This window comes from Paenibacillus sp. NPDC056579 (genome assembly GCF_042793215.1).
Lineage (GTDB): Bacteria > Bacillota > Bacilli > Paenibacillales > NBRC-103111 > Paenibacillus_S.
In genome coordinates, this window is record NZ_JBHTVD010000002.1 from 741,504 (window position 1) to 972,189 (window position 230,686).

At 47.3% G+C, this 230,686-nt stretch carries 189 protein-coding genes and 8 pseudogenes (2 of these 197 only partly in view); 160 read left to right on the forward strand and 37 right to left on the reverse strand.

Features of this window, described 5'->3' with window-relative positions; genetic code table 11:
* From ACFQ88_RS10805 to ACFQ88_RS10850, 10 genes are all read left to right on the forward strand, one after another.
* Positions 1 to 186, forward strand: partial view of an extracellular solute-binding protein gene (locus tag ACFQ88_RS10805; protein ID WP_379454093.1) — the final stretch only. It extends 1,455 nt beyond the left edge of the window; only the last 186 of its 1,641 coding nucleotides appear in the window; its start codon lies off the left edge, out of view; it ends in the stop codon at positions 184 to 186.
* A 101-nt stretch (positions 187 to 287) separates the two neighbouring features.
* Positions 288 to 1,403, forward strand: coding sequence for a glycoside hydrolase family 88/105 protein (locus ACFQ88_RS10810; protein ID WP_379454094.1), 1,116 nt, complete (start codon positions 288 to 290; stop codon positions 1,401 to 1,403).
* 99 nt (positions 1,404 to 1,502) lie between these two features.
* A complete protein-coding gene (locus tag ACFQ88_RS10815; RefSeq protein WP_379454095.1) occupies positions 1,503 to 3,344 on the forward strand; it encodes a cache domain-containing sensor histidine kinase in 1,842 nt (613 codons plus the stop codon).
* Entirely contained in the window at positions 3,341 to 4,876 is a 1,536-nt protein-coding gene (locus ACFQ88_RS10820) for a response regulator transcription factor (RefSeq protein ID WP_239633529.1), read from the forward strand. The genes ACFQ88_RS10815 and ACFQ88_RS10820 overlap by 4 nt, the downstream gene beginning before the upstream one ends.
* Before the next feature lie 669 nt (positions 4,877 to 5,545).
* Positions 5,546 to 7,834, forward strand: coding sequence for a helix-turn-helix domain-containing protein (locus ACFQ88_RS10825; RefSeq protein WP_379454096.1), 2,289 nt, complete (start codon positions 5,546 to 5,548; stop codon positions 7,832 to 7,834).
* Between the two features lie 248 nt (positions 7,835 to 8,082).
* Positions 8,083 to 9,009, forward strand: coding sequence for an ABC transporter permease (locus ACFQ88_RS10830; RefSeq protein ID WP_239635332.1), 927 nt, complete (start codon positions 8,083 to 8,085; stop codon positions 9,007 to 9,009).
* 3 nt (positions 9,010 to 9,012) lie between these two features.
* Positions 9,013 to 9,885 (forward strand): carbohydrate ABC transporter permease, encoded by an 873-nt coding sequence (locus tag ACFQ88_RS10835; protein ID WP_379454097.1) that lies wholly within the window; start codon positions 9,013 to 9,015, stop codon positions 9,883 to 9,885.
* 51 nt (positions 9,886 to 9,936) lie between these two features.
* Positions 9,937 to 11,472: an extracellular solute-binding protein gene (locus ACFQ88_RS10840; protein ID WP_379454098.1), complete on the forward strand. Its 1,536-nt coding sequence runs from the start codon at positions 9,937 to 9,939 to the stop codon at positions 11,470 to 11,472.
* A 108-nt stretch (positions 11,473 to 11,580) separates the two neighbouring features.
* Positions 11,581 to 12,924 carry an FAD-dependent oxidoreductase gene (locus ACFQ88_RS10845; protein ID WP_379454099.1) on the forward strand — a complete coding sequence of 448 codons (1,344 nt, stop codon included), beginning with the start codon at positions 11,581 to 11,583 and terminating at the stop codon, positions 12,922 to 12,924.
* A gap of 1,227 nt (positions 12,925 to 14,151) precedes the next feature.
* Positions 14,152 to 16,500: a hypothetical protein gene (locus ACFQ88_RS10850; RefSeq protein WP_379454100.1), complete on the forward strand. Its 2,349-nt coding sequence runs from the start codon at positions 14,152 to 14,154 to the stop codon at positions 16,498 to 16,500.
* Between the two features lie 115 nt (positions 16,501 to 16,615).
* Here the strand turns inward: ACFQ88_RS10850 and ACFQ88_RS10855 are convergent, their stop codons facing one another.
* Positions 16,616 to 17,509, reverse strand: coding sequence for an AraC family transcriptional regulator (locus ACFQ88_RS10855; protein ID WP_379454101.1), 894 nt, complete (start codon positions 17,507 to 17,509; stop codon positions 16,616 to 16,618).
* Between the two features lie 171 nt (positions 17,510 to 17,680).
* Between ACFQ88_RS10855 and ACFQ88_RS10860 the strand changes: the two genes are divergently transcribed.
* The 3 genes from ACFQ88_RS10860 to ACFQ88_RS10870 all read left to right on the forward strand — a co-directional run bounded on the left by ACFQ88_RS10860 (position 17,681) and on the right by ACFQ88_RS10870 (position 21,487).
* On the forward strand, positions 17,681 to 18,967 hold the full coding sequence (locus tag ACFQ88_RS10860) for an ABC transporter substrate-binding protein (protein ID WP_379454102.1): 1,287 nt from the start codon (positions 17,681 to 17,683) through the stop codon (positions 18,965 to 18,967).
* 37 nt (positions 18,968 to 19,004) lie between these two features.
* Positions 19,005 to 20,381 (forward strand): hypothetical protein, encoded by a 1,377-nt coding sequence (locus tag ACFQ88_RS10865; RefSeq protein WP_379454103.1) that lies wholly within the window; start codon positions 19,005 to 19,007, stop codon positions 20,379 to 20,381.
* Between the two features lie 269 nt (positions 20,382 to 20,650).
* Positions 20,651 to 21,487: a hypothetical protein gene (locus ACFQ88_RS10870; RefSeq protein ID WP_379454104.1), complete on the forward strand. Its 837-nt coding sequence runs from the start codon at positions 20,651 to 20,653 to the stop codon at positions 21,485 to 21,487.
* Here the strand turns inward: ACFQ88_RS10870 and sigZ are convergent.
* Entirely contained in the window at positions 21,474 to 22,034 is a 561-nt protein-coding gene (gene sigZ / locus ACFQ88_RS10875) for an RNA polymerase sigma factor SigZ (protein WP_379454105.1), read from the reverse strand. The two genes, ACFQ88_RS10870 and sigZ, sit on opposite strands and share 14 nt — an antisense overlap.
* 102 nt (positions 22,035 to 22,136) lie before the next feature.
* Between sigZ and ACFQ88_RS10880 the strand changes: the two genes are divergently transcribed.
* Complete coding sequence (locus ACFQ88_RS10880; protein ID WP_379454106.1) at positions 22,137 to 22,775, forward strand: ThuA domain-containing protein; 639 nt, start codon at positions 22,137 to 22,139, stop codon at positions 22,773 to 22,775.
* Between the two features lie 195 nt (positions 22,776 to 22,970).
* On the opposite strand, the gene ACFQ88_RS10885 is transcribed toward ACFQ88_RS10880, so the two are convergent.
* Positions 22,971 to 23,855 carry an AraC family transcriptional regulator gene (locus tag ACFQ88_RS10885; RefSeq protein WP_379454107.1) on the reverse strand — a complete coding sequence of 295 codons (885 nt, stop codon included), beginning with the start codon at positions 23,853 to 23,855 and terminating at the stop codon, positions 22,971 to 22,973.
* Positions 23,856 to 24,073: 218 nt separating this feature from the next.
* On the opposite strand from ACFQ88_RS10885, the gene ACFQ88_RS10890 reads away from it, so the two are divergent.
* The 6 genes from ACFQ88_RS10890 to ACFQ88_RS10915 all read left to right on the forward strand — a co-directional run bounded on the left by ACFQ88_RS10890 (position 24,074) and on the right by ACFQ88_RS10915 (position 34,105).
* Positions 24,074 to 25,387 (forward strand): ABC transporter substrate-binding protein, encoded by a 1,314-nt coding sequence (locus ACFQ88_RS10890; RefSeq protein ID WP_379454108.1) that lies wholly within the window; start codon positions 24,074 to 24,076, stop codon positions 25,385 to 25,387.
* Between the two features lie 38 nt (positions 25,388 to 25,425).
* Entirely contained in the window at positions 25,426 to 29,955 is a 4,530-nt protein-coding gene (locus ACFQ88_RS10895; RefSeq protein ID WP_379454109.1) for a CBM96 family carbohydrate-binding protein, read from the forward strand.
* A 350-nt stretch (positions 29,956 to 30,305) separates the two neighbouring features.
* Positions 30,306 to 31,607 carry a phytoene desaturase family protein gene (locus ACFQ88_RS10900; protein ID WP_379454110.1) on the forward strand — a complete coding sequence of 434 codons (1,302 nt, stop codon included), beginning with the start codon at positions 30,306 to 30,308 and terminating at the stop codon, positions 31,605 to 31,607.
* Entirely contained in the window at positions 31,585 to 32,448 is an 864-nt protein-coding gene (locus ACFQ88_RS10905; RefSeq protein ID WP_379454111.1) for an RNA polymerase sigma-70 factor, read from the forward strand. The genes ACFQ88_RS10900 and ACFQ88_RS10905 overlap by 23 nt, the downstream gene beginning before the upstream one ends.
* A gap of 124 nt (positions 32,449 to 32,572) precedes the next feature.
* The gene (locus ACFQ88_RS10910; protein WP_379454367.1) at positions 32,573 to 32,776 is read left to right on the forward strand and encodes a response regulator transcription factor; all 204 of its coding nucleotides are present in this window, start codon (positions 32,573 to 32,575) and stop codon (positions 32,774 to 32,776) included.
* A 102-nt stretch (positions 32,777 to 32,878) separates the two neighbouring features.
* On the forward strand, positions 32,879 to 34,105 hold the full coding sequence (locus tag ACFQ88_RS10915; RefSeq protein ID WP_379454112.1) for an FAD-dependent monooxygenase: 1,227 nt from the start codon (positions 32,879 to 32,881) through the stop codon (positions 34,103 to 34,105).
* A 508-nt stretch (positions 34,106 to 34,613) separates the two neighbouring features.
* On the opposite strand, the gene ACFQ88_RS10920 is transcribed toward ACFQ88_RS10915, so the two are convergent.
* Entirely contained in the window at positions 34,614 to 35,312 is a 699-nt protein-coding gene (locus tag ACFQ88_RS10920) for a YHYH domain-containing protein (RefSeq protein ID WP_379454113.1), read from the reverse strand.
* Positions 35,313 to 35,713: 401 nt separating this feature from the next.
* Here ACFQ88_RS10920 and ACFQ88_RS10925 point away from each other — a divergent pair, with 401 nt between their 5' ends.
* Positions 35,714 to 36,661 (forward strand): helix-turn-helix transcriptional regulator, encoded by a 948-nt coding sequence (locus ACFQ88_RS10925; protein WP_379454114.1) that lies wholly within the window; start codon positions 35,714 to 35,716, stop codon positions 36,659 to 36,661.
* Between the two features lie 73 nt (positions 36,662 to 36,734).
* The gene (locus ACFQ88_RS10930) at positions 36,735 to 37,277 is read left to right on the forward strand and encodes a DinB family protein (RefSeq protein WP_379454115.1); all 543 of its coding nucleotides are present in this window, start codon (positions 36,735 to 36,737) and stop codon (positions 37,275 to 37,277) included.
* Between the two features lie 439 nt (positions 37,278 to 37,716).
* Here ACFQ88_RS10930 and pyrE read toward each other — a convergent pair whose 3' ends face one another.
* The gene (gene pyrE / locus ACFQ88_RS10935; RefSeq protein ID WP_379454116.1) at positions 37,717 to 38,388 is read right to left on the reverse strand and encodes an orotate phosphoribosyltransferase; all 672 of its coding nucleotides are present in this window, start codon (positions 38,386 to 38,388) and stop codon (positions 37,717 to 37,719) included.
* Between the two features lie 469 nt (positions 38,389 to 38,857).
* Between pyrE and ACFQ88_RS10940 the strand changes: the two genes are divergently transcribed.
* The 6 genes and pseudogenes from ACFQ88_RS10940 to ACFQ88_RS10965 all read left to right on the forward strand — a co-directional run bounded on the left by ACFQ88_RS10940 (position 38,858) and on the right by ACFQ88_RS10965 (position 46,852).
* Complete coding sequence (locus ACFQ88_RS10940; RefSeq protein ID WP_379454117.1) at positions 38,858 to 42,913, forward strand: FIMAH domain-containing protein; 4,056 nt, start codon at positions 38,858 to 38,860, stop codon at positions 42,911 to 42,913.
* A 545-nt stretch (positions 42,914 to 43,458) separates the two neighbouring features.
* On the forward strand, positions 43,459 to 44,082 hold the full coding sequence (locus ACFQ88_RS10945; RefSeq protein ID WP_379454118.1) for a hypothetical protein: 624 nt from the start codon (positions 43,459 to 43,461) through the stop codon (positions 44,080 to 44,082).
* Positions 44,083 to 44,146: 64 nt separating this feature from the next.
* Entirely contained in the window at positions 44,147 to 44,356 is a 210-nt protein-coding gene (locus ACFQ88_RS10950) for a hypothetical protein (protein WP_379454119.1), read from the forward strand.
* Positions 44,357 to 44,513: 157 nt separating this feature from the next.
* Positions 44,514 to 44,837: a hypothetical protein gene (locus ACFQ88_RS10955; protein WP_379454120.1), complete on the forward strand. Its 324-nt coding sequence runs from the start codon at positions 44,514 to 44,516 to the stop codon at positions 44,835 to 44,837.
* 409 nt (positions 44,838 to 45,246) lie between these two features.
* Positions 45,247 to 45,813, forward strand: a complete 567-nt coding sequence (locus ACFQ88_RS10960; protein ID WP_239633591.1) for a histidine phosphatase family protein — start codon at positions 45,247 to 45,249, stop codon at positions 45,811 to 45,813.
* Positions 45,814 to 46,097: 284 nt separating this feature from the next.
* Positions 46,098 to 46,852, forward strand: a pseudogene (locus tag ACFQ88_RS10965) (Nif3-like dinuclear metal center hexameric protein).
* 143 nt (positions 46,853 to 46,995) lie between these two features.
* On the opposite strand, the gene ACFQ88_RS10970 reads toward ACFQ88_RS10965, so the two are convergent.
* Positions 46,996 to 47,571 (reverse strand): DUF3892 domain-containing protein, encoded by a 576-nt coding sequence (locus tag ACFQ88_RS10970; protein ID WP_239633593.1) that lies wholly within the window; start codon positions 47,569 to 47,571, stop codon positions 46,996 to 46,998.
* A 161-nt stretch (positions 47,572 to 47,732) separates the two neighbouring features.
* Here ACFQ88_RS10970 and ACFQ88_RS10975 point away from each other — a divergent pair, with 161 nt between their 5' ends.
* Positions 47,733 to 49,010 (forward strand): erythromycin esterase family protein, encoded by a 1,278-nt coding sequence (locus tag ACFQ88_RS10975; protein ID WP_379454121.1) that lies wholly within the window; start codon positions 47,733 to 47,735, stop codon positions 49,008 to 49,010.
* 247 nt (positions 49,011 to 49,257) lie between these two features.
* On the forward strand, positions 49,258 to 49,455 hold the full coding sequence (locus ACFQ88_RS10980) for an AraC family ligand binding domain-containing protein (RefSeq protein WP_379454122.1): 198 nt from the start codon (positions 49,258 to 49,260) through the stop codon (positions 49,453 to 49,455).
* 312 nt (positions 49,456 to 49,767) lie between these two features.
* Here ACFQ88_RS10980 and ACFQ88_RS10985 read toward each other — a convergent pair whose 3' ends face one another.
* Together ACFQ88_RS10985 and ACFQ88_RS10990 are read right to left on the reverse strand one after the other, a co-directional pair.
* On the reverse strand, positions 49,768 to 50,283 hold the full coding sequence (locus ACFQ88_RS10985) for an NUDIX domain-containing protein (RefSeq protein WP_379454123.1): 516 nt from the start codon (positions 50,281 to 50,283) through the stop codon (positions 49,768 to 49,770).
* Between the two features lie 138 nt (positions 50,284 to 50,421).
* Positions 50,422 to 51,077: pseudogene (locus tag ACFQ88_RS10990) on the reverse strand (IS1595 family transposase); the annotation flags it as partial.
* A 315-nt stretch (positions 51,078 to 51,392) separates the two neighbouring features.
* Here ACFQ88_RS10990 and ACFQ88_RS10995 point away from each other — a divergent pair.
* From ACFQ88_RS10995 to dgoD, 13 genes are all read left to right on the forward strand, one after another.
* Positions 51,393 to 52,943 (forward strand): extracellular solute-binding protein, encoded by a 1,551-nt coding sequence (locus tag ACFQ88_RS10995; protein WP_379454124.1) that lies wholly within the window; start codon positions 51,393 to 51,395, stop codon positions 52,941 to 52,943.
* A 118-nt stretch (positions 52,944 to 53,061) separates the two neighbouring features.
* On the forward strand, positions 53,062 to 53,994 hold the full coding sequence (locus ACFQ88_RS11000; RefSeq protein WP_379454368.1) for an ABC transporter permease: 933 nt from the start codon (positions 53,062 to 53,064) through the stop codon (positions 53,992 to 53,994).
* Positions 53,995 to 54,017: 23 nt separating this feature from the next.
* The gene (locus tag ACFQ88_RS11005) at positions 54,018 to 54,878 is read left to right on the forward strand and encodes a carbohydrate ABC transporter permease (protein ID WP_379454125.1); all 861 of its coding nucleotides are present in this window, start codon (positions 54,018 to 54,020) and stop codon (positions 54,876 to 54,878) included.
* 71 nt (positions 54,879 to 54,949) lie between these two features.
* On the forward strand, positions 54,950 to 55,486 hold the full coding sequence (locus ACFQ88_RS11010) for a hypothetical protein (protein ID WP_379454126.1): 537 nt from the start codon (positions 54,950 to 54,952) through the stop codon (positions 55,484 to 55,486).
* 30 nt (positions 55,487 to 55,516) lie between these two features.
* Positions 55,517 to 57,307 (forward strand): helix-turn-helix domain-containing protein, encoded by a 1,791-nt coding sequence (locus ACFQ88_RS11015; RefSeq protein ID WP_379454127.1) that lies wholly within the window; start codon positions 55,517 to 55,519, stop codon positions 57,305 to 57,307.
* 119 nt (positions 57,308 to 57,426) lie between these two features.
* A complete protein-coding gene (locus tag ACFQ88_RS11020) occupies positions 57,427 to 60,735 on the forward strand; it encodes a glycosyl hydrolase (RefSeq protein WP_379454128.1) in 3,309 nt (1,102 codons plus the stop codon).
* Positions 60,732 to 61,814 (forward strand): mandelate racemase/muconate lactonizing enzyme family protein, encoded by a 1,083-nt coding sequence (locus ACFQ88_RS11025; protein WP_379454129.1) that lies wholly within the window; start codon positions 60,732 to 60,734, stop codon positions 61,812 to 61,814. Before ACFQ88_RS11020 ends, ACFQ88_RS11025 begins: the two co-directional genes overlap by 4 nt.
* Positions 61,815 to 62,738: 924 nt before the next feature.
* Positions 62,739 to 64,271: an extracellular solute-binding protein gene (locus tag ACFQ88_RS11030; RefSeq protein WP_239633603.1), complete on the forward strand. Its 1,533-nt coding sequence runs from the start codon at positions 62,739 to 62,741 to the stop codon at positions 64,269 to 64,271.
* 18 nt (positions 64,272 to 64,289) lie between these two features.
* Positions 64,290 to 65,384, forward strand: a complete 1,095-nt coding sequence (locus tag ACFQ88_RS11035) for a mandelate racemase/muconate lactonizing enzyme family protein (RefSeq protein ID WP_379454130.1) — start codon at positions 64,290 to 64,292, stop codon at positions 65,382 to 65,384.
* A gap of 61 nt (positions 65,385 to 65,445) precedes the next feature.
* Positions 65,446 to 67,770: a helix-turn-helix domain-containing protein gene (locus tag ACFQ88_RS11040; RefSeq protein ID WP_379454131.1), complete on the forward strand. Its 2,325-nt coding sequence runs from the start codon at positions 65,446 to 65,448 to the stop codon at positions 67,768 to 67,770.
* A gap of 57 nt (positions 67,771 to 67,827) precedes the next feature.
* Positions 67,828 to 68,796 carry an ABC transporter permease gene (locus ACFQ88_RS11045; protein ID WP_379454132.1) on the forward strand — a complete coding sequence of 323 codons (969 nt, stop codon included), beginning with the start codon at positions 67,828 to 67,830 and terminating at the stop codon, positions 68,794 to 68,796.
* An 18-nt stretch (positions 68,797 to 68,814) separates the two neighbouring features.
* Positions 68,815 to 69,693, forward strand: coding sequence for a carbohydrate ABC transporter permease (locus ACFQ88_RS11050; protein WP_379454133.1), 879 nt, complete (start codon positions 68,815 to 68,817; stop codon positions 69,691 to 69,693).
* Between the two features lie 46 nt (positions 69,694 to 69,739).
* Entirely contained in the window at positions 69,740 to 70,867 is a 1,128-nt protein-coding gene (gene dgoD / locus ACFQ88_RS11055) for a galactonate dehydratase (protein WP_239633608.1), read from the forward strand.
* A gap of 696 nt (positions 70,868 to 71,563) precedes the next feature.
* On the opposite strand, the gene ACFQ88_RS11060 is transcribed toward dgoD, so the two are convergent.
* A complete protein-coding gene (locus ACFQ88_RS11060) occupies positions 71,564 to 71,905 on the reverse strand; it encodes a chitobiase/beta-hexosaminidase C-terminal domain-containing protein (protein ID WP_379454134.1) in 342 nt (113 codons plus the stop codon).
* A 1,165-nt stretch (positions 71,906 to 73,070) separates the two neighbouring features.
* On the opposite strand from ACFQ88_RS11060, the pseudogene ACFQ88_RS39805 reads away from it, so the two are divergent.
* A pseudogene (locus ACFQ88_RS39805) lies at positions 73,071 to 73,328 on the forward strand (IS256 family transposase); the annotation flags it as partial.
* A 237-nt stretch (positions 73,329 to 73,565) separates the two neighbouring features.
* Here the strand turns inward: ACFQ88_RS39805 and ACFQ88_RS11065 are convergent.
* Entirely contained in the window at positions 73,566 to 74,447 is an 882-nt protein-coding gene (locus tag ACFQ88_RS11065; RefSeq protein WP_379454135.1) for an AraC family transcriptional regulator, read from the reverse strand.
* Positions 74,448 to 74,572: 125 nt separating this feature from the next.
* Between ACFQ88_RS11065 and ACFQ88_RS11070 the strand changes: the two genes are divergently transcribed.
* From ACFQ88_RS11070 to ACFQ88_RS11080, 3 genes are all read left to right on the forward strand, one after another.
* Positions 74,573 to 75,574 (forward strand): glycoside hydrolase family 130 protein, encoded by a 1,002-nt coding sequence (locus ACFQ88_RS11070; RefSeq protein WP_379454136.1) that lies wholly within the window; start codon positions 74,573 to 74,575, stop codon positions 75,572 to 75,574.
* 180 nt (positions 75,575 to 75,754) lie between these two features.
* Positions 75,755 to 76,705 (forward strand): DUF1861 family protein, encoded by a 951-nt coding sequence (locus ACFQ88_RS11075; protein WP_239633613.1) that lies wholly within the window; start codon positions 75,755 to 75,757, stop codon positions 76,703 to 76,705.
* Positions 76,706 to 77,150: 445 nt separating this feature from the next.
* Complete coding sequence (locus ACFQ88_RS11080) at positions 77,151 to 78,461, forward strand: ABC transporter substrate-binding protein (protein ID WP_379454137.1); 1,311 nt, start codon at positions 77,151 to 77,153, stop codon at positions 78,459 to 78,461.
* Here ACFQ88_RS11080 and ACFQ88_RS11085 read toward each other — a convergent pair.
* Positions 78,394 to 78,882, reverse strand: coding sequence for a Ger(x)C family spore germination C-terminal domain-containing protein (locus ACFQ88_RS11085; protein WP_379454369.1), 489 nt, complete (start codon positions 78,880 to 78,882; stop codon positions 78,394 to 78,396). The two genes, ACFQ88_RS11080 and ACFQ88_RS11085, sit on opposite strands and share 68 nt — an antisense overlap.
* A gap of 226 nt (positions 78,883 to 79,108) precedes the next feature.
* Between ACFQ88_RS11085 and ACFQ88_RS11090 the strand changes: the two genes are divergently transcribed.
* The 8 genes and pseudogenes from ACFQ88_RS11090 to ACFQ88_RS11130 all read left to right on the forward strand — a co-directional run bounded on the left by ACFQ88_RS11090 (position 79,109) and on the right by ACFQ88_RS11130 (position 85,512).
* Positions 79,109 to 79,669, forward strand: coding sequence for a hypothetical protein (locus ACFQ88_RS11090; protein ID WP_239633616.1), 561 nt, complete (start codon positions 79,109 to 79,111; stop codon positions 79,667 to 79,669).
* A gap of 720 nt (positions 79,670 to 80,389) precedes the next feature.
* On the forward strand, positions 80,390 to 80,779 hold the full coding sequence (locus ACFQ88_RS11095) for a hypothetical protein (RefSeq protein ID WP_239633617.1): 390 nt from the start codon (positions 80,390 to 80,392) through the stop codon (positions 80,777 to 80,779).
* Positions 80,780 to 80,882: 103 nt separating this feature from the next.
* Positions 80,883 to 80,987, forward strand: a complete 105-nt coding sequence (locus ACFQ88_RS11100; protein ID WP_379454370.1) for an NUDIX hydrolase — start codon at positions 80,883 to 80,885, stop codon at positions 80,985 to 80,987.
* Positions 80,988 to 81,497: 510 nt separating this feature from the next.
* Positions 81,498 to 82,484, forward strand: a complete 987-nt coding sequence (locus ACFQ88_RS11105; protein ID WP_239633618.1) for a P-loop NTPase family protein — start codon at positions 81,498 to 81,500, stop codon at positions 82,482 to 82,484.
* A 176-nt stretch (positions 82,485 to 82,660) separates the two neighbouring features.
* The gene (locus tag ACFQ88_RS11110) at positions 82,661 to 83,302 is read left to right on the forward strand and encodes a TetR/AcrR family transcriptional regulator (protein ID WP_379454138.1); all 642 of its coding nucleotides are present in this window, start codon (positions 82,661 to 82,663) and stop codon (positions 83,300 to 83,302) included.
* A 656-nt stretch (positions 83,303 to 83,958) separates the two neighbouring features.
* Positions 83,959 to 84,393: pseudogene (locus ACFQ88_RS11120) on the forward strand (FGGY-family carbohydrate kinase); the annotation flags it as partial.
* Positions 84,394 to 84,522: 129 nt separating this feature from the next.
* Positions 84,523 to 85,122 (forward strand): S-layer homology domain-containing protein, encoded by a 600-nt coding sequence (locus ACFQ88_RS11125; protein ID WP_379454140.1) that lies wholly within the window; start codon positions 84,523 to 84,525, stop codon positions 85,120 to 85,122.
* 159 nt (positions 85,123 to 85,281) lie between these two features.
* Positions 85,282 to 85,512 (forward strand): NUDIX hydrolase, encoded by a 231-nt coding sequence (locus ACFQ88_RS11130; protein WP_379454141.1) that lies wholly within the window; start codon positions 85,282 to 85,284, stop codon positions 85,510 to 85,512.
* Positions 85,513 to 85,895: 383 nt separating this feature from the next.
* Here ACFQ88_RS11130 and ACFQ88_RS11135 read toward each other — a convergent pair whose 3' ends face one another.
* Positions 85,896 to 86,342 (reverse strand): hypothetical protein, encoded by a 447-nt coding sequence (locus ACFQ88_RS11135; RefSeq protein ID WP_379454142.1) that lies wholly within the window; start codon positions 86,340 to 86,342, stop codon positions 85,896 to 85,898.
* Positions 86,343 to 86,391: 49 nt separating this feature from the next.
* Positions 86,392 to 86,766: an imm11 family protein gene (locus ACFQ88_RS11140; protein ID WP_379454143.1), complete on the reverse strand. Its 375-nt coding sequence runs from the start codon at positions 86,764 to 86,766 to the stop codon at positions 86,392 to 86,394.
* A gap of 456 nt (positions 86,767 to 87,222) precedes the next feature.
* On the opposite strand from ACFQ88_RS11140, the gene ACFQ88_RS11145 reads away from it, so the two are divergent.
* From ACFQ88_RS11145 to ACFQ88_RS11195, 11 genes are all read left to right on the forward strand, one after another.
* Positions 87,223 to 87,831: a hypothetical protein gene (locus tag ACFQ88_RS11145; RefSeq protein WP_379454144.1), complete on the forward strand. Its 609-nt coding sequence runs from the start codon at positions 87,223 to 87,225 to the stop codon at positions 87,829 to 87,831.
* 206 nt (positions 87,832 to 88,037) lie between these two features.
* On the forward strand, positions 88,038 to 88,547 hold the full coding sequence (locus ACFQ88_RS11150) for a hypothetical protein (protein ID WP_379454145.1): 510 nt from the start codon (positions 88,038 to 88,040) through the stop codon (positions 88,545 to 88,547).
* A 39-nt stretch (positions 88,548 to 88,586) separates the two neighbouring features.
* Positions 88,587 to 89,201: a DUF3995 domain-containing protein gene (locus tag ACFQ88_RS11155; RefSeq protein ID WP_379454146.1), complete on the forward strand. Its 615-nt coding sequence runs from the start codon at positions 88,587 to 88,589 to the stop codon at positions 89,199 to 89,201.
* A 22-nt stretch (positions 89,202 to 89,223) separates the two neighbouring features.
* Positions 89,224 to 89,934 carry a response regulator transcription factor gene (locus ACFQ88_RS11160; protein ID WP_239633626.1) on the forward strand — a complete coding sequence of 237 codons (711 nt, stop codon included), beginning with the start codon at positions 89,224 to 89,226 and terminating at the stop codon, positions 89,932 to 89,934.
* A 13-nt stretch (positions 89,935 to 89,947) separates the two neighbouring features.
* Positions 89,948 to 91,000 (forward strand): sensor histidine kinase, encoded by a 1,053-nt coding sequence (locus ACFQ88_RS11165; RefSeq protein ID WP_379454371.1) that lies wholly within the window; start codon positions 89,948 to 89,950, stop codon positions 90,998 to 91,000.
* Between the two features lie 83 nt (positions 91,001 to 91,083).
* On the forward strand, positions 91,084 to 92,181 hold the full coding sequence (locus tag ACFQ88_RS11170) for a hypothetical protein (protein ID WP_379454147.1): 1,098 nt from the start codon (positions 91,084 to 91,086) through the stop codon (positions 92,179 to 92,181).
* 268 nt (positions 92,182 to 92,449) lie between these two features.
* Positions 92,450 to 93,217 (forward strand): nucleotidyltransferase domain-containing protein, encoded by a 768-nt coding sequence (locus ACFQ88_RS11175; protein WP_054024997.1) that lies wholly within the window; start codon positions 92,450 to 92,452, stop codon positions 93,215 to 93,217.
* Positions 93,218 to 93,448: 231 nt separating this feature from the next.
* Positions 93,449 to 94,291 carry a tyrosine-type recombinase/integrase gene (locus ACFQ88_RS11180; RefSeq protein WP_379454148.1) on the forward strand — a complete coding sequence of 281 codons (843 nt, stop codon included), beginning with the start codon at positions 93,449 to 93,451 and terminating at the stop codon, positions 94,289 to 94,291.
* Positions 94,292 to 94,591: 300 nt separating this feature from the next.
* Positions 94,592 to 95,263, forward strand: a complete 672-nt coding sequence (locus ACFQ88_RS11185) for a Crp/Fnr family transcriptional regulator (protein WP_379454149.1) — start codon at positions 94,592 to 94,594, stop codon at positions 95,261 to 95,263.
* A gap of 74 nt (positions 95,264 to 95,337) precedes the next feature.
* Positions 95,338 to 96,138, forward strand: coding sequence for an imm11 family protein (locus tag ACFQ88_RS11190; protein WP_379454150.1), 801 nt, complete (start codon positions 95,338 to 95,340; stop codon positions 96,136 to 96,138).
* A 329-nt stretch (positions 96,139 to 96,467) separates the two neighbouring features.
* Entirely contained in the window at positions 96,468 to 96,959 is a 492-nt protein-coding gene (locus ACFQ88_RS11195) for a VOC family protein (RefSeq protein ID WP_239633633.1), read from the forward strand.
* A gap of 260 nt (positions 96,960 to 97,219) precedes the next feature.
* Here ACFQ88_RS11195 and ACFQ88_RS11200 read toward each other — a convergent pair whose 3' ends face one another.
* Positions 97,220 to 97,861 (reverse strand): cell wall hydrolase, encoded by a 642-nt coding sequence (locus ACFQ88_RS11200; protein ID WP_379454151.1) that lies wholly within the window; start codon positions 97,859 to 97,861, stop codon positions 97,220 to 97,222.
* A 466-nt stretch (positions 97,862 to 98,327) separates the two neighbouring features.
* Positions 98,328 to 99,173, reverse strand: coding sequence for an SDR family oxidoreductase (locus ACFQ88_RS11205; RefSeq protein ID WP_379454152.1), 846 nt, complete (start codon positions 99,171 to 99,173; stop codon positions 98,328 to 98,330).
* A gap of 94 nt (positions 99,174 to 99,267) precedes the next feature.
* On the opposite strand from ACFQ88_RS11205, the gene ACFQ88_RS11210 reads away from it, so the two are divergent.
* The 4 genes from ACFQ88_RS11210 (at position 99,268) to ACFQ88_RS11225 (ending at position 103,038) form a co-directional block, all read left to right on the forward strand.
* Positions 99,268 to 99,681: a MerR family transcriptional regulator gene (locus ACFQ88_RS11210; protein WP_379454153.1), complete on the forward strand. Its 414-nt coding sequence runs from the start codon at positions 99,268 to 99,270 to the stop codon at positions 99,679 to 99,681.
* A 98-nt stretch (positions 99,682 to 99,779) separates the two neighbouring features.
* Positions 99,780 to 100,451 (forward strand): response regulator transcription factor, encoded by a 672-nt coding sequence (locus ACFQ88_RS11215; protein ID WP_239633637.1) that lies wholly within the window; start codon positions 99,780 to 99,782, stop codon positions 100,449 to 100,451.
* Positions 100,439 to 101,545 carry a HAMP domain-containing sensor histidine kinase gene (locus ACFQ88_RS11220; RefSeq protein ID WP_379454154.1) on the forward strand — a complete coding sequence of 369 codons (1,107 nt, stop codon included), beginning with the start codon at positions 100,439 to 100,441 and terminating at the stop codon, positions 101,543 to 101,545. Before ACFQ88_RS11215 ends, ACFQ88_RS11220 begins: the two co-directional genes overlap by 13 nt.
* 50 nt (positions 101,546 to 101,595) lie before the next feature.
* Positions 101,596 to 103,038: a serine hydrolase domain-containing protein gene (locus tag ACFQ88_RS11225; protein WP_379454155.1), complete on the forward strand. Its 1,443-nt coding sequence runs from the start codon at positions 101,596 to 101,598 to the stop codon at positions 103,036 to 103,038.
* 314 nt (positions 103,039 to 103,352) lie between these two features.
* Here ACFQ88_RS11225 and ACFQ88_RS11230 read toward each other — a convergent pair whose 3' ends face one another.
* The gene (locus tag ACFQ88_RS11230; RefSeq protein WP_379454156.1) at positions 103,353 to 105,602 is read right to left on the reverse strand and encodes a hypothetical protein; all 2,250 of its coding nucleotides are present in this window, start codon (positions 105,600 to 105,602) and stop codon (positions 103,353 to 103,355) included.
* A gap of 142 nt (positions 105,603 to 105,744) precedes the next feature.
* Between ACFQ88_RS11230 and ACFQ88_RS11235 the strand changes: the two genes are divergently transcribed.
* A complete protein-coding gene (locus tag ACFQ88_RS11235) occupies positions 105,745 to 106,545 on the forward strand; it encodes an AraC family transcriptional regulator (RefSeq protein ID WP_239633641.1) in 801 nt (266 codons plus the stop codon).
* A gap of 8 nt (positions 106,546 to 106,553) precedes the next feature.
* Here the strand turns inward: ACFQ88_RS11235 and ACFQ88_RS11240 are convergent, their stop codons facing one another.
* Positions 106,554 to 107,846 (reverse strand): ABC transporter substrate-binding protein, encoded by a 1,293-nt coding sequence (locus ACFQ88_RS11240; RefSeq protein WP_379454157.1) that lies wholly within the window; start codon positions 107,844 to 107,846, stop codon positions 106,554 to 106,556.
* A 166-nt stretch (positions 107,847 to 108,012) separates the two neighbouring features.
* Between ACFQ88_RS11240 and ACFQ88_RS11245 the strand changes: the two genes are divergently transcribed.
* From ACFQ88_RS11245 to ACFQ88_RS11260, 4 genes are read left to right on the forward strand one after another with little or no spacing between them, the layout of a single operon-like run.
* On the forward strand, positions 108,013 to 108,162 hold the full coding sequence (locus ACFQ88_RS11245; protein ID WP_379454158.1) for a hypothetical protein: 150 nt from the start codon (positions 108,013 to 108,015) through the stop codon (positions 108,160 to 108,162).
* Positions 108,163 to 108,205: 43 nt separating this feature from the next.
* A complete protein-coding gene (locus ACFQ88_RS11250; protein WP_379454159.1) occupies positions 108,206 to 108,328 on the forward strand; it encodes a hypothetical protein in 123 nt (40 codons plus the stop codon).
* Between the two features lie 60 nt (positions 108,329 to 108,388).
* Positions 108,389 to 108,871 (forward strand): hypothetical protein, encoded by a 483-nt coding sequence (locus ACFQ88_RS11255; protein ID WP_379454160.1) that lies wholly within the window; start codon positions 108,389 to 108,391, stop codon positions 108,869 to 108,871.
* Positions 108,868 to 109,395 carry a hypothetical protein gene (locus tag ACFQ88_RS11260; protein ID WP_379454161.1) on the forward strand — a complete coding sequence of 176 codons (528 nt, stop codon included), beginning with the start codon at positions 108,868 to 108,870 and terminating at the stop codon, positions 109,393 to 109,395. Before ACFQ88_RS11255 ends, ACFQ88_RS11260 begins: the two co-directional genes overlap by 4 nt.
* 12 nt (positions 109,396 to 109,407) lie before the next feature.
* On the opposite strand, the gene ACFQ88_RS11265 is transcribed toward ACFQ88_RS11260, so the two are convergent.
* On the reverse strand, positions 109,408 to 109,917 hold the full coding sequence (locus ACFQ88_RS11265; RefSeq protein WP_379454162.1) for a CBO0543 family protein: 510 nt from the start codon (positions 109,915 to 109,917) through the stop codon (positions 109,408 to 109,410).
* A gap of 195 nt (positions 109,918 to 110,112) precedes the next feature.
* Here ACFQ88_RS11265 and ACFQ88_RS11270 point away from each other — a divergent pair, with 195 nt between their 5' ends.
* The 8 genes and pseudogenes from ACFQ88_RS11270 (at position 110,113) to ACFQ88_RS11300 (ending at position 117,390) form a co-directional block, all read left to right on the forward strand.
* Positions 110,113 to 111,675 (forward strand): spore germination protein, encoded by a 1,563-nt coding sequence (locus tag ACFQ88_RS11270; protein ID WP_379454163.1) that lies wholly within the window; start codon positions 110,113 to 110,115, stop codon positions 111,673 to 111,675.
* A gap of 46 nt (positions 111,676 to 111,721) precedes the next feature.
* The gene (locus ACFQ88_RS11275) at positions 111,722 to 112,930 is read left to right on the forward strand and encodes a Ger(x)C family spore germination protein (protein WP_379454164.1); all 1,209 of its coding nucleotides are present in this window, start codon (positions 111,722 to 111,724) and stop codon (positions 112,928 to 112,930) included.
* 267 nt (positions 112,931 to 113,197) lie between these two features.
* Positions 113,198 to 114,283, forward strand: coding sequence for a GerAB/ArcD/ProY family transporter (locus tag ACFQ88_RS11280; protein WP_379454165.1), 1,086 nt, complete (start codon positions 113,198 to 113,200; stop codon positions 114,281 to 114,283).
* A 329-nt stretch (positions 114,284 to 114,612) separates the two neighbouring features.
* Positions 114,613 to 115,113 carry a DUF421 domain-containing protein gene (locus ACFQ88_RS11285; protein ID WP_239633649.1) on the forward strand — a complete coding sequence of 167 codons (501 nt, stop codon included), beginning with the start codon at positions 114,613 to 114,615 and terminating at the stop codon, positions 115,111 to 115,113.
* Between the two features lie 215 nt (positions 115,114 to 115,328).
* Positions 115,329 to 115,673, forward strand: a complete 345-nt coding sequence (locus ACFQ88_RS39810; protein WP_483875129.1) for a helix-turn-helix transcriptional regulator — start codon at positions 115,329 to 115,331, stop codon at positions 115,671 to 115,673.
* Positions 115,657 to 116,015: pseudogene (locus ACFQ88_RS39815) on the forward strand (GyrI-like domain-containing protein). The gene ACFQ88_RS39810 and the pseudogene ACFQ88_RS39815 overlap by 17 nt, the downstream one beginning before the upstream one ends.
* 164 nt (positions 116,016 to 116,179) lie before the next feature.
* A complete protein-coding gene (locus tag ACFQ88_RS11295; RefSeq protein ID WP_379454166.1) occupies positions 116,180 to 116,617 on the forward strand; it encodes a GNAT family N-acetyltransferase in 438 nt (145 codons plus the stop codon).
* Between the two features lie 293 nt (positions 116,618 to 116,910).
* On the forward strand, positions 116,911 to 117,390 hold the full coding sequence (locus ACFQ88_RS11300; RefSeq protein ID WP_379454167.1) for an SRPBCC family protein: 480 nt from the start codon (positions 116,911 to 116,913) through the stop codon (positions 117,388 to 117,390).
* Positions 117,391 to 117,813: 423 nt separating this feature from the next.
* Here the strand turns inward: ACFQ88_RS11300 and ACFQ88_RS11305 are convergent.
* Together ACFQ88_RS11305 and ACFQ88_RS11310 are read right to left on the reverse strand one after the other, a co-directional pair.
* Positions 117,814 to 118,254, reverse strand: a pseudogene (locus ACFQ88_RS11305) (DinB family protein); the annotation flags it as partial.
* A 136-nt stretch (positions 118,255 to 118,390) separates the two neighbouring features.
* On the reverse strand, positions 118,391 to 118,891 hold the full coding sequence (locus ACFQ88_RS11310; protein WP_379454168.1) for a hypothetical protein: 501 nt from the start codon (positions 118,889 to 118,891) through the stop codon (positions 118,391 to 118,393).
* A 257-nt stretch (positions 118,892 to 119,148) separates the two neighbouring features.
* Here ACFQ88_RS11310 and ACFQ88_RS11315 point away from each other — a divergent pair, with 257 nt between their 5' ends.
* The 3 genes from ACFQ88_RS11315 to ACFQ88_RS11325 all read left to right on the forward strand — a co-directional run bounded on the left by ACFQ88_RS11315 (position 119,149) and on the right by ACFQ88_RS11325 (position 120,548).
* Positions 119,149 to 119,499 carry a hypothetical protein gene (locus ACFQ88_RS11315; protein WP_239633653.1) on the forward strand — a complete coding sequence of 117 codons (351 nt, stop codon included), beginning with the start codon at positions 119,149 to 119,151 and terminating at the stop codon, positions 119,497 to 119,499.
* A 314-nt stretch (positions 119,500 to 119,813) separates the two neighbouring features.
* Positions 119,814 to 119,978: a hypothetical protein gene (locus ACFQ88_RS11320; protein ID WP_379454169.1), complete on the forward strand. Its 165-nt coding sequence runs from the start codon at positions 119,814 to 119,816 to the stop codon at positions 119,976 to 119,978.
* A gap of 6 nt (positions 119,979 to 119,984) precedes the next feature.
* A complete protein-coding gene (locus tag ACFQ88_RS11325; RefSeq protein WP_379454170.1) occupies positions 119,985 to 120,548 on the forward strand; it encodes a hypothetical protein in 564 nt (187 codons plus the stop codon).
* Between the two features lie 234 nt (positions 120,549 to 120,782).
* On the opposite strand, the gene ACFQ88_RS11330 is transcribed toward ACFQ88_RS11325, so the two are convergent.
* Positions 120,783 to 121,469, reverse strand: a complete 687-nt coding sequence (locus ACFQ88_RS11330; RefSeq protein ID WP_379454171.1) for an SDR family NAD(P)-dependent oxidoreductase — start codon at positions 121,467 to 121,469, stop codon at positions 120,783 to 120,785.
* 155 nt (positions 121,470 to 121,624) lie between these two features.
* Between ACFQ88_RS11330 and ACFQ88_RS11335 the strand changes: the two genes are divergently transcribed.
* Together ACFQ88_RS11335 and ACFQ88_RS11340 are read left to right on the forward strand one after the other, a co-directional pair.
* Entirely contained in the window at positions 121,625 to 122,203 is a 579-nt protein-coding gene (locus tag ACFQ88_RS11335; RefSeq protein ID WP_379454172.1) for a TetR/AcrR family transcriptional regulator, read from the forward strand.
* 289 nt (positions 122,204 to 122,492) lie between these two features.
* On the forward strand, positions 122,493 to 122,867 hold the full coding sequence (locus ACFQ88_RS11340; protein WP_239633657.1) for a YciI family protein: 375 nt from the start codon (positions 122,493 to 122,495) through the stop codon (positions 122,865 to 122,867).
* 196 nt (positions 122,868 to 123,063) lie between these two features.
* On the opposite strand, the gene ACFQ88_RS11345 is transcribed toward ACFQ88_RS11340, so the two are convergent.
* Both ACFQ88_RS11345 and ACFQ88_RS11350 read right to left on the reverse strand, forming a co-directional pair.
* Positions 123,064 to 124,221 carry a sensor histidine kinase gene (locus ACFQ88_RS11345; RefSeq protein WP_379454173.1) on the reverse strand — a complete coding sequence of 386 codons (1,158 nt, stop codon included), beginning with the start codon at positions 124,219 to 124,221 and terminating at the stop codon, positions 123,064 to 123,066.
* Positions 124,218 to 124,904, reverse strand: coding sequence for a response regulator transcription factor (locus ACFQ88_RS11350; protein WP_379454174.1), 687 nt, complete (start codon positions 124,902 to 124,904; stop codon positions 124,218 to 124,220). Before ACFQ88_RS11350 ends, ACFQ88_RS11345 begins: the two co-directional genes overlap by 4 nt.
* Positions 124,905 to 124,940: 36 nt before the next feature.
* Here ACFQ88_RS11350 and ACFQ88_RS39820 point away from each other — a divergent pair.
* From ACFQ88_RS39820 to ACFQ88_RS11405, 12 genes and pseudogenes are all read left to right on the forward strand, one after another.
* Positions 124,941 to 125,018: pseudogene (locus ACFQ88_RS39820) on the forward strand (P-type ATPase actuator domain-containing protein); the annotation flags it as partial.
* A gap of 148 nt (positions 125,019 to 125,166) precedes the next feature.
* Positions 125,167 to 125,559 carry a DUF6223 family protein gene (locus tag ACFQ88_RS11355; protein WP_379454175.1) on the forward strand — a complete coding sequence of 131 codons (393 nt, stop codon included), beginning with the start codon at positions 125,167 to 125,169 and terminating at the stop codon, positions 125,557 to 125,559.
* A gap of 72 nt (positions 125,560 to 125,631) precedes the next feature.
* Entirely contained in the window at positions 125,632 to 126,033 is a 402-nt protein-coding gene (locus ACFQ88_RS11360; RefSeq protein WP_379454176.1) for a DUF6223 family protein, read from the forward strand.
* Between the two features lie 410 nt (positions 126,034 to 126,443).
* Positions 126,444 to 126,836: a DUF6223 family protein gene (locus ACFQ88_RS11365; protein ID WP_379454177.1), complete on the forward strand. Its 393-nt coding sequence runs from the start codon at positions 126,444 to 126,446 to the stop codon at positions 126,834 to 126,836.
* Between the two features lie 458 nt (positions 126,837 to 127,294).
* Positions 127,295 to 127,600: a DUF6223 family protein gene (locus ACFQ88_RS11370; protein ID WP_379454178.1), complete on the forward strand. Its 306-nt coding sequence runs from the start codon at positions 127,295 to 127,297 to the stop codon at positions 127,598 to 127,600.
* A gap of 255 nt (positions 127,601 to 127,855) precedes the next feature.
* On the forward strand, positions 127,856 to 128,173 hold the full coding sequence (locus tag ACFQ88_RS11375; protein WP_379454179.1) for a hypothetical protein: 318 nt from the start codon (positions 127,856 to 127,858) through the stop codon (positions 128,171 to 128,173).
* Positions 128,152 to 128,415 (forward strand): hypothetical protein, encoded by a 264-nt coding sequence (locus tag ACFQ88_RS11380; protein WP_379454180.1) that lies wholly within the window; start codon positions 128,152 to 128,154, stop codon positions 128,413 to 128,415. Before ACFQ88_RS11375 ends, ACFQ88_RS11380 begins: the two co-directional genes overlap by 22 nt.
* A gap of 51 nt (positions 128,416 to 128,466) precedes the next feature.
* A complete protein-coding gene (locus ACFQ88_RS11385; RefSeq protein WP_379454372.1) occupies positions 128,467 to 128,598 on the forward strand; it encodes a hypothetical protein in 132 nt (43 codons plus the stop codon).
* An 807-nt stretch (positions 128,599 to 129,405) separates the two neighbouring features.
* A complete protein-coding gene (locus ACFQ88_RS11390; RefSeq protein ID WP_379454181.1) occupies positions 129,406 to 129,822 on the forward strand; it encodes a VOC family protein in 417 nt (138 codons plus the stop codon).
* Positions 129,823 to 129,938: 116 nt separating this feature from the next.
* Entirely contained in the window at positions 129,939 to 130,172 is a 234-nt protein-coding gene (locus tag ACFQ88_RS11395) for a hypothetical protein (RefSeq protein WP_239633664.1), read from the forward strand.
* 359 nt (positions 130,173 to 130,531) lie between these two features.
* Complete coding sequence (locus ACFQ88_RS11400; RefSeq protein WP_379454182.1) at positions 130,532 to 131,275, forward strand: RraA family protein; 744 nt, start codon at positions 130,532 to 130,534, stop codon at positions 131,273 to 131,275.
* 15 nt (positions 131,276 to 131,290) lie between these two features.
* A complete protein-coding gene (locus tag ACFQ88_RS11405) occupies positions 131,291 to 131,773 on the forward strand; it encodes a NanQ anomerase/TabA/YiaL family protein (protein ID WP_379454183.1) in 483 nt (160 codons plus the stop codon).
* 41 nt (positions 131,774 to 131,814) lie between these two features.
* Here the strand turns inward: ACFQ88_RS11405 and ACFQ88_RS11410 are convergent, their stop codons facing one another.
* Positions 131,815 to 132,705 carry an AraC family transcriptional regulator gene (locus ACFQ88_RS11410; protein WP_379454184.1) on the reverse strand — a complete coding sequence of 297 codons (891 nt, stop codon included), beginning with the start codon at positions 132,703 to 132,705 and terminating at the stop codon, positions 131,815 to 131,817.
* Positions 132,706 to 132,764: 59 nt separating this feature from the next.
* Here ACFQ88_RS11410 and ACFQ88_RS11415 point away from each other — a divergent pair, with 59 nt between their 5' ends.
* The 15 genes from ACFQ88_RS11415 (at position 132,765) to ACFQ88_RS11485 (ending at position 161,902) form a co-directional block, all read left to right on the forward strand.
* The gene (locus tag ACFQ88_RS11415) at positions 132,765 to 133,742 is read left to right on the forward strand and encodes a D-2-hydroxyacid dehydrogenase (protein WP_379454185.1); all 978 of its coding nucleotides are present in this window, start codon (positions 132,765 to 132,767) and stop codon (positions 133,740 to 133,742) included.
* A 33-nt stretch (positions 133,743 to 133,775) separates the two neighbouring features.
* Complete coding sequence (locus tag ACFQ88_RS11420) at positions 133,776 to 134,684, forward strand: N-acetylneuraminate lyase (RefSeq protein ID WP_379454186.1); 909 nt, start codon at positions 133,776 to 133,778, stop codon at positions 134,682 to 134,684.
* A 175-nt stretch (positions 134,685 to 134,859) separates the two neighbouring features.
* A complete protein-coding gene (locus ACFQ88_RS11425; protein WP_379454187.1) occupies positions 134,860 to 137,094 on the forward strand; it encodes a helix-turn-helix domain-containing protein in 2,235 nt (744 codons plus the stop codon).
* Between the two features lie 216 nt (positions 137,095 to 137,310).
* Entirely contained in the window at positions 137,311 to 138,258 is a 948-nt protein-coding gene (locus ACFQ88_RS11430; RefSeq protein WP_379454188.1) for an ABC transporter permease, read from the forward strand.
* Positions 138,259 to 138,280: 22 nt separating this feature from the next.
* Entirely contained in the window at positions 138,281 to 139,156 is an 876-nt protein-coding gene (locus ACFQ88_RS11435) for a carbohydrate ABC transporter permease (RefSeq protein WP_379454189.1), read from the forward strand.
* Between the two features lie 47 nt (positions 139,157 to 139,203).
* Positions 139,204 to 140,835 (forward strand): extracellular solute-binding protein, encoded by a 1,632-nt coding sequence (locus tag ACFQ88_RS11440; RefSeq protein ID WP_379454190.1) that lies wholly within the window; start codon positions 139,204 to 139,206, stop codon positions 140,833 to 140,835.
* Between the two features lie 123 nt (positions 140,836 to 140,958).
* Positions 140,959 to 142,044 carry a sialidase family protein gene (locus ACFQ88_RS11445; RefSeq protein ID WP_379454191.1) on the forward strand — a complete coding sequence of 362 codons (1,086 nt, stop codon included), beginning with the start codon at positions 140,959 to 140,961 and terminating at the stop codon, positions 142,042 to 142,044.
* A 79-nt stretch (positions 142,045 to 142,123) separates the two neighbouring features.
* Positions 142,124 to 142,930: a polysaccharide deacetylase family protein gene (locus ACFQ88_RS11450; protein WP_379454192.1), complete on the forward strand. Its 807-nt coding sequence runs from the start codon at positions 142,124 to 142,126 to the stop codon at positions 142,928 to 142,930.
* Between the two features lie 67 nt (positions 142,931 to 142,997).
* A complete protein-coding gene (locus ACFQ88_RS11455) occupies positions 142,998 to 146,540 on the forward strand; it encodes a CBM96 family carbohydrate-binding protein (protein WP_379454193.1) in 3,543 nt (1,180 codons plus the stop codon).
* 905 nt (positions 146,541 to 147,445) lie between these two features.
* Positions 147,446 to 149,722, forward strand: coding sequence for an AraC family transcriptional regulator (locus ACFQ88_RS11460; protein WP_379454194.1), 2,277 nt, complete (start codon positions 147,446 to 147,448; stop codon positions 149,720 to 149,722).
* Between the two features lie 198 nt (positions 149,723 to 149,920).
* Complete coding sequence (locus ACFQ88_RS11465) at positions 149,921 to 151,435, forward strand: extracellular solute-binding protein (protein WP_379454195.1); 1,515 nt, start codon at positions 149,921 to 149,923, stop codon at positions 151,433 to 151,435.
* A gap of 279 nt (positions 151,436 to 151,714) precedes the next feature.
* The gene (locus tag ACFQ88_RS11470) at positions 151,715 to 152,635 is read left to right on the forward strand and encodes an ABC transporter permease (RefSeq protein WP_379454196.1); all 921 of its coding nucleotides are present in this window, start codon (positions 151,715 to 151,717) and stop codon (positions 152,633 to 152,635) included.
* 20 nt (positions 152,636 to 152,655) lie between these two features.
* A complete protein-coding gene (locus ACFQ88_RS11475) occupies positions 152,656 to 153,525 on the forward strand; it encodes a carbohydrate ABC transporter permease (protein WP_379454197.1) in 870 nt (289 codons plus the stop codon).
* Between the two features lie 122 nt (positions 153,526 to 153,647).
* Positions 153,648 to 156,632: an OmpL47-type beta-barrel domain-containing protein gene (locus tag ACFQ88_RS11480; protein ID WP_379454198.1), complete on the forward strand. Its 2,985-nt coding sequence runs from the start codon at positions 153,648 to 153,650 to the stop codon at positions 156,630 to 156,632.
* 1,223 nt (positions 156,633 to 157,855) lie between these two features.
* Positions 157,856 to 161,902, forward strand: coding sequence for an FIMAH domain-containing protein (locus ACFQ88_RS11485; RefSeq protein WP_379454199.1), 4,047 nt, complete (start codon positions 157,856 to 157,858; stop codon positions 161,900 to 161,902).
* Positions 161,903 to 162,101: 199 nt separating this feature from the next.
* Here ACFQ88_RS11485 and ACFQ88_RS11490 read toward each other — a convergent pair whose 3' ends face one another.
* Complete coding sequence (locus ACFQ88_RS11490; protein WP_379454200.1) at positions 162,102 to 163,274, reverse strand: ROK family protein; 1,173 nt, start codon at positions 163,272 to 163,274, stop codon at positions 162,102 to 162,104.
* 312 nt (positions 163,275 to 163,586) lie between these two features.
* Here ACFQ88_RS11490 and ACFQ88_RS11495 point away from each other — a divergent pair, with 312 nt between their 5' ends.
* From ACFQ88_RS11495 to ACFQ88_RS11510, 4 genes are all read left to right on the forward strand, one after another.
* Positions 163,587 to 165,038, forward strand: a complete 1,452-nt coding sequence (locus tag ACFQ88_RS11495) for an ABC transporter substrate-binding protein (protein WP_239633686.1) — start codon at positions 163,587 to 163,589, stop codon at positions 165,036 to 165,038.
* Between the two features lie 63 nt (positions 165,039 to 165,101).
* A complete protein-coding gene (locus ACFQ88_RS11500; protein ID WP_239633687.1) occupies positions 165,102 to 166,049 on the forward strand; it encodes a carbohydrate ABC transporter permease in 948 nt (315 codons plus the stop codon).
* Between the two features lie 24 nt (positions 166,050 to 166,073).
* Positions 166,074 to 166,916 (forward strand): carbohydrate ABC transporter permease, encoded by an 843-nt coding sequence (locus tag ACFQ88_RS11505; protein WP_239633688.1) that lies wholly within the window; start codon positions 166,074 to 166,076, stop codon positions 166,914 to 166,916.
* Positions 166,917 to 167,079: 163 nt separating this feature from the next.
* Complete coding sequence (locus ACFQ88_RS11510; RefSeq protein ID WP_239633689.1) at positions 167,080 to 168,186, forward strand: SGNH/GDSL hydrolase family protein; 1,107 nt, start codon at positions 167,080 to 167,082, stop codon at positions 168,184 to 168,186.
* A 626-nt stretch (positions 168,187 to 168,812) separates the two neighbouring features.
* On the opposite strand, the gene ACFQ88_RS11515 is transcribed toward ACFQ88_RS11510, so the two are convergent.
* Positions 168,813 to 169,172 carry a winged helix-turn-helix transcriptional regulator gene (locus ACFQ88_RS11515; RefSeq protein WP_379454201.1) on the reverse strand — a complete coding sequence of 120 codons (360 nt, stop codon included), beginning with the start codon at positions 169,170 to 169,172 and terminating at the stop codon, positions 168,813 to 168,815.
* 134 nt (positions 169,173 to 169,306) lie between these two features.
* Between ACFQ88_RS11515 and ACFQ88_RS11520 the strand changes: the two genes are divergently transcribed.
* From ACFQ88_RS11520 to ACFQ88_RS11555, 8 genes are all read left to right on the forward strand, one after another.
* On the forward strand, positions 169,307 to 169,939 hold the full coding sequence (locus tag ACFQ88_RS11520) for an FMN-dependent NADH-azoreductase (RefSeq protein ID WP_379454202.1): 633 nt from the start codon (positions 169,307 to 169,309) through the stop codon (positions 169,937 to 169,939).
* A gap of 377 nt (positions 169,940 to 170,316) precedes the next feature.
* Complete coding sequence (locus ACFQ88_RS11525; protein ID WP_379454203.1) at positions 170,317 to 171,060, forward strand: SDR family oxidoreductase; 744 nt, start codon at positions 170,317 to 170,319, stop codon at positions 171,058 to 171,060.
* Between the two features lie 718 nt (positions 171,061 to 171,778).
* Positions 171,779 to 172,174: a MerR family transcriptional regulator gene (locus tag ACFQ88_RS11530; RefSeq protein ID WP_239633693.1), complete on the forward strand. Its 396-nt coding sequence runs from the start codon at positions 171,779 to 171,781 to the stop codon at positions 172,172 to 172,174.
* A 58-nt stretch (positions 172,175 to 172,232) separates the two neighbouring features.
* The gene (locus tag ACFQ88_RS11535) at positions 172,233 to 172,850 is read left to right on the forward strand and encodes an NADPH-dependent F420 reductase (RefSeq protein WP_239633694.1); all 618 of its coding nucleotides are present in this window, start codon (positions 172,233 to 172,235) and stop codon (positions 172,848 to 172,850) included.
* A 402-nt stretch (positions 172,851 to 173,252) separates the two neighbouring features.
* A complete protein-coding gene (locus ACFQ88_RS11540; RefSeq protein ID WP_379454204.1) occupies positions 173,253 to 173,891 on the forward strand; it encodes an HAD family hydrolase in 639 nt (212 codons plus the stop codon).
* Positions 173,888 to 174,070: a YxiJ family protein gene (locus ACFQ88_RS11545; RefSeq protein WP_379454205.1), complete on the forward strand. Its 183-nt coding sequence runs from the start codon at positions 173,888 to 173,890 to the stop codon at positions 174,068 to 174,070. The genes ACFQ88_RS11540 and ACFQ88_RS11545 overlap by 4 nt, the downstream gene beginning before the upstream one ends.
* A 299-nt stretch (positions 174,071 to 174,369) precedes the next feature.
* Entirely contained in the window at positions 174,370 to 174,945 is a 576-nt protein-coding gene (locus tag ACFQ88_RS11550; protein ID WP_379454206.1) for a TetR/AcrR family transcriptional regulator, read from the forward strand.
* 67 nt (positions 174,946 to 175,012) lie between these two features.
* Positions 175,013 to 176,230 carry an MFS transporter gene (locus tag ACFQ88_RS11555; RefSeq protein ID WP_379454207.1) on the forward strand — a complete coding sequence of 406 codons (1,218 nt, stop codon included), beginning with the start codon at positions 175,013 to 175,015 and terminating at the stop codon, positions 176,228 to 176,230.
* A gap of 500 nt (positions 176,231 to 176,730) precedes the next feature.
* On the opposite strand, the gene ACFQ88_RS11560 is transcribed toward ACFQ88_RS11555, so the two are convergent.
* Complete coding sequence (locus ACFQ88_RS11560) at positions 176,731 to 177,045, reverse strand: antibiotic biosynthesis monooxygenase family protein (RefSeq protein WP_239633700.1); 315 nt, start codon at positions 177,043 to 177,045, stop codon at positions 176,731 to 176,733.
* 126 nt (positions 177,046 to 177,171) lie between these two features.
* Here ACFQ88_RS11560 and ACFQ88_RS11565 point away from each other — a divergent pair, with 126 nt between their 5' ends.
* Positions 177,172 to 178,083 (forward strand): LysR family transcriptional regulator, encoded by a 912-nt coding sequence (locus ACFQ88_RS11565; protein ID WP_379454208.1) that lies wholly within the window; start codon positions 177,172 to 177,174, stop codon positions 178,081 to 178,083.
* A gap of 94 nt (positions 178,084 to 178,177) precedes the next feature.
* Here ACFQ88_RS11565 and ACFQ88_RS11570 read toward each other — a convergent pair.
* Positions 178,178 to 178,522 (reverse strand): annotated as a pseudogene (locus tag ACFQ88_RS11570) (imine reductase family protein); the annotation flags it as partial.
* Here ACFQ88_RS11570 and ACFQ88_RS11575 point away from each other — a divergent pair.
* The 3 genes from ACFQ88_RS11575 (at position 178,518) to ACFQ88_RS11585 (ending at position 180,098) form a co-directional block, all read left to right on the forward strand.
* Positions 178,518 to 179,147, forward strand: a complete 630-nt coding sequence (locus ACFQ88_RS11575; protein ID WP_379454209.1) for a LysR family transcriptional regulator substrate-binding protein — start codon at positions 178,518 to 178,520, stop codon at positions 179,145 to 179,147. The pseudogene ACFQ88_RS11570 and the gene ACFQ88_RS11575 overlap by 5 nt on opposite strands.
* 154 nt (positions 179,148 to 179,301) lie before the next feature.
* Complete coding sequence (locus ACFQ88_RS11580; RefSeq protein ID WP_379454210.1) at positions 179,302 to 179,802, forward strand: hypothetical protein; 501 nt, start codon at positions 179,302 to 179,304, stop codon at positions 179,800 to 179,802.
* Between the two features lie 47 nt (positions 179,803 to 179,849).
* A complete protein-coding gene (locus tag ACFQ88_RS11585; RefSeq protein ID WP_379454211.1) occupies positions 179,850 to 180,098 on the forward strand; it encodes an ankyrin repeat domain-containing protein in 249 nt (82 codons plus the stop codon).
* Positions 180,099 to 180,163: 65 nt separating this feature from the next.
* Here the strand turns inward: ACFQ88_RS11585 and ACFQ88_RS11590 are convergent, their stop codons facing one another.
* On the reverse strand, positions 180,164 to 181,450 hold the full coding sequence (locus ACFQ88_RS11590; RefSeq protein WP_379454212.1) for a galactokinase: 1,287 nt from the start codon (positions 181,448 to 181,450) through the stop codon (positions 180,164 to 180,166).
* Positions 181,451 to 181,979: 529 nt separating this feature from the next.
* On the opposite strand from ACFQ88_RS11590, the gene ACFQ88_RS11595 reads away from it, so the two are divergent.
* Positions 181,980 to 182,288, forward strand: a complete 309-nt coding sequence (locus ACFQ88_RS11595) for an ArsR/SmtB family transcription factor (protein WP_239633704.1) — start codon at positions 181,980 to 181,982, stop codon at positions 182,286 to 182,288.
* 324 nt (positions 182,289 to 182,612) lie between these two features.
* Here ACFQ88_RS11595 and ACFQ88_RS11600 read toward each other — a convergent pair whose 3' ends face one another.
* Positions 182,613 to 182,888: a hypothetical protein gene (locus ACFQ88_RS11600; protein ID WP_379454213.1), complete on the reverse strand. Its 276-nt coding sequence runs from the start codon at positions 182,886 to 182,888 to the stop codon at positions 182,613 to 182,615.
* 91 nt (positions 182,889 to 182,979) lie between these two features.
* On the opposite strand from ACFQ88_RS11600, the gene ACFQ88_RS11605 reads away from it, so the two are divergent.
* The 3 genes from ACFQ88_RS11605 to ACFQ88_RS11615 are packed head-to-tail and all read left to right on the forward strand — an operon-like array spanning position 182,980 to position 188,155.
* On the forward strand, positions 182,980 to 184,680 hold the full coding sequence (locus tag ACFQ88_RS11605) for an extracellular solute-binding protein (RefSeq protein ID WP_379454214.1): 1,701 nt from the start codon (positions 182,980 to 182,982) through the stop codon (positions 184,678 to 184,680).
* 12 nt (positions 184,681 to 184,692) lie between these two features.
* On the forward strand, positions 184,693 to 186,594 hold the full coding sequence (locus tag ACFQ88_RS11610; RefSeq protein ID WP_379454215.1) for a sensor histidine kinase: 1,902 nt from the start codon (positions 184,693 to 184,695) through the stop codon (positions 186,592 to 186,594).
* Positions 186,587 to 188,155 carry a response regulator gene (locus ACFQ88_RS11615; RefSeq protein WP_379454216.1) on the forward strand — a complete coding sequence of 523 codons (1,569 nt, stop codon included), beginning with the start codon at positions 186,587 to 186,589 and terminating at the stop codon, positions 188,153 to 188,155. The genes ACFQ88_RS11610 and ACFQ88_RS11615 overlap by 8 nt, the downstream gene beginning before the upstream one ends.
* Positions 188,156 to 188,288: 133 nt before the next feature.
* Here the strand turns inward: ACFQ88_RS11615 and ACFQ88_RS11620 are convergent, their stop codons facing one another.
* The 3 genes from ACFQ88_RS11620 to ACFQ88_RS11630 form a co-directional block, all read right to left on the reverse strand.
* A complete protein-coding gene (locus tag ACFQ88_RS11620; protein ID WP_379454217.1) occupies positions 188,289 to 189,161 on the reverse strand; it encodes a LysR family transcriptional regulator in 873 nt (290 codons plus the stop codon).
* A 52-nt stretch (positions 189,162 to 189,213) separates the two neighbouring features.
* Positions 189,214 to 190,095 carry a LysR family transcriptional regulator gene (locus ACFQ88_RS11625; RefSeq protein ID WP_379454218.1) on the reverse strand — a complete coding sequence of 294 codons (882 nt, stop codon included), beginning with the start codon at positions 190,093 to 190,095 and terminating at the stop codon, positions 189,214 to 189,216.
* 576 nt (positions 190,096 to 190,671) lie between these two features.
* Positions 190,672 to 191,310, reverse strand: a complete 639-nt coding sequence (locus ACFQ88_RS11630) for a hydrolase (protein ID WP_239633710.1) — start codon at positions 191,308 to 191,310, stop codon at positions 190,672 to 190,674.
* 350 nt (positions 191,311 to 191,660) lie between these two features.
* Here ACFQ88_RS11630 and ACFQ88_RS11635 point away from each other — a divergent pair, with 350 nt between their 5' ends.
* From ACFQ88_RS11635 to ACFQ88_RS11655, 5 genes are all read left to right on the forward strand, one after another.
* Positions 191,661 to 191,834 (forward strand): XapX domain-containing protein, encoded by a 174-nt coding sequence (locus tag ACFQ88_RS11635; protein ID WP_239633711.1) that lies wholly within the window; start codon positions 191,661 to 191,663, stop codon positions 191,832 to 191,834.
* Positions 191,835 to 191,864: 30 nt separating this feature from the next.
* Positions 191,865 to 193,697 (forward strand): amidohydrolase, encoded by a 1,833-nt coding sequence (locus ACFQ88_RS11640; RefSeq protein ID WP_379454219.1) that lies wholly within the window; start codon positions 191,865 to 191,867, stop codon positions 193,695 to 193,697.
* A gap of 40 nt (positions 193,698 to 193,737) precedes the next feature.
* Complete coding sequence (locus ACFQ88_RS11645; RefSeq protein WP_239633713.1) at positions 193,738 to 193,932, forward strand: CDGSH iron-sulfur domain-containing protein; 195 nt, start codon at positions 193,738 to 193,740, stop codon at positions 193,930 to 193,932.
* 23 nt (positions 193,933 to 193,955) lie between these two features.
* A complete protein-coding gene (locus tag ACFQ88_RS11650) occupies positions 193,956 to 194,393 on the forward strand; it encodes a Dps family protein (RefSeq protein WP_239633714.1) in 438 nt (145 codons plus the stop codon).
* Between the two features lie 63 nt (positions 194,394 to 194,456).
* A complete protein-coding gene (locus ACFQ88_RS11655; RefSeq protein WP_379454220.1) occupies positions 194,457 to 195,293 on the forward strand; it encodes an alpha/beta fold hydrolase in 837 nt (278 codons plus the stop codon).
* 184 nt (positions 195,294 to 195,477) lie between these two features.
* Here the strand turns inward: ACFQ88_RS11655 and katA are convergent, their stop codons facing one another.
* From katA to ACFQ88_RS11670, 3 genes are read right to left on the reverse strand one after another with little or no spacing between them, the layout of a single operon-like run.
* The gene (katA, locus tag ACFQ88_RS11660; protein WP_379454221.1) at positions 195,478 to 196,935 is read right to left on the reverse strand and encodes a catalase KatA; all 1,458 of its coding nucleotides are present in this window, start codon (positions 196,933 to 196,935) and stop codon (positions 195,478 to 195,480) included.
* Positions 196,936 to 196,989: 54 nt separating this feature from the next.
* Entirely contained in the window at positions 196,990 to 198,219 is a 1,230-nt protein-coding gene (locus ACFQ88_RS11665; protein WP_379454222.1) for an MFS transporter, read from the reverse strand.
* Between the two features lie 39 nt (positions 198,220 to 198,258).
* Positions 198,259 to 198,669, reverse strand: a complete 411-nt coding sequence (locus ACFQ88_RS11670; protein WP_379454223.1) for a hypothetical protein — start codon at positions 198,667 to 198,669, stop codon at positions 198,259 to 198,261.
* Between the two features lie 240 nt (positions 198,670 to 198,909).
* Here ACFQ88_RS11670 and ACFQ88_RS11675 point away from each other — a divergent pair, with 240 nt between their 5' ends.
* The 7 genes from ACFQ88_RS11675 to ACFQ88_RS11705 all read left to right on the forward strand — a co-directional run bounded on the left by ACFQ88_RS11675 (position 198,910) and on the right by ACFQ88_RS11705 (position 208,433).
* Positions 198,910 to 199,869: a ring-cleaving dioxygenase gene (locus tag ACFQ88_RS11675; RefSeq protein ID WP_379454224.1), complete on the forward strand. Its 960-nt coding sequence runs from the start codon at positions 198,910 to 198,912 to the stop codon at positions 199,867 to 199,869.
* A 231-nt stretch (positions 199,870 to 200,100) separates the two neighbouring features.
* Positions 200,101 to 200,997, forward strand: a complete 897-nt coding sequence (locus ACFQ88_RS11680; protein WP_379454225.1) for a helix-turn-helix domain-containing protein — start codon at positions 200,101 to 200,103, stop codon at positions 200,995 to 200,997.
* A gap of 136 nt (positions 200,998 to 201,133) precedes the next feature.
* Positions 201,134 to 202,465, forward strand: a complete 1,332-nt coding sequence (locus tag ACFQ88_RS11685) for an ABC transporter substrate-binding protein (protein ID WP_379454226.1) — start codon at positions 201,134 to 201,136, stop codon at positions 202,463 to 202,465.
* A gap of 143 nt (positions 202,466 to 202,608) precedes the next feature.
* Positions 202,609 to 205,179, forward strand: coding sequence for a glycosyl hydrolase family 95 catalytic domain-containing protein (locus tag ACFQ88_RS11690; protein ID WP_379454227.1), 2,571 nt, complete (start codon positions 202,609 to 202,611; stop codon positions 205,177 to 205,179).
* A 181-nt stretch (positions 205,180 to 205,360) separates the two neighbouring features.
* Positions 205,361 to 206,515 carry a serine hydrolase domain-containing protein gene (locus tag ACFQ88_RS11695; RefSeq protein ID WP_379454228.1) on the forward strand — a complete coding sequence of 385 codons (1,155 nt, stop codon included), beginning with the start codon at positions 205,361 to 205,363 and terminating at the stop codon, positions 206,513 to 206,515.
* A 224-nt stretch (positions 206,516 to 206,739) separates the two neighbouring features.
* Positions 206,740 to 207,378 (forward strand): HD domain-containing protein, encoded by a 639-nt coding sequence (locus ACFQ88_RS11700; protein WP_379454229.1) that lies wholly within the window; start codon positions 206,740 to 206,742, stop codon positions 207,376 to 207,378.
* Between the two features lie 140 nt (positions 207,379 to 207,518).
* Positions 207,519 to 208,433: a LysR family transcriptional regulator gene (locus ACFQ88_RS11705; protein WP_379454230.1), complete on the forward strand. Its 915-nt coding sequence runs from the start codon at positions 207,519 to 207,521 to the stop codon at positions 208,431 to 208,433.
* Between the two features lie 541 nt (positions 208,434 to 208,974).
* On the opposite strand, the gene ACFQ88_RS11710 is transcribed toward ACFQ88_RS11705, so the two are convergent.
* Positions 208,975 to 209,490, reverse strand: a complete 516-nt coding sequence (locus ACFQ88_RS11710) for a hypothetical protein (protein WP_379454231.1) — start codon at positions 209,488 to 209,490, stop codon at positions 208,975 to 208,977.
* Positions 209,491 to 209,792: 302 nt separating this feature from the next.
* Between ACFQ88_RS11710 and ACFQ88_RS11715 the strand changes: the two genes are divergently transcribed.
* From ACFQ88_RS11715 to ACFQ88_RS11775, 13 genes are all read left to right on the forward strand, one after another.
* On the forward strand, positions 209,793 to 210,668 hold the full coding sequence (locus ACFQ88_RS11715; protein WP_379454232.1) for a sugar phosphate isomerase/epimerase family protein: 876 nt from the start codon (positions 209,793 to 209,795) through the stop codon (positions 210,666 to 210,668).
* Positions 210,669 to 211,188: 520 nt separating this feature from the next.
* Positions 211,189 to 212,154: an ABC transporter permease gene (locus ACFQ88_RS11720; RefSeq protein WP_379454233.1), complete on the forward strand. Its 966-nt coding sequence runs from the start codon at positions 211,189 to 211,191 to the stop codon at positions 212,152 to 212,154.
* Between the two features lie 16 nt (positions 212,155 to 212,170).
* The gene (locus ACFQ88_RS11725; protein ID WP_379454234.1) at positions 212,171 to 213,046 is read left to right on the forward strand and encodes a carbohydrate ABC transporter permease; all 876 of its coding nucleotides are present in this window, start codon (positions 212,171 to 212,173) and stop codon (positions 213,044 to 213,046) included.
* Positions 213,047 to 213,083: 37 nt separating this feature from the next.
* A complete protein-coding gene (locus ACFQ88_RS11730) occupies positions 213,084 to 214,592 on the forward strand; it encodes an extracellular solute-binding protein (protein ID WP_379454235.1) in 1,509 nt (502 codons plus the stop codon).
* The gene (locus ACFQ88_RS11735) at positions 214,589 to 216,973 is read left to right on the forward strand and encodes a helix-turn-helix domain-containing protein (protein ID WP_379454236.1); all 2,385 of its coding nucleotides are present in this window, start codon (positions 214,589 to 214,591) and stop codon (positions 216,971 to 216,973) included. Before ACFQ88_RS11730 ends, ACFQ88_RS11735 begins: the two co-directional genes overlap by 4 nt.
* Positions 216,974 to 217,006: 33 nt before the next feature.
* A complete protein-coding gene (locus ACFQ88_RS11740; protein WP_379454237.1) occupies positions 217,007 to 218,164 on the forward strand; it encodes an enolase C-terminal domain-like protein in 1,158 nt (385 codons plus the stop codon).
* A 423-nt stretch (positions 218,165 to 218,587) separates the two neighbouring features.
* Positions 218,588 to 221,887: a glycosyl hydrolase gene (locus tag ACFQ88_RS11745; RefSeq protein ID WP_379454238.1), complete on the forward strand. Its 3,300-nt coding sequence runs from the start codon at positions 218,588 to 218,590 to the stop codon at positions 221,885 to 221,887.
* Positions 221,888 to 221,915: 28 nt separating this feature from the next.
* Positions 221,916 to 223,448, forward strand: coding sequence for a sulfatase family protein (locus tag ACFQ88_RS11750; RefSeq protein WP_379454239.1), 1,533 nt, complete (start codon positions 221,916 to 221,918; stop codon positions 223,446 to 223,448).
* A gap of 344 nt (positions 223,449 to 223,792) precedes the next feature.
* Positions 223,793 to 224,761, forward strand: a complete 969-nt coding sequence (locus ACFQ88_RS11755; protein WP_379454240.1) for an ABC transporter permease — start codon at positions 223,793 to 223,795, stop codon at positions 224,759 to 224,761.
* Between the two features lie 89 nt (positions 224,762 to 224,850).
* On the forward strand, positions 224,851 to 225,717 hold the full coding sequence (locus ACFQ88_RS11760) for a carbohydrate ABC transporter permease (protein ID WP_379454241.1): 867 nt from the start codon (positions 224,851 to 224,853) through the stop codon (positions 225,715 to 225,717).
* A gap of 72 nt (positions 225,718 to 225,789) precedes the next feature.
* The gene (locus ACFQ88_RS11765) at positions 225,790 to 228,150 is read left to right on the forward strand and encodes a helix-turn-helix domain-containing protein (RefSeq protein WP_379454242.1); all 2,361 of its coding nucleotides are present in this window, start codon (positions 225,790 to 225,792) and stop codon (positions 228,148 to 228,150) included.
* Between the two features lie 189 nt (positions 228,151 to 228,339).
* A complete protein-coding gene (locus ACFQ88_RS11770; RefSeq protein ID WP_379454243.1) occupies positions 228,340 to 229,896 on the forward strand; it encodes an extracellular solute-binding protein in 1,557 nt (518 codons plus the stop codon).
* A 756-nt stretch (positions 229,897 to 230,652) separates the two neighbouring features.
* Positions 230,653 to 230,686 carry the 5' portion of a sensor histidine kinase gene (locus ACFQ88_RS11775; RefSeq protein ID WP_379454244.1) on the forward strand. It continues 1,775 nt past the right edge of the window, so 34 of the gene's 1,809 nt are visible here — the first part of the coding sequence; it begins with the start codon at positions 230,653 to 230,655; its stop codon lies beyond the right edge, outside the window.

Sequence of the window (230,686 nt, forward strand, 5' to 3'; positions counted from 1 at the left end):
ACCAAAGGCATTATCGGCGGGGCCCAATATACCCCTGAGCAGGCCATTGCAGATGCCAAAGCTGCCTGGGAGAGAGGCGGCGGCAAACAGATCGAGGAATTCATGAATACCTGGTATAAAGAAAATAAGGACAGAGCCTTCCTAGGTAAGGATATCCTGGAGTTGGTCCGCTCCCAACACAAGTAAGGGCTGAAGGGCCTGGAATAGGATAAATGCGGACTTGGTTCGGCAAAGGCCGGGCCAAGTTTGCTTTCGGAACATTAGATATGAGAAGGAGTATATGAATCATGACAAATGAAATGCTGCTTCAAAAAATCGGACTGATAGTGGACAAGCTTATGAATCTGGGCGGCAGCGACTATGAAAAGGACAAAACCGTGGTCCAGGCCGACACAAGAAAAGGAATTGTCCAACGGGATTTCGGAATTGAAGAATGGGACTGGCCCCAGGGCGTCGGTCTTTATGGTCTGTACAAACTGCAGAAGTATTACAGCGATCACCGCTATATGGAGTTTTTTCAGAACTGGTATTCCCGCAATTTGGAGGTCGGTCTGCCGTCAAAAAACATTAATACGACCGCCCCTTATCTGGCTCTGGTTCTGCTCCTGGATCAGCTTGAGCCTTCCAACCAGCTGGAACAGCTATGCCGGGATCACGCGGACTGGCTCGTTCATGAGCTGCCCAAAACCAAAGAAGGCGGCTTCCAGCATACAGTGACTGCCATTGGTAACCGGGATGGAATCCACTTGCACAATGGGCAGTTATGGATTGATACGCTCTTTATGGCGGTTCTGTTTCTGAACCAGGCCGGCCGCAAGTTCAACCGGCCGGAGTGGGAGCAAGAAGCAGTACACCAGATTCTCCTCCATATCAAGTACTTGTACGACAAACATACAGGACTGTTCTTCCACGGCTGGAGCTTCGAGCGCAATGATAATTTCGGCAGCATCTTCTGGTGCCGCGGCAATTCCTGGTTCACCTACGGCCTCGTCGATTACCTGGAAACTTGTCAGGATACGATGAACCCGGGTATCCGTCAATTTCTAATTGATACTTATAAGGCTCAGGTCAACGCTCTGGTTCCGCTCCAGGCCGCTTCCGGTCTATGGCACACCGTCCTGCAAGACCCAACCAGCTATGAAGAGGTATCCGGATCGGCCGCAATTGCCGCGGGTATCCTAAAAGGCATAAAAGCAGGTATTTTGGATTCCTCCTATCAGGCTGTTGCCGACAAGGCCATCCAGGCGGTTTGTCAAAATATCAGCGGGGATGGAACCGTGCTGAATGTGTCGGCCGGAACCGGTATGGGAATGGATAAAGACCATTATAAAAATATTACCATTATGCCAATGGCATACGGACAGTCCCTTGCTCTTATTGCCTTGTATGAAGCTTTAAAATAATACGGGCAAACCGGACCGGAACGTGACGCGCTTCCTTCCTACGTAGACAGGTAAAATGTAAACCTTGTTTGCTTGGAAGGAAGCGTTTTATAATACAATATGAAATTAAAGGGGGGGGGGAGCCGACTGCATCCGACAAGCTGGCCGGGGTATATAGCCGGAAAAATAAAGGGCAGCTTCAAGATCAAACTGATCGTGCTGCTCTCGTGTATGGTAACACTTGCCTTTGCCTTGGCAGGCTGGATGGTTTACCGGTCAAATATCCAATTAATGGAGGATGAAATCAGCAAGCAGTTCTCCATCGCCAACGAACAGGCTTTGGCCAGACTGGAGATGTCCTTCCAGGAAATCAACCGCGTATCCCAATCCATTATCCTGAACCCGTCCATCGAATTGTTCCTCAGGGAGAACATCGTTCCCGTAAGTGATTCCTACACCCAATTCAAGAACCGCAAGTATGTGGAAGAGCAGTTGAATATGCTGCTGGTGGATGCGCCGTCCATCCGTTCCGTTTTCCTGTACAATGAGAACGGGGAAATGACGGTTCTCTCCAAAACCGGTGCGTCGGGAGAGCCGGGAACGGATGACTTGACCAGGATGATGGAAAAGCTTAAGCCCCATCGGGGGAATATGGTCTGGGGCCGGGCCGAGGCGGCCAGCACCATTGATCCGGACGGCCGCAGAACGGTTCTGGTTGCTGCCAGACGGATGCTCAATGAGAAGCTGATCCCGTACGGTACCATGGTGATGGTGATGGAGGAAAGCCTGGTATCCAAGGTGCTGCGGGATCTTACGGAGAACGGCGGCAAGGTGCTGCTGCTGGAGCCTACAGGCGGTATGCTCTACTCCAATACCGACCAGAGCGAGATGGAGCAGCTCTTGAAACTGACAGAGGCAAATTATCCCCGTTATGTCAAAATGAATGGCATCACCTATCTGTTTGTCCGCCACGAGCTGATTCCGGCAGGCTTTACCCTATACGGAGGGGCTTCCTTGCAGGAGATACAGAGGAAAAATAAAGACATCATCCAGGTATTGGCATTTGCCGGAATCGGCGTGATCCTGCTCAGTGCACTGCTTATTACGATTTCCACCCGGACGCTCCTGACTCCTCTGGCCCATTTGATGCAGGGACTGCGTACGCTGCGTTCCGGCGATTTCACGGTCCGTGTCAGAGTGGATTCCGGCGATGAGCTGGGCTACATTGGAGACAGCTTCAACAGCATGGCGGAGCAAGTGAGCGAGCTGATCAATAAGGTATATTTGGCCCAGATCAGCCAGAGGGAATCGGAGCTGAAGGCCATCCAGGCACAGCTGAACCCCCATTATCTGCACAACCTGTTCAATGAGCTGTATTGGAAGCTGTACAGCAACGACCAGGAAGAGGTGGCGCTTCTGATCAACGCCATCTCGGAGATGTTGAAGTATTCCCTTAAGCCTGTCCAGACTGATACGACTCTTGGCGAAGAGCTGCATCAGATCCGCAATTACATCAAGATCCAGACAGAGCTGTTCACCGGCGAGATTGAAACCATTATTCAAGCTGAAGAGTCCCTGCTGAATCTGCGGATGATGCGCTCCCTCTTGCTGCCGGTGGTGGAAAATGTTTTTGTTCACGCATTCCGTGATATGGAGAAAGACCGGGTGCTGCGGATTAAAGCGTTCCTGATAAATGATGCGCTGCATATCGAGGTGGCTGACAACGGATGCGGCATGGATAAAGAAACCATTAGAACCTTGACAGAGGCGGAGGCTGTGCTGCCGGACGGCAATAAGACGGGAATCGGCTACAAAAGTGTGCTGCGGCGCATTCAGCTGGTATACGGACCCGCATATGGAGTGGAAATTACGAGCAGTAAAGGGAAAGGAACGGTTGTTCACATGACGCTTCCTACTATTAAATCTGGGACACTGGGGAGTCATGAGGAGGGGAACGGATGAGAGGCAAGCTGTTTATTGCAGAGGATCAGCCCAACTTCCGCAAGGGGCTGCTGAAGCTGGCGGGAAAGCGGTCCGCCGAGTGGGTGGTGACGGGGGAAGCGGCCAATGGCCGGGACGCCTTGATAATGATGGAGCAATGTGTCCCGGATCTCTTGCTGACCGATATCCGGATGCCCCATATTGATGGTCTGCAGCTGGCAGAAGAAATCAGAAGCCGCGGCTGGCTGACGAAGATTGTGATTGTAACCGGATTCAAGGATTTTTCATATGCCCAGTCCGCCGTCAAGTTCGGGGTGCTGGATTTTATCACGAAGCCTTGTGTGGAAACGGATATATTAAGCGTACTCGACCGGATTTATGTGCAGCTGATTGAAGAAAGCCAGTCCCAGCTTTTGGTGGAGGGCTGGAAGCGCCAGCATGAAGACAGCGAGCTGCGCTCGGCTATTATGGGTATGCCCTGCAGCGGCGAAGAGGTGGAGGCTTTGCTGAAGCGAATGAAGCAATGCGAGCTGCATTTTTTCCGTTTTCCTACGTATTTCCCCCCGGAGAAGCATTATTCCGCCCAAGATGTGCCGCTTTTGCAGTTTGCTTTCGCCAATATTGCCGGGGAGCACTTGAATAAATGGTTTCACGGCGGCTTTCGCCTGTTTCCCTTGAACGCATCAGAGTGGGCTTTATTGGTGGACCGGAGTGCTTCCCGGCCGGATACACCCCCCTCATGGCCGCAGATACTCACCGATTCGGTCCATCATTATCTGAAGCTGGCTCTTGAATGCAGCGGACAAGGGCTATGCGCCAGCACGGAGGAATTGCGCCAAGGCTACAGACAGTATTGCCGGGAAGGGGACAGGGACCACGGTTCTGCCAATGAATCACTGCTCAACCAGACGGCGCTTTACGAGAAGGAAAAGGAAATTATAACGTGGCTTATGTCGGAGGATAACAGCCGGCTGAGCCGGGAGCTGCAGGAGCAAGCCGTCCGGATCAGCCATTTGCCCCCGCAAACCGCCAAGATCGAAGCGCTGCTGCTGGCTGCAGCCATTCTCCGGCTGGTGCAGGTCCAGTTTCCCGAATGGCAAATGGCCGTGCGCCCCATAGAGTGGGATTCTGTCTACAAATGTGCGACGCCGGATGATATTGCGGTATGGCTGCAGGGATACATCCATGAATTCCTGAAGTCCCACAATAACTGGCTTGCCAGTAAGAATGATAACCCGGTCAAGCAGGCCATCCGGTTTATTGAAGAATCATACATGGGGGTATGCGGCTTGGCCGAGGTGGCGGCCCATGTCCATCTCAACCCCAGCTATTTCAGCAATCTGTTTAAAAAGGAAACCGGGGAAAGTGTAACCGGCTATATCCAGAACCTGCGCGTACAGAAAGCGAAGCTTCTGCTGAAAAGCACAGATATGAAAATATTCGAAATTTCCGAGGCCACCGGCTTCAACGACTCCAATTATTTCACGCATATGTTCAACAAAATAGCGGGAGTCTCCCCCAAAGAATACCGCAAGCAGATGGCCGGACAGTGACTCTTTCAGGAAAAATGTCCATTTGCACCGTGCCCAAACCGGTTAAATAGGAATCTCTGAGGGAACTTCATCCACTGGCAGACAAGCATCGCCAGCCGAATCATGGGGAGTGGAATTATGGGAATCCGTTTTGTCAAAACGGCGGCCGCCGTGTATCTATCTTTCCTGGCCGCCAATCTGTTTTCTTTAAAGCAGGTGTTTTATGCGTTCTAGCGGCTTTGACCTTCTGAAGGACCAAGAATTGATAGAATTATATTACCTTGTTTTGAAACTTGATATTGATAAGGAGTTTCAAATGCTAATCTACGGAGAGTTAAAGGCAAGAGGATTCATCCGCTCTAAATATAAAAACACTCAACTGCCAAGCAGTCGTCGGATGCAATTCAACAGTAATACTCTTAAAGTACTTAGAGGAGCTAAAGATTGATTAAACTAACGGATACGATCGATCGCTTAATAAAAAACGAAAGATGCAGCTGCCAGCTCTGCACCGGCAGCTGCTTTATATTATTGCGCAAATTTGCAAGGTAATTATATCTAAAAAAGGAAATTGGTATGTTCTGGCACCTGATAATCCGTTCTAATGATTATGCCCTGATTATGGACTTCCATTAAGCCCGTCTTTATAATAGAGAAACATTAGACGAAACGGCTTACGAGGGAGATGCCATGAAAATTCGTTCCAGCAAATATTTCACCCGTCTCTTGATGTACAGTCTGCTGATCGGTTCTATTCCAGTTATTATCGTTGGAGTGATCTCATATTACAAAGCTTCCTCTATAGTTCAAGACAAGGTCAACTATAGCAGCATGGCGACACTTCAGCAGACCCAACTTCGTGTGGAGCAAATCCTCAAGACGATCGATCATTCGGTTACACAGTATATTAGCTCGCCTCTTGTAGTGAATGCTATGTCGCTCCCTTATTCAGCAGCCCATTATCAGGTGTATAATGAAATGTACCAGAGTATGGTACGCAGCCAAACCTTCGAGCTGACAATAAACAATATGACGGTACTGAATTTAAAAGGTCAATGGGGCGTCGACAACAACAATATTTTTACATTCGACGATGTTAAGAATCTGGATCAGCTTCTCCAGTATGAGAAGCTGCCTTCATTTTCCCTTTGGGTAACGGATGAGGACAAGAGTTCGCCAAGTATACATCTTGTGAAGAAAATCCCTCTGAATTCACTGAAAGCCGACGGACTGGCCATCGTGAGCATCGCCGAATCACAGCTGGCGAGACTTCTTGCAGCCGACAGCCGGATTGGCAGCATCATGGTCATGGATAAGGATTACCGCCTGTTGTCTCGAAGCGATCAGAAAGTGCAGCAATCCGGCTTGGAGCAGCTGGTTGCCGAGATGCAAAGGCGAAGTGAAACGGAAGGACAATTCAATGTAGAGCTTGAAGGGGACAATACAAGCGTCATCATGCGCAAGTCAAGTTATAATGGCTGGATTTATGTGTCCGCCATATCCATAAAGGATATTACCCGAGATTCCCGCTCTATAGGCTGGGTTACTCTGATTGTATGCCTGCTCATGGTTCTGATAACCGGCGGACTGGCACTGTTCGGTTCCCGGACGTTCTACCAACCGGTTCGCAAATTGGTCGCGAAAATGGGAGACAGATTCGGAGAACCGCCAGAAGAAGCCCGTGCCGATGAATTTGCCTTGATCGGTTATCGGCTGCAATCCATGCTGCAGACGGAATCCCGCCTCTTGGATCAGCTTACGGGACAAGTACGGGAGCTGAAGCAGTTTTTTGTCATGAAGCTGATTCGTGGCGAGGAAAAAGAGTCTCAGCTGCCGGTCAGATGGAAAGAGTATGGCTATCAAGCCAATTGGGAGTGGCATGCCATACTCGCTATTCAGATCGATTCTCTGGAGAAGTCCCAGTATAATGAAAATGACCGCGATCTGCTGCTCTTCGCCATCGCAAATATCGTTGGAGAGCTGATCCCCGCCGAGGAACGGTTAGATCCGGTGATGCTGGAACAATCCCAGATTACGGTTGTCGGAGGGGCGGGAGCTACGGATGAAGAGTACAAGAACCGGTTGTTTGCCATGGCGGAGCTTATCCAGAGAACCGTGCTGCATTACCTGAAGCTGCAAATTAGCATCGGCATCAGCCGTCCTGAGAAGCGGCTCATCGATATTGCTGTCTCTGCCGAGCAAGCGCTAGAGGCGCTTCGCTACCGGATTCGTTACGGCCCGGGATCCGTTCTGTTTATCGATGATGTTCAGCCTGAAGACGTAGTATCCAGAGTGTTCCCGCACCGTGCGGCCAAAGAACTCTACGATGCAGTTAAGCTGGCGGAGCGGACAAGGGCTGACGAGCTGTTGGAACGCTGCATTGAACTGATCTTTCAAGAGCAAGCCGACTGGCGCCAATACCGGATGGCATTGGTGAGGCTGTACACGATGCTTACCGAGCTTGGACAGTACGAGATAACACCGGATACAAGGAAAGATACAGAGATAGAATTACCACCTGATCAGGAAAAGCTGCTTTTTGACAGACTGCTCGATCTCAGATCCCAGGAGGAAATACGTTATTGGTTTAGCGATACCGTCATTGCCCCGGTCATGCGCAGGATGGAACAGCAGAGCAAGTCTCATACCAAGAAAATATCGGACCAGCTGACGGATTTGATCCACCGGAGCTTCGACACCGAGCTTACCCTTGAGGCTTGTGCGAGGCAATTGAACTACCACCCCAACTATTTGGGTCCGCTGTTCAGTAAGGAAAAAGGGATCAGCTTCAGTGAGTACCTGCAAAACTACCGTTTGCAGATGGCGAAGCGATGGCTGGTCGAGACAGATATGAAGATCGCGGATATCGCGGAAAGACTGACCTATACTAACCCTCAGAATTTCATCCGCTTTTTCCGCAAGATGGAGAATATGACGCCCGGACAATACCGGGAATTGCACGGCCATCATAAAATATGAACATAACAAATCGAGACTCCTTGCGATAGGCTCCCAACCTGTCATTGGGGGTCTTCTTTGATGTAGACATGATTATTCCACACGTGATGATGATTATAGCCCCTACAGCGACAAACTCCCTTCCTAATGATTATACCTCGATTATAGACTTCCGCTTGTCGGCCGCTTATCTTGAAGATACGCACAAGACAAGAAACACGAAGGTGGAGTCGAAGATGAATCAAATCAAAGGAAATCTTGCGCTTGAAATGTCTGTAGCTGGGCCGAAGAAGCAAAGCTTCTGGGGCCAGATAGGGAGGAACAAATGGCTGTATGGGATGCTGGCCCCTGGAGTCCTTTACTTCCTGTTGTTCAAATACGCCCCCATGTGGGGACTTCTTATGGCTTTCAAGGATTATCAGCCTTATCTGGGCTTTTTCGGCAGCAAGTGGGTTGGCATGAAGCACTTCGAGCGGCTGTTCCATGATCCGGTGTTCTGGATGCTTCTGAGGAATACCTTGGTGATGGCCGGGTACAATATTATCTTCTTTTTTCCCGCACCGATCCTGCTCTCTCTTATGATTAATGAAGTACGCCGTGAGAAATTCAAACGGGTTATACAGACTGTCATCTATGTACCCCATTTTGTCTCCTGGGTCGTGGTGGTCGGCATCGCCTATACCTTTTTTACCATGGATGGCGGACTGGTAAATGAAGCCATCAAGGCAATGGGCGGGAACAAGATCAACTTTCTTGCCAGCGCAGACTGGTTTAGAACGATGATCACACTGGAAGTCATTTGGAAGGAAACGGGCTGGGGAACCATTATATTCCTTGCAGCCTTGGCAGGAGTCGATCCCCAGCTCTACGAAGCTGCAAAAATGGACGGTGCGGGTAGGCTGCGACAACTATGGCACGTGACGCTCCCGGCCATCCGCTCTACCATTATCATTCTTTTCATCCTCCGGCTAGGTACCTTTTTGGACACGGGCTTTGAGCAAATCTTCCTGATGCTGAATCCGATTAACCGAGAGGTCGGGGAAGTGTTTGATACTTATGTGTATACGGCGGGGATTACGCAAGGGCAGTTCAGTTTCAGTACCGCAGTCGGACTTTTCAAGTCGGTTGTCGGATTTGTACTGGTCATTGGTTCCAACTGGATGGCCAAAAAATTCGGTGAGGAAGGGGTGTACTAGTCTATGAATCAACAAAACCGAAGCTGGGGAACCCAGCTCTTCGAGTGGACTAACATTGCCATCCTGATTTTGGTGGCGGCTGTGATGCTCATCCCGTTTCTATATATCCTATTGATTTCCTTCGCGACGGAGCAGGAGGTGTTGGCCAAAAGCTTCCTCGTATTTCCAACCCAATTCTCGTTGACGGGCTACCGTTACATCTTCTCTACTCCCATTCTGCTTCGCAGCCTGGCAGTGACCGTTGGGGTAACGGTGATAGGGACATTTGTGAACCTGCTGCTGACGGTGCTGATGGCGTATCCGCTTGCCCGCAGAGATTTGTACGGACGCCGTCCCATCATGCTCATGGTTATCTTCACGATGGTGTTCAACGCAGGCATAGTGCCTACCTTTTTGATTGTCAAAGCGCTGCACCTCACCAATACCTACTGGGCGCTTATGATTCCTGGCGCGATCAGTGCTTTTAATATGATCATCATCAAAAATTTCTTTCAGCAGCTGCCTGACGGTTTGGAGGAATCCGCCAAGATCGACGGCTGCAATGACCTTGGGATTTTATTCCGTATTGTCATCCCGCTATCTCTGCCTGCTATTGCGACATTTGCGCTATTCTATGCAGTAACTCATTGGAATACCTTTCTGAGCGCTATTTTGTACATCAACGATTCAAAGAAATGGCCTATTCAGGTCCTGTTAAGACAGATCGTGATCTTGTCGGAGAAAGGGTTGTCCGATATGAACGAGGCGCCCCCTCCGCCGTCCAAGATTATCAACATGGCGGTTATCGTGTTCTCCACCGTCCCGATTCTGTCGGTTTATCCCTTTTTGCAAAAGCACTTCGCCAAGGGAGTGCTGCTAGGTTCAGTTAAAGGATGACCTGTTCATCTTTTGATACAATATCTTCAATATGATGAGGGGGAGTAAGACATGAAGCAGTTAAACCACAAAATGTCCCTAACGGGTCTTGCAGTCATTTTGACGGCCGCCAGTTTATCGGCGTGTGGCGGTAATCAGGAAGCGAAAAACACAAACACAACATCAAACGGACAGTTTACATTCACGATGATGAACCAGTATTCGTCGACAGAGCCTCCCAAGGCCGACAATCCGATAATTAAGCGGATCGAGGAATACACGAATACCAAGATCAATGCCACTTGGGTTCCGGCGTCCGCTTACAATGACAAGGTTAACGTCTCCATCGCCTCCAATGATCTGCCTCAGGTACTGATGATTGCGGATACCAAGTCCTCATCCATCATCAATGCAGAGCGGTCGGGCATGTTCTGGGAGATCGGCCCCTATATCAAGGAGTTTCCCAACCTGAGCAAGTACAACGCTAGTGAGCAGGTACTGAACAATATCTCCGTGGATGGCAAGATTTACGGTTTGTACCGCGCCAGAGCGCTGGGCCGCCAGGGTGTCGCCTTCCGGCAGGATTGGTTGGACAATCTGGGCTTACAGCAACCCAAGACCATCGATGATCTCTACAAGGTTATCCAAGCGTTCGCTTTAAACGATCCGGACAAAAACGGCAAAAACGATACCTTCGGGCTAGTGGAAGCCGAGGATTCCGGAGGCGCCGGCGCCATGGGACTCACCGGCTTTCAGACCATCGCCTCTTTCTTCGGAGCGCCGAACCAATGGGCTATTCAGGATGGCAAAGCAGTTCCCCTATTTATGACTAAAGAAAATATGGAAGCGATGAAGTTCTACAAGAAGCTGTATGACGAAAAGCTGATTAACCAGGATTTCGCGGCAACCAAAGTCAACAAACAGCAAGAGCAATTTTATCAAGGCAAGGCTGGCATGCTGTTCACTACCCTCGACTTCGTGATCACCGGGGGAAACGAGCTGAAGAAAGCCAACCCTGCTGCCAAGATCGATATTGTCAGCAAAATTCAGGGACCTAAGGGTGAGCGGGTGTTTGCAACGACCGGATATAACGGAATGTTCGTGTTCCCGAAGGCCACCGTCAAGTCGGAGGCGGAGTTGAAGCAGCTTCTTGGCTTCTTCGACAAAATCGTCGATGACCAAATGATGTATACCTGGACGTGGGGGATCGAGGGTGTCCATTACACCAAAGGAGCGGACGGAGAGCCGGTCATCTCTGACCAGACGGCATATGCCAACGAGGTATCTCCTCTCAAGCAGCTGCCCACCTATGACGGTGCGCTGATGATCTGGAAGGGGAAGGGGGAGGCGGACAATAAATTCCGCACCATGATGAAAACCAACGAAGCCATTGCCATATCCAATCCGGTAGAGCCCTTGATCTCACAGACGGCTGTGGAGAAGGGAACGGAGCTGAACAAGATCATTGCCGACGCCCGTGTCAAATTCATTATGGGAACCCTTGATGAAGCTGGTTTCAATAAAGAAGTGGAGAAGTGGCGCTCCCAGGGCGGTGACCAGATGATCAAGGATTATACGGAGCTGTATGCGAAGCAGGCTAAGAAATAATGCGGCTAGGTAAAGAAAATGAGGTGCGTCACGAGTTAGTTGCCGGAGGACAATGCATTTGTTCTGTGGGCTTGTCTTGTGAAGCCACGCATTTGGGAGGTCTAAGATATGAATAGTGAGTCATTTGATTTTGATATCATTATAGCCGGCGCGGGTGTCGGAGGAATAAGCGCTGCGTTAGCTGCTGCAAGATTGCAGATGAGAGTGCTGCTGATTGAGCAAGCCAAGGAGGTGGGGGGGACAGGTGTATTTTCCAGCGTATCCTTGATATGCACCTTCCGGGATTCCCGGGGAAGACCGATTACCAGCGGCATTCACCGAGAGCTGTTTCCTGCCTCATATACGCATTACAATGAGAAGCTTGTTCCTACTTATGATGAGCAGGAGTTGAAAGCTGCATACGAGAGGCTGCTCACTTCCGAACCGACCCTTACGCTATGGACCGACTGCAAGGTGATCCAAGCGGATAAGCAGAACGGACGAATTGTCCGTCTGCATATCCAGGGCAGCCGAACGGTAGCGGTTACCGCCAAGATATACCTCGATGCCACTGCCGACGGCAATCTTTCCGCGTTGGCGGGATTGGAGTACAGATTGGGTAGAGAAGGCGACGGCAGGCTGCAATCCGCTACGGCGACCTTTAAGGTCAGCGGCATAAACTGCTCCCTGCTGAAGGAGCCGGATATTCGGCAATGGTCGGCTATCCATTCGCTGCGCAGGGAGCTATTACCTTATTATCTCGACATGAAAGCGGCAGGCCGCACCGGCAACCCCCGACAGGGCATCACTTGTTTCCCCTACCCAGACGGCAAAGCCCTGCTCTTCAATTCTACTTCGGTGCTGGATGTAGACCCTACCCGCCCAGAAACGGTTACAAGAGGCAGGGAAGAGGGAATTCGGCAGGTGCAGGAGTTGTTTGAGGCTATTCGGCAGCATCCTGCTTTCCATCATGCGAAGCTGGATTACATTGCCCCCAAGCTGGGTGTCCGAGAGGGGCGGCGAATTGTCGGAGAATATGAACTGACCGCAGAGGACTGCCTGCAGAGCAGACGCTTTGATGATATGGTGGCGGCATGCGCCTACTCCTTGGATATTCATAGTCCGGATGGAGGCGCCACTAGGCTGGAAAGCATTCCTGAACCAGGCTATTACCATATCCCATACCGTTCGCTTATTCCCAAGGGCTGCGCCAATCTATTACTCAGCTCCCGATGCATCAGCGGCACCCACGAAGCCCACAGCTCCTACCGGATTATGGCTTCGGTCAGCGCCATTGGGGAAGCGGCGGGAACGGCAGCTGCGCTCTGTGTGTTCCGGGGGCTCCAGGATGTCCGTGAGGTCAAGCCCTCCCACATCCGGTTCATTCTCCAGCTGCGGGGTCAATTTATAGAAGGAGAGGTGGAGCGGATTCCGATGCCTGCAAGCGCTGCTTGGGCAGCGGAAATGAATTAATCTGGGAGGTACGGCATACTGAGCCATTCATTGTTCCGCCATCCAGGCGGTTGAGTAAGCCGCCCGGATGCAGGGACAAGAGCGACAGAAAGTCGGTTTATGCATTCGCAGTGATCTGTCTTTTAGAAAACGTGGTGAAAAAGTGACCGGAGAGTCAGCAGGGATTTAGAGAAGCAATTGAAACCCCCATCAACCGCTGGCCGGGCATGAATTCATCACACACTCTTTAGAATTCCATTGATAGGCGACTAAACCCCAAAAAGGTAACCGCTTACAAAATGAAATTGGATTTTAGCCCAATATAAGGGAGTGAACATGATGTTCGTGAAAAAGTGGATGATCCGTTTGATGCTTGTTTTGCTTGTATCCGTCAGCGTACTTGGGGGGATGGCGCCTATGGCCATAGCTGCCCATCCGCAGGCCGTGGCAATCTTGAGTTCGCCTCCGGTTTACAGCGGTATCAACAAGGCTTGGCCCGGTGACGCGGACAAAGATCCGGTGCATGCCGCGACGACCAAGAACGGCATGGCGTGCTGGACGACATCACAAAATCCGCTGAACCCCTACGTCTACGTTGATGTCGCAAGCTCCGTAAAACCTGCAGGCGCGACGTACGCGGTTGTGTCTGTTGATTACTTTGATGCAGCGGCGACGACCATAGCCATAGAGTACGACGGTCAGAGCAACGCTTTTCAGGCCACCCCGTGGATGCCTACGAGCGGCAGTCAGACTTGGAAGAACCAGATCTTTGAACTGAGCGGAATCAAGTTCGCCAACGGTACGAACGGCGCAGATTTCCGTCTTCGCGTTCACAGCCTCAACGGCGTCATCCCAGAAATCTGCTTCGCACGAGTCCAAGTGACCTTTGCAACGACTCCAGCGCTGTCACTGATGAACCCGAGCCTGCTCTTCACAACCAATTCCGCAACCCTGGATTTCGGTACGGTGGGTGATTCAGTTTCATATGCCATTTCAGATGATCAGGGCGTAAGTCTTCGCACGGGATCTACCCCCGTAGGCACCGACGGACATGCTCTGCTATCCGTACAGGACCTCGGGCCGGGATTCTACAACCTGACTTTCTCAAGTGTGATTGATGGCCAAACACTAACTCGCACCACAACGTTTGGCATTGTGACCCCCACGCCAGCAGGCGCCTTGAGTCCTGACTCCTTCTTCGGGATCAGCACCCATTTCGGTCACTACAAATCCCTCGAAGATGGGCTCATGAACTCTTTGGCGACCATCGGCTACGGCCACGTTCGAAGCGATGTGAACTGGTCCCTAATTGAAAAGCAGCCCGGCGTATACAACTGGGCCGGGTATGGCTTTGAAGCGAAGTCCCAACAGTCTCTTGACCTCGGCATGACTCCCCAGGGTGTCCTGGCCTACAACAACGCCAATTATGATAACGGGAAAACGCCGAGCTCCGCGGCTGGTCTAGCTGCATTTGGTCAGTTCGGGAAAGCTGCTGCCGAGCACTATAAGGGCAAGGTCCGCGATTTCAACATCTACAATGAGTTCAATGGCACCGGCTTCAACAACGGCGCTTGCGGGACAACAGCAGCCTGCTACGTGCAGATGCTTCAGGCCATGTACGGCCCCATACACGAAGGAAACCCGGACGCGAACGTTATAGGCCCGATTCCGTCCACCATTGACGATAACTGGAACAATGCCTTTTTCGCAGCAGGCGGCATCAACTACATTGATACTTTCGCGACAAATGTCTATGGTTACGCCCTGGAGGGTGCCAACACCCCGCCCGAGCACACATTGCTGGTGTCGAAGCTTCCTGCTTTGGTGCAGCAGGTGAAGCAGGCAGCAGGAACTCGGGATGTCCCGGTATGGATTACGGAAAACGGCTGGCCGACGTATGCCGCCGCCTCCACAGAGCCCCAGCAAGCGGACAATCTGGTGCGTGCTCAGGTGCTGGCAATGGCAGCAGGTGTGGACGTCTTCAGCTGGTACTCGGCTATGGATGACGGTAAGGACCCCAATAATAGGGAGCATCACTTTGGGCTATTCAGACAGCCCGTTGATGGTGTAGCCGGCGTAGCTCCGAAGCCGGGAGCTGTCACAAACGCTGTGCTTATTCGCGCGGTGACCGGAAAGACCCTTGGTGCTCGCGATGACCTCGGCTCCGCTACAGCCTACTCGTATCCTTATACGGGAGGAGGCTCGACGACTCGGGTAATGTGGTCCACCGGCTCCGAGACCATTGCTTTGCACACTACCGAGCCTCTTATTATCACTAATGAGTATGGCTCAACGCAGACGGTGAATCCGACAGACGGTATGGTCGTTCTGACACTTACCGGCAGCCCGATCTACGTCACCGGCAACGTTGACAGCTTGGGTGTGACGCAGTCAGCGGTCACGATGAAAGTCGCCGATCGGTCGATCCAAGGAGATACGGTTCTTGTTACGGTGACTGCAGACCGATCGAACCGCAAGACGGACCTTCCCAATGAGTTGACTCTCACTGCAAGCGGGGCACAGCCCGTTAAGCTTCGCACTTCTCCGGGCAAGGTAACAAGTGCAGCCATTAGCATTCCCGCAAGCACGCTCCTCGGCCAGCGGACTGTGTCCGTCGATGTAACGAAAGTGAAGCCGGGGAAAGGAGACGATGACAAGCACAAGCCGAGTCTTGTAGCCGGCTTAAGGACGACGACAAAGGTCGTCAAGCCGTTCGAGATCAGCATTCAACCGACGATCACGTCGGACGCTGCGTCCAGAAATTACTTTCTCGACATCGCGCTGAAGAATAATCGGGGCAGCGACCTCACGGCGACCCAAGTTACCTACCAAGTAGGGCCGGCATCAGGGACAGTGTCGGATAGGGTGTATGTCGCTGCAAGTGGAACCGCTTCGCTGCGGGTTCCGCTCTCTGACATTCCGTTGTTTGACTCCTTGAGCTATAGCGTGGCGGTCGACAGCGCCAGCGGTTCGGACGTTTCATCCGGCTCGATTTCCTACGCTCCCATCGAGCCCGTGGACCACCAAAGCTTGCCTGCAATCAACCTGGCGACGCAAGCGACCTGGGTATCGATATTAGGGACGCGCAGCGGGAACAGCGACCTAAGCGGGCAGTTGCGTATCAACTACAACAATGAGGGGCTCGTGATCGACGCCACGATCACCGACGACAAACATTTCGGTGCACGCACACCGAACACCATGTGGCAGACCGATTCCATCCAGTTCAGCACCTACGACCGGGTGCCTGGGCAGGCCGGAGGCCAGCGTGTTGAATTCGGTGCAGCGCTTCTCGACAGCGGACCGTCGGTTTACACCTTCGCAGCACCTGCTGGCCAGCAGGCGGGACCAACCCCTGGTGCCCAAGCAAGTATCATTCAAAGCGGCAGCATCACGCACTATGTCATCTCTGTGCCGTGGGCCTCGCTTGGGTTTAGCGGACCGCCGGCGCATACCATCGGAATGTCATTCCTCGTAAATGACGATGACCGGGGCTCCACGGGCGATTCACGCGACGGTTTCTTGCAGTGGGGATCGGGAGTCGGGACGACGCCGAAGGATCCCACATTGTTTCGCGATGCACAGTTAGTGCAGTAAAGGACGGATCTGACCTCAGTATCAGGCTGTCTAACATAAAGGGAGCATGGCTGCTGGAGCGAAAATCCAGCAAGTAAGCCTTCGTAACCTTGCTCCTACAAATGCGCCCGTTTGCCTATTCCCGTATCGCAGCCTGCCTGTACTTGGTGGGCGACATACCGGTGTGCGCTTTGAACTTTTTGCAAAAGTAACTGCTCGACGAGTAATCGGCCGAGTGAGCCACTTCGTCTATGGTGAGATTCGTTTCGATCAGCAGCTTCTTAGCAGTCTCCAACTTTTCTTGCGATAGCTTTTGCTTGAATGTCATTTGGAATTGTTTTTTCATAAGACGGTGCAGATGGCGTTTGCTGACCATTAGTTCGACCGCCATTTGATCCAGCGACATATCGGGTGTATCCGAGTTCATGAGAGCATCGAGCAGATGCTCTCTTTTTTCGTTTAACGTTTTGCGGGGCAGTGCATAATCAGCTTTATTCTCGCCACGGTAGCTGCGAACGGCGTTAACAATGATTTGCGATATATAGCTCCGGATATTGTGGTAATAGCCGACCATTCGATTGTCCAATTCATCCATAATTTTCTGGAACAGCTCGATGCTTCGGTACTCGTCCTCCCCGAACCAAAACCTTGTGGAAGATAGCGCTTCGATCATTGCGTCGGTTTCAATGCGGATGAACTCGTTGTACTGCTTTCTTTTCTTCGTTACAGTGATATCGAAGTTAATGCAGCATTCCGCAAGCGGATTATCGGGATCGGTCATTTGCTCATGATAGATCATGGGGCCGGTTAAATAAAACGTATTGGGCGTAATCTCGTAATGGTTTCCATCGGCAATGAGCTGTCCGAACCCATACGGGATGAAATGCAGTTCGTAGCCACCGTGCGCATGCTTCTTATTCGTTCGAAGGGAGGCAGGAACGAAACGAATATACCATACGTTGATTTGTAAATGTCCCATCTGAATCCGCAAGTCCAGATCGTCATAATCCCGTCGAAATTGAATGTCCATACTATGTTCCCCCCCATTTTGTATGATCAGGCCATTTTTATTGAAATATTGTCCATTATGTCTATTTTAAACCAAATACACATTTGGTACTATAACGAATTGTAAGGGTTTACATTAAAAGGTAATTGATATTAGGCAAGTCTTTAAAAAAAGAAAGGGAGGTTAATGACCTTGGTTCATCAACTTGTGAGAAAAACAGCGGTAGCATTGATGCTCGCCGCAATAACTGCTTCTTGCAGCAACACAGGTAACGCACCTATGGCCTCAAAAACCGAGGCGCCGCCGGTCACTCTGAAAATTTATATGTGGGACGCGATTTTCCAGGATGATGTGTTTCAGAAACTGATTGCCGAGCCCGTCAAGAAAAAATACCCGAACATTACGCTGCAGCAGGTAGTGCGCGGACCGAACATGCAGCCGGATAGCATCGTAACAAGCGGTGACAATGAAGTCGATATCATTATGGCCTGGAACGACGTGCTGGTACAATTTCAGGATTTGAAGCTACTTAGCGATATTACGGCGGATGTCAAGAAAGCGGGGCTGGACCTCGGCCGATTCGATGATCAGGTGCTGGACGGGATGCGCGACAGGGATAAGAAAGAGATTTTGTATGGACTGCCGTTCGCGCAAGATTTCTATGCTTTGTTTTACAACAAAGACTTGTTCGATAAGTTCGGCGTAGCTTATCCGAAGGACGGAATGACCTGGGAAGATGCGATCGAGCTGGCAAAGAAGCTGACGCGCGAAGATGGAGGAATCCAATACAAGGGACTCGATCCGGAAGGGCCGGAGAAGCTTGGCAATTCGCTGTCATTACCATTTGTTGATCCGATAACACAGAAGGCGACGCTTGATACCGAAGGCTGGAAAAGAGTATTCGAAACGCTGAAGCAAATATACAGCATCCCCGGCAACCAGAATACGATATCGAATCACGCGGGAACGGTAAACCGCTTCGCCAAAGATAAAAATGTGGCAATGTACGCATCCCATGGTGTTGTAAGCAGCCTTATGCAGTCCGATGTAAATTGGGATATAGCCCAATACCCGAGCTTCAAAGATAAGCCGAATTTATACGGTATGGTGAAGGCTTATGCGCTCTGCATTACGACGACAAGCAAACATCGCGAGCAGGCGATGCAGACTCTTCAGGTGATGACTTCTGATGAAGTGCAGCTTGCTTATACGAAATCGACTGCGATGCTGTCCGGGCTGAAAAATCCAGAGATGAACAAGCATTTCGGCCAAGACCTGCCGCTGCTGAAAGGCAAGCATATCGAGGGGATTTTCAAGAGCAAGCCAGCTCCCTTCGTTGCACAATCAACGTATTCGGGTAAAGCTCGTCCGCCGTTGGAAGCAAAATTTAAAGAAGTGATGGCCGGCAAAGATATCAATACAGCGTTACGGGAAGCACAGGAAGAAGCCTCCAAGCAGATCGATGCGTTGAAAAAGTAAGCGGAAACCAAATCGAATCGGAAAGGCGGATGGTCTTGTGAACAAAATAACACAGGCAATTTCCTTGACAGTGGCGGGGCTGCTGTCGTTCGGTCATCATGTGCTGGCATTAACGCCGGGACAGCAGATCGGTTCCGTTATGGGAGGCGGCAATTTCACGAACGGAAGCGTTACGCAAATCAATCAGTTTCTCGCGCTTCAGACCATAGGGGCCAGTATGGCTCGCATGAACGTATACCCTCAATATTATTATGCGAACGGACAGCCGACACCGGAACGATTGGACAGCGTGATGCTGCAAGCGTACCAGAGCGGAGTGACCCCGATATTGTTGTTCGAATATTACGGTTCTTATGCGAATAACGGGCAGCCGCTCGGCGATTACAACTATTGGTATAGCATCGGCCACGATTTCGCAGAACGGTTCCGGCCTGGCGGCGTCTGGGCGCAGGCGAATGGCATACAAGACTGGGGAATAACGGTATATACGGCAATGAATGAGCCTGACGTAGAAAATTTAATCGACAAAACCGCGTACCGCAACGCGCTCGAAGGGCTAGCTGACGGCGTTCATGCTGTCGATACCATTTTGAAAGTGAATCCTGGCGGCTTTGCCCGAGCTAATTCGAACAGTGATTATTCGCTCCGAGGCTACGGCCCCGCCATAGCCGAGCTTTACAACACCGGCAAGCTTGACGGAATCGATCTTCACACCTATTTCGATGTTCAGTATAGTCCCATGGACGGCATGTACAAATTTTCCGCGCAAAGTAATTTCGATTCGGTCAAGCGTGTGTCCGGCATTACAGCGGACGTTAATTTTTACTCGACTGAATTCAATTTCAAGAAGCGGCTCGTTACCGAAGAGGAAGCTGCCAAAGGCTTTCTTACGGCAATTTGGGATCATCTTGGGGTCGTGAAAAACGACGGGGTAACGTCCGCCACCCAATTCGCGTTTCCTTGGAGCCTCTTTAACTCGACGGCAGTCGATACGAATTACGGGATGAATTCGAGTTTGGCCCCTTGGACGCCCACCGCTCGCGGCATCACGCTGCAAACCGTTCTGGACAAGACAAGAGGCATGTCGTTTGTGTCCATGGATCCAAAGCAGACCGGAGAATACAAACTGAGCGGCAGCGGCAAGACCATGTGGGTATGGCAAAACCGGCCTTTTTGGACTAATCATGCAGGAACTTCTTATACCGTTACTGGCATTCCCCCGGGTGCTTATAAATTGGAAGTAATCGGTTGGGACGGCGTTCGACAAACCATTCCGCTTACGGGGGAAACTTCGGTGACGATCAACCAACTGGCAGAAAAGGAGACCTACATGTTCGTTGCCTATACGGACACGATCCGTGCAGAGGTTAGTAACGGCGAGGCTAGCGAAGCGGGAAATGAGCTGACGCCATAGTTAGTGCAGTATGTACCTTTACTAGGGAAAGCACACTTCGATGAACCGATTTCGGAAAAAACAGTGCTATTTCTCTGCACGCCTTACTTAGGTTGCATGTTCTTTAAATAAAGGGATGAGAAAATAATAATTCTCTGCGAAATCAAGTGGATCACTACTATTACTGGAAACGTGAAGCTTTGGTTTACCGTTCAGGGATACTGAATCAATTGCCCTCTGGTATTAGGGCGCCAAAATGCTATGCAGTGGAAGAGGATGCTCATGGCAATATGTGGATTTGGCTCGAGGATATAGCTATTGGGTCTAACCAATGTGACTGGTCCTACATGCACATGAGTAAAATATCCTACTTGCTCGGAAAATATAATGGTGATTATTTATTAGGAAATCCTCTCCCGACCGATTCTTTCTTTTGCCGCACTTGGATGCGTTCTTGGGTAGAGGTTTGTACTGCATATGCCAAACCCATAGAAGAACAAAAAGTAATATGGGATAAACATTTGAATGAATTTCATGGTATGAGTGAAACATGGGAGAGCTATTTTCACAATAGATCAAGAGTAAATAGCTTACTGGAAACTTTAGAATTTCTGCCCCGTGTATTTGCACATCAAGACGTACACTGGGATAACATTTTTCTGGAGCAAATAGATGAACACGATTCACTAATGGCGATTGATTGGCAGTTTGCAAGTATCTCAGGCGTAGGTGATGAGCTCGGTCGGATGTTTGGATATGCATTATTAAAAAGGAAAATTCCAGTTAACATGGTAGAAGAATATAAGGAAGAGTTATTTCTTAGTTATATGCAAGGGCTTAGAGCTGCAGGGTGGGACGGAAATTCAACATTTGCTCGATTCGGTTTTACTGTGTCTGCGGCGCTTAGGTTTATCATGGTTATTGATAAGTTGCTTATCAACTTAGAAGCAGGGAATGGAATAAGTCAGAAAGAAAAATCGAGTCATCTGTTGTTGGTCTCTCAGGCACTTCTAAGTATGGCAGATGAGTCTTGGAGCATTAGGAGTGAGATAAAGCAGTACTTTCATAATATTCACGAGTGTTGCATTAGTCGCCATTGCTCAGCTGCCCTCCTTACTCATTACTAGAGCAAGAAGGATAGCGCCATTTGATCTGAAAATCAATAATGTTCCCATAACGATCCGACTCAATATGGCAGCAGCCGGTCAGTAACTCCTTTAACATCTCACGTCCACGCTGTACTCTTGATTTTGCACCAGAATAGGAGATGCCAAGCCGTTCGCTCAATTCTTTCTGAGACATTCCTTTCAACATGGAGAGCTCCACCGCTTCCTTATATTTTTCCGGCAGTTGTTGGATTACCGATTCGAAACAGGCAATGACCTCTTGGGCTAGATCCGGCTCTTCGTATTCGTCAGTTATCTGTAATTGTGCTGGCAACTCGTCATCCCATTTCTTCTTACGATAATAATCTACCATACTGTTTCGAGCGATTTGATAGATCCACGATGACAACTTTTTCTCATCTTTCAGATCGTCTATATGATCGTTTATCTTTATGAAAACATCTTGTACAATGTCTTCTACATCCGCTTGGTTCAGGATTCGATTCGCGACAAACCTTTTGAGTTGCAGATAATAGTCACTCCATAATAGGGAAATTTCTACTGTCATTTATTTGATCCTTTCAAATAATTTTTGTCCAATTCTGCGTCCATTATCAGATTTCTCCGTCTACCTATCGTAACACATTTTTATTCCAAGGAGATGACTGAAATGGCTAAGAAACGAATTTTGATAATAGGTGATGATCATCTTGGGGCTTGGCACCCTCTCGAGCTTGTACAGAATGAATTGGAAAAGATATTAGGCGGAGAATTCCGTCTGACTGTAACCCGGAACTATGATTACTTATCGACGCTCAATACAAGCGAGTATGCGGCAGTTATCTCGTATGCTGATATTTGGACAAGAAAACTTACATCCGGGCAAATTGCCGGTTTGCTGAGGTTCGTTGCAGGGGGAGGCGGATTGCTTGCCATTCATAACGGTATTTCATTGGCGGGCAGCTACGAGCTGCTGCAGGTAATCGGTGCCAAATTTGTTACCCACCCGCCCTATCAAAAGCTTCATTTTTATAGAATTATGAACGAACATCCACTCTTAGAAGGAGTGGCGGACTTTACGATCGAAGAGGAGCCATATCAGTTTGAATCTGATCCCTTCACCCCCCGTACAGTTCTAATTGAGTACGAATACCATGGGAAAAGATGGCCTTCTATGTGGGAACACAATTATGGATTAGGTAAGGTAGTATATTTACATCCGGGTCATAGGGCAGATTCTTTCAAGCCGGAGGCTATCCAACGGCTCATTCTAAATAGCGTTCGCTGGATAGCTGACTCCAGCGTTTAATGGATAGTAAATGAAGGTACTCGCCAATGACTTTTCGAATTTTTGCAGCCACGTTACGCTGACGGGTACGATAGTGCTAATCACCATGACAAAGCTGCCGTATTATTGAACGGCAGCTTTGTTATGTTAACGAGCGGGATTTCTGGAAATTAACGGCGCTTCTATAAAACGAATCTAGGCTCCAAACTATTTATTTCAGCTCATAATGTGCAGTTGGTTGCCGGCCAAGTCCGACTTGCCGTCCCTATATTCCGATGGGGTCATTCCGATAAGCTTACGGAACACTTTCCCGAAATAGCTCAAATTATCGAAGCCGGTTTCGACAGCTATCTGTGACACAGGGATCCGGGTATGCTTCAGCAGGTGAGCAGCCTTCTCCAACCGGACGAGCCGCAAATATTCGACAGGCGATGCCCCGACATGCTTTTGAAACATTTTGCAAAAATGATTGGGGGAAACCTTCGCGACTTCCGCGATTTGAGATAAGGAGATGGGCTCGTGAAAATGCTGTTCCATAAACTGCTTTCCGATTTGAACCGTTTCCGGCAAATGCCGGTCGGTGCGAACTTCTCCTTCCGAAAAGCGGAGCAGCGATAGTATCCATTCATAAACGCGAAACGATATATCGTGTTTCTGGTGCTCAATCTTCTTGTTGGCAATACTGTTGTACAAGCTCCATAAAATCAAAATCGGCTCTGCAGAAGAGGGGACGAAGGCGACATGTCCGAACCGATCGATGAAATGGTTCCAATACAGCTTCGATACTTCGGTAGCATACAGCTTAATCCATATAAACTCCCAATTATCAGCAGATGAAGGGTCGAAATAATAATAATGATCGCTTGGAATATGGACGAAAAACCCATGATTTTTCGGTACGGAGAACGTGTTCTGTCCGATGCTCAGCTTTCCTTCTCCGGACAGCGTGTATTGAAAAAGCAGCCCCTTGGTCCTTTCCTGCCCGTCAAACCGATAGCACGGATCTTGGGTCGATTCATGACCGATCGTCAAAATAAGATGGAGAGGATGTGACGAAATGTCTGGATAAGTTAGGGAACGGAATCCATGGATTGAAGGCATAATATTTTACCATCCTTGATGAAATATTACTGTTGAACTTTATGCTGCCAATAAATAGAATAAAATTACAACTCGCCTTTATACCAAATTATACCACAAGGATAAGATTAGAAGGAGGGTGAAGAAGAGAAGTCTGCTTTTTTTCTGCATCGCGAATGACAGCAGGCCTATTGATATTTTGTTTTTTTGTATGCGCTTACAAACTGGGAGGGATTGCATTGAACAAAAAAACGCTTGGCGGATTGCTGCTTGGCACAGCCGTCATATTATCCGGCTGCGGTGCGGACCAAGGGGCACCGGCACCCGCAAACGAAACCGCTGTGAGCAAGAAAGACCCTGTCGAGCTGACTGTATTTTTTCCGTTTCCGGCGGATTGGCCCGAAGAGGAGTTTACGAAAACGTTCGCACAGCCGATTATGACCAAATTCCCCCATGTTAAGATCAACTATATCGCCGGGGGCAAGGTGCAGGAGCTGCTGACCGCAGGACAGAAGATCGATATCGTGTTCGCTTCCATAGGAGCAAGCCCCGCTCATCTGATGGAAAACAAGTTGGAATACGACATTACGCCGTTGATCAAAAAATATAACTTCAGCTTGGATCACCTTGAGCCAACGATGGTTGATACGGCCAAAAAGCTGGCGAACGGCGGCATGTACGGCTTGCCGGTGTACACGCCTCCTTCGGCGATTTACTACAACAAGGATATATTCGATAAGTTTGGTGTGCCTTATCCGAAGGACGGGTTAACTTGGGATGATCTGTATGAGATGAGCAAAATCTTGACCCGTATGGACGGAGGCGTACAATATTACGGACTTGGCTCCTCTTACGGCCACTTGAGCATGATGAATCATTATTCGATTCCACTCGTCGATACCGAGACGAGGAAGTCTACGTTCGATACCGATGAGAGGTGGAGGCTATTCGCCGATAACTTGATCCGATTCTATAAGCTGCCGGGCTACGAAACGGTCAAATCGAATCAAATATCGGAGCCGCACGAGAGAAACCGGTTTTTCAAGGACCGGAACGTAGCGATGTTTTTGGCGACAACGGCGCTGCACACTGCGCAGGAGATTGGGGATATGAACTGGGATTTGGCCTCCTTCCCGGTGTTTAAAGACAAGCCCGACACCGGTCCGCAGGCGTATCCGACCTACTTTTATGTGACGTCGATGAGCGAGCATAAGGATCAGGCGTTTGAGGTGATCTCGTACTTGACGACCGAGGAATACCAGTCACAGCAAATTAAGGACGGCAAATTTTTGACTTCCTTAAGAAATCCATCGCTTAGACAGATGTTCGGCCAGAACAACCCGATGTACAAAGGTAAAAACGTCAAAGCTTTCCAGCCGGATAAGTATGCCCCCGCCGGCTCGGTCAACAAATACAACGGGAATGTCAACGCGGAATTTAACACGATCGTAAGGGACGTCGTATATAACGGCAAGGATACCAATACAGCGCTTCGTGAAGCGGCCGAGCGGGCCAACAAAAAAATTCAGGAGATGGATGCCGGTTCCAAGTAACGGCAAGAGGCTCCATTTATAAAAGGGAGGGGTTTTCCGTGAATGCAGCAACGAAGGCCATGAGGCAAGCTGTTCAGCCCAAGCGACTCATGGCTCTGATGATCATGATTACCTTGCTTTTCGGTTATGTTCCGGCAGCTTCCGTACAAGCGGAGCTGGTAACGAATGCCGTTCCAGTCGGGCCGAATCTGCTGGTTAACGGCAGCTTCGAGTCGGTGACAGGCGGATTACCGTCCAGTTGGAGCCGATGGGTTGCCAGCGGCACGCCGCAGTACGTTATCGATGAGGCGGTGTTCAAGGACGGCGGCAAATCGATTCGGATCCAAGCGGATGCTACCGCACGAAACAGCCTTACCCAGTCGGTTGGCGTGGAGCCGGGGGCAAGCTACCAGCTTAGTGCTTGGGTGAAAATGGATAACATCGTATCGACCGACAGAGGGGTTGTCATCCGCTACCAATTTTACAATTCGTCCAACCAGAAGATCGGCACGGACTCCTTTGCCGGAGCGCGTAAGGGGACTCAGAATTGGGAGCAAATAACGCAGAAGGTTACGGTGCCTGAAGGAGCCGTCCGCATGCTGTTCGAGCTGTTTCTTTGGAACGCGACAGGAACCGTATGGTTCGACGATGCCAAGCTGAGCAAGGAGGTGTCCATAACGGACATGATTACGACGCAGCACCCCCGGCTGCTGGCGACAGCCGCCGACTTTGCCGCCCTGCAGCAGCGTATACAAACGGACGTGCGGCTTTCAGACTGGTACGGCCGCCTTACTGTCAAGGCGAATCAAATTTTGACGGAGCCGGCTTCCCAATATGAAATACCCGACGGTGTTCGACTGCTCGCGGTCAGCCGTAAAGTGCTGGAGCGCATTCTGGCGTTGGGCATGCAGTATCGGATTAGCGGTGATTCACGCTACGCGGAGCGGGCGTGGACGGAGCTGGAGGCGGCGGGAAATTTCAAGGATTGGAATCCGAGCCACTTCCTGGATACGGCTGAAATGACGCATGCCTTCGCAATCGGTTACGATTGGCTGTACGATTATTGGACGGAAGAGCGGAGAGCGTTTCTGCGCAATTCCATTATAACGAAAGGTTTCATCCCGGCTTTGGCGGGATACAACAAACCCGAGTTTTGGGTCAACACGACGAACAACTGGAACTTTGTCGTCAACGGCGGCATCGGCATGGGCGCGCTTGCATTGGGGGATGAGCCCGAGGTAAAGGCGATGGCCGAAGACCTGCTGCAGCGCGGGTTTAACTCATTGCCGAAAGCGCTAGGCCAATGGGCGCCTGACGGCGGCTGGTACGAGGGACCTGGCTATTGGCAATATTCGATCCAATATATCGGGGTTTACTTCAAGGCGCTTCAGACGGCGCTCGGAACCGATTTCAACTTGTCGCAAAGCCCGGGCTTGCCGCAAAACGGTGATTTCCCGATTTTCATGTCCAGTCCGGTCAACCAAATATTCAATTTTGCGGACGCCGGCTCGGGTGTACCTAACTCCCCGTCGCTGCATTGGTTCGGAGAGCAGTTCAACAAGCCGGAATACGGCTGGTGGCAGACGCAGCGGGTCAACATGAACCCGTCACCGCTCGATCTGCTCTGGTATATGCCGAATAACTATGCGGGGCCTCGTGCAGCCAATGTTCCGTTAGACAAATACTTCCGCAACGTGGAAGCGGTCACCTTTCGCAGCGCCTGGGAAGACCCGCAAGCTTTGTATGCCGGCTTCAAGGGCGCCAGTGAGCAGAAAAACCATCACAATCTCGACGCCGGAACGTTTGTATTCGATGCACTTGGCATAAGATGGGCGCAGGAGCTTGGCGCAGACAACTACAATTTGCCCGGCTATTTCGGCAATCAGCGATGGAACTACTACCGGATGCGGGGCGAGGGGCAGAACGTGCTTGTCATTAACCCCGGGCAAGGACCGGAGCAGGACGACTCGAAGAGCATTGTGATCAACCGGGTCGAATCGACGCCGCAGGAAGCGCTCGCAGTTGCCGATTTGACCGCAGCTTACGCAAGCGAGGTTCATAAAGCCGAGCGCGGCATCCGGCTGCTCGATAACCGTCGGCAGATGCTCGTACAGGATGAAGTGCATGCGAAAGCGCCTTCCGACTATTGGTGGTTTATGCACACTTCGACCGATATTAAGGAAATCGCGAAGGACGGCAGCTGGGCTATGCTGTCCAAGGACGGCAAAAGGCTGTGGGCGCGCATATTGTCGCCGTCGCAGGCTAAGTTTGTCATGATGGATCCCGAGCCTCTGCCGACATCGCCTAATCCGGATGGGCAAAATCCGAACAGCGGCATCCGCAAACTTGCTATCCACGTCGAGGATGTGCAGAATTTGCAATTATCGGTACTGATGGTGCCTTTACGCGAGGGAGAAGCCCCGCCTACACAGCTTCCGGCGGTACAGCCGCTGTCCCAGTGGCAGACAAACGCCGCAACGGCTCCACTGCTGAGCGGTATATCGCTGGATGGCGTTCCGCTGGCCGGCTTTGAAGGCAGGACCTTCACGTACGACGCGGCACTGCCTCTAGGGACGACGAACGCTCCGATTGTGACGGCGACTGCGGCCGATGCTGGCGCGTCTGTAACGATCTCGCAGGCGGACAGCTTGCCTGGTGCCGCATGGATCGATGTATCGAAGCCCGGCGGAGGAAGCGCACGGTATGCGGTGTACTTCCCTGGAAAATCCAATGCAGGGCAGGCGGGCTTGCCAATTGTCGCCGTGACGGCGAGCGGAGATGACGGGAACGTTCCGTCGAATACGATTGATGACGATTTGGGAACCCGCTGGTCAGCTCTTGGGGACGGACAGTGGATAAGCTATGACCTGGGTTCCGCCCAAACGGTGCGCAGCGTGTCCATAGCCTGGTACAGAGGAATGGAACGCACCTCTTCGTTCGATATCGACGTATCGGCTGACGGCACGAGCTGGGCACGTGCATTTAGCGGCAGCAGCTCCGGGAATACCGACGAGCTGGAAAATTACAATACTGGCGAGCAGAACGTGCGCTATATTCGAATCGTCGGACACGGAAACTCGCAGAACGAATTTAACAGCATCTCGGAAGTCCGTATTTACGATCAGGTAGTTCCCGGTCAGACCAAGCCGCCGAGCTTGAAAGCAGTAGCTCTCGCGTCCGACTTGACGGAACTGAAGGTGACGCAATCGGCGCAGCTCCACCTTACCGGAACGATGACGACGGGCGAACCGCTCGATAGGAGCCGGGCGACGGTGGAATACGTGTCCACCGACAAGGACGTCGTATCGGTGAGCGGATCAGGGCTTGTGACAGCAAATGGGGTGGGGACGGCCAAAGTAGCGGCATTCGTTGAGCTTGACGGCTATCTCAAATTCGCGGTGGTCGAATTTCAGGTCATCGATCCGCTCAGCCTTAAGCTTCTGCCGGTCAAGGACGCTTTCGTGAGGAGCGGTGACTACGCCGATACGAATTATGGAACCGCCACCAGCCTGACGGTCAAAAAGAGCACGCCCAACTTCGGACGAGAGACTTTCTTCCAATTCGATTTGAACGGTATAGCCGGCGATTTGAACTCGGCTGTTCTGTACCTATATGGGGTGACGAACGATACAGCCGGAACGGAAGTAGACAATACGGTCCGGGCGGTAAGCAACGACAGCTGGATGGAAAAGGAAGTGACCTGGAACAACAAGCCTGAAACCCAAGAGCCGCTCTCGACGGTTACCGTCGACAATGTGGCGGGGTGGCGCGCGTTTGACATCACGTCTTATATCGCCGGGCAGCTATCCGGAGATAAGACGGCGAGCATGGCGATTGTTCAAGATGTATCGTCTGGATTGGCTACCAATTTCAATTCCAGGGAGAATGGCAGCTTCAAGCCCTATCTGGAGCTTAAGCTGACCGATAGCACCGCCCCTGTCATCGGCGTCTCAGGTGTAACAGAAGGCCTTAGCTACCCGGTAAGCGCGTCGCCCGTCGTCACGGCGAGCGATGTTGAGACCGGAGTGAAGAGCTTGATCGTCAAGCTGAACGAGCAGCCCTTCGTGTCAGGAACGGCCGTAACCGCGCTGGGGCTTCACACCTTGAGCGCATCGGCAACCGATTTTGCGGGCAATCAGGCGAGCGAGTCTGTCACGTTTGCCGTCTATGATCCGGCGCGTGGCCCCGTTACCATAGCGGGTTGGTTCCCAGAATCGACTGCAGGCGATACGGTTACGGGAAACACATACGGCAAAATCCATCTTACCGGCAAGCTAGGCTATGGTGGCGGCTACTTACCCGAAGGAATGGGGATACATCTCCAGTCGAGCGGACTTAAGCTTGAGATGAGCAGCTTTCAATATCTTGTCATTGACGATAATCGCGTCATCGTAGAAGGATCAGCGAGAGGTGCGGACAATGAACGGTATGTCGTTAGGTTGACTTTGACAAAGAACGAGTCCGGAAGCCCGAGACCGACGACGACCGCTTCCTTTGTTTTGTGGAAAGGAGATGAGACCGTCCCAGTCATGACTGTAACTGATCAGCCTCTTACCGGTGCCGTGACGTTCCATAAAGCTCCTGAATAAATTTTATTTTCTTCAGACATCAACCCAATACCAAAACAATAGTAGGGACTCATAATTTGGAAAGGGGTCCCTCTTTTATTGAAGTAGTTTGTCATTGATAGCTTTATAAAAAAACTAAGACGCGGCTGTCGGCATGAATCGGCAGCCGCGTTAAGCTGTTAACAGCAGGATACTTCCAATACGTGCTATTATTGAATTGTTTTTGGAGCAGGAGCAGGCACGGCATCTGCTCCAATTAATTGGGGAATCCTGTCAATCCAGAAGATTTCTCTTAAATTTTTTTTGCTTTTCTGTCACACTTCACATCCCTTGCCCGTCATACAGGTAAAATTTGAAAGGGATGATGAGTGATGCAAAAGGTTGACGTGGTCGTGGTTGGTGGAGGGATTGCGGGTTTAACCGCAGCAATTTACGCAGCTAAAGCCGGGAAACAAACCATGGTCGTTGAAAAACAAGATCGCTTAGGCGGCCGAGCCATTTCCAACAAGAAAAAAGGAGCTTACTTCAATTTGGGCGCGCATGCCTTGTATACGGGAGATGCGTACGCGACTTTCCGGGAATTGGGACTGACCCTGCAAGGAAAGCAACCTTCGAGTGATGCGTATGGCATTTGGAAAGGGAAATTGAACACCTTGCCTTCGGATATGAAATCCTTGTTTACGACCCCGCTGTTGTCTTGGAAAGGAAAGATGGAGTTTGCTTCCTGTCTTACGAAACTTTTAAAAATGGATATTCGTCGATTTGATCGGATCAGTGTCCGCGAATGGGTTGAAGGGAATTTGCGAGATCCCATGGTGCGCAATATCTTTTATTCGTTACTTCGTGCCGCCAGTTATGTGGCCGGGCCGGATTTGCCAGCCGCGGGTCCTGTATTGAAACAACTGCAGAATGCCCTTAAAGGCGTGTTGTACCTGGATCGTGGCTGGGGTGAATTGGTCGAGGAATTGCGGCAAAAGGCAACCGATCTGGGAGTGCGGTTTGAAACAAATACCAAAGTCTCGTCCATCGATACCCGAGGCGGGATTGTGCGGCAGGTTCTCTGTGAAGACGGAACGAAAATCGATACGCTCCATGTTGTCCTTGCCACATCACCTTCTGTCGCAAATCAGCTGGTGCCCTTTGCAGAGGAAACCGCCCTTCATACCTGGAAAGAACAAGCGATTGAGATCACAGCGGCTTGCCTGGACGTGGCCTTGAAACGACTTCCCAAGCCTAAACAACAATTTGCATACGGGATCGATCAGACCGTGCTTCTTACCAATCAATCGCGTGCCGCTTATTTAAGCGACGATGGCGCGCAAGTCATATCGCTCATAAAGTACCAAGGGAAAGAAACGGACCCGGATAAAGATTTGCATGAACTGGAAGGCGTGCTGGATTTGATGCAGCCGGGATGGCGGGAAGAATTGATTGTCAAGCAATACCTTCCTAAACTGACGGTTTGTCACGACTTTATGCATATGAAACGTCTTGAGAATCCCGGACCCGCTGTCCCGGAAATACAAGGATTATATGTAGCAGGTGAATGGGCGTCGCACGGTGAAGTATTGGTTGATGCCGCGACGGCAAGCGCCAAAAGAGCCATACAACACATGCTCTCCCTTGAGAGCAAGGAGAGGAATGCCTCCTATGAGCATAGAGGAATTATATAAACGTTATAAAACGGAGCTGTTTTCGTTAGCCTATCGAATGCTCGGCAGCGTCATGGATGCGGAGGATATCGTACAAGATGCTTTTTTGAGCTATGACGGGCTGTCCGACGTCGGGACAATCCGAAACGAAAGGGCATTCCTATACAAGATCGTAACGAATCGTTGTCTGGATCTGTTGCGCTCGTCAGCCAAAAAGCGGGAAATGTACGTCGGTCCATGGCTTCCGGAGCCCTTGATTGAAAAAGGGGCTGCTGACGACGATCCATCCAATAGGTATTTGCGATCGGAGTCGATTTCCACGGCTTATCTTCTGCTTCTGCAGCAATTGAGTGCATCGGAAAGGGCGGTTTTTCTTCTTCGAGAGATTTTTCATTATTCGTTTGAAGAGATTGCCGATATAGTCGGGAAAAACAGTGCGAATTGCCGGCAAATTTTCCACCGCGCCAAAAAAAGCATCCATTTCGACCCGGACCAGCAACCGCCGGTTTCCATTGCGGAGGAGAAGATTAAAGAGTTTGTGAATTCGCTGTTGCAAGGAAATACGACGAAGCTTCTTGAACTCGTTAGTGAAAATGTTGTGCTCTACTCGGATGGCGGAGGCAAAGTAAGCGCGGCACAAGTGCCTGTTGTCGGGTTTGAGCAAGTGCTGAAGCTTCATCGCAATGTGATCAACATGCATGCAGGCAAATTTAAGTACTCGTTCCTCATGGTAAATGGTCTCCCCGGAATCTGCATTCGTTTGGATGAAGGGATTCAATATGTTTATTCTTTTGCTTATCGAGATCATAAGATCGAAGCGATTTATACCGTCGCAAATCCGGAAAAGTTAAGACATCTATAGAATCACGACTTAAAAAGAGCTGTATAGTAAAATTCTACAGAGGAGCTGCCGAGGCAGCTCCTTTGCCAAAGTCTGAGGCGAGGCCGGTGTTGATTCGTCGCCCGTAGCGGACTAAGAAGCTCGCCTGCCATCGCGGGAGACAGAGGTGCTGCGGCTGATGGCGCTAGGGCTGGCGAACAAGGAAATCGCGGCTCGGCTTGTCATTTCGGAAGGTACCGTCAAGCTGCATCTGCACCGCATATATAGCAAGCTGCAGGCGAGTGGCCGCGTTCAGGCGATTCGCGCGGTGGAGCGGATGGGTCTGCTGGGTAAACGGGAAGACGATTAGCCAAAACATATATCTCCCCCCTATATCGTTCGATAGACGCGCTTGCTCCCCGCTGCGGGTTACAATCGATGCAGTCGGATCATAGGGGAGGAGATTTTCAATATGAAAAATAGCTTTGACGTCGTCATCGTGGGTGCTCGCATCGCCGGGTCGGCACTCGCCTGGGAGCTTGGCAGCGTGGGCTACAACGTGCTGCTGCTGGATCGGGTACATTTTCCGAGCGATGTGCTATCGACCCACAACTTTTTCAACAATTCGGTTGCGATGCTGCGGGAAATGGGTGTGCTCGACCGGCTGCTGGCTACGGGAACGCCGACGTATCGGAGGGCGTACATTCGGATGGAAGATACGGTGATCGACGGGGCGTTTCCAGAAATCTCGGGGGAAACTGAATGCCTCTGCATCCGGCGCACCCACCTTGACCGGATCTTATTCGAGCACACCTCCGCGCATCCGAACGTTACAGCGCTGGAAGGCTTCCGTGCGATGGGACTGCTGTGGGACGGCGATACGGTCATCGGCGTCGAAGGGGTCGGGAAGGACGGGGAAACGGCGGCTTTTTACGCCAAGCTCGTCGTCGGCGCCGACGGGAGGCGGTCGCAAGTGAGGCAGTGGGCCGGAAGCTTGCGAAAAAGGGCCGTACCGACGGATTTCGCTTCGTATGTCGGCTATTTCGAAGGCTTCCGGCAGGAAGGCGAACGGTGCACGGAATTTTACAAAATGGGCGAACAGTTGGCTATCGTTTTCCCAACTAGCGACGAGCTGCATGTCGTCGGCCTTATGTTTCCGCTCGCCTGGAAGGCGCGGCTCGATAAGTTCGCTAGGGAGGCGGAAGCGTGTTTCCGGGAAACGATCGAAGCCGGTCTTGCCGCCACGTCGTTTCCGCGGCGGTTGCGCGACGCCAAGCTGGTCGGGCCGATCAAAGGGCTGCACGGCTACGATAACGACTGGTACGAAGAAATGGGCCGCGGCTGGGCGTTGACGGGAGACGCGCTTGCCTTCAAGGACCCGGCGGTCGGACAAGGCCAGCACGATGCGTTGTACGGAGCCCGCGTGCTGACGAAGGTGCTCGCCTCACACGATTCCTGGGAGGGGCAATGGGGGACGATGGCGAACGAGTATGCGGGCGAGCTGGAGCACAAGATGCTGTCGCGGTTTTATATGGCGTGCCATTATACGAAAAACGTGCCGTTGTCGCCGGAGCAGACGGCTGTCAACCGGTTGATCGGCAGCGTTCCGGAGGCAACGAGAGCTTTTCTCGGCATATACAACCATGCATACGAGCCGCACGAATTGGAGAGCATCGTTTCGGATATTTTGCAGCGGTAACTTTTTTCGGATGCAATGGGGAGATCGGCATTGATGGAGCGTTTGATGAGGGGGGGCGCGTGTGCCCGGAAAGCATTTGGAATAAACATAGCCACCGTTGTCGTTTCTTACTGCATTCGTTTGCCGGAATTATCGGCCCGGACGTATAGCGCTGGCTAAGGAACTGAGAAGCATTAATGAAAATCCGTCATGGATAGCGAAAATCGCTTAAGGAAAGTCACGCATAACTCAAGTTAGACGAAATCATAGACTAGGGAAGGGCTGGCATCTCGGAACAGGTGGTAGCTGATAGTGGAAGACAACCTAAGGGTAAACGCTAGAGCGTTTACCTTTTTTCATTACAAAGTGAAGCCGTTTTGATGTTATTTGCTCCAATTGGTTTGAAAGTGTAGCTCTCTTCGTCGATTCGGATGGACAACCCGCTACCATAGAGTTGCAAATACAAGAAGTTCATATGAAACTCAGATTTTACTTGGAAAATAAAAAGCTGCCAATGGCAGCCCTTAATCTACTTAAAAATATCGAACCTATTGTCTTTTAATCCAGTGGTTAGACCAAATTTACTATTAAAATGCCAAGTCATTGGATAGTATGTTACATCATTATAAACTAAAAATGGATATTCTTCATTCACATTATCCACCCATACATCATTGACAAAAATATTGAATGTTGGAAGGTGCGCATACATGTTTGTAGGCTGAGTAGAGGATGCCTTAATACGTTGGAAATGCACACCCTCCCCAATCTCTGTGTCAGTTTTTCTTAATGATAAGCCCACTTCATTTGACCAAGTGTTTTCAATGGTAAGAGTTGAACACATATCATAATTCAACGGTGCGTAGATGATATCATTGTACAAAAAAAATGGGTATTCTAAAGTAGAGTTTTGAGCGTCTGAAGCTCCAGTTTTATAGTTAATATAAATCTTAAATGTCGGAAGAGTAACTTTAACATACCCATAAGGAGTAGTTTCTTCAACATCAGATGTAGAGGGTGTAGGTTCATTCGTTGGGATATCTACGCCTATGAAAAAGCCACCACCCTTATGATAGTGATACTCACCATCCTTTAAACCCCATTTTGCGCAATTAGTCCGGCAAGTATGACCACCTTTAGAATCAGTCCTTCCAGGATGGGCACTTGAAATTGATGCAAAAGATAGACTAAGTAGTGCAACAGTAAGAATTGCCTTTTTGAGAATCATGGTACGACCTCCTAGTATGATTCAAAATACCTAGTAGATATTACCATGGGAATTAAATTACAGCAATTATATTTTCTATAACTGCTGATGGTAAACTTCAGTTTTCAGCAGACCATGATGAAGCTGTTTTACTTCCAATTGAAATCATTCTCGCCCTAGGGGTGCAAGAAGGGCTTTTTCAGGAATTTACCAAAACATCAGCAAGGGTGATGGCGTTAACAATTAGAAATGCCATTGACGGGTTGGCCATCTAAACAATCTACATCGTTGCGCTAACGGGTACGATAGCTCAATAAAATCGAGAAGACGACAGCTGATTAATATAGCTGCCGTCTTCTCAACTAGCTTTCAGTTTGATATGGTAGAATGGACTTGCATGACGGACATCGGGGGAACAGATAATGAACAAAACCGAACGGCAGCTCGCCATAATGCTTGAGCTACAACGGAGCAAGTTATTGAGAGCGGAAGACTTGGCGTCTCAGTTTGAGACAAGCGTGAGGACAATATATCGAGACATACAGGCTCTTAGTGAAATGGGGGTTCCGATCCTTGGGGCTCCCGGGCAGGGTTATTCCCTAATGGATGGATATTTTCTTCCACCGATCGGGTTTTCTGCTGAAGAAGCCGTAACCTTGCTTATGGGGGCTGACTTTATCGAGCAGCGGTTGGATGGTGATTACGTAAGTGTATCTAAAGCGGCTCGACGCAAAATTGAAGCTATCCTGCCTGAACCAGTACGAGACGAGTCGACGCGCGTTCGGGAAACGATGCGGCTTCTTCAAGCCGGCGAGCCGGTAACCAGCTGGAAGGAAAAGGACTATCTCGGACAAGCGAGGCGGGCGATTATGGAACGCCGTAAATTACGTATCACGTATCTGAAAAAAATGCCGGAAACGGACGGCAATCGGAAAAGCACGCGTGATGTCGCTCCATACGGATTGGTGCTGGTTCAGGGAAATTGGATTTTGATTGCACGCTGCGACTTGCGGCAGGAAACTCGGCATTTCCGGTTGTCACGGATGATGGGGCTTACCGTGTTGGAAGATCGCTTTCTCATTCCACATGGATTTAACCTTAACAATTACCGTCAGCCGGACGACCGTAACGAACGGGTGCTGGTTCGGGCTAATCCCGAAATCGCGGACAAAATCGCTGAGACTTGTTATTTTTATATGGAATCGATTGAGGAGCGGAAGGACGGTCTTTTAGTCAACTTTCTTGTCCGTCAGCCGGAGGAACTGCTGCCTTATCTCCTCGGCTGGGGCGGGGATGTCGAGGTGCTGGAACCGGAGACTTTCCGACATCGGATTCGGGAAGAAGCCGAAAAAATTTTAAAACGCTACTGACACACTGTTGTCAGGAGCGTTATTTTATATTGGGATTATATTCAAGAATAAATAATAAGGAGTGGATTGATTCATGAGAAGTACAGCGGAAGCATCACAGGCATTTGAAACGATAGTAGAACGTTATTTGATCGAACTGGAAGGCCTCGATATGGAGCAACTGATAAAAAAACCGAACGAGGAGGAATGGTCGATTGGTCAAATGTATATGCATTTGATTCAATCGGCTCAATTCATGCATTTAAACAATGTAGATCAATGCTTGGCTGGAGGTAATGCAACGATAGATGCTATGGAGGAAAAAACGGAGAGGGGCAAGGAAGCCTTTGAACTGGGAAGCTTTCCGCCCGTTCGGATTCGGGTCCCCGCTTCACCGCAATACACCCCGAAACAGCCGGAGAGTAAAGAGCAGCTGGCAGAAGGTATTCGTGGTGTAGTAGAGCGTATGAAACGTACTGAATCCGCTCTGAGTAAAGTGCACGAAAGCAAAAAAATTCTTCATCCCGGATTCGGTGCACTGAGCGCCATTGAGTGGTTTTTGCTTGTAGAAATGCATTACAGGCATCATCTATTGCAGCTGGAGACTTTGAAAACTTTTATAGGAAATAACGCATAAATGACTACGAAAGAAGGGGGCGAGGTGATGCAGAGTGCTATTGGCCAGCATGGCCGATGTAGGATTGGCGTTGTACTTCTCATGTGGATGTCGAAACATTAATATTTCACTTTGTAGTACTTGAGTCCGTGCCGGCTGGCTTTATATAGTATTTATATTTTCTTCTACCCAGGTAATCTGAGATCCGAGATCTGCAGAACAGCTTTCTAGAAATGATATTACACCCTGGCCGGACAGGGCGTCCCAGTCGATGATCCGGAAGCTGTCCCTGCCGCACGCCAGCACATTGTTGTCATTAAGGTCGTTATGAACAACATCGCTCACGGGGTGTAGAAATGCAGGTGTCTGCCACCTTGGGTGGACCGAAGGCGAATGTCCCGAAGCGTCTTTTGTGGCACAAACGATTATGCAACTTTGTTTGTGTCATCTTACATTGTCGTTATCTAACTCCATAAAGATTGAGATGATCTTCTATTGTATTTTTCATGATCCCATCAATTACAATCTTTCCGTCAATTTCACGATTATGTAGATAATTTACTATATCTTCTATGGTTACGATGGCATTGGTTTGAATGCCATAGTCATCATTTAGTTCCTGAATCGTCGTCTTATTACTCAGTCCCCTCTCTAAACGGTCAACTGAAACGATTAAATTTGTAATCTTTACATCTGCTGTGTTGTTCAGTAAATTTATACTTTCTCTTACTGCTGTACCCGCAGTAATCACATCTTCAATGATTGCAATACAATCGTTATTTTGAGGTATATACCCTATGATTTGTCCTCCTTCACCATGATCTTTCTTCTCTTTTCTATTAAATGTTATCGAGATGTCTCTATTATATTTATTGTATAAAGCAGCAGAAGCAGTTACCGCCAACGGGATGCCCTTGTAGGCAGGACCGAAGAGAACATTTACGGATTTATCCAAGTTTGAGTGTAAACAATCAGCGTAGTATTCGCCTAAAATAGTAATTTGCTTCGCAGTTTGAAAATTCCCTGTATTAATCATGTATGGTGTCTTTCTACCACTCTTAGCTACAAAGTCGCCGAATATAAGAGCATTCGATTTAACCATAAATTCAATAAAATCTCCTTTTTTACTCAATTCAATACCCCCTAAAATATTAAAACTTCTCTCGTATATTAACATATTTAGGAACTAAACTGCCCGTTAGTTTTTGTGTCGTGATATAAAGCGGTTCCTTTTATTTGCATGATATTGCATCACCTGCTATTGCCGTTATGACCTCAGATAGCTTGAATACCTAATTCGTGCGTTTGGATGGGAATGATCCTTCCCTTTATAAATGCGTAGCGAAGACAATTTTGAGTAATATTAGAGTAAAAAGTAGCATAGCTTTTCCTTCTTTTGGAATGTATACTATATTGTTGTAAGCGCTTATAACTGGGAAGCTCGGGTTGGAGACGATGAGAAAAACCCTTTCCTGCTGATCCATTTCTTTCAATGAAAGAAACAGAAGCAGAAAACTGGGGGTGATTCATGGTCTTTTTTTGCGTTCAAACAAAGTGACAGGATTCCTTAATTAGTACAAAAAACCGCAGGGAGGCAAGTTATGAAGAGGACGCAATCCGTTCGCCGCACGATAAGTTTCTTGTTAGCTATCACGCTGATCATTTCCTGGGTAACCCCGATCGGTCCCGTATATGCACAGGCAGCCGCTGCCGTAGGAAGCACCACCCCGCATCTGCTGATTACGGAGCTCGTTCCGGATACGTCCAACGTTAACGGCGCCGACGGCTATGAATTTATAGAGGTATATAACAATACGGACAAGCCGATTTCGTTTAAGGATTATAAAATCATATACCGCTATTTGGAAAGCGAATCGACGTGGGCCTTCGAGCCTGATAATGTCGTTGTGCAGCCACGGGATACGCTGTTGTTTTGGATTATTAACACGTACAACCCGCACCTGACCGTGGCGGACTTCAACGCCCACTTCAAGACAAATTTGGTGGAAAATCAGGACATAGTACTCATCCATTCGGGCGGGATGGCCAATACACGGATGCGTGAGGTAGTCGTTGCTACGAATACCGGACATGAGATTGTGACCGCTTTTTATAACGAAGGCGAACAGATCACGGCACCGGACAAGGGGATTTTTTACAGATATCCGGAAGATGGCAGCAACAAAATGGCGCTGACCAGCGGAGGCCAACTTCCAGCTACACCGGGAGTCGTCGATCCTGGTCAAGTTCCGTCAGAGCCGCTGCATATTGTGGATACGACGGCTCCTGTCATCCGCAATGAGACAGGGGCATCGGCTGATCCCGCTCAAGGCGTGGAGATCATCGCCGAAGCGCAGGACGATACGTGGGTTAAGACGCTTACTTTGATGGTCAAGACAGAGAAGAGCGGCAGCTTTACACCGTTTAATATGAAGCTGAGCCGCCAGGATTCCAAATACCATCATACGATAGGGCTATTGGACCTGATTGGCAATGCTTACCTGGACTACTATTTCGTAGCAACGGACGGTGTTCATGAGACGACAAGCGATACGTATCGCATCGATCTCGACGGCAACGATGCAAGCCCGCGATTGAATGTTGCGGAGGGCAGTATCCTCAAAGGACCGACGCTGCTTAAAGCGTCTGCGAAGCATACGGACCCGCTGCAGCTGCAGCTGACTATCGACGGATCCGTCGTAAGCGGAACTTATCGCGCATTGGAAAAACCGGCTTACTTCGTTTTCGAAGCCCAGGGAATGAACGGCAAAAACGCCGTGACCTCCGGCAGTGAAATTTTGTACATGGCCGATCAGGCGGTCAATGATTTCGGCTCGGTCATCGCCCCTATTGATCCATCTAAGCTGCATGAGGGGGACAATGTCATCGCAATCCGTGCAGGCAGCAGCGTAAGGCCGTATTTCGAAGATAATCCGGAAACGAACCTGGACGACTACGATGTGAGAAATGTCAGATTGCTGCTGGCGGATGGAACGGAGATTCGGGCTAACGGCTATGAGGACCCGACAAAACTGCTGGATATCGGGGATAACGGGCGGTTCCTCCCGGTGGTGTATTTTACGTTCCCTATTCCGTCCGAGAAGCTGACTTCCCTTGCTTATCCGTGGAATACGGCTGCCGCAGCGGACGGCGACCATCAGATTAAGGTGAGCGCTCCGGATCAAAGCCAGGCAACGGTTCGGGTAAAGGTAGACAATACCGCACCGGAAATCCGTACGAGCGTAGAGGAAGGGAAGGCGTACAAAGGCGCCTTTACGATTGAGGCAGCGGCCGTCGACCCGGTAGCCGGCGTCAAGACGGTGGAGGTGCAGCTGGACGGGAAGAGAATTCAGACTCCTTACGGGGCTTCGTCAGCAACGCTCTCGCCCGGCAGCCATGAGCTGAGGATCGAAGCGGAGGACCGCGTCGGCAATCGTGCGGAGAAGAGCGTGCGGTTTACGACACCGGTGGAGACACCTGACGAGCCTGCAGTAGCAGCACCTTCGGACGGGGCGGTCGGCGTCGATTTGAACCCTGCACTCCAAGTGCGTGTCAATGACCCGACCGGCGACGATATGAAGGTTACTTTCTACAAGGGCTATAAGTACGGCGCAGCCAACCGCGACAGCGTTCGCTTCTTTACGAATGCGACAGACTGGGAGCCGCCTTCCGTATTTCAGCCGGCAGGTGAAACCGAGCTGACGGAGGAGGAAGCAAGCAAGCTGTTGGCAGTGGACGGCCAATATGCGACGATAGACTCTACTACACAATTCCCGTATTTGCGTATGCAGGTGAAGCTCGATGAGGGTGTAAGCAATGACGATCAGATCGAGATCGTATGGAAAGGCCATTCGTTGGCCGGACGCAAGGTGACGATGTATGCGTGGAACCATGCGCAGGGCCAATGGACGGACGCCGCTTCCTTCGTCCCGTCGACGGAGGACGATTTTACCTTGCGGGGCAAAGTGACCGCCCGTGACTATGTCAGGGATCGGAAGGTTGATGTCATTGTACAGGACCAGATTCCTGCGCGCGGGGATTATGACTATACGTTTGTCTGGATGTCGGATACCCAGTTTTATTCCGAGCTGTACCCGCACATCTATGAATCGCAGGTGAACTGGATCAAAGACAAGGCTAGCGAGATGAACATTCGCTATGTCGTTCACACCGGGGATCTGGTGAATGAGCCGACGGCGGCATACCAGTGGGATAGAGCCAGCGCCAATATGAAGGTTTTGGAGGATGCCAACATCCCTTACGGCGTACTCGCAGGCAATCATGATGTCGGGACGACCGATAGCGATTATACGACCTATTACAAATATTTCGGAGCGGACCGCTTTGAGCGGCAGCCTTATTACGGAGATTCTTATAAGAACAACCGCGGCCATTACGACTTGATCTCCGCGAACGGAAACGATTATTTGTTCTTGTATATGGGCTGGAGCATCGGCAGCGAGGAAATCGCCTGGATGAACAGCATATTGGCGCAGTATCCGGAGCGCACAGCCATCATTTGCCTGCATGATTATTTGCAGCCTAACGGGACCCGGTCCGAGACAGGCAATACGATTTATCAAGAGGTAGTTCTCCCGAATAGCAATGTCGTTGCCGTGTTCAGCGGCCATTATACAGGCAGCGCGCTCCTAACGGATCAGGTGGACGACAATGGCGACGGTCAGCCCGATCGTAAAGTATATCAAATGCTTAACGATTATCAAGGCTTTGAGGAAGGTGGCCTCGGGTACATGAAGCTGCTGCATTTTGATACGGAAAGCGGCAACCTGTATGTCAATACGTACTCTCCTTACAAGAACGATTATAATTACTATGAACCGGATCAATATCCGGGCAAGGACGAAGTGACGTTAACGTTGAACTTGACGCCGAAAGAGAAACGGGTAGCGACTGACTATATCGAAGCAAAACTCCTGACGAACGAAGCAATCGGCTCCGTTGCTAAAGTATCCAGCGGGCAAATCGCACAGGTGCATTGGAACGGTCTCGGAGAGCTTAAGACTTACTCCTGGTACACGGTAGCGGAGGATGCGTATGGCGGCCGGATCAGCTCGGACGTATGGCAATTTACAACGAAGGATGCCATTACGGCCCCTGGCGGTCTGCGCGCCGTTACCGTTACCGATACGTCAGTGGAGCTTGCGTGGCCGAGGGTGACGGATGCCGGCTCGGGACCAATGAAGTACGATGTCTGGATGAACGGCAAGCTGCATGCAACGGTTACGGATACGGTATACGGGTCGGTTACGGAAGCTGTGTATAACGTGACCGGACTTGCGCCGGACACCTCGTATTCGTTCCACATTGTAGCCAAAGACGGCAAGGGCAATACATCGGACCCTAGTCCGGTGCTGACGGTCAAGACGCAGACCAATCTATCCGTTGTCCGGCAGGCCGTTCAGGATCTTGTGGCTTCCGGGCAGCTGCGGGCTCCGTTAGCAGCGCAATTGCAGAATAATTTGATGCAGGCCGAGCTTCAATACGATAAGGGATCGCTCCGACAAGCATCCAAGCATATGGAAGACTTCCTGAAGCATTTGAACAACAAAGCGATGGAGAAGCATATATCGGCTGAAGGGAAAAGCTTGCTCCAGCAAAAGGCAGACGCTTTGCTTGCGGTATGGAAAGCTATTTAAAGCAAGGGATTGCATAAAGCGTGTACTTGTTGAATGAACTGTAAGAGCCGATGGAGCCGGTGAGGCCGCTTCCATCGGCTCTTTTTTGACTATAGGACGGGGTCAGCAAAGTATGTAATAACGGTGGTTTTAAGAATAAGGAATATCGGTTAGCTTCTGATTATCACGGTTGTTGTACTTGGAGGATGTACTATTAACGGGTCATATACATCTACAACTTCGTATTTGAAGGTTACAGAAAAAATATTCTGATGATTATAAGGAAGCTTGGATTATTGCAAATAATCCATACGACTCGGAAAAGGGGAAGAACCTTGGGTATTAGAACAGGTTGCATTTCCAAGTGATGAAAAAGCATTAAGATAGAATGTAATCCGACTTTCGGATTAAGCTAACGGGTACGATAGTTCAATCAGACATGACGGCAGCCGGCTAAACGATCGGTTGCCGTTTTCGTTGAAGTAACGGACAGATTAGTTTAATGGGTTAAAGCGAAAATATGGTAATCTGTATTTAGACATTTTAAATCATGAGGAGTTAGAATCATGAGAAGAGTTAGTGCTGTAATACAAGATCCATATTTTGAGCAGCCCTATTGGATATCAAAAGTTGAATACAAGGAAACCACTTATCTTTCCAGATTTTCTACGTCGGAAGATGCCGGCCTGTTTTTGTCGTTGGTTTGCGGGTATAACAACATAGAAGTGGATAGAGAGCCTGCTGAGGTATTAAATGAACTTATAACCTTTGATGAAATTGCATTAAGTGGTGGAATAGCCTTTGCGAAGAAAAATAAAGTAATACTTCCGAGTTGTTGTTGTGGACTTGAGAATTGGAGAGACGTACTAGAAGCGATCCAAAGTAAAAAGGATGTATGGCTTGGTCATGATCCATTCCCCACTTTGGAATACTTAAATGATTCGGTAAGAGTTTGGTCTGACGATTATACTGGCACATTTAGAAAAGATTTGTCGGAGCGAGAATTACAGAAAATGTTTTATATAGAATACAACCGGAATGATTTAATTATTAAGCTTCAAGCCATTGAGACAGATTTGTTGGAGTTTTATAAGCATTCATTGGAAAAGGTATTATGCATGACTGATGATAATCTTAAAGAAATGTTATTTCTGAAATACTGTAGGTGGTTCAATCTGAAGGTAGGTTAAAGACCTCAAATGATTGAGCTAACGGGTACGATAGCTCAAGGTTACCTTCAAGGAGAGGTTGCATATGAATGAATTGGTAAATAAGATTATCATGGCTGTTGCAGATTTGTCTGATACAGAAAAAGAAACATTAATAATAGCATTAACAGAACACTTCGGAGAAGAAGTTGAATTCTTTGAGAAACTGACCATGTTTGATCCGGCAGATTTAGAAAAAATTCATTCATCTGTTTATGGTATGGTTATCACGAAAAAAGTCTTCCTGAAATATTAGCCAGGTATCAAATGAAGAATAATACTCCGCTTTCTCAAAAAAGAAACTCCTAAATGGATTCAGAGAATGGAACTAGTTTCATTTAAGTAACGGGTATATTAGACATAATCAAGCAATGAATAGTGTCATCTGAAATACTATCGGTCGGGTGTGAAAAATGGGATTATTAGATATTGTCAAAATAATAATAGGATTAACACTTGCATTTATCTTTATATATTTATTTGGAAACTTCAACCTGTCCAAAAAAGTAGTAAAAGCAAAAATAATAGATAAAAAGAAAAAAGAACTACGTAAATTTGTTTATTCAGAAAAAATTACAGTTTATATATACACAACAAATGAAATTATTGAATTAAATACAGCTGATTATTTTACGAAAACAGAGTACGAAGAGATATTGATTGGAAGTTCAGGTAACTTAACATACCGAGGGGCCTTGTTGATTAAGTTCACTATAGACCCAAAACACAAAGTTTGACTGACGCTCGTAGTTATTGTTTAGTTAACGGGCACGATAGTTTTATCAGTCAGGGAGCTGTTAGACGTGGCAGTTGCTCCCTGGTTTCATTCTCATACTAACGCGGCAAGCCGGCATAGTACGGTAACCGCGTTATGTGTTAGTGGGCAATCCGATGTGGGCATGGAACCATGGGTTTCGAACAACCCTTAATAGATAAGTCATTACGCTAACGGGTACGTTAGGTCAATTCCATCCAGGAGCAGTTTGCCGCCGCGGCAGCTGCTCTTTCTGTCATTAAGCTACTGGGCAGGATAGTTCAATTATTTCTCGAATATTTTCTGAGTTGGATAATTTTATAAACCTTGTGAATAAACGTTATGTGAAATCATAGTGTGATATTTAATGAAAGCATCTAAAGGAGCCCTGTATGAAGACAATTATCTATATGGTTAGGCATGGAGAATCACCATACAATGAAGGAAATGAAAGAACAAGAGGGCTTACCCCAAAAGGAAAGATCGATATTGAAAAAGTAACGAAGTTACTTATAGGTGAAGGAATAGACATGATTATATCAAGTCCTTATAATCGAGCAATTCTTAGTGTTGAGGGATTGGCCGAGCACTTAAAGTTAGATATTAAAGTATTTGAAGATCTTAGAGAACGTCATTTTGCATCTAATACTATTGAAAATGTAGAGTTAATGTCTAGTATCAGAGAGAGTTTTAATGACCCTAATTATACCTTGCCGGGTGGAGAGTCTAATGCTGATTGTCAGAAAAGAGCAATCTCAGTTCTAAAGCCCATACTAAAAGAGCACAGAGGGAAGAAAATAGCAATCGGGACTCATGGTCTTGTAATGACTTTGATGATGAACCATTTTGATCCAGCTTTTGGCTTGGAGTTTTTGAATCAATTAAAGAAACCAGATATCTATAAAATGCAATTCGAGGACTTAGAATTAGAAGAAGTAACAAGAATGTGGAATGATTAAGCTAACGGGTACGATAGTACTATAATGATATGACACAGTCGGTCGGCATGATCGGCTGTTTTTTCATTAAAGTAACGTGGCAAATATGATAAAATGAGGGAAATTGGTGTATGTGGCAGCTATGAAAGTAGGTGTTACTTGGAAACGTTAATTTTTCTGACAATTTTTTTTTGCTGCTGGATTTTCATATGGAATTATAGCGATTGTAAATCCGATTTGGGCATGGAAACATGGATTCCGTACAAACCCTAAAAAGGTTCGTGAACCAAACAGGGGGGAATAAGATGAATCTAACTGACTTCAATGCATTCATTAAAAGCTCCTTTGGCAACTTAGTTGAACAATTTAAAGAGAATGATGAGTATGGTTTTAATAACCCACTATCACAGGAAATCATTCGAGTTGGGTTCACAACGAATCTTACTCCAGACGTGATTCGCAGAGCAGCGGACAATAGAGTTCAGTTCATTATTACTCACCATGACGCTTGGGGGTTTCTCTATGGCGTAAAGGAACAATGTATGAGAGACCTGAGAGAAATGAAATTTCACATTTTTATATACACCTCCCTTTGGATTTTGTTGAATTTGGTACTTGCAACTCGTTATTACAAGAAATCGGGATAATAAAAATAATTCAGCAGACACACTATAAAAACAACAAAGAAATCATTGGAATTGGTGAGTATTACGAATCCATAACTTTTGAAGAGCTAGTAGAAAGAATCGCCAATTCATTGGGTGAGGATGTAAAGGCATGGAAAAACTCCAACTTGTCTATTAAGAAGGTCGGTGTACTTACAGGTGCTGGAAATTCCACGGACTTAATAAGACAAGCAAAAGAAGCGAATTGCGATGTGTATATAACGGGTGAAAAATCTTTGTACTCTGTTCAATATGCAAAATTCATTGGTATGAATCTGATTGTTGGAAGTCATACATTCACAGAGGTCTTTGGTGTTAAAGCTCTTGTGGAGAGGCTGAAAACTCAGTTTAACGAGATTGAGACCATATATCTTGAAGAGGAACATGTAGAGTAACCCCACTTTAGCTAAGCACTTGCCATTCAGACGGCTGAACCGGGATGCAATCTGGCCAACCCGAGAGTTGGAAGTTAACGGAATTGGAAACACCACGCACAGGATTGGTGCGTGGTGTTTATTATTGAAATTAATAAGTTTATTTAAAACCGCGGCAGATTGGAAAGGTTATTATCTGGGTTCCCGTCGGGATAAGATCTTAGTGTTTTTTGTCCCTCACGGTTTTTACCTGTATTAACATCTTCAATGAGACCCATTTCCGCTAATGCGATAGCCGATGCAATATCCGCAACGGAACCGTCCTGAAACTGAACTGCACTTATGCCTCCATTTTCATAATGAACTGCTTGGATGATCGCTTTGTTAGGGTCAATGGTATGCGGACCTTTGCCGTACTGCGTCCCGTCCCGCATAAAAGTACCGTACTGCACCGGTTGACCAAGCTTGTTATAACCGGAATATCCGCCTTGGTAGCCTACATTACGGGCATCGGCATTATTAATTCCCGTATTTCGCTGCCCATAAACGGCATTAGGATCGCCAGTTGATCCCGGGACAGGCATTCCACCTTGGAACGTCTGTGGGTTACCTTGTGCTTGTGCTATAAACCTCGTGCTTTCCTGTGAGCTAATTTGAGGAATCGGCATTCCATTCCAAGCAAAGTTTTCATTATGAGTTGGCGCAACCGAATCCGACGGGCTAAGTTGATTCTGATTCATTTGTGGTTGCCATCTTCTACGTCTGGGCATTAGTAAGTCAGCTCCTTTTCGATGATAAAAATAATATAATTATCTTTTACAAAACGGTTAAACCTATACAGCATAGAGAAACATTCTTTTTCTCAAAATAAAATATCAATGAAGTGCAAGGGAGAACCGATATGACAAATGAAATCAGTGAAGCTATCCGCAGGCTAGCCCTGAGCTTGTCCGATAAAGAATCATATAGTAGGCTAATCGATCGTATGGGGGAAGCGGACTTTGTGCTTCTTGGAGAGGCATCCCACGGCACTTCGGAATTTTATAAGATTCGTACGGAGCTGTCTAAACGGTTAATAACCGAAAAAGGCTTCCGATTCATTGCTGTAGAAGGCGATTGGCCTTCCTGCTTTACCTTGAATCGATACGTGAAGCGATATCCGGATGCCGGTTCGAACGCTAGAGAGGCACTACAGGATTTCAACCGTTGGCCCAGCTGGATGTGGGCGAATGAAGAAGTGCTCCATCTGGCGGAATGGCTCCGCGAATTCAATCTGGATAGGCCGGAGGAAGAAAAAATCGGTTTTTATGGAATCGATGTATACAGTTTGTGGGAATCCATGAACGAGCTGGTGAACTATTTTCATTCGAAAGATCCGAATAATCTCCAGGCAGTCAAGAACGCACTGAAGTGTTTTGAGCCATACGGTCAGAGTGAGCAGTCGTACGGAATTTCCGCGTCGCTGTACGGGGAAGGCTGTGAAGACGAGGTAATCGAGCTGCTTAAACGGCTGCAGGATCGATGGAAGCAGATTGAACCGAACCAGCGGGAAGAAAAAGAGCTGACCCTAAGCGCTGAGCTTAATGCATTGGCGGTACAAGGTGCGGAAGCCTATTACCGTACTATGATTAGGCATGATAATGAATCATGGAACTTAAGGGACCGGCATATGGTCAACGTGTTAGAGAAGTTGATAGAGTTTCACGGAGACGGGGCAAAATGTATCGTATGGGCTCACAACACACATGTTGGCGATGCTCGCGCAACGGATATGGTGGAAGAAGGCATGGTCAATATCGGTCAGCTGCTGCGGGAAAAGTACGACGGGCACGTCTACGCTGTTGGCTTAGGGACGTACCAGGGCTCGGTCATAGCCGGTAAGGAATGGGGAGCTCCGCTGGAAGTCATGACAGTACCGCCTGCGATTCCCGGCAGCTGGGAGGAGCTGCTTCATCGCATGGGCGGGGATGATCTGCTTCTTATGTTCGACACTCATTCGTCTTGGTCTTGGCCAACCCAGAAGCCCATCGGTCATCGGGCGATTGGCGTCGTATATCATCCACGTTGGGAAAGAGGGAATTACGTTCCTACACTTATTGATATGCGATATGATGCTTTTATTTATGTCGATCGTTCGAGAGCGCTAACGCCGCTTGAGGTAGAGCAGCTGTTTGTTTAATCTCTTGTGAATTTTGTTATCTCGATAGAATCCCTCCGGACTAACGGAGGGACTTTTTATTACTTGCAAATGACTCTCGGGAGAGACATCGACGACACGTACTAGGCTCGTTGCATGGACAAAATGCTATAAAAATATTATGTTCTTGCCTGTGAAATAGTACATGGAGCGTGTATCCAGCCCGTCCATATTTTTCTATGATAAATTTTATAAATAGATTCATCCGAGTAGAAAAGGTGAGAATGCGATGCTGCCACCCAATAAGAAAATATGGTATGGAAAACCGACCGACCCGTTTCATATCGAATTCTCGAATCGAACCGGACATTTCACCATGAATCGGTATCATATCCATCATCATTATGAAATTTTGTACTTAATCTCCGGGGCTCGCGGTTTTTTCATTAAAGACCGGTCATACACGGTTCGCCAAGGCGACTTGTGATTATCGATTCCAATGAAATTCACAAATCGTTCGACATCGGCGTTCCCGATTCTGAAAGAGTCGTCGTGAGCACTACACCGGCCAACAAAAACAGCTGACCGATCGGGGCAAAGGAAGCACGTTCGAAGTGGTCTAGGTGGGGTTTAAACGAAGCTGGTGAGGGAATCTTGGCTAGTAAACAGCCTGCCGCGTAAAAGTAAACTATTGCTTTAGGGAAGAGCAGGACTAAAATAATGGCTTTGTTTTCTTTTAGTGTTGATATTTGAATACTTAAAAGACCGCTGAATGAAAAAGCGGTCTTTTAATGGCTGATTATCTAGCTTTGCTATTAGCTTCATTCCTAATGGCATAAACATTATAAGATATGTACTTCGTGTTAGAGCTAACTTCCTTGACGGATTTGTATAATCCTGCACTAGATTTAATTGCCGCTTTAATAAACTCTTTAGTCAAGTCAATAACTTCGGGATTTTCCAATATTTCAGAAGCTGATTCAAACTTAATGCCTGAAATTTCATTGATATCCAAAGCATTTGTCTCACCCGACAAATAATCCATTTCGAATACAACATATATTCCTGTTTCAATAGAGTTACCTACTTGGCGTACACCGCTTCGAACCCCAATTATTCTTGTTGGTACAGCAGATATACCAGTTTCTTCCTTAAGCTCCCTTATTACAGCTTCTTCTAGTGATTCACCTGCTTCAACAATTCCACCAGGAATCATCCATAACCTTTTGTTACTACCGTAATTTACTTGAACCAATAATATTTTGCCATCTCTGAACACTAGCCCACCAGCAGATACAGAATGTTTATTGGACAATGTAAAACCCCTTTCTAATTCCAGTATTTGTACTGATTGTAGTTCAAGTATAGTCATAAGTGAAATATATTAAATATATTGTATTTATAGTTTATTCCTATTAAGAATAAATCTTCTGTTTTCTGTAACAAGGTCTCATTAGAGAAGATTAGTGTTTGAGACATTAACTGAAAATAGGCAAGACGTAACCGACATATTTTTCTTGTTTGATGTTGTGTTTTCGTGCTCTTTGCTATCTAAGTAACGGAACCAAGCCAAATAATGTTGTAGATACTTGGTCGCAACGCCATTAAATCGGTCAATCCAGCGTTTCAAGCGACTATGATAGCTGTTTACATTCTGAATGTGATAAACGCCTTTGACACGCTGTTTACCATCGGATTTGAATCGGTAGTGGGTTAATCCCTTTGTGTTAGCATAGGAACTGAACGCCCTCCAAGAATCGGTACAAAGCACATTCGACTCGGTTAGGTTACAGCCGATAGCTTCATTTAAACGATACGACCACGCCCAAAAACGCCAGAAAAAGTCATCTTCTGAGGGTCACGAGCAACCAATACACATACTTGGTCATTACTAATGCCACGGTATTTGGCTTTACCACCACGTTTACGGGACTTCCGTTCAGTGATATTCCTTTTGCCCTTTTCAGAGAACAAGAAGTAGGTCTCATCCATTTCGACGATTCCCTGGAAGTTTCTGATTGGGATTTGTTTTAGAGCAGAAAGAATTTTATGTCTCCAATAAAACAGAGTTACGTGAGTAACCTCATTACGCAATAACTCCGCACATTTCAGCGTAGTAGACTATAAAGAACTATCATCAGCCAGGCGCTTCTACGTTGTCGTTCTGCTTTGCGTTCATGCTACAAGCGGTTGTAACACTAAACTAGCTGAAAATCCGTTGTATAGCGCATATTTCCACATCCTTTTGCAGAAAAATGACAAATGCAAAAATGTGCAAATTACCTTTATTGCGAAAATCACAAAAATATGGGCTTGTTGGAAAGGGCTCTCTCCGTTAAAGTTCAGGACATCGAAGCGATATTTTCACACCATCCACACAAGCTTCTGCACAATGCCAATACGAAATGAAACGGGAGGATCTGTATGCAAAGAAATTGGGGGAAGAAAAAAAGGTTGACGATCTCGACGATCGCTATGGCTTTAATGAGCACGGCCGCATTGTCCGGCTGCGGACAAAATCCGGCACCGGCTGCATCCGGGAGTGACAGCAGCAGCGGCAGCAAGCCGACGGAAATCAGCATTATAAGCGCATTTACAAGCGCGAATCCGCCGGATCCTAACGGCGAAACTCAAAAAGCGATTGAGAAGGCAACGAATACAAAGCTAAATATTCAATGGGTTTCGGCGAATAACTATAAAGAGCGTTTGAACGTCAGCATGTCCTCCGGGGACATTCCTGATGTAGTGATGATCGACGACCCGTTCTCCACAATGTTCCGCTCTATGGCTCAGCAGGGGGCATTCTGGGACATCACTTCGCTGTACAGCAAATATCCGAATATCAGTAAGCAGATCCCGGCCGAGGCTTGGAAAGCGACAAAGATGCAGGACGGCAAAAACTATGGCGTTCCGCGGCCTCGCGGAGCCGAGGGCGCCCGCTTCTTCACACTGCGAAAGGATTGGCTGGATAAGCTGGGTATGCAGGTGCCGACGACGACCGACGAATTGTATAACGTAATGAAAGCCTTTAAGGAAAAAGATCCGGATGGCAACGGCAAGAACGACACCATCGGATTTGCCGGCAACGTAAATGCTGCGGATATGGGTACGCTCGGTATTGTCATCAACAGCTTCACCGGTGCGACGGGAAACTGGAAGGATCAGAACGGAAGCCTGGTTTATACCGATATGATGCCGGAGACGAGAAGCGCGTTGGAGTTTTTAAACAAAGCCTATAAGGAAGGCTTGATCCCTGCCGACTTTGCTTCGCTGAAACCGAGCCAGGTGGATGATTTGTACGCCTCCGGTAAAGCAGGCATGATCGCCGATAAAACTGGGAACATGCAGGAGATGATCAGTAAGCTCGGTAAGGTAGATCCTTCCGTTCACGATCACCAGGCGTTCTATCCGGTAACGTACATCAATCAGTTTAATCCGAAGGGCCCAGGCTTCCTTGGTATGCTGGCTATTTCCAAGCAGGTGCCGGAGGAGAAGCTTAACAAAATTATGGAGATGATCGATAAATGGATGACTCCGGAAGTATTTGACCTGCAAACCTGGGGCATTGAAGGTACCCACTATACGGTCAAAAGCGGCAATAAAGAGCTGATTAAAGATAAGTACACCGCTTCGGGTATCGACAACTACAACCAGATTGTATATGTTGCTGACCCTTATGCGAACACGCTCCACCGTAACTTCCCGAAAGAAAGTATCGATCTGTACACCAAGCTTCAGGATGAGCGTGCCAAAACAAGCAAGGCTGATCCAAGTATCGGTCTTTATTCGGAGACGTTCCAATCCTATGGTCCCGAACTTGCGAAACAGGCGCAGGATGTGAAAACGAAGGTCATTCTTGGCGTCAGCCCGATCACCGCGTGGGACGATTTCGTCAATCAATTGAAATCGAATCCGCAAATGACCAAAATTACGGCGGAAATCAATACATCTTACAAACAGCGTACAGGGAAATAACATCAGAAGAGGGGCCGGCTCCTTAAAGAAATTCGAAGGGGCTGGCTTCCCCGTCATTTACAGCATCTGAAGAAGGAGGAATAACAGCATGTCCGATTATGCCGCGTATTCCGGAAAGATGACCAAGGCGCACAAAAAAAGCAGCTTAACACATATCCGAAAAAGGCTGCTGCGCGACAAATATTTATACTGCCTGGCGATCCCCGGCTTTTTGTTTTTCTTGATCTTTAAATATATCCCGATCTGGGGCGTTGTCATCGCCTTCCAAAATTATTCTCCTATTGCCGGTATCCTTCACAGCCCATGGGTAGGCTTCGATCATTTTCAACGCTTTTTCTCTGATCCCCAATTCGGGCTGCTGTTTAGAAACACGATGATGATTAACCTGCTCAGCCTTGTGTTCTTCTTCCCGCTGCCGATCGTACTGGCACTGCTGATGAACGAGCTGCGCAGCGAGATTTACAAACGGATCGTCCAATCGATCGTTTACCTGCCCCATTTTCTGTCATGGGTTATTATAGCGGGCTTGACCTTTATGCTGCTGTCCGTTTCCAGGGGCTTCGTGAATGAATCGCTGGCGGTGTTTGGCATGGAGAAAATCCAGTTTCTGAACGATCCCAAGCTGTTCTGGATCATCCTGACCGTGCAATCGATCTGGAAAGAATCTGGCTGGGGCACGATCTTGTTCCTGGCGGCGATTGCGGGAACCGATCCCCAGCTTTATGAAGCAGCCCGGATGGACGGAGCGGGCCGTTTTCGCCAAATGTGGCATATTACCCTGCCTGCGATCCGCAACGTCATCTTTATTCTGCTGATCCTCCGGTTGGGTCATATGATGGACGTCGGCTTCGAGCAGGTGTTCCTGATGTATAACGGAGCGGTTTCGAATGTAGCGGAAGTGTTCGATACGTATGTATACCGGCTTGGTGTACAACAGGGGCAGTTCAGCTTCAGCACGGCGGTCGGACTGTTCAAGTCGGTTATTGGTCTGATGCTGGTCATAGGTGCGAATCGTCTTGCCAAGCGGTTTGGCGAGGAAGGAATATATTAAGAGAGAAGGAGAGGGAGAAAGCTATGGAGCGCAGCCGCAGGAACCGAATATTCCATGGAGTTAATGTACTTGTTCTGGGTATTGTCGCTTTGGTGACTGTTTTTCCAATTTATTATGTGTTTGTCATTTCATTTACAGAAACAAGTGAGTATTTATCGAAGACGATCGTACTTTTTCCAGAGCATTGGTCTTTGGAGTCTTACCGGTATTTGTTAAGCAATCCGTCCATGATTCGCTCGGTAGGCGTCAGCGCCTTCTTGGCAGTCGTCGGCACCTTATGCAGTCTGGTTGTGACTGCGTCCTTGGCTTATGCTTTGTCCAGAAAGCGGCTGCTCGGAAGACGGGTAGCGCTCATGCTTATTTTATTTACGATTTTATTCAGTCCGGGCATCATCCCGAATTATATGCTGGTACGCAGTCTGGGGCTGATTGATAATATTTGGTCTTTGATATTGCCGGTGCTGTCGAGCGGTTGGTATGTGGTACTGATGAAAGGTTTTTTTGAAAATATTCCGGAAAGCCTTGACGAAGCGGCCGCAATTGACGGCTGCAACGAAGTGACGGCCTGGTTCCGTATCGTGCTGCCTCTGTCGATGCCGGCGATCGCCGCTTTTGGGCTTTTTTACGCGGTAGAGTATTGGAATTCGTACTTCTCGGCTTTGCTGTACATGAACGACTATCAGAAGTGGCCGATCCAGGTGCTTCTGCAAAATATGCTCGCCGAAAATCCTTTGGCGGAAGCGGACCCGCTGCTTCAGCCGCCGCCGGCCGAAATGCTGAAGATGGCTGCGGTTGTCATAGCAACAATCCCGATTCTGTGCGTCTATCCCTTTTTGCAAAAGCACTTTGCCAAAGGGGTTATGGTCGGCTCCGTCAAAGGGTGATTCGTTTCGGTGGAAGGACACACTGTACCTGATCCCGAATGTTATAAAGAGAAATTGGGAGGAGGGTGCTTGTGCTTTCAGATAACCGCAGCGTAACGAACGCACCTAACGAAACCCCTACGCAGAAAAAAGGACGTTTTTTCCGGCGGAGCTTGATTATGGTCATTATCATTGCCAGCCTGCCGGGGCTTTTTATCGGTACGGGCATCTACTTTGTCGGCAGCGAGCAGATTGCCAACGAAACGAACAGACTTCATCAGCAGCAGGTCGAGCAGACACAGAAAAGCATCGACGACCAATTGTTCGGACTGGAATCGTCGCTGTCCCATTGGGCCTTCGATCCGCAGTTCGACGATAAGCTGAAAAAGCTTGATTTTGTTTACGGTTACAGTCAGGTGCATGATATTTTCAAAACCTTGCTGGTCATGAAGCAGTTGAACCCGCTGATCGACAAGGTTACCTTATATTTGAAAGATCCGTACCCTCTGCTTTTTACGGAGGAAGGGTATTATCCGCTGAATCCGACGCAACAGCCGAAATTCGATGCTCTAATTAAGCAGCCTTACCAGGCCATGTGGAGCAATTTCACAGGGGACGAGGAGGAATAAGAGCAGGCGGACCAATCGTCGAACCTGTCGTTGATTCATAAAATACCCGGTGGGAGTCCTCGCCCATTCGGTGTGTTTCTGGTCACGGTCAATGCGGCCAAGCTGAAAGAAGCCGTCACGATTTTGACCCCGCATAATGAGGGAACTTCCTTCCTGATCCAAGGCAGCGGCCAGTGGATTGCGCCATTCGGACAGGGGGGAGCGGGGCATGAGCTGGATGAGGCACTGCGCAAGCACGTGCTGCAGGACGGGGGAAATCAGGAGCACTTCATGTTCTCCTGGGGGAAGGAAAAATATTCGGTGTCCTCCGTGACCCTAAATCGGCTCGGCACCGACTGGATTTATGTATCGGCTACGCCGCTTACCGCACTGACGGGCCCGCTCGTCTTCATTTCCAGGGTTATCATCGGCTTCAGCTGCTTCGGCATTCTTCTCGCCGTCGTGCTGTCCTGGTTTGCCTCCCGCCGTCTGTATCAGCCGGTTGAACGGCTTGTTCAGCTGCTGGGCGGCAGGAACGATTCCGCCCATCTGGAAGCGGGGGATGAATTTGAAATGATCGAAACGGTATGGAACCGGGTCACGCGGGAAAGCCAGACGCTGCAGACCCGCCTGGAAAGTCAGCTGCCCCAAGTCCGCCAAGGCTTTCTGATGCAGCTGTCGCAAGGATATCTGTACTATTTGTCCGAAGCGGATTTGCAAGAGCAGATGGCCAATCTGGGCTGGGAGGTCAGGGATCATCAGTTCACAATGATCTTTATGCAGCTGCTTGGTTTTTCCAGCCTGGAGGGGCGATTCTCCGAAGGAGACGAGGTGCTGGTGACGTTCGCCGCGGCGAACATTGTTCAGGAGCTCGCTTCCGGCGCATTCGAACAGGCGGATTCGATTAATTTCCAGAACCTGACGATCGGTCTTTTGATCGGCACGCCTGCCTCAGAGCCGCCCGAGCGGACCCGGGAACGTATTCATGCGCTGCTCCAGGATATGACGTACCGGCTGAATCTGCTTCTACACCTGCGGGTGGCGATCGGGCTGGGCCAGCCAGTAGCTCAGATCAAGGAAATTCCGGCTATGATGGAGGAAACGAGACAAGTGCTGCGGTTCCGCGACCTGCAGGAGCATAACCAGATTCTCGATCTGGGCGAATGGGTTTCGGAAAGCGAGAAAAGCTCCGAATATCCGTTTCACCTTGAGAAGGAAGTGCTTCACGGAATCCGAATGGGGCAAGAGGAGGAAACGACGGCAGCTCTCTCCCGCTTTCTACATGAGCTGCGGATGAATGCCGGCAAGGAGTTATGGGTGCAACAGGGCATGCTGCATCTGCTCGCTTCCGTGCTCAGGGCCATTATGCAGATGGGCACGAGTCTGTACAGCCTGTATGAGGGCGTGAATCTATACGATCAACTGTGTCAGATCAAGGAACCGGAGGAGATTGAAAAATGGTTTCTGGCCCGCGTTATTCACCCTTTCCTGCGTGAAACGAGGCGCAAGCAGGACATTTACTTACAGCAAGCCGTGGATCGGATTGTCACGGTCATTCACGAGAAATACATGGAAGAGCTTTCTCTTGAATCGATCGCCGAGGCGGAGCATATGAGCTCGTATGTTTTAAGCAGAATGTTTAAGCAGCTTGTCGGTATTAATTTTATCGATTACTTAACGGAAATCAGGCTGGCGAAAGCGAAGGAGCTGCTGCGCAGCACGGATATGAAGCTAAACGAGGTTGCTGAGCGGGTTGGGTATCAGCACAGCTACTTTAGCCGGATTTTCAAGAAAAATGTCGGCATGACGCCGAGCAAGTACAGGGATAACGCGAAGGAATAAGTCTTTTTCATTGTGCGGAAAGAGCTGTCGTACCGGCGGCAAGACCGGGAGTTCGGGTTCGGCGGTCAAAACCCGCAGCGCCGGGAAAAGCAACAATAATGGATAGAAGGTGAAGCAGGGTGATTAGCAACGATCGTTTTCAGTTCCCACCAGTCGAATTCCGAGTTCATCCCTTCTGGTTCTGGAACGGTGAGATGGAAGAAGAGGAGATTGCAAGGCAGATCGGCGAAATGAAGGACAAGGGCGTCGGCGGGATTTTTATTTGCGCGAGACAGGGGATGGATTTGCCCTATCTATCGCGGCTGTGGTTCGATCGGGTGAAATTTGCCGTGAAAACCGCTCAGCAGGCCGGCTTGAACGTATGGCTGTACGACGAGTATCCGTATCCTAGCGGCATGGCAGGCGGCGAGGTTACGCTGGAGCATCCCGAGGCGAAGCAGCGGATGCTGTCCAGAACGGTCCAGGCTTTTCAAGGCGGGGAGGATGCGGACATGGATCTGCCTTGGGGCCGCGTACTGTGGGCCAAGGCGGTTCCGTACACGTCCGACGGCGTGAAGGACTGGGAGCAGGCGGTAGATGTAACGCCTTGGATCGGCAGCTTCCAGGATGAGACTGTGTTTCAGCAAACGGGATCGACTAATTACAGCCGGAAGCGCTATTTTACTTACCACACCGTCAAAAGATTGAGGTACGAGCTGCCCGCAAGCGCCGTGCAATGGGAAGTTATCGTCATAACGGAGCAGGAAGTGGACGACTTTAAATATTTCGGCACCTTTGTCGATCCGCTGCATCCGGAGGCCGTGGATACGTTTATGCAGATGACCCATGAGCGGTACGCCGAGGAAATGGGGGAATACTTCGGGGGAACGATTAAAGGGATGTTTACCGATGAAGTAGGGCTCCGGGCCGGCAAGCTTCCATGGTCCCCGCAGATCGTCCCCTTCTTCCAGGAACGCTGCGGCTATAATCTGCTGGATAAGCTTCATATGCTTTACGAGAATGCTGGCGAAGAGACGGCCCGGGTACGTTACGACTTATTTCAGTGCATTCATTTGATGCTAAGAGAGCGTTTTCACAAAAAAGTGGCGGACTGGTGCGACAAGTACTGCATGGAATATGTCGCTGAGGTGCCAAGCGTGCGCATGACGACGCAGCTGCACAGCCATATTCCCGGAGGAGATAGCGCTCATGAGAAATTGGGGCGCACCCTGCCGGAGATTATGAAGCGCTATGCGCACAGCTTGCGTCATAACCCCAAAATGGGCAGTTCGTTGTCGAGACAGCTGGGGAAGCAGCGCGCGCTGATCGAATGCTTTCACAGCATCGGCTGGTCGATGACGCTGCAGGATGCTCGCTGGATGATCGACTGGATGGCGGTTCTCGGCACCAACATGTTTAACTTTCATGCGTTCTTCTACTCTATTGACGGACTTCGTAAGCATGACGCGGCGCCTTCCCAGTTCGAGCAGAACCCGTATTGGGAGCATTTCGCCCTGTTGGGCGACTATATCGGCCGATTGAGCTGGCTGATGAGCGAAGGCGCGGCCAAGATCGATATTGCCGTCTTGGACCCGACGACTTCTCTCTGGACGCATATGGGCAATCCGTTCCATCAATTCGGCTTTGCCGGAGTCGGCGAGCGGGAGAAGAAGACGCTGGAGCAGCTGAAGTCCAGCTGGATCGAGATTCAGACCGCGCTGCTGACGAACCAGCGGGATTACGACACGCTGGACCCGGAAATGCTGATGGAAGCCTCGGTGGAGGAAGGCATGCTTAAGCTTGGCGCCGCTCAATACCGGGTGCTGATTATCCCGCCGGTATCGAACCTGGAGGCGGCCGCCTGGGCGAAACTCCGCTCCTTTTTGCAGGCGGGAGGTACCGTTATTTCCGTCGGCTCGCTTCCGTACGAGACAATCGAACAGGAAGCTGATACGGTCACGGATATGGCGGACTGGTTTCTCGGCGGCAGTGGAAACGGAGCCTCTGACGGTGCCGGCGTGCATCAGGCTGGAGAAACATCCGCTTGGCGGCAGGGCAAGCATGGGGCGTATTTCGTTCCATATGCTGACGGTGCCGAAGGAGCTCCGGCCATTGGGACGCTGCTTAAGCTGTTAGACCGGACGCTCGCGCGCACAGTCGAGCTCCATTCAGAGGATGGCCTGACGGATACACTGCTAATGCAACACAGACGGATCGACGATCAAAGCGATGTCGTATTTATCGCCAACCACGGGAGGGCGGAGAAGCAGGTGCAGGTCTATTTGGATGCAGCCTATTTCGGCTCCGACATCCAGCTGGTTTACCGGGACCTGGAGACCGGCGGCCAAGCTCCGATTCTGCCGGAACGGGTGGAAGAAGGAAAAGCGGTCTTCAAGCTGACATTTGCACCGTACCAATCCCATCTGGTGGAGATTGCAAGTAAGGATGCCCTGCCTGAGGTATTGCCCGTGTCATCCATCGCTGCAGAACAGACGGAACCTCTCACGATCGAAGTCCATACCGACACTGCGTGGGATCTGGAATTAACAGAGCCGAACCTGCTGAGGATCGGCAGGTTTCAGCTTACAGTAGATGAGCAGGATGTGGGGCTGGAACAGGGATGGCCGCAGAATCAGGTAGTGACCACCGATCAGAAATGGTATGAGGTCGACGCGAAAACATGGATCAGCCAAACAGCCGACCATGCCAGGGAGTGGAAGCATCCGCTTACGTACCGGACCCACTGGTTCGGTACGCCGTTCAAGCTGAACATCGAATACCCGGTCGTATGCTGGTATAAGGCAGTATTCGAAGTCGAACAGCTTCCTGAGGCAGCCGAGCTGACGATGGATCGAGAAGCGATACTGGGAGAACACAGCCTGTTCGTTAACGGCACGTTATGGGACGGAGGCTTCGTGCCACTTGTGCAAGGCTTGAATACGCTGATGGTTCGCGTCGTCATCCGGCATGCTTACGAAGGCGTAGTTGACCCGATTTATTTGCGCGGTACATTCGGCGTCCGCTTCAAGGCTGGCGGTCTGCCGGTCATTACCGACGCACCGGTGCAGGGGAATCCGAACCATGCTGTCATCGAAGGCTGCCCGTTTTATTCGGGTACGGCCCTCTTCAGGCAGCAGTCTGTTGCTCTGACTGCTGATCCTGCTGCGGCGGAAGCTTTTGAGCTGACGCTGTCGGGCTTAAGCCCGCACTTCCACGATTGTGCGGAGGTTCGAGTGAACGGTCATTCGCTCGGTGTTCGCGCCTGGACCCCGTACCGCTGGTCGGGCCGTACGGAATGGCTCCGTCCCGACGGCAATACCATCGAATTAAGGGTGAATAATACGTTGAGTCTGCGGCTCGACGGCACTTATTTTGATTATGAGGCCCATCAGATCAAGGAAACCTCGTCATATGTTTACGACTTAAATTCACAGGGGGAACTGAAATGAGAGTAACGGATATCATCTGCTATTTTGCCCAGGGGCTATTTTATATCAAAGTGGAGACGGACGAAGGCATCAACGGCTTCGGTGAATGCAGTCCGATGCAGGTGGACGCGATCGTACCGATTATCCGGACGGTCATTAAGCCGCAGGTGATCGGACAAAGCGTGTTCGATATCGAGAAAATCGAGGAGCAGGTGATGCGGAAAAATTACAAAATTTCCGGTCAGCTGCTGGCGATGGCCTTCAGTGGAGTAGAAATTGCACTCTGGGACGCCAAAGCGAAATTTCTGAAGCAGCCCTTGTACAATCTGCTGGGCGGGCTATATAGGGATCAGATTCCGCTCTACGGCTCCAGCATGAGCCGGGATCTGGAGCCGGAAGAGGAGGCTGCCAAGCTACTGGAGGGCATCAGCCAGTTCCAATTCAATGCAGTCAAAATCAAAGTAGGGCCGCGTTACGGTTCCGGGCTGCCTGTCAATCTGGACAAGGATACGCTCAAGGTCCGTACCGTACGTGAAGCGATCGGACCCGATTGCAAGCTGATGGTCGACGGCAACAGCTCCTATACGTACATCCAAGCGGTTCAGTTGTATGAGAAAATTAGCCAATATAACCTGCATCATTACGAGGAGCCGTGCCCGTATTATGACATTGATGCTTATATTAAGCTAGCCCAAACTCTGCCGGTGCCAATCCATGTGGGTGAACAGGACTGGAACCTGTTTACGTTCCGCGATTTTATCGCCAAGGGAGCCTGCCATCTGTACGCCGCCGATCCGATCAAATGCGGCGGAATTTCGCAGGCCAAACGGGCAGCGGTCCTTTGCCGCGCCTTCGGCATTCATTACGTGCCTCATAATACGACCCGCGGCGTTGGGTTTGCGGCGGCGCTGCATCTGGCAGCGAGTACGCCGGAATGCAACAGCTATTATGAGTACTCCATCGAGAAGAACCCGTTAAGGGAACAGCTTGCGCCTAAGGAATTCATAGTAGAAAACGGCTTTATCCGTGTGCCGGAAGGGCATGGGCTTGGTATTCAGCCGGATGAAGAGAAGATGAACCGCTTATTGACCAGGGTATAATCCCATCGTGGGACGGGTCCAAATCACTAACGACGAATGATACGTTACAGCCCTCCCGCTTCTAGACAAGAAGTTTGGAGGGCTTGGCTTCGTTAAAATACGGCGGAACGCACTCGTGAGATTATGGTGCTGAAATCTAGCCCAGAGACGGCTTCCAGTATAAACCGGCAGCATTATCAGGCTAACGGAGAGAACAAGGAGTTTTTGATGAAATCTAAAATATCATCAAGGATGTTATACATAAGGGGTGCTACATTGAAAGAGGATTTAATTCAATCGCAGTTTCAACTCACCCAAAGAATTCAGCAAAATCGTATAAACCAATACGCCTGTATTTTGGATTCGCGTTATAAACTAGGTAAGCAGCATCTATGTACACCATTAACACCTATACCCGAAGATACGGTGTGTCTCCATCGTGGAGGACGTCATGTTTTCCTCCTGATTTCGACGGTATCACCATCCATTAAATTATATTTTATTACCTTGATCTGTTCGATTTTGCCCAAAATAACAGTGTTTGCAGTACCATCCCATTCAACTGGTTAGTATCTGATCTTAACCAAATAGACCCAAGTAAACTGGACATTTGAGTTTCAAGAAGGCATACCGAAAACGACAGACTTAATACAACTGCATCAGAATGATTTGACCTAATGGGGAGAATTCAAATCATAGGCCATTCTGGAGCTGTGATGTGTAGCCTCAGAAGGACACTTTTTGCACTTTGCTAGCTAACGGAAGGCGATGTGAGGCCTTATTACACCTGAGCCGAGGTCCGAGCAAAGGACATTTTTTAACTGCAGGACGGCAAGTCAATAAATGTCTGTTTCTATCGAGGGGAATCCCTTTTATCATCAAATGTAAGCGGTTTAATTGTGCTTGCCGCCAAATTCAAACTTGATCATTTGAAGGGAGAAGAAGATGCAGGTGACGTGGAAAAAGCGAATGACCGCTCTGATGTCTCTGGGTTTGACCGTCTCTATGCTGGCAGCATGCTCCGATGGCGGAAGTGCGCCGGCGGCGACTAGCGGCAATCCGTCATCCGGCAAAGACGAGCCGCTCAAGCTTACGATGGCTTGGGGGCTGTATAACGAGCTGCCGGATATGAACAACGCTTTCTGGATGGAGCTTAAGAAAAGACTGAATGTGGAATTGGACATTCAATGGATTCCGAGTGCGAATTACCAGCAGAAGCTGGAGCTGATGCTGGCAACGGGCGATATCCCGGAGATTGTGATGGGCGTGGGCTACAATGTCCCTACCTTTTACAAAGCGATTGAGAACGGCATGTTCTGGGATCTGACCCCGTTCCTGGGCGACTTCAGCAAATACCCGAATTTGAAAAAAAATAAGGAAACCGGAGTATTCGACTACAATTGGGTCAACGGGAAAATTTACACGCTGCCGCGGATGCGGTCGCAGGTGCATTCGAGCCTTTTGATGCGCAAGGATTGGCTCGATAAGCTCGGAATCCCTATGCCGACGACGCTAGATGAGTACAAATCGGCCCTGCAGGCGATCGTCAAAGCCAATCCGACCGGACAAAACCCGATCGGACTAACCACGCATAGCGTGCTGAATGGCGCCAAAGACGTCTTTATGCCCGCCTTCGGCGTCTATGACCTGACACACGATAAAGACGGAGGACTGATCCGCGATGTGCTAACACCACAGTATGCCGATATGATCGAATGGTTCCGCGGCTTGTACGCGGATGGGCTGATGCCCAAGGAGTTCTCGACGATGAAGGAGCCGCAGTCTCTCGATTTAATCAGCTCGGGCAAAGCGGCTTCAATCGGGTATGTGGTCCGGGCGGATTGGCAATATACCGAATCGAACCGCAAGCTGGACCCGAACGCTTACGTCAGATCCGCCGTATTGAAGGGGCCGAAGGGATACGCGATCAATCTGCGCTCCAACTTTGCTCCGGGCATGTTTATTTCCAGCAAGGTTCCGGAGGAGAAGGTGAGACGGATTCTCGATTTATATGAGTCCACCGCGACAGCCGATTTCTTGAAGTTCGGGGAATACGGGATTGAAGGAGTCCATTACAATATGGTGGACGGATATCCGAAGATGACCGATCTGGGAAGCAAGGAAATGGTCATTTCCAGCTATGACCCATGGGTACTGACCTATGACAGCGGTTTCAAAATTAGGAATGTCAATGCGCCGCCTGAATTTAACAAAGAAACGGAAGCGATGGTGAAGGATTGGACGGAGAAGGGCAAGCTGAATCCGTTCAGCTATCTCCTGTCAGATAGTTTCAGCGATATATGGCCGAAATACCAGGACGAATACGATACGAAAACGGTGCAGGCCATCATCGGTAAAATTTCCATGAACGAGTTCCGGGCTTATCAGGAGCAGCTGCGAAATTTACCCGAAATGAAAAAGGCGTTCCAGGAATTCGCTAAATCGGAGAAGGAATTTGCTGCAAATAAAGGCAAGTAAACGGGGAGGATGAATCATATGGCTAAAATAACAAGCATTGAAACCTTTGCGACACCATCCGTCGGCATCGTTCGGGTGCGTACGGAGGATGGGCTGGAGGGATACGGGCAGGTCGCGTCCTACCATTCCGATCTGTCGGCCCAAGTGCTGCACCGGCAGATTGCGCCTTACGCGCTGGGTGCCGATTCGGACGATATTGCAGGTTTGGCCGAGCGGATCGTAACCGGCGAGCACAAGTTCCCGGGCTCGTACATATGCCGCGCCGTAGGAGGAATAGATACGGCGCTGTGGGATCTCCGCGGCAAGCGGGAGGGCAAGAGCGTATGCGAGCTTCTAGGCGGCAAGCCGCGCAAGCTGGCGGTCTACGGCTCGAGCATGAGCAGGAATATTAAGCCGGAGGAGGAAGGCGAGCGGCTCAAGCGGCTGCAGGATACGCAAGGCTTCGGCGCGTTCAAAATCCGGATTGCCGACAACTTCGGCAATGATGTCGATCGCTGGCCGGGGCGTACGGAAGCGATCGTGCCGGCCGTTCGGCGCGCGATTGGCGATGACGCCGTGCTGCTGGTGGACGCCAACAGCGGCTATACGCCGAAGCGTGCCATCGAAGTTGGCCGCATGCTGGAGCAGTACCATGTAGGGCACTTTGAAGAGCCGTGCCCGTATCCCGAATTGGAATGGACGGCGGAGGTGGCTGCTGCGCTGACAATGCCGGTATCCGGCGGCGAGCAGGATTGCGACTTGGCCCAGTTCCGTCGGATGATCCGGATGCAGGCAGTGGATATCGTCCAGCCGGATATATGCTATATCGGCGGCATCAGCAGGGCATTGGCTGTTGCCAAGATGGCCGAGGAGGCGGGCCTGCCTTGTACGCCGCATGCGGCGAACCATTCGCTCGTTACACTGTTCACGATGCATCTGCTGGGCGCTATCCCTAACGGAGGCCCTTTCATGGAATACAGCATTGAGGAAACCAAATGGCTGGACGGGTTGTATATGAACAATCCGTTTCAAGTGACGGACGGGCATGTGACGATCCCAGAAGAGCCTGGATGGGGAGTTGCGATACGCCCTGAATGGCTGGAGAAAGCTGAATATAGGATTAGCTCCCTCTAGGGCGCTAGCGCGTCAGGAAGGATTATAAAAGCCAAACCTCACCAAGTCTGGAGGGTTCCTAGTGGCAATATGGTTGCGAGAGCGATGGTCGGGCATGATCTCGGGTTGGTCCGATCTGCGGGGTCGTTTTTTTTACCGTCTCATCTGGCTGGGGTTAATTTCGGCTTGCATTCCTATCATATTGGCGGGGACGCTATATTATCAGATTGCGGTCAAGGAAGCCTACCAGAAGGCCGAAGAAGAAAGCCGCGTTTCGCTGAAATTTGTCCAGGACCGGATGGAGTCCTTATTGGCAGGCATCGAATTGGAATCCTATCATCTGGCATTGGATCCCGCCATCGTCCAATATCTGAGCGAGCCGGCGGACGACCATGAATTTCTGAGCAACAAACAGATGCTCGCCGCCCTAGAGCGGAAAAAAAACGCCAACGATTTCATCGGGGAGATCGTATTATACCGGCACGGCGATACCATGCTGAACTCGGTATATTACGGACAGATCCCGCTCGCCAACTATCCTTTCATGAAGGACATCGACTTCGCCTTGAACACGGAGGCGCAGTGGCAGTATTTGCCGCAGGCTGAGCACAGCGGCTACCTGAGCCTGGTACGCAGGCTGCCGCTCATGAGCAACAGCAAAAACATGGATCGGCTGATCTTTCACATCCGTGTCGATCTGCTGAAGAGTCAAATGAATGACAGCTACTTCTATTTTCCCGGGAAATCACTGCTGGTGATGGATGCGACCGGCCGGGCCTTGTTCCATTCTCAAGGGCCTAATAAGCCCGATACCGGAGGCATGGGCACGGCGAACCTGCAGCGGATTGTGGAAGAGCACAAGCCGGCGAATGTGTTTCTGTGGCAGGACGAAGACGGGCGAGAGAAGCTCTATTCCTATCAGAAAACGCCGTCGGGTCGGATCTACATCTCCTTGATTCCCAAGGAGGAGCTGTACAAGCAGCTCGGCTGGATTCGCTGGATGACGGTCTGCACCGTTCTGCTCTTTCTCCTCGTTGCCGTACTGTTAACGGTCTTCAACTCCATGCGGGTATACAGTCCGATTCAGCAATTACTGAATCATGGCAGAGATTTAAGTCTCGGTTCCGTTCATCATCCCAGTAATGAAATCAGCTATATCAAGGAATGCCTGAACTATTTGAACCGAGAGACGAAGTCACTATCCACCTATTTACGGAAAATGGAGCCTGATTTGCGGGAGCGCTTTTTCCACAAGCTGTTGGAAAAAGGGTATGTGGATCAGGACCACCTGTTGAAGGAATGCTCTGCGCTGGCCATTTCGGTGACCGGTCCTTATGTTGTACTGGCCGTAGAGCAGGAAAACATCCATAAGGAGAAACGGTTTCTTCCCGATGACAATGCCATCATCGGATTTGCCATGACGAATGTGATGACAGAGCTGCTCGAGGAGTATCCATCCTTAAGCGGTTACACGCTGAATACCAATAGACGCAGCGGGGTTGCCATCGTCAGCTCCAGGGATATGTCGTCTCTCGCCGGTGAGGCCAAGGAATATGCGGCAGCCGTGTGTCATGCCTTGAACCGCTTTCTGAAATTCAAGGTTTCCATTGGCATGGGGAGTGTGTGCGCTCATATTTCCGATGTCGAGTTATCTTACCGGGAGGCGAGAGCGGCGCTCGAATACCGGCTGCTCGACGATACCCGTCCGGTGCTCTATATCGAGGAGTTAGAAAACGCGGAGCGGAAAATTCCGTCCTTTTACCCCCACCAGGAGGTGGAGGCGATTGTCGCAGCGCTGGTCAACCATGACGCGGGAGCGGCCAAGTCGGCCTTGAGGTCCTTTTCCCAGGCTGCACGCCTGTCCCAGTCCCACCTGATCACATATCAATCCTATTACCTTCTTCTGGCTTCCGTCATTCATGTGGTGGAGAGCCGGGGAGGCAGCATCTTTCACGTACTGGAAAACAACCTATTCGATCAGCTAAGAGAAAGAAAGACCGCGACGGAAATATGCGACTGGTTCACGGAGGTCTGTTTCCCGCTACTGGATCGCATCATCGCCGAGAACGATCCGAGCCAGCTGGTCAAAGGAAAGTCCGACATCATGCACGTGTGCCAGTACATCCGGGAAAATGTCCAGTCCGACATTTCGCTCACGCAATGCTCCGAGATGCTGTCCATGACCCCGGCTTACGTCAGCCGGTTATTTAAAAAAATCATGGGGTTTACGTTTGTGGAATACGTCGTTACCTGCAAAATCGAGGAAGCCAAACGAATGCTTCTGGAAACGGATCTTACGCTTCATGAAATTGCGGCGTATATCGGCTATACGGAGCGCAACCTGAGCCGTATTTTTCAACGCTACATTCAACTGACACCCGGCCAGTTCCGTGCCAAATACCGCTAAAGCATTCGCCTGCATACTGTATTCACTCCCGGCTTCCGGAAAGGAGATCTCTTCTACATGAAATACCCGACTGAAGTTTCTTCTGCTTCGGCTTTGTCCGGTCGCGTTAGCCGCAATGCCTCTAACCGGCTGTGGAAGCGAATCGTGAAAGGAAAATATATTTATTTGCTGGCTATGCCAGGATTTCTATTCCTGTTGCTCTTTAAATTCGTGCCCATGTGGGGCCTGCTGCTCGCATTTCAGGATTACAACCCGTTTAAGGGGATTATGGGCAGCCAGTGGGTCGGCTTGAAGCATTTTGCCGATTTAATGGGCGATGCGAATTTTTACCGCATGCTTCGCAACACGTTGCTGATTAACTTGTTTGGGCTCGTGTTTTATTTTCCGCTACCCATTGTCCTTGCCTTGATGGTGAATGAGGTGCGGCATGAGCTGTTTAAAAAGATCAATCAATCGCTGGTGTATATGCCGCATTTTTTATCGTGGGTCATCATTGCCAGTATGACCTTCTTCATCCTGTCCACCGATATCGGGATTGTCAACAAGCTGCTGAATACATTCGGTTTGGCACCGATTCCGTTCTTGACGCAGTCCAGCTTTTTCTGGGGGCTGATCACGGGGCAGACGATCTGGAAGGAAGCGGGCTGGGGCACGATTATTTTTCTTGCCGCGATAGCCGGCGTGGACCCGCAGCGTTATGAGGCTGCCGTGGTGGACGGCGCTTCGCGGTTCCGCCAGATATGGCATATTACGCTGCCCGCGATTCGTCCGACGATTGTCGTGCTGCTGATTCTGCGGCTCGGGCATATGGCCGATGTCGGCTTTGAACAGATTCTGTTGATGATGAATCCGCTGGTCCGGGAAGTGGGCGAGGTGTTCGATACGTACGCCTATACGCAGGGGATTTTGCGGGGACAGTTCAGCATCGGGGTCACCGTCGGTTTATTTAAGGGAGTGGTGGGCCTGGTTTTTGTCGTAACGGCCAATTATATCGTCAAGAAATTGGGCTATGAAGGCATTTACTAAGCAAAGAGGGGAATAAGCATGAGCTTCGTGCATAAGAAAGGTTTGACCCTGTTTGATTATGTCAACTATTCGCTTCTCGGCATCATATCCATTCTGAGTATTTTCCCGTTTATTTACGTCTTCAGCGTATCGCTGACAGACCCGGATACTTACATTCCATTTAAATTTTATTTGTTTCCGCAGGATTTCTCGCTGGCGTCCTATAAGTACATTTTATCGACCAACAGCTTTTTAAATTCGCTGAAAAGCACGGTCTTCGTCACTGCTGTCGGCACGGCGCTCAATCTAGTGTTTACGTTCACGCTGGCGTACGCTTTGACCAAAAAGCATGTGGTCGGCCGAAATTTCATGCTCGGATGCGTTATTTTTACGTTATTGTTTAACGCCGGGATTGTCCCCAACTATTTGCTGGTGAAGGAAATGGGGCTGCTCAACTCCTATTGGGCGCTGATCTTGACCAGCCTGACGAACGCCTGGACGCTGATCGTGGTCAAAAGCTTCATGGACGCGCTGCCCGATGAGCTGGAGGATGCGGCCAGAATCGACGGCTGCAACGACCTGTCGGTATTTCTGCGCGTCGTGCTGCCCTTATCGATGCCCGCGATTGCCACATTCACGTTGTTTTTTGCCGTATCCCATTGGAATACGTATTTCAATGCGCTGATTTACTTGACCGACGCGAAGAAGTGGACGCTCCAGGTGCTGGTCAAAACGCTCGTCATCGACTCGGAATCGTCAGGCATTGCGGCGGCCGGCTCGGCGGAGGATAAGATGATTCCGCAGGAAACGATCCGGATGGCAGCCGTCGTCGTCGCGATGCTGCCGATTCTCATCGTATACCCGTTTTTGCAAAAATATTTCGCCAAGGGCGTCATGCTCGGTTCCATTAAGGGCTAGGTGAAGCAGTCCTTGCCATTCATTTTTGTTCAGGAGGCGCAATTGTATGAAAATTACTAATGTGACTTGTTTTCGAGCCAATGGCGTATTTGTCAAAATCGAAACGGACGAAGGCATTACCGGCTACGGCGAAGGGTCCAGCTTTACTCCGCTGGCTGTGATCGGCATGGTGGAGGAACTGAAACCGTATATTCTCGGCGAGGACCCGCAGCGGATCGAATATTTGTGGCAGGCCTGCTTCCGCCGTCTGTTCGCGCGGGGCGGCCCGGTGACCGGCTCGGCAATTGCAGCGATCGACATGGCCTTGTGGGATATTAAGGGCAAAGCGCTTAACGTGCCGGTCTATCAGCTGCTTGGTGGGCTGGCCCGTGAGAAAGTGAGGCTCTACGGGCATGTGACCGGCCATTCTGCGGAGGAGATTGCCGCAAATGCCAAGAAGTTGGCGTCAAAGGGTGTCACCGCGATCCGCTACCGCGGTTTTCACGACACAGACGATATCGACCTGCACGACCATAAGCGTGCGGTCCGGCAACAGATCGAATATACGGAAGCGATCCGCGCTGCGGTCGGCGACGATGTCGATCTCATTCTGGAATGTCACGGCCGCTACGATCCCGACTTTGCGGTCATGCTGGCGGAAGGTGTCGCCAAATTCAAGCCGCTGTATATTGAAGACCCCATCCGCCACGAGAACCCGCAGGCGTTGAACCGGTACCGGCAGCATACGAACATACCGTTGGCCACCGGCGAACGCGGACATAACAAATACGATTTCCGCGAGCTGGTGGTAGACGGCCATGTCGATTATTTGCGCCCTGACGTCTGCTGGTGCGGCGGCATCACGGAGATCAAGAAGATCGCCGCGTTCGCTGAGGTGTACAATATCAATGTCGTGCCGCACAACAACTGGGGGCCGCTCGGCACCTCGGCCAGCGTCCATATTTCACTGGCCATTCCGAATATTACGTTGATGGAGGGCTTTTGGGCCGATCCCGCCAAACCGTCGGATATCGTCTCCCCTTGGCCGCAAATCGTGGACGGCTACGCTTACCCGCCGGTCGGACCCGGACTCGGCATCGAATTTAATGAAGAAATCGCCGCATCCTATCCGCAGAAGCCGACAAGGGTGCTACCGAAGTTAAACGGGATCGATGGTTCAGTGCGGGATTGGTAGGGAGCAACTTAACGCAAATGTTGGTCAGATGCTAGCAGTATATGTAATCCATAAGAAAGAACATCAAACCATACCATACAAGAAGGAAGCTAGCTAGCTTCCTTCTTTGACATCTCTGCTTGTCTAAGTTCAACAGCCGTGTCTGCTGGGTCAATTCTTAGAGGTTGTGGAGAAGAAAAAGAAATTAAATAATGCTATTCAACTTATGTCTGAACGTTATAAAGCTGCTGATACACCAGAGCTAGCATCATCATAACCATAACTGGCTGCCAAGCATTTAATTACGTAAAACGTTAATTTGACGAATTGAAATATGCGCTTTTAGTGTTGATGTACTGCATGTGATTACCAAAAAACCAACTCCAAAGGTTAGGGCATGGGAGTTATCCCTTAACTTCGCTAATCGGTCTGGCTGCAAATTGCCGAGAGCCAGACCGACTAGGTAGAAGGGTAGGCTAAGCTGCACATATTCCGTCGTCTGAAATTCGCTCGCTACAACAAACAGCGTAGGTAAAATCGATGGTAAGCGGCCCCATCATCGCTAGCGATGCCATGGTCAGAGGCTCTCCCAGCAGACTGTCGGATGAACAAGAACTAATCCAAGAATAGTCGAAATCAGCTTCCGCCGGTAGGTGGGGGCTATTTGACGTTCACGTCAGGATAAACAACGCCAGCTCGCTTCCTGCCTTTCCACCTCTACTCCACGTTGAACACAGCCATCGCTTCTGGGCTTTCCTTGTAACCGATACGGATCGCCTTGGTTCGGAGAGCTGTTCTGCCCGGCTCCAGCCTCATGGGACCGGTGTACAACCTCCACCGCGGGTTGTCTCCTGCTTCCATCGTATAAGCAATGGACGCTCCTTGGGTGGCACAGTACAGCTGCACAGACAACGGCGCAGAGTAGCTTCCCCCCCCGAAGACAGGCTCAATACCTGGTGCAGAGGCATGAACGGGAATGATAAGCGGTGCTGCCGTAACCGGCTGGATGCCTCCCGGCCACATCATCTTCACCATTTGATCCTCTGGTATATCCCCCATATCCCCATATCGGCTGGTCCAGGCATCGGGTTCTTGTCATTGCTCAATGACAAGAACCTTATATCATTCCTGACAAAAGGGTACAAGATAGTTCAATAATGATTCAATGCAGCCTGGTTGTATGTTCTGCTGCTTTTCAAAGCTCGATAAGCTACCGAGAAGGATACTTCGATGATGTATCGAATTACGATAAGTTTGCCGTATATGAGGTGTAATTATGGTCAAATATACTTGCCCATGTTGTGGGTACAAAGCTTTTACGAGGAAGAATATCGCGGTAAGGCACGTGTTTCATTAAAGAAGAGGATTTAGAGCAATACATCAAGGAGAACCCGGATGCCGGTAAGACCGAGACGATATACGACAAGCAGTGTGGGCTGTTCTTATTTTAGCCTTTCGGTAAAGACAGTTTACTGGCCCGCATCGTCGAGTTCAAGAGAGCGAATATCCGTAAAATTGGTGCCAGGCTTAAAACAAACGATGATCAGGTTTGACGTATGAGGAAGCCCTGAAGAACGGTGGACCCACTCCAATCTATAACGGAACGGAAGCCGGTGAATGGTTATGGTTATGCCCGTTTTGAATTCCCGACGCCATAGTCACTGGATTCCGTAATCTTCAATGTCATAGAAGAATTGTTTAAGCATGCAGGACCGGCGAATATGAGAATCACTCGTGAAGGAAGCATGCTTGCAGTCGAGGTAAGGAAGTCAGTTCTGTTAGGTTCATGCCGGAAACTCATCCTGATCTCATAGATAAGACTGAAACTCTTTCTGAAATCGGGAGAGATTATCTCCAAATACGATGGAACGCTCATTGATACTGGTTTATCGGCAGTAACAATTTTTATACAAGAAAAAGCAAGCCATCATCCTACAGGCGAAAGCAGAAGACATGTCGCTCCAGGAATGGATCGAGGAACGACTTCTGTTTTCGGAAGGCATGGCTCCTTTCTTAGATTACTCTTTGCCGAACGCCTGAAAACAATTCGAGAATAAGAAAATCGCTTTTGTTTTCAGCTAGTCCAAAATGTAGAAGTGATTAGGAGAGTTTGATGAAAATAGCAGAAAGGGGAACTGTCAAATGGTAGATCAGAATCAACGGTTAGAGAATATTTCGCCTGAACAGGCTGGTATTTCGTCGGAGGGGTATTATAGACTAACGGGGTGTCTACGTAGGCGGTCAAGAGAGCGCCATCGGCTGGCGTGATGTCTCGAAAGACCTGTATAGACGCGGTGCTCAGGAAGTGCTGTTGTGTGTATTTGGGCCTTCCGGGATTCGATGACGCTTTCCAATAGGTCGCGTTCAAGGTAAGACGGGGTTTATTGATGATCCGAAGACAATCTACAACGCGCTCGATCACGATCTTGCTAAGGCTGCTTTCGACACGATGGGTCAAGAAATACCGAAGGAAATTCAGTCTTAGGAGGAGTACTTGCCCACACTTTTGACCTTTTACAAGTATCCTGCACTCATAATCGATCCGGCCATCAGCGTAATCTACGCAGGAGACTGATATTGTATACATTGCTAACTCGAGCTTTAAATTCCATTTCGCTAAACACCGAGTTGTCGTTACTTGGGGAAATAAGAAGTCCAATCCTGCATCTTAACCCTCCAATCTTTTCCTGGATAATTGCCGGGGAGAAGGTTTATGGCATCAGCGTAGGCTTGTTATAGCATGCGTTTTACGGTAGTCACCCGGTGTCATGCCTTTCAACTCACGGAAAATCCGCGAAAATGACTTATACGAACCGAACCCGGTTTCAATCGCTATATCAACCCCCGCCATTCCGGTCGATGAAAGCAAGCTGCAAGCATGTCTAATGCGCACCTCGTGCAAAAAACGGACAAAACCAAGGCCGGTACTCCGCTTAATCTCTTCACTTAAATAGGAGCTGCTTAAGCCGAACTTCTCCGCTGTTGCCGACAGCGTAACCGGCTCCCTATAACGGGCATGAATGTAATGAATAATTGGCCATACCGGTTTTTTATCGATTGTTCCGTTCGTTTGTACTGAGCTTGAAACACCTTGCCGGCGGAACCGGTCATACCGCGCAAGCGTTTCCAACAGCTTTAGCTTGAGCAGCATGTTTCTCCATAACCCGTTGCCCGCAAATTCGGCAAGCATATCCTCAAAAGCCGCCGATACAGCCGTGTACAGCTCGGGGCTTAAAAAAGCTTGAGGGGGCATCTCCTCCCCGACCAGCAGCTCCGTCAAACCCGGTCCGACCTCTGCTGATTGGTACAGCAAATCCATATCAAACATGCAGTTATACAACCGGAGCGGATTCGCCGATTCCACATAAATTTCATGTACCTGATAAGGCAGCAAAAAAGTAGCCGTCCCCGTAAGCAGAGGATGTTTAACGCCGTTAATAACCTCGTAGCCTTCTCCGTCTATTACGAGAGAAAATTCCAAAAAGTCATGGCGGTGAGCAGGAAAATGCCTTACCACTTTGTTAACGGATACATGAAATGGAAAACCCGGGTGAATGTCCGGATAATCGGTTAAATGTTTGTTGGTTGGATATACGGTCATCTTGACGGATCGCTCCTTAACGAAAATATGAGATAGTCTAGCGAAAAACTGTCATACCTCCTCTTCGATTTTATTCTATGATAAGAGCATGCTGCAACCCAAATTGAAGAGGGGAGGAATAGCGAGTGTCTATTCCAATTATTGGACCGCTAAAGTCAAGCCCGGTTATTGCCCGTCATCCTGCAAATCCGGTATTAACCGCCCGTAATGTGCCTTATTCTCCGGCACTTGTATTTAATGCAGGCGTTACCAAATTCCAAGGTCGTTATGTTATGGTATTCCGCAACGATTACGGCGATCCGCAGAAGCAGACGCTGCTGCCTAGCTCCACGACCAATCTTGGTCTAGCCTATAGCAGCGACGGTATTCATTGGGAGGTACAGCCCAAACCTTGTTTTAGCCTGAATGATGATGAGATCATCCGCACCTATGATCCGCGCTTGACCGTTATGGATGGACGCTGCTATATGTGTTTTGCCGTCGATACGAAGCACGGCGTTCGCGGAGGCATTGCCGTAACCGATGATTTCGAAAAGATTGAAGTACTCCATATGACAGCGCCTGACAACCGCAACATGGTGTTGTTTCCGGAAAAAATCGGCGGCAAGTACGTACGCTTGGAGCGGCCGTTCCCTGTGTACAGCCGGGGAGGCAAAGACCGTTTTGATATGTGGATATCAGACTCGCCAGATTTGAAATATTGGGGCAATACGGATTTGCTGCTTGCGGTTGAGCATGTGGCTTACGCTAACGACAAAATCGGCCCTGCCGCCCCGCCTGTCAAAACTGCTAAAGGTTGGCTGACTACGTTCCACACCGTTGATCTTGACCCAAGACGAGGAAAAAACGGCTGGGAGGATTCCTGGAAGAAAAGGTATTGCGCCGGCATTATGCTTTTGGATTTGGAGAACCCCAAGAAGATCGTCGGCATGTACAAGGATCCGCTTATCGCACCCGAAGCCGTCTATGAAACCGAAGGCTTCCGGAATGATGTCATTTTCCCGGGCGGTATGATTCTAGAGGATGACGGCGAAGTCAAAATTTATTACGGTGCCGCCGATACTGTCGAGTGTCTGGTAACTGCCCAAGTCGACGACCTTGTCCGGTTGTGTTTGGAAGGCAAATAAAGGTCCCCCAAAACGCATCTATACCGCTAATGCAGTAACCAAGAATGGTTGAGAAGGGAATAACGGCTCATGAATCTGGCGTTGCCACTACCCGTCAGGAGACTCTCGGCCTTTAAGGACAACCGGTACAAGCAAGAGTTCGGGGCAGGATTCGAAATCAAAAGGAAGGGGTGAAGGAATTTGACCCTGCAGACGAAAAGAATTGAATTTGAAGCGACAAAAAAGATTTATGAAAGTGCGACCTTGGTATTTCATGGCGTGGAAGGTTTTGATGTCTACAACATTTCGATTCCGTTCATACGGGACGGGAAGCGCTATTTGTTCGGGCGGGTAGAACGTCGCGAAGAATGGGCCCGCTCTTGGGTCCGCCTGTTCGAGGAGACGGGACAGGATGAATGGACCGTGGTGGCAGACAGCATGATTTACACTCTGGAGGATCCTTATATCAGTGAGATCGGTGATGAGCTTGTCATGGGCGGGACTCATGTTCAATATCAGAGTGGAAGATACAGCACGTTTTTCGGCTATTTCTTCCGTGGCACCGACCTCCACAATTTGTACTACTTCACTACCGGACCTAACAAAATGAAGGATATTCGCCTTGTTCCCTTGTCGGATGGCAAGATCGGCGTTTTCTCACGCCCCCGCGGCGCGGAGACGCGAAGCAAATACGGGAGTGAATCCATGATCGGTTTCACGGTCTTTGACAGACTGGAAGAGTTGACTGCGGACGTCATCGAGAACGCACCGTACATTCACGGCATCTTCGGGGAAGGCGAATGGGGAGGCGTTAATCAGGCTTATCTGCTCGATAGCGGCAAAGTCGGCGTAATTGGCCACATTTGCTACCGGGATAAGGATGAGAACGGTGGGGAAGTGAAGGTGTACTTGAACATGGCCTTCGTCTTCGATCCAACCACCCGCGAGTCCGTGGACCTTCATTTGATTGGAAGTCGTCCTTGCTACCCGCCGGGACCCGCTAAGGCACCGCATTTGGTCGACTGCGTCTTTGCTTCGGGCATTGTGATGCGTACGGACGGAAAGGCCGATCTTTACAGCGGCATTGGCGATTGCCAGGCGGGGCGTATTACGATCGACTATCCGTTCGAAGGACATGGGCGTATTGTCTAGAGGAGGAAGATGGGTGGGAATGCTAATCCAGCAATATGGCACATTGATAACCTGGGGATCGCCCTAGAGATCGGGATCACCGGGTTGGTTTTTGCGGTATAGTCTGCCTGGAGCGGGAGCGCGGCTACCATCATGCAGGATTCGGTATACGGTTTTTGTACTGCAACGGGTGGAACCATGGTTTCTTCCTGCCAGCAAGAAGACATCCTACATCGTCACGGTCGACCGTGACGGTGACTCCGGGATATTTCTGAACTATTTTCGGGATGAGGGAATTCGGGTGAAGTCGTTCAGGATGGTCTTGCATGAGGAAGGAGCGGTGCACATTCACTTCGCATTGTCCGGTAAGGCGACCTGGCTTTGTTTCTAAGTGGACCGAATATTGTAACCTTTTGCAGAGGCATGGGAAACTTCGCTTCAACAATAATGAATGGGGGAAAAAGAGATGGGAATGAAACGAATGGCCGCACTTTCACTATTATTGTTTGCAACAGCCTGCAGCAGCGGAAATGACGGCAAAGCGTCCGGTGAGAACAACGCCGGTGAAGAGAACGCTCCGCCTCAGGTTTCGACCGAGCCTGTCACGATCAAATTCGGACTGAGCATGGGATGGCTTGGACCTGGCGAGTTCCAAAAATACGTTGAAGAGCCAGTGAAAAAACGCTATCCGTATATTACGATCGAGCCTATCGATTTGTCCAAGCCGGAAAACGGTTTCGATAAACTGATGGCCGCCGGCAACATACCGGATTTGGTGATGACCGCTTCACCGATCATTTACCGGTTTGTTGGAACCGGAATGGAAGATAATATCGAACCGCTGATCAAAAAATTCAATTTTGATCTTTCCCGGTTGGACCCGATCGCCGTTGAATCGGTGAAGTCGGCAAGCCGGCAAAATAACTTAATCGGTCTTCCATGGACGATGCACTTCAGCGGTCTCTATTATAATAAAGATATCTTCGACAAATTCGGTGTTCCATATCCGAAGGACGGCATGACTTGGGAGGATGCCCGAGAGCTGGCCAAGCAAGTGACGCGCATGGAGAGCGGTGTGCAGTATCGGGGCTTGGAGCCGGATAAATCGACCCGAGTGGCTTCCGTGCTGTCATACGGCTTTATCGATCCGGTAACGGAGAAGCCGACCGTGAATAATGATAACTGGAAAAAAATATTTGAATTACTGAAAAGCATTTACGACATTCCGGGAAACAATACCCCCCGTTTGGCCGGTGCTGGTATTGATCAGTTTAAGAAACAACAAACGCTCGCTATGCTCGCTTCAAATAATAACCTGCCGAATTTAAAGGATGCGCAGGATTTAAATTGGGATTTGGCCCAGTACCCGTCATTCAAAGAAAGCCCCAACACCGGCATGCAGGTGGATGAGTGGATTCTTCACGTCACGGCGCAGAGCAAATACAAAGATCAAGCGTTTCAAGTCATTTCCACGATTCTATCCGAGGAGGTGCAAACGGAAGCAGCCCGCAACGCAAGGCTGCCGGTATTGAAGATAAGTAACATAGAGCAGGAGTTCGGTAAAAACCTGCCATACTTGCAAGGCAAGAATTTGAAAGCAGCCTTCAAAACCAATCCAGCGAAAGCGCTTCCTGTGAGTAAATACGATTCGTTCGCGGAAGAATATATAACTCGCGCCATCGAACCGGTCGTCAGAGGGGAGAAGGATATTAACACGACACTAAGGGAAGCGGAAGAACAAATATCGAAAAATATTGAAACAAACCTGCAAAAATAATTGTCAATTTTGTGTGAAAGCGGTTACAAAAATGCGGCTTTATTAACGCGTTAACGGAGAGTACGATCATGTTCAAAAAGAAAGGGCCATCCGGCAAAGGATGGCTTTTAACTATTAATCTATGGAACTGGCTTTGATTTGAATTGATGGAATCCTGTAGGTCTGGACTAATCTCAGTGCCTGAACATTCACTTTTCAAACATTCCAAAATCCTTATGCGAACCTTCACATGGCATTTGACTTCGACATCTTGGTATACCTCATGCCAGTTTAAGCTCTTCCATTGTTTGTATCGAAGGGTGCTTCTTACATACTTCCCAATCCCCAAGCTATCAACATTGTGCTTTTGCATTGTAGCGATCATTTCCTCTGCTTTTTTTGTTATGTTTTTGGAGATTAACCCCTTGACTATTTTTAGAATACGTACTTCATTGTCCTAACGGGTACGTAACTCAATATAACAACTAAGACGCGGCTGCCGATCTATATCGGCAGCCACGTTATGCTATATGGAAGGATTAATCAACATTTCCATCGAATAGGAAGGAGAATAGAAAAGTGGGAGGCGAAAGGAACTGAAAAGGGAAAGATTTGAAGGGATTGACGTCGAAAACCTCAATATTGTTGACAAAGATGGAAACATAAAAATGACACTTTTTAATAAAGAAAACATCCCTCCAGCAATGATGGACGGTGAGGATATTTTGCCCGGACATAGAAAAGATTGGCCGATTTCTGGAATTTTGTTTTATAACGGCGAAGGTGACGAATGCGGTGGATTGATATTCGGAAGTGAGAAAGATGAAAATGGTCATTACAAGTCTTCTGCTTCACTAACTTTTGACCAATATAAGCAAGATGAAGTTGTCACAATGTCTTACTATAATGAGAACGGAGTAATGACTTATGGATTCAAAATAAAGGATAGACCACAAGTTCCACTATCTGAGCAATTAAAAAAACTACAAGAAATCAATGAATCAAATAAAGATAATGAAACAAAAAAGAAAGAGATTGATGCACTATGGGAAGGAAGTACACAACGAGCATTTATGGGAAAAAATGAAAATGGGGAAGTTACGGTTTGTTTGATGGACAGTAAAGGAAAACAACGGATAAGAATGCTAGTGGATAAAAATGATAATCCTATAATGGAATTTCTGGACGGAAAAGGAAATGTTACATATAAGCTACCTCCTGAATTGTAAGGTCGTAGCGGATTGAACTTACGGGTACAATAACGTAATAAATCGCGGCTGCCGGAAGGCAGCTGCGTTGCGCTATCAGGCATAATGACAATAGTACGAAATTCCATATTATTAAAGTGAGGGGGGATATTCATGGGAGATACGATTAATGAAAAACTGACGTTGCTAAAAAGTTTTAACCAAGAAGAAGGTGGAATCATCGACTTCAATTGGTGTGGTGATTTGTTATATCCATAATTATAAGCATTTCAATGATCCCAACCCTAACTACAAATCGGGTTCATTAATCGCATTCTGGGGACTGTTAATTGAATGGGATGATGGCAGCGGATTCCCATTTTATAGAGGTATGGAGAAATACGATTGCCACCATTTTGATAAGTACTTGGAAGAATATCTGAAGTATACTTCAAACATACATCATCAGTACCCTAGCATTTTTTTGGTAATTAATGAACTATTGATGAACTTGGACAACAGGTATGGATTTGAAGGTATTTTCCCAAACATAGCTGAACGTTTGTTTCAATCTATGAGAAAAATGCTATCTCAGAAATCCGGCGAAACAGAGAGGGATGTTTATCATAATGCTTTAAAGGAAGCAGGTATCTTGTTGAACTAACGGGTACGATAGCGCCATGACAAACAGGCTGGTTAGTTTGGTGGCTATCTTGAATATATGGTAACAATTCCCGGCAACTTTTTTAGGAGGCAAACCAAATGGGGGTTAATTCAAAGGGGAAACGTAAGTTGAAGCATAACGAAAGATCGTATTATTGGTATGTTCAACAAGACGCCGAAGATTTTGGACGCATCAACCTAAAAATTGTTTCAGAGGATAAGAAGTTTATAATTTCGTATCAAGTAGGACAATCAAATAACGTTCAGACACCACATATAGTAATAGAGGGACTCGAATTTGAAGGATTAGAAGAAGATCTTAAAAGGCTGGGTTGGATAAGGGTACAAACACCTATTTGGAATGATAGCATCATTACACCAAGTCTTGTTAAGACAATATTCGAATGGTGTTTGAAGAAAAAAGATCAACTAATTTTTGTTGATTGGAAAGGGGATATAATGGAGATTGTGGTAACGAAGACTGTTTGAACTAACGGGTACGATAGCTCAATAAAAAACTAAGACGTGACTGCCGGTATAAATCGGCAGTCGCATTACGCTAACGGGCAGGCTATGACTCCGTGGAGGTACAATTGAAGCTCATGAATCTTTAACAGCGGCTGTACAAAGAGAATTCCTTGAGGAAGCTGGAATCAACGTACAGATTAAAGAGAATGCTGGTGTTAGTGATTATTAATTCCTTATGAACTACCCAAAAGAGGTACTTCCCATATTCATCATATTGCCGTCTTTTATTTGGTTCAAATTATCGGTGGTATGCTTGCAAGGACTACTGAAAAGTTCGAAGGACAAGATTCACTAGGTGCATTATGGGTACCGATTAAAGAAATTAGCGCTGATAATTCTTCCCCTCTTGTTCTTCAGGCGATTGAATGGGTAATAACGGGAAAATTATCCGTTGGAGTCCAACGTTTGGATAATTGGGTCGTGTTAAAGTAACAACTCATTAAGCTAAAGGGTACGATAGCTCAATACAAGCATCATGGGGCCGCCGCGGAATTAACCCGGCGGCCTCATTAAGCTATTCGGCAGATTAGGAATAAAAATTTAGATGGATTTTGCTTGAAGCTCTGTTTTAACGAAGGAGGTTGACCAGAATTCACACTTTGATATATTATTGTAACGAGGTTGTTTTAGCACTCGGTACGCACGAGTGCTAAAACAAGTGCAATTTGGAGGTGTACTATTGAAAAATACCAAATTGATTATGATCGAAGGTATTCCTGGTTCGGGGAAATCTACGACCGCACAGCTTATATCGCATATGCTACACCGTAAGGGTATCGGTCATAAATGGTGGTACGAAGAAGAGAAAGGACACCCTATCTATATTTACGATGACTATAATACAATGCAGACAATCGTTGCTGATTTATCTAATGGAGATTACGAAAAAATTATAGACATAGCTCTAAAGAGATGGTGTGAATTTGTTGCGTCTGTCCAGTCTTCTTCTGATGTTATTATTGTTGATAGTTGCCTTTTTGGGTATTTAACCTGGAGTCTATTTCCATTCGAAGTCTCGAAACAGAAGATTATGGATTACGTCAAAGCTGTAGAACGAATTATTATGCCATTGAACCCATACATAGTTTATTTTTATCAAACTGATATTGGAGCAGCTCTCGAAAAAATATGTACCCGTAGAGGTGAGGACACCGAGAATAATTTCATTCGTGCAGCTACTCAATCTCCTTACGGAAAAACCCGAAGGTTGAACGGTTTCGGGGGCATGGTAACGTATTGGAGAGATTACCGCAATATAACGGATGGAGCTTTTCAAGGCTTGACTTGTCATAAAATCGCCATCGACAACTCTGAAGGAAATTGGTCCGAGTATGGTCGTAAGATATTGGAGTTCTTAGGAATCGATGAATCCGATGAAGTTCCGTTGGTTCAACAAAGTCTACAGCGATTAGTTGGAACTTATGGAGCGGAGTTGGAGGGGAGTCCAGATTGTTTGATTCAAATCGAATCAGGAAACCTAATCGCAGATGGACTTCCACAAGTATGGACAAGATCAATTCTAATTCCTAAATCATCATATGTGTTTGATATTCAGTCATTACCATTTCAAGTAAGATTCGTAGAAGATGATATTTTACGAATGTACCTAACCGGACCAACGTTATTGGGTGGTCCAGTTGATTATAAATTCGCCAAGAAAACTTAACTAAAGGGATACGTTCAGCGATCCAGGAGCAGTTTGCCGTCGTGGCAGCTGCTCCTTCTGTCGTTAAGCTAAAGGGCAGGTTAGTTGTATAAAGGGGTTTAAAAACCATTTAGACCATATTCATCTAAATGCTTTTTTTTTTTGATTTTTTTGTACGACTGTACTAAAATAAAAACATGAGTAAAAAAAATGATCCATCTAACCCAAAAAAAATGTCATTCATCGAAAAAGCCCGTAGAGCTCAAATTGTGGAATGTGCGATTGAGACAATCGCAGAAGTAGGTTTCACTCAAGCCTCTTTAGGAGAGATTGCAAAACGTGCGAAAATCAGTAAGGGGGTTATTTCTTACCACTTTGAAAATAAAGAGGAATTATTGGAGCAAATAACTATCGAATACTATATAGCTTGGCAATCATACATTGCTCCGCGAATAGAAGCCCAAAAATCTCCTAAAGAAATGCTTCGAGTATACATTGAATCCAATCTTGCATTTGTAGCTGAAAATCGGAAGCATGTTTTCGCTGTTATAGAATTGGTTTCTAAAACGATAACTGCTAATGGTAAACTTCAGTTTGCGGCAGAACACGATGAAGCCGTATTAGTTCCAATTGAAAATATTCTCACCCAAGGAATGCAAGAAGGGATATTTCGGGAATTTACCAAATCATCGGCAAGGGTAATGGCGTTAACAATAAGAAATGCCATTGACGGGTTCACCATGGAATTAATGAGAAAGCCCCATTTAGATGTTCAGGAATATACGAGAGAACTGGTTACAATCTTCGATATATCAACTAGAAAGCAGGGGGTCACTTAGGAGGGCGGATAACAATGTTTTACTATGAGGTACTTTGTTTTAGTTGTAAAAAAACATTCAAAGCAAACGAAGGTTCGCTAAAATATAAGCAAGCAAAGGAAAGAAAGGTTAAGTATTTTTGTTGCGAAGAATGCGCTGATAAAATACGCATTGAAGCAATATTGAGTTTTATGAACAGGATAAATCGTTTTTAATTTTTGATTTTCTCAACGATTATCGTCAAATATTGCACTAAAACGCCGCGGCAACAATTAAACCGAGCAACTCCGTCTTTACGAATTTTTCTTATGAGAATTAAGCTAACGGGTACAATAGCGTAATACAGACACGGGGGGCAGCCGGCCAAGAAGATCGGCTGCCTTTTTCACTTAGCTGGGTGGCTATCTGAGTTTCCGCAAAAAAGCTCAAAAAGGCCCGGCCGTCTCAAAAGCTGACGTCGGACCTTTAAGTTTATGCTTGGCAAGATATCTAGCAGTTAAGAATCCGACAGATTGTTGTTAAGATTCGTCTCATCTTTGTGCAAATGTACTTAAAGCAGATCCGCCACAGATGTGTGTGTCGGTGTCGGTTGACAAGACTTATTGGAAGAAAAGCCCCCCTCTCCGGCTTCTTTAACTGTTCTAGTAATTGGAGTTGCCCAAAATCTGCTCAAGAAAGGAGACTGCATCAAATGGGTCAGAGATAGCTTGGGGCTTTTTTCCATGTTTGAGGAAATGGACAAGCTACTCCAGCGTGTGAGTTAAAACGAAGGGGTGTATCTGGTTCCGGCATTTGTCGGGCTTGGAGCTCCCTATTGGGATCCGGACGCTAGAGCGGCTATTTAAGGTATGAATCGCGGAACGACCAAAGCGCATATTGTCCGTGCTGCATTGGAGAGCATTGCATATCAGGTGGTAGGAGCAGTGGAGTTGATGCAATCCGTTTCCGGTATCGCGCTTCACCAACTCCGGACGGATGGAGGAGCTTCAAAAAATCCTTTATTAATGCAGTTTCAAGCAGATCTTTTAAACCAACGTGTAGTAAAATCCAATGTGGCGGAGCTCTCGGCAATAGGCTCTGCTTATATGGGTGGTTTGGGAGTGGGGCTGTGGGACTTCGCTGGATGAGATCGCCTCTCTGGAACAGCTTTAAGATCAGCTTAACCGACAAGACCGGAACGCGATCATGCAATCGGCTCTGACAAGCAGTTTGCCAAATGGTAGAGCCATAAGATGGCGGTTATGATCGATAGATCGTTTGCTCTTGTTTCTGGTAAACGAAATTTGTCGAGCCACTCGCTTGCGGCGTTCGCCGATCGCAAATCGATCTCTTCCTGGACGCAGTATGCAGTCGCCGGAGCGGCGGAGACGGGAATTATCGCCGGTATGGACGGCGGACGTTTTGAGCCACAGCAGTCTGCAACCCGGGCCCAAGCTTGCGGCACGGCAGGAGGAACGGGCAGGATAGTTAAATCGATTCGTGAATACATCTTAATCAAATGTTTTCAAAGTATTGGAACCTTAGGAGAACACCAAATGAAGAAGTCAGTAACGATTCTCTTTTTAGCCATGATTCCGAGTATTGTAACCATGTTTTTATTAGTCGAATTCTTCCCTTATACAGGTCTTGGAAGAATTGTGAGCATTCCTGCAACACTATTTCTTAATATTACTTTTTTTATATTGCTTCTAATATTCACACGTAATTTCAAATCGAGGTCATTCAAATGTTTATTGTGGATTGCAGCCATATTATTAAGCATATTATTGGCGGTTGTCTTACATCCCCAGGAATATTTGCCGAGCGTTATAACGCAACTTTGGGAACTGATGGTTTCATAACACATCCATCGTATTAATCTATTAAACTAACGGGTACTATAGTTGAAGGGATTGCTACACGGCAACTCCTCTTTTGTTTATTAAAGTAACTGGCAGTTATCTTCAATAACATAATGTCATGTTGTATAATTATGGAAATGCATATTGAGGTGAGTTATTATGGGTAATAGAAGCTGTGCAGCAATTATAAGCAACGATTCAGTTCTTATGGTTCGCCAAACATATAAAGGTGAGACCTTTTGGACATTACCTGGTGGGAGAATCGAGCAATCGGAAACGCCAGAAGAATGTGCAATTAGGGAGACTTTTGAAGAGACGGGATTAGAAATCGAGCTTACCAAAAAAGTCTGCGAATTGTTCAATGAGAGGATAAATGGTAATTATCATTGATACTTAGGTGAAATCATTGGTGGGAACGCTCGATTAGGTTCGGACCCTGAGTTATCAGATGACATCCAGGAACTACAGGAATTAAAATGGATGCCCATCAAAGAGATGCAAGGGCATCCTGAGGTTAAAAGGTTACTACCTTATTTGTAGCTTTATAGAAGCTGAGTTCATTGAACTAACGAGTACGATATTATAATAAGCAACTAAGACACGGCTGCCGGCATAGATCGGCAGCCGTGTTACGCTAACGGGTACGATTATTTAATAAACTAATGGCAGCCTAGGAATTTTTTTTTATTCCACGACTGCCACTGTTTAATAATTGTATATACTAAAAACATATTTTTATGTACGGAGGACGGAAATTAAGAAGGTGCTGTCGTTCAAAACCTTAAGAATTTTGATAATAGGGGCATCCGTTTCTTTTCTTTTATCCCCCAAGTTAGACTCAATATGACTGGTGGATAGTATAATGGTGTAATCCAATCATACTCCCCGTCGATTTTTAAAGTGCCTAATAAAATTTCGCCTTGTTTATCTGCTTTAATAGCCCACTTTCCGGAGTACACCAGTTTACCAACATTTTTTGTTACGTAATCTTGAGCAGTGTTGAAATCAAATGTCTGTGATAGAGACAAATCGATCTGCTGACACATCCGTTCGTATTTCTCCTCTGCCTGTCTCCACGAAACTTCGGAGTCCCAGATATCAATGAACTGAAATCCTTGAATAGATCCTCTTAATACCTGCATTAATTGGTCGGATACATAAACATAGGACAATAATGTATTTCGATTAGGTAATTTCATTCTAAACATTGGTTGATTCAAAAGATTTTCTTCAACCAATGATAAGGAGTATTCATCATACTCGGCTATATCATCTTTGATATACCTTATGATTTTGGAATTGATTGGATTCAATGCAATCCAAGATGTTCAGTACATGAAGAAGATAGTATTTCTCTTCCGAGAAATCTGTTCTAAGCGGCAAGAACTCAATATTGTCAATATTATGTCGAAGCAATATTTCTTTGGTTGCACTACTAACAGCCAAAGCACCATTGAACCTACCTAATATGTCGGATGGTCTGCCTTTATCAACAATTTTTACGTTCACGGCTGACCATTCTTTAGCAAGAGGCTGTTTTTGGGAAAGCAAGTCATTTACTTTTCTATAGTCTTCATAATCATTAAAGTCCAAAGTATTAAATGAAGGATGATAGTCTAGTAACCAAATTTTCAGGTAGATCACTCCTATGCTTAAAATTATAATTATTGATAGGACTAGTAATAAAGCCTACAAAGTACGTTAAACCAACAACAAACAAAGGCTTAAAGAAATAGTTATAATTCCTTGTATGTGCATGTGGTACGCATCTATATTCCAATAATATACATATTCTTAGGAGTTTACAACAACGGGCTGCCGTGCCTAAATTTCTATGGGGAGGTAAACAGATATCTATTCAATAGGGTTCAAGAGTAATGGGTTATGCAGAAATAATCAAGATTCTCAATCATATATATTAAAAGATGACTGAACTAACGGGTACGATAACTCAATAATTATCATCATGACAAAGCTTCTGTGCTGAACGGCAGCTTTATTGCTAATGACGGGCAGTATTTATTTAATAATTGGAATGCAACATTTAATAGCTATTTTTAGTCAAATATTTATAACGAATGATGTGAAGAGGTTCCGCAAATGGATAGACTAAAAAAAATTATTATTCCAGTTGTATTTATTGGAGTGTTAATCTTAAGTGGGTGTTCGAAGGATAACGTAGAGAAAAACACTCAGACACCGGCAGACCCAGCACAAGTTAAAAACAACAATAAACCATCGTCTCTTTCTCCGACAAATACTCAAAGTCCAAGTCAATCTGTGAAACTAGAGGCCATAAAATATACGAATGAGCAGTTAACACAAATATCAGAACTTGTGGAAAAAGAAGGCCTAGAGAATGTTTACCTGCCTAAATTAGCCGTTGAAGATAATCCACTTACCAATTTGGAAGTTCGGGATAATAAACTTATTCTTCAATACAAATACATGACGTTAGAACAACGCAAGAAGATTTGGGATGAGGTTAAGGATGAACAAATTAAGAAAGTCACGTTAGCTAATGGGGTAACTGGAGAATGGATTAATGGTAAGGACTATTTACCAAAAAACAGATTCTTTAGATTCCAAATGAACGGAATGTATTTCATCCTGGATGATTACAGAAATTTGTCGGAAGAACAAGTACAAATAATTGCTGAATCGTTTGTTTCTCTTGATAAACTGAATAACAATTTTTTATTAAACTAAAAGGTTCGATAGTGTGGAGCTGCCGCGAGGTCAGCTCTTCTTTGATGTTATTGAAGTAACTGGCAGTTTAATGTGAAAGTTGCCATCTGTGATTTTAATTAGACCGAACATCAGGGCAAAGTTAGGCTGAAGTTGAACTTCCGTTTACCTCCTGTTTACCTGCATTTCGTAAAATAAGGAAACGATAGAACTGGAGGTGATTGGCCATGACCAAGAAGAGAACATGGTGGTTGTCAAAGAAATGGGGATTTGCAGCATCTGTTGCCTTACTTCCATACGCGGTAATAAAGACGCTTTGGGCGAATGGAGTCGTCATTCTCGCTTCGGAGGAAGGAATCGCGGAACTGCACGCCTCTATGAAAAGCGCAGATCCGGTTAGCGCATTTCTATACGCCAAGGGCATCGACATAACCGCTGTGTTGGCTCTCATCGCTTCTACTCTTGCGGTTGCTCTGGTCCAAGATTGGGGACACAGGATCCCGCGCTGGATGCTTCTCATACCGGCGGGCTTGGGCGGAACATTCTTTATAAGTATCTGCCTCGCAACCTTCTACAAACTGACTGTCGGCACCATTCGCTTGACTGATATGCCGGAGTTTGACCCCTGGGTACTGCTCCCTGTTTACGGAGGATTTTTCATTTGGGGAATTACGATCAGCATGTCAGCCTTGTCTTATCGGATTAGAACGGGCCGTTACACCCGTTCGGACTTGTAACGGCTTTTTAAAAATGGATTGAAAGAGGTGGCCTGGAATATGAGCAAAATCAACATAAAGGTTTGGCCCAGCTACGTTGGGTGCTTCTGGGCGGTTATCTATGCGGTTTTCGTTCGATTCTATCAAGCTGCGGGCGGATCGATCGGGCTGCCGGGCAGACTCGCCGAACCCGAAGGTTTTCAAATGGCAAGCTATATCGCCGGTGTCGTAGTCATGATCGCCGGCTTCTACTTGTTAGGACTCGTTAAGCCATGGGGGAGAACCGTTCCGTCATGGATGCCGTTGATTAGTGGAAAAGACGTCCATCCTCTTCTCTTATTGGTCCCCACGCTCATTGGCTGCGCCTTCGCGATTGCTCACGGAGTCAGTGGGATCGTCACCAAAATCCTCCATTTGGCAGGGATCATTACCATCCAAATCTCCGGCTGGATCGAGCTTGATGTCCGTAGATTAGTTCTATGGGATCTTCTAGTTTACGAGCCGTGGTTTATCGTCATGGGCATACTGGCGGGTATGGCGGCATGGAACTATGCGAAAGAAACCACATTTTTGCACCCTTTCCTGCGGCGATCTGCTATCCTTTATGTATGCCTGATTATATTGCTCACGGCGTTATTTGTTAGTGCGATTATATTCGATTTCCTCAAATTTTGAACTGAAATAAGGAGATGTCGGAGTGCGGAATGAATCGATATTAGTGGTCGACGATGAGGCAGGCATTCTAATTATGCTTGAGAATCTTTTTCGTAAAGAAGGATACACCCGGATTACGAAAGCCGGTTCTGCCGCAGAGGCACTTATGGCCGTGAGAACGACACGTTTTGACATGATCGTTCTGGATGTCATGCTGCCGGATATGGATGGATTTTCCCTGTGCACGGAAATACGCAAAACCATTACAACCCCTATTTTGTTTCTAACTGCCCGATCCAGCGATATGGATAAGCTGCAGGGGCTATTCTTAGGCGGAGACGATTATGTAACCAAACCGTTTAACCCGCTAGAAGTTGTTGCGAGGATCCAAGCTCATTTGAGACGAAGCGCTTTGTATGCATCTGATGTCGTAAGCGTGGAGAATGTGTACCGGTATGATGCGTTTACCCTAAATCGGACGACCGGACAGCTTATCGTGGGCAATGTGGATACGCCTTGTCCGGCCAAGGAACTTGAACTGCTGCTTTATTTTTGCAAACATCCGAACCGGGTGTTCACTGCTCAGCAACTATATGAGCAAGTTTGGGGCACCATGGTGCAAGGAGATGAAAAAACGGTTGTGATCCATATTTCCAGACTCCGAAAGAAGCTTGAAGTAGATCCAACCTGTCCCAAACTGATCGTCACATTGCGAGGAATCGGATACAAGTTCGTTCCGCCCACAGGAGGTTAATTCCGTGAACTTGATGCTTCGCATAGCGCTGCAGCTCCTGACGGCTTTTTTTGTTTTGGTCGTTTGTATTCAAACGATAGCGATCGTTACGGCCTGGTTGTTTTGGCCACAGTTGTTGTCCGGGAATCGTTCGGCTCATTACGAAATCTTTGTGGTGACCTTGTGCGCCCTGCTTTTTCTTCTGACCTTGCTCCTTATTGGTTGGTATCTCGGGAAGCCGGTGTATTTCATGATGGTTTGGATCAGACTTCTGGCAAGCGGACAATATGACGCTCCCCATCGCTGGAATGAGATCCACTCTCGCAAAAGAGGAATGTTGAAATTACCGTATGCGGTCTACAAGGAATTGTTTGAGCATTTACGGATGCTTTCGAGTACGCTTCGACGAAACGAGGAGGCGCTTCAAGAGTCGGAACAAGTGAAACGAGAATGGATTCGAGGGATATCACACGATTTAAAAACGCCACTAACCTACATATCCGGATATTCCGCCATGTTGATGAATTCGGAGTATCGGTGGAGTGTAGAGGAACAAAAGGAATTTCTTTCTATCATTCATCAGAAAGCGGTTCATCTGCAAGAACTGGTACAAGATCTTAATGAAACGCCTCATGGACAAATTCCTCTAAAAGTCGAGAAAACGGATATCGTGGAACTCGTGCGCAGAACGGTAGCGGATGTTAGCAGCGCACCTTGGGCGACCGGTTATCTATTCACGATGAATCCAGAGCCAGATCGCATTTGGGTAACTTGCGATCCGAAGCTGATGACGCGAGCTATCCGCAATCTACTCGTCAATGCCGTCGTCCATAATCCTGAGGGTACCAAGATTGCGGTTCGAATCTCGCAGCGTCATGATCGGACGACGGAGATTCAGATCGAAGATAATGGGGTCGGATTTGGCGAGATGCGTGGTCTAAACGATGAAACATCCTCCGCACGTTCAGGCTTGGGATTATCCATTGCCAATAAATTGATAGAAGCCCATGACGGACATTTAGTCGTCCACAGCAAGCCGAGCGAAGGGACAACACTTTCGATCAGACTGCTAGCGGCGCAAAGTTAGGGTGAAGTTGAGCTTCCGTTTACTTCATGTTTACTTAAGCTCCTTATACTAAAGCTAACGTTGTAAAAGGAGTTGTGATCTATATGAAACCAATAAATTGGAGTGACGTATCCCATGCAACAACGACTCGCTCGAAACCCTCGGCGTTGCGCTGGTGGAGGCGCTGGCCGGAATGGGCAGGTTACGCAGCGATTGTTTGGAGTCTCTTCTATGGTGCACTGGGGTTCTATTGGACGTTAGGCGGCTCAGGTTTTCCATTAGGTTTGTTAAACGATCCTATTGCGAAATATTCGGCTTTTAGACATGTAACAGCCTCAACGGCAGGACCGGTCATTGCTATTCTAAGTTTCCTTGGTGCAACAACCCTGTTCATGTTCAAATTCAATACGCGCGGTATAACCCGAACAATTCTGCTGCTTTATGCTTGGAGTACTGCGACGATTCTATGCTTTGCAATCCCGGATACCCGCGCTCTCATTGGAGTGGCTTATGCTCCCATTTCATTGATTGCGGTTCTTTTCGGTCGGTCGCTCCACTATATCGATTTCTTCACATGGACGGTGATAAACCAATATATTTGCCTGATAGGCGGGTTGCTTTGGGCGGCGGCAGCGTTGTCCTTCCAACGTCAAACCTGTAACTCTTGCGCCTATTGCGGGCGTAAAGGCGATGCGAGCCGTTGGATGGTTTCGAGCTCCACGGAGCGCTGGGGAAGGTGGGTGACCTATGTTGCGATCTTTTCCCCTGCTTATTATGATGTCACCCGCATTGCCTGGTTGCTGGGAATTCCTCTTGGGATAACAAAGGAATTATATCAAAGCCTTCAGGATTCAGGTGCAGTTTGGGCTGGAGCGGGCCTTTCCCTGGTCTCGATTGGCGGAGCCATTCTAACGCATGGACTTATAAAGCCATGGGGGGAGACTTTTCCTCGGTGGTTTCCGTTTTGGGCCGGGAAGCGCGTCCCTGCCGCAGCAGCCGTCGTTCCTGCCGGATTTGTCTCCATCCTGTTAACCGTTTCCGGTATTCAAGTCTTCTTCCAATTTTTATGGAGCTCCGATTTTGATAATTGGGGAGCAACAACCCCGCTGCTGCTTATGCCTATTTGGGGGATTGCGTTAGGGATCGCTACGATTTTCTATTATTACCGGAGACAGGAGTACTGCAATCATTGCTCGCGATAACCCTGATAATGGCAAATTCTCGAGGTAAACAACATTAGATATTCTAATGATCGTTTACTGAAAAAGTATATAAAACGAGGTCATTATGCTAACGGGTACGATAGTTTAATAAATAACTAAGATGCGGCTGCCGGCATATCGGCAGCCCCGTTACGCTAACGGGCAGGATAGTTGAATGATTTCGCGAATAACTTAAGTCATGACGAATTTACGAAGTTCGAAAAAAAGACGTTAGCCGAAAGAAGTTCTTAGTTTAGGAGGAGTCTATATGATATTAGAAAAAGTTATAAATAGAATTGTAATACAAAGCGAATATAAGGATTTTGTTGATAAGTATATCGATAATATACTTACCGAATTTAAAGGTAAGATTCATAGCATTTATATGTGTGGCTCGATTCCAAAAGGAACTGCTAAACCTTTTAAGTCAGATGCAGACTTTACTATTGTATGTGTAAATCCCAAAGATATTGATTACGAAAGATTGTCAAATATTAAAGACAGGCTTTTGGAAGAATATCCAGTAGTAACTAAGATTGATACGATAATTTGCTCGATTGACGATGTATTAAGTAAACCAAATGAGTGGGGGTTTTGGGTAAAGATAATTTGTGTTTGCATATATGGTCATGACGTTGGTGAAAAAGTACCACCGATAATTATTTCTCCAGAGTTCATTTTAGACTTAAATACAGAGACCAAGGAGGAAGTAGATCGTATACATAGTTTACTTTCTAATGCTAGTGATAACACAATGAAAACTAGATATATTAAAGGTTACTCTAAGAGATTAATTCGTGCATTATACTCTTTGGTTTTAGAAGATACAGGTGTATGGCAAGATGACATTATTAAGATGAAGAATGCCATATTAAACTATTGTGAGATTGACTCCGCTTTAGTTGATTATCTGTATGCTTGTTACTTGGATAGTAATGTACTTGTTGAAGAGTTTCTGGGAATTGCAGATGAAGTATATAGCTATTTTGAGAACGCCTTAAATGCAATGGCTGCTTCCAGAACTTCCTTCGGCTAACACCATATTGACGCTCCGGGTCACTCTGAGAAGCGAGTGACCACATCCAGCCCCTAATCCGTCGGGACGTCACTGCATTAGGTGTTCGGCAAGCCTCACAACTATAAGCAGCGACTCTAAATTAAAACATAAGACTATTGAACTAACGGGTACGGTAGTTTAATAAAGTTAGTCTAAAACCTTCCGTAAGAAGCAAACTAGATTTAATAGCTCTTATGGGAGGTTTTATCTATGATTTTAAGTGAGTTATGGCGGCTGTATGAAACAGATAAACGAATCCAAGGTTTTAGTCAGGGTACATTGAAAGCCTACGCCCTACAGCTCAAGATGCTTATAAGAGAACTTGGAGACTTAGATATTTCTGAGGTTACGTTGAACTTGCTAAAGGAATACTTGGCAAAGCAGTCCGATCGGTTGAAGCCCAGCAGCTTGGGATATCGTATTCGTTTTGTTCGTTCCCTATTCCGCTTTGCATATGAAGAAACACACGTAATATCAAATCCTTCTTTGAAGTTACGCGAACCCAAAATGGACAAGCGTATTCCTAAGTTTTTGATCGAGGAGGATGTCATTCACTTGAAAATCTCTTGCCTGTCTCTGAGAGAAAGGGCTCTATTAGAGTTTCTCTATAGCACCGGCTGCCGGGTTGGAGAAGTGGAGAAGTTAAATATCGAAGACCTGAATTGGGAGAACTGCTCAGCAATTGTAAATGGTAAGGGCTCAAAACAAAGAGAGGTCTACTTTACAACCGAGTGTAAAGTTTGGTTAAAGAAATATCTCTCGAGCCGCGAGGACTCCTGTAAGGCACTATTTGTAACCGATACAAACCCTATAAGACGGATGGCTATTCCGACGATGAGGTTGGCATTAAAACGGCTTGCTGATCGGGGAGAGCTCAAAGCAAATGTATATCCACATCGCTTTCGTCATACCTATGCATGCCAGCTCCTTGATAACGGAGCGCCATTAGACTTTATTCAAGGCATGTTGGGGTATGAAAAAGCATCAACCACTCAAATTTACGCCCAGCTGCGAGGAGAACGCCGACGAGAACTCTACCGTCGTTACTTTTAGATTTGTAGCGGTAGTTGTTTGAAGCCACAGCTCAACTAAAGGGCAGTTTAACGCAATGCTGTTTGCTCGAAAGTCTAAAGATAATAAAGATACAAGGTAAAACAGAAATACCATTTTCACGCATTGGGCATTCGCCCTTCATTAAGCTAACGGGTACGTTAGTGAAACACTAACGGGCAGTAGTGTGGTAACTATGGTATATTTTACAACATTACTGTGGAGAAACAAGAGCACCACGAGGAATAGATTTGGGAAAATTAATTTTATGAAGAAGACAAATTATAAGGATGGGAACGGAGTATGACTTCAATCGTCGCGGATAAGCGGGTGTTGGAAGTTTTACCGTATTTGCGGGCTGTTTGCCCCGAGGATTGGGCGGATGCACAGCCGGAAGTGCGTAGATTCAAAGCCAAGTCACGTCTCTTTCAGAGGGAGGAAGCCACGTCCTACGGCATGTTTTTGCTAAGCGGCAGCGCCCGCATCAGCCAAATCGGGGAGGATGGGAGCGAGCGGGTCGTCAATAAACTTATCCCCGGCGAAATTTGCGCTCTCCTCGTGCTAAGTGGACTGAGTGGGCGTGACTATCCCGCCGCCATTGAGGCCGAGACGGAGGTCGAGGCTTTGTTCGTATCCAAACTAAGCTTCCTCCGCTGGGTGCAGGAATACGAGCCGATCCGTAGAACCGTGTTTGGCAGCCTCCTCGACGGCATTATGCGTATGGGCGAACAACTCCAAACGAGGCAGACTAAACCGCTGGACATGCGGCTGGCAGAAACACTGCTGATTTCCACTTCGGAGAGGCAGCCTCTGCTGCGATTGACGCATAATGAGCTTACCGCTGAGATCGGCACCGCCCGTGAAGTCGTGAGCCGTACGCTGCGACGTTATCAGCGGAATGGGTGGGTAGAGTCGGGACGAGGTTGGGTACGGATCACCCACCGCAATGAATTGGAAACGCTAATTGGTGACTAGGTCACAGAAGCGGTGCGGCTCTTCCTGATATAGTGAAAGCGTCTATATAGTACATATCAGTTGGAGGTAATGCAATGCGCGTATGGAGGCTTGGATACAAAGAAGAAATATATACTTTTACAGATATGAATGACTATAGAAAGCATTTGAAAAACGGATTTGTTGGCAAATCCATGAAAGAGAATTGGATTCCATTCCCTGTTGAATTGATAAATGATAGAGTTCAATTATATGATTTTACAACGTTAGGTAGCCCTTATCCAATTTTCAATAAAAAAATTATCGATGTATTAGCCCCCTTTATCCAAAACAAAGTGGAATATTTACCGCTTGAGTATAGTAGTGAAGACTTATACCTGATAAATGTTATCAATATGTTCGAATTTCTCGATTTTTCTCGAGCTATTGTCGAAATTCATCCAGAATATAAGGTTGTAACAGAAATTAAAAAATATGCATTTCAAGAGGAACTTGTAAAAGAAGAAACCTTGTTTAAAATTCCACAATTTAATGGACGGATTTTTGTAACAGACAAGTTTCGAGATTTAGTAATTGAGCAAGGTTTAACCGGGTTTGAGTTTGAAGAAGTTTGGGATTCGTGTGAATCTGAAACTAGAAAAACAGATTCAGCAATAATAATGAAACCGAATTTGGTTGGAAAACCATATAAGTTTGTTGAAGCGCTAGACCTCATAGAAAACGGAATGCAGGCAGTAGCAAGTGATAGGTATGTTCTACAAAATGATAATACGAACAAAACGTTACTAGGTATATTAATGGACACGGGGAACTATGAATGGATAGTCCCTGCTGCTTTTCCGCCAAAATTTGTAGAGATGCAGTGGTATGTAACTGAAAAAATAGAAATTAAATAAAAAGAAAAAGACGGAAACAACTCACCAAGAATAGCTTTCGAAAAAAGATTCGTTTGGTTGGTGAAGGTATAGCGTTACAGGATGGAATAAACTGAATTTTATAACTTGGCTTCGATTACTATTAATGGGTTCGTCACATTAAGCTAACGGGTACTCTAGCTTAATGCAACAAGGAGTGGTTTGCCTGGTGGCAGCCGCTCCTTGTTTTATTGAAGTAACGGGCAGAATATTTTAACCTATCTTTTAACACTGACACGAGGTTGTCAGTGTTATACGTTTATTATAAAGCTTGTAAAGAAAATAAAGTGAAGTAAAGGAGCTTATACAGGATGACAAAGACGAATGAATCAATAAATCCGATTCCCAAGGGATATACAACCGTCACACCATGGATGATCTCAAGAAACTCTGCTCAACTGCTTGATTTTATAAAAAGAGCGTTCGATGGGGAGGAGATCGCTCGGATCTATACTGAAGATGGTTCAGTGGGACATGCAGAGATTCGGATCGGCAATGCGGTCATTATGATGTTTGATGCGAAAGAAGAGTGGCCGGATACACCAGGCTTCCTTCGACTATACGTGGAAGATGGCGATGCTGTATTCGAGAAAGCTTTACAGGCAGGGGCGACTGCGGTCACTCAAATGACGAATCTTGCCTTCGGCGAACGAGTTGGACGCGTTCGCGATCCTCTCAATAATATATGGTGGATACATCAACGGCTAGAAGAACTAGATTACGAAGAAATGTCCAAACGTGCTGGGAAAAAAGAGTATATCGAAGCCATGAAATATGTTCAAGAATCCCTGAAATTGCGTTAACGGGGGACGAGTGCTCAATAAAGACATGAAGGCAGCCGTACGGCTGCCTTCGTTACACTAACGGGCAGAAATGTTCAATAAAAGCTGGAACAAATCTTGTAAAAAACTTCACCTCTAGCTAAGTGTCCGATAAAAAGAAAACAGAAGAGCCGTTAGCTTGTCTGCTCCCTGATAGGTTGCCTGAGAGGGTATGGTACTTGGTATTGCCGGAAAGAAAACAGTCTGCGTATGATGTCTATGAAGGAAAAACGGGAAACGTATTAAAGCGTAAATACGTGATTTCCAATGGTAATTTTTTGAGGCCGGACCAAACTCCACGAAGCTGTAGCGATCGCCGGGTTGTAGTAAAAAAGAGCGCCGTTAGTTGGGTCCGATCCGTTCAAGGCCGCACGGGCGGCATCATATGCGGATTGATTTGGCTGCAGCCAATACTGTCCGTCGCGGATGGAGGAAAATTGACCGTGATGAAAAATGACTTCCGGAATGGAATCTGGGAATAGATTGGACTGCACGCGGTTGAGAATAATTGCACCAACCGCAACCTGGCCTTGAAATGATTCACCGCGGGCCTCCGAATAAATGATGCGTGCCATTTGTTCTAATGAATCTTGCTTTGGAGATGCAACCTGCTTAAGCTTGTCAAGCGTTTTAGAATCAGCCTTTCCATTAACCGGAAGACCGTACGAGCGTTGGAATTTCGAAACCGAATCCGTCGTAACAGATCCGTAATAGCCGGTTAATCCGGCATTAAAATATCCGAGACTGCTCAGACGCTCCTGCAAATCAAGAACGTGTTCGCTTTGTATACCATACCCAAGAGTCGATGCAGAAACGGACGGGGCAGCGACGGTAACCCCTATAGCACAAGCAGTTATAGACAACAAGACAGATAAATTCTTCAACTTTATGAAAAACCTCCTTTTTCTTATAACTAAGGTGTCATGCTGACACCATATGCGGCAAACTCTCAAGGCAAACAGGGAAGTGATAAAGATATAGAACCCGTCTATTTTTATATTGTTCGGTTGCAAAGGCCAAAATCTCTCCGTCGATCATAAAAAAATTGAAAGAAATGTATGATGGTTTAATAGAAGATATCCAACTCTATTGGCGCTAAGCTAACGGGTACGTTAGCACAATAAAAGCAGCGGCAGTCTAGGTCTTTCGAGTTCCTAGTCCGTCACTGCTTTATTTACAAGTCTGTCTAATTCAGTTTGTCGGGTGATCGTGTCATTTGAGCTTAGAGTGAGAAGAAACGCCAAGTCGGACGCAATTCAAGGGCTTAGTGTATATTATCGTTAAAATGTTGGCGGTACCCCTTACTGTAAGGTTAAGGGCACGTAACCAGCTCACTTCGTACACCCTTTTTTATGCAAAATAATGCCCTTCTTCGAGATCGGCGATCAATCCGGGCTGCATCGGTTTCCAGCCCAGAAGCCCCCGTGTAGCCAGACTCGCTTGCTTAGTGTTGTACAAGCTGGTGATGTCGAATGCCGCAATGGTGCCAAGAAAGCCGAAATGGGCGGCAGCTTCTTCAGGTGTTATGCTGACCGCCGGCACGTTCAATTGCCGCCCGATGACCGCGGCGATCTCGCGAAGCGGAATGCCTTCATCGCCGGCGCCAAGCAGCCGTGAGCCCGCCGGGGCGGATTCCAGCGCCAGACGGTACAGAACCGCCGCATCCAGGCGGTGAACCGCCGGCCAACGGTTCGTTCCGTCGCCAATGTAGGCGGCGAAGCCCTTCGCCCGGGCGATATCGATCATCATTGGTACAAAGCCCTTATCGCCTTCGCCGTGCACGGACGGTGCAAGTAAGACGATCGATGTCCGAATATCCCGCTCTGCCATTGCGAGCACTGCATGATCCACGGTTTGTCCATTTGCGTGAGCCGTGGTAATAAACGGCTTCCCGGAGCCTTCGAGCGCCGCCCCCATGACTTCAACGGCCCGCAAATCCAGAGCCAGCGCACCTTCAAAGTCGGAAAAATCGTTGGTGAACGCCAGATGAATCACGCCGTCCGCGGCCGCGGCTGCGCTGCGCAGCGTATCTAGATCGTTCAACGTGCCGTACAGCGCTTCGGCTCCCGCCGCCTTTAATCCCGCGGCTTTCTCTTCAGAACGGCAAAGACCCGTCACTGTATGTCCCGCGCCGATCAGTTCCCGGACGACCGCGGAACCGACATACCCTGTTGCTCCTGTAACAAAAACATGCATAATGATATCCTCCTTCATGGGTTGACTGCTTGAACATGTTAAGCATAAACTATGAAGTAAACTCTAGGGCAAGCGATCCAAAGGAGAAATGATTATGAAAATTCAGGAACTGGCGGACAAGATGGGATTAACGATCCATACGATCCGCTTTTATGAAAAGGAAGGCTTGCTGAATGACCGACATGTCCGGCGAGAAAGCAACAATTACCGCAACTATTCGGAAGAGGCTGTCGAGCGGTTGAAGCTCATCAAGAAGTTCCAGTCCATTGGCTGTTCGCTGGCTGAACTGAAGGAATTTCTGCAGGACCACGACGCCAATGCGCACACTAACCTGCAGATTATAGATTGGATTCGCCGCAAGAAAAAGGAGATCGAAAGCAAGAAGGAAGAATACGACCAAATGCTGGACACCCTTAACAAGATGCAGGAGTATCGGACTCTGCTCATGGACGATCCGCATAAAGCTCAAGAGATGCTTAAGGCTTGGCATGCCGGCTCATCCGATTGAGCTGCTTTGAAGCTTCCGCATTAGTCCATGCGGAACAACTGAAACCGCCGATGATGAAAAAACAAAGGTCTCATTGGGACACAGGATGGTGAAGTGTGATGAAAAAGATATTGATAACTGACGATGAAGAAGACCTTCGAAAACTGCTGGCGGATTATTTTGAAGTTAATGGGTATCTCGTATTGACAGCTAAGAACGGCAATGAAGCGTTGCGGCTAGTAGAAATGCAACCGGACATTATTCTGCTGGATATCAATATGCCCGAGGTTAACGGTCTTGAATTATGCAAGAAGATACGGAGTTTCGTGTCTTGTCCGATCCTGTTTCTTACCGCTCGTATAGAAGATGCGGATATCATATCCGGTTTTCAAGCTGGCGGAGATGATTATATTCAAAAGCCGTTCAGCATTCATGAGCTAGGCGCCAGAGTGGATGCACATTTACGAAGAGAAATGCGAAATCAAAAGAAATCTACCGTTAGATTCAATGATGATCTGGCCATAGATTATACGGAGCGAGCGCTTTATTGTAACAATATACAAATTAATTTGGCAAAAAAAGAGTTTGATATCATAGAGCTTCTATCTTCACATCCTGGTATGGTTTTTGATAAAGAACGTATTTATGAGCGAATATGGGGGACGGAGGGAGAGGGTGACAGCTCCGTAATAGCTGAGCATATAAGACGCATTCGATCCAAAATGAAAGAGCATGGTTACGAAAACAAGGTAGAAACCGTCTGGGGTGTAGGATATAAATGGCGAAAATAATAAGCCGTCTTCGACTGAAGAATATGACCATTCTGCAATCCTTCATCGCATTGAATTGCGTATATTTGGTCGTTGTTTTAACCGCAATTGTGTTCGAATTCGAATGGTCCAATCAGATTCGACAACGCTTTGCCAACCATCCTTCCGGAAACGATTGGGTTCTATACGCTCAGATTATCGTGATGCTGTTGACGATCGGAATCGGATTAGTTCTTATGGGCAGCCTCTTTTATAAGCTAAAATTGAAAAAGCCTTTGGAAATCTTAATGAGTGCATCGGAGAAAATCTCGGCAAATGATTTGGGATTTCATGTTACCTATGATGGCAGTGATGAAATGAGCGAGCTTTGCCGTGCATTTGAAAAGATGCGCAGTCAACTGGAAGGCAACTTCAAAGCCCTTTGGCGCTCGGTAGAGGAACGCAATCAGCTCAATGCCATTTTTGCTCATGACTTGAGAACGCCGCTTTCAATCATGAAAGGATATTGCGATTTTGTAACTACCTATCTGCCGGAGAACAGAATCTCCGAGGAAAAGCTTCTGGACACGATCAAAACGATGCAAACCCATATTTTGCGTATGGAGCGTTATGTAGAAGCCATGAACTCGATCCAGAAGCTGGATGATATGCCGATAAACAAACAGATGATTGAATCAGATTCATTTATCGCCTTACTGGATAACACCGCTAGCAAGATCGTAGACCAAAGCGGCAAAACATTTGACTCAAACAGAACTGCCGATTCCACATTGCTGTCAGTCGACACGGATCTCGTCATGCAGGTTTTTGAAAATATAGTGGCAAACGGGGCTCGCTATGCTACCAATGAGCTGAAAGCCGAATACCGTGTTGCCAGCGGCGTATTTACTATAACGGTCACGGATGACGGCCCCGGGTTTTCCGATGATGACTTGCAGAAGGCGATTCTCCCTTTTTATCGTGGAGAGATGCCGGAAGCGAACGAGCACCAGGGGTTAGGGCTTTACATTTGCAAGGTTCTCTGCGAAAAGCATCAAGGCGAACTACAAGTAGCAAACGGATTCCATAACGGTGGAAAAGTAACCGCAAGCTTTTTATGCAGTGTTGATAAATAGTTGAAAGTTATGGGTTAGCATCTCCATATTACATGATAAGGAGTGCTAATATGACTATTGCTCGCAAAATATTGCCCATTTTCTTAATCTGCTCGCTTCTGACTCTGTTTATTTCCGCATTACCCTCTGCCGCTGCTGATATCAAAAGTAAAACAGAGATTGTGACAGAAATTGATGAGTTTGTTAAGAAAAACATGGCAATCAACCATATTTCCGGTGCATCTTTATCAATCGCGTATGGGGAAGATGCATTTTATACGCAAGGCTACGGTGCATATTCCAATGGAGAAAAAATAACCGCCACGACTCTCTTTCCAATTGCATCATTGAGCAAATCCATGACGGCGCTTGCGGTATTGCAGCTCGTGGATAAGGGATTGATCGACCTTGACGCTCCGTTCATTTCCTACTTTCCCGACATCACCGCCGCGGACGATCGCATCGATCGGATCACGGTTCGGTACATGCTCAATCAGACAAGCGGCCTTAACGATAAAGTGAATCCGGACATGACGAAATCCGATCAATTTCAATCATTACAAGAGATAAAAAAATCTTTGGAGCTTGTTGTACTTGCTAATGATCCAGGTGAAACATACAGATATCACAATCCAAACTACCAATTTTTAGCATTACTTGTTGAACAGGTCAGCGGGCAGCGGTTTTCTGAATATCTCCATGACCGTATCTTCGAGCCGCTAGGAATGAATGACACCTATAGTGTCAGCACCACGCAGCAAATCAATGAGAATTCAATGATACCGCAGGGACATTATTTGCTGTTAGGCAAGCCTATAAGTACAGCAGAACCGTCATGGTTTATAGATGGTCCGGCCGGCGTGATATCCACTGCCGAGGATATGGCAAAATGGATGCGTGCGCAGTATATATCCCGGCTTCTCTCCCCGAGTCTCATGGAACAGTACCATGCTCCCGGGCAACATAGCTCATACGGCATGGGGTGGCTTGCATCCTCTGATAACGTTTGGGGCCGGACAATCTCCCACTCAGGAATATTATGGAGTTACAAGGCTGAAGAAACCGTATATTTGGAGAAGAAGCTTGGGATTACCATGATGTTCGATACAGGTTTGAATGCCTTCGTTGATTATTCCACGTTTACGCGCGGAATTGCACAAATCATGGATGAAGGAAAAACCGAAATTTCCATCATGAACAATCGGAACATGGAAGCTATTATGATTCTGCTGTTAATGAGCACGATCTTCTGGAAAGGGTTTTCGATCTATCGGTTGAAAAAGAGCAAGAAACGGCTTATTGCATTTCGCCGGAAGCTGATCTTTACTTCAGTACTTACTTTAATCCCTGTACTGGTTCTTTTGTTTCTACCGCCAATTTTGTCTTTCATCGGGGGCGGGAGGGTTCTGCCTTGGATCGGAATATGGATGATCATGCCATCTCTTCTTTATATTATTAGTCATACTTTCTTTGGCGAATATCGTAAGTTTCATTTGCCATTGCCGCATCTATAACGCAAAAAAAGTGAGAGCCTTGCCCGACTAAAGCGGATTATTGAAGAAACCGTATATCCGCATCGCTTTCAACAAACTTATGCACTCCAACTCCTTGATAACGGTGCCCTTCTGAATTTCACCCAAGTATGCTAGGGTCAATCCAATCATTCTACGCTCAGCTCCGCAACGAGCGCCGTAGAGAACTTTATCGACGGTTTTTTTCCACTTATTAGAGGCGAAATCCCCTTTAAAATTCCGCCTCTATTCAACTATTCCAGGGTATCTGGAACGTTTGAGCCTACTTCAGTCTGACTTTCTATCGTATAGCGAATTTAAGCCCCTCCAACTAGCCGGTAGTCGACCCCCTCAAGGATTGGGAACCGGAACGCGCCGGTGTTCGGCATGAAAGCGAAGTCGGTCCTCAAGCCGGAACCAGCCTCAATAACTTCCAGCGTCTCCGGATTCCAGCCCTCATTGTCATTCGTAATCAGGGAGGTTCGTTGGCCGTCGGGGTAGCGGAAGAGGTAGACGGATCCGTTCCCGGCTATCGGATATACCTCCGCAAAGAGCCGTTCGTCCGATAAGTCTCGGACGACGAGCACACCCTTGCCGCCGATCCACACCGGAAGCTTATCCAGCGGCAGAGCGTAATCGGGCAGCACGGCAGGACCTTCGTACATTTGCCCGGTCTCATAATCGATCCAGGTGCCTTCGGGCAAATACACATCCCGCGTCGTAACCTCGGCATAATCGCTCCCATAAGCCGGCGTCGCCAATAGGGAAGGGCCGAGCATCCATTCGTACTGCTTCGTCCTTTTGTTAGCCAAGGCGTACGTATTACTATCCTCCGGGTAAGCAATCGGCAGGGGCGACATCGTGTGCGGGTAGCCGGTTGCATAGCTCTCCTGTACCGCGCTGTACAAATAAGGCACCAAAGAGGAATGGAAGTCGCACGCCTTCTTCACCACCGCTTCATAGGCCTGATCGTTCAGCTTCCAAGGACCAAGCCCTACGGACATCGCCGGGAACACGGCTGCGAACATCGCATTCCGGACAAAATACAGCTTCTGATCCTCCGTCAGCGGAGCGTTCATGTATTTGCCCGCCACAATATCCGGATAGACGTTCGGGGCGCCGCTCGCTGCGTAATTCAAGCCGTTCAGAGTCGGACGGTCCTGATCGAAGCCGTACATCGTGTCCTCCAGACGCAGAATGTCGCCGGGTACGGAATAAGCGCTGTTGCGTACCATTGTGAGATAGCCGGCCTCCATCTTCTTCACATTCGTTCCGTTGCACTTGGCATCGTTGCGGAGGACGAGCCCATCCTTCAGCATCGTATCCTCCTTGAAGCCGTCCGCCTCCCACAATCCGGCCAGTGCCAGGTACCATGTGACCGCCTCAGGCTTGCGGGCGTCGAGCAGATAGACCGCGCCTTTAGGGAATACAACCCGGAAGGTCAGAGGCTTCCCCTCGGCATCGGAGACGAAATAACCTCGTTCCAAGCCTTCCAGCACATAAGGGCCGTCATGCTCGGGCTCATAATGTCCCCCATGCTCGCGCAGCGCCTTGAAGCTAATGCGCAGACCGAGGATGAGCTTCAGTCCGCGCGAGCGGAACCACGCCTTTAGCGCCTTCTGGTCAGGGTACCTGGGATTTGGGAGACCGTCGGTCCGGCCCTCTTGCCGCTGCTCATCCCAGATCCCGAAGCTCGTTGTAGCTCCCTGTTCATTCACCTTCCGGTCGCCCTTCCAGAAACCCGAGCCGATAACGCTCCAGCGCAGCCGATAGCCCCGGTCGAGAAAAGCTTGAAGATCGTCCAACACCGATTGCTGGTACGTATTCCATCCCAAAGAGCCGAACGCCTCATACCCAAGCTCGAAAAAGTCGATCTTTGGCTTCGCGTCCGCGTATCCCTCACGAAGGCGGGCATGCTTGTAATCCCGGTAAATCTCCTGCATCGTGCCGATAAAATAATATAAACCACCCACCTCGCGCACTCCGGCCGCACCCAAGGCATTCTCCGTTTCGTGGATTCGGACACGTTTCACACCGTCCTCGAACAGCACCTGTGCGAAGCCGGCGGCCGGGAAGACGGCAAAATTCGAGACGAAGCGCTTGCCGTCGCTTGCATTACAGAAGGCATCGTCAGAAAAGCCGAACAGATTCGCATTGTCCCCGTAACCTCCATGGTCGCCAAGGCCGAAGACAGGCTGGAGGGGAGCAGTCCTCGCATCGATGGCATACCGGCCTTCGGCCAGCGGAAAGACCTGCAGCTTTACGCAGCAAGGGAAGGGCTCGATCTGTACCTCCGCCTGATCGCCGTGACGGTTGCAGACAAGGAGGCGAACCTGGGTATCGTCGCTTGATATGTGCGAAGCGGTCACCGCGTCATGAAGCTCTTCTCCGTCTGGAGAGGAGAACCGCAGGCCGGAGTCTGGATGCGCAGCTGCGATTACAGATCGTTCAGGTGAGTGGAAAGAGAACCGGAAGCCCGTTTTAACGATGTGCATGACATAGCTGCCCGCCGTAATGACGAGCTCGTCGGGTGTTTCTTTCAGGGTGAAGCCTGTCACATTAAGCATGATGCTGGGATCCACATCCTTATTGAAATTTATCCTTAGTTTCAATATAGAGGAATTTCTTTTCTTTTAAAATGGACTGTATTAATATATGTTTAATACATTATTTCATTTATCGAGTCGCCTGAGGGAGGGCCGGCCACCCGTGCAATGTTTATGGAATCTGAATCCCCGCATGAGCCAGTGTACATATTGGTTTCAGAAGCAGCAGTTTTCTTATAAAGAAGATATATATGACGAATGGGTCATATTTGCCGTGGAGGACGGCTCCTTTCACTATGAGATCGGTGATCAGGAAGGCATCGCATCGTTCGGCGACATCGTTATATGCCCGCCTGGCACCACGTTCTATCGGGATATCATTACACCGCTGTCGTTCTATTATATTCGGTTCCAATGGGTCGACGGCGGGGGCGGTCTTGTGCATACTCATGAATCGATACCGGTAGGGAAGGTGAAGTTCAAGGATACACGGAGGCTCGCTTCGAATTACTTCCGGATGAAGAGCTTGGCGGGTTCTCCGGATCCCTTCTATTTGAGCTGGATTGCGGTGCACCTGCAAGACATTCTTTATTTGCATTATGCCGAGTCCATTCATTCGGAGCCCAAGGAAGATGTCCGCCGAGATCCTCTCATGGAGCGGGCATGCCGTCTGATCGAGCAGAAGGCGTACGAGGCGTTCAGCATGAAGGCGCTGTCCGATGAGCTGGGACTAACTCCTGTGCAGTTCACACGCCGGTTCCAATCTGCACAAGGCATGACCCCAAGCGATTACCTGACCGGTCTACGGCTGAAAAAGGCATGCACTCTTCTCATTACCGGCGGAGCGACTATCGAAGAGGTGGCGCATCAATGCGGCTACGAGAACGGCTATTACTTAAGCCGGCTGTTCTCGAAGAAATTGCAAATGAGCCCTTCAGCGTACCGAAGGACTCATCAGGTATAAGCTCAAGATCATTGAGTGCTGCCCTGGATCATCTTGTTAATCTCTTCATCGAGGCGGGAGAGCGCGGTATTGACATCGATCTTGCCCGTCATGTATTCGGTGAATTTGTCGCGAACCATGCTCTCGGCCTTTGAGCGGTACTTGGACGCCACCGGATATTTCACCGGTTTGCTCTTAAAGATGCCCTGCACATTTTTTCCTTTCAGCACATCGCGCGATTTACCGAATTCGGTCTTGAACATTGGTTCCTTCAGCGGCGTGACGCGGCCCTTCCGGGCGCTCTCCAGCTGCACCGCATCCGAGACCGCCGTCTGGATAACCTGAAGCGCCTGCTCCTTGTGCTGGCTCGTCTTTGTAATCATCAGCATATTGACACTGGCGTTGCCATAAATGTTCGGCTTCTCCGGATAGCTCGGATACTGTACCATATCCCAGTTCAAGCCGTTCGCAGCAGCGAGCTCCAGGTCGTTAATGATGCTGAGATCGGTGTACATGGCAAGTAGCTTATCCTTAAGGAATGAATCCTTCGGCGTCCCCTTTGGCTCGTTCCCCGGAATGGAGTAGAACGACTTCACCATCTCAAATACTTTTTTCCATTGATCATTATTCATGGTAGCCTTTTCGGTCTTCGGATCGACTACGGCGATGCCAAGCGGCTGGGATACCCAGATGACGCTGTTGCCCGGATCGAAGCCACGGATCTGCATACCGCTTGAATCCACACCGGTGACCTTCTTGGCTAGCTGCAGCACTTGATCCCAAGTCATGCCGTCGGTCGGGTAGGGCACCCCGAATTTATCGAAGATGTCCTTGTTGTAGTAGAGCGCGTGGTAATTCAGACTAAGCGGCAGCCCGTAGATTTCGTTATTCGCAGCTCCAATCTTGGAGTCTTCCAGAATGCTGGGGTCGAAGCGCCCCAGGTCGACGTTCATCTGCTTCAATAAGGGTGTCATGTCGTATAAAATGTCGAGGTCCTGATAGGAAGCAATTTTACCGTTGTAAGTGAGTACAATGTCCGGAGGCTGGCCGGCTATGATAAGCTCCTGCAGCGTAGTCCCCTTTACCGCCTTGATGAACTCTACCGTGATGTTCGGATGATCTTTTTTCAATTGCTCTTGAATCTGTATCATTAAATCTTCGTCAAGCGTTGTATCCATGCTGATCTTTATCGTGACCGGCTCCGAGCTGGGAGCCGTGGTGCTGGCTGTATTCCCCGGTGTTGGCTTCTCATTGGAACAGCCTGCAATCATGATAGCGCTTACGGTAGCGGCGATAAAAAATGTTTTACACGGTTTCATCATAAGACCCCTCCGTTACATTTCATTAAGCATACTCTCTATTTCAATGTACACCATCCCAAATTACTTTAAAATGCACAATTTTAGCACTTGTCTTGCACACTGTTTCACGAGGCATAACAGGTTCAATAATATGGATCTAATCTATCCCTTGAGGTAATTTGGGTTGATGAATCATATGTCTTTCGCCGACTTCGTGCGGCAGATTAATGGAGAAGGGCGCTGTTTGGTCAGCGCCGAGGATTCTTTTTATGTGACGGAGGCGTGCCTGCGGGCGTTTATGTCGGCGGATGAGATACGGGTCGTTCGTTTTGAATAAATAGCCATAAACATAACCCCTGGGAGTACCCGGGGGTGGGGCAGTGGATCAGCAAAAAATGGGTGTTAATCGCAGGGAGGGTGTTTCAGGGGCTTGGCGCATCCAACTGCTGGAGCCATTGCATTGCAGTTTTTTTCAGTTATCCATTTTGGATAAAAAAGGATGACAATGTGAATAGTAACAGTAACATTTTACTCTATTGAAGAAACTGAAGAGGTACAACTCCATGCTACTACTAATTCATTCCATAGTAGGAGCGGCAGCGCTGCTGTCGTTGGTTTACTCTGCACGCCGTCTTCATCCGCTGGAAGCCGTTCTAACCTTTATGTTCGCTTCTTCTGCGGTACAAAATATCGAAATTATTTTGAGTTCTAATATGAAGCTGTTGAAAATACCCACCGAAGTTAATGTCTATTTAACTTTTCACCTCGACAGGATTGTCGTTTACCCTATGGGTCTATTCTGGCTATCCTTTTTCTTGAGGCACAGCCGGTATTCGTTAGTCATGAAAATTTCTATTGCCGTTCTAGGGCTCTTCACGTTGACAGCAGGACAGTATTGGGAAAATCGCCTAACCGTCATTACTATGCAAAAATGGGGAATTGCCTATTCATTATTGGAGTGGGGAGCCCTCCTGGCAGTCACTGTAGGGTTCAGCCTCCTCATCCGTAAAATGTTAATGAAAGTGAAGGTGAATTCAAGCATATGATATTGCCTTTACCGCAAAAGTTTGACGCAAACGAATGGTTTATTCTTCTTGCGGCCCTCTTTGTTATCTTGCCTTCCCTTCTGTTGCCGAAGAGGTTCCTTGCCATCGAGACAGTAACGATTTTCCTGTTTAATTTTTTTGTGGCGTACACCGTTGATTCGATCATTTCAGTAAAGCCGCTTGATTTATACGACATTAACGATGTCAAAGAGTATGAATTGATGGATCTGCTCATCTATCTGATTTGCTATTGCCCCGCATTGTACCTTTTTCTATACTTCTACGACAAGTGGAAGCTGAGGGGGTGGAAGACGATCATGTATATTGTCGGTTGGTCCTTGCTCACAGGAGGGTTGGAATATTTGGCGCATCTGGCGCAAGTATATAAATACAATAAATGGAATACTGCCTTTTCCGTCGGGGTCTATATCATAGCGTATAGTACTAATATCGGGTTCTTCCATTGGATGAGACAATGGTTGAACCGGCCGTGGGACGGGTTATCGAAGCAACCGAGATCGTAATATCGGCTGGCATCATGTGGCCCCTCCATCTAATGGCACTTTAAGCCATACCATTAATATGACGATAATAATGATTGAAATAATATATGCTCTTATTGGTTTAAGATGGTGAAGCCTCAGCATGGGAAACATCATAATGTCAAATAGAACGGAATGCCAGAAGCTCCATCCATGTTGATAGGAAATTCTGCCGCATAATTCCAGAATCCCCTCGGTGGATACAAAAATACTGATCCAGAGGAGCAGGAAGACGACTTGCTTCGTCCATGTTTTGGGATAGCATGATAAAAAGATAAGGACGCAAAGCGGCATCGTTATAACGGCATAAATAAGAACAACCAGGGATTGGTTGTATAAGAAATCAGGATGAAATACCCAGAGGGAGTGATTTTTAGTTAGAAACTCGTAAAGCAACCCTCCTGAAGTAATAAAGAGCATGGTTGGATGGTAATTCCTCCAATTTTTCCTATCCGCCCACCGCCATGCGGAAAAGATTGTAAATAAGGCTATCGCAATGTGCATATCCTCACCGTAATTATTTTTTTCTTACTATTTCCTCAGAGTCCAATCCATAATCATCAAACTCCAGAGAGATATTGCCAAAGAATTGGAAATGAAAACGAGTTAAAACAGATCGTGTCCAATAATGAAGCATAAATGAAGCCGGCATTGGAGAAAACTAGAAGAAGGTAAATAATCACTTATGAAGAGGGCTCCATGGGCATTTTCTCGAAAACGCAAAATAATACCGATATTTCGTTAAATCCGAGTACTGAGTTACTCAATGTAAGCCTCGTAATCAACCTTCAAAAGATTAGGGACGCATTCGGGGAAAGCACGGATATTGTTATCAAGGAATTTATCTTGGGGAAAGAAGGCCGAGGGGGATTACAGGCAGGGTTTATTTATACCGAAGGCTTGGCCGATGCAGATGACATTTTAAGTTCGTTGATGATGGGTTTAAGAACGGCGGATTTGGATCTGGATGTGGCATCCAGCCATCAGCCTAATCGCATATTGAAGGACTTTGCCCTTGCTGTTGGCGATGTAAAGGAAATTTCGGATTTCAATTCGTTATATACCGCCGTATTATCCGGGGATACCGTCATTTTGCTAGATGGACAAGCCTGTGGTATTGTTGCCAGCAAGAGAGGGTGGAAGGACCGCGGCGTAACTGAACCGTCTGCTCAAACAGTGATTCGAGGGCCAAGGGAAGGCTTCAGTGAAACGCTTCGTATTAACACGGCATTAATTCGTCGGCGTATCAAAGATCCGAATCTGTGGCTGGAGACCAATCCTATTGGCCACATCACCAGAACCGACGTATCGATCATGTATATTCGAGGAATTGTCAACGAACAAGTGTTGAATGAGGTCCGGAATCGTTTGGACCGAATCGATATCGACGGGATTCTGGAAAGCGGTTATATCGAGGAGCTTATTCAGGATGAAACGTTTACCCCGTTTCCAACCATTTTTAATACAGAGCGCCCCGATGCAGTTGCTGCGGGACTCTTGGAAGGCCGGGTAGCAATTTTAGTAGACGGAACTCCTTTTGTTCTCATGGTTCCTGCATTATTCTCGCAATTTTTTCAAGCAAGTGAGGATTATTACCAACGGTGGGATTTTGCCACACTCCTTCGCATTCTTCGTTTTTTCTCTTTTTTTATCGCGCTGCTCGCCCCATCTTTATTCATTGCTATCACGACTTTTCATCAAGAACTGCTCCCAACGCCGCTTTTGATCGGTTTGGCGGCTCAACGAGAAGGCGTACCTTTTCCTGCTTTTATTGAAGCGGTAATGATGGAAATCACCTTTGAGATATTGCGTGAAGCCGGCGTAAGAATGCCAAGAGCGATCGGACAATCCGTATCCATAGTTGGTACGCTTGTTATAGGTCAAGCAGCGGTTGAAGCCGGTCTGGTTTCACCGGCGATGGTTATCATCGTGTCTATAACAGCGATCTCCAACTTCGTGTTTCCTGCCTTTAATATGGGAATTTCCATTCGGATGTTACGTTTCGGGTTAATGGGACTTGCTGCATCCTTCGGTTTATTTGGAATTACCGTCGGGCTGGTTGCCATGGTTCTTCATTTGTGTAGTCTACGGTCCTTTGGCATCCCGTATCTAACGCCTTTTGCACCTTTCATTGTAAATGATCAGAAGGATTCGATATTAAGACTGCCCCGATGGATGCTGCTCTCACGTCCCAGACTGATCTCAAAAACCAATACAATTAGAGGGAAGCAGAGCAAACCTGAAAAATCAAGGGTTCCGTAAACGAACGAATGAATCGAGAGTACGCTTGCAAAGGAGGGTCTATTCTTTGAAAAGAATTGTATTCTTGATTGTCATCCTTGTAATAGTAATTGGGATAACCGGATGCTGGAACCGCCAGGAATTAAATGAAATCGCTATTACGGTAGCGATGGGGCTCGATAAGAGAGGAAACCAGTACCAAGTCTCCGTTCAAATCGTGAATCCAAGCGAAGTATCCGCCAAAAAAGGAAGCGCTAGCAAAGGTACTCCGGTAGCTACCTATTCAGAAACAGGAAAAACGGTATCGGAAGCTCTCCGTAAAATGGTAAACAAAGCCCCAAGAGTCCTATATTTTTCACATTTGAGGTTGCTTGTGATCGGTGAAGGGCTTGCCAAAGAAGGAATCGGAGAAGTATTGGACTACTTGTCCAGAGAATACTCGTTTCGGACCGATTTTTATCTAGTTATTTCCAAAGGTGTTCCGGCGGAGAGAATATTGGAAGTGTACACCTTGCCGCAAGAGGTCATCCCAGCAAATAAAATATTCCGATCACTTCAAAATTCAAGCAAACTATGGGGAGCTGCGACAGAAATTACCTTGGATGGAGTGATTTCAGATGCCACTAAAGATGGAAAACAGCCTGTATTATCTGGTATTTCCATTACAGGGGCCAAGGAAAGCGAATCCATTGAAACCAAGAGCAATGTTGAGCATGTAAAACCGATCGGCAGTTTAACTTTTTCCGGTATGGCCGCTTTTAAGAAAGATAAAATGCTGGGGTGGTTAAATCAACAAGAAAGTAGAGCGTATTACTACATAGAAGATAAGGTGGACAATACCGTTGAGACTGTTTCATGTCCTGACGGAGGAAACATAACTATAGAAATACTCCGATCCAGATCGGATATCAAAGGAATCCTTACAGGCGGTAAACCGGAAATCGATGTACAGCTTCAAGTAGAAGGGAATTTGGATGAAGTCCAGTGTGATCTGAATTTGACAACCGAGGAAAACCTTCAAAGATTGGAGAAAATAACGGAATCACACATACAAGCGAATCTAGAAAAGACGATAAATTCGGTTAAGCGTCAATATAAATCCGATATCTTTGGGTTCGGAGAGGCCATTCACCGCACATTACCAAGAGATTGGGTTGATCTGAAAAACAACTGGAACGATCACTTCGTTGAGTTGCCTGTACATGTTTCCGTCGATGTAAAGATACGGCGCATTGGTACGTTGACCGATTCGTTTGTAAGAAGATTAAAGGAGTAGATCCACTTGTGGGCGATACTTAGTATATCTGTAGTTACCGCTGTGTTCATAATCATCGAAGCTCCTTCACTGGTAAAGAAACAACGGAGGAGGGAGCTGGTTACTTTCTTCGTTCTCTTGTTCTTAGGAGCAGGATTAAGTATTGCTCTGAGCTTACGGGTACAGATTCCGAACCCGCTGGATTGGATAAGGGTGGTGTTCGGTCCAATAAGCAAAGCCATATTTACATAAGTAGAGGGGGGGATGGAAATCAGCAGGAATGTAAAATTGTCTGTTCGTCAATTTTCCTTGTTGGTGATGTTTTTTACAATTGGAACAACGATCTTGATCATACCGGGCGGACTCGCATTAGTCGCGAAGCAGGATGCATGGATTGCTGCTGTTGTGGGAGTCATGCTAGGAGTGCTTCCAGTGCTGCTATATAATTCGATTGGTAAATTATTACCAGATTTAACGCTTATTGAATGTAATGAAAAGCTATTTGGCAAATGGATCGGTACTTTGTTCTCGATTCTATTTATATTCTTCGCGTTTATAGGTTCCGCTACTCTTTTGTTTTACGTAGGCAATTTTATGACTACCCAAGTCATGCCCAGAACGCCGATTCAATATATCAATATCCTTTTTATTAGCATTGTAGTGATGGGAGTAAGGCTTGGCCTTGAAACGATTGCTCGCGCTGCAGAAGTTTTTTTCCCTTGGTTTCTTATTCTGTTCCTTGTACTCGTCATCTTCCTAGTCCCTGAGATCGAAATAAAGAACATTCAACCGGTCATAGATACAGGTGTGAAACCGATCATGCAAGCGGCCTTATCGCTTGTCGGAACAGCATCATTAACTTTAATCGTCTTTTTGATGATAGTACCTGCATGCGTCAACAACCCGAACGAAGCGCGTAAAGATTTTATCGCGGCCGTCTTATTGGGAGGCTTGTTTATCATTATCATAACGCTGCTGTCAATATTGATCCTGGGGTCTGATACAACAGCACGCCAATTGTATCCTAGCTATGTGTTAGCTAAGAAAATTAATGTAGGCAACTTCGTAGAAAGGATCGAGTCAATCATGGCGGGATTATGGTTCTTCACCATATATTTCAAGATGACCTTATATTTCTATGCTGCCGTAGTAGGACTTGCGCAAGTATTGAAGCTGAGAGATTATCGACCTCTTTGCTTTCCTATGGGAATGCTGGTCGTTGTGTATTCACTGGTTGTTTATCCGAATGTCGTCTATATGATGGAATGGGATTCGACCATATTTATTCCTTATGTCATATCGATTGGATTTATTTTCCCTCTGATCATCCTTGTAACTGCATGGGTAAGAAAAAAAAGGAGAAGTTTGAGTTAATGAACCGTCCGGCCAAAATAATAACCATAAAGAAGATTAATTTCTTCCCAATCAACAGACAGTGCCTTCCCGAGAGTTAATGCGGTCTAAGTCTTTTAACACCTGGACAGAGATGCTGACTGATGTTGCACTAAAAATCACGCCTATCATGCACGACAAGAACTTTATCTCCTGACCAAGGATTTATTGACAGGTAGGAGCCTTAATTATGACAAAGTCGCCTTGATTATGGATAAAACAACATCTCCATAGCAATAATAGTGGGAAAACATGGATTTTCGTAAATCTTCAACTCACAACTCGAAGAATGAAGGGGCCTTGGTCACAACTTGAATGAATCCATAGAGATAATAATAAGAACGATCCTTGCCTATTTATGGCTTTGGTTGTATACGAAGTTGATCGGCATGCGCCTGATTGCGCAGAGCTCGTACCATTTGTTCGTGCTTACGATGATGATCGGGACGATCGGCGGTAATATGGCATTCAATCTCAAGATCAGTTTGATTAATTTCATCTTGAGCTTGTTAGTCGTCAGTGTAATCGGGTATGCGCTGATGAGAATATCGTTGAACAGCAAGAAGGCCGACGCCGCTATCTCAGGAGAGCCGGTAGTGATTATTAAGGACGGCGTACTGTTGCAGGAGGAGATGAAGAAGTACAAATACTCGATGGAAGCATTAAAGCAAGGCCTGAGAGGGAAGGATATTTTCGAACTTGAGCAGGTCGAGTTAGCAGTACTGGAGCTAAACGGAACGCTGTCGGTACTCAAGAAAAGGAAATACCGAAACGTCACTTGGCAGGATCTTGAAAGAATAACGAGGCAGTAAAGTGTTTTCTTAAATAGCCGCCGAGTGCACTCGCTCCATAAAATGGGAATCCTCCAACTGAGACACAGATACACTAGCTAACCAGGAGCAGTTTGCCGTCGCGCAGCTGCTCCTTCTGTCGTTAACTGGCACAATAACTATAAAAATAAAGGAATATTTTAACGCTACTATGTACTTGTAGGAGGGAACTGAATGTTACAAGAATTCAATCATTTATGGAATACATCGAAACACATTTAACGGAAGAAATATCCGGAAAAGATATATCAAAAATTGCAGGACTATCGGATTATCATTTTAAAAGAATGTTTTCGTACTTGGCTGGAATGTCATTGAATGAGTATATCAAAAATAGGAGATTATCCGTAGCGAATGTTGAATTAATAAACGGAGCAAAAGTTACAGATATTGCCTATAAACATGGTTATCAATCAATAGAAGGATTTTCAAGAGCCTTTCGTGAATGGAGTGGTTTTCTACCTTCAGAAGTAACTAAAAACAAAATTCAAAAATCGTTTCCTAGATTTATATCCTCATCAAGTCTTGAATGTATCCTATGATTTTGATGATGGTTTTTTAGAAGAGAAAGGAAACTTGACTCATATGATTGGATTTGCAACTACAAAAGAAAATACATTCGATGATTTAGAGCAAATTTCTATTGAAGAAAGTTTATGGGCAATTTTCCCTAATCAAGGACCATTTCCTGCTACGCTACAAGAAACTAAAAAATTTATTCTGAATGGTTGCCTTCTTCAGATTATGAAGTAGCAGATATACCTGGAATTTCTTTTACAAAGTACAATGGTACATCGGAAAATGTATATAGCGAAATTTGGATGCCAGTAAAAAAGTTAGCGATAAACTTGGATGATTATCTTCACAGAAGTGTTTTTCAGTAAAATCTTCATTTACCATATTAGACCAGTCGGAAGATATTGACTGGTCTTTTTTCAAGTGATGTTAACTTTACAGATTTCAAAGGTCCTGAAAGAATATCTTCAACAAATAACTGCTTCAATGTGGTAGAATATGTAATCATAAACTAGTGGATAAGGTGAAAAGAATGCATACGGATATAAGGGTAAGATTGGCATCACTAACCGATGCAGAGGAACTCTCAAGGCTAAATCAAGTATTTAACGGAGGTGACAAACGGCCTCCAAATCAAATAATGGAGAGCCTGAAGGTAAACAACGAATTGATTGCCGTGGCGGAAATTATGGGCAAAGTCGTTGGTTTTGGTTGTGCTCACAGTTTTTATTCATTTTGTTACGAAGAGCCACAGGGAGAAATTACAGAACTGTATGTTGAAGAAGCCGCTCGAAGAAGAGGAATTGCAGGTGCAATCATTTATTGTCTGGAAGAACATCTTAGGGAACGTGGAGTAAAAAGTGTAAAAGTGTTGACAGGCAATAGGAACGACGCTGCAATTAAAACGTATGAACATTGCAATTATGTTATAGACGATGAACTGATGTTGATGAAAAGGATAGGAGACTGAACTTACAGGTACGTTAGCTTAATAAACAATAAGGATGCGGTTGCCGGCATAAATGGCAGCCGCGTTGCGCTAATTGGGAGGATAACGCAAGCACTTCCATGGTTTGCGGTAAAATAAACCATATAGAAAATACATACTGGGGATACCACTATAGTGACAAAGCAAGTTATTGGGCTATGATGTACTTGAATAAAGATAGATAAGAGAAGAGCGAAAATATATATTCTGTTTGTTAGGCTATCGGGACAGATAGCCTAATTGCAAGCAAGAGTAGAAGACGGGAGGGATCTGGGGTGAAAATCTATCAAGTTGGGGTTGCTCGCATGATTGATGCGCCGCTTGAAGCCGTATATAGAGTCGTTACTGACATGAATGTGCACATCGGCATCCTGCCCAGACAATTCGAAACGCTTGAGGTGCTACAAGGCGGTAGCGGCTCCGGTACCGTGTTTCGCCTAACTATGAACGTAATGGGTATAAGGTCGTCTTTACAAATGAGGATCACGGAACCAGTACCTGGGCGTGTGATTCGGGAGCAGGACGATAAAGCAGGCGTCACGACCACTTGGACGTTAAAGCCTTCCGATGACAGCAAGCATTGCTATGTCGATTTAATGACCGAGTTTCCCAGTAAGCCCGGACTTGCAGGAGTAGTGGAGCGGCTTCTTGTTTCACCTATCATTCGCTCAATCTACCACCGAGAATTGGACAACATTAACGTCTATTTGACGACAGGTATTGCTGCTCGTAAGGACTCTGTTCACTTCAGCTAGCAGGTGCATGAGCTCAAAGTGGCAGGAGAGAAATTGTTTTTGGTAGTTAAGGAGCAATCTGATACCATAGGTTGCTCGGTTCTAATCTAATTTCTGAGCAAATGATTCAGCTAACGGGTACGATAGTTTAAAAAAGAACTCCCAAAGGAACTATTACTGAAGCCATTTCCCCAGTTAAAGCTACTTGAAATTCTCATTAATATGCACCCAGATATATTAAACCATTGAACTAACAGGTACGAGTTAGTTCAGCTACTTGCGGCTGGACCCGTGCTTGCGAAATTACAAGGAAGTTGATTCTTATTTACCTAAATGGGATGGATTTATTCAGGAGTTTACGTTGGTGATACCTTATGCCCCGGGTAAAACTGATCATTATTACAAAAAATTACAGCCAGATCATAATGGCTGTCATGCATAGTATTAATCCCAAATTCGAATTCTTGGTATGCCTGCTGTCCGTAGATAGTCCAATAATTGACCTGTATGTACGGATTCGTGGTATGCAGTACGAAGTAGCATATCCCCTAAGCTTCTTATGTACCCTGAATCAGAACGGTCAATCATAATATTTATCAAGTCTTCCTCAGAAAATGTCTTGATTGTGTTAATAAAATCATTCCTGTAGGAATTGGCAAATTCTATTTCTGCATGCACAGATGTGAAAGGCCGATTCTCGAACGGAGAATAGAATACTGATAAACTGCCCCTATTCAAGATGGCTAGGTGGTAATAATGTTCACTTTCTAAAATGTGTCTAATCATCTCTAGACAATTCATTGCATCGTTATCGGGTTTCCAGAAGAGCGTTTCCTCTGGAATGGAAGTCCAAAGCTTTATGCTTCTTCTTCTGACTTCATTAAGGTATACCCATCATAGAATTACCCTCCTAAGTAAGAAAAGACCGTATAAAAAAAATTCTACACGGCCATTCAATAAACCTATTAAAACGCTACGTTTGTCAACAGTCCCGCTTCCGGGAGCTTTTAACCTCTCTTAATTAAACTCTACTCTTTTCTCGCATTAACATAATGGCCCCGATCAAAATCAGAGCTATGGCAAAAACCGGACCGCCCAAAACAAGATGGTTAAAAATGGTTCCAAGTGTAAATACGGCAAAGAATAGCAGGGACAGCACCGTTAAAATAGTAATCGGGATCATCAGATACCGGTTGCGGTTGCCAAACCAATAAAATTCAAAAAGACCGGCCGCAACAGCAAGTAGGAAACCGGGCCACATCAATTCCCAGCTGTCAAACAACATGGAGATCTGGCACACAACCCCTGATGTGAAAATAATTCCTCCAGGAATCAACAGCCCTGCGGCTCTAGGGGCTGTCATGGAGAAGTAAAGCCAATGGAAAAACAATCCTAGCGGAATGACGAACAATACGGGCCAATAATATTCGAAGATCGTTCCAATGTCAATCGGGTTTCCCTGGTTCAAAAATATACCCGCCCCCAGAAGGATAAGGACAGCACCTCCAATATACCTGTTCATATTAAACTCCCTTTCATTAATGATTTCACTATAAATTAAGTTAACATATTTCGGTAAAAACTGTCCCCCAACTTCCGGGTAGTCATTGACTGGACTTAAGTCCAGTCATTGGCAGGATGACTTGAGTTGACCGAAACAGGGGGTTGTTTGCCGGTACAACTGCTCCCTGTTTGTCATTGAGTAACGGGCAGATTTCTTTAACGTAACCAACGCATGTGTGGTAATATTTAGTTATCTTTTAGGGGGAGGTTATTTCAATGAAGTTGCAAGATTTACTTAATGAAAAGCCAACAAAACAGTGGAGAGAACGTATGTTGGAATATGGGGATGATCTATTCACACCTGAACGGCTGGCTTTATGTGATAAGGTTATCGATAAATATATAAATGAATTAATTCTAATACAAGGAGATCTCGACCAAGAAAAGATCATGAAATTCGTTGAAGAATTAGTCATATCTTTTAACGATTTAAATGAAGAAAATGAATACTTCATAGAGACAATGGAAAGAGAAGAATTGGCTGAATTCATTGATAAGGCGGCAAAGTTAGCAGGATTAGAAGTTAAAGCAGGTCAAGACATAACTGAAGAATGGCGAGAATGGTAACTTTAGTTTTTAACACTAATGAGGCGCTATAGCTTAAAGCTTTGGACCTACTTAACACGAAACAATTTATGATGTATTTCGGACTCTTCTAGGGTTGGTGAAGGATAATCGTGGTGATGAGGACCAGCAAAAGACATATATGAGTACGCACGCTGATTTACTTTCATTACCATAATAAACTTGAGCAATTTATGAATTTAACACTCCCCTTTATGGACGTTGTATTAGGGGAGTTTTTGAGATAGCTAAAGGTATTGCAGTCTCGTTCCTGAGAGCAGTTCAGGAGCAAAACTACGACAAGGCTGCGAAACTATTTGGCTGGGAAGGGCAGAAAACCGCGGGCAGTCAGGCAAGCGAATGGAAGCGGCTGGCTGAAGAAGGTGGGGTTCGTCTACTATCCTTCAGTGACGTTCGCGCCGAATATGATGATGGTTGGCATGGGCCATGCGGACCTGGTCTTCGAGGTGAAAAAGGAGTGAAAGTGAATGAGCTTGTATCACTACATTGCATCAAATCACCCTCTGCCTATAGGCGAGAGGGGAGGAAGAAAATCACCACTAGATAAGAGCGGGCTAGTACCCCCTAAAGCATTTCATTTCCTATCAAATGATAATTCTTATGTTCTTTTCCCGGGTGATTTCTCATCCTCAATTAGTGAAGATGAAATTGAAGTTTATGAAACAATGGAAGATGCAGCAGGAATTATTATTTATGAATTGGTTCAAGGCGATGAGATGATACGAAAACACTTTAAGCTGCCGTATGTCTATGGAATAGTGCCCAATTGGGGTAAGTTTTACTTTAACCAAGAAATGAAAAAAATTTTCCCAGAAGAATATTGGGCTTGTGTAAAATGTGTCTCTGTTCTCTTCGATTTGATGCGGGACATTAATGATGATCAGAGTGTCTTTGAATTATACTCATGCTGGATCGGAGAGGAAACACAGGAAAGTAACTCTGACCTTGCAACGTGTATTAGACTCTCAACATTTAAGTTAGGTGATCATTTTGAATTGAAGGAACGGCAATATATTTCAATTGTAAAATGAAGATGGAGCAGGAACTAACTAGCTTAACGGATCGATTGCAGAAAAAATAAAATTTCTCATCTAACGAGTACGTTGTCTTAAAAACAACTAAGACACGGCTGCCGACGTGAATCGGCAGCCGCGTCACGCTAAAGGGCAGGATAGTGTAAAGGTTATTAAGCAAAATGTTGCACTAGGCACATGCAAAAGAGATAAGACAACTATCATTTCAATAGTTGTCTTATCTCTTTTATATTAATTTTCACCAAGAATTTTAGTTAGATCAAGCCCTTGAGGGAATATTTCTTCAAAGTGGTCCTTTTTCTCATATAAATTATACCAAGCTTCAGCAATAACATCTGGGTCCCCTTCTGTACCAGGTTGTATCATGGCTCCGATTGAAAGATGTCCGACAAACACACCTTTTTCTTTCAACTCATTGTGCAGGTTTGCGGCATAATTACGAATACCAGCCCCAACGATTCCGGCATTCCCGGCATAAGGTAAAGGGAACATAGTAGATACGCCTGTTGTAAATAAAATTGCACCAGAACCGTTATTTATCATATCCGGTAGAACCTCATTAACGGAAAGAACGCCAGCCAGCAAATAGCTTTTCATTATATCTAATACACTTTGAGGCGTAGTTTCTAGCACGTTTGTGAACTTATCCTCCCTGGCATAGGGGCTAAATTCTAGTACATCAATCGAACCAAACTCGTTTTTAGCTGCTTGAATGGCTTGTTTTAAAGCAGCTAAGTCCGTGACATCCGCTACAAAAGATTGCGTTTCAATATTTAATTCTCTAAGTTCACGTTCGATAATAGCTAATTTCTCAGGGTTACGCGCAATCGCCGCTACCCTAAATCCATTCTTTCCGAATTTTTTGGCTAGAGACAACCCCAATCCAGGACCTACACCAACTATGGCAATAGTTTTCATATTTCGTTAACTCCTTATCTATGATAGATTAAAAGAAACATACGTTGCTTTAATGGAAACTATACGGCAAATGATGCAATGCAACAATCAACAACCTACGTGTAATGTTGCTATAGCGACAAGATTGACAAATTGTCGGGCGAGAGGTGAGATAAATGGCATCAAAAGTAAGGAATCTACGTATTACACAAACGAAACAGTTATTGATTAATGCTTTTTTCAATTTGGCTTCTAAAAAGGATTTTGAAAAAATTACAATAGCGGATATAACAAAGGGAGCGAAGGTTAATCGTGCTACATTCTATGCACACTTTAATGATAAATACGATTTAATCGATTTTATTATGGGGGATTTCGCCTCAGCATCTATCGAAAACCATACTTCAGGTGTTGTGAAATTCGATCAGGATAGCATAAATCAACTCATTTTAGCGGTATGTGATTTTTATCAACAACCGAACATTGAATGTCGCAGCAGCTATGGTGGCTTGGTCTTACCTCAAATGCAAGAAAAAATACTAAATGAATTGAGGGTTTTTTTGTCAAAAAGCTTGGAACATATTTATACAGATATCGAAAAGAATATGTTCGTGCCGATTTTTGCGCAAATCATCCATGAAGGTGCATTGCAATTGGCCCTTGGTAACCACACCATGAAGAAGGAAGAAGTATCTAGGAAGATTGCATTATTTGTAATTATTGGATCTCAGTCTTTGGAAGGGGCGCTACGCTAACGGGTACGATAGCTTGCCTGCTAGTGTCCGCGGCAATTTTCTCGTGAAATTGGGTCGCCTCGACGAAGCCTATTCGGAATTCAAACGCGCAGCGGCGCTTGTGGGCAACGCCAGGGAGCAAGAGTTTCTATTGAAACGTGCCGTGGTGCACCGAAGGAAGAGATTTTAGATCTTATCTCCATCATATCAAAAAAATATTAAAGGGATGTCGATTTAGTCGCAAACCGTTCGTCGCTTGTATAGAGGCAAAACTAAATGCTTCAATATTACATTAAAGGAGTAATTAAATATGAAATTTCTTTGTTTGGGTTACTTGGATTCAGCGAAAATGGATTCTCGCCCCAAGGATGAGATTGATGCTATAATGTACGAATGTCCACCTCATCTGGAGAATTTCTACAAGAGCGGCCAAGTGATCATCGATGCTGGTCTCTCCTCCGAAACGAAATGCTTGCGGCGGGCGAACGGAAAGGTGAAGGTAACGGACGGCCCTTTTATCGAAACTAAGGAAATGATTGGCAGTGCTTTTCTGATAGAAGCACGGGACATGGAGGAAGCGATCCGGATAGCTTCCTTGCATCCGACCGTTCAGGTAGGCGCGGGGGAGCAGTTTGGCTGGGGGATTGAGATTCGTCCGATCAACTACTTTGAATCAAGAGACTAACCTAATGGTTATTTCGATACTTCAATGGAAGGTCCATCCCACGAAGGCTGGACCTAAAACTTGCTGTTATAAATGAGTTCGGTAACTCATGTTTTGTACAAAGAAAGGGCCATCCCAACCAGGATGGCCTTAAAACTTTCCGGTTATTTCTCATGAACAAACACGACTACTTTGATACGGAGAACTATACAGGGAATCATTTACACGTTGACAACTGGAAATTGCCTGAAGGCAAATAAACAGTAAATGTCGTACCTTCATCAGGCTCACTCATGACGCGGATGAACCCGCCGTGGGCTCTGACAAAATGATGAGCGATCGATAATCCGAGCCCCGTTCCGCCAGTATGCCGCGAACGGGCCTTTTCCACGCGATAAAAACGATCGAATAGGTGAGCCAGCTCTTCGTCTGGAATACCGATACCGGTGTCTATCACTGAGACACATGAATAGACTGCATTTCGATCCAGGACCTTGTCTTCAATTACAACTGAAATCATTCCGCCTTCCGGCGTGTAGCGGATTGCATTAGTCAACAAATTGATGAACACCTGCGTGATCCGTCTCGCGTCGGCCATCACCGTCACCGGCCTCGTGTTCGAATAAAAGCGCATTTCCAATCCGTTCTCCTCAGCCTCCATTTTCACATCATCAACGACTTGTTCAAGTCTTGCCGACAGATCGAGCGGTTTGCAATCCAATGCCAACCGGCCCGCCTCAACCAATGACAAGACATGAAGATCTTCCACAAGCAGGCCTAAGCGGATCACTTCGTCATGAAGTCTGAGCAGCATTTCCGGAGGGACGTATCGATAGGTCTGTTGAGCATTTTCTAATTTTAGCTGCATGATAGACAGCGGGGTTCGAAGCTCATGAGCGACATCAGCTACCAACCGCCTACGGGCGTCCTCTGCTTCCCGGAGGCGAAGCGTCATATCATTGAAAGTTTGAGCGACTTTCCCATACTCATCTTTCGAGTTTACAGGTACTTTGACGTTCAGGTCGCCTTGCGACACGCGCTCTATTGCGGATATAAGCTTTTTGAGCGGGAGGGTCAGCACCCCCGATATCCAAAAACTGAAGATCAACCCGATTGCAACAAAAAACGACAAGCGCACGCCGTTCGTGACTTGAAGCAGTTCATCCAGCCGCGTTTTGTCAAGGAAATAAGATTTAAAGATTTCTATTTGTTCTTCGGGCGTAGCGCTCAAATAGTTGGCATCGATTTGTTCCCTTTGAAATTGATCGATCAAGCCGGCTGTGTACATTTGCGTTGTAAGGGAGAAAGTGATGCTGACAATGAACACGAGCAGTCCCATACAGGCAAATATTTTCATGCGGACCGTAATCTTCATGAGCGTTCACCGAATCGGTAACCGAAACCGTATACTGTTTGAATATATCGAGGATTGGCCGGATCGTCTCCCAGCTTGCGGCGAAGATTCCGGATATGGGAATCCATCGTCCTTTCGTATCCCATGTACTCATCCTCCAAAGCAGCCTTTAACAATTGCAAACGGCTGAAGACGATGCCGGGACGAGCCGCCAGCGTGAACAGAATTTTGAATTCGGTCGGTGTCAATGGGATTTCCTGATTGTCTTTGAAAACCTGACATTTGGACTCTGAAATGATTAAGTTATCTCTTTCCAAGAACGTCGAACTGTCTTCGGGTCCGCGCAAGCGGCGAAGCAACGCTCGGATACGTGAAGCGAGTTCGCGCAAGCTGAACGGTTTCGTCAAATAATCATCCGCGCCAATTTCCAGACCGACTATTTTATCCGATTCATCCGATCGGGCCGTGACCATAATAATGCCACAATGCGAGGTTTGCCTTAGCTCGTGGCATACGTCAATACCGCTTTTTTCGGGGAGCATCCAATCAAGCACGACGAGATCAGGCCTCTCAGACCGGGCAATCATGAGCGCTTCCTTGCCAGTACAGGCGGTCAATACCCGGAACCCTTCACGCTGCAAATAGGTCTGCATCTCCTCCAGCATACCCAGTTCGTCCTCCACAAGCAACAATTTCGGTTCCATTCCCATCACATCTTTCCATTTTATTCATTTTATTCCGGCGACGGTGAAGTCATTGAAGGATTGGCATCTGTAGATGAATCGGTCATTACGGGCGAATCGGCGCCCGTTATTAAAGTCTGCTCCCATTGTGAGATTATATCGCTTATCGAAAATTATACTGTGATTTAACAGGTTCTTGAAGAAATCCACACAAAAAGAGGAAGAACTGCATAAGTTCTCGACATTTGTTGTGTAAACTGGCAGTGAAAGGAGAGAAATCATCGTGAAAATAAAACTCATTTCATTCATAATCCTTTGTACATTTCTACTTGTGCCGACGATTGCCTTTGCTGAAGGGACTGGTGTTGGTTATGGTAGTATCACCCCTGGGTGGCTCTTGATTTTCGCGGCTGGGTTGATTGGGCTATGCGCTGCGGTTGTTGCTGGGATTGCTCTTGCCCGTCCAACCGATCGTTTTGCCACTGGTCAATGGCCTGTTCTGTCCATCGTGTTGGGTCTGTTTTGTGTGCTTCTCTCCATGTTTCATCTAGCCGTTACGCTTGCTGGTTTTGGTGCTGGCAACCGGCGTGCTGGAGCGATCATAGCGATCGTGATTGGGCTGATCGGCTTGATGCTCGCTGGAAAGGCTTGGTTCCGCTCTCTTCGTGACAAATAATTCGACTATTTTTCTGTTTCTCTTAAGAAAGTGTAGTTAGTTTGTAAACTGATCGTGAAAGGAAGGGTAGGAATGAAAAAAAAACTCGTTTCATTTGTAATCCTTTGTACATTTTTACTTGTGCCGACGATTGCCTCAGCTGACTCGGCTGAACAAGTCTACGGTTTTACTCCCGCACGAATCAAGATCCTCGTGACCGTGGTGATGGGGTTGGGTAGTGTGGGCATCGCTTGGTTGTCTTTGGCCCGTGCCTCTGATCGTTCTGGCAAAGGTAATTGGCGAATTGCGACCCTCGTGGCCATCGCGTTGGCATTGATTGCCTTTTTTATCGCTGGGCCGCATTTTGCTTACACTACCGGCGATATTGGTTCTGGTAACGGGCGAGGTGGTGCCGCCTTTGCCGTCATACTATCGATCATAACGATCGTCCTCTCTGGAATGGCTTGGTTCGCCTCACGATATCGCACTAGCTGAAACGAAATACAAGCCATTTCATAAACCAAATATTGCGAATGAACAGAGTGACGAGGCAATGTTCGGTGGTAAGCGTGGCGAAACTTGTTTCTGAGCGATGCGAGTTTTTCACATAAAATGTACGAGTTTCGCTATGGCGCTAAAGCGCCAGGTCTCACTATGGTGCACCGTCCACCGAACAGCGACCCAAAACGGACGATGCAAGTATAACTTAACATTTTTGAAATAGCTCTTCTAGTGAATTGAGAGTCAAATTCTAAAGGGGATTTCACCATAGCATCTAGCAAATGTCTATGAATTCGTGCAAATTCAGTTAAAGATTGCTCACGAAATTTTGTTTATCAAGCAAAAAAATTAGAAAGATGATATAGATTCAGTTTGTAAAAACAATAAAGAGGAGGAATGAGCATATGAAAATGAAACTAGTTTCATTCGGAATACTCTGTGCGCTTCTACTTGTACCAACGATTGCCTTTGCTGAAAATAAAGTTGGGTATGTAATCACGACCGGGCGAATCTGGTCCACGGTAGACGCGTTTGTGGGGCTGATGAACGCAATCTTTGCTGGGCTGTCTCTATCCCGTTCCATCCGTCGTATTGGCAATGGTGGGCGAAACGGGGCCATCATATCCATAGTGGTGGCGCTGGTCGTCATTGTCTATGCTTTAATTCATATGACCATGTTCCCTGGTGATTTCGGCACTGGCGACGGAAGAGCTGCGGCTGTCATCGCCATCGTGACAGGGATCATTAGCATAGTCCTTGCCGGTATCACTCTGATCCGCTCCCGCCGTGCTAGCTGAACTAAAGGTTTGAATAACTTGATCTGAATTTATCCTTAGGTAAAAGGTTATCTGGTTAATCCAAACCCAGATAACCTTTTTTGATAAAAAATAAAAAACGCTTAACATACCACTCATATTTCGCGCGATCAACGAAGTGCCACTGAGCATATTTAACCAGCCGTTTTAAATTTATTTCTTAGAAGGCCCACACAACGTATTGAATGAATAACAGATTTCAACATCGATTTTTCACTACTCTCCCATCACTTTAAAGAAATCCACGTAAACAGAGGTAAATCTGCATAAGTTCTCGACATTTGTTGTATAAAGTTAAAGCTGATATAGATTCAGTTTGTAAAAACAATAAAGAGGAGGAATGAGCATATGAAAATGAAACTAGTTTCATCCGACATACTTTGTACAATTATACTGATACCAATGATTGCTTCTGCTGAAATGGTGGCGGTGGTGATGAAATGACCATCGAACAACTCAAGGCCATCGTAGTCGTGGTAATAGGGCTGATCAGCGTGGGCATCAGTGGGCTGGCTCTGACCCGTTCCATCGGTCTTTTTGGCAACGGCAACGGACGAAACTGGTCAATCGTAGCCATCGTGATAGCTGTGTTCAGCATCTATGTCGGCGGGCGGCATCTTTTCGACGCCACTGGTTTTTTCGGCACTGGCTACGGGCAAGCTGGGTCCATCGTATCCATAGTGTTGGGGCTAATTGGCGTGGTTCTCGCTTGTCTGACTCTAGTCCGCTCTCGCCGCGCCGGCTGACCCGACCATCGTGCCCTGTGTTCTTGTTCCTGCTCTTCCTGGTGACCGCCAATGACAATGGCTTGATCGCTTCGTTGACTGAGCTGTTAAAGTACTTAAAGGAGCAATAATTGATTAAGCTAACGGGTACGTTATTTCAATGCCATTCAGGAGCAGTTTGCCGCCGCGGCAGCTGCTCTTTCTTTCTAGGACAGGATAACGGGGTCCATCCATATCATGGTATTATGGAGTTATGAAGAGAAAGGAAGGGTAACGATGATAATGACGCAAAAAGAAATGCTGTTCATTGTGCAATCACAACTTGCTATTGACCTGAATTGCTCAATCGATGACCTTAACGGTGTAAAGGATAGCATTATTTTTGTTGAAGCTAGAAAAAATCCCTGGATGCAGACCATTTCCGAGAAAGGCACGTTATTTCGAAATCCTGTCTATGGGAAAATCAATTGTAGTATCGGCTACACCCGAACGGTTGTTAATTGCCAAAACACAAATGTTAGGGCAAAAACAGGGATACCGTATTCTCCTTACCATTTATCAGAGGCCTTTACTTGCATTTTCTGCCTGATGTAAAAAGAATAAAGTCAACGTCACCACCGAATTTTTTTTCATTTGAGCTGATTAAGCGAGAAGAAGTGGTCAGTTTATTTGATGCTACTAGATTCAATGAAGCTATTATATATGATACGAATCTTCCCTGGCAGACGGATCTAGCTGTGCTTGCAAAGCAAGATGGGGAAATTGTTGGTGTGGCAGGAGCAAGCAAAACCTGTGCAAAACTTTGGCAGATTGGCATAGAGGTATTACCCAAATAATGTAATTTGGGATTGGCTAGTTATCTTGTAAACAGATTAACTTTTGAAATATTGGAACGTGGAGAAATACCGAGTTATGATGTAATCGCCAGTAACATTGCTTCACAGAGAGTAGCTCATCGATTAGGGTATTTTCCCGCATGGGTGTCTGATTGGCGATGCAATTTTGAAGGACTTGAATAGTAATTGTATCCAAGAAACTTCAATTAACTGGGAATGTTATGCAAGACGCTGGCTGACGGAATTTATGATTGTCAGTTGTGATAGAGGAGGCAATTTTAATTGAATGCAATAGAGCTAATATTAATAAGACTTATTTTCATATTGTGTTTCCTTTTTTCTGTTCTTCTCATTGTTATTTTTCCGGTACTTAATGAGCGTAATAAAGTATTCTCCTTAATAAGTTTCAGTGCGGGGTTAATAAGTTTAACTGTTTTAATTTATAACTATATTCAATTCACCTTATTAAGGCAATTATGACTATTGAGCTGAAACAAAAAGATTAGCAGCATTCTTAAGATGTTTTTTAAACAAACGGGTTCAATTGTGAGGAGCAGTTATGAAAGACAGGTGGAAGTATATAGATGAAGTTTTAACGGAAAGTATTTTATTCTTTATATTCTTATCATGATTTGTATGAAGTTAGGCTTGAAGGAAGTAATGAATAACAATCTTCCTGCTGCGGTTATGGTTTTGATTCGATGGGACTAATTTGCTTCTGGACATTGATCTACATTGCTTATAAGAATGGAGAATCAGATGCTAAGAAAGCAATCGATCCCGAGGACTCAAAATCTAAAAAATGAATTAAGCTAACGGGTACGATAGTTCAATCCGAGCAGGGAGCAGACCGCCGCGTTCTGCTCCCTGTTTCACTAAAGTAACTGGCAGGATAATTAGAACGGTTGTTCTTAAAAACATTGACTAGTGAACCAAAATATGCCAAATTTATTACAGTAATAACAATATCCTGATATGGAGTGATGAATGGTGAGTGATTTTAAAACAGTGAATAGTCCGCTGTTAAATCAAGTAAAAGCGATCTTTATTCATGTATCAGATATGCCTAAGGCGGTTGAGTGGTATAGCCGCTTGCTCGGTCTAGACAAGCATTACGAAGGCTCTCCTGAGGAGCGTACCGTATATGGCATTAAAATGGAAAATGGTATTACCTTGCTGCTAGACAGTATGCGCCGAGACCGGCCAAGCCCGAGTAACAATGCTTTATTTTATTTTAATGCCCCTGATATGAAGGAAGCCTACGACTATATACGCGCTCTTGGCATTCAGCCTTTCGATGACGATGATAACATTATTACAGAGAATGATGTATTGAAGGATCCGTTTCATTTTAGAATTAGAGATCCCTTCGATAATGTAATCATCATTCATAAAGGGAATAATTAGTGTTTTATATAAGAATTTGTTCCGCTAACGGGTACGATAGCTTCATCTCAAAATGCAACATTCGGTTATAGAGGAATTTATTTTTTAGAGATTGACTCAATGTGAGGAGGGCAAGAATGGATTGGGTGTTTATCGGAAGTACTGCAGATGACTCATTTTTGCTAAATGGGATAGATATCTTTAAGAAAAAATGGGAGGATACGGGTAGGAAGGCTACCGTGATAGACCCGATATACAAAGTAAAAAAATACTTTACCGTTTGGTCAGTTCAAAGCGAAACCGACGAAGTAATTACCTTTGCAGCGGGAGAGTTTTCAAACTGCGTTTGGGGGATTTACACTAAAGACTAGCTTAAATTAACGAGTACGATCGGGTGGGGCTGTCGCTAGGACAGCTCCTTATTAAGGACCATTGAAATAACGGGGAGGATGGTTCAGCATTTGATCTATATGTGATAGCCGAAGAACTCCGTAATATGAATAAGTAAGTTAAAGCTTGTGAACATTACGTAACGGGTACGATATCGCCGCCGTGTAGGACTGAAACAGATCTAGCAAAGTTAATTTACACGGTGTTTGCCAATAACTGCCGATTTGCTCGGCATCGGTATTACCGAAATTATGAGAGGTTGCACGAAAAAGTGCAACCTCTTTTCCGCGTGCACCGCCTACAATACGATTATACCCAATCAGGAGAGGATGAACCCGAGATGACATTATCCCATGCGGATCTGCTAAAGCTGAAGCGCTGGAATACGCCAACGATTTACAACGGCTGGGAGGCGATTACGAAACACGACATTACCCAGGGCTTCAATATGGAGGAAACCCGAGACTATATGCCGCACATGGGGCCGATGGTCGGTTACGCAGTTACGGTGCAATTCGAACCTAGCAATCCGGCTCACCTCAACAATAATCCGAATGCATGGAGTGAATACCGCAAGTATGTGGCAAGCGTCCCGGGGCCCAAGATCATCGTGGTGCAAGATCTGGACAAACCGCGTGTGATCGGCGCATTTTGGGGCGAAGTGAACAGCAACATCCACCGCTCCTTAGGCTGTGTAGGTACCATAACGGACGGGGCCATCCGCGACACCGATGAAATGAACAATGCAGGCTTCAAAGCCATTGCCCGGAGAACGTGCGTCGGTCATGCTTACAGCACGCCGGTTCGCTGGGGGATCGAGGTCGAAGTATTTGGCTGCAAAGTACAGCCTGGCCAATTGATTCATGCGGACAAACATGGTTTCATGGTTATTCCGAAGGAAGATGAAGTCCGATTATTGGAAGCGTCCGTTTATATGGACGGCAATGAGTGCAGCACGATTATTCCGGCGGCACGCAGCACGGCGGGCAAGACAGTGGAGGAGCTGCTGGCAGGGATCGATGAAGCAGGCAAACAATTCGGCACGAATGTGAAGAGCCGATTCGGCACATCAGGGGAATGGTAGGAGGAGTGAATCATCATGATTCTGGGCGACTTGAGCAAATGGGAACAAGAGCAATGGGCCTACGCGCCCATCTTGCGCAAAGCAATAGATTACTTGTGCGATAACGATTTGGACAATACGGACATCGGAACTTATAGCCTTCTTGGGGATGACATGTACGCTATGGTTCAACAAGCCGATACCGTAGTCCCGCAGGAACGAAAATCGGAGCATCATGCTCAATATATTGACGTTCAGTCGGTCGTGACAGGGGAAGAAATTCATGTTATTGCCAGACATTCCGAGCGTAACGTTCCGGTTGACGATCAACTGGCCGATAAGGACTATGCCTTGTTTGATACGGTTGATAACGAATTCGAATTATTGCTAAAACCGGGCATGTTCGTTATTTATTTCCCAGACGATCTGCACCGGCCGGCTTGCAGCCGCACAGGCGGTACGGTAACCAAACGTGTTGTCATTAAAATCAATAAAGATCTTTTGCATACCACTGATTAATCCAAACTAAGATGACAGCAATTTTCAACCATCCGATGCTTTTACTGCATAGGTGTTCTCGTACGATGGGATATCCGGTACTCTTTGGGGGATATTCCCTTGGTTTTATGGAAAATCCGAGCAAAGCTGGAGTACGAGCCGAACCCGGATTCCTCGGCAATGTCCGTGATCTGCATCTCCGTAGCATGCAGCAATGAACAGGCATGGCGGACACGAAGCTCGTGAAGCAGGTCTATGAAATGAATGCCATATTGGCGCGTAACCATTTCGCTAAGCGATGACGGATGAATACCGAATCGATCGGATAAATCGGTAAGTGTAAGCGACTCCAGGTAATGCTCATGAATATAGCCGATGATAGGCCAAATGGAACGAATCTTAGATGCTGGAATCCGGGATTGTGCAGGGGGCGCCATATTTTGAACGGCCTGAAGGCTGTTTCTAGCAAATTGGGTCAGCACCCGCTGCAAATTCATTTTTAACATGACGGTTGAAAATGGCATCGGATTCTCGTATTCATTCCACATCGAGTTGAAGCTTTGCCGCATTTCATCAAACAGGCAGTCCTGCATATGAATGAACGTATTTCTAGTTTCAGCAGCGTTGCCTAACAGGATATCATGCAAGTGGGAATCCATTTTTCCCAGCTCAAAGATGACATCCAGAGGAAAGTTGCAAATATATAATTCGAGCGGATTATTCGGATCGGAGACGATATCATGTACCTGAAATGGGAGCAGCAGTACCATGATGCCGGGCAGCATGTTATGTGTTACGCCATTAATGGTTTCTGTGCCCCGACCGTTAAGCACCAAGGTCAGCTCTACGAAATCGTGACGATGAGAAGGTGTTTTCCATTGCAGCTTTCGTTTCATAAAAAAAGGGAAGCTGGAGTCCATATTAGGGTATTCGAATAAATAGTCCGGATACATGCCGCAGTGCCTCCTATTACAGATATTGCTATTATACCAACCGATTGTGGGAGTTGACTATGAAAATCGTCGTTTTGGACGGCTATACGTTAAACCCTGGTGATTTGAGCTGGGATGAATTGATTAAGCTCGGTGATGTGACCGTATTTGATCGTTCCCCTCACGATAAAATATTGGAACGCTCTCAAGGAGCGCAGGTGCTGTTGACCAACAAAACGCCATTGAGTGCAACTACACTGCAGCAATTGCCGGACTTACAATACATCGGTGTTCTTGCTACTGGCTATGATGTACTTGATGTGAATGCTGCCGCATCCCAACATATAGTGGTTGCTAATATCCCGTACTATGGAACCGATTCTGTCGCACAATTTGTTTTTGCCTTACTATTCGAGCTCTGCCATCAGGTCGGATTGCATGCCAATTCTGTACAACAGGGGGCATGGACGGCAAGTCCGGATTGGTGTTATTGGAAAACCCCGCTAGTTGAATTGTCTGGTAAAACGATGGGGATTATAGGTTCGGGACGGATAGGAATGCAGGCGGCACGAATCGCTAATACGCTAGGGATGAAGGTGATTGCTTTAAATAGAAGAGGGGAAACGGACCGAGAGGTTCCTTTCAACGGTTTCCAATGGGTTTCCAAGGATGCCCTGTTCCGGAATTCAGATGTCATTAGTCTGCACTGTCCGCTGACGAAGGAGACAGAAGGTATCATAAACAAATCTCATCTGGAACTGATGAAATCTAATGCTTTTCTCATTAATACTGCACGAGGAAAACTGGTGATCGAAAGTGATCTTGCTCACTCACTGAATGAGCGGACTATTGCAGGAGCCGCGCTTGATGTGCTGTCATCGGAGCCTCCTGCTCCAAATAATCCATTGCTTCATGCGCCCAATTGCATCATTACGCCGCATATCGCCTGGGCAACAAGGGAAGCCCGTGGCAGACTGCTGCAAACCGCTGTAGATAACGTACCATCGTTTCTGGAGGGAAACCCTCAGAACATTGTGCGAATCCGGAACAACCATTAATCTTACAATTGAAAGGATACAGGTGAGCTTATTATGTTGACTTTGGACAAATTCAAAGGAATTATCCCGGCGTTGATTACGCCCTATGATGGAGAGGGGAAGATCAGCGAATCAGCCACCCGCAAGATTGTTCGTCATTTGATTGATAAGCAGGTGGACGGATTTTATTTAAGCGGAAGCACGGGGGAAGGGTTTCTGCAATCCGTTGGCGAACGTCAATCGTTTCTCGAAATCGTTGTAGACGAGGTTCGAGGAGTCGTGCCTGTTATCGCGCATGTCGGAGCGATGGACACGGCCACCTGCGTAGAGCTTACGAAGCATGCTGCACTTGCCGGCGCTGATGCGGTATCGTCGGTTGCGCCGTTTTATTATAAGCATGGTCAGGAGCAAGTGCGCGGGCATTATCTCGATATTGCGACGGCTGCCGACATTCCGCTCATTATTTACCATTTTCCTGCGATGACGGGGGTTCAATCTACCGTCCGGTTTTATGAGGAGCTCTCTAAGGTAGACAATATTATTGGAGTCAAGTTTACGTCCAAGGACACGTTCGAGCTTCAGCAGTTGATCGAAGCGTGCGGTCCGGACTTCCGCGTATTCAACGGACCGGATGAGTGCTTGCTTGCGGGGTTGGCGTTTGGCTGCTGCGGAGCCATCGGGAGTACTTACAACATCATGCCGGAGTTATTCGTCGAGCTGTACCGTGCGTTCCAGACCGGGGATTTGGCAGCTGCCCGCAAGCTGCAAGCCAAAGCGAACCGCGTGATCGCTGAGCTGCTGAAATACGATTTCATCGCATTCGAAAGGGAAATTTTACATTTGCAAGGAATTGAAGTGGGATCGCCGAGAAAACCGATTCAACAATTGTCGAGTGAAGAGCGGCTGCAAATTCGCCATTTTGCTCAACAAGTAGATTTTCTGAGTACCAATACCGTCGTCTGAAAGAGATTGTCCTTATCAAGCACACCCTAGGTGTGCTATTTTACTATATAGGAAAAAGTGAAGAACATTTCTGGGATCAATATTTTTGTCTTATAATTCGGACAAGAAACTCATATAGGCCATGAAAGACACTGAGCGTTACTATTGACTTCATTAGGAAAGGGGCCTCGTTCGGATGCGCAAACAATGGTATTATCGGTTGCTTTTATCTTATCTTCCTATCTTCGTCGTAGCTTCGTCTGTCGTTGTTCTCATTTCCATTATCACCGTACGATTAACGATCGGGAATGAAGCGAACCGGGTCAACGAAGTTGCAACGAAGCAGATGCTCCAGAGCGTCGATGATGCTCTGCGTTCCATCGATCAATTAATCGTAAAAGAAATTTTGAACAGCGTGACCTTCGACAAGTTTTTCGATCCTGCCAAAGAAACGAATAAATATTTGGATTCCCTTGAAATGAGCGAACGGATTCGAAATATTATTCACGCTACTCCGCTGATCGACTCGCTGTATTTGTACCGTTTCCGGGATCAAATCGTTTTGACCAGGGATGAAAGAATTTCTATAGACCAATTCCCGGATCGGGATTTTCTGATGGGAGTCATCCGTAATCAACCGAAGTCGAAATGGTCGGATTTGCGAAAAATTTCGGAAGTGAACACCTATTCGAACGAGATCGTAACCCGCAACGTGTTGACGCTTACGAGCAAAGTTCCGACCATTTCCGGAGGGCAGGGGCTCATTGTAGTCAATGTCCGTCCTTATGCTATTCAATCGATGATTGAGCAAATGGCAAATTCGCAGTACAGTCATCTCGATTTTGTGGATAAAGAGGGCGGTTTTATTGCGTCCATCGAGGGAAACGAAGCGTTGTCTGGAGTCGATGCCCCCAAATTGCATTCATTCTCGATTTCATCGGATTATACGGGGTGGAGCATGCGCAGCTCGGTTGACAACTCCAAGGTGTACGGGTTCAGTTCGACCATTTTTTATGTTTGCTATGGGTTATGGCTGTTGGTCATCGCATTCGGCGCCTACTGGATTTATGTTATTACCCGCAAAAACTACAAACCAATTGAAGCGTTGACAGATCGCCTGGATCGCTTCAAATCCCAAAAAAGCATACAGCTGCTGGGAAGCGAAAAAAGGAATGATTTCGACTTTATTGAAGAGGCCATCGATCAACTGATCGATCAATTCGACAACCAGCAGCTGCTGCGTAGCGAAAATGTGAAATACCGGCATACGAAGCTGCTATTGGATTTGCTTGAAGGCAATATCGTCAGCCGAGACGATGAGTTAATTGTAACGATGCTTGAAGAACGATATCAAGCTCGTGTTGCAATGGCTGAGATTGACCACTATTCCGGTTTTGCGGCACGATATAGCAAGCGCGATCAATATTTATTGAAATATGCGATTTTACGCGTATTCCAGGAGGTAGCGGAAAAGCACGGTATTCACGTATGGACAGAATGGATACAGGCAAACCATATGGCTATTTTGTTTCAATCCGGCAATTTGGGTACCAAGGCGGAGTCGATTACGGAAGAAGTTTGCGAATGGATTCAAGACAATCTGGATTTTACGATAACGGTCGGTATCGGATCGTTAGCACAGGAGATCGATGAAATAGCTGAATCCCACAAAGCGGCTATGCATGCCGTCAAAATGAAATTCAAGTTCGGCAGTAATCGAGTCATCGCTTCGGACAATATCCAGCATTTGAAGGAAGAGGAATTGATTGTACAGCCCCAAATGCTGCGGACTATTGCACAGACGTTTCGACAAGGCGATTCCGGATGGCTAGACAGAATGCAGGAGTTCGTTCGGCAGACGTCGGAAGCCGGTATGTCCAAAGATAGCGTTCTGAACCTGGTGAAGCTCGTGTTGTTTTCCATCGACCGCGAAATGAGCGAAACGTCATCGGACCTTAAATCGATTTGGAATAAAGGACAGAACTCTTTAAATGAAGGATTGGAGCCGCTGGAAACGGAGGCCGAACTGTATCCTTATGTTTACGCGCAATTAAACGATATCTTCGATGAAATAAACAAGCGTAAGAACGAAGACTCTCAAACGGCATTGCTCTACAAAATTAAAGCTTATATAGATGAGCATTATGAAGATCCGGACCTTTCCTTGACGGGTATCGGTGAGCTGTTTCACATTAACTCCAGCTTTATGAGCCGAATTTTCAAAGAAGAAATCGGAATGAACATGATGGATTACCTTTTGCAGGCGAGAGTCGAGAGGGCAAAGCAACTGCTCAAGGAAACCCGAGATACGGTTCAAATCATCGCCGGTCAAGTCGGTTACCTTCATACGATTTCGTTCATACGCGCTTTCAAAAAGTCGACGGGGCTAACGCCAGGCGAATACAGAAAAATTTCGACGGAAGCCGAGTAAGGGCGGTCTGCCTAGATGTTTTTCGATAAAATCTGCATAGTAAAAAAATGTACATCAGGCTTCGCTCTGCTTCTGAAGATCGCTTCGGAAGGCTGGAGAGGAGCCTTTTTCTTGCCCCATCTATCGAGAAAAAAGGTGTATATTGTGCACAAACGCAGCTCTCCGGTATATTGGGGACATTCCACAAACGATCATACAAAAAGGAGCAGGCAAATAATGAAAACAGCAGCCGTGGCGGTGAAAAAGCACAACCCTACAAACACGGAGCGAAGGAAATTATGGAGGTCGAACATTCCTCTCTGGATTTTGTTTCTTCCGGTATTGATCTACTTCATCGTATTCAAATATATACCGATTGGAGGGATCATCATTGCTTTCAAAGATTACAATCTCCGCGAAGGCATATGGAACAGTCCATGGGCCGGGTTCAAATATTTCGAAATGCTTTGGACCAGCCCGGATTTCTTGAGAGTGTTTAGCAATACATTGTTAATCAGCATGCTAGGCTTTGTTATCGGTTTTCCTTTTCCGATCCTGCTAGCGATCCTGTTAAATGAGATTCGGAAACAGTGGTATAAGAAGGCGGTACAAACGCTGGTGTATTTGCCTCATTTTTTATCGATGGTCATCGTTACGGGCGTCGTAGTGACTTTATTTTCCTCCAGCGGAGCGATGAACGGATTGCTGCAAGCGATTACGGGCTCGGAGGAACCGATTCCATTCTTATACAAGATCCCGAGCTGGCTGGCGATTTATTTCGGCTCAGGCATTTGGCAGGAAGCGGGCTTCTCCGCCATTATATACTTGGCCGCTTTGTCATCGCTCGACCCGTCCTTGTATGAAGCGGCCGCTATAGACGGAGCTCCCAAGTGGAGGCAAATGTGGCACATTACGCTGCCGGGTATTCGCTCCACGATCATCGTTCTGCTCATTTTGCAAATGGGGAAGCTGATCGACGTAGGGTTTGACAAGGTGTATATGCTGTCCAATCCGGCCGTTTCCGAAGTTGCCGATGTCATTTCGACATTTGTATACCGGGTAGGGCTTCAGGGAGGCCAGTTCAGTTTTACGGCGGCAGTCGGGCTATTCGAGTCGGTTATCGGGCTAGTGCTTGTATTGACGGCCAATGGGATAGCCCGCAAATTCGATCAAGGATTGTTCTGATTTTACGAGGGGGCACGCACGAATGAAACCTACATCAGGCGAAAAACTATTTTACGGAATTAATGCTTTGTTTTTAGGGCTATGGGCGTTAACAGCATTAGTACCGCTGCTTCATATCGTATCGCTGTCGTTTAGCAGCAATCACGCGATATTGGCCGGGAAAGTATTTATATGGCCTGTGGAGTTCAGCTGGGACTCTTATGAAGCTTTGTTGAAAGGAACCCGTGTGCCGGATGCTTTTTTGAACAGCGTAATCATTACCGGAGTCGGCGTGCCCTTCAATATGCTGCTTACGATTTTTGCGGCGTATCCGTTATCGAAGAAGCATTTTATAGGGCGGCGGTTCATGACGCTTCTGATCATTTTCACGATGCTTTTCTCCGGGGGGCTTATACCGAGCTATTTGCTGGTCAAGTCGCTTGGATTGATCGATTCTTATTGGGCCCTTTGGCTTCCGGGACTAGTCAGCGCTTACAACATGTTGATTATGAAAACGTTCTTTGAGAACATTCCTGAGGAGTTGCTCGATTCGGCCAAGATGGACGGATGCGGCGAATGGAGATTGGCGGCCCAAATTGTGCTGCCATTATCTGCTCCCGTTATGGCGACGCTGGCTTTATTTTATGGTGTAAGTCACTGGAACTCGTTCATGAACGTGCTCATTTATATTAATGATTCAAGCAAATATAACTTGTCCGTTCTCATCCAGCAGATGGTGGCGCAATCGAATCTGATGAACGAGCTGCAAAATATTCAAGAAGAGGACAGGCAAATGCTGACTCCCGAATCGATTCGCTCTGCAGGCATGACAGTAATGCTAATTCCGATGATTGTCGTATACCCGCTGCTTCAAAAGCATTTCGTTAAGGGGGTGTTAATTGGCGCGGTAAAAGGATAAGGTTATCTTTGTGAAACGATGGAAAAACAAACAGAGGAGGTCGCACAATGAAAGCGAACAGGAAGAACTTACGCAAGGTGGCCATTGCCGGTTTTTGCATGCTAGCGGTAGGCTTGGCCGGGTGCTCCAAACAAAACGGAAGCGATCCCAAACCGAGTGCGGATAAAGCGAAGCCGCAGATTACGATTTCGGCATACGATGCCGGCAATACGCCACCGGAAGAAGGCACAATCGAGAAAAACAGATGGGTGACGTGGATGTCCGAGAACGGCCCGGCCCAATTAAAAGTAATGGCTATCCCGAGAACGGAATCCGTACAAAAATTCAATACGTTGTTCGCCTCGGGCTCCGCTCCCGATCTCATTCAGGAGTTCAGCGCACCGTTTCGCAACCAGCTGTATGATCAAAAATTGATCCTGCCCGTCGATGATTTAATTGAGAAGCACAGCACGACGTATAAAGAGCTGCTCAAACAATATCCTGCATTGAAAAAAGCGGCTACGATGCCTGACGGCAAAATGTACGGGTTCGGGCGGATTAACGGTCTGCGGCCGCACAATGTATTGATGGTCAGAGCGGATTGGCTCAAAAAGCTGAACCTTCCCGTACCGCAAACGCAAGAAGAGTTCATTCGCGTATTGAAAGCATTTCGGGATAATGACCCGGATGGCAATGGCAAGAAAGATACGATTACGATGGATATGGGCGCCCGTTCGATCCAGGTAATCGACAGCATGTTCGGCAACGTAGGTTGGACGATTTCCGGTGACAAGATGGTATGGGATTGGGAAAGGGCGAAAGCGGCTGCCGCCTTCAAGAAGCAATTATACGATGAAGGGCTGATCGACAAAGATTACTTGACGAAAAAAGGGTCCGGTTACATGGGACTGTATGCGCAGGAAATCATTGCCGGAAAAATCGGGATGTGGGGCACTAGCGTACATCAATCCGATATCGACACGTTCAAAGCGCTGAAAAAAGCCGATCCGAATGCGGAATTACAGGTCATCCCGCTCCCCGCGACCGTATTTGGCCAGTTCAGCCCGATCTTATCCAATCCGGTACAAGTGACCGGAATGATCAATGCGGATTCCAAACATCCGGAGGCGGTTATGAAGTATGTTGATTTTATGGCGGCCAAGGATACAGGCCAAACTCTAAAATACGGCATCAAGGGTGAAGATTGGAAGGAAGGCGCGAATGGTTGCCAGCAGTTCATTGATAAAACAAAAACCGATCCGAAGATCAAGTATACAGCGGCGTATACGATGCTCTTCTCGCCGATTGCGGAAGGTTCGTGCGGACAGTTTCAGGCATCGCTCAATCCGAACGACCCGGTAGAAAAGCAATATCTTGATCTTATGAAGCAGGCGTACGACATTTATTTGGACGAGAAGCGTCCTATGCCCGACTTTACGCACCCGGAACATGTTCCGGCGATGCCCGGAGAATTGCAAACATCGTTCAACAACGCGACCAAAACCATCTCGGACATTTGGACGAAAGCCGTTATATCCGGAGCTTCCTATACCGTCGATCAGGGATTTCAGGACGCCAAGAGCACCTGGGACAAAAACAACGGCAAAAATATAGAGGAATGGTACGCGAAATGGTATCAGGACAACAAAACGAAAGCGTTTTTGACCAAAGACTTTTACGAGTTCAAGCTGAAATTTTAACTTGGAGCTTGAAGCAGGATGGAGTATGGATTAGCTTCCGTCCTGCTATCAATCTGCATCGGTTGCATCATTTCAACGATGTTAGTAGTCAGCAAGTTTGAACAAAAGGAGGATATACAATCGATGGGGAACGGATCGATCCAATACATCACGGTGGCGGAAGCCGGACCGGGCAACCCGCGCAATGATACGGCCAGCGTCGTTCAGTTGAAGGACGGAAGCCTGCTTTTGGCATGGCATAAATATGAGGACAGTGCCGAGGGAGGAAGCGATTTTGGCCTCTGCCGCATTTATACCAAGTTATCGAGAGATGACGGGATCACATGGAGCGAGGAAACATTGCTCGTGGACGTAGAACCTGGCGACCATAACGTGCAAGCACCCGGTTTAACCCGGCTACCTTCCGGTGATTTGATGCTTCATTGCCTTCGCGGTCATCACGGAGGGAGCAGCTCGACGATGTGCTTGCTCCGTTCCCGCGATGAGGGGAAAACCTGGCGCGATGCGGGCAACGTATGGAGTCGAAGCGACGGACAATGGCTTCAGGGCGGCGCCAATCAGATGAACGTCTTGTCGAGCGGGCGATTGCTGCTGCCGTTTCATTTCGGCACGGGGCATCAGGGGAGCCAGCACAATACTGTCGCATGCTTTATTAGTGACGACGAGGGTAATAGCTGGCGAAGATCAAGCGGGACGGTCGACTTGCCAATGCGCGGCGCAATGGAGGCATCGGCAGCGGAGTTGGCTTCTGGGCGGATAATCATGTCGCTTCGAACGCAGTTAGGGTCGGTGTTCTTATCTTATTCCGACGATGGGGGGGAGAACTGGTCGTTACCGCAAACATCAGGACTGCAAGCTCCGGAGTCATGCACTTGCCTTAGGCGTATTCCCGAAACCGACGATTTGGTGCTGTTTTATAACGGCAGCAAATACGATCTGACACGCCACCATTACGGACTGCGTACTCCACTATCGGCCGCTTTGTCACGCGATGACGGCATAACATGGAAGAAGGTCGGGGACATTGAGACCGGTCCCCTCGAATTTATGGATTTGAACTGTTCGTTCACCGATTCGGGAAAGGCACTGCTTACTTACACGAAAGTGGAAGATCCGCAAATAACGCAGCAGGATAAATCGATGCCTTTCAAACGGACTGAAATGGATTTGATTCTAGCTATTATAGATCGGGAATGGTTGTATTTATAACCATTCTACAAAATTTGAGTAGGTAGGGTATCTCTCGGAAGAGCGTGGAGAGAGATACCTCACCGACAGGAGAAACCGCATGAAAATACGATACGACCGCTTTCCCGGCGGCAAAACGAAAGCGATTACAATGAGCTACGATGATGGTAGAGAAGATGATCGACAGCTTGTCGCTATAATGAATGAATATGGATTAAAGGGGGCATTCCATCTAAACTCGGGCTTTTTGGGGAAGCCTGGTTATATTGGCGTGAATGAGGTTCAGACTCTGTACGCCGGGCAAGAAGTATCCGCCCATACGGCAGAGCATCCTTTTCTGGATGTAACTCCTCCGGACCGTATTATTATGGAGATCATGAAAGACCGCGATGCATTGGAAGCGCTTACCGATTATCCTGTTCGTGGCATGAGTTATCCGCACGGGGCATGGAATGAACAGGTTGTGTCGGCATTGCCCGGCCTTGGCATTGAATATGCTCGAACGACGACCAGCACCCACACGTTCGATATCCCGTCCGATTTCCTGCTTTGGCATCCGACTTGCCATCATAAACAAATGCTGGAGTACGGGAAAAGGCTCCTTTCTGAGAAGCCGAGACACTTGCGAATGGCTCTACTCTATGTGTGGGGGCACAGTTATGAGTTTGAGCGAGATCGGAACTGGAGCTTACTCGAACAGTTCGGCGAGCTGGCAGGGCGGCGCAACGACATCTGGTACGCCACGAATTCCGAAATCGTCGGTTATATGAGAGCCATCCGGCAGCTACGTTTCTCCGTATCCGGTCACATCATCCATAATCCTTCAGCCATATCGGTGTGGATCGGAGTTGATGATACATCGGTAGAAATAAAAGGAGGTGAGACTAAACATTTAAAACCATGCTGATCGGATAGCAAATGGGAAGAAAAGGAACTACTTTGTTCAACCACTTTTACAAAGAGGAGTGATTGTTATGCGGAAAAAGTCCGTCATTCGTTCTCGAGCTTTACTGATGTTTGTTATTGTCTGCTTTCTAGTTGCCGGCGTAGGTTTCCCAGTTTACGCTCTCGAGTCAAACGACGATGAAATTCAGATTCCGGCGCTAGCCGATACGTATGTGAATCCGGGATCGTCCGCAAATTTGAATTTCGGTTCGTCGCCAACGCTTCAAGTAAGAACGTGGAGCGATCCGAACTATACCCGCGAATCATACATGAAATTCGATCTAAGTTCATATCCCGGTCAATTGGGAACAGCAACGCTGAACGTTTATGCTGCTGTGAACAATGCTAATGGCAGCCCGCTCGCCTTCCAATTGTACGGGGTGGAAGAAGATTCGTGGACGGAGAATATGATGATCTGGAATGACAAGCCGGCAATAAACCATTATTTAGCCAATGTGGACGTAGGCTTGACATGGCAATGGATTCAGGTAGACGTCACCTCCTTCGTGAAGGCACAGCTAGCATCGGATCAGATGGCCAGCTTTGGATTAACCCAAGCCGCCAAGAATGGTGCGCTAATCCATATCAACAGTAAAGAGAGCCCAGCAAATCAGCCGTATTTGTCACTATCACACGAACGTGTTAATCCATCGGCTCCGAAGTGGCCTTCCGGTGCCAGCGTTGAAATTATGCAATTGAACGAGAACGGGCTGGATTTGAAATGGACGGAACCGAAAGGTTCAGCGAATGTAAGCAATTATCGCATCATTCAGAACGACAAAACTATCGCGACCGTAACGGGCACTACGTACCATATTCCGATTCCGAGCTCCGATATCGGCAAAACGTATACATTGAAGATTGAAGCCGGAAGCAATCAAAACCGGTGGAGCCATGACGGCCCCTACGTAACCGTGACCATCCCGAAAACCGAGCTCAAACAAGTGAACATCGGGAATGTGTTCATCGAAAATGAGCCGATCCAGCTCAAGGTTGCGACGCTGCAGCCTAGCGTTACGTGGTCAGTTTACGATATGCAGGGCACCCAGATGTCCGGAGGAACAGAATATAACGACAAGGGCCAAATGCTCATTCATGTTCCTTATACTAAACGCGGCTACTTTAAGCTCAAGGCAACCGTCGAATCGTCAAATGCACAACCGCCGGTTCCATTGGAAACGTCGTTCGCCGTTCTGTCGCCCTATGATTTTACTGCTGTAGCAGATTCCCCGTTCGGAATGGGGTCCCATCTGCACAGGGGACAAACCACAACGATTCCGTTAATTCAGCAGGCAGGCGCGAAATCGGTCCGGACTGGCATCGAGTGGCACGCGATTGAGAAAACGAAGGGAGAGTACACGTTCAGTCCCGTTCCGGATAACTACATGGCGAAACTCAAAGAGCAGGGCATCGGAAAGTTGTTTGTCGCTGCATACAACAACCCCTTTTACGACAACAACGGCACTCCGTACACGGACCAAGGCCGTGAAGGTTTCGCTAACTATGCCGAAGCCTACGTTGATAATTACAAAGATCAGTTGATCGCGATGGAAGCCTACAATGAGTTTCATGGTTCTTTCGGAAAAAGAGGCAATAGTCCTGCCAACTCCCGTCCTGATTATTATTTTAAATTATTGAAAAAAACGTATGAGACGATTAAAGCCGAACATCCTGAATTCCCAGTCCACGGCATTGTCGCTTCCGAAGATGCAGTGAGTTGGATCGAGGAAGTGTTCAAGCTGGGCGGGCTGCAGTATATGGACGCGGTTACCCTGCATCCTTACCTTTATCCGAATGAGCCAGAAGGCTTGTCCGACTCCCTGGAACGAATTAAGGCACTAATTCGCCAATATAATAACGGCCAAGACAAACCGATTTGGCTCACGGAATTCGGTTATCCAACCCATAAGGCCGGGAATGGCGTCGATGAAATAACTCAAGCGAATTATTTGGTCCGTTATCATGTGTTGGCGCTTTCAATCGGAGTCGAAAAATTATTTTGGTACAATATGGTGAATGACGGGCTTCGTAACGACTATAACGAAGATAATTTCGGCATTCTTCGTAATGCGGCTGACCCGCTCGGTGCATTCACTCCAAAGCCCGCTTATGCCGCCTATGCCGCAATGACAAGGGAGCTCACCGGATGGCAATTTTCAGCTGAAGAGCCGCTCCAGTCCGGCTTGAAAAGCTACATGTTTGCTAATGGCGGACAAAACAAACGGGTGTTATGGTCGCTCGCACCCGCGTCGGCTGTCATCAGAACGAATCAGCCTGTTGAAATTACGGATATGATGGGGAATACGCGAACGTTTGCGCCGACGAACGGGAATATTTACGTGACTTTGACTGGAGAGCCTATTTACATCAAAGGAAATATACAATCGATCAATAAGGATGCGACGTTTACCGTTTCAGGAGGAAGCGCTCGGTCCGGTGAGCCGGTGATGCTGCAAGTTGAAATGAACAATATGACAGCGGAAGCGCTGGATTTTACATTGGAGATTGAAGAACAACAATTCGTGATGAATGCCGCCCCTGGGCAAAACAAGCTTCAGACGGTTGTTGTGAACGGGTTGGATGAGCCTGGGACACGGATCGTCAAAGGAGTTATAAAAGCAGGAGGGCAAGCCGTCGGGCTGCTGCAGCATGCTGCTGCCATACTCCCGTCTGAAACAATTCACATTCGCCCGGTCATTAATGGTACCGATCCGCTAAGTCAATCGATCAAAGTACAAATCCAAAATCACTCGATGATCAACGCCCTGCCTGTTCATAGTGTGGATTGGAAGCTTGGAACATTGACAGGCCGTCAGGAGCTGAATCAAGTGCTGCAGCCCGATTCGGCTAGGGAGTTCAATATCCCGCTGCAAAGTATGGAGCTCAGCAAAAGCTATCCGGCTAACGTCGATGTAGCTTTCGGAAACAACAAAACGTATACCTATTCAGGATCTATCGAATTCAATCCGGTCTATTACGGAACGGTGAATGTAGACGGAAATGCCGACCCGCTTATCGTTGCGAAGCCGGCGACCATCGATTTGTCCAAGGGCAATGTGAAGGTGAGCGGCTATAATGGGACCAATGATTTGAGTGGTTCCGTATGGCTGAACTATGACAACGATCATGTTTATTTGACCGCAAAAATCAAGGATAACATTCATGCGTTTCCGGCTACGGATGTGAACATATGGAACAACGATAGTATCCAGTTTGCGATTTCGAGCGGATTACCGGGCGAAGATCCTAAATATTACGAATACGGAATTTCGCAAACATCGGCAGGTCCGCAAATTTATCGTTGGATCGCGCCGGCTGGCGTTTCCAAAGGATTAGTCACAGGCGGAACGGTTCGTGTAGCAAGAGATGAGGCCCAGAAGCTGACGACCTATGAGTTGGCATTGCCTTGGTCGGAACTAACGCCGATCGGGACCGAAACCGGAGTATTCAGCCTTTCACTGCTCGTTAACGAAAACGACGGCAATTTGAGAAGAGGCTATATCGAATGGGGTGGCGGAATCGGCGACGGCAAGGCACCAAGCAAATTCCGGACGATGCAATGGGTTCGATAATATCGTAAACTAATAAAGATAGGTGAAATTGCTCCCTTCCTGTTTATAAAATTGTTTCTGTGAAGAGATGATTTATGGATGAGAGGGGAGTTTTTTTCTTGCATTTGAGAGGTCGAACAACATTGTTTCAATCGATAGGCAAAAATTCATATGAAATCGTGATAAATACGAGATGCTAATGCGTATTCCATTATGTTAATGCCATCCCGCTAAAGATGGCCTTCTCAACAATCTACATCATTACGCTAACGGGTACGTTAACTCCATAAAGCAACAAAGACGCAGCTGCCGGAATAAACCGGCAGCTTTATTACGCTAACGGACTGGCGTATTATTATGTAGATATAGTAGGTTGAAAATATACGAAAAGTATAGGAGTAATCATGAAATTCCAGATAATCTGGAATGCATTTTTTAAAGTTAAAAATGAGGAAAAGGCAGATCGACTTATTAATCAAATTGAAGTATGAACAGGTCACCCAATTGTGTCAAAAAGGTAAAGGGCAGGATATGGAAAAGTCTATGTAGAAATCTTCATTCCCAAAAATCAGGTTGTACTTGGTAGTAAAACTGGTAATTCAAAGGAGTACCAATTATGTTCTTTACAGTCAATCTTATGATCCGTTTCCTCCTAGAACTGATTCTGATCGCTTCATTGGGCATCTGGGGTTATCATTTTGCTACACTCAACTAAAGGGTACGATAGTGGAGTTGCCGTCAGGACAGTTCCTTTTTTAATTATCATTAAGTACCGTGGTTGTAGTGGTAAATAACATTGCTTCAAAATAAATTTCGTACTTGATTAGTAAGATTTGTACTAGACTTGATGGAAAATCTATCATACGATTTGATTGCTTTAAGGTTGAACTCCTATCTTTGTATCAATTTCATGAGGAAGTGCTTCCATGTGGGACCGGATAAAGCCGAAGAAGATGTATTTGAGTATATTTTTGTATTCCTGCATTGCCGTAAGTCTGCTCACATTGGTGTTCACCTTGTTCTTGAGTCAGCAGTTCGCCCGAAGCGCACAGGAGGAAATGAACAAGTCGAATCAGGAGAAAATGAAGAAAGTCGTGAAAACCTCGGAGTATACATTGCAGAAATTACGCCAGTTTGCGCTTAGAGTTTATTCGGATGAGAGCATTGCGCTTTGGATGAACATGGAGAAAAACAGTTACTCTCCTTTGATACTGAATAAAGCCGCTACAAGCGTAAGGGAGTTTATGAGCAGTGAATCTTTCATTTCCGGTATTTATTTAATCAATTTCAATCTTGACCAAATCTATACTTCAGAAACAAGCATCTATACTACAAGCGATTTTTATGACCAAAAAATATTGGATTATATTAAGAATCAGAAAACACCCTACCTGCAATATTTCAACCATGAGGTAAAAGGCGGATCGTATCTTGCATTAGTCGTACCTGCAGCCGGACCTAATCAAAAATATCAGGGGTTTGTAGCGATTCTGTTCAGTAAACCATTACTGAATGAGAACATGCTTCAAGTTTCGGAGGAAGATCAGAACAAGCTGTATATTGAGGGCAAAAATAAGGAATTCATCTTGGGAAATACAGATCCAAAATTAGCAAAAGAACTGTTGAAAATGGATAAACCGGTCACAGAACAACAGGGATGGGAATGGAATTCCGGCAATGTCACCTGGTCCATTCAATCCGAACGGCTGCCTATAGAAGGATGGAATGTTTATCACCTGGCGCCAATTTCTGTATGGCAAGAGAAGGTAGACAAAATCCGTTTTGAAATTATCGGCTCTTCGATTATTCTGCTGGTTGCCTTGCTGCTGTTTTTGTTTTGGCAATCCTACCGCAGTTTGAAGCCTATCAGCGATTTGGCCAATCAAATGAGAAGCAAGCTCGGTAAAGAGCATCCCATGATCCAGACAACGAATGATAAGAGTGAAATGGCTTGGATTCATTCCAGCTTCCATTCGCTCATAGAAAAGATTGAACAATTGGATTTATCCATTAAGAGCAGCAAAGCTTTGGTCAAAGAAGATTTTTTGCGTCAATGGATTCTAAATCCGAAGTCTTCTAAACCGATTGAAGAGCTTATTAAGAACCAGACTTACATTCTCCGAACGGGATTGTTCCGTATAGTGGTTATTCGTTTGGAATCGTACGGACGATTCGAGGAGCAATATGATTTTGCATCGCGAAAATTACTGCGCTTCGCCATGGGAAACATTATGGCCGAAGTCCTAATGAACCGCGGGTACGCCGCAGAAACGATCGATTTCGGCTCCGACCACATCGTTGCACTGATTTCTGCGCCTACTTCAGAGGATGACTTACCGCAAGTAAAGGTGGCTTTGGAAAAAGTAAGGGTTCAGATCAAACAGTGGATTAAGTTGGAAGTGAGTGCAGCCGTCAGTTCCGTGCTGGATGTCGAGGAGAATTTGCAAATCATTTATTCCCAGTTGTATGAATTAACGTTAGTGAGGTTCATTAATAATGAGGACAAAGTGTTTACTTATGATGATTTAGAACGGTACGAAGGCAGCAAGGACAGTGATCTCGACGAAGGACTATTGAAACAGGTTATCCATTCCGTTCAACTCAAGAATGAAAAGGCGCTCGAAGGGTATTTGGATCAGCTCACCTTGCATATGCAAGAGCTGAGCTATGAGGAATGCAAGCTGCAGCTGACACACATCATTTATTCGATCATGAAGAGCTTTAAGAACTTTAGCACGTTCCAAGGGTTAAAGAGCGTCCATGCCTTCCTGGAGCAATTTGTCACCCTACGGGAAGTGAAAACGTGGCTGTACCGAGAGATGCTGCAAATTATGGATCAGCAGCGTAAGAAGAATACTTCAGGCAGGAAGGAAGAGGTTGCTGCGGAGATGATCGAATACGTGAGGAACCATCTTCACAATCCAATCCTTTCCGTGGATGACGTTGCCGCTCATGTTTCCATGTCAGTGAACTATGCCAGACAAATATTTAAGGATCATTTTTACTGCTCATTGTCCGATTATATCGCGAACCAACGGATCGAGCTCGCCGCCAAGCTGCTTAGAACAACCGACTGGACCGTAGCGGATATTACGGAGCGGTCCGGATTTCAAACCAAGAGCACCTTCTTTTCTGCATTCAAACGTGCCACCGGGATGACGCCCAACCAATACCGCATGGACAAAAGTAAAGACAAAGCTTAAAATTCATACATTTTCGTTATAAAATATGGACTCTTCCTATTTGTAACAATTCGTACTGTTTGATAGATACCGGACTGTACGGAGGCGGCTGAACCGACTAAGATCGAACATGAAACCGAACGATGCGGTATGCACGCAATACTAATCAATGCGTCGATATGTCGCGCAAGGTTGATCATGAATAGGGAGGGTTACGCAATGAAGATATTAAGAAAAGGGTTATTACTGACGTCGGCCTCGCTGATATTGGCGGGAGCCTTGACCGGCTGCAGCTCGGAGAAGGCGGCGCCGTCCGGAACCGATAAACCAGCGGCATCAGACGCCAAATTGAATCCGGTTACATTGAAAATCATGTTTCCGGGAGATCCGCCGGGCAATTGGAATGAAGTTAAGACAGAGATGGAGAACCGGTTGTCGGGCTCGCTCAATGTGAAGCTGAATGTTGTGTTCATCCCATGGTCTGATGTTCTCACGAAGCGCCAAGTCGCATTGTCCTCCGCGGAAGACTACGACCTGATCTGGGACAATAATCCGACGCAAAACATTGCCGCCGGCCTCTACGAACCGTTGGACGCACTTATTGACAAGTATGGACCTGACATTATAGGTGCTCGCTCTCCGCAGCTGATGGAAGCCAACAAAGTGAACGGCAAATTGTATGCGGTTCCGCTTGAAGTAAATTTCATTCGTCCATGGACGTTCGTTATTCGAAAAGACATCAGGGAGAAACTGGGAGTCGCTCCGATCAAGAGCTATGACGAGTTAATAAAGTTTATGTACACCGTGAAGGAAAAGGCGCCAGAGGTCACGCCGTTTATACCGAATGGATCGGAACATATCGGCTTAAGGCAGGCAAATATGTTAGATCCGAAAGCCAATATTGCCGCGGTACTCAACTATCCTGGATTGTACACCAAAGGCAACGACGGGAAGGTCTATAATATCTTCGATAACATGGATCCTCAAATCATGAAAAGTTTTGAAACAAATCATAAGTTATATAAGGACGGGATTATTGCCAAAGACGCCCTTACCCTCAGAAACGCCGAATTTGCCAAAGGAAAGGCAACGGTCTCGACATTTAATGATTTCGGTGTAAATCTCAGCACCGCTACGGCTCTGGAGAAGGCCGTTCCAGGATCGTCTGCGGAAGCATACAGTCTATACGATCCTAGTATGAAGCTCAGCTCGACATACAAGGCAGGCAATTACATTGCTGTTCCTGTTATAAGTAAAAACAAAGAACGCGCCATTCAGTTCATCAATTGGCTGAACAGGCAGGAGAATTACGACTTACTGGCTTACGGAATCAAGGGGAAAAACTGGGAGGACGCCGGTCCAGGCCTGTATAAACCAATGAAAGAAAACTCTTATGCAGGAATTCCTTTCGCATGGGGCTGGAACCCCAAGCTCGACCGTATTGATGCAAGCTTATCGGAAGATGTCATCAAGCTGAATAAGTGGCAGCGGGATCCCAAAAATTTTACAACAGATATTCTCGCCGGGTTCACCTTCGATCCAAGCCCGGTTTCCAATGAAGTGGCACAATTGAGCAACATGGGCAAGGAGCTCTACGATCCGATCGTTATGGGACTCATAGAACCGAAAGAAGGCTTGGAGAAATTTAAAGAAAAAGCGTATACCAACGTCAAGAAAATCCAAGTCGAGTATCAAAAGCAGCTGGATGCTTTTTTGACAAACAAAAAGAAGTAATAGATCCAATAAGCCGGATGCCTTGTCAAGGTTTCCGGTTTTTTCAATCATAAAGAAAGTGGGCTCTATATTGCTTTGCAGGATCGTCGGTAAACGCGCCGTCCTGAAGGACTCCGATGGTGTTAAACCTGATCTTGATAAAATCTGTACTCTCCGATTGGTAATATTCACACCTTCTTAGACTGTTACGGTTCAAACTCATTGATAAAAGCAAGACTATACGATCCGTTCCCCGAATGAGTAAGATACATGTACACACGAAAGGAGAGAGAGCTTATCATGAGTATCATGCGGGAACTCAGGAAGAACAAATGGCTTTATGCCATGGCGCTTCCCGTGATTGTGTACGTCTTTATTTTTTCTTATTTGCCGATGACCGCCCATATATTGGCGTTCAAGCAGTTTATTCCCGTTAAGGGGCTATGGGAAAGCCGGTGGGTGGGACTCGATAATCTCGTGTTTTTTTTCACCGGACCGGATTGGTTGAGGGTTACATTAAATACGGTATACTTGAACCTTCTGTTCATTGTGATGGGCACGGTTTGCTCGCTGCTTATTGCCCTGCTGCTAAATGAAATCAGGCAAGTCTTCTTCAAGAAGCTGACGCAATCTCTCGTTATTTTACCGCATTTCATTTCCATCATCGTCGTGAACCTGATGGTCATGAATTTCTTTAACGGGCAGGACGGTATGATAAACAGATTGCTTAGGGAGTTCGGTTTTCAGGCTGTCGATTGGTTTCAGACGCCATCGGTTTGGCCTATGCTGCTAATGATCATATTCGTGTGGAAGGGAGCCGGGTGGGGTTCGATTATATATCTGGCCACCTTAACCGGCTTCTCCGAGGAATATTATGAAAGTGCAAGAATAGATGGGGCAAAGCGATGGCAGCAGATCTGGCATATTACCCTCCCGCTGCTGCGTCCGACTATTATCGTATTGATTCTGTTAGACCTTGGACGAATCTTCTACGGTGATTTTGGATTGATTTACGGAATCATTGGTGACAATTCTCTCCTGTTTAATGCTACGGATGTCATCGATACATATACCTATCGTTCCTTGCGGGATGTCTCTAATATGAACAGCTACAGCAACGCCGCGGCAGTCGCATTATTCCAATCGATTATGGGTTTGATGACCATTCTCTTTTTCAATTGGATTGTCCGCAGGGTTGATAATGATTCGAAGTTATTCTAGTGAGGTGCTTGAGAATGTTAATGAAACAACGTGATGGTTCCCAGTTGGCCATATCCGTCGTGGCGTATGGTTTCATAGGTTTCTTTGCCCTGATATGCTTCATTCCCTTCTGGCTTGTGTATATCGGATCGTTCACAGCGGAGCATCAGATTGTCAAAGGCTTTCAAATGTTCCCTACCGAATTTTCAATCGATTCTTACCGTTTCTTATTTAATGGCAGTCAGGTGTACCGCAGTGCCTTTGTTTCCATTTTTGTTACTGCCGTCGGAACTGTAGGAGCCGTGCTTTTGACCTCCATGTTCTCCTATGTGACCGCTCATCAGAAGGTGAAGTTCAGGAATGCTCTTTCATTTTACATTTATTTCACGATGCTGTTTGCCCCCGGGCTCGTAGGCTATTATTTGCTCATCTCCAACTGGCTGAGCCTGCGCGATTCGTTATTGGCATTAATCTTGCCGCACATGTTTTCCGCATTCAACGCATTCCTGATGACCTCATATTTTCGTACGCTTCCCTTCGAATTAAACGAAGCAGCGACTATGGATGGAGCGCATGAGCTGTATATTTTCTACCGGATCATCTGGCCGATCTCCATGCCGGTCATCGCAACGATAACGCTGTTCTATGCGCTATCCTATTGGAACGATTGGTTTAATGCGCTGATGTTTATTGATAATCCACAGAATCACCCTCTACAGATGATGTTAAGAAGAATTATCTCCAATTCGCAGAATCTGGATTATTTAAATGCGAATATTAACATACCTGTATCAGCTACGGGCATTCAGCTTTCGACAGTTGTCATCACGATTGGGCCGATCATCTTCTTATACCCGTTTCTACAGCGCTTTTTCATTAAGGGAATGACGATTGGCGCAGTCAAAGGGTAAATGCCGAAGAGGCTGGTTTATTTAGGAGAGGAGGTGGTTGTTAAGAATAAAATAGGGGTCCGAACAAGTTTTTCACGTTTACTTGCGTGCTGATTAAAAACATTCTTAAAGGAGGTTTAAGCATGGGAAAATCTCATTATCAACATCGTGCTTTGTCATTGTTTCTGGTATTTATGATGCTTGCGGCGTTTATCCCTGTCGGAGAAGTTCAAGGAGAAGAGACTTTGTTGAAGACCGGAAATTATTACTTCAGTCATGCCCCGAACGGAGGCAATTCTCCTGATAAAGGCGCAACCGGTCTGGTATCCTCAGCGGGCGGCGTTCTGTTTGACGGAAAAACCACAACGTATGCCGGATGGATGGGAAACGGCACCGGTACCCCGGGGACTGTACAGATCGTATTCGATCTGTTGAAGGATTACCCGTTGGACAGGATCAATGTCGTGCTGAATTCGCCGAATTCGGCTTGGGGTTTTAAAGAGTTTACGGTAAAATACCGTCCTGAGGCCGTAACGGATTATTACTATATTGCTGCCAAACACATCAGAACACCAGGAATCGTCTCAACAAGCCCAAGCTCAACTTGGAACTATTCGGTCAACATACCGATGTCGAACAAGACAGCCAGGTATATTGTTATCGATATTAAGCGACCCCATGCCTATCAGCATATCCCTCTCACCGAAGTTCAAATTTATAAAGGGACCGGACAGGAAGGCGTGAATCCCGGACCTGCGCTTACAGCAGAGCAGATGGCTCTCGAACTGAAAAAAGACGGCTTAATGGCAGATAAGTACGGGCAATGGGTTTATGAAACCTGGCCGGGAAAGGTTACCTCCGATGAGCAGCTGCAGCAGGAATATGCAAGTGAGGCGGCTGCGTTGTCGAATGTATCCCTAGATCCTGCCAAGTACGATCAGTACGGCGGGATAAAAAGCGGAGGACAATTCACAGGCACCGGTTATTTCAGACTTCAAATGATTGATAACAAATGGTGGTTTATTACCCCTGACGGAAACAAATTTATTCTGAAAGGCGTAGACGCTACAAGTATATGGGAGTGGGGGTACGGAACGCCGCTTAAAAAAGCCGACGGTACACCGAGAAATGTCTTCGAGGAACTTCCCGACCGGACTGCCTATGCGCCTGCTTATGTAAGCGATTCCAATGGCGAACGGGTAAGCTTCGTCGTCGCTAATGCGATGAGAAAATACGGCAGCGATTTTGAGTCCAAATGGGAGGATATCACAAAGAAGCGTCTGATCGATTGGGGCTTTAACGCCTTCAGCAAGTGGACCAAACCTGGTAATATTTCGTTTCCTTACATTCAAGTCTTGCAAGACCCAATGAATTTAAGAAGGATTCAATGGACATACGATGTTTTTGACCCGTTGAATGAATCCATCATCGAAAACGCACTGGCCAGCCAGCTTCAAAAAGCGCAAAACGACCCTTGGTTGATCGGTTATACCTACGATAATGAGGCTGGATGGACTGCCGATATCGTAAAGGAAGTACTGACGTATAACGCGACATCTCCGGCAAAAAGCGCATTCGTTGATTTCCTTGCGCCAAGGTACAACAATGACATTGCCGCCGTCAATCAGCTATTGGGTACAAACGCCGCATCGTTTGCCGTGCTAAAGGATACTTCCATCAATATTGCCAAGGTGCCTGCCGCGGATGTATCGGAATATATCAAGCTGGCATCCAGAACGTATTTCTCAACCATCAAGAATGTAATCAGAAAATATGATACGAACCATCTGTTCCTGGGAGTGTCTGTAGTTCCCACTTGGCGGACCGGTCTGGATTGGGATTCGGCAGCTATGGAGTTTGTAGATGCTTTTTCCGTTGACAATTACGTGAATGATACAAGTTGGATATCCAGATATGAGGCATTCGGCAAACCGCTGTTGAATCTGGAATATACGTTTAGTACGACCGAACGCGGTTTGTCGCCCGTCAATGGTGCAACTACTGTTGCAAATATAGCCGATAGAGGTTATGCCTTCAAATCGTTCGTGGAGGGTCAGATCTCTCATCCGTTGTTTGTCGGTTCGGGCTGGTTTTCGTACTACGATCAAGCGGTTACATGGCGCAAAGACGGCGAGAACTTCAATATTGGCTTGGTAAACCAACAAGATCAGCCCTATTCGGATATGGTTAACATCATGAAGACCGTCAATGCAGGTTTGGAAAATGTGCATGACGCATCAGACGACTCATCAGGGCCTGAGACAACGGCCGATTTGACGCCGGCACAGCCGAACGGGCAAAACGGCTGGTACACAGGTCCGGTTACGCTGGCTTTCAGCGCTTCGAATACTTCTTCAAGCGGTTTAAAGACGGAATACAGCCTGGATGGAGGCGCCACATGGAAGCAGTACACGTCGCCGGTGACGTTTGATGAAGAAGGTAAGTATACCGTAAATTACCACTCGAAAGATGAAAATGGAAACGAAGAAGCTATAAAAACGATCAGCTTTAAGGTAGATAAGACGGCACCGACAAGTGTCGCAACCGTTAGTCCAGCAGCTCCAAACGGCAATAACGGATGGTATAAATCGGGCGTTACGGTAAGCTTGTCCGTTTATGATCATTCATCCGGCATGGAGAAAACGGAATACCGGGTAAATAACGGGGCTTGGATAACTTATACCGGTTCGATTCCTGCATTCAGCGAAGGGGATTATAAGCTCGATTATCGCAGTTTGGATCAGGCCGGCAACGTAGAACCGATTCGAACCGTCCAGTTCAAGATTGATAAAACGGCGCCGACAGTAACTGTTCAACTGGATAAAACGTCCATCTGGCCGGCTGATCACAAAATAGTCGATATCCATGCAACGTTACAATCGAGCGATGCCGCATCAGGCGTTGAATCTGTAGTGTTAACCTCGGTTACCAGCAATGAAGCGGACAGCGGCCAAGGCGACATTGAGGCCAATGTCGGCACACCGGATACATTGATTCGTTTGAGAGCTGAGAGATTGGGCCAAGAATCGGGACGCATCTATACCATAACCTATACGGTTACCGACAAAGCCGGTCATCAAACGGATGCATCGGCGACAGTCACTGTACCGCATGATCAATCCAAATAACGAATAGCAGAACTGAATTGGAATTTTGGGGGAGAAGCTGTGCTGTCTCCCCCGAATCTTTGTTACAACAAATAAAATAATGTGGAGCTGTCACAGGGTAGCTCCACTTCTAAATTCAGCTCAAAAACTCAAAAGTAGGATTAGCATACTGCTACACTAACGGGTACGATAAGCCATGCACAGGCTGCCGGTATACTTACCGGCAGCCTTTGTCACAATGCTAACGCTTATCTGACGCCATATTTAGCCAGATACTGTGTATACGAGTTGAGATGAACGGCTTTAGCCTTACGTTGGGTCTCCTCCCGGTGCTCCGGCATGCTCAGCCTCAACGTAATCGGCCAGTACGTCAATGACGTCGTCGAAGCTTTTCATATATTAGTTAAATGTAAAGACACACAAGTAGGTGAACAATAAAAATCTGTACGATATTGAGATTATGGAGATTCTCGCTAACGATGCAGATGAAAGGGTCAGGTTTAATGTTGCAACAAAAAATCGACTGCCTGAGCACCTGCAATTAAAACTGGCTAAAGATTCAGATTGCTCGGTTAGAAAACGGATTGTCTACAATAAAAAAGCGTCAATTCAAGTTCTAACTTTGTTACTAAATGATGAGGACGAGGACATACGAACTTTAGCAAAGAATAGAATTGATGAAGGACGATACAAGTAAGCGTTACGCTAACGGATACGATAGTTCAATATAAAAAGGAGGGCAGCCGGCCATGTCGATCGGCTGCTTTTTCATTGAAGTAACGGGCAGGTTCATGGAGGAGTAGGCTATTCTGACAAGCCCACCTTTCTTATAACCAGTAACGGCGAGGTTTCCTTCATACGCGATGTAAAAGGGGATATTATTATTGTCTTGGGATTTTCTGTTGCAAAATACGAGGGATTGACTCAACCTGCTTTGCCAGTGAATGAGGAGAGGAGAACCGTATCACAAGTAGGACGAAAAATTTTGTTGTTGGTATGGTAGGGGAATGCTGTGAGATAAGAGTTTTGAGACCAATAACACCATCGCGGACATATACATCTAGCGAGTCGTGAATCACACCACATCTCTTTACCAAAAAAACAAAGAGGAGACCTGGCTTTGATGGCGAATGATATTTATTGGTAATTAATAAATCAAATAGATTAATTAATTACTCGAATGGAGCTATTTTTGTACTTAGAAATCATTGTTTGTAAATTGAAAACAAGGAGATGATTAACAAGTGAAAAAGAAACTGTTAACCCGCTGCTTCACCTGCCTGATGGCTGCGCACCTTGCCATCGGCTCTCTGCTGCCGCTTAGCAACCCTGCAGCTGCAGAAAGCGTAGCCGCCATCGAAGAGGCAGCTGGAATCCCCCGCATGCTCATTACTGAAATGGTCCCCGATTCGGGTGGAGACGATGCGTTGGGAGAGGATCCCTACGAGTACCTAGAGGTTTATAACAACAGCGACCAGCCGGTCGATTTCAAGGACTATTCTATTTTATACAGGTACCCGGGAGAGCCCGGCCATGATTTGTTCTGGCGACCTTACACCGATGTACAGATAATCATCCAGCCTAAGCAGGCCATGGTTTTCTGGGCGGTTACGACGTCAGGGGAGTCCAAGACGGTGGCTGACTTTAATCAGCATTTTCAAACCTCGCTCATTGAAAATAAAGACATTGTCCGGATTCCTGGCGGTCTTAACAACCTTAGGGAAAGAACCATTGTGGTGGCGACCAATACGGGAACGGACATTGTGCGCGCCAGCTATAATCCGGGCGTGATCGATACGGCGGCAGATCTGAGTGTCGAGTACGGCGTTCCGGACGACGGCAGTCTCGATATGAAGAAGCTCAGTTCCAAGACGGTGCCGGCCTCACCGGGAACCTTCAACCCGGCTAACGTACCAGCGGATCCTGTCCGCATTGTAAACGATCCTACCCCGCCGACGGTAAAAGATCTTACGGATCCCTCAGGCATTGACCTGATCAAACCGATTGAGCTGATGGCCGAAGCAGCGGATGACCGTCTGCTTGCGTCCGTCAATCTGTACTATAAATCCAACAAGACGCCGGATTATAAAATGGTAACCCTGCCACGAGGCGCCGACGGACGCTTCCGCTACTCGCTGGAGATGATGGAATGGTTCGGCAGCCCGGCCCTTGAATACTATTTTGAAGCATCCGATACCTTCAACGTAACGGCTACGGCTCCGAGAACACTCAGCCTAGCGGGTAATGAGAAAAGCCCTGCGCTGAACGTTCTCGAGGGCGATATTCTGTCCGGCGAGCGGGTTCTTATCGGTTCGTCTGCCACAGAAGAGTCCATGTCGCTGTCGATCGACGGCCAGCCGGTCAGTCCAACGGAACGAGCCCTCGAGAAAACGGCATATTTCGTGTTTGAAGCGGACGACATAGATAAAGGCCAGAACGTGACCACCATGGGCACCGAGACGCTGTACTTGATTCCGTTCGGCACCCAGGATTATAAAACCATGGTAGTGCCGGTACGTCCCGAATTGTTCAAGTACGGTCAGGCGAATCCGATTGCGCTGCGCGCGGGTTCAGTTACCCGGCCTTATTATGAGAACCAACCTGAGCCCGGCCTGGATGATTTCAATATCCGCAATGTCCGGCTTGTTCTAGCAGATGGTACCGTCCTACGCGACCCGAAATACGCGAATCCGTCAACCATACTGGACATGGGAGATAACGGACGCTTCCTTCCGGTAGTGTACTTCAACTTCACGATTCCCGAGCGCTATTGGGACGGGATCTCTTACCGATGGAATACTGAAGCAGCCGTTGACGGACCTCATCGGGTCGAGGTGTCTCTGCCTGACGGCAGGAAGGACACAGCAAGCGTGATCGTAGACAATCAAGGTCCGGTTGTAACTGCGAATATTACGGAAGGCAGTACTTACAAAGGGGCTTTTGAGATACAAGCTTCCGCATCGGATGCGGCTTCCTCCGTCAAATCCTTCGAGGTGAAGCTGGACGGCAAGCTCATTGAGGTTCCGTATTCCACATCCTCTGCGGCCCTCACTCCGGGGGAGCATAATCTTGTGCTTAAAGCAGTAGATGCCAGTAGTAAATCGACGGAGAAAACGATTAAGTTCACCACTCCTGCAGAGCAGCCGGGCAAACCGCTCCTGGCGGCGCCGACGGACGGAGCACAGGATACGGACACGAACGTGAGTCTACAGGTATCGGTTTCCGATCCGACCGGAGACCCGCTGAATGTGAAGTTCTTTAAAGGGCAAAAGATCAACGCCGCGGACGCGGAAGTGACCGCTTACAAGCATGCGGCTGATGTAGAGCCTCCTCTGACCTTGGCGAGCCCGGGGGAAACGCAGCTGACCGCCGAAGAACAAGCAGCCGCCGGAGCCTCCGATGACCGTTATGTCACTACGGACTCGACTGAACAGTTCCCTTATCAGCGCTATGAAGTAGAAGCGGGGGCGGAAACCGGCGCCGGCGACCGTCTCGAGCTAAGCTGGGAAGGGCATTCGCTGAAGGGGCGTAAAGTTGGTTTGTACGCATGGAATTATACTGCGGCGAAGTGGGATTCACTGGCGTCCACGGTGGCTGTTTCCGAGGAAGACTTCACCCTCTCTGCGGCGGTTGACGGCGGCAATTATGCAAGAAATGGTAAGGTTCAAGTCTTGATTCAGGACGAGATTCCGCGTCGTGAGCAGTACGATTTTACCTTTGCCTCTATACCGGACACACAGATCTACGCGGAAATTCAGCCGGAGTATTTTGAGTCACAGGTCAATTTCCTGCGCGACGCCAAAGAATCAATGAACATTCAATATGTGATGCACGTGGGGGACGTTGTAAACTCCGCAGGCATCAAAGGGCAGTGGGAACGTGCGGATAAGTTCATGAAGGTGGTGGAAGACGCGCAAATTCCTTGGGGCGTTGTCGCGGGCAACCATGACGTGTTCGACGGAGGCGCGACGTCTGTGCCGGATTACTCGGAATTCTCAAAGTTTTTCGGAGAGAAGCGCTTTAAGGATAAACCTTACTACGGAGAGTCGTACAAAGATAACAAGGGTCACTATGACCTGATCTCGGCGGGTGGCAACGATTTTATTTTCGTGTACATGGGTTGGGGCTTGAATGATGAAGATATGGGCTGGATGAACACCGTTCTGAAGCAGTATCCGGACCGTAAAGCGGTTATTGTGGTTCATGAATATTTGCAAAATAACGCAGCGAGATCCGCAACCGGCAACCAGATCTATCAGAAGGTAGTAGTGCCGAATCCTAACGTATGGATGGTCATGAGCGGTCATTTTACTGGAAGTTCGCTGCGTACCGACCAGATTGACGATAACAAGGACGGACAGCCGGATCGCAAAGTGTACCAGATTCTTAACGATTACCAGGGTATTCCGAACGGCGGAAACGGATATTTGAAGCTTTTGCATTTTGATACGCAGACGGATACCGTCTATGTTAATACGTATTCGCCGTATTTGGACGATTACAATCATTACGATCCGAGCAAGGACGAGTTCAAGCTTTCGGTGGACCTGAAGCCGATGGTGAAAAGAGTGGCTACCGACACGATGACGGTAAAAGTGTACTCTGGAGACGCGATCGGATCGGCGCAGGCGGCCAGCGGTTCCACAGCCATGGTCAGCTGGAATGGCCTGAAAGGCAGCACCAATTATGAATGGTACGCATTGGCGGAGGACAGCTTCGGTGGACGATCGTACTCGGATATTTGGTCCTTCCGCACCCGCCTTACCGTTGATGCGCCGCAAGGCGTGAAGGCGGAAAACGTGACCGCGGGTTCGGCGCAGCTGAGCTGGTCCCCGGTAACGGCTTCCGACGGAAACAGCGTGACCTACCAGGTGTACGGCAGTAATGGGGCCGTCTCCACGGTGACCGGCACGGTATACAATTTGACGGGACTGGAGCCGGATACTTCGTATACGTTTAAGGTCAAGGCCGTGCACTCGTCGGGGGCGATATCAATGCTAAGCGAACCGGTAAGTTTTAAGACATCGGTCGACCTGCCTGCTCTGCAGAAAGGCCTGCAGCGCTTTATTGCCTCCGGCAAGGTTACCCATCCGCTGGCCATACAGCTAGAGAACGCGCTGAGTCAGGCGGAGAGCCATTTGCAGAAGGGACAGCAGGATCAGGCAGCCAAGAAGATCGAGGACTTTATTAAGCATCTCGATAATAGAGCACATCAAGAATTGGCGTCAGCGGACGCCCGGCAGTGGCTGAATAATAAAGCTGAGGTCCTGCTTCGCGTCTGGGGTAGATAACCTGCCCGCAAGGTGCAATGAACGAAAATCTCCTGGAAGATTTCTTATATCTTCCAGGAGATTTTTTTTGATTCCTTCAGTTGGTGCGCAATCGAACTTATCCGGATGCTCGTAATCTTGAATTTCCGGCTTACTGCAGTACAAGCGAGTGGTAAACGCTCAGCCCGCCCGAGCCCATTTTGGCTAAGTGGCCGCTGGTTCACAGGGACAAGCTGTCGAGCGGGATCTTGAACACGCTCTTCAATACAAGCCCGACGGCCAGCGCAGTCTCGTCTTCCATGTCGGTGAGGTGTAGAAACTCAACGTTCCGACATGTCTCCGGCACTTGGGCCATCACTCGCGCTTTGAGCTCGTCGACGAACGAGTCCCCCCACACCGGCAGCATAAACCCAGTGAGCAGAACCCGGTCCGGGTTGAGTAGGGTGACGATATTGGCAGTAGCGTATACGATCGCCGTCTTCACCACCTCGTTCAGTTGAACGGTTTCTGGGTCTCCGGTGCGGACCGCTTCGCTGAAGTGCTCCCAACTCCTACTGAGTGTCCGCAGCAAGCCCCTGGAGGAAGCCAGAGTGGTTAGGCATCCTCTGCCGCCGCAGTAGCACTCATAATCGTAAGGCGGCATAAACGCCTTATAGTGGCCTACTTCGCCGGCTACGAAGGAGGAGCCGGTGACCAGCAGCTTCTCCACGACGATGGCTCCCCCGATGCCGTTACCAAATTTTAGCGTCACATTGCTTTTGGAGGAGATAAGAATTCCGCCCATATTCTCGTTGAGCGCAAGCAGATTGGTGTCATTCTCCAGAAAGACGGGCAACCCGTATTCGTCCTCTAGCAGCTTTGCCAGCGGTATCCGCTTCCATCCAAGCCCCGGCGAGCGAAGCAGAATGCCCTCGGAGGAGTTAACGAGTCCATGAACGCTAAAGCCGATTCCCTTAAGGCAGGTAGGGTCTGGGGTCCGGCTAATGAGCTTGTCGATCACGCTGCGGATCACCCGGAGCAAGTCCTCTTTAGACTCGTAGCGCTCTGCCCTCGCTTCGGCTTCCGCCAAGCGAGCTTGCTGAAAATTATATACCGCTCCTCGTGCCGAAGTGCCCGACAATTCAATGCCGATCGCATAGAAGCGGGAGCCGTTTAGCAGCAGGGGAACACGCTTACGGCCGCTGCCGCTCTCAAGGGATTGCGGTTCGCCTTCGACAATCAGTTGATCCTCTAGAAGCCGGTTGACGATATTGGTGACGGTTTGCTGACTAAGTCCCGTTTTTCTGGCTAGCTCTACACGGGAGATCGGACATTCCGAATAGATCAGATGCAGCACCTTCTGCTGATTAATGGATTTAAGCAGCGTGTGGGATGAATGTTTCAATGTGGACATGAGTCGACCTCTTCCTTGAACTGTACACGTTTATTCTCTTAGTACAAATTAGTTTACCACGCGGTCATTCCCGAGAAAAGGAAGTGGATTTTGTCGAAAGATTTCTATTGTATCCTAAAGAAAAAAAAGGTAGGATATTAATAAATAAATTTGATTTATTAACTAAGTGTAAATGTGTAAGCGTGATCATACCACGTTATTCAACGATTTTTTACATATCCATTACAAAATGATAATCATTGCCAAACAATTACCCTGTATTATGAAAGTTAATAAATCAATTTTTTTTATTAATTCGAGAGGGGTCTCAGTATGAGAAACAAATTTGGAAAGCTTACGGCTTTAAGCCTTGCGGTTGCTATGTCGGGTTCGCTGCTTGCAGGGTGTGCAGAAAAAACGGAACAACCTTCCGCGAGTCAGCCTCAGAATCAGACTAAAGGTGATGTTTACGAAAACGGGCTGTCGAAGACGGAGAAAGTGACGTTGAAGGTCGGCTTCTTCATGGGAGGCTACGGAAGGGAATGGTTCGATTATGCCGTAAAGTCCTTCCAGGCCAAATACCCGAATGTTTCATTTGACGTCACCGCTTCGGCGGATATGAAGAACATGATACAAACGAAGATTTCTGCCAATAACGATAACGATATGTTTGACATTTTCAACACGACGCCACCTTCCGGAGGACAGGGTATCATTTCCCTTGCTGAAGCTGGAAAACTCGAGCCTTTCGATGATATGTTCGACAAAAAGCTTCCTGACGTACCGGGCAAAGCAATGAAGGAGCTCATGATGCCGGGCCTCGCGGAATCATTTACTAAGGTGAACGGAAAGGTATACGAGTTTGCGACCTCGAGCTCTTATGGCGGATTGTTCTTCAATAAGACGCTGTTTGAGCAGAAAGGCTGGAACCAGAATCCGAAGACATGGGCCGAGTTTAACAACCTGCTTGCCAAAATTAAGGCGGACGGCATAGCTCCGATTACTTTTCCGGGAATTTACCCTAATTATTATGACTGGGCGTTTGGACCGGCAAAGCTGTTTGAGCTGGCCGATATTAAAGGAAACGCTGATAAGGTGATCGAAAACTATAAAACGTACAACGGTCCTCAATTTACGAGCGAGGAAAGCTTGGAGCACTGGAATCGCCTGTATGAGCTTGGCAAGAAGGGGTACTTTCCGGATGGACTGCCGGCGTTAACGCATACCCAGTCCCAGATGCAGGTGATTCAAGGCCAGGCCGCGATGGTTTCCACAGGAAGTCACGTGGAGAACGAAATGAAGAAGACCACACCGGAAGACTTCAAGTGGGGTTATATGGCGGTGCCATTCAGGGATAAGGCGGAGCAGAAGCTTTGGATCCGAAGCGGAATCACCAACTTCCAATACATGTGGGCCGGCAAGCCGGATCTGAACAAGAAGTGGTCCAAGGAGTTTATTCTTTGGCTGATGACGTTGGATAACCAACAGTTTGCCGCAGAAAAAGCGGGTGCCCTCCCGATGAGAAAAGATTTGATTGACGATGCGAGTAAAGTCGTTAAGTTGTCCACCTCTGCGCAAGCGATTCTAAAGTACATTAAGGATAACGATGCCCGGTCGTATAAGCCGCACAGAACCGTCAGCATCTCCGATCCGAACCTGGCCAAAGCCAATAAGATGGTGGAAGAAGCCATTACGAAGATCGTATTAGGCAAGCAGGATCCGAAACCGATTCTCGAAGAAGCGGACGCCTTGCTCAAGAAAGCAGTAGAAGCTCAGAAGAAATAAGTTAATAGGCGGGGAGGGAATCTTCCCCGCTTTTCCATTTCCCTTGATAGGAGTTGACTTCCCTTGTCCGAACCTAGTGTATTGAAAGTCAAACCCGCTCCTTCTGGCAGAATGAGACTGGTTAAAGCGAGCACGCAGAAGTGGATTTTTCTCATCCTTGCCGTCGTGCCGCCGTTCGGGGGCTATCTGCTGTTCACGCTGTTTCCGAATGTTTTATCCGTTTACTACGCATTATTGGATTGGGACGGGTTGACGGATCCCAAATTTGTAGGGCTCAGCAACTTTGTTACCGCAATTCAGGACGAGTATGTATGGCGGGCGCTTAAGCACAACCTTATTTTTATGGTGACGGTACCGGTGCTGGTCGTGCTCATTTCCTTACTGCTTGCCTATCTGGTCACATACAAGAGTTATGTGGAAAATGAGTTCCTCAAAATCCTTTTCTTTTTCCCAAACGTTTTATCGATTGTCGTCGTAGCTTTACTATGGGCGTTCATCTATGACGGTACGTACGGCATGCTCAACAGCGGCATGAAGCTGCTCGGGATCGACATGAAAAATTTTTATTGGCTGGGCAATGAAAGTACGGCGCTGTGGGCGCTGGTCCCTCCGTGGGTTTGGGGTGGCGTCGGGCTCTATGTCATCATTTTCGTAAATGCTATGGCGGCCATTCCCAAGTCGTTGTATGAATCGGCTATTATCGAAGGCGCTGGACATATGACGCGGTTATTCAAGATTACGCTGCCGCTCATTCTGCCCGTCGTCCGGGTCAGCGCGTTGTTTCTTGTGATCAGCACACTCAAGACGTTCGAGCTTATTCTGATTATGACTAACGGTGGCCCGTCCGGCTCCACGGATGTAATCGGTCTCTATATGTTTAATCTTGCTTTCGGTAAAGAGTACATCAACTACGGTTACGCGTCCGCTGTCGGTATGATTCTGTTCGTCATCTTGATCACGGCCAAACTGCTGATGGATAAGTTTCTACCGAACCGGGGCGTAGAGTATTAGAGCATATTTTAAAGCAGGGAGAAGATGAGATTGAAGGAAAAAATGACGTTTATGGACGTGCTGTGGCGTCTGGTGCTGTATGTTTGGGGATTGTCGATTCTTTTTCCGCTGGTGTGGGTGTTCTATGAGTCTCTGAAGTCCAATCCGGAGTTCTTCAAAGACATCTGGAGCCTTCCAAAAAAAATGCAGTGGTCCAATTACACTGCCGCCTGGACGGAATACGGCTTCGGTCGTTCGCTGCTTAATACGCTTTATTATGTAGGCGGAAGCCTTGTTGTCAGCTTGTTCTTTACCACGCTTAACGCTTATGCCTTGACCCGGATGGAGTTTAAAGGACGGCAACTGATCTGGGGCCTCATTATGCTTTCGTTGTTTCTTCCAGGGATTAATGCCCTGGTGCCGCAGTACGTTATCATGAGGGAGCTGCATTTGACGAATAGCTTAACGGGGTTAATCTTATTATCCTCACTGGGGGAGAGCGTGTTCTATCTAATGTTGCTCGGTGGCTTTATGAAGTCACTGCCCAAGGATTTGGAGGAAAGTGCGCATATGGACGGCGCTTCGATCTTCCAGTTGTTCTGGCGGGTGATCGTTCCCCTGTCCACTCCGGGGATTGTTACGGTTGCGATTTTTAAATTCCTGGGCTTCTATAACAACTTCATGGGACCGTTCATCTATTTGAGTGATCCCGATAAATATACGATAGCTGTGCAGATGTACCAAGCCAACAAAATGATGGAGTTTACGTCGGACTGGGTTACGTTGTTTGCAGGGGTGACGATTGCGATGGTTCCTTCGGTCATTGTGTTCATGCTATTCCAGCGGATGATAATGCAGGGCGCAACTTTAGGTGCTGTTAAGGGCTAAGTAGTGAGGAAAAGGTAGCGATAGGAAGAAGTACTCCCCACCGTACAAATATGGTTAAATATACTATATGATTTAGTTACATCTGATAGGAATCTCTTAATTTTTGCATAGTGAGTGAAGGAATGCTGAAGTATACATCATTGTTTAGGGAAGGATTTGTAATGTGGAAAAAAAAGAGCAGAATCCGATAGAGCTGTACGATCCCGGAATGCGTCCCAATGATACGTTCAATGGCTCGATTCGTTGGTATTCTCCTATAGAGCAGCCTTTTCAAATTTCCGGGTTGGCTTGGTTTGCGCAAGAAAAAATCTATCGCAGATTGCCGAATTTACCGTCCGGATCCATTCCGGAAGCCGTCGATCGCTTGGCCAATCATACTGCAGGAGGACAAATACGGTTTCAGTCGAACTCTTCTTCTCTATCGGTAAGGGTGAAGCTGAAAGGCAAAGCCAATATGGTCCATATGCCGGCAACCGGACAATGTGGCGTCGATTGCTACGTGGGTTCTCCCGACACCCTCCTTCCCCTGCGGTACAGCAACACAACGAAATATGACCTCACTCTCACCGAGTACGAATGTGCGTTATTTACCAATTGGCATGCCTCGATGCGTAATATCGTCCTAAACTTGCCGCTCTATCAAGGGGTGGAGGAGATATGGATCGGTTTGGATGATGGCGCAGCCGTAACCGCTCCCCCAAGCTACGCTTCCTGGAAGAAAGTAGTCATCTACGGAACATCGATTACGCAAGGCGGCTGTGCTTCGCGGCCTGGCATGGCTTATACGAACATTTTGAGCCGAAGAATTCCGCTGGAATTTATTAATCTTGGTTTCTCTGGAAGCGGCAAGGGAGAGCCGGAGGTTGCCGAAATCATTTCGCAGATTAACGACCCTGCGTGTATGGTCATTGATTATGAAGGCAATTGCGTGAACACCGAACTTTTCCGTAAGACACTTCCGGAATTTATTAGAATTTATAGGGAAGCTCATCCGTTAACACCGATCTTGGTTGTGTCACGAATTCGTTACGCGCGAGAGGAGCTGACCCCACACCTGTACGTGGCCAGAATGGAACGTAAACGTTTCGAACAGTCTCTCGTTAACGAATTGCGGGAGCAAGGTGACTTGAATATTTATTTCTTCGACGGATCCGGGTCGCTCGGTGAGGATTTCTTTGAATGCACAGTAGACGGCTCACATCCAACGGATCTTGGTTTTCTGCGGATGGCAGACGCACTTGAACCAGTCCTAAAAACAATACTTCTTTAAATATCTACATAGCTCACAATCAAGCCGGTAGCGATTTAAGCCAATAAGAATCCGCCAACTTCCTCAAAATAAAATTAGAGGAGGGTAAATGTCGGATGACAAGAACCTTATAACATACCTGACAAAACAATGGATATAGTATAAGAACTTCGAGCTGCATTGATTAAGCTAACGAGTACGATAGTTTCATAAAACAAAGGCCGCCGGTAAGATCCGGTTGCCTCATAAGATATTTGGCAGTTAAGCTGAAGATCCATTGGGGTGAACCATACCACAGATAACGGCAAGTTTTTAGGGGGGAATCTCGAAGGAGCCCTCAATAACGCGTTGATCGGCATGGGTTGGGAAGGGCCGCGCTCCACGGAAAAGTCGGCACAAACTTGCTTCTGCGAGCTTTCTGGGGTCACAGAAAATGCGGTACCTTCGCCGTTTTGGTGGGAGGGGCCTTGTCTGCCAGTTGTCTCTCTGCCTCGGTCTTGCGCTGTGCAAGCTGTTCGTGCTGGATTTTCAGTTTGGCAGGATGGGCGTTTTCTTTATGTTCTGGCACGTCGCAGTGCCAGACATGCTTCATATTCACTTTCGTTATATTTTTTGACTCGATGCAGAAGAAACGGACTAGCGTAACGCTAGTCCGTTTCTATTTGTTCATTATTCTCATTTTTGAGCTGCTTTCGCTCGACATGGGCCGCTCCCCATTGATGTAAGGCTTCCAGAATCGGAGACAGGCTCTTGCCGTATTCCGTGATAGAGTATTCCACTTTCGGCGGGATCTGCGGATAAATGACTCGTTTAACGAGCTCTTCCTCCTCCAATTCGCGCAGATGGAGCGTAAGCATCCTTTGCGTGATATCGGGCAGCAATCTTCTTAGCTCATTGAACCGCAAAGGTTTACCTTGAAGCAAATGATAAAGAATACTCGGCTTCCACTTGCCGACGATCGAATCCAGCGCCGCAACGAATTGACATTGGACAGGTTTTTTTTGCATACGTTGGCCTCCGTTACAGTACCTTTTTTCATACTATACCACATTATTGTGCCTACTTTAAATAAGTAAGTACATATTATATGATCAGTCTTGAAAGTGTAACTAATTTAATTACAGAAAGGAAGTTTTGATTCATGGCAACTGTACTGTACATCACCGCACATCCCCTTGATCCTCAGGAATCTTTTAGCCTCGCGGTAGGCAAAGAATTTATTGAAGCGTACCGTGAAGCTAATCCAACAGATGAAGTTGTTCATTTGGATCTGTACAAAGAGAATATTCCGCAATTCGATGCAGATGTTTTGCGTGGTTGGGAAAAGCTTCGCTCGGGTTCGTCTTTCTATCAGCTGTCCGAAGCCGAGCAAGCAAAAATAGCTCGGCTTGACGCGATTGTCGATCAATACGTGGCTGCCGATAAGTACGTGTATGTTTCCCCCATGTGGAATTTCTCGATCCCGCCGGTTTTGAAAGCATACACGGATGCGACTTCAATTCCGGGCAAGACGTTCAAATATACCAAGAATGGTCCTGTAGGTCTGTTGTCCGGCAAGAAAGCCTTGCACATTCAAGCTAGCGGTTCCGTTTATTCGGAAGGTCCTCTTGCTGAAGTTGAAATGGGATACAGCTATCTGAAAAAGATTTTGCAGTTCTATGGGATTCAATCTATGGAGGCTATTTTTGCTGAAGGAACGGCATCATCAGAGCGAGCTCCAGCTATTAAAGAAGAAGCAATTGCGCGTGCTAAGGAAGTTGCCAAACGTTTCTAAATAAGGGGTTTGGCATGATTCTCGAACTCCCAAAAGTGAAGTAATGCTTCGAAGCTGATTCCGGGTTCTCAGCTCTCGGTCGTGTCGGCGAACCCGAAGACGTCGGAGATGCTATCGTCTCGCTGCTTTCCGACGAGAATCGCTGGGTCAATGCCCACAAGTCGGGGTCTCAGGCGGAACATACATCTAATTTCTAATTCAAGAGGCGTTCATGACAGTGCGGGCTAGCCTTATTACAGCCTCCACTGATGGGTTCAAGCATTCTGGCGAATGGTCACCCAATTCTATTTGCTTCAAATAACTGTCTAGACACTTTACTTTAAAATTTAATGGGTGACTTTGACTAGACACATTAAATTAATCAAGGAGGAGCTCTGATGAAACTTACAGGGAACACGATACTGATCACTGGTGGAGGTTCTGGAATTGGCCTAGCTTTTGCAGAGCGGTTTATCAAAGCTGGCAATACGGTCATTATCTGCGGACGACGCGAAAGTATTCTGCAGGATGCTAAGGAGAAGTTCCCAAGTCTCATTACTCGAGTCAGTGATCTTGGGCTTGAATCTGAGCGTACAGCGTTGTTTGACTGGGTGACCACGAATTATCCAGACGTCAACGTATTGGTGAATAATGCGGGGATTGGGGACCAGTTTCATGTGTTGAAAGAAAAAGAGAATTGGAGCTATTACAACAGTGAAATTGCGATCAACTTTGAAGCCCCTGTTCATCTTTCTCTGCTGTTCGCACCATTTTTTTCAACAAAACAAGATACGGCTATTGTGAATGTTACGTCTGGGCTGGCTTTCACCCCCCTAGCAGTTAGCCCAATTTATTCAGCAACAAAGGCGGCACTACATTCCTTTACGATGAGTCTAAGACACCAACTTTCCGATGCATCTGTAGAAGTCATTGAAGTGGTTCCGCCGGCAGTTCAAACTGCCTTCACCCGTAATAATGGAGAGCCTTTAGATGCATTCGCGGATGGAATTTTCCAGGGACTTGATGAAGGTAAACAGGAGATTGGCTACGGCTCGTCCATAAATCGCCTGCGCATGTCACGTGACGAAATCGACATATACGTAGAAAAAATGTATCAAGCGATGAAAGGTGTCGTTGGATAATATGGGACGTTAATGGCTAACGTATTGGGTAATAACGCTGCCAAGGTCGTAGATGCCTTCGAAGCAAATATTAAAGGGATACTATTTAACTGACTCATTGCGCTAACGGGTACGATAGTTTAATTGGAGCTGGCGCCGAGGCGACTTGTCCCATGATTAGGCTCCCGCAAAAACGCGAGACAAAACTGTAATTCAAGTTTTGTCTCGCGTTTTATATTTAAGCAAAGTTGCGTCGTTTATTAAAGAAGTTTTGTGTCGGTGTACAAGAAGAAACATGAATGTCCGACGACATAAACATAGGTACTTTGAGATCCCCGTTAAGTGGTTTTTTTTATTTGAAGGCATTTATGTTTGTGTCGCAGTGTCACGACACAAACATATGAGCAAGATCGCTGTAGGCTTTTCGTGCATCGAAAGCGGAGGCTTTTAAAAAAACGAGTACGTTCGGGTTAATGTTATAGAAGCGTGTTTAAATGATACTGGATAGTTCGTGTTGTCGAATGATAAAAACATAGCTTATTCAAACCTACGTAAACAGTGGGGCCTTGTGATCTTAGGGTCAAGTTCTTGTCTTTAGTCCGCGACAAGAACTTATCCTTATTGTAGACTATAGGGGAAGGAATGGATGTTTTTAGAACCGGAAAATTTTTCACTCTGCAGGAGTTGACCTGGAGTCACCTCCAGCAATTAGAATGATGAATGAAAGGAGGCGTGCTCGTTGTACACGATCGGTCAAGTCGTAGAGATGACGGGTTTCGGTCACGATACGCTCAGGTATTACGAGAAAATCGGGCTGCTCAAGCCGCAGCGCAAACCGTCGGGCGGCGCTCGAGTGTTTAGTGACGACGATCTCCGGTTGCTGTCAGGACTAAGATGTTTGAAACGGTTGGGATTGTCTCTAGAAGAAATCAAGTCGTTCACGAGTACGAACCGCTGCGTGACCGAACTCTCATCGATGCACGACGGAGACGAAGCCGTTCTCCGGGATCGAGTCATCTTGCTGACAGACCACTTGGCCCGGATGGAGACGCAGCGCCGCGAACTCGACGAGATGATCGATCGGACGAAAAACAACATTCGACTGTATAACGAGCTGTTGGACGCGACGCCGTAAACGTTTCAAAAGTTCCGGCGTTCGTGCCTCCAAATACAGTTGCAGAGGAGATGCGAGCGTGAACATTGCTATGATCGGGTCAGGACACATCGGAGGTACGTTGGGGAAAGCGTGGGCGACGAAAAGTCACCGGGTGACGTTCGGCACGCGAGATCCACAAAGCGAACGGATACGTGCGCTGCTCGAGTCGATCGGTCCGAACGCCGCGGCGACTTCCGTCAAGGAAGCAGCCGCGTTCGGCGAAATCGTCGTATTGGCCGTTCCCGGCACGGAAATCGAGAGAGTGCTAGAGGAGGCGGGAGACCTGCGGCGAAAAATCGTCATCAATGCGACGATGTTGTTCGACGGCCGGTCTGCGGACTCGGAAGTGCGGAGGCTCGCGAATGGCGCACGCGTCGTGCGGGCGTTCCATACGTCGACGTGGGAGGCGCTCGCGAACCCGCGGTTCGGCGGGGCGAACGCCACGCTCTTCATGAGCGGCGAGGACGAAGAAGCCAAGCAAACCGTCTTTCGGCTTGGCGCAGAAGTGGGATTCGACATGGTGGACGTGGGAGGTACGGAGGCGATGGCTGCAATCGAAAAGGCACTCTTTTCGTTCTGGACCGCGCTCTCGCCGCGGTTCGGCCGTGACTACGCTATCCGGGTTCTACGAAGGGAAGAAACGCAGCCGTCTTAAACTGTAGCCGCACGACAAAACAGACCGCCGTGCGAAACCCTACAAATCTAAATCCTTTTGATATGAGACATGTCTAATAAACAATAGACGCAACTGCCGGCATTAGGCATCCGCATTTATCTAAAACTGGTTTTCAACTTAAAAACGAATTAGTGTGGGTGACAGAACCCTGGCACGCTAATGAGGCGATCAGACATTTATCCAATAACACAAAACTCCCCCCCCAGAAACGGATGTTTCTTGCCGCTGATCGGCGATCAGCTAACACTCAAGAAGGGGGGAACCCTTCCATAGTATACCCACTTCATCAAGCGCAGCACTCGATATGGTAATAATTATTGGGTGATCAACGGCGCTTGATGTCACGCATGGTTGCCGCAGCTGACAAAGGAGAACGAAACAATGAAAAAGTACATACTCTTCGATCATGATGGTGTTCTGGTTGATACTGAATTCTGGTATTACAAAGCGGGAGAACGCGCTCTGGCTGACATTGGATTTACCTTGGATAAAGATCAATACCTCCGCGACATGACCCAGTCATTGGGCACTTGGTCCCAAGCTAGGGCAGCAGGTATTGATGAACAGACCATCAGCAAGCAGCGTGATGTCCGCAACGTCTATTATCAGGAATATCTAAGAACAGAAGCCATAGAGATTGAAGGCGTAGTTGAAACTCTAGCCGAACTGTCAAAGTACGTCCGCATGGCCGTCGTGACGACTGCAAAACGTGCGGATTTTCAACTTATTCATGAAAAGCGCCAGATTATACAATTCATGGAATTCGTCCTTGTTCGTGAAGACTACGAGCGCACCAAGCCGCACCCGGAACCATATTTGACCGGACTAAAGCGCTTCGGAGCTACCAAAGAAGAGACCCTGGTTGTAGAGGATTCAAACAGAGGGTTGAACTCAGCCGTGGCGGCTGGTATCGACTGTGCTATTGTCCATAACGACTTCACAAAAACACATGACTTCTCACAGGCCAGCTATCGAATCAAGACTCTGATTGAAATAAAGGACATTATCCTGAATGCATGAATATTGCGGGAACTTTAAGCTTTGTTTTGACTGCTAAGACAAAAGAAATCCCCCAACGACAAATTGAAAAATTAGAGTTATCATTCTTCCGTTGGTTCCCTCAGTATAAGTTTGTCGAGGAAAGTGTTTGCGAGTACAAGGAGTTTTACATGGAGTATAAGAACTTCGAGCTGGCTTGAATACTGCTGTTAAAATAGTTAAGGACTGAAAAATGATTAAGCTAACGGGTACGATAGTGTAGGAGCTGCTTCAACGCGGCTCCTTTTTTTATATTGAAGTAACGGGCAGATTACTATAATACCTAGCAAATGCTACTCTTTAGAAAGAGGTGATCGAAAAGCAGAGGTCCACTAATTTCACTTAAAAGTCTTGTAATCCACCTTATCCCAGCCTGAGCTAACTTTCATACTTGCAGAAAATACTGGACTTATCGTTCCAGAAAAGTATATACTGTACCTACGGAAACGGAGGGAGAACCATGGGACGCTACAAAGAGTTTGATAAAGAAGCGGTGCTTCATAAAGCGATGCTCGTTTTTTGGAAGAAGGGCTACGAAGCGGCAAGCATTCCCGATTTGCTGGAAGCTATGGATCTTAGCAGATCAAGTCTGTACGAAACGTTCGGGGACAAACAAACGCTTTATATCGAGGCGATCAACTGGTACAAGAAGTGGAAGCAAGCCAAACGGGACATCCTCGTCAATGCGACATCCGCAAAATCGGGAATCCGGCAGTACTTCGAGATACACATCGATTCCGCCTTGGATGGCGAGTCGCCGAAGGGCTGTCTCATTACTAATGCAGCAGTCGGCATGGATTCGCCAGACGAGCAACTGAATGCGTTGATCAGGGAGCGGTTTGACGAGTTGGAGAAATCCTTCTACGAGCTGCTGCGCAAAGGTCAGGAGACGGGAGAAATCATGCCTGAGAAAGATATCAAGACTTTATCTTATCTGCTCTTAAACCTGAATCATAGTATAAATATCGTTGCGAAGGTGCAGGGTGACCGCAGCAAGATGCAGCAGATGATAGATATGGTGATAGAAATGCTATAAAACATTTTTTTTGCACATTCCGGAACGAATGTTCCAGAAAATTTATGGCGAGTAAAGGGGACTTTCTATGCATTCAGCTTCCATTCCAACGGAAAAATCGGTTTCGCCATCGCTGATTTTTATCCTGGCAGCCGCTTGCGGTATCATAGCGGCAAATCTTTATTATGCTCAACCATTGATAGGCTCGATCGGTTCGACCATCGGGCTCTCCTCCGGCGCTGCCGCGCTCATCGTTACGTTGACTCAAGTCGGCTACGGGATCGGCTTGTTATTTATCGTACCGTTGGGAGACATCCTGGAAAATCGTAAGTTGATCCTTTCATCATTGCTCCTTACAGCCGCCGTTTTGACAATTGCCGCTGTAATCAAAAGCGCCATCCTGTTCCTCACCGCTTCACTCGTGATCGGAGTAGGTTCCGTAGCAGCACAAATCCTTGTGCCGTATGCGGCTCATCTTTCGCCTGAAGCCGTGCGCGGTCGCAATGTGGGCAACGTCATGAGCGGGCTACTTCTGGGGATTATGCTCGCGCGTCCCATTTCAAGCTTGGTGGCGGAGTATATGGGCTGGCGCGCCATATATTTCATCTCCGCAGCATTGATTTTCGCGCTGGCTCTTGTATTGGCAAAGGCACTACCCTCAAGGAAGCCTTCGACCGCTACAGCTTACCCGGCGCTGCTGCACTCCATGCTGCATCTGCTGAAGGCGACACCGGCATTGCGCCGGAGGGCAATTTATCATGCTTGTGTATTCGGAACGTTCAGTTTGTTTTGGACTACAGTTCCGTTGGTATTGACAAGTCCGCCGTTCCATTTCACTCAGAAGCAGGTCGCTCTGTTCGCATTAGTCGGGGTAATGGGGGCAATTGTGGCGCCAGCAGCGGGCCGTATGGCAGACCGTGGATGGGTTCGCCCGGCTACGGGATGGGCATTAGCCATCGTCATCTTTTCCGAGCTGCTTCCTTTGCTGGTTCCATCAAGTTCTGCACTCGCAGTCACCATCCTCGTAGTTGCGGCGATTTTACTTGACATGGGGGTTTCGGCCAACATGGTTCTCGGGCAGCGGGTGATTTTCTCTTTAGGAGCGGAATTTCGCAGTAGGCTTAACGGTTTGTATATGGCCATTTTCTTTTTAGGGGGCGCTATCGGCTCAGCGGCAGGGGGATGGGCTTACGCAACGGGGGGCTGGGAGGCGGCACAGCTGATCGGAATCGCCTTACCGGCCATCGCCATGGCGTATTATGCGACGGAATTTTCGAGATTAAGGAAGGAAAATCTCATTGATTGAGAGTAATCCGCACGTTCTAAGCAAACGGGTTACGCTAGAGACGCAGCTGCCACATGGAGCGGCTATACAGCATTCATCTGCATATTGAACGGCAGGGTTACTTTGAGGTGACACAGCACCGTTTTTACTTGCTGGCCAAAGCATTGTCTTAGATTATATTTCAAATTATAATCAAATGGATTTCTAGGAGCTTGTCGTGATGCGACAGCTCCTTTTTGCATTTTTCGCCTATAGGCCCGTTAAGCTAAACCGTATCATATAGCAAATTAGCTTATTCCGCTAACGGTTCCGATTTAATGTAGATTTCCCGTATAAACATTACCCGCCGCAATCGCCATATTCTTAGTATGGAAGATGATGGGGTGAGCAATTTTTTAAAGGCGAATAAAGAATTACTGGAGAAATTCCTATTGCGATGCCTCGCATTATCCTTCAAAATGGAAACCTTTCGCCGAATGAATCGGCACACAGAGTCTCCATCTTTTAAACGGAATTGTCCATTAAAAGGAATACTCTCGTTCAACTTTACAAATTTTGATTTGATAATTTTGGTACCAGATTTGCTTACCTTTTTCCTGAGCCACTTTGTGCAACTGATTCTGCTTCCAATTGCGTATCGCCTCTAGGCTATCCCAATAAGAAATGGTAATGCCGACTCCTGCTGCATCCCTCACACTTTCCACCCCTAAGAATCCAGGTTGCTCCGCAGCAAGCTGCTCCATTTTTTCAGCCATGATGTTATAGCCATTATCCCCACCAGTTCGTTGACTCGAAAAAATGACTGCATAATACGATCCGTTTGCTTCAATTGTCATCTCCACCATGCTCCTTTTTTTGAAATGCTTTTGTATAAATTAGACTATACAATTAATCTTTAAATAAATAAAATGAATGTTTATAATAATATACATGAAGACTACTCATGTATGCTAGGAGTAATTATGAATTTAGATAAATATCGGATTTTCAGCAAAGTAGTCGAAGTGGGAAGTCTAACAAGAGCGGGAGAGTTGTTAAATCTAACACAATCAGCGATCAGTCATGCGATTTCCAGCTTGGAACGTGAGCTCGGTCTGAGTCTCCTTATAAGGAACAGAGCAGGGATCCGACTCACCAACAACGGAGAACGCTTGATCCCGCACATTAGAGAAATTCTTCAGGTGAATGAAAAACTTAATCAAGAGATTGCCGCGATAAAAGGGATTGAAATCGGAACAGTGAAGATAGGTACTTTTACAAGTGTATCTATACAATGGTTGCCCCAAATTTTGAAAATGTTTCAGAATCAATTCCCTCAAATTGAAATCAAACTTCTTGATGGAAATTACCATGAAATAGAGGAATGGATAGCAAGCGGAACTGCTGACTTTGGATTTGTGAATCTGCCTACGCTCGAGGCATTTGATGTAGAGCCGCTTTATCAGGATAGGATGATGTGTATTGTAGGTTCTCAGCATCCCCTTTGCCGTCAATCAACCATCCGCTTAGAACAAGTCATCACTGAGCCTTTTATCATGCCCGTTGCGGGTTGTGACACTGATGTAATGCGAATTTTCACACAAAATAAAGTCAAACCAACCATCAAATATGAGCTAGAAGATGACCATGCCATAATCGCCATGGTGCAAAGCAATTTAGGAATAAGCATTCTCCCAGAAATGATTTTGTCACAACTACCCGAGAATGTAGTGTGCCGTCCATTGGAAGGGATGTATTATCGCTCCATAGGTATTGCTGCCTTATCTATTAGAAATGTCTCTCCAGCAGCCCAAAGACTGATTGAATTTATAAAAAAATGGATCACAGATACCCTTACAGATAACCGAAATAGGAGCAGAGAATCTAACAGGTGATTGAACTACAGGGTACGATAGCTTATCATGATATGGATCACCGCCTGCCTGTTACGGTAAGAGTAAAGGCCATTCCGTAAGGAACGGCCATTTTTTATGGACCAATATCGGACTTCTTGAAAATTTCACTGAGACTGGTGAAGCTATCAGCAGCGTGACCGTTCTCCATGCCGCGCCTGAATACTCTCAGAACAGCGTTTGGCAAGGTGCTATCGATGCCGGCATCCTGGCTCGTATGAACGACATGCTCAACGCTCGCCAAACCCATGGCAAGTCTGTCCACATCTCCGGGATATTCACCCATGTTAATCCGTGGTGTGTAGAACTCGATGAACTTCGGCAGTGACGACATTGTTTCGGTAGCGTATGGCAGAAACTGTTCAGCCGAAATACCGTTCGCTCGGGCCACCGCTGCGGCATGAAGATAGCTGAGCATGGCTGGGTTTGAAGTCGGCACCGTTCGCGTCGGGGCGTTCCCGATTGTGTCCGCGAACTTCTTGCCAAAAATATTGAGGGTGATCGGGGAGAAGTACCCGGGGCTGACATTCGAACTGTACGAAGGAACCATTGATGAGATTAAACAATGGCTAGATTCCAGAAGGATCGATGTCGGATGGATTATTCCGCCGAGCAACGAACTGGAAACGATTCCGTTCTTCCGAGATGAATTATGTCTGGTCCTTCGGGATGATCATACGTTGCAAAGCCGTTCGACAATCCATATCACGGATCTGCATAATGAACCTATGATTGTGTGCAATGGCGGGTTTGTAACGCCAATTTACAAGCTGTTCCAGCAATTCGGAGCCACTTTGCGCACCAAATATGACGGCCACAACATAAACACGGCATTGAGCATGATGCAAGAAGGGCTAGGCGTCTCGATCGTATCGAAAACTTCGTTGTCATTGTCGGCGTTGCCGCCTAATGTCCGCATTCGAACAATTGATCCGCAGCTGTTTAGAGAGATTCATCTGGCGGTTCCTTCTTTGAAGGAGGCTCCACACGGGGTGAAACTGTTCCTGCAGACCGCAAGAGAGCTTTATTTGTCCGGGGTACGATAGCTTAATAAACAACTAAGACGCGGTTGCCGGCATTGGTCGACAGCCGTTTTTGTTATAACGGGCATGTTAGATGGCCCATATCCCCCAAAAAAAGGTAATTGGTAATTGATGGCGAATTCTTCACCTGAACGTAAGTATTAATGAGGTGATATCAGTGGCATGGAATATTGGGTTACTTTGTATAAAAGCGGAACCAACAGTCGTCGAAAAAGAAACTTATCTGGACATTTATTATAAATCGAAAGATGGACTTCATTTTGAGGATATTACATCCGTTACTATGGGGTCAGCCCTTGGAGTTGGTTATGTTGAGCCATGGACATTAATTTTTGATATAAACGCCCGGTTTATACTGGATGAGAAGCTTCCAATTGAAGTATCAAAGAAATATAAAGTTAAGACGTTTTGGATTTCAGAATCACTAATATATAGAGATTATCATTTCGGTATTTTCAAAAAAGGTGGAATAAAAACAGAAGTTAAAGGGATTGAATCAGGACTAAAATATTTGTCTTCAAAGGGGATAAAAACAAAGGATAAGTGGGGGGAGACAATTATTTTTCAAATCATCGAAAAAGAAATATTGAATAAAACTGACGGGGATTTTGTTGGTTCTATTTGGAGTTTGCCATTTGCAAAGTATGATCTAGACTAGCTTTTATTCGTTCGTGTTTTAAAAATACCTCTAAAGGAGGACTAGTCTTGAATGATAATATCTGTAGAGCAGCTGCGAATGGTAATATAGAGACCGTAAAATCCCTTATTTCGAGCGGTATTAAAGCAAGTTATGAGTGTATAAATTGTGGTCATTCTTTACTAAATATTGCAGTAGAAAATGATCAATTAGAGGTAATAAAGTTCTTGCTTCAGAACGGGGCGGATATAAACTTTAGACACCTTTCGGACGACACAAACATTACCCTTGTCCATTGCATGCTCCCCTTACGATAGACAGGCGAATTATAAATAACCTTTAGTATAAGGGAAGCATACATTTGACGATTAAGCCATCGAACCTACAAGAGCGTATTCAAGCAGACCGCTCCGATTTCGCGTACGCGGATCTTGAACAGTTCCGTGCCAGTCGTACGCCCGATTAGTTCCCGGTATTCCGCTACCGACGCGTGTGGCAGAACGGCGAGAATGACGCCGGCGAAACCGCCGCCGTGTACTCTGCATGCACCCTCGCCCAACCGGTCGATGAAACGTTCGGTAATGGCGAGTGTAAGCGCAATCCCTTGTTCACGTGACAACGATTCTTGGTAGATGTTCTGCAGCCATTTCCAAGAGGAATTACCCGAAGCGGTAATATACTTCAGCACGTTCTGCCACTCGCCCGCCTTAATTGCCTCTACCTGCCGCCCGACGCGGTCATTTTCATCCAGGAAATGGAGCGCCCGCAGCACCGCTCGATCTCCGGTAGTTTCGCGGAGTTCCACTAGCCGACCGTAGATCATCTCTGCCGTCAAATCGCGACATACCTCTACACCGAAGGCTTGTGCCACCGCCCGCATCTCGTTCGGAATCGATGCATAATCCTTCGTCAGGTCAGCATGGTTACCGCCGGTGCTGACGATGACAAGGCTGTAACCTGCTGCTTCAAAGGTACCTGGAATACGCTCGATCTGAGGCTCTGCCGGCTCCTTAAAGTCGATTGTGATCATACCGCCGTACGAGCAGGCCATCTGGTCTAACATTCCTGATGGCTTGTTCCAATAAAGATTTTCGGCATACTTGCCGATGCGCGACATCATAACCGCATCCATCTCTCCGTTGTTATAAAAAGTACTTAGAATCTGGCAGATCAAAACTTCAAAAGATGCAGAGGAGCTGAGTCCTGACGCCGGAAGAACGTTACTGCTGACGTTAGCATTGAATCCGCCGATTCGGTACCCGTGCTGCTGGAAACCGTGTGCAATACCGCGGATCAAAGCAGCTGTCCCGCCCTCGCCTGACTGAGCTTCTAGATCATCTAGATGGATGACTGACATGCCTGGATACCCTTCAGAAATTACGGAAATAACTCCGGTGTCTACGGCTGCTGCAGCCGCAATCGTATCTAACTGAATACTAGCCGCCAGCACCTTTCCATTGTTATGGTCCGTATGATTACCGCCTATCTCTGTGCGACCCGGAGCACTGAAGTATTTCAACGACTCTGTATTTCCATATTGCGCACCGTATCCTTCCATACACCTCCGGTACCTCTCAATCTGTCGCTCTCGTTCTTCGCTGCCGTACATCTGGTCCAGTAGTTGTTGTGCCTGAGCCGAATCAAAAAGCTGCTCGAATTGATCTTTCATTTTGAGTGTTCCTCCTGGTTCTAACTGTTTGAGTAGTAGTTATCATGTCCATTGTACCGAAAGGCAGCGCTCACAGATAGGATATTTATGAAAAAAATCGGTACTCCGGGGTTATTCTTAAGGGGTACGACCAGTAGTATCGCAGCATAGAGGGCGTGCCGCGCCACGCCGGGCAACCAGAAATCATCGATTTAAGTTCACCAGTAGGCGCGAAAGTATCCTTTAAGTGCGTCGCCATTAGGGAGGAAGATTGATCAAGCCCCGCTCTATGCCCTCGAGATTGGTTTTGTAATTGGAATAAATCAACAAGAAAAGTATTGGACTAAAAAAAGTTTTAGACTGGACCGGTAACGTGAAGTTAGGCTAACGGGCAGGATAGTTTAAGATCATTCGCGGTGAACCGTATCACATATATGTGGTAAAATACTTCTCTTGTCGTCCCATTTAAATCGCTCCTTATTAGTTGCATTTATAAATGTTATATCGTAATATTACGATATATTGACTTTGTAGATCGAAGGGATTCCCGATGTATAACAATTTCGAACAATTTCATGAGACCTCGGACATTTTGAAAGCGTTAGCTCACCCGGTACGATTGTGCATCGTAAAAGGACTTCACAAGAATGGTTATTGTAACGTTGGATTCATTCAGGAATGCTTACGTCTTCCACAATCTACAGTGTCTCAACATTTGCAAAAACTTCGTAACTTCGGCATTGTCAAAACAGAACGGAACGGACTCGAAGTCAACTACACCATTGCTGACGATAGGGTGAGACAACTAATTCAAGTTTTCTTCGGCGAGGATGAATCAGAGTTTGGAGAGAAAGGATAGTTTTTTATGGAAAACACCCTCAACGACAGGGTGGACTACTAGAGTGTACTGAAACTTTCAGATTTTCAATTTCTTATATTGTCATTTAAATCATTCCCGATCGAGGTATACAGGGCGGGAATTCCCAGGTGAGTTCTGATAGAGAACGCCGACAAAATCAAGCAATTCACACGGGTGTTTACCGTAGCGGCACTGCTGCTCGGCCTGTTGATCAGATTATTGCTGTCGTACCGAAACAGCACTCCGATCAATAGGCTGATTGGTGATGAGACGGAGCACTTCGGCAAAAATGAGGCTATCGTCGGACGAAACGAATATGACTTTTTATACAGCAATATATCCGATTATCATCATGAAAAATAAACGGTTGGAAGCCGAGTTAACTGACAACGGTCGCTCGTAAGGGATGCCTTTCTCAAACGGTGGATTGCAGGAGAGTTCCAGACACGGGAAGAAATCGCTGACGCCGCCATACAAGCTGACGTTGAGTTGAACTTGAGTACGGTTATCGGCATTTTGCAAATCAACGGTTATGCAGGCATGGACAGTGCAGAATTTCTTAATGAGCTTTACGCTGCCCGGCTTATTCTGAAGCAGCACACTGTAAGCCTGCTTGCGTATGACAAGATGCCAATCTCCAATAATAGGACATTAAGTTCGCCAACCTACACAGACGAAGGAGTATTACTGAATGGATAAAATACGCAAATCAGCAATGCTGTTGCTAGCTCTAATGACATGTCTGACGTTAGCGGCTTGCTATGGGAACACCGGCACATCGAGCAAAAGCACTGCTGAGGATCATACGAACTCCAACGCCAAACATATGGGGGCTGATGTTTCCCAAACGAAGCCTTCTCCGGATGAGCCTACCTGGAAGCTGGATACAACACCGATTACGTTTAACTGGTATATCAATTTCGATTGGTTTAAAAGCAAGTGGGGAGGCAACGCCGTTTCCGATTATATAACGAAGAAGACGGGCGTCAGCTTGAACTTTATCGTGCCTGCTGGCGACGCCAGCGAGAAGCTCAACACGATGATGGCATCAAGGTCGCTCCCTGACTTCATCACGCTTGGCTGGTACGAGGATGCCGTGCTTAAGATGATCAAGGGAGATATGGTGCTCCCATTGAATGAGCTAGCGGAACAGTATGATCCTTTTTTCTTTAAAGTTGCGGACCCCGTGAAGCTTAGCTGGTATACTCAGGCTGACGGCAATGTGTATGGCTACCCGAATGCATCTTCATCCCCTGCGGATTATCAAAAATATGGCCAGCTTTTTACGTCTAATCAGACCTTTGTTGTTCGGAAAGACATGTATGAAGCACTTGGGAAGCCGGATATGAGCACGCCGGAAGGGTTCCTCAACGCGCTGAAGGCTGCAAAAGAGAAGTTTCCGGAAGTGGACGGCCAGCCGCTCATTCCGATCGGCCTGCACGAATTTACGGAAACCGGCAACTATTCGCTGGAAGCGTATCTTCAGAACTTCCTAGCCATTCCGCAGCAGAAAAACGGCAAGCTGTACGACCGCCGGAGCGACCCAACCTATCTGAAATGGCTGAAGGTGTTCCGCCAAGCGAATGAGGACGGGCTGATGCCGACAGATGTCTATATTGATGAAAAACGACTGGAAAAGGATGAGAAAATTTTGCAAGGGCGCTATTTTGCCATGCTGTATCAGTGGTCTGATTTTTCAGAGATTAACCAAGTGTTGTATCGGAAGGACCCGAATAAGGTGTATATCGCGATTGATGGTCCGGCGAATGATGTGCATGATGCGCCAACACTTGCAGGAAACGGCGTCTCCGGTTGGACGGTGACGCTCATCTCGAAGAACGTCAAGGATAAGAAGCGGGCAATTGCCTTCCTCAGCTATTTGCTCAGCGAAGAGGGAAACAAGGATCTGTACTTAGGAGAGAAAGGCGTTACCTACGATACGATAGACGGCAAAGATCAGTTCCTGCCGGAGGTCATACATATGCTCAACACTGACCGCAAAGCGTTCGATAGCAAATATGGCGGTTCTTATATGTACTGGATGCTAATGGATACGAACATGAATCTAGCATGGATGAAGGGGATGGATGCCGAGCCTGCCAAACAAATTGCCGATTGGACGAGGGGCAAGACGATCAGCATGACCGAGTTCGACAATCTGGATCCGGACCCGACGACGAAGGAAGGTATTGCGGAAGGTCAAAACGTGCGGCTCTGGGCCGAGACGCTGCCGAAGCTGCTGATGTCCAAGTCGGATGCTGAGTTCGATCAACTGTTCGCCGAATTCATGAACAGCATTACTAAGGATCCCGAGTATGAAGCCATCGTAGCTAGCCGGCAAGCAGCCTATGAACGAAATGTACAGAAGCTGAAGTCGTCGCTCAATCATTAGAGGAAGCAGGAGATGGGATTCGCGGCAATCCGTTGGTTATTGGAGATACGTGCATTTACGTTTAAGCTTTCGCTTCAAGTCAAACTGATTCTGTCATTTGTCTTCGTTATCCTCATACCGGTCGTTCTATTCTCCTGGTATATGCTCAATGAAGAGTCCGCCAAGGCAATGAAAGAATTGACGAAGAACAGCGAGAATGCGCTTGCGGTCGAGAAGACGAACATTGAGAATAACATGGAGCTGATGGGATGGACCGGTCAGCTTGCGTTATCCAATCGGGAAATGAACAAATTTCTGCAAATTGAACAAACTCAGAGTACAGCGCATGTTATTCATATTAAGAATGATGTGGTCAACAGCTTTCAATATTTTCTGTTCAACAATCCACGAATTGCGAATGTCCGGTTATTCACGGACAACCCTTATGTGAATGAGATTTGGCCAGTCATCCTAAAGGAATCACGTATTCAGGACAGGCCTTGGCATGATAAGGTGATGAAGCAGAGCGGTTTGCCCTGGTGGGAGATACAGGAAAATGTTTCACTTACCGGTGCGCCATCCGAACCATCGCCGAATGAGCCCTTCATGACGTACTTGCAGGAATTCAAATATGCGGATAACGCAACACATAACGGGATTCTAGAAATATCGATGAAGCTGTCGGATTTCTTCTCTCGAACATTCAGTAGTGTGCAGGACACGAACTCCCAGCTGATCGTAGTAGCAAGGAGCGGGCAGGTATTCAGCTTGAAGGCTTCACCTGTGTTCGAGCAGCACAGTGCGGAGCAATTGATGAACAGCGTAAATCTGACGAATAATACAGATTACGAGACGGTACAGTTCAAGGTTAATGGGCGGTCCTACTTGGCATTTCAGAACTACATTCCATCGATCGACGTACATCTGGTCAATATGGTTAGTCTTGCGGACACGATGGAAAGCATTAACCATTCGAGAGTTCGTTATATTGTACTCATTTCGTTATTAGCTGCATTTCTCGTACTGCTGTCTTACTCGCTGCAGGCGATGATTTTGCGCAGGCTTAAGGTATTAAAAGAATCGATGGAACAGGTTAGAAGCGGTAACTTCGACGTCGAGCTGCCGCCTATTACCGGTACCGATGAGGTAGGAGAGCTGGGCTTTCATTACCGCAAGCTCATTCTAAAGATTAACGAGCTCATTCAAGAGCAGGCAGCTAGGCAGGCGGCAGGCAAAGAAGCCGAGCTTAGGGCGCTGAAGAACCAGATCGATTCCCACTTCCTCTTCAATACGTTGGAGAACGTCAAGATGCTGGCGGAGATCGAAGAGCAGTTCCTTATATCGGACATAATGACTGCGCTTGGCGGTATGATGAGGTATTCGATGGAATGGAAGCGGGATCACGTGATGCTCAGTGATGAGATTCAGCAGGTACGCCATTATGTATCCGTCATGAGCATCCGTTATGATGGAAGACTTGATCTCCAACTGGCGATTACACCGGAATGCCTCAAGCAGGAATCGCTCAAAATGTCACTGCAGCCCGTAGTCGAGAATGCAATCAAGCATGGAATGAGCCGCATGCATTCCAGTGACGGAAATCTTGTCATTACGATCTCTGCCGTCAGGCGTGATCAAGCTTGTGTCATAGAGATCACTGACAACGGCTGCGGCATACCGGAAGAGAAGCTGGGCTTATTGAATCGAATGCTCCGGATGGAAGAGTCCGCTTACCAGGATGTCCGGCAATTATTTGTTCGCAAAGGTAACCACCACAGCAATGGAATCGGTCTGCGAAATGTGGACCAACGCCTAGTGATGAGCTATGGGACGGAATATGGGATTCAGATCGAGAGTCAGGAAGGAAGCTATACACGCATAATCATGACTTTGCCGTATCGTGTCATGGGAGGGGGATTAGACATCTATGATTAGCTTACTGATCGTCGACGACGAGAAGATCATTCGGAGGGGCTTGCAATCGGTGATTGAAAGGCAGTTTCCTAACTTGTTCAACTACCGATTTGCCGAGAATGGACAAGAGGCGCTGGAGCTGCTTCGGCAGGAGCCTGCGGATATTATGTTCACAGATATCCGAATGCCAATTATGGATGGGATCGAACTGCTCGAGCAGTTACAAGACCATCCGGTTAAACCCGAGGTTGTTTTGCTGTCTGGCTATAATGAGTTCGAATATGCGCAGAAAGCGATTCGTTTGGCCGTGAAGGAATATCTCGTGAAGCCTGTGATACGGGAGGAGCTGTTTGCCGTCCTGGAGCGATTAATGCGGGACATAAGGATGAGAGAAGAGCGGGCAGACAAGGCGGGCGAAGATGCCAGCCTTGCTGCTGCCGAGCTAGTCACCCAGCATTTGACCCAGAAGGATGTAGGGGATGCGATAACACAGAACCAGCTGAAGCAGGCCGGATTTAGCTGGTTGGATGCAGGATATAGACTGGGTTTGCTTACGCGACGCAGTGGAGGATCAGAGCCTGGCAGTACGGATGCTGCTTCTTTTAGGAATCAAATCGCTGAGCTGTTACAAGGGCATATAGATTGGATGCTCACGCGTGATGGAGAAGGCGGGACGATTATGATCGCACGCGATCCGGTTATATTCTTCCAGTTGGCGGAGCGGTGGAGGTTGAGTGTATATGAGTCGCAGCTGCGAATTGCGATTAGCGAGTCTGTTCAAGGGATAGAGCAGATAAAGTGGGCATACAGCCAAGCGAAGCAAACCTTGAAATACAGCATTGTGCTTCCAGAACTCGATGTGCTGGACTATACCAGCATAAGTGAGCGCTATGAGCGGCATGTCGTTCCTGTTGAGTTGATTGGGCGATTATCGAATCTGATGGGAATGGGACGCGGGAAGGAAATGAAGCAGCTTCTCGATCAAATTCTAGATGTTCGTATCATTAGCTGCTGTGAAATCGGCTACCTGGAACGGATCAGCCAGCTGCTCAATGAAGAGCTGTTTGACAAGGTGTTCCACATCTACGGAAATAGAGTGCTTGACCTATTAAGACCGTACGCCTACGTTGGCCATATCGGGAATTTCGATCGATTTGAACATTATTATACAGCTGTTGAGCAGCTTCTCGAGAGTCTGGATCGGTTTATCCAAGATCGGAGAGAGCAAGCACCTGCGGATCAAAATACGATGCAAAAAGTTCTCGCCTACTTGCAGACGCATTATGCCGACAATTTGAACATGGCGGTCGTGTCCAACCATTTCTCACTTAATTACTCTTATTTCAGCCAAGCCTTCCAAGAATATAGCGGTGAGAGTTTCTCGAACTATGTTCGCCGGTTAAGGCTGGACAAGGCGAAGGAGCTGCTGGTGCACTCCGATTTGAAGGTGTACGAAATCAGTGATCAGGTTGGATTCGAAAATGTGAAGCATTTTACGAGATTATTCAAGGATACCGAAGGCATCACAGCGCTGGAATACCGACGCCAGCGAAGGCTATTTGAGAATCCAATTAGGGGCTGAGATTGCACTGAACGTTTGCAGAACCCTCCCCGCGAAGCAATTTCTTTGTCGAACATTAGTGTGCAACGCGACGAGACTTACCAGCAACGCCTTATTGTCATCGAGCTCCAAGCTCTGAAATGGGTCAGATCTGTTAAGTTTTCGTAAGATCAAGAAGATAATGAATAAAGGCTTGAACAGAAGGGTTACGGAACTGATGCTTGAGATAAATCAGCTTGATCTCTCGAGTAGGTGTGGGCTCCACAAGACGAATCATCCTCATACCTTGACAAGGAAAGCTATCGATCAAAGAAACAGGTAAAATAGCAGCACCCATTTTATGTAAGACCATGGATAGAAGTATGCTCGTTGAGGTAGACTCGAATTTGTATGGCAGGGTATTGGTGAGCTTATCGCTTAATTTATGAATCTGTCTGAAGATTTGTAAATCTTTAGCCAATAAAACACCATCAAAATCTTCTAATTCACGAAAAGAAATAACCTTTCTGTCTGCCCATGGGTGATCCGTATAAACGACCAAAGCTTGTTCTTCATGATATAAATGCATCATATGAATATCTTCGTTTGGTTCGGGCTCATCCGTAATACCAATATGAATGCTCCCTTCCAATAGTTGTTTAGATGTAACCTCTGCCCCCACAAACTTTAAGCTGATATCCGGATACTTTTCATGGAATTTCAAAAAGCCGGGCACTAAATGAATGAAGTTGTTAGGCGCGATGCCTATCAATAGTTTATTGGTCCGAGCGTGACGCAGCTCCTGCGTTTCTTTTTTTGATTCTTCAATTAATCCCATTACGGAAAGGGCTTTTTCATATAGAATCTCCCCGGCAGGTGTAGCTTTTACTCCTCTGCCAAACCGCTCGAACAATGGGGTGCCGACCTCCGTCTCCAAGTACCGGATCTGCTGACTTAATGTCGGCTGAGAGACCAATAATACTTCCGCAGCTTTCGTAAAGCTGCCTTCTTTGCAAATTTGAATGAAGCACTCTAAGTGCCTGAACACTGTTGTTCACACCTCTCCCCGCTTATAGTTTAACATGTACTCATCCATCTATTTATCCAGTCTCAGCAACTCTTACAAATTGTTTCATCTCTTGAATGAACTCGTGTGCCGTTGATCTCATCATCGCAGAGTTAAGATGCACAAGGGATATATCCCAAGTAGGAACCTGGCCTTCGATCCTTACAATGCGCAAGGAATCATCGTTTAAACTTCTGAGTAAAGAGATCGGAAGAAGAGCTGCTCCATGTCCTTGCCGAACCCAATGGATCAATAATGAGGTTGAAGTCGTCTCGATCATCGACTCCAAGGTAAAGCCGCAAGAGAAACCATACATTTCAATTAACGATTTGTATTGTCCTCGAAACACTATTGAATTCATCTGCTTCAAAGCTCGAAAAGGAATGGATACTTTATCTGCCATAGGATGGCTGGTGTGAAGCAATAGTGCCATTTCTTGCCTGTAAAGATGTGTTGCAACCACCGAATGATCTGATATAGGATTCGAGGTAATACCAATGTCAACCCCATGCTCTTGAAGTTTAAGTTCTACATCCTCCGCCTCGATAATTTTCAACTGCGCATTTGGGAACTTTTGGTGAAATCTAAGGAAAGTAGGAGCTAAATATTCCATTTCGGAAGGGCAACAACCAATTGTAAGTGTTTCTCTCGTTACATGCTTCTGACCGTATATCTTATTCCGGGCTTCCTCAAGAAGATTCATAATGGCATTCCCCTTATTCAAGAGAATTCTTCCTGCTTCCGTCAGCTCCACTCCCCTGCTAACCCGATTGAACAAAAGAGTATCATACTCGTCCTCCAATACTCGAATTTGCTGACTTAACGTAGGCTGGGTAACCCCTAATTGTTCTTTAGCTTTCGTGAAGCTTCCCGATTTGCATATTTGAATAAAATATTCAAGCTGGCGCAATTCCATAGTGTATCTCCTCCCGACCCAAATGATTATTCGTAATAGCTGCAAAGATATTTCAAACAAAAAGGCGGTGCCCATTGAAAGTGATAGTTACCCTTGGAATAATGGGCCGTGATGAATCGCCGGTTGCCCAAATACCTATATTCGCCTGACCGGACGATCCCAGGCCTTTATAAACATTATAAGTGGGAACCTGTCTTGTAATATATCCGCCAGATTTCAGGTGAAGGTTGCTAGATTTTAGGGTTGGTACGTTGGAGACACTATGCGTGTAGCCTGATAATATAAAGAGCTACATTCTCAATTAACGGAGCTGGACCCGCGGTTGAGAAGCCGCGCTGAATCATTTCGTGCTTTAGAAGTTCCCGGATGAGCGGCTAGGATGATGGCAAATTCCCGGCGTGGTTGCTGGGTGATGTCCCACAACATAAATAACGCCCTTGGTCGCTCCTATTGGAGCGACCAAGGGCTACTCAGCCTAATTTCACGTTATTTGGAACTTCGTTAACCTTTAAGAACCGCCGTATGCGGACCCGCATATGGAGGCCAGGGGCTAGCCGCCCCTATCGAATATAGAGTTTATCCTCCGTGGCCGCCAAACATCGCTTGCGCATAAACAATGCCCGCACCGTAAGCGCCACTATGCTGCATAGCAACTGCCAACACTGGTTCATAGGTTTCTTGACGAGCCCAGTCGCGTTGGTACTCAAGCAAAACGGATAGCCAGGTAACCGGGATGGCTCCTGCCTGTATCATGCGTTGAATGGACATGTTATGTGCATCTGTTGTTGTCCCGCCGGAAGCATCCGTTACGATGTAGACTTCATAACCTTCTTTAAGGGCTGAAATGACAGGGAAAGCAAGACAAACCTCTGTCCAAAGCGCTGCCATAATGAGCTTCTTACGGCCTGTTTGTTTCACAGCAGCCACAAAGTTCTCGTCTTCCCAAGAGTTCATGGATGTACGGTCAATCGGCGTTATCTCAGGAAATACCTCCTGAATATGCGGATGAATTGGACCTGAGAATGACTCAGCTGCAACCGTTGTAAGAATAATAGGCGCATTGAATACTTTGGCCGCTTTTGCAAGTCCAACCGTGTTGTTAATGATGGTTTGGCGATCAGCGCTTTGGACACCAAACAGCATTTGAGGCTGATGATCAATAAGAATAATTGCCGAGTTTTCCGCCGTAAGTAAATCGGTCTTGCTGTTGAACATATAAAATCCCCGCTTTCCATGGATATGATTACAGCAAATCCAAATAGTTGAAACCTGCTGCTTGCAATCAGTTTATTGAAATGCAAGTGTCCAAACAATCTTCAGTTTTCTATATAACACATAGGGAAAATCTATACAGGTCAAAATGTACTATATATGAATAAGAAATTTTATGGCTGTCAAATAAATTCAACGCGGCTCACTTCCGATCACCAAAAATAATATATAATCGATCCTTATGGGTGTTATAGAGAATGTCATATTGATAGAAAGAATAGTGAGCTTATAGACTTATGAAGGTGAATACTTTGCAATAAACCATATTGACCCGCAGAAAGGAGGGGAAATAGATGTGGGGTTCAATATTTCTCGCATTGGCTACAGGTATTGTCATTGGGGTTGTTTTTCAATCACTTAAGATCCCATCTCCGGCGCCGCCTTTTTTGGGATTGCTTGGTCTCTTTGGTATGTTTTTAGGACAACGGTTGATACCATGGATACAGCTTTGGTTAAGCCGCAAATAACCCATTAAATTTCAAAGGAGAGATTCATTCATGTCTGAGAAAACGACGGTTGTTGAAGCGAGCCTAGTTATTCATAATGCTCAAATCGTGACGATGGACGACGCTAATCCGACAGCCACATCCGTAGCAGTAAAGAACGGCCAATTCCTGGCCGTGGGGGACGATGCCGAAATCATGAAATATGTTGGGCATACCACGCAGGTTGTGGATGCAAATAAGCGAATGTTGATTCCGGGTTTGAACGATTCTCATATTCATCTCATTCGAGGCGGGCTCAATTATAATCTCGAGCTTCGTTGGGATGGAGTACCCTCAGTAGCGGATGCCTTGCGGATGTTGAAGAAGCAGGTGGATCGCACGCCAGCACCTCACTGGGTACGTGTTGTTGGCGGCTGGACAGAGTTTCAGTTCACCGAACGCCGTATGCCAACATTAGAAGAAATCAATCGGATTGCTCCTGAAACTCCCGTATTTATCCTCAATCTTTACCGTCAAGCCTTTTTGAACAAAGCTGCATTGCGAGTAATCGGGTATACGAAAAATACGCCGAACCCGCCAGGCGGAGAAATCCAAAGGGATAGCCAAGGTAATCCTACAGGGATGCTCATCGCTCGACCCAATGCTACGATTTTGTACGCCACCTTAGCTAAAGGTCCTAAGCTTTCTTACGAGGATCAAATGAATTCCACTCGGTTGTTTATGAGGGAATTGAATCGATTCGGAGTCACAAGCGTTATTGACGCTGGCGGGGGCTTTCAGAACTATCCCGATGATTACCAGGTGTTTGATGAGCTTGACCGACGCGGAGAAATTACGGTTCGTACGGCGTATAATTTATTCACCCAGCATCCCCAAAATGAGGTAAGTGATTTTAAAGCATGGACCGCAACAACGCAGCCGTACACGGGCAGCTCCTACTATCGTCATAATGGAGCAGGTGAAATGCTTGTTTATAGCGCAGCAGACTTTGAAGATTTTGTAGAACCTCGTCCGGAACTTCCTGCTGTACTGGAAGACGAGCTCTTCGAAGTTACCCAGCATCTTGTAGGGCAACGTTGGCCATTTCGTCTTCACGCCACTTATGGAGAATCTATAACACGTTTTCTCGATGTATTTGAACGCGTGAACAAAGAGGTTCCGTTTAAAGATTTGCGCTGGATTTTAGATCATGCGGAAACAATCCAGGAGAAGGATTTGGAGCGAGTTGTGGCATTAGGAGGTTCGATCGCCGTTCAAAGCCGAATGGCCTTTCAAGGTGAATATTTCGTCGATAGATATGGGGCCAAAGCAGCGGAAAATGCTCCTCCGATTACCAAGATGATTAAGTCTGGATTGCGTGTTGGTGTTGGGACGGATGCAACAAGAGTAGCCAGTTATAATCCCTGGGTTGCCTTATATTGGTTAGTGACGGGCAAGACACTTGGCGGACTAAGCTTGTACCCAGCTTCCAATCGTGTAGAGAGGCATGAAGCGCTTCGCATGTATACATCGGGAAATGCATGGTTTTCCAAAGAAGAAGATGTAAAAGGGCAAATCAAAGCAGGTCATTATGCTGATTTTTCGATACTATCCGATAACTTCTTTCATGTCTCTGAAGAAGCTATTAAAAAAATTGAATCTGTCTTCACTGTAGTAGGAGGCAATATTGTCTACGGTGCCAACGAATTTGAGTCTTTGTCGCCGCCAGCACCTAAAGCCAGTCCGGACTGGTCTCCGCATAATTTCTTTGGAGGCTATTACAATGGAACCAATTACGGAGGCGGCGGAGCAGGAATTCAGGCACCTCAAAAGGCGCACCATCATCATGGGTGCAATCATCATCATGGCAGTGGCTTTTGTGATCTGGATTGCTTCGTTTTCTAAGTGTATTTCACCAAATTAGTCGAATAGGGGCGAGATCAACATGTCTGAAGTTACGATTAAAGTAAACGATAATGGACCATTGCGTATTACGGGTAATGTAGAAATGGTGGATGCGGTGGGGAACCGTTTTGAGACCAAGGAAAGTTTTATTCTTTGCCGGTGCGGGTTATCCAGTCAAAAACCGTTCTGCGACTTGACTCATAAAGGTAAGTTTGAAAGCTCGCCTAGAGCTTAACCAATTTTGAAAGGAGTTTTTTTATGTCAGAGAAACTAACGGAAGTGCTTAACACCCAGATCGCTAACTGGAGTCTGTTGTTCACCAAACTACATAACTATCACTGGTATGTAAAAGGGCCTCAGTTCTTCACATTGCATTTGAAGTTCGAAGAACTTTATATGGAAGCTGCACTTCATGTGGACAATCTCGCCGAACGGCTGCTTGCATTAGGCGGTAGTCCGGTGGCGACACTTCGTGAAATTATCGAAAAAGCAACAGTAAAAGATGCAGCAGGCAATGAGAATGCAAATGAGATGGTCCGCATGCTTGCGGCTGATTTTGGGACTATTGTGGGTGAGCTTAAAGAGGGCATGAGTATTGCAGACCGTGAAGGCGATGAGACGACTGGGGATCTGCTTTTGGCCATTCATAGCTCCCTGGAAAAGCATGTATGGATGTTGAAATCTTTCTTGGGTTAATTGAGATGTAAGCGTCAAACCGATCCGCTATCCCAAAACCAATTTCGAAAGGAAGTATGAAACATGGCTAAATTAACAGTAGGAACAGAAAACGGACAACCCATTGAATTGTATTTTGAAGATCTCGGCGCAGGTAAACCTGTCATTCTGATCCATGGCTGGCCGCTCAGCGGACGCTCGTGGGAGAGTCAGGTTCCAGCTCTCATTGAAGCGGGCTATCGTGTAATTACATATGACCGGCGCGGATTCGGACAATCCTCCCAACCGTGGAACGGTTACGACTACGATACGTTTGCGGCGGATCTTCATAAGCTGATCGAACATCTTGACCTTAACGATGTAACACTGGTCGGATTTTCGATGGGCGGCGGAGAGGTAGCCCGGTACGTTGGAAATTATGGAACAAGTCGTGTTAAAAAAGCCGTATTGGCAGCTGCGGTTCCTCCGTTCTTCTACAAATCCGCCGAGCATCCGGAAGGAGGTCTGGATGAAGCGACCATTCAAGACTTCCAAGATGGCCTAAAAAAAGACAGGGTTGCTTTCCTTGACAGCTTCACTCATAACTTCTTTAAAGCAGGGGATAGAACCGATCTGGTCAGCGAATCCTTCCGTGTGTACAACCTTGAGATCGCCTCCTTCGCTTCCGCAAAAGGGACGTTGGATTGCGTTGCTGCCTTCGGCCGGACCGACTTCCGAGGTGATTTGGCTAAGTTCGATATCCCGTTACTCGTTATCCATGGTGATTCCGATGCGATCGTTACGCTTGAAGTAAGCGGCCAGCTCTCCCACGAAGCGGTTAAAGGCAGTGAGCTTGTTGTCATCGAAGGTGGACCACATGGCTTAAATGCGACTCACCCTGATCAATTCAATAAAGCTTTGATTAACTTTCTGAATAACTAAGCGCAGTGCGTATTAAAGAGATCTGAAAGAGAGCGGCCTTACAAAGCCGCCTTTCTTACAGATCTTTTCTTTATAATATGCATTTTTTGAGGCAGATAGGAATTACTATTAGGAATTACTATTAGCAAAAAGAGAGCAGCTCCCCAGCTTTGCTGTAAGGAACTGCTCTCTTTTACAGGTCGTATTAAGCCAACTGTGGAACTCTCAAGCCAAGCCCCTCGGCGATCGCTTGGCCCCATTCGGGATCTGCTTTATGGAAGTGAGAGATTTGACGAAGCTTGATTTCATCCTTCTCCACAGGCTTCATAGCATTCACAATGTTAGTAACCAAACGCTCGCGTTCTTCTGCCTGAAGCAATCGATACAGGTCGCCGGCTTGAGTGTAATGATCATCATGATCATACGGGACACTATCGGCTGAACCGGTTACTTCAAACGCGGCTGTCTTATGGGCTGCCGAATCGGCAGCTCCGCCATAACTGTTTGGTTCATAGTATATCGAATTCCCCCCATTGCGATCGGAACGCATTTGGCCATCACGCTGGTTGTTATTTACTTCGACAACAGGTTTATTGATAGGCAATGTGTGATGGTTTGTCCCCACCCGATAGCGATGAGCATCCGCATAGGCGAATAAACGGCCCTGCAGCATTTTATCCGGCGAAGCCTCAATACCGGGTACGAACGCTCCAGGGGAAAAGGCTGCTTGCTCAACTTCAGCAAAATAATTGTCCGGGTTTCGGTTTAGAACCATGCGTCCAACCTCGATAAGAGGGTAATCTTTCTGCGACCACACTTTTGTTACATCGAAAGGATCGAAACGATAGGTCTTGGCATCTTCCAGCGGCATCATTTGTACATATAGCTTCCATGCGGGGAAATCACCTTTGTCTATGGCATGAAATAAATCCTCGGTATGATAATCCGGGTTTTCACCGGCCAGCTTGGCGGCCAGCTCGACATCCAGGTTTTTCACACCTTGTTCCGTTTTAAAATGATATTTAACCCAAATGCCTTGTCCGTCCGCATTGACCCACTTAAACGTATGGCTTCCGAAACCATGCATATGACGAAGAGTCGCAGGAATACCGCGGTCGGACATCAAGATAGTGACTTGATGCAAGGATTCGGGGGACAAAGACCAGAAGTCCCAAACAGCATTGGGGTTTTTCAGATGAGTTTGAGGATGGCGTTTCTGGGTATGAATGAAATCAGGAAATTTAATGGCATCCCGAATGAAAAAGACAGGCGTGTTATTGCCCACCAAATCATAATTTCCTTCCTCCGTGTAAAACTTTACGGCAAAGCCGCGCGGGTCACGTACGGTATCTGCAGATCCCAGCTCTCCTGCAACTGTGGAAAATCGTATAAAAACCGGTGTACGTTTGCCAACCTTAGTCAAGAAGCCGGCTTTTGTATAGGCGGAAACATCGTTGGTTACTTCAAAATATCCGTGTGCTCCGGCTCCTTTGGCATGAACAACGCGTTCGGGGATGCGTTCCCGGTTGAAATGGGCAAGCTTCTCCAGAAGGTGGACGTCTTGAATGAGGGTTGGACCGTGTGGGCCGGCTGTCATGGAGTTCTGGTTATCTCCAACGGGTGCACCCCAATTTGTAGTTAAATGGCCATTTTTGCTTTCCATGTGCAAACCTCCAAAGTAATGAATAATACAACGATGAGCCAAGGGGAACCGGGATTAACCGGTTACGTTGGTCTCGTTTTGGGATGATGCTGGGTAACTGCGTGGTTCTTCTAAACGAATAAAAAAAGGGACAAGCAAGCTCAAGCCTAACAATCCGGCCAATACTTCAAAAGAGAGTAAATAGCCTCCGTGATTGATCAGATAAATCGAGAGAATCGGCCCAAATGATGCACCAATGAACACCATAAACATGTGGAACGAAACGGCGATTGCCCGGAATTCCCCGGCAATGTGACCAATTAGCGAGATCAATGCGGGAAGAGCCATAGCAATTCCCGTAATAAACACAACGCTCATGGCTACTAGAAAAATGATGTTGGGCATGGAGCCTAACAAGCCCAAGCCGATTCCAGCTAAGATCAGTCCACACCATAAAACGTTTTTGACTCCAATTTTCGCAACCAATCTTCCATCAAACGGTGCTACCAGCATGCCGATAATACCAACCGCACGGACCCATAGAATATCTTGATGACTTAATCCGAAAATCGGACTGCTTAAATAATTTCCAAGGGTCGTAAAAAAGCCGACAAGCGAAATAAAGAGCGTAGCAGAAATGATGTAGCAAAAAGGCAGGCCTTTTCGTTTAAAAATATCGCCTATTCGTAAAAAGGGAGAAAAGAAGCTGCCCTCCGGTTGCTTTGTTTTGTCTTTTGGAATAAAAAAGGTTATCAAGATAGTGGATATTAAATACACCGCAAAAAGCAGATAGAAAACATAAGACCAGCTCAAGCTCAAAACAATAAAGCTGCTATATAATTGTCCAGCAATAGTAGCCATTAAAAACGCCGTACTGATGAACCCGATAATGGTTACTCTTTTTTTAACCGGAAACATTTCCATTGCGTAGGCCAAAACAGACGGAGGGAACATGGACGCTGCTAAGCCTTGGATAGCTCGAAGGGCAACAAGCCAAGATAAGCTGCTGACACTCCCGATTAGGGGAGTTATTATAGTGAGCAACAGCAACCCTGATAACATCAGTTTTTTTCGTCCATAACGGTCGGATAAAACTCCAAAGAACAACCCCCCGCCTGCAAAGGCAAACGAAAAAGCACTGCCGGCCCAGGCGGCTTGAGAAGATGACACCTTGAATGCGTCTGCAAAAATCGTTATTAATGGAATCGTTAAATACACACAAGATACTACTACTAATGTACACCAGAAAAGAATGCCGGTAATGAAAGAGAAATTTGACGAGTTAGACTGCGGTTCGTTAACCATAATACTCTCCCCTTATTATTCAGATTGTCTCCCCGAGTATTACATGGAAACATCATGCTGACTTCTACTGTGAATGTCCCTTGCTTTCACGTTAGTAAAAACATTAATAGCAAAAACCAAGATGCCGATTCCAGCGACAGCTTCACCAATGCGTTTTAGCGTCGTAACCCAATTCGGCGCATAGCCGTGTGCCATTAAGGTGAGGGTAATAAGCATGATGGGCAGGCCAATACCTTGCAACCAGAAATGCCACTTAGCTAAAGGAGATTCTGCTGCTTTGGGAAAGCGAAGATACGTAAATCCGCAAAGAGCTAATGTTGCCCACCCGAAAAGATTTGCATGTGCGTGAACGCTCGTTAATGCAAAGTTAAGCGATGTTCCCATGTAAATACCGATGCAAATGCCAAGCAAAATATAAACGACTGCCATTTTCAAAAAACGTACTCCCATCGAATTTCCCCCTTGTTAATAGTAGCTAGAATAATTCAACCTCATCTTATAAGCTGTGATAAGCATCTATCAATATGAATCTGTCTATATATCGTATAGTAATTGCTTATATGAGTTTCACTCTTGAAGATATAGTTAATGGCTATACGTAATATAGAAATAATGGAATTGTTGATGAACAATCATTTCAATATGATAGGACATAAGCAGGTTAAAGATCATACAAGGAGTGTTTGCAAAATGGCAAAGCAAACGGAAGGGATCCATCATATAACGGCTTTTGTAAAGAATGCGCAAAAAAACGTGGACTTTTATGCAGGGGTATTAGGTCTGAGACTTGTAAAAAAAACGATCAACTTCGACGCTCCGGAGGTTTACCATTTATATTTCGGTAATGAGGCAGGTAGTCCAGGTACGATCATCACATTTTTTCCATATGAATTTGGCCGTAAAGGGCGGATTGGCGGAGGACAGGTCGGTATAACAACCTATGTCGTGCCTATAGGTTCACTCGATTTTTGGAAAGAGCGCCTAGAAAGCTTTCATGTTCCTTATTCGATGAATACGAGGTTTGGTGAGAATTACTTAACGTTTTCAGATCAGGATGACTTGCAGCTAGAGATTGTAGAGCGCGAGGAAGGGGAGTGGAGGCAGTGGTCGTTCGGCGGCGTTCCAGTAGATAAAGCTATCAAAGGTTTCGGCGGTGCCGTCCTATATACTACTGCTCCCAACAAAACGATGAAAGTACTAGAGCAGGTCTTGGGTCTTCAAAGGGTGGAACAAGAAGGAGACTTTATGCGCTATAAATCTACGGGGACTCTTGGTAATATTATTGATGTAAACGTTGCGGCGATGGAGTGGGGCATAAGTGGAGCCGGTACTGTTCATCATATTGCATGGCGCGCAAAGGATTATGAAGATCATGCTTCGTGGAGAGCTCATGTAGAGCAGCATGGCCTTCAACCCACATCCATTATCGACCGGCAATATTTCCATGCCATTTACTTTCGTGAAGAAGGCGGCATCCTGTTTGAAATCGCCACGGATCCGCCAGGATTTGCAGTTGATGAGCAATCAGATGCATTAGGTGAAAAACTGATGCTTCCGGAATGGTTTGAGGTTAACCGTGCCGAAATCGAAAAAGGTTTATCATCTGTTCAAGTACGTGTGTTGGAGCCGGATGGAACCAAAAGCGGTTAAGATTTTCGTTATGATGTTGCAAGCTCGTTCCTTGTTGGAACGGGCTTTTCTTATACTAGCACCAGTAATTGAGCGGTATTTTCATGGAAGTGCAGATTCGAATATGCAACAATGGAGTCCAATACGTGTTACGTATTACTACTATGGGCACCGGGGTAAGCAAAAAATAAGTTCAACAATGTCATCTGATGATGTATGCTGTAAACAAAATGTTTTCTGGAGGCGAAGCCGGTGAAAACAGTGACATTCAGAAGATGGCTGGACAATTTATATCTTTTTAGCCATAAAGAGACGTACACAGCATCCGTTGAACATTTTCATGCTCATGACGGTTTAGAAATATTGTACATACACGAAGGCGACGGAAAGTATATAATCAATGACCGAATACACCAGGTTCGTCCGCATACGCTAATCGTAATCAAGCCTTTTCAGATGCATTATATTCACATGAATGTGCCGCCGGATTATACCCGTACGGTGTTTAAAGTGAAAGCTTCGCTTATTGAGCAGTATGCTTCGATATTTCCCGTGCTTTCTTCATTCTTGTCGCAAATTGTAGAAAATAAAATGAGCCGGCAGTTATTTTATTTGAACGACGAGCAGGCCGCGCATCTAGAGTATGGATTCAAGGATTTGCATGAGAGTTTATCAAGCGGTCTGGAGATAATGAATCGGGAATCCGTTATCCTGTTTTTCTATCATTTTTTTTCGTACTTTCAAAGAATGATATACACGGAGGAAGTATTGACTAGCGATCCGATTTCACTAGGCTCAACTCAAGCTCAGCATATTAACAACATATTGAAATGGATTAACCATCATTACAAAAGCCCGTTTAAAATTGAAGATATAGCTCAAGAACTGCACTTCTCGCCAAATTATTTGTCCGCGCTATTTAAAGAGCAGCTTGGCAAGACGATCACCGAGTATACCATGGATAAACGTTTGGAAGAAGCCAAATCGATGCTTTATAAACAAGACGTTTCGATCAGACAGATCAGTGCGGAGACAGGGTTTCGTTCGCCTTCGTACTTTATTAGTATGTTCAAAAAAAAATATGGCGTGACCCCTCATCAATTCGCTGCAAGCATAAAAAAGCTTATTAGTCAGTTAACGAATGAATGAATGTTTAGGATAGCACAAACTGTAAGCGCTAACACTCTTGCAATAGAATTTTGATACTTTTCAATAGGATTATCGTACGGGGCTTATTATATGATCGGATTGAGCACCACATAGATAATCAAGGGGAGGGTTTCAAATGAAAAGAAGTCATTTATTATTAGCGGTTCCACTTGTCACTCTTATCTTTTTCTCTGCCTGCAGCCAGGGTGGAACTACGGCAACAGGTGATTCCGGGAAAAATGAAGCTGAAGCAGTAGTCAAAAGTAATGCCCCGATTAAACTTTTATTTTACACCGCTCAAAATTCGAACTATGCCCAAGAAGAAAATTTTCAAAGAGAAATAGGAAAATATATTACGGAAAAATTCCCGAATATCACAGTGGAGCACATTCATAAGGCTAAAGGGGCCGACTATCCGGAATTGATAGTGGCAGGAACGGTTCCCGATATCGTTCTTGAGAGCAGTACGAACGTGAACTCGCGAATTATGGCCAATGGTTTGCATTACGATATAGGCGAGCTTATTAAAAAGCACAACTTCGATTTGAACCGGATCGATCCTGTGCTGCTCCAAGTGATACGAAATTGGGGAGACGGGAAGCTGTACGGACTTCCTTTTATGGGAAGCAATCTTATTTTATTTTACAACAAAGATATTTTTGATAAATTCGGCGTAGCTTATCCGAAGGACGGTATTACGTGGGATGAAATATACGATATTGCCCAAAAAATATCCCGTACAGACAATGGCGCCAACTATGTAGGGCTTCGCTATAACAGCCCGCTCGTATTTAAGTATAATCAACGGTCGTTAGGCTTCATGGACGCCAAAACCGATAAGGCGGCAGTCAATACGGAAGCATGGCAGCAGCTGTTTGCGAATTTCAAAAGAATATACGACATTCCGGCGAACGCTCCTTCTATAGCCGGTTCTTTTGGAGGCGGCACATCAGCTATGAATATGGATGTTACTGAAAAGCTAATTACGATGTATCAATCCAATCCTAACTTAAACTGGGATGTTGTTGCTGCTCCGGTTTTCAAAGACGCTCCAAAGGTCGGATTTCAACCGAATTTTTATTCGATGTATATTACGGAGCAATCGAAAAATAAAGATGCGGCGTTCGAGGTTATCGCTCACTTGCTGTCGGATGAGGTGCAAACGAAATTATCCAAGCAAGCTTTAGTTACTCCACTTGTTAACAAAAACATTCAATCCGTGTTCGGACAAGACATCGAGTGGCTGAAGGGGAGAAATACACAGGCGGTTTTCTATAATAAGTATGCGCCTCCGGCACCGATTCGGGAAAAAGGAACGACTTTTGTCGATGTATCCGGCATACCGGGGAACACCTTTGATGCGATGCTGAAAAATGGTACGGATATCAACTCGGCGCTGAGACAGGCCGAGGAGTCGATCGAAAAGTCGATTGCAGATGTGAAAGCACAAGAAGCAGCGAAGAAATAAGATTGGCAGTTCGCCATGTTGGACGGGAGTCAAGAGTCAAGGGATCTTCTCGCGCGAGACTTCCCCGTTCAACTAGAATGAGGCCGGGATACCGGTAACGAGTTGATATGCCAGCCTAAATAAAAAAGAGAGGTGAAGCACGAGTGAAGAGCATAGGAGACGACGTTCAAATCCCGCTCAGAGAAATGGCCAAACGTATTCAAATTAACAGATGCATACATCCCAGCTGCCCGCATCCGCAGGTGGCTTGGTCGCAAAACCCGCTGCATGCTTTAACTAGTCCGTCAATCAAGGCTAGTCTATGGGGACCTCCGGAGCAGATCACTCTCAGCATGATCAAATCCGATATTTTTGACCGTCGAATGGCTAACCCTACTCCACTCACGATCCAGGAAATCCGCGAGGGCGCCTATTCTAAAGCAAATGAAGGTTTTTCAGATATAGAGCCCACCGGAAGCACACGGCCAAAATACGGAACTCTCGATCCCAGAGGCGGACGAAGAGAACCGTATGCGGCGTTCCGTGCCTATCCTTTTCCATGTCAAAAGCCCGTCGGACAGATTATTGTAAAATGCGCGGACTTATCGGGCCTTCCCCAGCCTACAATGACGCAGCATTGTGACACGGGGATGGTGAGCAGCGCAATAGGGGGAGAAGGAACGTCGCTTCGTCTTGATTATCTTCTTTGTATGAAACGCAATATCATAGCGATACGGACGGACTTTAAGGGATTATCCGTGCCGCTTTCGTTCCGGTTGTACCGCCATAAGGATCAAGGCCATCGCGTCTACATGAATGCGGAAGGAACCGAATTCAAGCCGCGACACGAACGTCAGGTCGTTTACCAGCCTAGAAACAGCGATCAACCCGCCGAGTATTACAACTACGAAGCGGAAGCGGAATGGAATGGGCCTATTGCTCCGCCCGAGAACGGGGGAGAAGGGAGATTTTTCTGGATCAAGCAGTGTCTGCCCGCCGAAAAAACATTTCCGGATGGGTTTGAATATGTGATGATGGGTCTGGTTAGCGGTAAAGGGACGGCATCGATTCACGAAGAGTTCGGTCATGGCTTGGGGACTCAACCTTATGCGGCAGCCGGCGCGGAGCGCCATGAGAAGGATTACATGTATATCCGTGAGGCCCAGGGGGCAGCGGTTACCGCAACGCTTACGGCTCAGGCTGCCGGGAATGCAACACTCTATGTCGCCGTAGTTACCTCCAATGATGCCGCTGATATTTTGGCGGAAGCAAAGCGGCAGTTGTTAGCTGCGGAAGAAGACGGATATGAAGCATTGTGTGCAGAGAATGCCGAATGGTACGGCGGATTATACGACAAAAGGGAAAACGGAAGAGTTTTTTATCCCGGAGAAGCTCATTACGAGGAAGAAATAACGAATCTGTTTTACAGCTGGTTTTGCAAGCATTCCGGAGGAGTACGTACCGACTCGAGACGTTTTGAAGCAAGCGCTTCCTACGCAACGGTTGAGACCGACGCCCAGCTGTGGCACGGGTTACCCTGTTATAACGAGCCTTTCTATACATCAATGGTAGTTCGGGGACGCGAAGATGCACTGGATATGTGGGGACATCTCGTAGAGAACTGGCTGCCGGCTGCCCGGATGAATGCAAACGAAGTGTATGGGCTGCCGGGTATGCTCCTGGTACATGGATATTTGCCGCCGGTAAAGCCGGACCGGTACGTACACTCCAACTCGTCGATGGAATTGTGCTTGGAAACTGGGGCGCAGGTACTGAAGGTGTTATGGGACATTTGGGATTACGGGGTGGACGAAGCATTGTTAAGACGGACGCTTTATCCGGCTTTACGGGATTTGGCTGTCTTCTACGCTGCGTATATTGAACGACAGGAAGACGGATTATTTCATATCGTTCCGGCGGTGGAAGCGGAATGCTGGGGCGTTCAGCCGAATTTCGAATATAACAAGGATACGATCAGTGCCATATGCATGTTCCGCTGGACATTCCGGCGCGCTGCCGAATTAGCGGATTACCTTGGCATGGACCAGGACTTAAAACCCGGATGGCTGGAAGCAGCAGATAATCTCCCGCCTTATCCGATGTTTGAAACGGAAGAGGGGCCAATCTTTGCAGGGGTTAGCGGCATCAGGCCAAGATGGCAAAAGGGCTGCCATCCTTGGTACGTTGGCATCTATCCGACGACATTGGCGGATGAAATTCACCTGGACAGCTCCCGGCAAATGAAGGATATCATGCTGCGTACCGCGCGTCTTGTACCTGCATCCAGCAACAAGCCTGTGTTTGTCCTGTTGGGTGAATGCAAGGATACGTTCCCTTCCACGAACGGCCATACAAAGCCAATCGAGAGCTATAAGCAGCTGTGCCTGGCGATCAACGACGACCCGGAAAGGGTGATCAACAGCCGCAGCGGGCGCATTCACTTGTTCTCGGCGGTACCGGACTGGGCAGAACTCTCCTTTAGCCGATTTCAGGCTAGGGGCGGTTTTCTGGTATCGGCGTCGAAAAATGCGGATGGTGTAGGGCTGGTAACCATAGAAGCACGCCGTACACTGCCGTGTTATGTGATGAACCCATGGCCGGGTCACCCGGTGCACATTGTAGAGAACACATCCGGTCGCTTGATAGATCATACCATTGACCGTTCGAATAACGAGTGTGTAGTTTTTGATGCAGAGGCTGGAAAAGCCTATCAATTATCCATGTCTCTACGGTAAGTACACCTATGTATATCGCGAGGTTTTCTGTGTCCAATGTAAAGTCTGGCAGCTGGTATTGTGAAAGGAGCGTTATAAAGATAAACTAGATTATGTCGGTCAGACAATGCGTGATTTCGAATACGTCAGTAATCGACCGGTTCGCTTAGCGTCCGAGACCCGGAAGGAGATGAGTAAACGAATGAAACGATTACAAGAACGGTTAACTCCGCTGCTGAAGGAATGGGTGGTAAAAGGACCGCCCGGTTGTGCTTGTACAATTGTCAAAAATGGCGAATTAGCGTATCAGGAATACTTTGGTTATGCATATTTAGAACAGCAGATAAAGATTCAATCGGATACCCTATACCGTATTTATTCCATGACCAAAATAGTTACTTGCGTAGCAGCGCTAATGCTGTATGAGAAGGGAATGTATCTTCTAAACGATCCGGTAGAGGAGTATTTGCCGAAATTTAAAAACCCTCAGGTCTTCCGATATAACGAATTTGGTGTAAGATCTGCATCTCCGGCATCAAGTCCTATTCGGATCAAGGATTTGTTCACCATGACTTCGGGGCTTACATACGGCGGTGACAATACAGAAACTGAACGGTTGACTCGTATTCTTATGGAGGGTGCCGATAATACGAAGGACATTCGTACATTATCTAAAGCTCTAGCTGACATTCCTCTTGCGTTCGATCCCGGTACACACTGGAAGTATGGGACGAGTCATGATATTCTCGGTGCTTTGATAGAGGTGCTGTCCGGTGAAACCTTCGGAGAATTTTTGAAGAAGGAAATCTTCGAGCCTCTGGGGATGACCGACACTTCATTCCGCATTACAGAAGATAAACGTGACAGACTGTGCAAAATGTATGACCGTACAGCTGACGGCGAGTTGACTCCTAATAGCAAAAGGGACGCTTCTTATCAGCCTGAAAGCAGATTTGAGAGCGGCGGCGGCGGTCTTCTGTCAACGATAGGTGATTATAGCAGATTTGCGCAGGCGCTTACAAGAGGCGGCGAGTTGGATGGAGTGAGGCTTCTTAGCCGGAAGACCGTGCAATTAATGGCAACCAATCATTTAGGGCCACAGCAACTGAAGGATTACAATTGGACACAGCAGAAGAGCTATGGCTACGGTCTTGGGGTACGTGTCATGATGGATCCGGCGGATGGCGGCAACAATGGTTCGATTGGCGAATTTGGCTGGGCAGGCTTAGCCGGATCCTGGGTGTTAATCGATCCGCAGGAACAGCTGTCCGTCGTGTATATGCAGCAGCTGCTGCCAAGTCTAGAGCCATACATTCATCCGCGTTTGCGGGCTGTCATCTATGGAGCAATAGATTAACTATGGTCACAAGCAGGACTATGAGTTCGCTGCATTAAAATCCAATCAAAGAAGCTTCTGAACCACGATTCATGTGGTACAAGAAGCTTCTTTTATATTTTTAATCATGCGCAAAATCTATTGTAATCATAGAAATGATAATATTGATCAATAATTATTGAAGGCATACAATGAAGTTCATAAACAAACCAATTTCATCTAACTTTAAAAAAGGAGTGTCCTTCATGTCAAACTTAGTTGCAGGAATCCGAATACCGGACAGTACGCTGGCAAAATCAGCCGCAGAGCTGCTTCGGGAGCATGGAACCGATCTACTGTGGAATCATTCCCACCGGGTCTATTTATTCGGTGCGCTGATGGGAACAAGAAATAATGTTAGGTATGATTTAGAGCTTCTATATATCAGCGCTTTGTTCCACGACCTCGGGCTTACCAAGCACTACAGCAGTCCAGATAAACGGTTTGAGGTGGATGGAGCTAACGCGGCCCGTGATTTTTTACGAAGCCATGGAGTACCGGAAGAATCTGCCCGGCTCGTCTGGGATGCCATTGCCCTACATACAACCATTGGGGTGGCTCAATATAAAGAGCCGGAAGTCGCTTTGATATACTCTGGCGTTGGCTATGACGTTATGGGTGAAAACTTTGATGTACTTACCGAAGAGGTGCGAAACCAGGTAACGTTGGCTTATCCGAGAGATGGATTTAAGAACAAAATCTTACCTGCTTTTCTTGAGGGGTTTGCTCACAAACCGGAAACGACCTTTGGCAATATAAAGGCAGATGTGTGCGCTCGGTTGCTCCCGGGCTTCAAACGCACCGATTTTTGCGATTGTGTACTTCATTCGCCGTGGCACGAATAAGTTATTTTGGCTATGTGCTTCTAAATTAATTGATTCTCTTAACAATTCCCCAGACACCGTGGCTGGGGATTGTTTTGTTTATTTAAAATTATTTATAATGATAGCTAATATGGCACTGATACGTAATTCGGGGGTGCGGGATGGAAATCAGACAATTGGAATATTTCATGGCAGTCTGCCAAGAGCTGCATTTTACGAGAGCATCCGAGAAGTTGGGAGTCACGCAGCCTACACTTAGCCACCAAATAAAAGCACTTGAGGACGAATTGGGTCTGCCTTTATTCGATCGGATCGGCAAGAAGACAGCCATTACTGAAGCGGGATTCATTTTGCTAAAACATTGTCATACCGTATTACACAGCCTTGAAAGCGTACGGGAGGAGATTCAGGAACTGCAAGAGATGAAACGGGGGCGACTTTCCGTCGGGGTTTTGCCCGGCGAATTAAATTCGCTTGTTTGCCGGCTGCTGCCGGATTTTCATGAGGCCTATCCGGAAATTCAGGTTAGAATCATCAGTGCGGACAATGTTGCGGAACGTTTGCTTAATAACGAGATAGACATGGCGCTAACTATAACTCCTGTTCATGATGAACGTATCGTCTCCCAGCCGCTTTATAACGATAAGCTTTACTTCGCAGTCAATACCGGCCACCCCTTTGCAAAAGGACCCGAAGTAAGCTTAAAGGCTCTCAAGGATATCCCTCTTGTATTGTTTCCCAAAAACTATCAGTGCCGGCAGCAGATTGATGCTGTCTGCAGCCTCAGGGATATTCATTTACGGCCTGCTATCGAAACGGATTCCATTGAATCCATTATCAGCCTTATAGAAGTAGGGACCGGGGGCTCCATTCTTTCTGAAACCCTAATTAAGCAGTGGAATAAACCTGGAATAAAAACGCTGAATATAGTTGAAACGCCCTTCACTCGACAAATCGGACTCATTTATCACAAAGAGAAATACAGGGGGCAAGCGGTTCTAACATTCACCGAGCTTCTCCAGAAACTAGTAAGTCAGCTTGGACTCCGAGTGGAAGTCGTTTCTGGTATCAAATGACGAGAGTGGGTGAATGTCATAAGCGAAATTGAACAAATACAAATATTCTGGAGACCGTACTGGTGACAGACTTCCCCTTACAGAATAGGAAATTTAAACTATACATATTTTTTACTGCTCACTAACTAGGGGAATCGAGTTAGTTCAATTAGAGTGGAGAGTAGATTATGAAGTTTACTGAAATGGCCAGATAGAAGAGTTCGCGAAAATACTTTTGTTGTCGAGTTCAGTCAGACTATCGTAGCGTATTTTTCGGTATGCTTCGTTGAACAAAGTGCTCACACTAGTGTTGATTGTTTTGGAACAGTGGATAAAGATTGGCGTTGGCGCGGGGTCGGTACTTTAATATTCAAATTCATATTTAGGCACCTGGAAGAGCTAGCCCGACAAAACTCAAAGCCAGGGCCATGTATTATGAGAAAATACTGGCAAGCATTTTGCAGGCTTTAATCTCTGACCGCTTGAGTGTGCAAATGCAAAAAGGGTGTACCGTCATCGATACACCCCTTTTTGACTCTATCGGAACTGAGATGAAGCAGGGTTAATCCCAATACTTCACGGAAGCGGATCCGCTGAAGCTTTCGTACACATAAAATTCAGCCTTCTTGTTATCGCCGTCAACATAGCTGCTGATTCCCCGATAGATCAATGTGTCCCCCGGGTACAATAAGTACTCATAACCGGTAACGACTTCGTCCGCATTGCTGCCCGGATCGTATTCCCGCAGCTGGTACCAGGCGCCGCCGCTCGGACCGCTTACAACTTGGAACTTAAAGTCGCCACCGCCGGAGTGAACGTAGTTGGTCGGGTTTTGCGAGGAAACAGTCGAGCGCTGACCGAGGTAATCCCACTCCCCCGCTCCCATCGGGGTGACGGCATCACCATTGGCGCGAATAATCGTGACGTTGGCGGCGGCTCCAGCCGTTTTACCCACTGCTCTGGATTCCACTGCGGCTCCGTCTGCGAACGCCGTGGATATGGGAACCGCTACCGTAAGCGTCAGGACGGCCAGCACCATGCGCAACGATTTGGCCCTCGATTTGTTCCGATTTTTCACATCCATCATCCTCCCAATCGTTTCTTTTTACATGAAGCCAGACACATGGTAGTTACAATTTATTACACAGTTTCAGTTACTTCGAATCATCTGAGACCATCATAGATATAGCATAGTAAGGGATGAAGCCCAGAGAAACAGTAATTGCAAATGGGATAAGTGCTTCGATATGCTTTGTGATTTTCTGGAAGTAACTTTATTGCACAGAATAAATGGAAGGGTTTTCACAATTACATATCGAATTTACACTCTGATGGGCGATATTTTTTTAACCCTGAAATGTAGAAGGAGGATCGTGCGACATGAAAATCGGTTTGAGCACGTATAGCTTGCTTCCCGCCATTAAAGCGGGAGAAATGTCCGTACTTGACGTGATCCAGTGGATTGCAGATAACGGCGGGGAGCATATGGAAATCGTTCCTTACGGGTTTACACTGGTGGACAATTCTGAGCTGGCGGACTCCGTCCGTGAGAAAGCGAAATCGGTGGGAATCGAACTGTCCAACTATTCAATGCCGGCTAATTTTGTTCAAGCCACGGATGAAGCTTTTGAGGCGGAAGTGGCGCGAGTCAAGCAGCATGTCGATCTGGTAGCCCGTTTAGGTATGAAGCACATGCGTCATGATGTGACGGCCTTTACGATTAGTCCGGAACAGATGACGATCGGCTGGTTCGAGAATAGCCTTCCGCAAATCGTGCAGGGAAGCAGGCTTATCGCCGATTATGCGGCTCGATACGGGATTACAACTACCATTGAAAATCACGGCTTCAGCGTCCAAGCGAGCGATCGTGTACAGCGCGTGCTGCTGGCTGTAGACCGGCCCAACTTCAAGACGACGCTAGATGTCGGCAATTTCATGTGCGTGGATGAATCGTCCATTATTGGGGTTAAGAAAAACTTGCCTTATGCCTCCTTAGTTCATTTTAAAGATTTCTATTTTCGCCCATACGACCAGCCTCCGGGAGGCGGTAATTGGTTCAGAACGGCTCATGGCAATTATTTGAGGGGAGCCATTATCGGGCACGGGGATATCGACATTCGCAGAATCGTTAAATTAATCAAAGAGTCTGGCTACAACGGGTATGTCACCATAGAGTTTGAAGGCATGGAAGAGTGCAGGCTCGGCTCAAAAATTGGCATGGACAATTTGCGCCGACTGTGGGAAGAAGCAAAGTAAGAGTGACGGACCTTTGAGCTGCATAACAAAATCGACAGATAAAGCGGTTGCCAGCATGTATCGGCAGCCGAGTTACGCTAACAGGCGGCTTTCCACGTTCCATTTGCTACAGTTGATGGAGCAGGAAATTGCGGAGATAATAACTGAATAAAGGCACAATAGCAGCCGGCCATAATGAACTGCCCCCTAATTGTTAGACGCCACCTAACAATTGGGGGGCCGTTTTTTTGACCAAAAATTCGTAGAAGCCGTCTCTGCCTATTTATAAGGAATGGCATCTAATAACGATCGCAAAAGAAGGAGAGACTCGCTCCCATTACTCGGTAAGGTAAGTCATACACTGCGGACCGGAAGTGGATACAGCTTACGTTGTTTTGTGAAAAAAAAGCAGGAATGATGCGAAATTTCCCTATGAAAAAAAGTCCAATTGCGGCAAGAATGCTATTTTCATAGACTGTGAGTACTAACTCGAGCAAACAAGATCGAGCACAAGAGAAGAGAGGAGGTGTACAATTAAGCAATGAACAGCGAAATTGGGCATCATTTACCGTCGGATATTAGGACTCCTGCGGCCAAACAGCGATCTCGGATTTGGGCTATCATGAAGCGCGATAAATTTCTGTATCTTCTAGCGATGCCGGGCATCCTGTTCATCATCTTGTTCAAGTATGTGCCGATGTGGGGGATTATCATTGCTTTTCAGAATTACTCTCCGTACAGGGGAGTGCTTCAAAGCGATTGGGTGGGTCTTGAGCATTTCATCCGTTTCTTTTCTAATCCTGAATTTATGCAGCTGTTCCGCAACACGATGGCTATTAACCTGATGAATCTTGTCTTTTACTTCCCGCTGCCGATTATCGTCGCCTTGCTGCTTAATGAGGTAATGGGGAAAACTTTCAAGAAGCTGATTCAGTCTATCGTTTATTTACCCCACTTCCTGTCGTGGGTCATTATTGTCGGGATCACGTTTCTGATGCTGTCTCGCACGGATGGCGCTATCAACAACCTGGTTACGTATTTTGGCTTCGCCAAAATCGACTTCCTGACAAACCCGAAGCTGTTCTGGATTTTGCTTACGGTGCAATCGATCTGGAAGGAAGCAGGCTGGGGTACGATCATCTTCCTGGCAGCCATTGCCGGATTGGATACGCAGTTATACGAAGCGGCCAAGATTGATGGGGCCAAGCGTTTGCGGCAGATTTGGCATGTCACGCTTCCCGGAATCCGCAATGTTATCCTGATCCTACTCATCTTGCGAATTGGAAATATTATGGATGTAGGGTTCGAGCAAGTATTCCTGATGGGGAACGGTGCGGTGTCGGACGTAAGCGAGGTCTTCGATACCTATGTATATCGGCTTGGAATTCAGCAGGGCCAGTTCAGTTTTAGTACGGCAGTCGGTCTTTTCAAGTCTGTGATAGGGCTGGTGCTGGTCGTAATCGCCAACAAGCTCGCCAAGAGGTTTGGCGAAGAAGGCGTGTATTAAGGAAGGGGGAAGAAGGATGAGAAAGAGCACTAAGGACCTCTTTCCGGTTTTTAACTACGCGGTGTTGTCGCTTATCGGGCTGGTGACACTGTTCCCGCTTTATTATGTCGTCGTCGTCTCGTTTATGGACCCGTCGGAATATTTGCAGGGAGGGATCCATTTGTTTCCTTCCTCATGGTCGCTGGCCTCTTATAAATATTTACTTTCGACGAAGGCGTTCCTGAGCGCAACAATGATTAGCGGGTTCTTGGCCGTTGTAGGTACAGTTTGCAGTCTGGTCATCACGGCAGCACTTTCTTACTCGCTTTCACGCCGGAGAATGCCGGCTCGCCGAGCGATTCTGCTATTGATACTATTAACCACGCTTTTTAACCCGGGGATGATTCCACCTTATTTGCTTGTGCGTGATCTGCATCTGATCAACAGCATCTGGTCATTGATTATCCCGGTGCTAACCAGCGGCTGGTATGTGATTCTGATGAAGGGCTTCTTCGACAGCATCCCGGATGCTCTGGAGGAAGCGGCCCAGATAGACGGCTGTAATGATATCGGCATCTGGTTCCGTATTATTTTGCCGTTATCCTTGCCATCGCTGGCGGCGTTTGGACTGTTCTATGCGGTCGGATACTGGAATACTTTTTTCTCGGCCGTGTTGTATATTACCGACTCATCCAAGTGGCCGTTGCAAGTGCTTCTGCAGAACATGCTGATCGATTCCTCTACAGCTGCAGGAGGAGGCGCTGCACAGGAACTGATGGCTGAGCAGTCGATTCCGCCGGAGACGCTAAAAATGGCTGCGGTTGTGATAGCGACAGTTCCGATCTTATTCGTCTATCCGTTTTTACAGAAGCATTTTGCCAAAGGGGTCATGGTCGGTTCGATCAAAGGTTAATGAAAACATTCCGAATAGGAATCAGGGGGTATTTCAATTGAAGCTGCGGAAACATGGTATAGTAAAAAGTGCAACCATCTTAACGGCGGTGGCAGCGGCTCTGTCTGGCTGTGGTGGCGAAGGGGGTCAAGCGTCTCAGTCGGCGCCCGAAATCTCCATCATGACTAACTTTAGTACGCCGGAGCCGCCAGGCCCCGATAACGTGATTGTCCAGGAAATCGGCAAGCGCACGAATACGAAGTTAAACATACAATGGGTCTCTTCCAACAACTATGCGGAAAAAACGAAAGTAACACTGGCATCCGGCGATATCCCGGACCTGATGTTCGTGCTGGATCCCTTTGACCCGTTAGTGATGCAAATGGCCAAAGAGGGTGCGTTCTGGGAGTTGACGCCCGAACTGATCAAGGCTTACCCGAATCTGGCGGCTTACCCGTCTGCGGTATGGGAAAACTCGAAGATGCAGGATGGCAAAAATTACGGTATTCCGGCGGTTCGTCCCATGGGAGGCTGGTCATTTATCAATATTCGCAAAGACTGGCTGGACAAGCTCGGGCTGAAAATGCCGGAGACAACCGATGAATTGTTCCAAACGATGAAGGCATTTACCTACCAGGATCCGGACGGCAACGGTAAGCAGGACACGTTTGGACTTGCAGGCAACCAAGGCTCCTTTCTGTTTGAGCCCCTGTTCAACTCGACGCAGGGCAAGTGGAAGCTGAAGGATGGCAAGCTGGCACATATTTATCTAGAACCGCAAACCCGGGATGCGCTACTGTTCCAAAAGAAGCTGTACGATGAAAAGGTCATACCGGAGGATTTTGCAGTGCTCAAGCTAAGCCAGTTTGAGGATATGGCCAAGGGTAACAAGGCCGGTATGTGGGTCGATACGGTTGAAGCTTCCTGGCGTCCGACGGAAGAGCTGCGGAAGACGATTCCCACTGCGGACTTCCTGCCGATGACGTATTTAGTAAGTCCTGAGGGCAAGAAGATGGCCTATCAATGGCGCGGCTTCAACGGTATTTTCCTGATTCCGAAAAAAGTGTCCGAGGCGAAGCTTAAGACGATTCTGCAATTGATGGACTATGGTTCGTCCAAGGAAGGCACGGATCTGGCATGGTACGGCTTCAAGGACGTCCATTTTACGGAGAAGGATGGCATCAAGCTGGCGACGGAGCAGGCTAAGAAGGATATCGTCTCCCAGAGTGCGTTGGGTAAAATCTTCAGTCGTGACGAGAAGTATCTATGGGCTTACCGGACTGGCATGCCTGCCGATGTCTTCGAGCGTAACAAGAAGATTGTCGATGCGCGCGAGCCGTATTTGGTCGGTGATATCGGTAACGGACTTTACTCGGAAACGGCGAGCAAGTTCGGTGCGGAGATCGATAAAAAGGTGGATGATCTGAAGGTTAAGATCATTATGGGCAAGGAACCGATCAGTGCTTGGGACGATTTGGTTCAAAAGCTGTCCAAAGACGAGAACTTCCAAAATATCATTAAGGAAGTCAACGATTCTTATCAGAAGCGAATAGCAGGAAAGAAATGATTGGAAATCAGCAGGAAGCGGCTCCTGGGGCATTGGCTCAGGAGCCCGCTTCCTGTACGAGCATACATGATGGGATGGATGGCATGAAGAAGCGGATAGGGAAAGGATTACTAACGTATCGGGGACACGCATTCCGGCGGAGCTTGCTGCTCATTTTGATTGTCACAACCATTCCTACCCTCCTGATTGCAGCCAGCAGCTATTATATTGGTGTCAGGTATATAGAACGTGAAGTCGAACGGACGCATAAGCTGCAGCTTGATTATACGGTGAAGCAGGTTAGCGATGCACTTGGGCACCTGCAAGTCGGCATGAACCAATGGACGCTGAATCCGCTGATGAGCGGCAAGCTGAGAGATATCGATTTTAAGGAAAATTATTCGTTCAGCAAGGATTTCTTTGAATCTCTGACGGTGCTGAACAACAGCAACGCACTCATTGATCAGGTCTATGTGTACTTGGAGAACCCGCCTCGCATTATCTCGGACAGCCAAGGTATCCACAAATTGGAGGGGAATGGACCGAAGCCATACCACGAGCTGCTTGCTGTAAAGGAACGTCTGTTCTGGCGCAAGCTCCAGACGCCTGAGCCTGAAGGAATGTTCGTCATTCATAAGCTGCCGGTCATCGGGGAGCCTTTCGGCACGATCATGGCCAGAATCAATGAGAAGCAGCTTCTGAATCTCGCCGGCTACGACCCGGGCTTGGGCGGAACCACATTCATCCTCAGCCGGGAAGGGACGTTGATGTCCCGTCCATTGTATTCGCCTGCCATACAGAAGATGAATGAGGCATTGGTCAGTGAAGTAGACGGAAAGCCGGATAAATCCTCCTCTTTCCGCTGGAGCTGGAATGATGAGCTGTATGTCGTATCGACTGCATCAATACCAGTCACGGGTTGGGAGCTCGTCTCGGCGGTGCCTCTGTCCGAATTTCTGAAACCGATCGTGATTGTATCACGGCTGATTATGATGGTCGGGTTCGTTAGTCTGCTGCTGGTTCTGCTCAGCTCGTGGTATGCATCTGTTCGGCTCGTCCAACCCATCCACCGGCTGCTCCGAATGCTGATCTCTCCCGCTGGGGCAGATCAGCTGCTCGTCCCTAAGGACGAGATCCAGTATATCGAGGAGCAATGGCGGAATTTGAGCACCGAAAGTCATTTGCTGCAATCCCGACTGGAAGAACAGCATTCCTCATTGCGGACCGGATTTTTATTGCAATTGGTGCAAGGACACCTTCAGCTGTTGCGGGAACCAGAGATTATGCAGCGCATGGAGCAGTATGGTTGGGAGCCGGATGGCAAGCAATTCGTCGTCATGGTTGTACAACTGCTAGGCTTCCAACGGCTGCAGGAATCCTTTCGGGAGGATGAGCAGCCATTAGTGACATTTGCTGCGGTGAATATCATTGAAGAACTGACAGGTAAAGACAATGTAACTGTCATGAACTTGCATGACTTGTCTGTGGGTCTGTTCATGATGTTTCCTCAAGAGGTATCGCCTGGCGAGGTATCTGAACGGCTAAAACGCATGGCTTCCGAGATCGGCCAAAGTCTGCACCGTATTCTGAAGATGGATACAGTAATTGGTCTTGGCCAGACCGTGTCCGCCATCGGCCGCATACCGATCGCTTGGGAAGAGGTGCAGCAGGCGCTGAGACACCGAAAGCTGGATGAGCCGAATCAGATTATTGACTTGAATGAACCCATTACCGAATACACGGAATCAAGATACCCGTTCACACTGGAGCAAGATTTGATCCACTCGATGTTCAGAGGGTTGGGGGAAGAGAGCCATCGGCTGTTAGGCGAGTTTTACCTGGAACTGAAGGCGCATGCGGACCGGGAGCTGCTTTTGCAGCAGGGAAGCCTCAAGCTGCTTGGAGCGGTACAGAGTGCATTGATGCAGTCCGATGTGATGCAGGCCGCTTCTTTGTTCGATTGGGGGCAGCTCTACTCAGAGCTGCTAGTGCTTAAGGACAGCGATGAAATGCAGACTTGGTTTGCCGGGCGGATTATGGAGCCCCTGATGGCGGAGCTGATGCATCATCAGAACGACAGGGCTCGCGAGCTGGTTGAGCGGACGGTCGGTATGATCCGTATGGAATACCCAACGGACATCTCGTTAGACTTATGTGCCGATCGCCTTGGAATCTCCTCTTCGAGTCTGAGCAAGCTTTTCTTGCAGGTGACGGGGATGTATTTCGTCGACTATCTGACAAAGACGAGGCTGGACCGTGCCAAGGAGCTGCTAATCGGCTCCGAACTCAAAATGCAGGAGATCGCCATACAGGTCGGCTACCAGCCAACGTACTTTAACCGGATATTCAAGAAAATGGAGGGCATGACGCCCAAGGATTTCCGCGAACAACATAAACTTTAGTCCCATTAGGGGTAAGAATGGAGTAGAAGCTGTATGATCATGGAACGTCTAGATCAGGTGAGCGAGCCGATTCGTTCGATTGAGGTTTACCGGTATGATGTGAACGTTCAGCGTAATTTCAGCCATGGGGCGTGGACCAATCGCATCCACGGCTTTATCCGGATCTCAGCGGGAAATCGGAGCGGCTGGGGAGAAAATATCATGGCTGTCAACCGTGTGGAGCTGGATTTGAACGAATGGCTAAGCCCCTTGCAGGATCTTATCGGGATGACAATCGGAGAAGCAGTTCGTACGGTTATGACTAGGCTTACGGAGCTGGGCTCTAAGCGGGCAGAGATGGTTGAAACAGCGCTGCTGGATCTAGCGGGCCAACTGCTCGGTCTGTCTGCCCTTGAGCTGTTGGGACTAGACGGCAAGGAGCCGGTTCCAGGGTTGTTCTGTATCCTGGAAAACGACCCTCAGAAGGTGCGCGAGCGGGCGCAGGAGTCATGGGACCAAGGATACCGCACTCATCTCAAGGTCAAGCTGTTCGGGGACACCGATTTGGATAAGACGATAGTCGAAGCGGCCCGTGGCATCATGGGGCCAGAGACGTTTATCGTCGGCGATGTGAATAATGGTTATAGGCGTAAGAAGAGCGAGGAAAGCCTTGAAGAAATTGCAGCTGCACTTCGCAGCTTGCAAGAGGCGGGCCTTAATGCTTGTGAAGACCCGGCTAACCTGACTGCACCGCAGTGGATTGAGCTGCAGAGCCAGGCTGGGGAGCTTGAGCTGCTGCCCGATGAGCCCCTGCGGCCGGCGATAGAAGCTGCTCGAACCGTGCTGCCGGGCATGGGCGGCATCTATAATATTCACCCAGGCTGCGCCGGCTCTCTCATTCATGCCGTAGAGCTGGCCCGCAAGATCCAGGGCTTCGGTGCTCGACTCATGATTGGTGACGACAGTCTGGTCGGCCCGGCTTGTACGGTCTGGCAGCAGCTCGCGATCGGGTTATCGGCCGATTGGGTCGAGTCGCTGGAGAAGCCGGGCGAGTCCGATGCATTCGAAGCCTGCGTTACGGCTCAGGCTACGTCGAGGACATCTGACGGCCGTGTTAGCTTGGGCGGCTGGTCGCCGGGCTTCGGCCTTATGCTGGACGAGAAGCAATTAAGGAATTGCAGCAGCGATTATGGTAAACTGGAGTCTACTTAACTTCTAATCTAAATTCCGGCCTGATACAACTAATTTTCAAACGGCTGAAGATTCAGATGGAGTCATGGAATTCTCGAATGTGCTGAGAGAGTTGGATGAGGAAATGAATCAAGCTGTGCATGTTGAAAGAGGTAAATACTCTTTTGGCGGAGATTAAGATAATAATGCGAGAAGAAAAGTAGAGGCTGCTGTTGTTAGCGGCCTCTTTACTTATGTAAATGCAGTTATCGTGGTGTACTTCCGGCATCCGATAAGAATTTTACAGGCCTATAGGGCCGGTTTCGCAAGGAAGTATTAACCAGGCAAGATAGTTAAAGACGAAATCACACTGCGTCAAAATAATCCGATTGTTATGCAAGATGCGCTCTTATATAGTTTTTAATAGATTGAGTGCTTATTCATATAACAAGGAGATGAAGTTAAATGGCCCAATTCAATATGCAGTCTTTTGCGCAGCCGGAAGCTGCTTACCGGATTCATCCGTTTTGGTTTTGGAATGGGGGAATGGAAGACGACCAAATTCGTTATCAGATTGATGAAATGGCGGACAAAGGCTTGGGGGGATTCTTCATCTGCGCGAGACAGGGGCTGGAGATCCCTTACTTATCCGATGCTTGGTTTCAAAAAGTCCGTGTAGCGGTCGAAGCCGCCGAGCGCCGGAATTTGCACGTATGGCTCTACGACGAGTACCCGTATCCAAGCGGTATCGCTGGCGGAGAGGTAACGCTTGAGCATCCGGAGGCAAAGCACTACACGCTGGAGCATCGGGCCGAGCGGGTACAGGGAGGTGAGCGCCTGTCCATCGAGCTGCCTTGGGCGCGTATTGTGTATGCGAAGGCCATTCCTGTCAATTCGGAGGGTGATAAGCTGTGGAGTGAGGCGGTAGATGTCCGTTCGTCTATCGGTAACTACCAGGCGGAGCCGATTTTTCAGAAAGCGGGCTTGACTGCCTATAACCAGAAGCGGTTCTTTACTTACCGCACTGTTCAGAAGATCGAATGGACGGCGCCGGCTGGTAATTGGGAAGTGTTGATCATGCAGGAAAAGGAAATTGAAGACTTTAAATATTACGGGACGTTCGTCGATCCGTGCAACTATGAAGCGATGGCAACCTTTATACGGTTGACCCATGATAAATATGCACAGCATTTGGGCGACTATTTCGGCGGTACGATCAAAGGGATGTTCACCGATGAGATCGGGCTGTTAGGCCGTATGCCATGGTCGCCGAAGCTGCCGCAGTTTTTCCTGGACAAAAATGGATATGACCTGCGTGATCATCTGCATGCGCTGCTGTATGAGGAAGCCGATCAGACTGCCCGTATTCGTTATGACTACTACCAGGCGATTCATGAGCTCTTGCTCGGCGCTTATCATAAGCAAGTACATGATTGGTGCGAGCATTACGGGCTGCAATACGTGACTGAGGTGCCGTCGGTCCGGCATACGACGCAGCGGTACAGCCATGTGCCGGGTGGAGATACCGCTCATGAGAAGCTGGGCCGTTCGCTGGAATGGATCTTGAATAACCATGCAGAAAGCTTCCGCAGCAGCGCCAAAATGGTCAGCTCGATCGCCCGCCAGTTCGGCCGGGAGCGGAATTTGATTGAATGCTTCCATAGTGTCGGCTGGTCGATGACGCTGCAGGATGCGAAATGGATGATCGACCGGATGGCAGCGCAAGGGACGAACTTTTTTAACTTCCATGCCTTTTTCTATACGCTCGATGCGTTGATGAAGCATGATGCGCCTCCGTCGCAATTTTTGCAAAATCCGTATTGGAAACACTTCAGACAGCTCGGCGACTATGTCGGCCGGATCAGCTACGTGATGAGCTGCGGACAAGCCGATATCCGGGTAGCGGTGCTTCAACCGACGACTTCGTTATGGGCGCATTTGGGCAATCCATTCCACCATTTCGATTACGGCGGTATTCAAGCCGATGAGAAGCACAGGCTCGGCGATTTAAAAGCATGGTGGACACGCATCTGCAACGAGCTGACGTACAGCGGCAGAGACTACGACCATCTGGATGCGGAGCTTCTGGCGGAAGCCACTGTGGAGAACGGCCTTATTACGCTTGGCCATGCAAGCTATTCGGTCCTTATCGCGCCTCCGATAACCAATCTGGAGAGCGGCGCCTGGGCGAAACTGGAAGCTTTCCTTGCGCAGGGCGGGACAGTGATCAGCATGGGACAACTGCCGTACCAGGCCATTGAATCGAACGGATGGGACACAGCGGCAGTGACGAGCGCATTCGGATTGCCGGAGTCCGGTGCTGAGAGGTTCTGGAACGGCGGCAGCGAACAACCGCTGGCATGGTCCAAAGGCGCAGCGAGCGCATATCATTTGCCGTTCGAGGCCTCGGCTGACGAAGCGGCTGTGCTGGGCAGCATGTCGGCGCTTCTGGAGGAGCTGCAGCCGCTGACGGTGAAGCTGGAGCCGACTCATGGCAGTCATGGCAGACGAAGCATCTTGATGCAGACGCGCCGGATCGACGCAGACAGCGTGCTAGTCTTCATAAGCAACCAAGAGGAAGAGACTCGCAGCTGGTCCTTACAGGTTTCGGCTGCGCTGTGGGGTGCAGAAGGAGCGGCTTCGGCCATGTTCACAGAGCTATCGTTGGACCGCGGCGATGAGACGCGGATAGAAGCGGAACATCATGGTGACCGCTGGAGCCTGCCCGTACTATTGGGCTCTTACGAATCCAAACTGTTTCGTATCACACGCGATGGAAAACCAACAGTGATTGTTGAGAGTAAGCCTTGGAATTTAACAGTCGATGCTTCGGAGACGACATTGTGGAAGATGCACACCGACGAGGATAATGCAGTCCGGCTGGATGCTTTCCGGATTGCCATTCAAGGTGTTAACGATTCGGGTTCGGAAGCTGACGGTATAGATGAGCCGGTCCAGGTTAAGACGTTCATTGATCAATGTGCGGATCTAGCTGCTTCGACGAAGCTGCCGGTGCAAATGAGCCAGTTATTCGGAACGCCCATGCGCATTCGTTTAGCTTATCCAATACAAGCCCGTTACACAACGACTATCGTTGTAGAACAGTCCTTAGATAAAGTGCATCTGGTGATGGATCAAGGAGCATTGTCCGGTGATGGCGCCATTGTCATTAACGGCCATCGACTGCTGAAATCAGAGCTCGTACGGAGCCGTTTGTACGATTACATGAACGTGGGCTGCGATATTACCCCTTACATTCAAACAGGCGTGAATGAAATCGCGGTAGAGGTAACCATCGAGCACGACTGGAACGGCCTTATCGATGCCCTGTACATCACAGGGGACTTCCAAACCGGCTTTGACGCCGAGCAGCGCCCGGTCTTAAAGCGCCAAGTAGTTCAAGAGCAGCCGTTGTCCGCGAGTCCGTTCCCAGGCTACCCGTACTTTGCCGGAACGATGTCATTCAGCCGCGAGCTTCAGCTTGACGCACTGCCTGCGGAGAACAGCTTCGAGCTTACGTTCGAAGGCTTGGATAGCGAATTCCATGACGTCGCCGAGGTGCTGGTGAACGGCATTTCTCTTGGTGCACGCACTTGGATGCCTTACCGCTTCCGCGGTCAAACGTCGATGCTTGCCGAAGGAACGAACCGTATCGAAGTTCGTGTGACCAACACGTTGATCGGTTTGCTGGAGGGCAAATATTTCGATTATGCGAAACATGAGTTGAAGCCGGTCCATACGGCACAACGTTCACTTAAGTCATAGAATAGGCAAATAAGGAGGTAAGATGTCGATGCAAAATCATCCGGACAACGTACGAAGCAAACCGAATATCATTTTTTTTATGACGGATCAGCAGCGCTGGGATTGTATAGGCAAATACAATCAGCATATTCATACGCCTAACATTGATAAGCTGACGACCCAGGGCATCACATACAGCCAGGCGGTATGTCAAGCGCCGATGTGCGTTCCAAGCCGTACCTCGATGATGTTCGGCTATTATCCTTCGCAGCTCGGCGTACGAACCAATCATGGCGGATTATACGATGAGGACAAGCTGCCAAGCGATCCGCTTCCTGAATTGATGCGCAAAGCGGGGTATCAGACCGCAGGCTTCGGAAAGACGCATTGGAATCACGGTGTGAAAAATCCGGTGCCGCCGACCCGCGGTTTCGAGGTTCGTGCCGTCGGTCTTTCCCGTGACAGCGGGCATTATGAGGATGGAGCCGTTATGATGGGAGATGCCGAGCCGGAGGGGCTCGCAGCTTACTACGAAGAGACGAAGCATTACGGTGGCGGTGAGGAGAATTCCAACGGCTATATCGGCTGTACGAGCCAAGTGCCGATGCATTGGCACCGAGACGGGTGGGTCGCGGAGCAATGTCTGAAGTTCCTGGATGAAGGGTTAGACGACGCGCGCCCGCTGTTCCTGTATCTGTCCTTCTTAAAGCCGCACGCCGGCTTCAATGTACCGAAGCAATTTGAGGATTTGTACGATATCAACGATATCCCGGATATCCCCCAACCGCCATGGGAGCTTGAGCATGGCACGCATCTGGAGGCGACGGACGCTGTAAACGAAAGCAGCCGGAACAATTATTGGCAAAAGCGGCATGTCTGGGAAGCGATGACACCGGAAGAACGCAAGCGGACTACGCTTCGTTACTGGGCGAATTGCTCTTGGCTCGACGATTACATAGGCCAGGCGCTGGAGAAGCTGGAGCGGCAAGGGCGGCTGGACAATGCTCTGATCGTCTTCGTCTCCGACCACGGCGAGATGCTGGGCGAACGACAGTACCGGTTCAGCAAGTACTGTTTGTACGAGAGCAGTGTGAGGGTGCCGATGATCTTGGCCGGCAGCTATTTGCCGCAAGCGGCGCACGGGTCGGTGGACGACCGTCCGGCTGAGCTGGTGGATCTCGTGCCGACTCTGACGAGGGTGGCAGGACTCCCGCGCAATCCGCAGCTGCCCGGTCTCGATTTGCTGGGTGAGAAGCAGCGACTCGGGACGTTCTGCGAATTTCACGGAAAAGGTTCAGGGCCGCAACATTCGGCTCCCGCTTTAATGTGGAGGAAGCAGGACTGGAAGCTGATATTGTATATGCCGGGAACATTGGGAGAGGCGATTGAACGAATCGGCGAGTTCCAAGGGGAGCTGTATAATCTGGCAGCGGACCCTAACGAATGGCACAATGTGTATCCCGATGAGAGCTACTCGGCGATCCGCGAACGAATGACCGGCGAGCTTCTAATGCATCTGGCCTGCGTCTGGTCTCGCGGCCCAGTCTTTTATGACAGGCACGGTCTGGCAGCGATGGAATAAGCAGGATGGCGTGCTGACAAGATAAGTGATGAAGGGTCCAAGCTGTATAAGCTTGGGCTCTTCTTTTTTTCGAAACCGATTGGAACGGGGTCTGCCAGGATGGCCGGGGAATATTGCATAGACCGTCTTGGCGGCCATTTTTCGGCGCTGTGACGCTGTTTCACGCCTTTGTACAAGATTGTCTCAATCGGCAAGATAGTCTCAGCTCCCTTTTCTGTCTGCGACAAATTTGCCTTGGTCCCGGGCAATATTGTTCGATTGTCAATGGCGCGATTTTAATTTAAGTTGTTATTCATCCGGGTCCGGTTGTTTAAGAAAAATTTCTAGAAAGGGGAATGGAGAGGATGGCATTAGTACAACCAAAGCAGGTGGCTCCCGGCGAATCCGTGAAAATCCGAACTAAACCTAAAAGAGGTATTGGAAGGGATCTAGTACGCGACAAATATTTGTACCTGCTGGCTTTGCCGGGAATATTGTTTTTTCTCATTTTCAAATTTGTCCCTATGTGGGGCGTCGTCATTTCATTTCAAAATTTTTCCCCGTTTGCCGGCATTACCGGCAGTGAGTGGGTGGGATTCGAGCACTTTGAACGGTTTTTCTCCAATCCGGACTTTATGCTGCTGTTCCGTAATACGATGGCGATCAATATGTTGAGCCTCGTACTCTTTTTTCCGCTGCCTATTGTTCTGTCATTGCTTCTGAATGAGCTGCGCAGCGTCGTGTACCAGAGGGTCATTCAATCCATCGTTTATATGCCCCACTTTTTGTCCTGGGTTATCATTTCCGGCTTGACCTTTCTACTGTTCGCTAAGGGCGAAGGCTTGGTCAACAAAATGCTGGAATTCTTGGGCTTTGCCCGAATTGACTTTTTAACGAATCAGGATACGTTCTGGATCATGCTTACGGTCCAATCCATCTGGAAGGAATGCGGTTGGGGAACGATTCTGTTCCTGGCTGCAATGGCCAGCATCGATCCGGGTGTGTATGAAGCTGCCAAGATCGACGGAGCGGGACGGCTTCGCCAAATGTGGAGCATTACCCTCCCGGCCATTCGCAACGTGATCGTGACACTGCTCATTTTGCGTCTTGGCCATATGCTCGATGTCGGTTTTGAACAAGTATTCCTGATGTACAATGGCGCCGTATCCCAAGTAGCCGAAGTATTCGATACTTACGTGTACCGGGTCGGCATTCAACAAGGGGAGTTCAGCTATAGCACCGCTGCCGGCTTGTTCAAATCGGTCGTAGGCTTGGCGCTGGTCGTGCTGGCGAATTGGATATCCAAAAAAATGGGCGAAGAAGGCGTGTATTAAAGCTTACGAAGATGGCATTGCTGCGCAATGCCCAAAGCAGACGCTTACGAAGATGGCATTGCTGCGCAATGCCCTTAGGAGGGAATCATATGAAGCTTGGACTGGGAAACCAGATGTTTAACGTATTTAACATCACATTGCTAGGGATGGTCGGCGTAGTGACCTTTTTCCCTTTGTACTACGTGTTTGTCGTTTCGTTTACGGATCCTACGGAATATTTAAAGGAAAGCTTCGTGCTGTTTCCGAAAATGTGGTCGCTCGAATCGTACAAATTTCTGATGGCGACGGGGGCTTTTCCGAGATCCATCGGTGTGAGCGCTTACGTGACGCTTGTGGGTACGACGCTTAGCTTGATCGTTACCGCCTCATTGGCGTATGCCTTATCCCGCAAAAGACTCCGCGGCAGACAAATTGCCCTGCTTGCGATTCTGATCACGATTTTGTTCAATCCGGGCATGATTCCAAACTACATGCTTATACGCGAGCTGAAGCTGATCGACAGCTTATGGTCGCTGATCTTACCGGCGCTTGCCAGCGGCTGGAACGTTATCTTGATGAAGGGCTTTTTTGACAGCATTCCTGCCGAGCTGGAGGAATCCGCTTCGATGGACGGGTGCAATGATTTGTCTACGTTTTTCCGGATTATATTGCCGCTGTCGCTTCCTTCGCTGGCCGCTTTCGGATTGTTTTACGCGGTTGCTTACTGGAACCAATTTTTTAACGCCCTGATTTACATTAACGATGCAAGCAAATGGCCGCTTCAAGTTATGCTGCAGAACATTTTACTGAATGCGAATAACGCGGATCTGCGGATGGATATATCCTCCGTACCTCCTCCTTCCGAAACGTTAAAAATGGCTGCGGTTATTGTAGCAACGGTTCCCATTTTGCTGGTTTATCCTTTCTTGCAAAAGCATTTTGCCAAAGGTGCCATGGTAGGCTCGGTCAAGGGATGACCCTTCGTCGAGAGAGGATTTCAGATCACGATGTCGAATCGTGTAAAAAATTGTTTTAGGAAGGTGAGCATCTTGACTGGAATCCTCAAAGCTTCGCTCGACTATATTCAGAATTACAAATATAACAAGCGCTTTTTTCGAAAGAGTCTTGCATTGATTTTGATTATGGCAAGCATTCCCGGATTTATTATCGGTCTCAGCATTTACTGGGTCGCGACGAACAATGTGGAGGCGGAGCTGCAGAGGCTTCACCAGAATCAGATCAAAAACCGCTCCGCCAATATCGACGACCAGCTGGCTTTTTTAGAGATGACGGTATCTCATTGGGCGTTTGATTCCAAATTCGACGATAAGCTGAAGACGATCAATTTCTCCTATAACTACGATACGGTGCAGGATATGTACCGGACCCTTCTGTCATTGGAAAGCGCGCATCCTTTTTTGCAGAAGGTGGAGCTTTTCCTGGACAAACCGCGTCCGCTCGTCTTTTCGACGGAGCGTTATCGATTTCTAAGCGATTTGACCGATATTGGAAGCTATGAAGCGATTCTCAAGCATGATAAGTCCATGTTTTGGTCCCATCCCAATCCCGAAGAGACGGGCAATCAAGGACTTTCGATTATCAATAAAATTCCTGGCGACAGTAGTGAGCCCTTCGGTGCTCTCATCGCCACGCTCAATCAGGAGAGCCTGCTGAAGGTGCTGAAGACCCTGACTCCTTATGATGAGGGTGTAACCATGCTGTTCAATGATAAGGATGGGTGGAATCTCTCAAGCAGCGGCTTGACGGGCTCCGAATTGGACGAGATGCTCAAACAAGCTTACGCGAAGCACCAAAAAGAGCTAGGAGAGGAATCGGTGAACGATGCGAAGCCGGAATCGTTTTTATTTGATTATAAGAAGGTAACGTATTCGGTTTCGTACGGGCATTTCAACCGTCTGGGCCAGACTTGGGTATATATTTCGGCAGCGCCTTTGTCATCCATTACCGCTCCGGTTGTATCCATATCTAAGTGGATCTTGATCATTAGTTTCACGGGGCTGCTCTTCGCTCTGCTGCTGTCGTGGTTCGTGTCCCGCCGGATCTATCATCCGGTACAGCGCCTTCTGACGCTGCTGTCCGGAGAAAAGAACGAAGAGGTGAGGGACGAATTTGCCTTGATCGAGAAGCATTGGCAGAATATGTCCCAGCAAACCGAGACGATGCGGCACAAGCTGGAGGAGCAGATGCCGCTCCTGCGTGAAGGATTTTTCCTGCAGCTGGCACAGGGGTACCTGATTTCACTGCAAGAGAACGATATGAAAGAGCGGATGAAGCGTTATGGCTGGGAAACGGAGAATCGTCAGTTTGTGGCGCTCATGGTTCAATTAACCGGTTTTGCGAACCTCAATGGAAGGTTCTCTCAAGGAGATGAAAGCCTCGTTACTTTTGCCGCATCCAACATTGTTGATGAGTTGATCAAGAACCATTACGAGCAAGCGGAAATCATGAATTTCCACAACTTTACGATCGGAGTGCTGCTGTCCTTTCCGTCATCGCATCCGCTTACATGGCTGGAAGAGGATTTGGAGCAGGTTTGCGAAGAGGTTATTCTAGCCGTCAACCGGATTTTGAAAATGCAGGTTACGATATCGGTAAGCAAATGGATTCACCATGTGAAGCAGATTCCACATTTGTTCGAGGACGTGAGGCAAGCATTGGCGTATCGAGACCTGTTGGATGAGAATCAGATCCTTAAGACAGAGCAGCTGTCCAAATTGAATGCGCTTAAGGAAAGCAGCTATCCGTTCACGTTGGATAAAGAAATCATTAATGCCATCCGCAACGGTCAGGAATCGGAGGCGGTCGAGTTGATCGGCCAGTTCATGGAGGAATTAGCCGCGAACGGCTCCACTGAATTCATGCTTCAGCAAGGGATGCTTCAGCTCTTAGGCAGTATCCGGTATGCTTCACTGCAGTCAGGAATGAATCCGGTGCAGCTGTTCGGCAGTGTGAACTTATTCGAGCAGCTTGCGCAGATTAAAGAGCCGGAGCAAATGCTTAAGTGGTTCCAGCACAAAGTGGTCGCCGTCTTCGTCCAAGAAATGATCAGCCGTCAGGATTACCACTTCAAGCAGATTATTGAGCAGGTCATTATCTATTTGCGCGAGCAGTATATGACTGCGTTATCGCTAGAGTCGTGCGCCGATTTATTCGGCACCAGTCCTTACACATTAAGCAGGGCGTTCAAGCAGATTACAGGGATTAACTTCATCGATTATTTGACGAACATCCGGATTAATAACGCGAAGACGCTTCTCATCGATACGGATATGAAAATCAACGAAGTGGCCGATGCGGTAGGCTACCAGCACAGTTATTTTAACCGGCTCTTCAAAAAGTACGAGGGTATTACACCGAGTCAATTCCGTGAGCTAAACCGCGCGGAATAAGGGTTTTCAGCCATGCGCATCGATGTCTTAGGCTGCAATATAGTCCAAAAACAGCCAAAACGGGTTACAAAAAAATACGATTGTCGATCAAGACGGAGTGTACTAATGTCTACCTTGTGCTCAGTCAGAGCGTTCGATACCAGGTTCGATACAAAGAATGTTCATAACCTAACAAGGGGAGGATCACGAATGAAAGTAAGAAAAAGCAAAAAAGCGGTCATGGGCTCTATGGTACTTATGCTGGCGCTCTCTAGCGTCGTTGCTGCATGCAGCAGCAAAATCAATGGAGGCAGCAGTGCGGCAGGCGGAAACGAAGGACCTCTTGAAGTAAGTATCATGACGATTTTGCTCACGCCTTCTCCGGCTGCAGATGATAACAAGATCAAGCAGGCCATTGAGAAAGCAACGAATTCCAAAATGAAAATTCAATGGGTGTCCGGTAACAACTATACGGATAAGCTGAACGTGACACTGGCATCCGGAGATATTCCGGATTTGATCACAATTAACGATCCGTTTACCTCCGTTTTTCGTAATGCCGTAACCCAAGGCGCTTTCTGGGACTTGACTCCGTTCATTAAAGATTATCCGAACCTGAACTCCAAGATTTCCAAGACGGCTTGGGATCTGACCAAAATGCAGGACGGCAAGAACTATGGCATTCCGCGTCCGCGCCCGGCTGAAGCCGATTCCTTCTTCATTATTCGCAAGGACTGGCTGGACAACGTGGGTATGAAGGTTCCAACTACAACCGACGAACTGTACGAAGTCATGAAAGCCTTTGCGGAGAAAGATCCGGATAAAAACGGCAAGAACGACACCATTCCATTAGCCGCCTATATGTCGCCGCCAGCCGATATGGGTACTCTAGCCATGATTGAGAACAGCTTTACCGGTGCAAATGTGAAGAACGATAAATGGAAGCTGGTCGACGGGAAGATCGTCAACACGGCGCTGCTGCCGGAAACGCGCAAGTCCATTGAATATTTGGCAAAAATGTACAAAGATAAGCTGCTTCCGGAGGACTTCGCATCCTTGAAGCTGTCGCAGGCGTCCGATCTATTCAACGGCGGTAAAGCCGGTATCCTTATGGACAAAGCGGGTACGATGAACGACCATTACGAGCAGATGAAAAAGATCGATCCGAACATGAAGCCGACGGACTTCTATCCACTGACCAATATGAATGGATATAACCCTAAGGGGCCTGGCTTCTCGGGAATGATCTCCATTCCAAAATCCGTACCAGAAGCCAAAATGAAACGGATCCTGAAAATGGTAGATACTTGGATGAACGATGATGTATTCGCTATCCAGCAATACGGGATCGAAGGTGTGGATCACACCGTCAAGGACGGGCAAAAAATTATCAACACGGAGCAGCTGGCCAAAGATAACGGCCCTGATTTTAACCAAATTGTTTATGTAGCGGATCCTTATGCGAGCTCCACTAAGGTATACTTCCCGAAAGAAGCGAACGACCTATACATGAAAATTCAAGACGAGCGTGCTAAAACAAGCGTAGCCGATATCAGTATCGGACTGTACTCGCCGACTGTACAAAAGCTGCTGCCTGAGTTTGAGAAAAAAGTACAAGATTTGAAAACCAAAATCATCCTGGGCCGCGAGCCGATCACCGCATGGGACGATTTTGTTGCCAAAGCGAAGACAGACGCAGAATTGGCGAAAATGAGCCAGGAAATGACGGATGCGTATCAAAAACGCAGCGGAGGCACAGCCAAATAATCGGTAGGTACCGCTCATCGCTTTCCGGCACAAATACGTTTGTGAATGGACGATTCCGATCCATTCTCTCAAGTCATATAGAGCATTAAAAGCCGCGTAAATCGCGGCTTTTGTGTTTTTTATAGGGGCATTACGGTGCTATCCGAAGAGGCGGCAATACGTTAGACCGTCGACTCAAAATGGACTGTTTAAAATTAAAGATATTGGAGGGTGGCAATGAAGTTTTACAGATCTATAATTTTATTGATCGAAGGTTCAGTAAGAAAATTCGTTCTATTTTCTAATACTAATAAAATCTCGAAAAGGGGAAATAAGAATGGAAAATCGAAATGGAAACCGTTATGAGCAAAGCTTAGATGGTCTTGTTCCATTAATTATATTGTTATTTTTATCCATCGTATCGCCTTTTATTTACTTCCTAATTAACTTTATTCTTGGAAATACAGTAACTTCTTATTTTTAATTAACGTTGGGTATGAAAGTGCCTATGATTTGTAAAAAGAGAACCGAATCAATGTGTATCTGGAGCGGAAGCAGAGGGAACTCTGCTTTTTTTTATGGAATTTTTGTTACTATTTTTGGTGTATCATAGGGATTTTAGCACATGACTCTACACGCTTCGCAAGAAAGCAAGTCGTTGTTCTTGCTGCTGGTTGAACGCTCCAGTACCTCAAACGACAAAATATGCCTTATAATAGACAGGCATACGTAAGCGCTCGCAATTGCTGCGCGCGAGGGAAAGGGGAAGAAAGCGGCATGTTTTATTCCTTAAAAAACCGGCTTATCGCCT

Bases quoted from the DNA above. Each gene is read 5' to 3' on its own strand.
- ACFQ88_RS11695 (WP_379454228.1), top strand. From the start codon at position 205,361: ATGAAACGATTACAAGAACGGTTAACTCCGCTGCTGAAGGAATGGGTG.
- ACFQ88_RS11545 (WP_379454205.1), top strand. From the start codon at position 173,888: ATGAATATTGCGGGAACTTTAAGCTTTGTTTTGACTGCTAAGACAAAA.
- ACFQ88_RS11130 (WP_379454141.1), top strand. From the start codon at position 85,282: ATGGGTAATAGAAGCTGTGCAGCAATTATAAGCAACGATTCAGTTCTT.
- ACFQ88_RS11405 (WP_379454183.1), top strand. From the start codon at position 131,291: ATGATTCTGGGCGACTTGAGCAAATGGGAACAAGAGCAATGGGCCTAC.
- ACFQ88_RS10840 (WP_379454098.1), top strand. From the start codon at position 9,937: ATGAAGCAGTTAAACCACAAAATGTCCCTAACGGGTCTTGCAGTCATT.
- ACFQ88_RS10950 (WP_379454119.1), top strand. From the start codon at position 44,147: ATGAATGAATTGGTAAATAAGATTATCATGGCTGTTGCAGATTTGTCT.
- ACFQ88_RS10885 (WP_379454107.1), bottom strand. From the start codon at position 23,855: ATGCCTTCAATCCATGGATTCCGTTCCCTAACTTATCCAGACATTTCG.
- ACFQ88_RS10820 (WP_239633529.1), top strand. From the start codon at position 3,341: ATGAGAGGCAAGCTGTTTATTGCAGAGGATCAGCCCAACTTCCGCAAG.
- ACFQ88_RS11515 (WP_379454201.1), bottom strand. From the start codon at position 169,172: ATGCAAAAAAAACCTGTCCAATGTCAATTCGTTGCGGCGCTGGATTCG.
- ACFQ88_RS11605 (WP_379454214.1), top strand. From the start codon at position 182,980: ATGGATAAAATACGCAAATCAGCAATGCTGTTGCTAGCTCTAATGACA.
- ACFQ88_RS10825 (WP_379454096.1), top strand. From the start codon at position 5,546: ATGAAAATTCGTTCCAGCAAATATTTCACCCGTCTCTTGATGTACAGT.
- ACFQ88_RS10925 (WP_379454114.1), top strand. From the start codon at position 35,714: ATGAACAAAACCGAACGGCAGCTCGCCATAATGCTTGAGCTACAACGG.
- ACFQ88_RS11750 (WP_379454239.1), top strand. From the start codon at position 221,916: ATGCAAAATCATCCGGACAACGTACGAAGCAAACCGAATATCATTTTT.
- ACFQ88_RS11770 (WP_379454243.1), top strand. From the start codon at position 228,340: ATGAAAGTAAGAAAAAGCAAAAAAGCGGTCATGGGCTCTATGGTACTT.
- ACFQ88_RS11650 (WP_239633714.1), top strand. From the start codon at position 193,956: ATGTCAGAGAAACTAACGGAAGTGCTTAACACCCAGATCGCTAACTGG.
- ACFQ88_RS11065 (WP_379454135.1), bottom strand. From the start codon at position 74,447: ATGACCGTATATCCAACCAACAAACATTTAACCGATTATCCGGACATT.
- ACFQ88_RS11430 (WP_379454188.1), top strand. From the start codon at position 137,311: ATGAAAACAGCAGCCGTGGCGGTGAAAAAGCACAACCCTACAAACACG.
- ACFQ88_RS11185 (WP_379454149.1), top strand. From the start codon at position 94,592: ATGACTTCAATCGTCGCGGATAAGCGGGTGTTGGAAGTTTTACCGTAT.
- ACFQ88_RS11630 (WP_239633710.1), bottom strand. From the start codon at position 191,310: ATGTTCAACAGCAAGACCGATTTACTTACGGCGGAAAACTCGGCAATT.
- ACFQ88_RS11095 (WP_239633617.1), top strand. From the start codon at position 80,390: ATGGGGGTTAATTCAAAGGGGAAACGTAAGTTGAAGCATAACGAAAGA.
- ACFQ88_RS11550 (WP_379454206.1), top strand. From the start codon at position 174,370: ATGGGACGCTACAAAGAGTTTGATAAAGAAGCGGTGCTTCATAAAGCG.
- ACFQ88_RS11505 (WP_239633688.1), top strand. From the start codon at position 166,074: ATGAGATTGAAGGAAAAAATGACGTTTATGGACGTGCTGTGGCGTCTG.
- ACFQ88_RS11265 (WP_379454162.1), bottom strand. From the start codon at position 109,917: ATGCACATTGCGATAGCCTTATTTACAATCTTTTCCGCATGGCGGTGG.
- ACFQ88_RS11470 (WP_379454196.1), top strand. From the start codon at position 151,715: ATGAGTATCATGCGGGAACTCAGGAAGAACAAATGGCTTTATGCCATG.
- ACFQ88_RS11330 (WP_379454171.1), bottom strand. From the start codon at position 121,469: ATGAAAACTATTGCCATAGTTGGTGTAGGTCCTGGATTGGGGTTGTCT.
- ACFQ88_RS11365 (WP_379454177.1), top strand. From the start codon at position 126,444: ATGAAAATGAAACTAGTTTCATTCGGAATACTCTGTGCGCTTCTACTT.
- ACFQ88_RS11025 (WP_379454129.1), top strand. From the start codon at position 60,732: ATGAGAGTAACGGATATCATCTGCTATTTTGCCCAGGGGCTATTTTAT.
- ACFQ88_RS11225 (WP_379454155.1), top strand. From the start codon at position 101,596: ATGACTATTGCTCGCAAAATATTGCCCATTTTCTTAATCTGCTCGCTT.
- ACFQ88_RS11745 (WP_379454238.1), top strand. From the start codon at position 218,588: ATGGCCCAATTCAATATGCAGTCTTTTGCGCAGCCGGAAGCTGCTTAC.
- katA (WP_379454221.1), bottom strand. From the start codon at position 196,935: ATGGAAAGCAAAAATGGCCATTTAACTACAAATTGGGGTGCACCCGTT.
- ACFQ88_RS11080 (WP_379454137.1), top strand. From the start codon at position 77,151: ATGGGAATGAAACGAATGGCCGCACTTTCACTATTATTGTTTGCAACA.
- ACFQ88_RS11425 (WP_379454187.1), top strand. From the start codon at position 134,860: ATGCGCAAACAATGGTATTATCGGTTGCTTTTATCTTATCTTCCTATC.
- ACFQ88_RS10970 (WP_239633593.1), bottom strand. From the start codon at position 47,571: ATGAATCAGAATCAACTTAGCCCGTCGGATTCGGTTGCGCCAACTCAT.
- ACFQ88_RS11490 (WP_379454200.1), bottom strand. From the start codon at position 163,274: ATGTCCACATTGAAACATTCATCCCACACGCTGCTTAAATCCATTAAT.
- ACFQ88_RS11340 (WP_239633657.1), top strand. From the start codon at position 122,493: ATGAAATTTCTTTGTTTGGGTTACTTGGATTCAGCGAAAATGGATTCT.
- ACFQ88_RS11240 (WP_379454157.1), bottom strand. From the start codon at position 107,846: ATGATGAAACCGTGTAAAACATTTTTTATCGCCGCTACCGTAAGCGCT.
- ACFQ88_RS10905 (WP_379454111.1), top strand. From the start codon at position 31,585: ATGAGCATAGAGGAATTATATAAACGTTATAAAACGGAGCTGTTTTCG.
- ACFQ88_RS10835 (WP_379454097.1), top strand. From the start codon at position 9,013: ATGAATCAACAAAACCGAAGCTGGGGAACCCAGCTCTTCGAGTGGACT.
- ACFQ88_RS11715 (WP_379454232.1), top strand. From the start codon at position 209,793: ATGAAAATCGGTTTGAGCACGTATAGCTTGCTTCCCGCCATTAAAGCG.
- ACFQ88_RS11090 (WP_239633616.1), top strand. From the start codon at position 79,109: ATGACACTTTTTAATAAAGAAAACATCCCTCCAGCAATGATGGACGGT.
- ACFQ88_RS10815 (WP_379454095.1), top strand. From the start codon at position 1,503: ATGAAATTAAAGGGGGGGGGGAGCCGACTGCATCCGACAAGCTGGCCG.
- dgoD (WP_239633608.1), top strand. From the start codon at position 69,740: ATGAAAATTACTAATGTGACTTGTTTTCGAGCCAATGGCGTATTTGTC.
- ACFQ88_RS11755 (WP_379454240.1), top strand. From the start codon at position 223,793: ATGGCATTAGTACAACCAAAGCAGGTGGCTCCCGGCGAATCCGTGAAA.
- ACFQ88_RS11295 (WP_379454166.1), top strand. From the start codon at position 116,180: ATGCATACGGATATAAGGGTAAGATTGGCATCACTAACCGATGCAGAG.
- ACFQ88_RS11590 (WP_379454212.1), bottom strand. From the start codon at position 181,450: ATGAAAGATCAATTCGAGCAGCTTTTTGATTCGGCTCAGGCACAACAA.
- ACFQ88_RS10995 (WP_379454124.1), top strand. From the start codon at position 51,393: ATGCAAAGAAATTGGGGGAAGAAAAAAAGGTTGACGATCTCGACGATC.
- ACFQ88_RS10830 (WP_239635332.1), top strand. From the start codon at position 8,083: ATGTCTGTAGCTGGGCCGAAGAAGCAAAGCTTCTGGGGCCAGATAGGG.
- ACFQ88_RS11700 (WP_379454229.1), top strand. From the start codon at position 206,740: ATGTCAAACTTAGTTGCAGGAATCCGAATACCGGACAGTACGCTGGCA.
- ACFQ88_RS11230 (WP_379454156.1), bottom strand. From the start codon at position 105,602: ATGCTTAATGTGACAGGCTTCACCCTGAAAGAAACACCCGACGAGCTC.
- ACFQ88_RS11440 (WP_379454190.1), top strand. From the start codon at position 139,204: ATGAAAGCGAACAGGAAGAACTTACGCAAGGTGGCCATTGCCGGTTTT.
- ACFQ88_RS11220 (WP_379454154.1), top strand. From the start codon at position 100,439: ATGGCGAAAATAATAAGCCGTCTTCGACTGAAGAATATGACCATTCTG.
- ACFQ88_RS10920 (WP_379454113.1), bottom strand. From the start codon at position 35,312: ATGATTCTCAAAAAGGCAATTCTTACTGTTGCACTACTTAGTCTATCT.
- ACFQ88_RS10850 (WP_379454100.1), top strand. From the start codon at position 14,152: ATGAACTCTTTGGCGACCATCGGCTACGGCCACGTTCGAAGCGATGTG.
- ACFQ88_RS11125 (WP_379454140.1), top strand. From the start codon at position 84,523: ATGATCGATAGATCGTTTGCTCTTGTTTCTGGTAAACGAAATTTGTCG.
- ACFQ88_RS11560 (WP_239633700.1), bottom strand. From the start codon at position 177,045: ATGACAATTGAAGCAAACGGATCGTATTATGCAGTCATTTTTTCGAGT.
- ACFQ88_RS11155 (WP_379454146.1), top strand. From the start codon at position 88,587: ATGAGCAAAATCAACATAAAGGTTTGGCCCAGCTACGTTGGGTGCTTC.
- ACFQ88_RS10810 (WP_379454094.1), top strand. From the start codon at position 288: ATGACAAATGAAATGCTGCTTCAAAAAATCGGACTGATAGTGGACAAG.
- ACFQ88_RS11445 (WP_379454191.1), top strand. From the start codon at position 140,959: ATGGGGAACGGATCGATCCAATACATCACGGTGGCGGAAGCCGGACCG.
- ACFQ88_RS11595 (WP_239633704.1), top strand. From the start codon at position 181,980: ATGTATAACAATTTCGAACAATTTCATGAGACCTCGGACATTTTGAAA.
- ACFQ88_RS11180 (WP_379454148.1), top strand. From the start codon at position 93,449: ATGATTTTAAGTGAGTTATGGCGGCTGTATGAAACAGATAAACGAATC.
- ACFQ88_RS11195 (WP_239633633.1), top strand. From the start codon at position 96,468: ATGACAAAGACGAATGAATCAATAAATCCGATTCCCAAGGGATATACA.
- ACFQ88_RS11420 (WP_379454186.1), top strand. From the start codon at position 133,776: ATGTTGACTTTGGACAAATTCAAAGGAATTATCCCGGCGTTGATTACG.
- ACFQ88_RS11310 (WP_379454168.1), bottom strand. From the start codon at position 118,891: ATGAACAGGTATATTGGAGGTGCTGTCCTTATCCTTCTGGGGGCGGGT.
- ACFQ88_RS11110 (WP_379454138.1), top strand. From the start codon at position 82,661: ATGAGTAAAAAAAATGATCCATCTAACCCAAAAAAAATGTCATTCATC.
- ACFQ88_RS11315 (WP_239633653.1), top strand. From the start codon at position 119,149: ATGAAGTTGCAAGATTTACTTAATGAAAAGCCAACAAAACAGTGGAGA.
- ACFQ88_RS11675 (WP_379454224.1), top strand. From the start codon at position 198,910: ATGGCAAAGCAAACGGAAGGGATCCATCATATAACGGCTTTTGTAAAG.
- ACFQ88_RS11415 (WP_379454185.1), top strand. From the start codon at position 132,765: ATGAAAATCGTCGTTTTGGACGGCTATACGTTAAACCCTGGTGATTTG.
- ACFQ88_RS11760 (WP_379454241.1), top strand. From the start codon at position 224,851: ATGAAGCTTGGACTGGGAAACCAGATGTTTAACGTATTTAACATCACA.
- ACFQ88_RS11705 (WP_379454230.1), top strand. From the start codon at position 207,519: ATGGAAATCAGACAATTGGAATATTTCATGGCAGTCTGCCAAGAGCTG.
- ACFQ88_RS11480 (WP_379454198.1), top strand. From the start codon at position 153,648: ATGGGAAAATCTCATTATCAACATCGTGCTTTGTCATTGTTTCTGGTA.
- ACFQ88_RS11030 (WP_239633603.1), top strand. From the start codon at position 62,739: ATGCAGGTGACGTGGAAAAAGCGAATGACCGCTCTGATGTCTCTGGGT.
- sigZ (WP_379454105.1), bottom strand. From the start codon at position 22,034: ATGACAGTAGAAATTTCCCTATTATGGAGTGACTATTATCTGCAACTC.
- ACFQ88_RS11370 (WP_379454178.1), top strand. From the start codon at position 127,295: ATGACCATCGAACAACTCAAGGCCATCGTAGTCGTGGTAATAGGGCTG.
- ACFQ88_RS11450 (WP_379454192.1), top strand. From the start codon at position 142,124: ATGAAAATACGATACGACCGCTTTCCCGGCGGCAAAACGAAAGCGATT.
- ACFQ88_RS11395 (WP_239633664.1), top strand. From the start codon at position 129,939: ATGGATTGGGTGTTTATCGGAAGTACTGCAGATGACTCATTTTTGCTA.
- ACFQ88_RS11150 (WP_379454145.1), top strand. From the start codon at position 88,038: ATGACCAAGAAGAGAACATGGTGGTTGTCAAAGAAATGGGGATTTGCA.
- ACFQ88_RS11495 (WP_239633686.1), top strand. From the start codon at position 163,587: ATGAGAAACAAATTTGGAAAGCTTACGGCTTTAAGCCTTGCGGTTGCT.
- ACFQ88_RS11335 (WP_379454172.1), top strand. From the start codon at position 121,625: ATGGCATCAAAAGTAAGGAATCTACGTATTACACAAACGAAACAGTTA.
- ACFQ88_RS11455 (WP_379454193.1), top strand. From the start codon at position 142,998: ATGCGGAAAAAGTCCGTCATTCGTTCTCGAGCTTTACTGATGTTTGTT.
- ACFQ88_RS39810 (WP_483875129.1), top strand. From the start codon at position 115,329: ATGGAATACATCGAAACACATTTAACGGAAGAAATATCCGGAAAAGAT.
- ACFQ88_RS11190 (WP_379454150.1), top strand. From the start codon at position 95,338: ATGCGCGTATGGAGGCTTGGATACAAAGAAGAAATATATACTTTTACA.
- ACFQ88_RS11735 (WP_379454236.1), top strand. From the start codon at position 214,589: ATGATTGGAAATCAGCAGGAAGCGGCTCCTGGGGCATTGGCTCAGGAG.
- ACFQ88_RS11520 (WP_379454202.1), top strand. From the start codon at position 169,307: ATGGCAACTGTACTGTACATCACCGCACATCCCCTTGATCCTCAGGAA.
- ACFQ88_RS11655 (WP_379454220.1), top strand. From the start codon at position 194,457: ATGGCTAAATTAACAGTAGGAACAGAAAACGGACAACCCATTGAATTG.
- ACFQ88_RS11640 (WP_379454219.1), top strand. From the start codon at position 191,865: ATGTCTGAGAAAACGACGGTTGTTGAAGCGAGCCTAGTTATTCATAAT.
- ACFQ88_RS11000 (WP_379454368.1), top strand. From the start codon at position 53,062: ATGACCAAGGCGCACAAAAAAAGCAGCTTAACACATATCCGAAAAAGG.
- ACFQ88_RS11325 (WP_379454170.1), top strand. From the start codon at position 119,985: ATGAGCTTGTATCACTACATTGCATCAAATCACCCTCTGCCTATAGGC.
- ACFQ88_RS11175 (WP_054024997.1), top strand. From the start codon at position 92,450: ATGATATTAGAAAAAGTTATAAATAGAATTGTAATACAAAGCGAATAT.
- ACFQ88_RS11565 (WP_379454208.1), top strand. From the start codon at position 177,172: ATGAATTTAGATAAATATCGGATTTTCAGCAAAGTAGTCGAAGTGGGA.
- ACFQ88_RS10975 (WP_379454121.1), top strand. From the start codon at position 47,733: ATGACAAATGAAATCAGTGAAGCTATCCGCAGGCTAGCCCTGAGCTTG.
- ACFQ88_RS10915 (WP_379454112.1), top strand. From the start codon at position 32,879: ATGAAAAATAGCTTTGACGTCGTCATCGTGGGTGCTCGCATCGCCGGG.
- ACFQ88_RS10870 (WP_379454104.1), top strand. From the start codon at position 20,651: ATGTGGATTTGGCTCGAGGATATAGCTATTGGGTCTAACCAATGTGAC.
- ACFQ88_RS11435 (WP_379454189.1), top strand. From the start codon at position 138,281: ATGAAACCTACATCAGGCGAAAAACTATTTTACGGAATTAATGCTTTG.
- ACFQ88_RS11045 (WP_379454132.1), top strand. From the start codon at position 67,828: ATGAAATACCCGACTGAAGTTTCTTCTGCTTCGGCTTTGTCCGGTCGC.
- ACFQ88_RS11165 (WP_379454371.1), top strand. From the start codon at position 89,948: ATGCTTCGCATAGCGCTGCAGCTCCTGACGGCTTTTTTTGTTTTGGTC.
- ACFQ88_RS10940 (WP_379454117.1), top strand. From the start codon at position 38,858: ATGAAGAGGACGCAATCCGTTCGCCGCACGATAAGTTTCTTGTTAGCT.
- ACFQ88_RS11360 (WP_379454176.1), top strand. From the start codon at position 125,632: ATGAAAAAAAAACTCGTTTCATTTGTAATCCTTTGTACATTTTTACTT.
- ACFQ88_RS11260 (WP_379454161.1), top strand. From the start codon at position 108,868: ATGATATTGCCTTTACCGCAAAAGTTTGACGCAAACGAATGGTTTATT.
- ACFQ88_RS10980 (WP_379454122.1), top strand. From the start codon at position 49,258: ATGCTGCCACCCAATAAGAAAATATGGTATGGAAAACCGACCGACCCG.
- ACFQ88_RS11035 (WP_379454130.1), top strand. From the start codon at position 64,290: ATGGCTAAAATAACAAGCATTGAAACCTTTGCGACACCATCCGTCGGC.
- ACFQ88_RS11400 (WP_379454182.1), top strand. From the start codon at position 130,532: ATGACATTATCCCATGCGGATCTGCTAAAGCTGAAGCGCTGGAATACG.
- ACFQ88_RS10945 (WP_379454118.1), top strand. From the start codon at position 43,459: ATGAGAAGAGTTAGTGCTGTAATACAAGATCCATATTTTGAGCAGCCC.
- ACFQ88_RS11345 (WP_379454173.1), bottom strand. From the start codon at position 124,221: ATGAAGATTACGGTCCGCATGAAAATATTTGCCTGTATGGGACTGCTC.
- ACFQ88_RS11555 (WP_379454207.1), top strand. From the start codon at position 175,013: ATGCATTCAGCTTCCATTCCAACGGAAAAATCGGTTTCGCCATCGCTG.
- ACFQ88_RS11625 (WP_379454218.1), bottom strand. From the start codon at position 190,095: ATGGAATTGCGCCAGCTTGAATATTTTATTCAAATATGCAAATCGGGA.
- ACFQ88_RS11610 (WP_379454215.1), top strand. From the start codon at position 184,693: ATGGGATTCGCGGCAATCCGTTGGTTATTGGAGATACGTGCATTTACG.
- ACFQ88_RS11740 (WP_379454237.1), top strand. From the start codon at position 217,007: ATGATCATGGAACGTCTAGATCAGGTGAGCGAGCCGATTCGTTCGATT.
- ACFQ88_RS11635 (WP_239633711.1), top strand. From the start codon at position 191,661: ATGTGGGGTTCAATATTTCTCGCATTGGCTACAGGTATTGTCATTGGG.
- ACFQ88_RS11215 (WP_239633637.1), top strand. From the start codon at position 99,780: ATGAAAAAGATATTGATAACTGACGATGAAGAAGACCTTCGAAAACTG.
- ACFQ88_RS11720 (WP_379454233.1), top strand. From the start codon at position 211,189: ATGAACAGCGAAATTGGGCATCATTTACCGTCGGATATTAGGACTCCT.
- ACFQ88_RS11460 (WP_379454194.1), top strand. From the start codon at position 147,446: ATGTGGGACCGGATAAAGCCGAAGAAGATGTATTTGAGTATATTTTTG.
- ACFQ88_RS11375 (WP_379454179.1), top strand. From the start codon at position 127,856: ATGATAATGACGCAAAAAGAAATGCTGTTCATTGTGCAATCACAACTT.
- ACFQ88_RS10955 (WP_379454120.1), top strand. From the start codon at position 44,514: ATGGGATTATTAGATATTGTCAAAATAATAATAGGATTAACACTTGCA.
- ACFQ88_RS10960 (WP_239633591.1), top strand. From the start codon at position 45,247: ATGAAGACAATTATCTATATGGTTAGGCATGGAGAATCACCATACAAT.
- ACFQ88_RS10930 (WP_379454115.1), top strand. From the start codon at position 36,735: ATGAGAAGTACAGCGGAAGCATCACAGGCATTTGAAACGATAGTAGAA.
- ACFQ88_RS11245 (WP_379454158.1), top strand. From the start codon at position 108,013: ATGAATCATATGTCTTTCGCCGACTTCGTGCGGCAGATTAATGGAGAA.
- ACFQ88_RS11270 (WP_379454163.1), top strand. From the start codon at position 110,113: ATGGGCATTTTCTCGAAAACGCAAAATAATACCGATATTTCGTTAAAT.
- ACFQ88_RS11205 (WP_379454152.1), bottom strand. From the start codon at position 99,173: ATGCATGTTTTTGTTACAGGAGCAACAGGGTATGTCGGTTCCGCGGTC.
- ACFQ88_RS11350 (WP_379454174.1), bottom strand. From the start codon at position 124,904: ATGGAACCGAAATTGTTGCTTGTGGAGGACGAACTGGGTATGCTGGAG.
- ACFQ88_RS10900 (WP_379454110.1), top strand. From the start codon at position 30,306: ATGCAAAAGGTTGACGTGGTCGTGGTTGGTGGAGGGATTGCGGGTTTA.
- ACFQ88_RS11525 (WP_379454203.1), top strand. From the start codon at position 170,317: ATGAAACTTACAGGGAACACGATACTGATCACTGGTGGAGGTTCTGGA.
- ACFQ88_RS11255 (WP_379454160.1), top strand. From the start codon at position 108,389: ATGCTACTACTAATTCATTCCATAGTAGGAGCGGCAGCGCTGCTGTCG.
- ACFQ88_RS11170 (WP_379454147.1), top strand. From the start codon at position 91,084: ATGAAACCAATAAATTGGAGTGACGTATCCCATGCAACAACGACTCGC.
- ACFQ88_RS10845 (WP_379454099.1), top strand. From the start codon at position 11,581: ATGAATAGTGAGTCATTTGATTTTGATATCATTATAGCCGGCGCGGGT.
- ACFQ88_RS11615 (WP_379454216.1), top strand. From the start codon at position 186,587: ATGATTAGCTTACTGATCGTCGACGACGAGAAGATCATTCGGAGGGGC.
- ACFQ88_RS11670 (WP_379454223.1), bottom strand. From the start codon at position 198,669: ATGGGAGTACGTTTTTTGAAAATGGCAGTCGTTTATATTTTGCTTGGC.
- ACFQ88_RS11645 (WP_239633713.1), top strand. From the start codon at position 193,738: ATGTCTGAAGTTACGATTAAAGTAAACGATAATGGACCATTGCGTATT.
- ACFQ88_RS11060 (WP_379454134.1), bottom strand. From the start codon at position 71,905: ATGGGGGATATACCAGAGGATCAAATGGTGAAGATGATGTGGCCGGGA.
- ACFQ88_RS11050 (WP_379454133.1), top strand. From the start codon at position 68,815: ATGAGCTTCGTGCATAAGAAAGGTTTGACCCTGTTTGATTATGTCAAC.
- ACFQ88_RS10855 (WP_379454101.1), bottom strand. From the start codon at position 17,509: ATGGACATTCAATTTCGACGGGATTATGACGATCTGGACTTGCGGATT.
- ACFQ88_RS11210 (WP_379454153.1), top strand. From the start codon at position 99,268: ATGAAAATTCAGGAACTGGCGGACAAGATGGGATTAACGATCCATACG.
- ACFQ88_RS11665 (WP_379454222.1), bottom strand. From the start codon at position 198,219: ATGGTTAACGAACCGCAGTCTAACTCGTCAAATTTCTCTTTCATTACC.
- ACFQ88_RS11005 (WP_379454125.1), top strand. From the start codon at position 54,018: ATGGAGCGCAGCCGCAGGAACCGAATATTCCATGGAGTTAATGTACTT.
- ACFQ88_RS11575 (WP_379454209.1), top strand. From the start codon at position 178,518: ATGGCTGGGTTTGAAGTCGGCACCGTTCGCGTCGGGGCGTTCCCGATT.
- ACFQ88_RS11465 (WP_379454195.1), top strand. From the start codon at position 149,921: ATGAAGATATTAAGAAAAGGGTTATTACTGACGTCGGCCTCGCTGATA.
- ACFQ88_RS10880 (WP_379454106.1), top strand. From the start codon at position 22,137: ATGGCTAAGAAACGAATTTTGATAATAGGTGATGATCATCTTGGGGCT.
- ACFQ88_RS11145 (WP_379454144.1), top strand. From the start codon at position 87,223: ATGGATAGACTAAAAAAAATTATTATTCCAGTTGTATTTATTGGAGTG.
- ACFQ88_RS11540 (WP_379454204.1), top strand. From the start codon at position 173,253: ATGAAAAAGTACATACTCTTCGATCATGATGGTGTTCTGGTTGATACT.
- ACFQ88_RS11475 (WP_379454197.1), top strand. From the start codon at position 152,656: ATGAAACAACGTGATGGTTCCCAGTTGGCCATATCCGTCGTGGCGTAT.
- ACFQ88_RS11410 (WP_379454184.1), bottom strand. From the start codon at position 132,705: ATGTATCCGGACTATTTATTCGAATACCCTAATATGGACTCCAGCTTC.
- ACFQ88_RS11685 (WP_379454226.1), top strand. From the start codon at position 201,134: ATGAAAAGAAGTCATTTATTATTAGCGGTTCCACTTGTCACTCTTATC.
- ACFQ88_RS11725 (WP_379454234.1), top strand. From the start codon at position 212,171: ATGAGAAAGAGCACTAAGGACCTCTTTCCGGTTTTTAACTACGCGGTG.